Genomic DNA, 227,294 nt, shown 5'->3' with positions numbered 1-227,294 from the left:
CTCGCCGGACTTGAGGGGGCGACGCACCCCGATGCGCGGTCTTGACTTCACCCCGACGGGTAAAATCCTGAATGCCCATGCGGAAGGCATCGCGCACATTGCTTGCCGGGGTCGTCGGGCTGATGCTTTTGACGGTCGCGCGGGCGGCGCCCGACGCAGCCCCGGCCCAGGAACCGGCGAACGCTTGGAGCGAATTGCGGGAGAAAACCTTCAACGTGGTCTGGGAGACCGTGAACGAGTCCTACTACGATCCGCAGTTTGGCGGCGTCGACTGGCCGGCCATCCGCGAGAAATACCGCGCGAGGCTGCCACAGGCCGCCGACAAGGGAGCGTTGAACGGATTGCTGATGGGCATGCTGGGCGAATTGCGGCGCACGCACTTCTCGATCCTCCCGCGCGGGATGGCGGTGTTCACGCCGGAGGAACGCGGGCGCAACGGCACCTCGCTGGTGGACGTGATCTATACGGAGGGCGGAGTGGTGGTCAGCACGGTGAGGCCCGAAGTGACGGCGGCCGTCCGCCCCGGTGACCTGGTTCGCGCGATCGACCAGGTGGAACTGGAGTCCCTGGAAAAACAATTGCACGCCGCCAACGTGACCGACGAGCGCTGCGGGTTATACCTGACGCAGCTGGTCAAGAGTCGGCTGCGCGGTGCGGTAGGCACCAAGGTGCGGCTGCGCCTGCAGGGGCTGGACGGGAAGGACCGCGAGACGGAGCTGACCATCGTGCCGCAGGAGGGCGAATGGTCAGAGCCCATGGGCGACTTCCCCTCGTTCCCCGTGGAGACGGTCGCCGAGGCCAACGCGGAGGACCGGCTCGTTTACCTGCGGTTCAACGTGTTTGCGCGGCAGGCCATGAAGGAAATCCGCACCGCGTTGAACGCCGTGCCGCCCGACGGGGGGCTCGTGATCGACCTGCGCGGCAATCCCGGCGGCATCACGCTCATGGCCGCGGGGATCAGCGGCTGGCTGAGTGACCGCACTTTTCTGCTGGCCACGATGCACATGCGGCAGGGGCACATCGGGTTCACCGTGAGCCCGCAGCCGCGCGCGTTTCTCGGGCCGGTGGCGATCCTCATCGACAGCGATTCGGTCTCCACCAGCGAAATCATGGCCGCCGGGTTGCAGGAGGCGGGGCGCGCCCGCATCTTTGGTGAACCCAGCCCGGGCGCCGCGTTGCCCTCCGTGTTCAAGGCCCTGCCGACGGGCGATCTGTTTCAGTATGCCATCGCGGATCTCCAAACCCCGCGCGGGATCCTGATCGAAGGACATGGGGTCATCCCGGACCAGATCGTGGCGCGCACCCGGACCGATCTGGCGGCCGGCCGCGACCCCGTGTTGTCGGCGGCGCGGCGCTGGCTTGAGGCCCAGCGCCACAACCCCGAGCCCCGGCCATGAACCGGCGGGTGTCCGCATGGCGCCTCGCCGGGCTGCTGTTAGTCGTGACGCCCGGAGTCGCGCAGGAAAAGGCTCCGGCCGCCGATCCCGCGGCCGGCGCGATCATCACCCGCTGGCTGGAGGCGCTCGGCGGGGCGCGGAAAATCGCGCAGCTGACGACGGTGGATTATCACTGCCAGATTGACTTCGGGAACGGCCAGCCGCCCTTGGAAACCGAGGTCCGCGCCGATATCCGCGCGGGTTACCGCTACGACTACGTGCTGCCGCGCTACGGCCGGCTGACCCAGGCGTTTGACGGCCGGCAGGCCTGGCAGCGGAATGCCGAGCTCGGGTTCGGGCAGTTGTCGGCCCAGGATCACACGATGAACCTGTCGGCGCTCGATTTCCGGGCGCCCGCCTACACCTTCCAGTATTTCCCGGTGCAAAAGCGGCTGCCGGACGAAACCATCGACGGCCGGAAGCTGCAGGTGGTCGAACTGGCCGCCCAGTCAGGAGTAAGGGCCAAGTGGTTTTTCGATCCCGAGACCGGCTTGCGGGTGCGCCTGGAGGCGGACGTTCCCGGCGGGCGCATGGTGGTGGAGTGTTCGGATTTCCGGACGGTGCCCGGCATCGGGCTCAAGGAGCCCTTCCGGGTCAAGCGAACCCTGGGCGGCCGGACGACCCTCGTCATCCTGCGCGACATCATATATAATGAAGCGACGGACCGGGAACTGTTCACCCCGTCCCGGGCGGCGATGGAGGACGACCAGCAGGTGGAGCGTCTCATGCAAAACAACCGCCTGCTCATGGGGCAGGAGGCGATGAAACAGGTTCAGACCCGCGTGACCCGGGAATTGGTCGAGATCACCACATCCGGAGTGAAGCTTTCGGCCACGGTCTCGCAGAAGCGGCCCAACCTGATGGTGGTGGAGCGGGAAACGCCGGGCATGGGTCCGTCCGCTGAGGGTTACAACGGCCAGGTGGGCTGGGCTTGGAGCGAACTGCAGGGCTCGCGCACGCTGCAGGGTGCAGAACTCCAGCAGCTCCTCGGCAACGCGGACCTGGAGGGTCCGCTGCGCCTGAGCGAACAATGCCCTTTGCGGCGCATGCTGGAGGAAAAGGAGGACCATGGCCGGCGCATCGTGGGCATCGCCATGGCGACCCTCGCCGGCCCGGTGGGGAACTTCTATTTTGACGTCAACACCTCCGACATCGTCCGGGTGGAGAGCTTCATGCAGGCCGGCCCGGACGGGCAGCTGAAGGTCACCGCGGATCTCTCCGATTTCCGCAAAGTCGATGGCGTGAGGCTGCCCTTCCGCACCATCATTGATAATCCCGCGATGCACATCATCACGACGATCGAATCCGTGCGGCACAATGTGCCGCTCGACGACGCGATCTTCCAGCCGCGCAAGGACTGACCGCGCTCAGTGCCCGCCGTCGAGGTCGCCGGGCTTGAGCAGCGGGGCGAAGAGGGCCTTGTTGCTGCCCTTCATGTAGGCTTCCTTGGCCTCGACCGTGCCGTCCTTCACCCGGTCCATGAGGCTGTTGTCCATCGTGATCATGCCGTCATCCCGGCCGCTCTCGATGATGCCGCGGATGTTGGCGATCTGGCCCATGCGGATCGTGTTGGGCAGCGCCTCGTGCTGGAGCAGGATCTCGTGCACGGCGACGCGGCCCTTCGGCACCTTCTTGCAGAGGAGCTGGGCGACGACGCCCGCCAGGCAGCCGGCGAGCATGACGCGCACCTGGTTCTGTTCCTCGGCGGGGAAGGTGTTGATGATGCGGTCCACGGTCTTGGGCGCGTTGTTCGTGTGCAGCGTGCCGAAGACGAGCATGCCCATCGAGGCGCAGGAGAGGGCGAGCTTGATGGTCTCCATCTCGCGCATTTCGCCGAGGAGCACGATGTCGGGGTCGTGGCGCATGGCGCCCTTGAGCGCGGCGCCGAAGGTCTCGGTGTGCTCGCCGACCTCGCGGTGGACGATGGTGGACTTCTTGCAGGGGTGGACGAACTCGATCGGGTCCTCGATGGTGATGATGTGCTTCGCGAGGTTGTCGTTGATGTAGTCGATCATCGCCGCGAGCGTGGTGGACTTGCCGGAGCCGGTGGGGCCGGTGACGACCACGAGGCCCTGGTCGAGGTGGCAGAGCTTCTTCAGCGCCGCGGGGAGGTTGAGCTGGTCGAACGAGAGGATCTTGGCCGGGATCTGGCGGAGGACGGCGGCCTGGCCCCAGTGGTTGTAGAGGAAGTTGGCGCGGAAGCGCGCCAGGCCGGCAACCTCGTGGGCGAGGTCGAGGTCCTTCTTCTCGAGGAAATCCTTCCAGCGTTTCTCGGGGGTGATCTCCTTGAGGAGGGCCTCCATGTCCGACGCGGTGAGCGGCTTGTCGCCGATGACCTGGAGCGAGCCGGAGATGCGGGACTTCGGGGGCAGGCCGACCGTGAGGTGCAGGTCGGAGCCGCCCTTGTCGAGCATGGTCTTGAGGAGGGAGTCGATGGCGGCCATGGTCAAAAAACCGGCGGATTAACCACGAAGGGTGCGAAGGGGTGCGAAGCCGAATCCTCGAACCCCGGAGTTTTTGGCCACAAAAAGGCGCAAAAATCATCCAAAGCTTCGGCGTGGATCTCCCGTGCGCCTATAGGCGCGACGCAAGCGTCAGCCGGCGGGAAAGCTCTTTTGTGATTTTTTGTGGCCATAAACCTCGGGCTTATTTCTTTGCGGCGGAGGCGCCCATCGGGGCCGCGGTGGAGGCGGAGGGTTCGATCTTCTGACGGACGTTGCGGGTGGAGACGTTGAGGAGGGCGGTCTCCTTGCTGATCTTTTTCTGGTTATAGAGCTCGAGGACGACGTTCTCCATGACGCACATGCCCTCCTTGACGCCGGTCTCCATGACGTTGCGCAGGCCGGCGGTCTTGCCGTCGCGGATCAGGGCCTGGATCGCGGTGATCGAGATCATGATCTCGCAGGCGACGACGAGGCCGCCTTCGGTGGACGGGAGCAGGCGCTGGCAGACGACGCCGCGGAGGCTCTCGGCCACGCTGGCGCGGATCTGGGTCTGTTGCGCGGGCGGGAAGACATCGAGCAGGCGGTTCAGCGTCGTGGCCGCGTCGCTCGTGTGCATCGTGCCGATGACAAGGTGCCCGGTCTCGGAGGCGCTGATGGCCATCTCGATGGTCTCGAGGTCGCGGAGCTCGCCGATGACGATGACATCGGGATCCTCGCGGAGGGCCCCCTTGAGCGCGGTGAAGAAGGATTTGGTGTGCGGGCCGACCTCGCGCTGGGTGACGTTGCAGCCCTTGGGCGTCTGCACGACCTCGATCGGATCCTCGACGGTGATGATGTGGTCCGAGCGCTGCTCGTTGAGCTCGGCGACCATGGCGGCGAGGGTGGTGGTCTTGCCGGCGCCGACGGGGCCGGTGATCAGGATGAGGCCGTTGTGGTAGGAGAGGAGTTTGCGGATGGCGGCGAGATTGCGCAGGCCGAGGTCGTCCAGCTTGGGGATGCCGGCGGGCACCATGCGGTAGGAGCCCGATGCGCCCCACTTGTGGAACATGAGGTTGACGCGGTAGCGGTTCTCCGGGCCCAGCGCGAGGGCGAGGTCGTAGTCGCGGCGCTCGAGGAAGACGTTCTTCTGGTGCTCGGCGAGCAGGACGGTGTTGAGGCGCAGCGCCTCCTGCTCGGTCAGGGTGTGGTCGGTGATGGACGCGAGGGCGCGGTGCTTGCGGATGAAGGGTCGCGAGCCGGCGGAGAGGTGGAGGTCGCTGGCGCCGAACCTGCCGGTGTCGATGAGCAGCTGGCGCAGGGCGGCGGCCAGGGCCGGGTCGTCGAGCGAGGCGATCCCCTTGAAGGGGAATTTTGGCGCGGCGGCGTTGAGTTCGCCCTTCAGGGTGGCCGCCTTGCCGGGCGTGGCCTCCATCGCGGGCTGGTTCTCGTCGAGGAGCGGGTTGCCCGGCGGCGGGCCGGCGGCGGCGCGGGCCATGGCGTTGCCGGCGATGGTCTCGAGCTTCTCGACATCGGTGACGATGCCGTCGTCGATGAGCTTCTGGGCGAAGTCCATCAGCTGGCCGGCCTTGCCGACGGCCCGCATGACGCCGAGGGCCTGTTCGCGGTCGAACAACCTGGCGTCAAGGCCGAGGCGGATGAGCCAGAGGATCTCGTTGTTCATGCCGGAGGAATGCGCGGATGCTTTGCGCGCCGGGATTTTTTGCAAGAATCGACTGCGGCTTACTCGGCGCCGTTGACCGCTTTGTAGGCGGCGGCCGCGGCGATCGCGCCGCCGAAGCAGGCGACGAGGTAGATCCAGAAGCTGCCCCAGCTGATGAGACCCAGGAGGCAGGCGCCGACGGCGACGGCGGGGTTGAACACCGCGCCGGAGATGCCGCCGACGGCGAACGCGCCGGCGGTCACGGTCAGGCCGATGGCCGCGCCGTAGAAGGAATTGCCGCTGGTGCCCTTGGCGGTGGCGACGTTGAGCACGACCCACGCCAGGCCGAAGGTGAACACGAACTCCGCCAGCAGCGCCGGCAGGATCTCGGGAGTCATCGCGCCGGTCATCGCCGCGGCCTTGGTGACGAGGCCGGTCTTGAGCGCCTTGACGGCGAAGGCGGCCACGGTGGCGGCCGCGAGCTGCGCCGCGATGTAAGGCCCGACATCCGCGGTCGCGCACTTGCCGCGCAGCCAGACGGCGAGCGTGACCGCGGGGTTGTAGTGGGCGCCGGAAACATGGCCGCCCGCATAGACCATGACCATCAACGCGCAGCCGATGGCGAGGGGCGCCAGGTTGCCGGCCCCGGGGGCGACGACCGTCATGCCGATCGTGAAGACGAGGAAGAAGGTGCCGATAAACTCGACGAGGTATTTTTTCATGGGGCAGGGTGGATGCGGCGGGATTCCAGCGGCGACTCCGCGCCCGGTCGAGCCGGAAACTGTCACGATTGCGTCGCGGGCCGGCTTGCGAACCCGTTCTTGCCTGCCGGTGCAAAAGTGGCTCTGCTGGCGCCCGTTCGGGCATTTCACAAGGCGCCTCTGTCATGACCCACCTCATTCACATCACTACCGGTCCCGGGTTTGGTCGCTTGGGCGCGCCAACGGACCGGCGCGAGCGGATTTGATCCGCTCCTCCACCGCTTCCGCGCATGTCCGACTACAGCGGCTATCAACGCAAACGGGCCCACTCCCTCGGGCCGTTCACCAGCGTCTATGAGGCGACGGCCCCGAACGGCGGGCCCGGGCGCTTTGCCCTGAAGATTTTCCATCCGCCGGAGTCCACCAGCATCCGCCGGTTCTACGCCCTGGAGGGCTGGCTGCTCGCCGCCGAGCGCCAGCAGAAGGCCGCGAAAAAAGACGGCGCCGTCCTGGAAATCCTGGCCTTCGGGCGCTGTGACGAGGGCGCTTACTGCGTCATGCCGTGGCAGGAACGCACACTGGAACCCTTCGCCGCGACGCTGGCGGCCAAGGGCGACTTGTTGCGCGCGGTGGCGGAGTGCCTGCTGAATGCTCTCGAGCAGTGGGGCGCCCAGACGGGCGGTTCGCACCGGAAGCTGAAGCCGGCGAATATTTTTGTGACCCGGTCCGGCCCGCTGCAGGGCATGACGGTGGTGCTCAGCGACCCGTGGTTCCAACTCGGGGTCAAGGCCGAGAAGGCGCGGGTGAACGACCTGGCGGCCGTCGGCGCGATCCTCGCGCAGATCGTGCGCCGCCGCGAAGTGGCGGCCTGGCCGATCGAGGACGCCCCCGAGTGGAAGGCGCTGGGCCGGGCCGGCAAGGTCTGGCTGGCCTACGTCAACTTCCTGCTGGATCCGTCGCCGGCCACCGGCGAGCTGACGATTGCCGAGGCGCGCAAACGCCTCCGCGCGATCCCGAAGGATTCCAATCCGGCCCGCACCGCCCTGCTCGTCGGCACCGGCGTGATGGTGCTGGCCGCCGGCGGCATCGTGGCGTTCGCGCGCTTCGGCGACCCGGGAATCATGCCCGCCCAGCTCGTGAAACTGGCGGAAGCGGTGCACAACCCGCGCACGCGGCGCGAAACGCCGTCCGAGTTCTGGGCCCCGCTCTGCCGGGCGTGGGACACCTGGCTCGGCGACCTGCAAAGCAACGCCAGCCGCCTGCTGCGGACCGACGCGCTGTGGTCCGGCCCGAACGACCCGCTGAAGATCGCACTCCAGAAATTTGTCGCCGAGGCCAATCGTCTCCAACCCGGGGTCCTGGTGCCCGAAGCCGCCGGGGAAAAACGCATGAGCGTGCTGGCCGATGCCCAGGCGCCCGCGCTCTACCAGGCCTTGCTGCTCGTGTCGGCCCAGGAACGCATTGCGATCGCCTACAACGGCGGCGTCATGCCGGAGGATGGAACGACGGTCCAGGGCGTGCAGCCGCTGTCCGCCCAACTGGAACGCTGGCAGCGGTGGGACGAGATGCGCGAGCTGCTGACCCGGATCGAGGCCCGCGGCTTCACCCGCGCCGCGGCGGCCCTGGGGCCGAAGCTGGCGCCGAAGCCCGGTCCCGGCTACAAGCTGGATTCCGTCCGCACGCTGAAACTTTTCAACGATATCTCGCTCGACGACACGGGCACGCTGCTGCTCGCCAGCCGGTGGAGCGACCTGTCGCGCGTCAAGAACGACATGGAGACCAGCAACGACCGGGTCCAGCAGGCGATGCCCACCGTGATCCTCGCGCGCCTGGTGGACCGCCCGTCGCTCGGCGACTTCGCCGACTCGCTCGCCGATCCGCTCGCCGAACTGCACGCGCACCGGCAGCGCTTCCTCGATCCGCAGGTGGTGCGCGAACGCTTCCTGAAGGAATCTTTGCTGCTGAAGGAGACGGCGGACGTGACGGCGGCGGACTTCCCGCGTTGGGAAGAACAACTGGCCTTGTTCTCGAAGGTCCTCGCCGGGGACGATCCGCGGCAGGTGCCGGCGCTCAACGCGAGCGTGGCGCAGCTCAAAACGGCGGCCGGCGACCTGGAGGCCGACGCACCGGCGGCGGAGCCGGGTGGGCTGGCGACGCTGAGCAAGGCGGATTTTGACGGCGAGTATCAGAAGCGGCAGGCGGAGCTGGCGGCCCTGCGCGCCAGGCAAATCGTGCGCATCGACCTGCCGGCCATCGCGGAGGAAACCAACCAGATGGCCGGGCGGTTGCAGCTGCTCGAACAGCGCGTGGCCGCCACGGTCGCCCTGCTGAACCCGCAGATCTGGCTGGACAAGGTCCACCAGGCCTACGGCAAATTCATCGAGACGAAGCAACGCTGGGCCGCCTGGCAGGCGACCCTGAACGGGGTGACGGCGGCGGTGCTTGATGGCCGCGGCAACCCCGCCAATCGCCAGCGGTTCCGCGACCTGCGCGCGCAGGAGCGCCAGGTGCGGGAGTGGATCGACGGACTCGAAGGCGCCGAAGGCTTGGGCGCGCTGGTCGTGCCGGATCTGGCCGCGCTCTCCGCCGATACCGCGGAGGCGCTGCACACGCTCGAAGCCGCGCGGCGCGAGCAGACGGCGACCGCCGTGGCCGGCGCCGCCGATTGGAAGGCCGCACTGCCGGCAACGCCCTGGACCAAGGCCGGCGCCACCGTGCGTAAACCGATCGAGGACCACCGCCAATGGCTGGCCGACCTGCCGGCCTTCGGCGCCGACCTCGACCGCCTGAGCGGGCTGCTCGCCGGCGGCTTCAGCTGGGCCGAGGGCGTGAGCGACGTGTCCGACCGGCTCGCGAAGCGCCCCGGACTGGACGCCCTCACGGGCCGGCCGGCGGAGTGGAACACGGAGGCCAGATTGCTCGGCACGCTGACGGGCAGCACCGATCGCGCCGCCTTGGCCGCGGCGGCCCAAAGCGGCGGACTCTCGCGCAAGCTCACGGCCTGGCGGCGGCTCGGCACGCTGGCGGGCTGGCCGGCGGGCCCCGATGATCTCGATCTCGACGGCGCCGTCGTGGCGGCGCTGCGCGAGATCGTCGGCCGCGATGTGAAGGACGAAGCCCGGAAGGGCAGCCTGACCGACGAACTCGCGCGCGAGACGCGCGTGCGCTGGAACCATGCCGCCCGCAACTCCGCCGGCGACGTCGCGAAGATGTCGGCCGTCTTCGAGCGGATGCCCCGTTACAACATCGCCGAGAGCGATCTCGAGGCGCCGGCCCTGTATAATCTCAAACTCTGGCAACTGAAGCGCGCCGACTGGGCCGAAGTGGACCTCGCCCCGCTGCGCAAGCGGCGCGATGACTTTGTCGCGGCGGTCCGCGCGATCACCGACGTGGTCGCCCAGCCGGCCGTGGGGACCTTCGTGAAGACGCTCGCCGACATCGAGCTCATCGTCGACCCGAACCGCAAGCCGACGCCCTCGCCCCGGCTGGCCGGCTGGACGGAGGAGCTGACGGACGCGGGCCTGGGCCTCACCGCCACGTGGAAGGCCGGCGGGAAGACCGTGAAGCTGGATTTCGCCATCGTGCAACCGCCCGATGACACGCCGCCCTTCTATCTGGCGCGGCGCGAGCTCGCCGTGGGCGAGTTCCTCGACCTGCTCGCCACGCGGAAACCAGAGGAGACCGCGGCGGTGATGGCGGAGCTGCCGCTGTGGGCGCGCGCCGAATCCTACGACAAGCCTTACAACAAGCCGGTGGCCTGGCGCCCGCGGGTTGACGACAACGGCCGATACGACGGCTTCGAGCTCAACCCCAGCTGGTTCATCTACACGACCGCTGCCGTGAAAGGCCTGCTCGACGACCAGGACCTGCGGAACCAGCACAAGGAACTCGAGGAGGCGGTGGCGGAGAAGCCGACCTGGCGCAGCCCGCTCCAGCTGGTGCCGCCGGATGCCGCCAGGATTCTGGTGGAAAAAATCCTGGGCGCGCGGTTGCCGACCGTCCGGGAGTGGCAGGCGGTCCTGAAAGTCGTGGGGGCGCCCGCCGCCGGGAATTTCCGCGGCCCGGCCTTCCAGCGCCTGTTCAATTACCTCCGGGATTACAATGTGGCCGGCCAGACCATCCCCTGGCGGCCGAACGAGGGCGCGTTCCTGCCTTTGGTGCTGAACCCCGGCACCACCTTGCGCCGGAAATATGTGGATGACGGGGCGGCGGCCCCGGGGGCCGAGGGCACCAAGCTGTGGTTCTCGCCGGTCGACGAGGGCGCGGCGGCCGGCGGCTTTGTCAACCTGACCGGCAACGTCTCGATCTACCTCTATGATGAAACCACCCGGCAGTATTATGCCGCCGGCGGCTCGGTGCTCTCGCCGCCCGCCCTCGACTTCACGCAACCGCAGAAAGTCGAGGCCGCCGGCCTGATCGGGGCCAAGCGCGTGACCGAGGGCTTCAGCGATGTCGGCATCCGGCCGGCCTTCGACGCGCCGCCGGGTTTCAAGGAGCGCTACAAGCTGTTAGTGCTTGTGCGCCAACAGGGATTTCTGACATGGTGACCCCCGTGCCGCCTGATTCTCCCATCGACGTGGCAAATGCCAAGCCCGCGGCCTGGGCCGCGTCCCTGGTCACGCGTCTGAAATATCTGCAGGGCAACCTGCCGGAGGCGACCCCCGAGAACCGCCAGGCCCTTTTGGAGGAGGAATTGCGCCGGGCCCTGCAGGAGCTCCCGTTGGAAAAGCGCGGTTCGCACCTTTATGCGCTGGCCTCGGCGTTCCCGGAATGGGAGCTGGCGGCCGCCACGGCGATCGCGCCCGCCGCCGGCGCGCGCCAGACCCCGGACGAGGTCATCAAGTCCTTCCTGCAACTGGTGCCGTCGCTGGCCGGCGAGCAGCGTGAGAAGGTGAAGCAGCAGCTTGCCGCGCTCGGCCTGGTCCTCCCCTCCAACCAGCCCATCGAGGGCGAGGCCTTGGTGGCGGTGCGGACCAAGCTCAAGCTCGACGCGGAGGACCCGATCAACGGCCCGCAGCTGGCCAAGCTTTTCGCGGCCTATGCCGAGGCGATGCTGGCGCTCGACCAGCTGGCTTGGAATGTCTGGCGCAATGCCGCGCCCAAGTCGCCCATCCGGCGCGACGTCGCGCAGGGCGACCTGCGGACCGTGACGCGCCGGTCGCTCTCGGGCGACGCCGAGTCCGCCACGACCCTCGCCCAGGTGCAGAAGCAACTCGAGGCGAGCCGCCAGCTGATCGCCGGGCTGCTTGCGGGCTTGGGGCCGGCCGGGAAGAACTTCGCCCGGCGCTACCAGCAGCGCTACACGCCGGATGCCGTCCGCGAGCTCGTGCGCGCCGAAGGCGGCGGCAAGAACGACGCCCAATTTTGGAAGAAACACACCGAGCTGGCGGCCGAGATCACCGAGACCGTGATCGAGGACGACGTCCAGGCCGCGGTGGTGAAATACGCGGAAGACCTCATGCGCGGCTCCCAGCCGCGCGACTGAGCCGCGCCGCCCCGGACCGGCGCCCGGCTGATTTTCAACTCCCACCACTTCAACCCCCATTCGCTGTGTCGTCCGCCAGTCTCATCACCCATTGTGAGCCGCTCTTCCAGGCGGTTTGCCGCCTCAACCGCATCGGTCGCATCCAGCGGGGATCGACCATCGACTACGCCCAGACCCGCACCGAGATCGAGGAACAGTTCGAGGTGCTGGCCCGCATCGCCCGCGGCGACATCGCCCTGGGCGAGCAATACCGCAAGGTCGAGCTCCCGCTGGTCTTCTTCACCGACGCGATGATCGCGGAGAGCGCGCTGCCCTTCGCCTCGAAGTGGAACAACAACCGGCTCGCCTTCGGCCGCAACGAACGGGCGGGCGACGAGAAGTTCTTCCAGTTGCTCGACGAGACGCTGGCCGAGACGGGCCCCGCCGCCGACGAGCGCCTGGCCATCTTCTACATCTGCATCGGCCTGGGCTTCACGGGCGGTGCCGGCGGCTCGCCCGAGTTTCTGCGGAAGAAGATGCAGGAGATCGGCCCGCGCGTGAAGGCCCATGTTGACGCCGACGAGTCGGCCTTCATCACCCCCGCCTCCTACCAGAGCACCAACCTGGCCAACCTGCCGATGCCGATGGCGGCCAGCCTCGTGCCGCTGCTCATCGTCCTTTCCGGCCTGCTGCTCGTGGTCGTCGCCGTCAACATCTTCACCTTCCGCAGTGCTTCCACGGAACTGAACCAGGCGCTCGAGACGATCATCGCGCACGACCCCGCCAAAACCACCTCCCAACCCTGACCTGGCGCCATGCTCGACCAATTCTCACAGATTCCGAAAAACATGAAGCTGGTGATGGCGGCCCTGGCCGGCATCGCCGTGCTCGCGGTCACGGCCATCATCGGCAAGCAGGCCGTGCTGGTCGCCGCCGTCGGCCTCGGCGTCATCGCCGGGGCCATGGTGCTCTGGTCGATGTATCAGAAGCTGAGCGGCAAAAAGCGCAGCCGCGCCCTGAGCAGCCAGCTCGCCGCCCACTCGTCCGGGGCGCCGTCCGCCATCCATGACCCGGCGTTGCTCGCCACCCTCGACCGCCTGCGGGAGAATTTCGCCCGCGGCATCGAGAAGTTCGAGGCGGTGGGCAAGGACCTCTACTCACTGCCGTGGTATATCGTCTGCGGCGAGCCGGGCTCGGGCAAGACCGAGGCCGTGCGCCGCTGCAAGGTCGGCTTCCCGCCGGGGCTGCAGGACGAGATGCAGGGCGCGGGCGGCACCATCAACATGCACTGGTGGTTCACCAACTACGCCGTGCTCATCGACACCGCCGGCAAGCTCCTCTTCCAGGAGGCGCCCCCGGGCTCCACCTCCGAGTGGACCGAATTCCTCAACCTGCTGCGCAAGACCCGGCCCAACTGCCCCATCAACGGCCTGCTGCTGGTCATCCCCTCGGAAAGCCTGATCAAGGACTCGATGGAGGACATCGCGTCCAAGGCCGGCAAGATCGCCCGCCAGCTGGACGTGATCCAGCGCACGCTCGACGTCCGCTTCCCGGTCTTCGTGCTGATCACCAAGTGCGACAAGATCGTCGGCTTCCGCGAATTCTTCAGCGGCGTCAAGGACCCGCAGCTCCAGGACCAGATGACCGGCTGGTCGAACCCCGCGCCGCTCGACACGCCGTTCCAGCTGGAGGCGGTGAACCGCCACCTGGCCGAGGTCGTGCAGCGCATCGGCCGCCGCCGGCTCGGCATGCTCAAGGACCCGATGCCCACCGACGCCGGCAAGCGCCGCGCGGACGAGGTCGACGCGCTCTTCGCGCTTTCCGCCAGCATCGGCGCACTCGCGCCGCGGCTGCGCAAATACCTCGAGACCATCTTCGGCACGAGCGCCCAGGCGGCGAAGCCGCTCTTTCTGCGCGGCATCTACTTCACCTCCGCCCTCACCGAGGGCAAGGAGCTCGACACCGAGCTGGCGGCGGCGCTGGGCCTCAGCGAGGACCAGCTGCCCGCGAGCAAGGCCTGGGAGCGCGAGCGGTCGTATTTCCTCAAGGACCTGTTCCTCCAGAAGGTTTTCAAGGAAAAGGGCCTGGTCACGCGCGCGACCAACACGACGCAGCTGCTCAAGAACCGCCAGCGGATGCTCGGCGGCGTGGTGGCCGCCGGCACGATCGCCGTGCTCGCCGTGAGCTGGTTCGGCTACAAGGCGCTCAAGTCCAGCGTCGGCAGCGAGCTCGCCTACTGGCGCGCCGGCGCCAAGGCCGAGAACTGGTCCGGCGCCAAGTGGCGGCCCATCGTCAACGGCCGCCTCGAATACACCGGCAACGATGTCGTGCAGCTCGAGGTCAACTCGGAGCTGCCGATCATGCAGTATCATGAGAAACTGCAGCAGCTCGTCAGCGCCGACCTCAGGATCCCCGCGATTTTCAAGCCCATCGAGTCGCTCGCGATGAAGGCCAACCCCAGCCGGCGCGAGGCGCAGCGCGTGCTCTTCGAGTCCAGCGTCATCGCACCGGTCGTCGAGGCCAACCGCGACCGCCTGATCAATTCCAACGGCTGGAGCGCGGCCGACTCCGAGCGGCTCGCCGCGCTCATCCGCCTGGAGGGGGCGATCAACCTCAAGGGCCTGCCGGGCTACGACACCGATTATGCCGCGGAGGATTTCTACAACCCGCTCCTCGGGCCCTCGCTCAAGGGCGCGGCCGACGGCCAGGAGACGCTCACCAAGCTGATGCAGATCCACGAGTGGACCTACCTGCGCGGCGCCGGGAAAGGCCAGTGGCCCGCCGCCTGGCTCTCGCGCGGCGCCAGCCTGCGCGACAACCAGCCCATCGTCCGCGGCTGGGACGCGCTCGACAAGGCCATGCAGGCGGCCCAGGGCGTGCAGCGCGACGCGATCCAGACCATCCAGAGCGGCCGGCTCACGCTCGTGCGCTACACCGACGCCGAGAAGGCGTTCCTGCGGGCCGTGTCCGCCCAGCCGCGGAACTCCACCTGGTCGGAAAACGTGCTCTCCGCCTGGAGCGATCTCTCCACCCGCCGCATCGCCGTGGACAAGCTGGTCGCCGAGCTCAAGGCCAAGACCGGCGTGACCGGCGACAACGTGACGCTGGACGCGGCCTACCGGACCACGGTCGAGCGCATGAAGAGCGAGACCGGCCAGGCCTCGGCGCTCATCCGCGCCGCGCTCCTCAAGCAGAAGGCCGCGGCGGATGCCGCGCAGTCCGCCAAGGGCGCCGCCGCGGAGTTCACCCTCTATCGCGATCTCGAGCGCCGGCTCGGCAGCCTGGACACCCAGGTGTCGACGCAACTCTCGCAGCTCATGTCCGCCTCCGACGAGGCGCAGCTGGCGGATCTGGATGTCGCCACGCTGATGTCGGAAAACGGCACGGCCGCCTACCTGGTGCGCGCCACGGCCTACACGGACGTCCTCCAGATCATGGCGCCGGCCGACGTCGGTTCGTTGCTGGGCAAGCTGAACGAGGCGATCACGCAGCAGGGCGCGACGCTCGCCGCCGTCAAGGAACGCAGCGGCAAATACACCGGGGCCATGCGCCAGGAATTCCTCGCGGGCCTGCGCACGCTGCAGGAAGTGGCGGCGGGCCAGGGAGTGGCGGCCACCATCGACGCCTACCGGAGCGAGTTCGACAAGACCTTCCCCGATACACTCGGCTACCCGCTGGGCTCCGGCCCGGCGCTCACGCCCGACCAGCTGAAGGCGACCGTCGCCCTGCTGGCCAGGGTCCGCGCCGATGCCACGGCCGGCCTGCCCGCCGGCGTGTCGCGCGCCTTGGAAGGCCGGTTCAAGCGCCTGGGCCAGATGGCGGCGTTTGCCGCGCAGCTGGCCGGGGCCGACGGCACGCCGGCGGCGGTGACGCTGGTGCTCCCGAGCGACCAGGACCAGGATTCCATCGTCCAGAAGGCGCTGGGGTCGGCCGGCGCCAAGCAGGCGATCACGCGCGCCCTCAAGTCGATCCGGGTGGGGGACCGCGGCTACCCGCTGTCCGGCCTGCCCGAGAGCGTGGTGCTGGCCAAGTCCAACACGGCCGCGCCGCTGCCCAAGCTCGAGTTCTTCACCACGGCCGGCCCAAAGTCGGTGGCGGATGCCGCGGTGGAGCCCGGCGCCGGGTGGGGTGCGCTACGCCTGTTGCAGTCGGGCGCCGTGCGGCGCGCGGAGGGCAAGGATTGGGACGCGATCATCCACCTGAACAACAAGGGCACGGATCTCGTGCTGGCGGTGACCATCACCTTCGAGCGTCCCCTGCCACCGGTGGACCAATGGCCGGTGAATGCGCGGTAAACCCGTGGCCTTTTCCCCGTGCCGGCCATGAACAATTTCGCCAAATTTTTCCTGAACGAGGATTGGAAGGGCGTGCCCGATGCGCCCCGGGTCTTTCTCGGGGCTTTCGGCAAGCACCCCGGCTGGAACGATCACCTGGATGACATCGGGCTGGTCACGGCCTCGATGGTCGAGGCGCGCAGCATCCTCTACGGCGGCATCGCCCACCAGATCGAGCACGCCGCCTGGGAGAAGGCCGGCGCCGCCAACGTGACGCCCGGCTTTCAGCATGTGATCCACTGGCGCCGCATGAACGAAAGCCTCACGGGGCTCATCTGGTCGTCGCAGGACGGCAAGGGCCGGGCGCTCTATCCGATGATCATCGTCGCGCATTGCGTGACCCGGTCGTTCAGCTGGCTGGCGGCTGAGCTCCTGCCGGGGTTGGAGGACGTGAAGGCCAAGTGCCGCAACACGACCTCGTCCGGCGTCGTGATCGCCCAGATCAAGGGCGTGGAGCAGGCGCTGCAGGCCCGGCAGCCCGCGGGCGAGCATGTCGCTTCCGAGCCCGGTCCGGGCGTCGCGGCGTGGGCCGCTTATCTCGGCAAGGAGCCGGCGGCCTTGCGGCGCGTGCTGCACCACCTCCGCCGGAATTTCACGCTCTTCACTCCCGGCAGCCTTGAGTGGTGCAAGGGCGAGAAGCAGTCGCTGGCCCGCGCCGTGCGGTTGCCGCAGATCCCCGGCGCCACCCCGGCCGAGTCGTTGAACGCATGGCTGTCGTTCCTCGCGACGCAACTGGATCCCGCGGTGCCTTTCTTCGGCCTGCTGCCCACGGACGGGAACTGGCTGGATGTCATCGTGGGCGAGCCGGCCGCGGAGGATTTTTTCCTCCTGCGCGCGCGGCCCACCGAGGTGCCGGTGGTGACCGACATCCCGTATGAATTTGCGCCGGAAAGTTCGGCCGAGGACGCCAGCCTGGCGGCCAGTGTGGCGCGCGGCCGGCTGCCTGAAACTTCCTGCCTGAACGGCCAGTCCGCCGCGGCCAATCGCGATGCGGCGGCCAAGTGGCTGGTGCGCTTCCGCCCTGGCTCGCGGCCGGGGTTTTTCAGCCGCCTGTTCTCTTCTTGATCGCGCCCCGGATTGGGCGAAAACGAGGGGCCGGGAGGGGGCCGGCCCGGGATGTTGATGGGCAACACGATGGGGCGGAGCAGACGGAGGTAGGCCCCCCTTGCCGGACGGTTGCATTAACTGGTTGACGGCTAGGGCAATTTGCAGATTTCTTGACCCCCCGACAGTGGGGGAGATCTAGCGTGATTACAGGCTTCAAGTGTCGCGGTGTGATGGCCGCATGGCAGCGCTTACACCGCCTATGGCGGTGCATTGATGTGCCGTTGGCTAAAAGCGTCCGGCTCGCCTTGTTTTGTGGCTCCGTGATTGCGGTGTCCGCGCAGGACGCGACCGCCCCGGCGGCTGCGGCCGCTCCGGCCGCTCCGTTGGATCCCGGCGTGGTCGTCGAGCATTTTGATTTTCGTTACGGCCTGGCGCATCCGGAACTGCCGCCGGCGGAGCTGCTCAACGAGGTGTCGGTCCGGCTGGCCCGCGAAGACGGGGTCTGGCGCCCGCCGTCCGGCACGGCCGCCGGGGAAATCCTGACGCTCGGCAGCATCCCGGCCGGTAGCCGGTTTGACGGCGACGCGCTTCGCCTCGTGGCGCAGGAACTGGTGCGTTGGTATAACGCCCGCGGCCTCTACGGCGTGTGGGTGTCTTTCCTGGATCTGGAGGCCGGCAGCGCCGGCGTCACCGACCGGCGCGGCGCGGATGATCACACGGGCCACCTGGTCATCTGGGCCAGCCAGGTCGCCGAGGTGCGCACGCTGGCCCGCGGCAAGCGCTTCAAGCCGCAGTTCTCCGTCAACAACCGCAAGCATCGCGGCATCATCGCCCACTCGCCGCTGCGTGCGCCGGCGGGTCCGGGTCAGCCGGGCAGTCTCTTCCGCCAGGCCGTGCTCGACGACTACCTGCATGGCCTGAGCCTGCACCCGGGGCGGCTCGTGGAAGCCTCCATCGCCTCGGCGGGTGACCCGGGCAAGGTGGTGCTCGACTACCTGGTGAACGAATCGAAGCCCTGGCAGATCTTCGGCCAGGTGACCAATTTTGGCACGCAGGCCACCGGACTGTGGCGCGGCCGCCTCGGGTTCCAGGACAACCAGCTCACGAATCACGACGACATTCTCAACATCGACGCGATCAGCACGCCGGATCTCAAGACCTATGGCTCGTTCCTTTCCTACCGCATCCCCGTGTTCCGGCCGGCCAAGCTGCTCGTGCGCGTTTACGGCTCTTATGGCGACTTCCTCGCCAACGACCTGACGATTGATACGCTCCGTTATGCCGGCAAAAACTGGCTCGCGGGGGTGGAGTTCAGCAACCGCCTGACCCTGCCGCGTAATTGGGATCTCGTGTCCGCCCTCGGCGCCAACTACAGCCACTACGGCATCCAAAGCCGGATCGTCACGACCCCCTTGGTGACGGGCTATTCCAATTTTCTCGTGCCGTTTTTCTCGGAGACCCTTGCTCGCGACGCCGGCTGGTGGTCGTTGTCCGGCAATCTCCGTTATGACCAGACTGTCGGCAATTTCGCCAATCTGAACACGACCAATGGCATTCCCTCCCTCGGCCGGGCGGGCGCCGACGCCAAGTGGGCTTCGTTGCGTTACGGTCTCTCGGGTTCGCTCTACCTCGATCAGCTGTTCCGGGGCGCCACGCCGGCACCGTATCTCGCCAACCAGGTTTCCTTCCGGCTGAGCGGCCGCAAGCTGCTTCAAGGTCACCGCCTGATTCCTCATGAGGAGGAACCGATCGGCGGGGCCTTCTCGGTGCGCGGTTATCCCGAATCGGTCCTCTCCGCCGACGAGTTCGCCTCGGCGTCGGTCGAGTATGCATTCCACTTTCCGCATGTCCTCAAGCCCGGTCCGGCTGGCAAGTTCCTGCGCGAGCAGTGGCCGTTCCAATGGCGCCCGGCGAAGGCGCAGCAGAATCCGGATTGGGATCTCGTCGCCCGGGCTTTCTTCGACTACGCCTATCGTCAGGTCACGCACCTCCCGCTGGAGACGGGGCAGACAATCGATGACCTGGGGCTTGTGGACCGCACCTTGTCCATTGCCGGCACCGGCGGCGGCCTGGAGCTCAACCTTCGGCAGAATTTCACCCTGCGCTGCGACGTCGGCGTGGCGCTGACCCAACTGAAGGATACCACGCTTGATCCGGGCAAACAGATCGTCGTGCCCGCGGGCGAAGTGCACTACTACTTTTCATCCAGCTTCAGCTGGTAACCCGTCATGAGGTCCCTGCCCGCAGATTCGATGTCACTTGCGCCCCTCCGGCGCGGGTTGGCCTGGCTGCTGGCGGTGACCTGCTTGGCGGCGGGTTTGCACGCGCAGCTGCCGGCCGGTGGGGCGGTGGTCGCGGGGCAGGCCACGATCGCGAGCTCGGCCAACTCCACGACCATCACGGCGGGCAACAACAGCGTGTTGCGCTGGGGCTCGTTCGATGTGGGGGCGGGCCAGACCGTGCAGTTCATCCAGCCGGGTGCCGCGTCGCGCGTGCTCAACTGGATCGGGGGCCAGACGCCCTCGCAGATCAACGGTTCGCTCCTCGCCAACGGCCAGGTTTACCTGATGAACCCGTCGGGCGTTTATTTCGGGTCGACGGCGGTGGTCAATGTCGGCGCCCTGTATGCCGCCGGCGGCACGATGACCAAGGACGATTTCCTGTCCGGGATGAACCGCTTCAGCGGCCTCACCGGCGACGTGGTCAACAACGGCTCGATCCGCGGCGGGATGGTGGCGCTGGTCGGCCGCTCGGTCGCCAACACCGGCTCGATCGTTTCGCCCGGCGGCTTCATTGGCCTGGCCTCGGGCGACGAGGTGTTCCTCGGTCAGAACGGCAGCTCTATATATATACAAGCGGGCCGGTCCACCCCGGCCGGGACGCCGGCGTCGGGAACCGGGGTGAGCAATACTGGCACAATCGACGCCGGTAGCGGTTCGACCGTGCTCGCGGCGGGCGACCTTTATTCCGTGGCCATCACCCAAGATGGCCGTCTGGCCGGCCGCGATGTACGCGTGCAAGGGCAGGGCACCGGTGATGTCCTGGTCAGCGGGACGATCGATGCCTCCGCCACGCGCGCCGGCGAGACCGGCGGCCGGGTCGAGATCACCGGCGAAAACGTCGGCCTCCTCAACGGCGCCCGCGTCGATGCCTCCGGTCCGGCCGGCGGCGGCACCATCCTCGTCGGCGGCGATCTTCACGGCGGTAATCCCGATGTTCGCAACGCCACGGCCACTTGGGTCGGCCATTCCGCCACCCTGAATGCTGATGCCACGGTCAACGGCAACGGCGGCAAAATCATCGTCTGGGCCGACGGAGCCAATCGAACCTTTGGTTCCCTCTCCGCGCGCGGTGCCGGGGCAACGGACGCGGGCGGTTTTGCCGAGGTCTCGGGCAAGAACTTCCTTGATTACCAGGGCTTCACCAATCTTTCCGCGCCATCCGGCTTGCTTGGAACACTGCTGCTCGATCCTACCAACCTCTACATCGCCGCCTCGCAGGGTAACGCCACCACCGCTGGCATGTCGGGCACCGATACTTCGGCAGATTCCTCAGCAGCGCCCAATTTCACCGCTAGCGGCGCGGTGCAGGATTCGCTCCTGACCACCGGCACGCTCGTTACCGCCCTTAACGGCGCGTCCAACGTCACCGTGACCACGACGAATGCATCAGGCACCGGTGCCGGTTTCATCAAGTTCGTCGACCCGGTCGTTTGGAGCTCGGCCAATTCTCTCACCGCTACCGCCACCACCGATATCACGGTCAATGCGGCCATAACCAATTCCGGCGCCGGCGGAATTACGCTTACCACCGGCGGTGCGGGCAACCTGACTTCGACGGCGGCGATTACCACCACTGGTGGGGCGCTGACGCTCAATGCAGCCACCATGTCCCTTGGAGCACTTAGTTCCGGCGCTGGATTAATCACGATCAACAATTCCGGTGCGGCCACGCAATCCGGCGTCTTTGCCGGCTCCGGCGGCCTGACCAAGACAGGCGCCGGGACGTTGACTCTTTCCCAGACCAACACTTACACGGGCGGAACTTCGCTCTCGGGCGGCACTCTGGTGGTATCCAACAGCAGCGGCTTGAGCACGGGCACGTTGACGGTCACCAACACCCCGACGCTCCAAGGCGGCGGAGGTAGCGCCATCACACTGGCGAACAATATCAATTTGAGCTCGGGGACGCTGACCGTCTCCATCCCATTTGGCGGCGGGCAGGATATCGCGCTCAATGGGGTGATTTCGGGTGCCGGTGCGATGAACGTCACCAGCGACATCAGCGGTCGGGGACTCACCTTGGCTGGCAACAATACGTTTGCCGGCGGTGTCACCCTGACGACCTCCGCCGGATCCTCCAACCCCAGGTTGCAGCTCGGCAACGTGAATGCCTTGGGTACCGGGACTCTTACGCAGTCCGGGAATGCCGGGGAAGTCGATATTGTCGCCAACCTCACGGGCGGAAGCGGAGTTACCAACAATATCGTCATCAGTGGGCCGGCATCCATTTTGACCGTGAAAGCCCAGGGCAATAATGCACTGTTTTCAGGCACAGTTTCCGGTGCCGGTGCGTTCACAAAATTGGGCGCGGGCACGGTGTCGCTGTCAGGCTCCAACACTTACGCTGGCGCGACCAACATCAACGCGGGCACCCTGAGCCTCGGCTCGACCGGCGCGCTGGGGTCGACCACCGGCACGACGGTGGCCAACGGCGCGACGCTCGATGTGGGTTTCAGCTCGGGCGTGTTGGGCAACCCCGGCAGCACGATCACGCTGAACGGTCCGAGCGCGCTGACCTTTACGGGGACGGGCGACACGCTGAACAATGGCATTGTGCTGGCGAGCGACAGCACCATCGGTGGCACGGGCAGCGGCACGTTGGGCGGCGTGGTGAGCGGCAATTTCGCGCTGACGATGGCGGGCAGCGGCACGCTGACCCTCTCTGCGGCAAACACCTACACGGGCGCGACCAACATCAACGCGGGGACGATTGCGAACGGGATGGCGAACGCGCTGCCGACCGGGACGGCGTTGACGGTGGCGTTGACGGGCACGCTGGATCTGGCCGGGTTTGGCCAGCAGGTGGGCAGCGTGACGGGTGCGGGGACGGTAAAGGACACTGGGGCGGCGGCGACCTTTACGGTAAACAACGCGGGATCCGATACGTTTGCGGGAACGCTGGCGGGAGCCCTGGCCCTGACGCAATCGGGCGCGGGAACGCTGACACTCTCGGGCACCAACACCTACATGGGTGCGACCACCATCAGCGCGGGCACGCTGAGCCTCGGCTCGCTTGGCGCGCTGGGGTCGAGTTCGGGCACGACGGTGGCCAACGGCGCGGCGCTCGATGTGGGCTTCAGCGCGGGCACGCTGAGCAACACCAACACGATCACGCTCAACGGGACGGGCGTGGGCGGGGCGGGGGCGCTCACCTTCACCGGCACGGGCGACACGCTGAGCAATGGCATTGTGCTGGCGACTGACAGTACCATCGGCGGCACGGGCAGCGGCACGCTGGGCAACGTGGTGAGCGGCGGCTTTGCCCTCACCAAGGCGGGCAGCAGCACAGTGACGCTCTCAGGCGCGAACACTTACACCGGCGCGACCACCATCAACAGCGGCACCTTGGAGCTGTCGGGCGCGGGCACGCTGGCCAGCTCCGGCGTGAGTGTGAACACCGGCGTGTTTAAACTTACCGGTGTGACGAATGCCAAACCCGTGACGTTGAACAATGGAGCGACTTTACGGGGCTCGGGCTCTTCGACCCAGTCGGCGGCCGTCACGCTCGCGGGTGCCGGACAGACGATCGATACGGTGGCCGGCACGGACGTGCTGACCGTTGCCAATACCATCACGGATGCAGGTGCCTCCACTCTGACGCTCGCGGGTGTGGCTGGCAGCACGATCAATGTCACCGGTGCGGTCACGGCGCTCGGCCTCGCGACCTCCCCCACGGCCCAAAACCTTTCGCTGACGGGCGCGACCGGCGCGATCACCAACGCGGTGACGTTCAGCAACACCGGCGGTACACTCACGCTCGGCCAGGCCGGCGGCTCCCAGACCTACACGGGCGGGATCACGGCCACGGCCCCTTCGACGACGACGTTGAACGGCGCCATTGCTTCCTCCGGTGCAACTCAAGCCTACGGGCCGGTGACGCTCGGTTCCGCCACGAACCTCACGGCAAGCACGGCGACATTTAATAACACGGTAGCTGGGGGCGCATACAGCCTGGGGGTAACGGGCAATGCGGTATTCGATAATACCGTGACTGGCCTGAACACCTTGAATGTTTCCGGCACGACTGCGATCAACACCGCGACCGTGACAACTTCGGGCACGCAGACCTACACGGGAGCGGTGACGCTCGGTTCCGCCACAACGCTCACGACGACGAACAGCGCGGTCGGCTTCGGCTCGACGGTGGATTCCTTCGATACCACCCATCGGGATCTGGCGGTGAGCAGCGGCATCGGCGTGATCACGCTAACAGGCGCGGTGGGTTCTACCCACCCGCTCGGGGCAGTGAATCTGACCAGCACGTCGGCCATCTCACTCCCCACCTTGACGAGTGATTCGCTGACGGTGAACGCCGCCGGCACCACCGTTAACAACAATATCACGACGACGACCACCACCTTCAACAATACCGGTGCCCTGAGCGGTACAGGCGTGGTAGGGGCCAGCACGCAGCTCAACCTGAACGGCAGCGGCAGTGTGACGGCGCTCAACTCTTCTACCCCAAACCTCAGCCTGGCGACGACGACGTCGAGTGCGGCGAATGTCACGGTGACCAACCAGCTTGACGGCGGCCTGACCATCAGCGGCGGCTCGGCGACCGGCGTGGCGGCCCTGAACGTTACCTCGCACAACACCCTCAATAATGCCGGTGCTGGCCTGACTATCGGCGCGGGCAACCTCACGACCGGCACTTCCGTCACCCTCACCGGCACATCACTCCTCCTGACCGGTGGCATTACCAGTCCGACGATCACGCTCAACCTCGGTGGTGATTTGACCGGCTCGGGAACTCTGGCCGCCGCCGTGGCCCTCGCGCTGAACGGCACAGGCAACGTCGGGTCGGGCGGCAGCCTGATCACCATCAACACCCCGTCGCTGACGCTGAACAAGGGTTCAGGCGATGTATTTGTAAACGACGGCGCCAACCCCTTGGGGCTGACAGCGACCGCTTTCAGCGGAAACGGTACCTTCACTGCCGGGGCCCTCACGCTCAACAGCGCCATCAATTCCGGCGCCAACACGCTGATTTTCAATACCGCGGCGTTCGCGCTGGGCACCAATGCCGTCACCGGCGGCGCGGTCACCATCAACAACTCCGGCGCCCTGACCGGAACGGGCCTGGTGACCGCCACCACCCTCAATCTTAACGGAACAGGTGCGGTCGGCGCAATCGGTGGAGGCAACGCCATCAATACGGCTGCCGGCACCGTCAGCTTCAACAAGGGCGTTGGAGCCGGAGACAGCTACCTTAATCAAACGGGTGCCGTCGCACTTACCGGCTCGACGGCGGGGTTGGTAAACATCACCTCGAACACCAACACGGTTTCGCTGAGCAACTTCGCGGCATCAGGCGGCTTCAGTGCCTCCGGCGCCACTTCGCTCGGCATTAGTGGCACCATCGGCGGTCCGATGAGCCTTGGCAGCAATGTTTCGCTCAATGGCACCACCACATTCACCGGGGCGGTCACCCTAACCAGTGGCATCACCTTTACGACGGGGGCGAACACCCTGACTTTCAACTCCGGCGTCGACGGAAACTTTGCCCTGATCGTCAACGCCACAGGTGGTGCGGTGGAATTCTTCGGGGGTGTCGGGGCGACGATTCCGCTCATCAGCCTCGCAGTCACGGGACCTGCCCATGTCAGCGGCACAATCACGACCGGCGGCAACACCCAGAATTGGGGCAACCTTACGTTGGTGGGCAACACCAGCTTTGTGGATAACACGGGAAACATTAACTTCAACGGCACCGTGGATGCGACCTCCGCGGGAGCGCAAACCCTCACGGCGAACGCCGCTGGGGCGGTCACGTTTGCCGGTAATGTGGGTCTCGGCACGGCGCTGGGCGCGGTGAATGTAACCGGGGCGGCCGGGATCAACCTGAATGGGGCGAACCTGATCACGAAGAATGGTCAGGTGGACCTGAACAGCCCGGCAACGCTGGGGACGCCGACAGTAGCCATCAATACGGTCGGCGGCGGCACCGGGGCGAACATCAACTTTAACACGGTGGATGCGACCGCCGCGGGGGTGCAGAGCCTGACACTGACCGCGGGCACGGGCAACGTCGCCTTCAACGGCGTGGCAGGCAATACGCAGCGCCTGGGGACAGTGACGGTCAACAGTGCCGCAAACGTCGGCCTCAACCAGAACCTCAGTGCCGCGAGCTTCCTGCAGAACGCCGGGACCGGCACCACCACGGTCGCCACCGGCAAGACGCTCGATGTCAACGTAGGCGGCGTCAATATTACCGCTGCCAGCATCGCCTTGAACGGAAATGTCACCGCGACCGGAGGCAACGTCATCATTGCTGGCGCGACGACCCAGGCCGCCGCGAGCACCGTCAATTCCAATGGCGGAACCATCACGATCGACGCGGGTGGCGGCAACACCACCTTGAGCGGCGCGCTCACCACCTCGAACGCCACGGGCAGTGCCGTTTTTGTCGGTGGTTCGACGGTCCAGATCGGCAACATCAACATGACGGGTGGAGCCGGCGCCACATTACAGGTGAACAATAGCGGCGCCGGCAGCCAGACTGGCGGCACCGCGATCTCCGGCGCAGGAGCCGCCGTCCTCAAGACGGCCGCAGGCACGCTGACGCTCTCGGGCACCAACACCTACACGGGCGCGACGACGATCAGCGCCGGTACCTTGAGCGTGGGGACGATCGGCAACGGTGGTGTCGCGGGGAACTTGGGTGCCGCCGCCAACGTCGCTGCGAACCTGGTGTTGAATGGCGGCACGCTGCAGTACACGGGTGCGGGAGAGAGCACCGACCGGTTGTTCACGCTGACGACCAATGGCGGCACGATTGACGCATCGGGCAGCGGTGCGCTGAGCCTGGCGAACGCCGGCAGCGTGGCTCTTAGCGGAGCCGGTACGCGCACCCTCACCCTGACGGGCACCAACACCGGCGCAAACACCCTTGCGGTTATTCTCGGCGACAATACCGGTGCGACCAGTCTGACCAAGAGCGGAGCGGGTCTCTGGACCCTCTCGGGTGCGAACACTTATACAGGCGCGACGACGATCAGTGCGGGCACCTTGAGCGTGGCGACGATCGGCAACGGTGGCAGTGCCGGCAATCTGGGTCAGGCGACCAGCGCCGCAACGAACCTGGTGTTGGACGGCGGCACATTGCAGTACACGGGTGCAGGAGAGAGCACCGACCGGCTGTTCACGCTGACGACCAATGGCGGCACGATTGACGCATCGGGCAGCGGTGCCTTGAGCCTGACGAATCCCGGCAGCATAGCTCTTAGCGGAGCCGGTACGCGCACCTTCACCCTGACGGGCACCAACACCGGCGCGAACACCCTTGCGGCTATTCTCGGCGACAATACCGGTGCGACCAGTCTGACCAAGAGCGGAGCGGGTCTCTGGACGCTCTCGGGTGTGAACACCTACACGGGTGCGACGACGATCAGCGCGGGCACGCTGGCGGACGGGGTGGCGAACGCGCTGCCGACCGCAACGGCGCTGGCGGTGACGGGCACGCTGGACCTGGCCGGGTTTGGCCAGCAGGTGGGCAGCGTGACGGGCGCGGGGACGGTGACGGACAGCGGAGCGGCGGCGACTTTCACCGTGAACAACGCGGGCGCCGATGCGTTTGCCGGCACGATGACGGGCGCCCTGGCCCTCACGAAGACGGGCGCGGGCACACTGACGCTTTCGGGGGCGAACACTTATACGGGTGCGACCACGATCAGCGCGGGCACGCTGGCGGACGGGGTGGCGAACGCGCTGCCGACCGGAACGGCGCTGGCGGTGACGGGCACGCTGGACCTGGCCGGGTTTAACCAGCAGGTGGGCAGCGTGACAGGCGCGGGGACGGTGACGGACAGTGGAGCGGCAGCGACTTTCACCGTGAACAACGCGGGCGCCGATGCGTTTGCCGGCACGATGACGGGCGCCCTGGCCTTCACGAAGACGGGCGCGGGCACACTGACGCTCTCGGGGGCGAACACTTATACGGGTGCAACCACGATCAGCGCGGGCACGGTGGCGGACGGGGTGGCGAACGCGCTGCCGACCGGAACGGCGCTGGCGGTGACGGGCACGCTGGACCTGGCCGGGTTTAACCAGCAGGTGGGCAGCGTGACGGGTGCTGGGACGGTAACGGACAGCGGAGCGGCGGCGACTTTCACGGTGAACAACGCGGCACCGGATACATTCGCCGGGACGCTGACGGGAGCTCTGGCCCTGACGAATGCAGGCAGCAGCACGCTGACGCTCTCGGGGGCCAACACTTACACGGGCGGCACGACGATCGGCGCCGGGACACTGACGGTTGACGGCGCAACGGCCACGGCGGGCACCGGCGGCACGATTGTCGTGGGCGCGAATACGCTGAACATCAACAATGGTGCATCCCTGGCCAATGCAGTCACGATCACGACCGGCACGATCGGCAACACCGCTGGCGCCGGCACGCTTGCGACAGGCGGGGTGACGCTGAATGGTGCGGGGAACGTAAGTTCCACCGGCACCGGGCTGACGGTCAGCGCGGCGGTTGGCCAGACAGCAGGCACCGACTCCTTGACCAAGACGGGTACCGGCACGGTGACACTTTCGGGAGCAAACACCTACGCCGGCGCGACGACAGTCAATGCCGGCACGCTGGAGCTCTCGGGCTCACTGACCAGCTCCGGCGTGAGTGTGAACACCGGGGTTTTAAAACTTACCGGCGTAACGAACGCGGTTCCGGTCACCCTGAACAATGGAGCCACTTTGCGCGGCTCGGGCACTTCGACCCAGTCGGGGGCCGTCACGCTCTCCGGCGCTGCACAGACGATTGATACGGTGGCCGGCACGGACGTGCTGACCGTTTCCAATACCATAACAGATGCGGGTGCCTCCACCCTGACGCTTGCGGGTGTAAACAGCAGCACGACCAACCTCAGTGGTGCGGTCACGGTACACGGTCTCGCAACCTCCGCCACGTCCCAAAACGTTTCGCTGACGGGCGCGAGCAACACGATTGCCGGCACCACGACGTTTAACAACACCGGGACGCTGACCCTGGGCAGTCTGTCGACGAACACGATCGCCTTCACGGGCGGGGTGGTGGCGACGGCGCCGAGCGTCAAGAACATCGCGGGCACGATCAGCGCGGCGGGCAGCGGGGTGATCAACCTGGGCACGACGGGCGTGAACGTGACGGACACCGCGACGGTGGGTGGGGCCTCGACCGGCCAGATCACGCTGGGCAATGCGGTGCTGACCGATGCCAAGACGCTGACGGCAGGGGCGGGGGCAGCCACGCCGGTCAGCCTGGGGACGGTGGACAACACGACGACCGCCAACAGCTCGAGCCTGACGATCAACACGACGGGGGCGGCGACGGTGGGGGCGGTGGGCGCGACGAATGCGCTCAACGTGGTGACGGTGACACAGTCCGGCGGGACGACTTTCGGCGGGGTGGTGAATGCGGCGACAACGACACTGACGAACACAACGGGCACAATTGCCTTTAACGGGGCGCTGACGACGGGAACGTTGAACACGGCGGCACAGCCCTACAACGTGGCGATCAATCAGGGTGGCACGGTGACCAATGCCGTGACGTTCTCAAATACCGGCACGCTGACCTTGGGCGATGATGCGGCGGACAACCTGGCCTTCACGGGCGGGGTGGTGGCGACGGCGCCGAGCGTCAAGAACATCGCGGGCACGATCAGCGCGGCGGGCAGCGGGGTGATCAACCTGGGCACGACGGGCGTGAACGTGACGGACACCGCGACGGTGGGCGGGGCCTCGACCGGCCAGATCACGCTGGGCAATGCGGTGCTGACCGATGCCAAGACGCTGACGGCAGGGGCGGGGGCAGCCACGCCGGTCAGCCTGGGGACGGTGGACAACACGACGACCGCCAACAGCTCGAGCCTGACGATCAACACAACGGGGGCGGCGACGGTGGGGGCGGTGGGCGCGACGAATGCGCTCAACGTGGTGACGGTGACACAGTCCGGCGGGACGACCTTCGGCGGGGTGGTGAACGCGGCGACGATTGCGCTCACGGACACGACGGCGGGCAACACCATAAGCTTCACGGGCAATACGAACGCGACGACGGGCCTGACGGTGGGCGCGGGCACGGCGGCCTACAACGTCTCGCTGACGGGCGCGAGCAACACGATTGCCGGCACCACGACGTTTAACAATACCGGGACGCTGACCCTGGGCACTTTGTCGACTGACACGTCCTTGTTCACGGCCGGCCTGACGGCCACGGCGCCGTCGCTTACGACGGTAAACGGTGCGGTCAGCACGACCAGCGCGGCAATTTCCCTCGGCAACACGACGACCGGCAGTGGCGCCTTGGTCAATTCGGGCAACAGTACGATCGCGATCAACGGCGGCGGCGTGGCGGTGGACCTTGGCACCGGCACCTTCACCTCGACGAACGCCGGCACTGCGATCGATGTCGGCAACACGACCACGCTGAAGCTTGCCAACCTGACGGGGACCTCGGGCACAGTGCGCCTCGGCACGGGCAACGTCGGCGCGATCACGCAGAACACCGGCACGATCATCAACGTGGCCACGTTGATCGGCAATTCGGCCGGCTCCGTGACGTTGGCCGACAACAACACCGTCGCCAACCTTGGCGCATTCACCAGCTCGGGCGGCTTTACGCTCAATGACACGACCGGCGGCCTGGTGCTCACGGGCTCGATCAGCGACGGCGCCGGTGCGGTGTCCATCACCACCGCGGGCGGTGCGCTGAACCTTGGGACGAATGGCGTGAGCGGTGTTGGAGTCTCGCTCGCCGGTTCCGGCATTACCCACACTTCCGGCACGATCAGCGGTGGCACGGGCACGGTGAGCCTGGTGGGCAACGGAAACGCGATCTCGCTCGGGACCGACTCGATTATCACCTCGAACGCCACGGCTTCCGCGGTGAGCCTCTCGGGAGCCACGACGCTGCAGATCAGCGATATTACGACCGGTAACGGCGGGACGGTCACGCTGAGCCACAGCAGTACGGGCACGCAGGCGAGCGGTCATGTCATTTCCGGCACGGGGGTCGGCGTAAGCAAGCAGGGCGCCGGCACGATGACCTTCAGCGAGAACAACACCTACAGCGGCGCGACGACCATTGCGAGCGGCACGCTCGCGGCGAACGCCAGCGCGGCGCTGGGCGATGGCAGTGCGACCAACACGCTGGTGTTCACCGGCGGCACCTTGCTGGCGACGGGCACGATCACCTCGCCTTCAACGCGCGGGGTCACGTTGACGAGCACGGGGATCATCGACACCGCGGCCAATGCCGTGAGCATCGCCGGCATCGCTTCCGGGGCAGGCGGGCTCACGAAGAACGGCAGCGGCACGCTGACGCTTTCGGGCGCGAACACCTATGGCGGTGCGACGGCGGTCAACGCCGGCACGCTGAGCCTGGGCGCGACGGGCGCGCTGGGAGCGAGCTCGGGCACGACGGTGGCGAGCGGCGCGACGCTCGACGTGGGCTTCAGCGCGGGCACGCTGGGCAACACCAATGCGATCACGCTCAACGGGGTGGGCGTGGGCAGCGCCGGTGCGCTGACCTTCACGGGAACGGGCGGCACGCTGAGCAATGGCGTGGTGCTGGGGAGCAACAGCACCCTGGGCGGTACGGGCAGCGGCACGCTGGGCGGCGTGGTGAGCGGCGGCTTCGCCCTCACGAAGGCGGGCAGCGGCACGCTGACGCTTTCGGGCACCAACACCTACACGGGTGCGACCAGCATCAACGGCGGCACACTCGCGATCAGTGCGGATCTGAACCTGGGCGCAGTGCCAGGTGGAGCGACGCCGGGGCAGCTGACGTTCAACGCTGGCACGCTGGAGACGACGGCCACCTTCACGCTCAACGCCAATCGCGGCATAGCGTTGAACGCCGGCGGTGGCACGATCCAGGTCGATCCGACCTTCATAACGACGTATAACGGCATTGCGGCCGGCACGGGCGCGCTCACGAAGACGGGCGCGGGCACCCTGATACTGGGAGGAGCGAACACCTATTCGGGCGGCACGACGGTGACGGCGGGCACGCTGTCAGTGTCGAACCCCGCGGGCGCGGGCACCGGCCTGATCCATATCCCGACCGGCACGACCTTTGACGTGAACGGGATCACGATTGCGAACAACGTCTCGATCGACGGCGGCACGCTCTCGGGCACGGGCACCTCGCAGGTGAACGGCACCGTGGCGCTGACCACGGCGACCGGCACGGTCGCGGGCGCGGGTGCCTTCACCCTCAACAGCACGGTCAACGGCGCGCAGACGCTGGCAATCAACAAGTCGGCGGGCTCGCTCACCATCAACGGCGCGCTCACGGTCAACGCGCTGACCACGAACGCGGGGGCGTATAACGTCGCGCTGCTGGGCAGCGGCAACTCTGTCACCACCGGCAACACGGCGTTCAACAACACCGGGACGCTGACCCTCGGCACTTTGTCGACTGACACGTCCTTGTTCACGGCCGGCCTGACGGCCACGGCGCCGTCGCTTACGACGGTGAACGGTGCGGTCAGCACGACCAACGCGGCGATTTCCCTCGGCAACACGACGACCGGCAGCGGCGCCTCGGTCAATTCGGGCAGCAGCACGATCGCGATCAACGGCGGCGGCGCAGCGGTGGATCTTGGCACCGGCACCTTCACCTCGACGAACACCGGCACCGCGATCAATGTCGGCGGCACGACCACGCTGAAGCTCGCCAACCTGACGGCGGCCTCCGGCACGGTCAATATCGGCACCGCGGCCAACGTCACCGGCGCGGTGACGCAGAACGGCGGCACGATCATCAATGCCAATTCCTTGACCGGCAGCACGGCGAACACGGTCAACCTGGGCAACGCAAACACGGTAACCAACCTGGGTGCGTTCACAACCAGTGGCGCATTTGCCTACAACAACGCGGGTGCGCTGAACGTCACCGGGGCGGTAACGACGGCGAACAACGGCCTGGCGAGCGTCACGGCCACGGGCGGCACGCTGAACGTGAATACGGGCTCGGTGGCGGGCGCGGGCGTGACGCTGGTTGCGACCGGCGCGGGCAATGACGTCACGCTGAGCGGTGCCGTGAACGGCAATGCGGGCGCGGTCTCCATCACGGGGGCCCGCAACGTGACGGAGAATACCGGCGGTGACATCACGACCTCGGGCAACGTCAACCTGACGGGCACCGCGGGCAACGTGACGCAGACGGGCACGGGCAAGGTCAGCGGCGCGCTGCTGACGACAAATTCAGCCACCGGCACGACCCTGAACGCGGCCAACACGGTGACGAGCTTCAGCGCCACCAACACGGCTTCCGGCAACATTGCGCTGACGAACACGGCGGCCCCGCTGACCATCACGGGCATCAGCCAGACCGGCGGCGGCACGGTGACGGTGGGCAACACCGGGGCGCTGACCACGAGCGGGGCGGTGAGCGCCGATGGCGGAGCGATCAGCCTGACGGCCACCGGCGGCACCGAGACGATCGGGGCGGCGGTGAGCACGACAGGCACGGGCACGGTGGGGCTGACGGCCACCGGAGCGACGAGCGACGTGGTGCTCAACGGGGCGACGAGCTCCGGCAGCGGAACGGTGACCGTGGCGGCGGGTCAGAACATCGCGATCAACACCGGTGGTGACATCACCACGACGGGCAACGTGGCGTTGAACTCGGCGCAGACGGCGGCGACGGGCACGATCACGGAGGCGGGCACGGGCAAGGTGCTGACGGCGGCGCTGCTGACGACCAATTCCAAGGGCGGTACGACCCTGAACAACGCGAACACGGTGGGCAGTTTCAACGCCACCAACACGACCTCCGGCAACATTGCACTGACGAACACGGCCAATCCGCTGGCGATCACGGGAATCAGTGAGGCTGGCGGCGGGACGGTCTCGGTCACCAACACCGGCAGCATCAACGTAACCGGTCCGGTTTCGGCCGACGGCGACATGACGATCTACGCCAATGGCGGAGGTGTGCAGGACCTCACCGTGTCGAACACCATCACCGGCACCGCCGGGTCTGCCGGCAAGACGCTGACCCTGCAGGCCGACAACACCATCGTCTTCAACTCGTCCGCGGGCATCTCGACCACGAATGCGTTGAACGTGATCCTCAATTCGGATGCCGACGGTTCGACGGCCGGCGCCATCAAGCTGAATTCGGGCACGGTGATCAACAGCGCGGGCGGGAACATCACCCTTGGCGGTGGCGTGGCGGCGAGCGGCAGCGCGCGCGGCACGGCGGCCAACGTCGAGGGCGTGCTGCTCGACAACGCGCAGCTCCTCTCGGGCGCGGGCGCGATCACGATCCGCGGCAAGGGCTGGGATTCCGCCGGCAACGTCCATCTGGGCGTCGGCATCCGCAACGGCAGCGTCGTGCAGAGCAGCACCGGCGTCATCGGCATCACCGGCACCGGCGGCAATGGCACCACGGCCAATTTCGGTGTGTTGATCGATGGCGCTACGTCTGTCGCCAGCACCGGCGCGGGCGGCAACATCTCGATCACCGGCACGGGCGGTGCCGGCACCGGCGACTCCAATTCCGGTCTGGCGATCGGCGGCGGCGGTCCGACGGTAACTGCGACCGGTGGCGGCACGATCACCCTCACCGGCACGCGTGGCAATGGGGGCATCAACAACGACAGCGTCCTCATCCAGGGGACCGTGGCGTCCAACGCCGGCGGCATCCAGATCACGGGCAATGCGGGCGGCACGGTTTCGGGCGCCAGCAATTTGGGCGTCGACCTCAACTCCGGCGGTCAGGTCAACGCCACGGGCGCCGCCACGGTCACGATCAACGGCACCGGCGGCATCGGCACCGCCAGCAACTACGGCGTGCAGGTCACGGGCGCCGGCAGCGCCATCACCACCGTCAATGGCGCCATGGGCGTTACCGGCACGGGCGGCAATGGGTCCGGGGCCTCGAACATTGGCGTCTATGTGAACACTTCCGGGGCGATTTCGACCTCGGGCACGGGTGGCATCACCCTGACCGGTGCGGGCGCCGGCGCCGGCGGCAGCGGCGTGGCGGTGCAGATTGATTCGGGCGGTGTGGTTAAGTCGACCCAGGCGACGGCGGGCGGCGGCACGATCGGCCTCACCGGCAACGCGAACCTTAATGGCACCGCCGGCAGCGATTACGGCTTCTACCTGTTGAACGGGACGGTGCAATCCGTGACCGGCGACATCACAATCGGCGGCACTGCGGGCAGCGCGGGTGGCGACAACCAGGGCGTGCGCATCAACGGCGGCACGATCCAGTCGGGCGGCACGGCGAATATCTCCCTGACAGGGCAGACGAACGGCAACGGCGATTCGATCAAGCTCAACCTCGGGACCAATTCGATCGGCGGCGCCACCGATACCGGCAACATCCTGATCCAGGCTAACGGCACACCGTCCACCACCGGCATCGACATGGGGAATGCGGCCACGACGACGATCCGCACGAATGGCAATGTCACGTTTAACTCGGTCGCGGGTGCGGTGCAGGACTCGGTAAGCTCTATCCGGGGTGGCGCGAGCGCGGCCGCGGCCGGCCTGCAGCTGCTCGGCGGCGGGACGTTCACCCTTGCCGGCAACAACAACGATGTGACGGTGCTGGCCGGCAGCCTGACCAACGGCAGCTCGGTCAGCTACAACGGCGCGACCGCCATCTCCATCGGCTCCGTCCTCGGGACCAACGGCCTGAACGTCGGCGCCACGGGCAGCGTGACCCTCGCTGCGGGCACGGCGATTTCCCAGACCCAGGCCATCACCGCTTCCTCGCTGACCACCACCACCGCAACCGGCACCGACCTTACCGGCGCGAGCAACGCGGTGGGCAGCTTCACCGCGACGAACACGACTTCCGGCAACATCAGCCTGACGAACACGGCGGCCCCGCTGACGATCACGGGGATCAGCGAGACCGGCGGCAGCGTCACGGTGACCAATGCCGGCGGCATCACGCTCAGCGGCGCAGTCACGGGCGGGACGGGCCTGACCACCCTCACGGCGAACGGCGGCGCGCTGACCCTGGCCGCGAACAACGTCAGCGGCACCGGCGTCAGCCTTCTCGGCACGGGCGTTACCAGCACCGGCGGCACGGTGAACGGCGGGACGGGCGACATCCTGGTGGACGGCGGGGCGGCGGCGATCAGCCTGGGCGGGGCGCTGACCACGACGAGCAACACCGCGACGGCGGTGACGGTGCGCCACGCCACCTCGGTGGCGCTGGGCAACGTGACCACGGGCGCGACCGGCACGACCACGATCGGCGTGGCCGGCGACGTGACGGCCGCTACGACCCAGACCGGCATCATCACCACCGGCACGCTGACGGGCAGCACGACCAGCACCGTGAGCCTGCCCAACGGCAACGTGATCCCGACGCTGGCGGCGTTCGCCTCGAGCGGCGGGTTCACGCTCAATGACACCAGTGCGCTGGGCATCACGGGGGCGCAGAACGCCGGCGCGGGCAACGTGGGCCTGACCTCCACCGGCACGATCGGAGAGAGCGGCGCAGGCTTGGTGAACACCACGGGGACGCTGACGACCTCGTCGGTGGGCGGCGCAACGCTCAGCGGTGCGGGCGCCAACACGGTCGGCAGCTTCAACGCCACCAATACGACCTCCGGCAACATCAGCCTGACCAACACGGCGGCCCCGCTGACGATCACGGGGATCAGCGAGACCGGCGGCAGCGTCACGGTGACCAATGCCGGCGGCATCACGCTCACCGGCGGAGTCATCGGCGGGACGGGTCCGACCACCCTCACCGCGAACGGCGGCGCGCTGGCGCTGGCCGCGAACAGCGTCACCGGCACGGGCGTGACGCTGCAGGGCGTGGGGGTGACGCAGTCCCTGGGCAGCACGGTGAACGCCGGCACGGGCGACATCCTGGTGGATGGCGGAGCCGGGACGATCAATATGGCCGGGGCGCTGACGACGACGAGCAACACGGCGACGGCGGCGAAGGTGGTGCATGCCAGCACGGTGGCGCTGCCGGGGATCCAGACCGGGGCGACGGGCACGACGACGCTGGGGGCGGGCGACATCACGGGGGCGGTGACGCAAAGCGGCACGACGGTGATCAACACCGGCACGCTGACGGGCAGCACGACCAGCACCGTCAGCCTGCCCAACAGCAACGTGATCCCGACGCTGGCGGCGTTTACCTCGAGCGGCGGCTTCACGCTCAATGACACCAGTGCGCTGAGCATCACGGGGGCGCAGAACGCCGGCGCGGGCAACGTGGGCCTGACCTCCACCGGCACGATCGGGGAGAGCGGCGCAGGCCTGGTGAACACCACGGGCACGTTGACGACGTCGTCGGTGGGCGGCACGACGCTCAGCGGTGCGGGCATCAACAGGGTAACGAACTTCCATGCCACCAACACGGGCTCCGGCGACATCAGCCTGACCAACACGATCGCGACCCTCGGGGTCACGGGCATCAGTGAGACCGGCGGCGGCAACGTGTCGGTGACGAATGGTGGCGCGATCACCACCAGCGGCGCGATCACGACGGCGGCCAACGGCAACATCAGCCTGAGGGCGACCGCCGGCGCCATGACGATCGGGGCGGCGGTGACCGCGGGCGGCTCGGGCACGGTGACCCTGACGACCGTCACCTCACCCGGCAACCTGGTCGTGAACGCGGCGGTGGGCAGCGGCTCGGGCGCGATCACGGCGACGGCCAGCGGCACAATCTCCGGCAGCGGGACCTTCGGCACCTCCACTCTGCTGACCACGAGCTCCGTGGGCGGCACAACCCTGACCAACGCGAACACCGTCGGCAGCTTCAGCGCCACCAACTTGAGTGGCGGCGACGTGACGTTGAACAATAGCGCCACGCCGCTGACCATCGCCGGCATCACTGACACGGGTGCGGGCAACGTTTCGGTGACCAACGCCGGTGGCATCACGCTCAGCGGTGCGGTGAGCGCGGGCACCGGCTCGGTGACGCTGCATGACACGACGGGGACGCTGGCGCTGGCAGCCAACAATGTGAGCGGCAGCACAGGCGTGACACTGCAGGGCGTCGGGGTGACGCAGTTGGCGGGCAGCACGGTGAACGCCGGCACGGGCGACATCCTGGTGGATGGCGGGGCGGCGGCGATCGACCTGGCCGGGGCGCTGACCACGACCAACGGGACCGCTCTGGCGGTTCAGGTCCTCCATGGCACCTCGGCGGCGCTCGGCAACATCACGACGGGCGCCGGCGCCACAGTCACCCTGGGCACCGTGGGCGCGAACAACCTCTCCGGCGCGATCACCCAGACCGGCATCATCAACACCACGAATCTGGTGGGCAGCGGCGGCTCGTCCGTAAACCTCGGCAACAGCAACACGGTGACGAATCTCGGCGCATTCGGCGACGGCACGACCTTCACCTTCAACAACGCCGGCGCCCTGAACGTGACCGGCGCCGTGGGTGGCGGCAGCGGCCTGACCAGCATCACGGCCACGGGTGGCACGCTCGCGGTGACCACGGGTTCGGTGGCCGGTGCCGGGGTGACGCTGGCCTCCACCACCAACGACGTGACGCTCAATGGCACGGTGAACGGTAACGCTGGCACGGTGACGCTCAATGCGGGCGGGCTCATCAGCCAGACGCCGGCAGGCACAATCAACACGAGCGGACTGCTGACGACCTCGTCGACCACGGGCACGACGTTGGGCAGCGCGAACACCGTCACGAGCTTTACCGCGACGAACACGACTTCGGGCAGCATCAGCCTGACCAACACGGCGGCCCCGCTGACGATCACGGGGATCAGCGAGACCGGCGGCAGCGTCACGGTGACCAATGCCGGCGGCATCACGCTCACCGGCGGAGTCATCGGCGGGACGGGTCCGACCACCCTCACCGCGAACGGCGGCGCGCTGGCGCTGGCCGCGAACAGCGTCACCGGCACGGGCGTGACGCTGCAGGGCGTGGGGGTGACGCAGTCCCTGGGCAGCACGGTGAACGCCGGCACGGGCGACATCCTGGTGGATGGCGGAGCCGGAGCGATCAATATGGCCGGGGCGCTGACGACGACGAGCAACACGGCGACGGCGGCGAAGGTGGTGCACGCCAGCACGGTGGCGCTGCCGGGGATCCAGACCGGGGCGACGGGCACGACGACGCTGGGGGCGGGCGACATCACGGGGGCGGTGACGCAAAGCGGCACGACGGTGATCAACACCGGCACGCTGACGGGCAGCACGACCAGCACCGTCAGCCTGCCCGACAGCAACACGGTGACGAACTTGGGCGCGTTCACGACCAATGGCGCGTTTACGTTCAACAACGCGGGTACGCTGAACGTCACCGGGGCGGTAACGACGACGAACAACGGCCTGGCGAGCATCACGGCGACAGGCGGCACATTGAACGTGAGCACGGGTTCGGTGGCGGGCGCAGGCGTGACGCTGGTCGCCACCGGCGGTAGCAATGACGTTACGCTGAGCGGGGCGGTGAACGGCAACGCCGGCACGGTCTCCATTACGGCGGCCCGCAACGTGACCGAGAACACGGGCGGCAACATCACGACCTCGGGCAACGTCAACCTGACGGGCGCCGCGGGCAACGTGACGCAGACGGGTACGGGCAACGTCAGTGGCGCGCTGCTGACGACGAACTCGGCGACCGGCACGACGCTGAACGCAGGCAATACCGTCACGAGCTTCCACGCCACCAACACGACCAGCGGGGACGTGAGCCTCACGAACACGGCGGCGCCCCTGACGATCACGGGCATCAGTGAGACCGGCGGCAACGTGGCGGTGACAAATACCGGCGCGATCACGACCAGCGGCGCGATCACGACGGCGGCCAACGGCACCATCAGCCTGACGGCGACCGGCGGCACCGAGACGATCGGCGCGACGGTGACGGCGGGCGGCTCCGGCACGGTGGGACTGACGGCCACCGGGGCGACGAGCGATGTGCTGGTGAACGCCAACGTGGGCAGCGCCTCGGGGGCGATCACGGCCACGGCGGGGCGGAGCGTGACGCTGAACGCAGGCAACGTGACCACCACGGGCAACGTGAGCCTCACGGGCACGGCGGGTACGGTGAGCGAGGCGGGGGCAGGCAAGGTCAGCGGCGCGCTGCTGACGACAAATTCAGCCACCGGCACGACCCTGAACGCGGCCAACACGGTGACGAGCTTCAGCGCCACCAACACGGCTTCCGGCAACATTGCGCTGACGAACACGGCGGCCCCGCTGACCATCACGGGCATCAGCCAGACCGGCGGCGGCACGGTGACGGTGGGCAACACCGGGGCGCTGACCACGAGCGGGGCGGTGAGCGCCGATGGCGGAGCGATCAGCCTGACGGCCACCGGCGGCACCGAGACGATCGGGGCGGCGGTGAGCACGACAGGCACGGGCACGGTGGGGCTGACGGCCACCGGAGCGACGAGCGACGTGGTGCTCAACGGGGCGACGAGCTCCGGCAGCGGAACGGTGACCGTGGCGGCGGGTCAGAACATCGCGATCAACACCGGTGGTGACATCACCACGACGGGCAACGTGGCGTTGAACTCGGCGCAGACGGCGGCGACGGGCACGATCACGGAGGCGGGCACGGGCAAGGTGCTGACGGCGGCGCTGCTGACGACCAATTCCAAGGGCGGTACGACCCTGAACAACGCGAACACGGTGGGCAGTTTCAACGCCACCAACACGACCTCCGGCAACATCAGCCTGGTGAACACGGCCAGCCCGCTGACCATCACCGGCATCAACGAAGGCGGCACGGGCAGTGCTTCGGTGAGCAACACCGGCCCGGTTAGTATCACCGGCACCGTGAGCGCGGGCACGGGTGGGGTGAACCTCACCTCTTCCGGTGCAATCGCGGAAAGCGGTGCGGGTCTGGTGAGCACCACCGGCGCGCTGACCGTGAGCGCCACGGGCCAGTCGATCACGCTCACGCAGAACAACGCCGTCACCGGCACGGTCAACCTGACCGGCGCCGCGACCCAATTTACCAACACAATCGCCACGACGGCGGTCCTGGCGACAACCGGGGCCACGACCCTTACCGCCACGGGCCAGCCGCTCAATGTCTCGGGCGGTGTGACGGGCGCCTTGCTCACGACCAGTGCGGCGGCGACCAACCTCGGAACGCTGAGTGTGGGCAGTGCGAACCTCACCGCGACGGGGGCGGTGACGCAGAGCGGCGTGCTCACGGACGGCGGTGCGCTGACCGTCAGCGCGTCCGGCCAGCCGATCACGCTCACGCAGAACAACGCCGTCACCGGCACGGCGACGCTCACCGGTGCCGCGACCCAATTTACCAACACGCTCGCCACGACCGCGGTCCTGGCGACGACCGGGGCCACGACGCTCACGGCCACGGGCCAGCCGCTCAATGTCTCGGGCAGTGTGACGGGCGCCTTGCTCACCACGAGCGCGGCGGCGACCAACCTGGGCACGCTGAGTGTGGGCAGTGCCAGCCTCACGGCGACGGGAGCCGTTACACAGAGCGGCGTGCTGACGGACGCGGGCGCCCTGACGGTTACCGCCACGGGCCAGCCGATCACGCTCACGCAGAACAACGCCGTCACCGGCACGGTCAACCTGACCGGCGCCGCGACTCAATTTACCAACACGCTCGCCACGACGGCGGTCCTGGCGACGACCGGGGCCACGACGCTGACGGCCACGGGCCAGCCGCTCAATGTCTCCGGTAGCGTGACCGGCGCCTTGCTCACGACCAGTGCGGCCGCGACCAACCTCGGGACGCTGAGCGTGGGCAGTGCAAACCTGACGGCGACGGGGGCGGTCACGCAGAGCGGCGTGCTCACGGACGCGGGCGCCCTGACGGTTACCGCCACGGGCCAGCCGATCACGCTCACGCAGAACAACGCCGTCACCGGCACGGCGACCCTGACCGGGGCGGCGACGCAGTTTACCAACACGCTGGGCACGACGGCGGTGCTCGCCACGACCGGCAATACGACGCTGACGGCGACGGGCCAGCCGCTTAATGCCTCGGGCAGTGTCACCGGCGCCACGAGTTCGCTCACCACGAGCGCCGGGGCGACCAACTTGGGCACCCTTACGGTCGGCAAGAACCTGACGATGACTTCCTCCGGTAGCATCACGCAGAGCGGCCCGATCACCGTGGGCGGGTTGACGACGTTCTCCCTCACATCCCCGCTGTCCGACATCCTCCTGAGCACGCAGGCCAATGATCTCGGCAGCATCGCCCCGGTGCTGGCCGGCACCGTGTCCAATATCCGCGACCTGGGCCTCCGGAACGTGAATGTGGGGGCCAAGGTGCCGGTCATCTTCCCGGCCACCACGAATCTGGCCGGCCTGACCAATCTGCGCAACCTGACCCTGATCTTCGACAATGCGCCGATCAACCTTCCGGGGATCACCGCCTCGGGCACCATGACCATCACCGCCGGCGGCGCGATCACCGACAGCGGACCCTCGATCGTCCCCGGGTTGTCCGTCCTCAACGCGAACGGCTTCAACATCACGCTCAACAATCCCGGCAACAACTTCGGCACCGTGAATCTGACCGGGGCGAACATCACGCTGTTCAACGTCAGCGCCGTCAACCTGGCCGGTGTGCAGGCTACCGGGTCATTCAGCCTGACTTCCCCGGGCACCCTGACGGTGAGTTCTGGCATCAACAGCGGCTCGACGGTCAGCCTCGCGTCGACCGGCGGCGACCTGCTCATCAACGCCCCGATCAGCGCGGGCGGCAATCTGACCTTGGCGGCCAACCAGAACGTCACGGCCAGCGCGCCTGGTTCGCTCAGCACCGCCGGTGGCAGCATCTCGGTGACGGCCGGCAACAACATCCAGCTGGCCGACGTAGCCTCGTCCAACGGCACCGTGACCGTCACCCCGAATGGCAGCGCCACCTTCATCAGCCCGCTCAACAACAGCCCGCTCAACATCAGTGGCGCGTTCACGGTGACGGCCGGCGGCAACGTCAGCTTCAACAACTCGCTCACGGGCGCCGGCTCCCTGACGGTCAACACCGGCGGCATCACGAGCTTCAACAACGCCATCAACGGCCTCGGTACCCTGCTCACCGATGCATCCGGCAGCACCGTGATCAATGGCGGGACCCTGGGGGTCACAAACTCTTTCCGGTTCAACGACCCGGTGGTGGTGGCGAGCAACCTCGTCATCAGCGGCCCCGCGGGCCGGTTCAACAGCACCCTGATGCCCGGCAGCGACGGCGGTCAAAGCCTGACCTTCAACATGTCGGGCAACACGATCTTTGTCGGGGCGGTCGGGGCGCCTGGCCAACGGTTCTCCTCCATCACGACCGGCTCGGGCGGCAGCACCCTGTTCTACGGCCTTCCGTCTTCCCCCGCCGCGGCCTACACCACCGGCGCCCAGACCTACAACAACCCCGTCCTGCTGGGCTCCGACACCACCTTCGGGGCCTCCGCGCTCACCTTCAACAACACCGTCAACATGGGCCCGTCCTTGACCACGCTTTCCCCGCTGGTCGGCGGCCCCAGCAACCTCACGGCCAATGTTTCCGGAGCCACGATTTTCAATGCTGCTGTCGGACAGGCCACCAACGGGCGGATTGGCGATGTCACGATCTCAGGCCCGGCTGGCTCGCCCACGACTGGCACGACCGCCATCCGCGCGGACTTCTCTTCGACCAGTCTCACGGTGAACAATCCGCTGACCTTTGACGCGGCGACGGCCACCACGGTCGACACCACGGGCTTCCAGAATTACACCAGCACGGTCGCCTTGGGCACCAACCTGACCTTCACTTCCAATCTCAGCCAAGTCTATAGCCCGACGGGCACGGATCAGGGTATCAGCTTTGCCCAGGGCATGGCCGCCGGCGGCCACACCGTGAACGTGAAGGCCGCCCAGTCCGCGGTCATCTTCGGGGGCGATGTCGGCAGCCAGGCCAACCCGCTCACCACGCTCTCGGTCTCCGGTCGTTATGTCCTCGTGGGCGGCGATATCTGGACGCAGGGGGACATGAAGATTTCCATCGGCACGGGGACCACGGGGAACAACGACTTCCTCCAGTTCGTCGGCACCGGCGCGCACAACACCCGCCTCGATTCGGTCGATGGTGAGATCATCCTCGGCAGCGGCGCAACCGGTGCTACCGGTGACGCCGCCAAGACCGGAGCCCCGGGCCGAGCTTCGATCTTCAAGAGCAATGACGGCGATCTCGATATCTTTGCCCACAAGATCACCATCCAACCCTTCGAGCGCCTCGTCGTGCGCAACGGGTCGTTCATTGCCATTGCCGACGGGACGGGTGTTGGTGACGGCATCATCCTGAGCAGCACGGCCGCGACCAACTACTTGATCCTGGTCACCAGTGCCACGTCGAACGGTGGCAGCGTTTCGCCCAGCATCCATATCCAGTCGCGCGCGCCGGCGACGGTCGAAGCGCCGAGTGGCTCCGTGCAGGATCAGGGCACCGAACTGGTCGCCAGCGCGGTTTATATCTTCAACGCGCTCGGCAACGCCACCAATCCCAGCCCCACGCGAACCGCCTTCGCTCCGGTGCCGGCCACCGACCACACCTTTGATTACGCGCCACCCCACACGGGCAACATCGCGAGCCGCCTCGGGGCGACGGTGTTTGAGGTGCTGCCGGACAGCGGCGGCACGCACCACAGCGTCTATATCGCCGACCTGGTGGTGACCAACCAATACCGGCCCAACCCGGTGCCTTTCCTATTCTATCTCGATCTCAGCACGGCGGGCTTGACGACTCAAAATATCGGCGGACTCGGGCCCTTTATCCAGCCAACGGACAACCTGTTTGGCCTGAACCTGCTGCCGCTGCGCACGATCACGACGCAGAACGCCTCGCCGCGCACGGTGTTGCAGTCCACTTTCACGCCCAACGTGCCGCTCGAGACCCGCGAGGCGCCGCCGCCGGAAGTGGATCTCGCGCCGGCCGTGCGCGAGCAGTTGCAGGCCCTCGGTATCTATGCCCGCGCCCTTACGCCCGAAGAACGCAGGTCGCGCGACAAGCGGATGGGACTGTTCCGCACGATCCCCGAGCGCGAGCGCCCGCGCGAATCCGATTACGAGGTGGCCGACGCCCGCGTCGAGAACCGCGCGGTGCGCGACGTCCTCCGTCTGGCCACGGCCACCGGCCTGATCGGGGAGGATCAGCACAAGCTGGACGACGTGGCCCGCGCGCTGGCGGCGAGCTTCGAGGCCTTCTCGGTGCTTTCCCTCAGCCAGGAGGCGAAGGACTTCCGCGCGTGGCTCGAGGCGAGCTCCGATCCGGACGCCGTGAAGGTGCTCCAGTATGTCAAGACGCTCCACGAGACCCTGAACCGCATCGAGCTGCTGGGCCTGACGCGGCAGGAGCTGGCCAGCTCCAAGGCCCAGATTTACGGCAGCATCCTGCGCGCCCGCCTCAATGCGGAGCCGGAATTCCTCCGGGCCCTGGTCGAGGGCGCCCCGGCGCCCGCCCGGGTCTCGCTGCAGGATTCGCCGGCCGGCCGGCCGGGTCCCTTGGCCCTGCTCGCCCCCCGGTGAGGGTTGTAACGGCGGGTCTATGACCGCCGACAAATATCCCACCACGGACCCCGCCGGCGGTCACAGACCGCCGCTACAGGGCGGCCCGATTTCCTCGCTTGTGCCACCGGCAGGAATAGTTATCGAAGGGGTCTGTCGCCCATGGATACCAACCCGAGTTTCGGACAGACCAACCCCGGTTTCGGACAAACCAATCCCGGGGTGGGGCAGCCCAACCGCCGGTTGGCCGCGGTGATGTTCCTCGATATGGTCGGCTACAGCGCGATGATGGCCGGGGACGAGGAGCGCGCGCTGGCCTGCGTGGGCGAACTGGAGAAACTCCTCCGGGCCGAGGTGCCGAAGTTCGGCGGGCGCGTGGTCAAGTTCCTCGGGGACGGCTCGATGGCCGAGTTTCCCACCGCCCTTTCCGCCGTGCGCTGCAGCCAGAGCGTGCTGCAGGATGTCGAGTCCAACAATGCCTGGGTCCCCGTGGAGAAGCGCTATTCCGTCCGCATCGGCCTGCACCTCGGCGAACTCGTGGACCGGGCGGACGATATTTTCAGCAACGCGGTGAACGTCGCCGCGCGCATTCAGCCGCTGGCCGACCCGGGTGGCATCGCCATGTCGAGCTTCATCTACTCCCAGATCGAGAACCAGCTGGACCTGAAGGGCGTCTACCTCCCGCCGCAGAAGCTCAAGAACATCCCCGAAAAAATGCGCATCTTTCTCGTCGAGCCCGTCGGGGGCGATGTGACCGGTCGGGCCATCCGGCGGCACAAGCCTTTTGCCACCAAGGTCGCGCTCGGCGCCGGGGCGGCGGTGGTCGCGGCCATCCTGGCCTACTACTTTCTGGGCCGGCATTCCTGAGCCGGCTCTTGTAGCGGCGGTCTGTGACCGCCGGGGATAGGTTGCGGGCCGTGACGGCGGTCATGGACCGCCGCTACAAAATACCGGGATGTGTAACGGCAGCTTGTCTGCCTTTGCCGGTTCATCAACTATCAGCGCTCAACTCTCAACTTTCCCGTCCCCTCATGGCCCAGCCTGAAGCACCCAAGATCATCTTCTCGATGCTCGGCGTCTCGAAGAAGATCGAGCGCAAGGAAATCCTCCGCGACATCTCCCTGTCGTTCTATTACGGCGCCAAGATCGGCGTGCTCGGTCTCAACGGCTCCGGCAAGTCCTCGCTCATGCGCATCCTCGCGGGGATCGACACCGAGATCGACGGCCGCGTGCACTTCGAGCCGGGCTACACCGTCGGCTTCCTGCCGCAGGAGCCGGCGCTCACGCCCGGCGCCACGGTCCGCGTCTGTGTCGAGGAGGGCGTGAAGCACCTGACCGACCTCACCGCGGCCTATGATGCCTCCTGGGACGAACTCACCGAGGCGGCCGACGACAAGGCGAAGGACGCCATTTCCGACCGGCAGGCCAAACTGCAGGAAAAGATCGACCATCTCGGGGCCTGGGATGTCGCCCCGATGGTCGAGCAGGCGATGGACGCGCTGCGCTGTCCGCCGGGCGAGGCCATCGTCGATAATCTTTCGGGCGGTGAGCGGCGCCGGGTCGCGCTCGCCCGCCTGCTGTTGCAGAAGCCGTCCATTCTGCTCCTCGACGAGCCGACCAACCACCTCGACGCCGACAGCGTCAACTGGCTGGAGCAGCATCTGTCGCGCTACGAGGGCACGGTCATCGCCGTGACCCACGACCGCTACTTCCTCGACAACGTCGCCGGCTGGATCCTCGAGCTCGACCACGGGCACGGCCTGCCGTTCAAGGGCAACTACTCCTCGTGGCTCGAGCAGAAGCAGGCCATGGCCACCGTGGCCGAGCGCACCGAGAGCAAGCGCCAGAAGGCGATGGCGCGCGAACTCGAGTGGATCCGGCAGAGTGCGAAGGCGCGCGTCGCCAAGTCCCAGGCGCGCATCAGCGCCTACGAGGCCATGCTCAAGCAGGACGTTGCCGAGCAGGAGAAAAAATTCGAGATCATCATCCCGCCGGGTCCGCGCCTCGGCACGCTCGTCGTGCAGGCGCAGCAGGTGGCCAAGGGCTATGGGGACAAGCTGCTGTTCGAGAACCTGGAGTTTTCGCTGCCGCCGGGTGGCATCGTGGGGATCATCGGCCCCAACGGCGCGGGCAAGACCACGCTCTTCAAGCTCATCACCAACCTGGAGAAACCCGACGCGGGCAGCTTCAAGGTCGGCGAATCGGTGAAGTCGGCCTACGTCGAGCAGTCGCGCGACTCGCTCGAGGGCAACAAGACCATCTGGCAGGTCATCAGCGACGAGCAGGAAGTCATGGTGCTCGGCACGCGCTCGGTGAACAGCCGGGCCTATTGTGCGCAGTTCGGCTTCACCGGCGCCGACCAGCAGAAGAAGGTCGGCGTGCTCTCCGGCGGCGAACGCAACCGCGTGCTGCTGGCCCGCGTGCTCAAGAGCGGCGCCAACCTGCTCCTGCTCGACGAGCCGACCAACGACCTCGACGTGAACTCGATCCGGGCGCTGGAGGAGGCGCTCGAAAGCTTCGCCGGCTGCGCCGTGATCATTTCCCACGACCGCTGGTTCCTCGACCGCACGGCGACGCACATCATGGCCTTCGAGGGTGACAGCTATGTGCACTGGTTCGCCGGCAACTACTCGGCTTACCTCGAGGATTTCAAGAAGCGGAAGGGGAAGGACGCGGACCAACCGCACCGGATCAAATACCGCAAGCTGACGCGGTAGACATTGGAGGGTTCGCGTCCCTGCGAACCGCGGCCCGCAGAGACGCGGGCCCTTCAGTTTTCCGCCGCTGCTCGTCGAGACGACTCGCCCTACCAATTAAACAGCCGGCCCATCTCGCGGCGGTCCTTCTTGGTCGGACGGCCCTTGCCGCGTTCGCGGGCCAGCATGTGCTCGATGCCGGCCTGCCGCGCACGCTCGTATTCGGTGGCCGGCGTCAGGTCGGTTATGAATTCCGGCAATTGCTTCGCCCCGACGCGCGAGCGCGGGTGGGCGACAACCTTCAAGGTGCGGGTGATGGCGCCGACGCGGACGGTGACCGTTTCGCCGGCATGGATGTCGCGGCCGGGCTTGGCCTCGAGTTCGCCGATCAGGACCTTGCCGGCACGGCAGGCGGCCGTGGCCTCGGCGCGGGTCTTGAAGACGCGCACGCTCCAGAGCCATTTGTCGAGGCGCGGGTCATCCATGGACCAAGGCAAATCTATCGCCTGAAAAAGACAAGGAACGGAATTTCCGCAGATGGCGCAGATGGACGCGGATGAAGTTTATCCGGCATTGATCCGTGTAATCCGCGGGGAAGGGTTTGGCTGTTTGACAGGTTGCGCCGGAATAAAAACCGGCTAGCCTGCTCCCACGTTCATGAACGTCCGCCCCGTATTCGCCCTCCTGACCCTTTTCTCCGCCATGACCCTCCAGGCTCAGCCCAAACCCGCGTCGTCCCACGAGTTCGCCACCTTCGGGGGCGGCTGCTTCTGGTGCATGGAGGCCGTGTTCCAGCGGCTGCCCGGCATCATCCACAGCACGAGCGGCTATGCGGGGGGCACGACCGCCAACCCGACCTACGAGGAGGTTTGCGGCCACGGCACGGGCCACGCGGAGGTCATCCGGGTGGAGTTCGACCCGGCGGTCATCAGTTACGAGAAGGTGCTCGAGGTCTTCTTCGAGGCGCACGACCCGACCACGCTCAACCGCCAGGGCGCCGACGAGGGCGACCAGTATCGGTCGGTCATCCTCTACGAGAACGAAGCGCAGCAGGTCGCCGCCGGCAAGGCCAAGCTTGCCGCCCAGGCGAACTACAGCGACCCGATCGTCACGGAGATCGTGCCCCTGAAGAAATTCTGGCGCGCCGAGGACTACCACCAGGACTACTTCAACCAGCACCCGAACCAGGGCTACTGCACGTTCGTCATCAAGCCGAAGGTCAAGAAGCTCCAGGATCACGGCGTGATCCAGAAGAAGTGAGCGGCGTCAGCCCTGCGCCGGCAGCACGAACAGCAGCACGGCCAGCAGGTGGCACACGCTGCCGGCCTGGAAGCAGAGCTGGCGCGGCAGCTGGTCGAAACGGGGCAGGCGCCACAGGTAGAAGGCAATGCCGGCGGTGTAGCAGAGTACGCCGGCCACCACCAGCCACAGTCCGCCGGCCGGCAGCAGGGCGATCACGGGCTTGATGGCGATGACGGCGAGCGCACCGACGAGCAGGTAGGCCCCCGCCGTGACGACGCGGTAGCGTCCGCGGAACATCAGCTGCAGGGCGACGCCGGCGGTACACAGGCCCCAGACCACGCCGAAGAGCGACCAGCCCCACGGGCCGCGCATGGAGACGAGCAGGAACGGCGTGGCCGTGCCGGCGATGACGAGGAAGATGGCGGCGTGCGTGTATTTGCGCACGGCAAGCTTCCACTCGGCCGTCTCATGGCGGTTATAGATGGCAAAGGCCGTGTAGAGCAGCACAAGCGTGACGCCGAAGACGCTGAAGCTCGCCAGGTGCCATGCGTCGCCCTTGACGGCGGCAAAAGCCACGAGCAGGGCGAGACCCGCCGCGCTGGCGGCGAGGCCGAGGCCGTGCGTGAGCCCGTGGGCGAGGCGTTCGAGGCGCGTGTGCATGCGGACGGGCTCGGGGGCGATCACGGGCTCGAGGGGGGCGCCCTGCGCGGCGAGGCGGCGGTTGCGCACGATGTTGTTCGACGCCTCGTCGCACCAGCGGATGAAGCGACACGGGCGCGGGCTGGTGAACTCGGAGGACTCCCACTCGCCGCCGTCGGTGTAGAGGGATTTCGGGAAAATCCAGGTGCTGAAGGTGAAGTCGGCGACCGGCACGGTGAAGAAGCCGGAGATGGCCTCGTTGCAATCGATCACGGCGTGGTGGCGGAGGTGAAAGCTGTAGACCTTGCGCCAGAACCGGCCCCAGCGCGGGTGCTCGATCAGCCCGGCCCATTGTTCGAACGACCAGTGCTCGATGGCGTGGAAGACTTCGTAGAACACCAGCGACACGGCGATGGCGGCATAGCCGGCAAGGAACCACGGGAGCGACGGGACCAGCCACTGGAGCAGCGCCAGCATGGGTGTCATGATGCAGCCGAAGACCACCAGCGTGAACCAAGGGAAGAACGAGGCCTCCTTCTGGTGCGGTTCGGTGATGGGATAGAGGTTTTCGACGTAGGGCACCTCCTTGCCGCCGGGCGTGCGCCGGCGACCGATGCGTGTCAGGTTGTGGTGCAGCGTGTGCTGGCGGTAGAAGCGGCTCAGGAACGGCACCACGGGCTTGTGCAGCACGTAGCGGTGGAAGAAGAACTCCATGAAGCAATTGAACAGCTTCATCAGCAGGAAAGCGGCGGCAAACTGCCAGACGGTGGTGCCAATCTGAACGAACCAGACGGAGGCCGGCGCCAGCAGCCAGAACAGGCCATAGAGCCCGGCGAGAGTGACAACGACGGTGAAGAAAAACAAGGGGAGCGACAGCTCCTCCTCGACAGGCGCGCGGGGGGGGGTAGCGGACATGGCGATGTCCTTTTCCCGATAAACCCGGGGCAAGGCAACCGTTGATTTCGGACGTCTTGCTGAACGCAGTGATCCCGCGCAGGACCGCCGGGTCGAACAGGGGGATGCTGGACTTTCGGCATTTCTGCATACACTCCCCTCATGCCCGACCAACCGACCCAGGAACTGAACGGAGTGATCGTGACGGTGGATTTTGTCCGCCATCGCAACGCCATGCTCGTGCGCGCCGATCTCGGTTTGCTGTTCACCGACTTCTACCTGCATGTGGCGGACCACAAGCTGCGCTATACGCCGGAACAGGCGGCGCTCTTCAAGACCGCGCTGGCGGCTTTCACGCTGCACTGCGCCTCGCGGCCGCTCAACGAGCACCTCGCCTGGACGCTGAATTTCCAGGAGCCGCGCCTGAACGTCTTCCTTGCGGGCGACAACGAGGACTGCACGGTCACCGGCCGGCTGTTCACCGAGAACGTGCGCGAGGCCGCCGAGAACGTCTTCTTCAGCGACATCGTGCCCCGGCGCGGCGTCGAGCCGCGGCGCAGTGTGGTCAACTTCCAGGGCAGCGACGTGTTCGCGGCCGTGGCGGGTTACTACGCACGCAGCGAGCAGCAGCCCGTCCGCTTCTTCGACTTGGGGAACGACAGCTACGCCATGCTCGTGGCCCAGCCGGATTGCGACCTGGCGTGGTTTGCCTCGGTGGATGTCGAGGGAGTGCGCAATCCCGGCGCGGCCGAGACGGTCGGGCGCATCCAGAGCCGCAACTACGGCTGGCACTGCGGCTGCACCCAGCAGAAGATCCTCGGGGCCATCGCCCCGGCGTTCCGGGCGGATCCGGACGGGCTGTTCGGCGATGGCGAGACCATCCGCGTCGAATGCCCGCGCTGTGCCGCCGGCCATACCCTGACCCGCGAAGCGATGGAAGCCTACCTGACGCAGACGCTCAAGGGATGACCGCACTGAGGGTTTGCGTCGGGGCAGGGCGCGGCGATTGACTCCGCGCATGCAGGCCATCTGGCAGAACATCTGGACCGGGCTGACCACGGCCACCCCGCTGGATCAGGTCAACCTCGTGCTGGGTGTAATCGGCGTGGGGCTGATGATCCGGCGCAGCCTGTGGGCGTTTCCGGTCGGCCTGGTGGCGGTCACGGTGCAGGGGGTGCTTTTCTACCAGAGCCACTTCCCGGCGGACGCCCTGCTGCAGGTCTTCTATTTCGTGGCGCTGGCGTGGGGCTGGTGGCACTGGGTCAAGGACCGGGGTGCCGCACCCGAATTGCCCATCACGAAGCTGCCCGGGCGGGGTCGGGTGCTAACCCTGGTTATAGCCACGGCGGCTACCGCCCTCTGGGCGCTGGCCGTCGGGCCGGTGATGCACGCCGTCATGCCTTGGCGCGACGCTTTCATCGCGATTTTCAGTGTCGCCGCGCAGGTGCTCCAGGCGCGCAAGAACATCGAGAACTGGGCGCTCTGGGCGGTCGTGAACCTGGCGGCGGTCGCCTCGTATTGGAGTGCGGAGCTGGCCTACACGGCGTTCCTTTACGCCATCTATCTGGTCATGGGCCTCGTCGGTTGGCGGGTCTGGCACCGAGCGATGAGGGGGGCGGCGGTATGAGCGGGCCGTTGCGCATTGCGGTCTGCGGCACCGAGTCCACGGGCAAGACCCGCCTGGCGGAAAAACTCGGCACGCACTTCCGCGCGCCGGTCGTGGCCGAATATGCCCGCGAACGCTGGGACCAGCAGGGCGCGCTCGGCCTCGAGGACATGCTGCCCATCGCCCGCGAGCAATGGCGGCGCGAGGACGAGGCCGCGGCTCATGCGGAGCGGCTGGTCATCTGCGACACCGACGCGCTGACGACGATGCTCTGGAGCGACCTGCTCTACGGCACCTGCCCGGATGAGGTCCGGCGCGGCGCGGAAAAGCGCTGCCGGGACTACGCCCTCTACCTGCTGCTCGACACCGACGTGCCGTTCGCGCCTGACCCGCAGCGCTGTTTTCCCGATCCCGCCGACCGGGAAAAATGCCGGCGCGTCTGGCGGGGCGCGCTCGAGCGCCGGCATCTGCCCTTTGTGGATATCCGCGGCGAATGGGCGGCCCGCGAGGCCGCGGCGATCGCGGCGATTCAAGCGATCCTGTAGCGGCGGTCTATGCCCGCCGGGTATTGACGAACCGGGTGGTCGGCGGTCATAGACCGCCGCTACAGATGACAGAAGACTATCTCCAGCGCTTCGGCGGGCTGGGCCGGCTCTATGGCACGGCGGCGTTGCCGCGGCTGCAGGCGGCGCACGTCTGCGTCGTGGGCGTGGGCGGCGTCGGTTCGTGGGTGGTCGAGGGTCTGGCGCGATCGGGCGTCGGGGCCATCACGCTGATCGATTTGGACGACGTGTGCCTGACCAACGTCAACCGCCAGCTGCCCGCACTCGACGGCAACATCGGCCGGCCCAAGGTGGCGGCGCTGGCCGAGCGCGTGCGGCTGATCAACCCGGCCTGCGCGGTCACGACCGTCAGCGAATATTTCACCGCGAAGACGGCGGAGCAGCTGCTGGCTCCGCGCTACACTTGGGTGGTGGACTGCGTCGATCTCATGTCAAACAAGGCATTGCTCATCGCCGAGTGCACCAAGCGTGGCCAGCCGGTGCTCACGGTCGGCTCGGCGGGGGGCAAGCGGGACGCCACGAAGATCGTCGTGACCGACTTTGGCGACGGGCACGGGGACGAGCTGCTGCGCCAGGTGCGCAAGAAGCTGCGGCGCGACCACGGCTTCGCCAAGGGCGAGGGCAACCATTACGGCATCCCCTGCGTATCCTCGCAGGAGCAACCGGTCTTTCCGTGGGCCGATGGCACCTGCGCGACCGAGCCGGAAGAAGGCTCGAACCTGCGGCTCGACTGCGCGACCGGCTTTGGCACGGCGGTGTTCATCACCGGGGCGTTCGGCTTCGCGGCGGCCGGCGAAGTGGTGCGTCGGATCGCGCTCGGCTGAGCGGGAGCCGGCGGAAAGGAAACTTCGACATGCGTCCGTCGAGAGCCTAAATCGATGCTGACGATGTTCAGTCACAAGAGCGTGATACGAACCCCGCTGGTTTTCGGCCTTCTGCTTGGCGGCACGCTGGTCCTGTGGTTGGTCTATTATCTCGGCTGCATTCCCGGCCAGACCTTTGACGCCACGCGGTTCATTTTTTTCGACCAGGGGTCCTTCATGTATGCGAATGGCCGGGTGCTGGCCGGCGAGCACTTGTATAGTGAGCTGGCCTGGCAGTATGGGCCGCTGGCCATCGGATGGTATGCGCTGTTTGCCTCTCTGGCAGGCAATACCCCCTTGGTGCTCGTGCTGGCGGCCGGCATTGCCACCGCCCTGGCCTGGACGGGATTGGTGGTCATGGCCGCGCGCAAAGTGGGCCCGGGGATCGCGTGGCTTGGCGGGCTGCTTGGTTTGCTGCCGGCGATAACCGCCCCGGGTTTGCTGAGTCACTTCACCGGGCCACACAGCGCCGTGGAGGCAATGCTGTTGGTGTCTGTCGCCTGGTTATTAGCCGCGGAACGCCCGACAGCCAGGAGTGCGCTCAGCCTGGGCCTGGCGCTCGGCGCGATCCAGCTGGTCCGTTTCGGTCCGCATGTGGCGGCGGGGGTCGTGGTGGTCTTGCTGTGGTGCCTGCGGATCGGCCTGGACCGATCGGTGGCGGATCGCCGGTCGCGGCTGGTCCAGGGGCTGGGGATGATGCTGGCCGGTTACGGGTCGGTGGTGCTGGCCTATGGCGGCTGGTTGCTGGCCCGCCTGCGCCCCATTGCCGTGGGGGAGCAGTTGTGGCCCGCGCACATGCTTGCGCATTACGAGGAAATCACTTCGGGTCGCTGGCCCCGGTTCGAGTCATGGGGCGACTCCTATCTCCACTATGTGCCCGTGATCACGGGCCTGGGGCTGGCGGCTTTCGTCGTCCTGCGGGCGGTCAAAAACCGCGTGGCGCCGGATCGCGTCGACTGTGCGTTGCTGTTTCTGCCGCTCTATTTTGCAGTTGGTTGCACCTTCCTGTTCCGGACGCCCTCGAACATCCTGGCGCATACTTGGATGGCCTGGCCGGCGGTCGCCCTGGTGGGCGAGGTGCGCTTCCGCTGGGGCCGGGGCTTGATCGTCCTGGCCTTGCTGCCCGTGACGGCCTGGCAGATGGACAAATGGCTCGATACTTGGAGCATCGAAAAGCAATGGCAGGCGGAGTCGCTCCAACTGCCCAACGGCCAGCACTTGTGGTTTCATGGTTCCGAGGCCGCGCGGATCGGCAATCTGGCCCGTCTCATCCAGGAAAAACCGGCGCCACTGGCGGAGGGTGCCAGGCGCCGGCTGGTCGTGCTCGGCGCCGGGGGCGGGGTGCTGCATTTCTTCAATGCCGCCCGGGTCGGGCGGCACTGGTGGTATCTGCCGCAATTTGTCCGCCCGTGGGAGACGGCCCAGGTGGTCGAGGATCTCTCCCGGCACGAATTGCTGCTGCAATACTTCCTTTATCCGGAACCGGTGCCGCGGGTGCCGGCGGAACAGGTTTCCCTGACCATGCCTGTCGATCCGGCTTTCGGGCATGACTTGGTCGCCCGGATGGTGCTGGTCGAGTGGGTGCCCGGCCTGGGCTATCTGTTCCGGATTTCTCCTCCGCCGAACAACCGCTGAACATTGCCTTGGCCGTAGGGTCGGTGCTTGCGCCGACCTTGGGATAAAACGTCCGATGGTCGCCGCAAGCGGCGACCCTACAGGAACAGCCTCTTGAAATTCTGCTCCACCTGCGGGGCCAGGGTCGCCAGCGGCACGTGACGGAGCTTCGCCAGCTGCTCGTAGGTCACGACGAGGTTGGCGGGATGGTTGACCGCGGAGCCGTCCGCGGCCGGCGGCAGGGGAAAGCGGTTGAGTTCGCCCGCCGGCGGCTTGGTCGGGGCATCGGTCTCGACGAGCAGGCGCTTGACCGGGATGTGCCGGAAATTCTCCAGCCGGCTCTTGTGCCGCGGTTCCAGCAGCTGGATGTTGAAGGAGTAGCTGGCGCCGAGATCGGTGAAATTCCGGATCATCTCGGCCGGGCCGGCGTAACCGTGGATCAGAAAACCGCGGGCCGGCAGCTTCGCCTTCTTCAGCGCATCATGCAGCGCGCCCCAGGCCTGCACGCAGTGGATGGACGGCGCGCGGTTGAACTCGGCGGCGAGGGCCAGCTGCGCGGTGAAGACCTCGGTCTGTTCCTCCAGCTCCGCCACGCGCAGGCCGGCGACGCGGGGATCGTCCGGCTTGAGCTCAAGCAGCCACCGGTCGAGGCCGATCTCGCCGACCCCGGCGCCCGGGTTCGCCTCGAGCGCGGCCCTCAGCTTCTTGAGCCAGTCCGGCGCGCGGTTGCCCGCGTCCCACGGATGCACGCCGAAGCTCGGCACGACCCACGGATATTCCCGGGCCAGCGCGGCCACCACGGGCCACTCCTCCGCGTTGGTGCCGTTGACGACGGCGCCCTTCACCCCGGCGGCCTGGAGGTCGTGCACGATGGCGGCGCGGTGCGGCGTCAGCTGTTCGAAATGGAAATGCTGGTGGGCGTCGTAGAGATTCACGGTGAACGTGCCCTACGGAAGCCGCGGCCGGCCCGAAAGTCAAAGGGTCCGGATCAGTTCACGAACATCGTCTCGTTGGTCTGAAAGAGGGCGTGGGCCAGCTTGGTCCACGCGTCCTCCGGGCCGGCGGGCATGATGTTGCTGCCGATGGGGCGCTGGTCGGCGGCGTATTTGCCCTTGGGGTTTTGTGCGGCCTGGCGGACCTTGCGGTCCTCGATGGCTTTCTCGCGGGCGGTTTTTTGGGCCACGGGCTCGGGCACGTCGAGCGCCTTGCCGGCCGGGTTGGCGCGCACATAGCGGACGCCGATATCGACCTCCTTGTCCGTGGGTGGGCGCTGGAAGATGGCAAGGTAGAGCGAGGTGACGCGGTTCGTGTCGGTGTCCAGCGCGGCGAACTCAGGCCGGTGCGTGAGTTTGCGCGCGGTCTCGATGACCAGCGGGCTGTTCATCAGGAAAAGGGCCTGTTGCGGCACGGTGGTTTCGTAGCGCTTGCCGGAGGGGGTGTCGGGATTGGGGAAGTCGAATTGCGTGAGCAGCTCCGGCGGATTGCGGCGGTCAATATAGGTGTAGAGCGAGCGCCGGGTGCCGAACGAGTCGCTGGAGGGCATGACGGACTTGCCGCCCACCGTGCGATCAAGCGTGCCGGCGATGGCGAGGAGCGAGTCGTAGACCTCCTCGAACTGGAGGCGGCGAAGGTTGGCCCGCCAGAGCAGCTTGTTGTCGGGGTCGAGCGCGACCGCGGCGGGATTGGCCACGCTGGACTGCTGATAGGTGCTGCTGAGCACGATGGTGCGCTGCAGCTGCTTGATGGACCAGCCGGACTCGACAAACTGCGTGGCGAGCCAGTCGAGCAGCTCGGGGTTCGCGGGCGGCACGGACATGTTGCCGAGATCGTCGGGCGTGCCGACGAAACCGGCGCCGAAATGCTGCTGCCACAGCCGGTTCACGAACACGCGGGCGGTGAGCGGGTTCTTCGGGTCCGCGATGGCCTTGGCCAGGTCGACGCGGCCGGATCCCTTGTTCCACTCCGGGCGGTGCTTGGGGTCGGGCGCAAGGCATTCGAGGAAGCGGCGCGGCACGGTGTCGCCCTTGTTCTGCACCTCGCCGCGCAGCAGCACGGGATAGTCATGCGCCCGGGGTACATCGAGCACGACGTTGGCCCGGGCGGGTGCGCCGGGGTGCTCCATCTCGAGGTCGCCGACCTGGCGCTGCAGCAGGCCCTCTTCGCGGGCGAGATCGCGACGTTTCTGCGGATCCCGGTCGCGGCTGCGGCGGAACTCGGCGAACTGCGCCTGCAGATCTTCCTCCTTTTTCTTCAGCTCCTCCGACTTGGCCATGTAGTCGACCAGCTCGGGGGTCTTGGGCAGCTTGGTGAACAGCGTGGGCTCCGCGGTGACGCGCGGCGGTTCGACGGTGTTGGCGAACACGCCGTAAAGGGAATAGTAGTCCTTGGTGGGGATCGGGTCGAATTTGTGGTCGTGGCAACGGGCGCAGGCGACGGTGAGGCCGAGGAAGGCCTTGGTCGTGACGTCGATCTGGTCGGCGATCACGTCATCCCGGCGGCCGTCAAACTGGTTGCCGAGCGTCAGGAAACCCAGGGCGGCGAGCACGCTGCGGTCCGTCGGGGGCTCGACTTTCTTCGCCTTGGCCTTGTCCTCCTGCTCGACGACGAGGCGGTCGGCCGCGAGCTGCTCGAGGATGAACTGACTGTAGGGTTTGTCGCGGTTGAACGCATCGATCACATAGTCGCGGTAGGTCCACGCATGCGGGTAGCGCGGGTCGTTGCGCTTCGGTGCGTCGCCCTTGGTGTCGGAATAGCGGGCGACATCGAGCCAGTAGCGGGCCCAGCGTTCGCCGTAGGCCGGGGAGTCGAGCAGGCGGTCGACGACCTTGGCAAAGGCGCCGGGCGAGTCGTCGGCGATGAAGCGCTGGATCTCGGGCTCGGTCGGCGGCAGGCCGGTGAGGTCAAAGGTGACGCGGCGGATGAGCGTGCGCTTGTCGGCGATCGGATTCGGATGCAGGCCGACGGACTCGAGCTTCGCCAACACGAAATGGTCGAGGGGCGACTGCACCCAGGAGTTGTCCTTCACGGCGGGCACCTCGGGTTTCCTGACCGGCTGGAAGGCCCAGTGGGCCTTGCCGATGCCGCCGTAGGATTTGCCGCTGGCGGCCATGACGGGCACGCGCGGGTCGGGCGCCCCGCGCCGCACCCACTCGGTGAGGTCGGCGATCTGCTGGTCGCTCAGCTTCCCGCCGTGCTCCTTCGGGGGCATCAGCAAATCCTCGTCGGTATAGCGGATGGCCTGGATGAGCAGGCTGTCGTCGGGCTTGCCCGGGACGATCGCCGGGCCCGTGACGCCGCCGAGCAGCACGGCGTCGCGCGAATCGAGCATGAGCTTGCCCTTGATGCGGTCCGCCTGGTGGCTGTGGCACTGGTAGCATTCCTCGGTGAGCACCGGACGGACCTTCGTCTCGAAGAACTGCAGGTCGGCGGCCGAGATGGCCGGGGTGGGCGCGATGGCCGCCGGCATATCCGCGGCGCGGGCGAGCGTGACCGCGAGCAGGCTGGTTCCGACAAGGATGCGGCGCATGGTCAGGCGAGGATGGGTTTCACGACGTTGCCGGCCACGTCGGTGAGCCGGAAATCGCGGCCGTTGAAACGGTAAGTGAGCTTCGTGTGGTCGAAGCCCATGCACTGGAGGATGGTGGCGTGCAGGTCGTGGACGTGGACCTTGTCCTTCACCGCGGCGGCGCCGAATTCGTCGGTCGCGCCGTGGACCACGCCGCCCTTCACGCCACCGCCCGCCATGACGACGGAGAAGGCCTTGGCGTTGTGGTCGCGACCGGGATTCTCGCCGCCGTTTTTGTCCTTGGTCGGCTTGCGGCCGAACTCGCCGCCCCAGATGACCAGCGTGGAGTCGAGCAGGCCGCGTTGCTTGAGGTCGGTGAGGAGCGCGGCCAGCGGCTGGTCGATCTCACCCGCCTTGGTGGTGATGCGGTCCTCGAGGTCCTGGTGGTGGTCCCAGCCGGTGTGCCAGACCTGGACGAAGCGCACGCCGCGCTCGACGAGGCGGCGCGCGATGAGCAGCTGCTTGCCCGGCTGGCTGTTGCCGTAGGCGGCGCGGACGTCGGCCGGCTCCTTGTTGATGTCGAACACATCGGTGGCCTCCGCCTGCATGCGGAAGGCGATCTCGGAAGATTGGAGGCGCGACTCGAGCGCAGCGTCCTTCTGCAGGTTTTCCTCGTGGAGGGCGTTGAGCGAGTGGATGAAGTCGAGCTGGCGGCGCTGCTCGGCCTTGGAGACATAGTTGTTGCGGATGTTCTGGATCATCTGCTGCACATTCTGCGCCTGGGTGTTGACGCTGGTGCCCTGGTAGACACCCGGCAGGAAGGCCGAGCCGTAGTTCGTGGCGCCGCCGGGGGGCAGCCCGCCGGTGCGCAGGGAGATGAAGCCGGGAAGGTTCTGGTTCTCGCTGCCCAGGCCGTAGACGGTCCACGCGCCGAGGCTGGGCTTGGTGATGCGGAGCGAGCCGGTGTTCATGAACACCGTGGCGACCTCGTGCGCCGGAATGTCGGTATACATCGACTTGATGACGGCGAGGTCGTCGGCATGCGCCGCGGTCTTGGCAAACAGCTCGCTGACCTCGAGGCCGGACTTGCCGTAGGGGGCGAACTTGAACGGCGAGCCCATCGCCACGCCGTCGCCGCCGATGGTCTTGTTGTTCATCTTCGTCAGCATCGGCTTGTAGTCCCAAGTATCGACGTGCGACGGCGCGCCCTGGGCGAAGATGTGGATGACGGCCTTGGCCTTGCCCGGGAACTGGGGCGCGTGAGGCGCCATGGGGTTTCCGGCCGACGTGACGATGTCGCCGGGGGCGGCGACCAGGTTGAGCGGGTCGAGCAGCGCGGCGAGGCTCAGGCCGCCCACGCCCATGCCGACGCGGTTCAGAAACTGGCGGCGGGTCAGGAAATAGTCCGCGGGGTTGGTCGAAATGCCGCAACACGGATGATGATGGTGATGATGGTCGTCGGACATCGGGGTGACTGGTTGAGCCTTATGACGGGGGGGCCTAGAGCAAGGTTTCGCCCTAAGGGGCTTGGGCGGCGGCCGCGGCGAATTCACGGATTTTTGCCCGGACCGAACGCAACCCGTTGAGCCGGGTGGGTGAGAGGTTGCGGGCGAGCCCCAGCTCCTCCAAAAGGGCGGGTTCGGTCGCCATCACCTCCGCGGGCGTGGCGCCGCTGTAGAAATCGCACAGCAGCACGAGCAGGCCGCGCACGAGTGGCGAATCGGCGTCGCTGCGGAAGAAGCAGCGGCCGTCGCGCAGCTCGCCGACGATCCACGCGAGTGACACGCAGCCCTTCACGCGGTTGGCCTCGGTGCGGGCGGTGTCGGGCAGGGGCGGGCGTTTGCGCGCCTGGTCGACCACGGCGGCGAGCCGTTCCTGCGGGTCGGGGATGATCTCGTAATCGGCCACAAGCTGGGACTGCTTTTCGACGAGTGACACGACCGCCAGCATGGCCGCTGGCGGCCGGCTTGCAAGCAGGGGCGGTGACCGCTTGTATTGTCGTATGGTCAATCCCCTCTGGCTTTGGCGCGGGTTCAAGGGCAACAGCGTGACCTTCGCGCTGCTGTTCGCCTCGGTGCTGCTCGGGGCGTCGATCGCGGGCGGTTTTCACCACCTGCTCGCGGCGCTCGGGATCCACTGGCTCTACGTGCTCCTGATCCCGATTTTCCTGTTCTCGTGGCTGAGCAAGAAGGAGCCGCTCTGGCTGCCCGACCAGGCGAAGCGGAAGCTCTACGCCCGCAGCCTGATCGCCGGTTCGATCATGGTCGCGCTGCTGATCGCGTGGCTTCGTCCGGAGCCCAAGCTTGCGCCGCCGGAACCGCCGGTCCAGCACCGCTGATCAGATCGTCTGGCCCAGGGCGGGCATCGGGCAGTCAAGCGTGGCGGCGAAGGCCCGGTAGAGCTCGCCTTCCTCCACGGTCACGGTGCCGTCGCTGGCAATCACATGACCGGCGGCGACCAGCAGACGCTGTTTGATGGGCATGCTGCTGACCGCGAGCTTGTCGAGCGCGGCATCCACCTGCTCCAGGCCGCAGGCGGCCGGTGCCAGAAGGGTGAGCTGGTCGCGGATGACGGGCATCTGCCCGGCGCCCTCGGCAAAGGCGCCGGCGGAATCCTTCGGACTGAAGTAGGCCAGGGCGGAGAGCACGACGCCGATCTCGCCCTTCACGGCGTCGAACGAATCGAATTGCACGCGCCGCACCGGCTTTTGCGCGAGCTGCAGCTGGCTCAGCAGCAACTTCTGCATGGCGTATTCGAACGGCGTGACCTTGCCGTCGGCATGCACAAGTTCATCGAGCGTGGTGAAGAAACGATCGAGTGCCGTGGCATCGAGCGACCGCAATGCCGGCAGGGCCAGCTGCAGCAGGGGCAGGCGCGCCTCGGCGTCGAGCAGGCTGAGGGCCGGGCGCTGCGCGGCGAGCGCGGCGGCGGCTTCCGGGCCGGCGTGCTTGGCCACGAGCTCCTGCTGGAGGTCGCGCGCGGCCTTGTCGCCGCTGAGCAACAGGCCATAGACGAGCACCTGGGCCGCGACCGGATCGCGGGTGGACTCGCGCAGCCGGGCGGGGATGTTGTCGAGCAGCTGCTGGGCGTGGCGAAAATGCGCCTCGGTAAGCGCGCCGAGGTTGGCGACGATCTTGACCGGCTTGAAGGCGATGGGTTTCACGGGCAACACCGGGGGGAGGTCGGCGGGGGCGGCCTGCACGCGTTCGAGGGTCTCGGCGGCGGAAAATCGCTGGCCTCCCCCGAAGCCCGCGATGGCGGAAGACTCGTGGGCGATGTCCACCACCTGCTCGGGCTCGAAGAGCTTGCCGTCCCATGACGGGTCGACCGCGCGGATGCGCTCGTCGAGCGGCGGATGGGTGGCCCACAGTCCGCCGAAGTTGGACTGGAAGGCCTGGGCGAAGAAAAAGTGGCTGATTTCGGCCGTGTTCCCGCCGATGACGTTCCCACCGATGGCATAGCCGCCGATTTTCTTGAGCGCGCCGGTGATGCCGCCCGGGTTGCGGGTGAACTGGACCGCCGAGGCGTCGGCCAGGAACTCGCGCTGGCGGGACACGGCGGCCTGGATGAGCCGGCCGAAAAAGTAGCCCACGTAGCCGATGATCATCAGCGCCAGGCCGACGACGAGGAGGCCGGCGATGCCACCGCCCTTCTTCCCGTCGCCCCCGCTGACCCGGCCGCGGCCGAGCGACTGCAGGAGGCCGCGGCCCAGCAGACCGATGACGAGGATGCCGAAGACGATGGCGGTGATGCGGACATTGAGCCGCATGTCGCCGTTGAGGATGTGGCTGAATTCGTGGCCGATGACACCCTGCAGCTCGTCGCGCGTGAGCTTGTCAAGCGCACCGCGGGTGACGGTCACGGCGGCGTCGCTGGTGGTGAACCCGGCGGCAAAGGCGTTGAGCCCGGGCTCGTCCTCGAGCACGTAGACGGCCGGCATGGGGATGCCCGAGGCGATGGCCATCTCCTCGACGACATTGAGCAGCTTCCGTTCGCGGAGGTCGGTGGTCTTCGGGTCGAGTGGCCGGCCCCCGGCCAGCTCGGCGATGGCCGCGCCACCCTCGCGCATCTGCGACCATTTGTAGAGCGAGGCGAGGCTGACGACGGCGACGGTGCCGCCGGCGACCGCGAGGAGAAGCTTCGGGTCGAACAGCGGCCGGGATGACGAGACCTCCTCGCGGTAAATCCGCCGGCCATAGCCTTGGTAGGAGCCAACGCTGCCGAGCAGGAACCAGGCGGCCGCGTAGCCGGCCAGGATCGTGCCGAGCACCGCGAACACGAAGAGGAAGACAAGCCGGTGGGTCCGCTTCCGCGCGTGTTCCTGGGCCTCGAAGAAGTCCATGCCCGGTGGATTTTCCTAGAGGGCCGGCTCCACCACGACCGCCGTGCCATAGCAGAGCACCTCGGTGATGCCGGTGCCGATTTCGGTGGCATCGTAGCGCAAGCCGATGATGGCGTTGGCGCCCAGCGCGGCGGCGTGGGCGCACATGCGCTCATAGGCGTCCTGCCGGGCGCGTTCGCACAGTTCGGTGTAGAGGGAGATGTCGCCGCCGAAGATCGTCTGCAGGCCGGCGCCGAGGTTGCCGATGATCGAGCGCGAACGGACGACGATGCCACGCACCGTGCCGAGTTCTTTCACCACCCGCTGGCCGGCGAGGGAGGGGTTGGTCGTGTTGAGCATGGCTCAGGTGAATTTGACCTGCGGGGCGGCGCGCTCCGCGGCGTTCTCGATCTGGAAGAGCTGGGCCTCGGCGAAGTTGAACATGCCGGCGAGGACGTTGGTCGGGAAGGACTCGCGGGTCGTGTTGTAGGTCATGACCGAGTCGTTGTAGGCCTGCCGGGCGAACGAGATCTTGTTTTCCGTGGAGGTCATCTCCTCGATGAGCTGCATCATGTTCTGGTTGGCCTTGAGGTCGGGGTATTGCTCGGAGACGACCATGAGGCGGGACATCGCGCCCGCGAGGCCGGACTCGGCGCCGAGGAGGTTCTTCACCGCGCCGGCGTCGGCCGGGTTGGCGGCGGCGGCCTGGGAGGCGGCGTAGGCCACGTTGCGGGCCTTGATGACGGCCTCGAGCGTGCCGCTCTCATGCTTCATGTAGCCCTTGGCGACCTCGACGAGGTTGGGGATGAGATCGTAGCGGCGCTTGAGCTGGACGTCGATCTGGGCGAAGGCGTTCTTGAAACGGTTGCGCAGGGTGACGAGCGAGTTGTAGATGCCCGCGACCCACAGGCCGAGGACGACAGCGACAAGGAGCAGGACTCCGAGAACGATCAGAACAGCACTCATAGGGTGATTGGGTTGGGACTGATGGCGTAGGTTGCCCGATGCCCCGGGGTGGCGCGAGAAGTTTTCCGTTACACGGCGGGGGATAATTTCAACCGGCCCGCCGCCGCCCGAGGCTTGCCACCCGGGGCCGGGGCTGCACGCTCAAGCCATTCATATGAAGTTGGCGCGCCTCCTCTTGCTTTCGCTGTCGCTGGCCGCCGCGCGGCTCACGGCCCAGGTGGCCGGACCGAGCCCGCTGGTCCCCGACCAGGCCACGGCCCAGCTGGTGCCGGGCGGCTGGATCGTGGCGGAGGGGCGGGCAAACGCCGCGCTGCAGGCCGGGTTTCCCGCGACGGCGGCCGCCGGTTTCCGGGAACTGCTGCGCGATCCGGCGTTGCCGGCGGAGACGAAGCAGCGGGTGACCCTGGCGCTGGTGACGGCCCTGCTTGATGCCGGCGAGCTGGGCCCGGCGGAAAGCACGCTGCAGGGTTACGACGGCCCGCGCAACACCGCCTATCAGCTGCGCGCCGGCCTCATTGCCGTGACGGGCCGGCGCACCGCCGCGGCCAAGGCGGCGCTGGCGGCGGGCAAGGCCGATGACCTGCCGGCGGCCGACCGCGGCTGGTGGCTTTTCCTGCAGGCCAGCGTGGCCGATGCCGAGGGCGAGATCGTGCCGGCGAACAATCTTTATGACCAGGCGGGGCGGGCCGCGGTGTCGGATCTGCAGCGCGCGCGCTTTGTGCTCGGCCAGGAGCAGTCGCGGCTGCGCCTGGGGCGGGCCAACGAAGCCCAGCTCGCGACCCTGCGGGGCAACATGGAGCGTTTCCAGGGCCAGCGCACCGGCTACACCTATGTGCGCACCTACGCGGCGGCGCTGGCCGGCCTTGGCCGGGCGGCGGAGGCGCAGGCGGTGCTACAGCGCCAGCTGTCCGTGCTGCCGCCGACGGAGCGTGACGCGGCCGACCAGCTCGGCCTGATGCTGGGGCTCATCGCCGGCGAGGGCAGCGTGGCGGGCCACCAGGCCTTCCGGCAACTGCTGCGCGACGGCCAGCGGCCGGACACCCAACGACTGGCTTTGCAGCTGTTGGCGCGCGGGGCGAAGACTCCGGCGGAGCGCCTCCAACTGCGGCGCGACCTGAGCGACCTCATCAGCGCACCCACCCAACACCCGATCATCGAGGACCTGATCCTGGCGCGGGGGCGGGCGGCACTGGTGGACCAGGATTACGCGCCCGCCGAGGAGGACGCGCGGGCCTTGCTGGAACGTTATCCGGGCTCACCGCTCAAACCCGAGGCGCTGGGCGTGCGGCTGGCGGTGGCGTGGGACTTGAAGCGCTACCGCTCGGCGGCGGACGTCGCCGTGCAACTGCGCGCGGTCATCCCCGAGGGCCGGGAGCACGCCGAGCTCGGCGTGCTGCTGGCCGAGGCGTTTTTCCGCTCGGAGGACTACAAGAACGCCGCCGACGCCTACGCGGCGGCGCTGCACGAGCTGCCGGCGGTCGAAAAAGCCGGCACCCTGATTTTTCAACGGGTGCTCTCCGACATCCGGGCCGACCAGCTCGACGCGGCGGCGAAGCAGCTGGACGAGTCCTCGACGCTGGCCGGCTTCGATGCGTTGAGCCGCTGGCAGGCGGAATGGAACCTGATCAAGGAGATGCAGGCGCGCGGCCAGGCGGCGGCGGCCCAGGCCCGCGTGGAGCGGTTGCTGGCCGGCGGCGCCCAGGGCGTGCCGGAGGAATTGCGCATCCGGCTCATGTGGCTGCGCGCCAAGCTGTCGTTCGACAACAGCCAGCCCGACACGGCGCTGCGGCAGGCGGACGAATTGCTGGCGCTGCTGCAAAAGGGCGGGCCGCTGGAGGAGGCGCTCCGCGTCAATGTCACCAGCACGGCCCAGCTGCTGAAGGCCCAGGCGCTGCTCGCGCTCGGCCGCGACACCGAGGGCGTGGCGCTGCTCGACCAGCTGCGCGCCGATTACCGCACCACCGCCGCGGCCCAGTATTCCTACCTGGTGCAGGCCGGCCACCTGACGCAGCGCGGCGACATGGCCGGGGCGCAGCGCGTGCTCATCAGCTTCGTGGACACGCCGGAATACCGGCAGAGCGAATACGCCCCGCTGGCGCTGTATGAGGCGGCGCTCAACCTCGAGCGGCAGGGCCTCGACCGGCAGCTGGAGGAGGCCAACAAGCTGCTGGAGACGCTGATCAAGACCTACCCGCGGGACGAACTGGTGTTCTATGCGCGGCTGAAGCAGGGCGACCTGCTGCGGAAGCTGAACTTTTTCCCGCAGGCCCGGCAGGTGTATGAGGATCTCATCAACAACTACAGCCTCCATCCCGACGTGCTGCTCGCGCAGCTCGCGCTGGCCGACAGCCTCTTCGCGCAGGGGGCCAACAGCGTGGTGAACTACGAGAGCGCCGCGGCGATTTTCGAGCGGTTGCGCGACCTGCCGTCGGCGCCGGTCGACCTGCGCGCCGAGGCGGGCTACAAGTGGGGCTATGCGCTGGCCAAGCGCACGCAGCCGGCCAAGGCGCAGACGGTGTTCTGGTCGGTGGTGGACGCGTTCCTGCTCGACCCCGCGCAGGCGGCGAAGCTTGGCGCCAAGGGGCGCTACTGGGTTTCGCGCGCGCTGCTCGAGCTGGGCCAGATCCACGAGGATGCCGGCCGGCTCGACGAGGCGCAGCGCGCCTACCAGTTGATCGTGGACCATAAGCTCGCCGGCGCCGCGCAGGCGCAGGCCAAGCTGGCCCGGTTCGGCGCGGCGGGAGGGACCAAGCCGTGACGAGCTTTGGCATTTACGCGCCCCGGCCCCGTCGCATGATGCGCGGCACCCCATGACGGCTTTCAGCTACAGTGTCTTCGCCAAGGGCGGCCCCGTGATGTGGCTGCTTGTCCTGCTCGGGCTGGCGGCGATCGTCCTTTTCATCGAGCGCGCGCTGTTCCTGCACCGCGGCCAGATCCGTTCGACGGAATTCCTCGGCGGCATCAAGAATCTGCTGCAGAAACAGCGGCTGATGGAGGCCCTGACCCTGTGCGAAGAGACGCCCGGGCCGGTGGCCAAGGTCGTGAAGGCCGGGCTGCGGCACGCCACGGACGACGAGCAGGCGATGCGCTTCGCCATCCAGGAGGCGGCGATCGTCGAGATCCCGGTGCTGGAGCGGCGCATCAGCGCGCTCGCGGCCATCGCGCAGATCGCGCCGTTGTTCGGGCTGCTGGGCACGCTCCTCGGGATGATCAAGACCTTCTGGCTCTTCAACCAGGGCGGCAACTACGCGACGCCCGTCGTGCTGGCCGGTGGCATGTGGGAGGCGCTGCTCACGGCGGCGGCCGGCGTGGTCGTGGCGATCCCGGCGCTCCTGGCGCGGCATTTTCTCACGGGCCGCGTGCGGGCGCTCGTGCAGGACATGGAATGGGCGGGCAGCGAACTCATGCGTTTTTTGCTGCGCGACTACCGCGGCGATCCCGGGGAGAAAAAATGATCACGCGCCCGCTCGACCTGGAGTCGCGGATGAGTCCGCCGCCGCGCGACCTGAATTTCGTCGCGTGGGTGAATGTCGGGATGATTGTGCTGTTTTTCAGCCTGCTGGGTTCACGCTTCGTCCTTGCGCCCGGCATAGTGATCGGGGTGGGGACGGATGGCGCAGCAGTGCCGGTCCAGCCGGCTGTGGGCGCCGGGGCCACCTACGTGGTGGTGAGCTACCAGCGGGACAACGTCGTCATGTTCGAGGATGGTATTTATTCCATGACGGAATTAAGGAAGCAAATGGAAGCCTACATCAAAAAACATCCGGGTGCCGTGATGCAGGTGAATGCGGACCGGCAGGTATCGTGGCAGTCGATTCTGGATTTGTGCACCATGGCCAAGGCCGTGGGCTTCGCTTACATTGTCGTGCCAACGGAGTCCCCCATCCCTGCGGCGGCGCCGCGATAGACGGGAGGAACGATGCGCATCGGCAAAATCGAGGTGAAGCGACGCGTCTGGGTCAGCCTGGCCTGCGGGATCGCCGTCACCGGTATGTGGTGGATGGGGATGCGGACCAAACCGCCGGCAATGGCCGTAACGCCGGCGATCACGGTGCCATTCGTGCGGCTGACCGGCGCCAGCACAAACCCGGATGATGTGATTCTCCGGGAGCGGGCGCAGCTGTATGACCCCAAGCCGCTGTTTTTCCCGACGGAATGGAATTACGGCCAGCGGCCGTTGCCGGCCAGGCTGCGCCGGCAGCCGGGGCAGGTTTTCGGTAGCTTTGACCCGGTCATGACCTTTGCCGATCAGAAGTTGAAGCTCTACGGGGCTGAAACCACGCCAGCGCCGGAAAAGCTGTCGGACGTTCTCGCCCAAGGCAACGAGGCGCCTTTCGCCGGGTTTGGGCAGATCGATGTGGCCCGGCCGAGCTTGCCGGTCCGGGTTGGTTTTTTGGAGGTCCGGGGCTTCAATGATAGCAAACCAATTATAGATCAATCTCTTAGCGGATTTTCTCCGCCCCGCTTGGATTACGCCCCGTTGGAATTTCTAGTCTTAATCAGCAATGCCGGAGTAGTGGGGGAGCCCGTCGTGACGAGCGGCTCGGGGTGGGAAGAAGTGGACGCCTTTTTCCGATCCTATCTTGTAAAAACTCTCCGGCTGGGCGAACGTCTGAACCCAGGCCGTTATCGGGTTTTGGTGGGGCCTTAAGGTTTTTTGGGGAATTTGTAAGAATCTAGTTGACGGTCCATTTTGGGAATCGTTTCTTCGTCGTTCTCTTTGTTTTTTGCCAATGACTTGGTCTGCCCAGATAGCTCAGTTGGTAGAGCACGTTCTTGGTAAGGACGAGGTCGCCGGTTCGAATCCGGTTCTGGGCTCCAGGGGGCGTCGCTGATCTCCGACGTTAATCAAGATCAACAACTTCAATACCTAACTAAACTACTACTCCATATGGCTAAAGGAACATTCGAACGCAAGAAGCCGCACGTCAATGTCGGCACCATCGGTCACGTCGATCACGGCAAGACGACCCTGACGACCGCGATTCTCTCCGCGCAGGCCCGCAAGGGTCTTGCTGAGGTCAAGACTTACGCGGACATCGCCAAGGGCGGCACCGTGCGTGATGCCTCCAAGATCGTCACGATCTCGGTCGCCCACGTGGAGTATGAGTCCGATAAGCGCCACTACGCGCACGTCGACTGCCCCGGCCACGCCGACTTCGTCAAGAACATGATCACCGGCGCCGCCCAGATGGACGGTGGCATCCTCGTGGTCTCCGCGGCTGACGGCCCGATGCCGCAGACCCGCGAGCACATCCTCCTCGCCCGCCAGGTTGGCGTGCCGAAGCTGGTGGTGTTCCTGAACAAGGTCGACCTCATCGACGACAAGGATCTCATCGAGCTCGTCGAAGAGGAAATCCGCGATCTCCTCACCAAGTATCAATTCGACGGCAAGGCCGCCAAGATCATCCGTGGCTCCGCCACCGCCGCGCTCGAGGGCAAGCCCGAGGGCCTGGCCGCGATTCAGGCGCTCATGGAGGCATTGGACAACGAGATCGCCGAACCCGCGCGCGAGCTCGACAAGCCCTTCCTGATGTCCGTCGAGGACGTCTTCTCGATCACCGGCCGCGGCACCGTCGCGACCGGCCGTATCGAGCGCGGTATCTGCAAGCTCAACGACACCGTCGAGATCGTCGGCCTCAAGGACACGACCACGACCGTCGTCACCGGCATCGAGATGTTCCGCAAGCTCCTCGACCAGGGCCAGGCCGGCGACAACGTTGGCATCCTGCTCCGCGGCATTGAAAAGGAAGGCATCGAGCGCGGCCAGGTCATCGCCGCCCCGAAGTCCATCAAGCCGCACAAGAAGGCCAAGGCCGAGATCTACGTCCTCTCGAAGGACGAGGGCGGCCGCCACACGCCGTTCTTCAACGGCTACCGTCCCCAGTTCTACTTCCGCACCACGGACGTGACCGGCGTCGTCAACCTGCCGAAGGGCGTGGAGATGATCATGCCGGGTGACAACATCGCCGTCGACATCGACCTGATCGTGCCGATCGCCATGGAGAAGACCCAGAAGTTCGCCATCCGCGAAGGTGGCCGCACCATCGGTGCCGGCCGCGTGACCGAGATCGTCGAATAAGCGTCCTTAACCTCTTCCGACTGACGCTGCCGGGGCTCCTTTTGGGGGTCCCGGCTGTGTCGTCTAAAAGAAATAGAATCATAACCACAGGCGCGTAGCTCAATTGGTAGAGTAGCGGTCTCCAAAACCGTTGGTTGGGGGTTCGATTCCCTCCGCGCCTGCCACCTCCCGCCTCCTCTCACTTCCGCTCCCATGGCCAATCCCTTCCGCACCGTCCGCATCTTCGCCAGCGAGCTCGTTGGCGAGCTGCAGAAAGCCAGCTGGCCGACCAAGTCCGAGCTCAAGGATTCGACGATCGTCGTGATCGTCGCGTGCGTGCTGCTCGGCCTCTTCACCAGCATCAGCGACTTCGCCCTCTACAACGTGGTCGACGCCGTGACCTCGCTCGTCAGCCGCTAAACCTTCCGCCCGATGACCACCCAGACCTCCACCGGCGCCCAATGGTTCGCGCTCCACACCCTCTCCGGCCAGGAGAACAAGGTGAAGAACTACATCGAGAAGTTCAAGAAGGCCGAGGAACTCGATGACTTCATCACCGAGGTGCTGCTGCCCACGGAGGTCGTGTCCGAGGTCAAGGGGGGCAAGAAGTCGACCAAGGTCCGCAAGCTCTACCCGGGCTACGTGTTCATCAACATGAAGCTGTTCGATGAGAACGCCCAGGTGATCATCAAGCCGTTCTACTTCGTCAAGGATGCCGGCGGCGTCATCGGCTTCGTCGGCGGCGACAAGCCCGCGCCCCTGCGCCAGGCTGAGATCGACGAGATCAAGGCCCGCATCGAGGCCGCCTCGGGCAAGGAAATCCCGAAGGTCACCTTCGAAGTCGGCGAGGAGGTCAAGATCACCGACGGCGCCTTCGCCAACCTCACGGGCCGCGTCGACGAGGTCGACCCCGCCCGCGGCAAGCTCAAGATTTCCGTCTCCATTTTCGGTCGGTTTACGCCCGTCGAACTCGAATACTGGCAGGTCCAGCGCGCCTCTGAAAGCTGATCCAGCCGCCCTCCCTACCAACCAGTCCTCCCTCCCTCACCATGGCCAAGAAAATTCAAGGTTACGTCCGTCTCCAGCTCCCCGCCGGTGCCGCCAATCCGGCGCCCCCGGTCGGCCCCGCCCTCGGCGCCCAGGGCGTCAACATCATGGGCTTCTGCAAGGAGTTTAACGCGAAGACCAAGGACCAGAATGGCATGATCATTCCGGTCGTCATCACGGTCTACTCCGACAAGTCCTTCACCTTCATCCTCAAGTCGCCCCCGGCGTCCGTGCTCCTCAAGAAGGCCGCCGGCATCGCGGCCGGCTCGGCCAAGCCCAACATGGACAAGGTCGGCAAGGTCACCCGCAAGCAGATCATCGAGATCATCAAGCTCAAGAAGGCTGACCTCAACGCCAACAGCGAAGAGGCCGCCATCCGCATGATCGCCGGCACCGCCCGCAACATGGGCATCGAAGTCGTCGACTAAACCAATAATCACCCAATTAATTTTGTAGGTCGGGGTTTATCCCCGACACGTCGGGCGTAAAGCCCGGCCTACAGGAAAAACAAACCCAACTCACCGCGGGAGTCCTCACGGACGTTCGCACCGCAAGGAGTCAAAAATGCCCGTCAAACAAAGCAAAAGATACCGCAGCGCCGCCTCGGCCGTTGACCTCTCCAAGGAATATCCCCTCAAGGAAGCCGTGGAGATCCTGACCAAATTCCCGAAGGCCAAGTTCGACGAGACCGTCGAGCTGTCCTTCCGCCTCGGCGTTGATCCCGCCCAGGGCGACCAGATGGTGCGCGGCACCACGCCGCTGCCCAACGGTTCCGGCAAGAAGGTCCGCGTGATCGTCTTCACCGACGACGCGGACAAGGCCCTCGCCGCGGGCGCCGACCATGCCGGCCTCGCCGAGCTGATGACCAAGATCAACGCCGGCTGGCTCGACTTCGACGTCGCCATCGCGACGACCGAGGCCATGAAGCAGGTCCGCACCCTGGCCCGCGTCCTCGGCCCCAAGGGTCTCATGCCGAACCCGAAGTCCGGCACCGTCACCGACGACATCGCCGCGGGCATCAAGGCCGTGAAGGCCGGCCGCGTCGAGTTCAAGGTCGACAAGACCGCCAACATCGGCGTCGGCGTCGGCAAGCGCTCGTTCACCGCCGACCAGATCACCGAGAACGTCTCCGCGGTCCTCGAGGCCGTGGGCAAGGCCAAGCCGGCCACGTTCAAGGGCCACTACATCAAGAGCGTCACGCTCTCGTCCTCCATGAGCCCGGGCGTGAAGCTCGCGGCCACCGAGTTCAACAAATTCTAAGGAGCCCACCATGAGAGCCGAAAAACAATACCTGATCGACGAAGTCAGCGGGCACCTGAAGAAGTCCGACTACGTCATCCTCACCAACTTCACGAAACTCACCGTCGCCGACGCGGCCGAGCTGCGCAAGCGCCTCGCCCCGGAGAAGGCCGAGTTCCACGTCGTCAAGAACAGCTCGTTTCGCGTCGCGGCCAAAGCCCTGGGCCTGCCCGACCTGGACAAGTCCCTCAGCGGCCAGACGGCCGTCGTCGTCGGCGGCAAGAATCCCGCCGGTGTCGCCAAGGCGCTGAAGAAGTTCATCGAGGAAAAGCAGAAGCTCGAGGTCAAGGTGGGCGTCATGGACAAGAAGCTCATGACGGCCGCCGACCTGGCGAAACTCGCCGACCTGCCTTCCTTCGACGCCCTGCGCTCGATGTTCCTCGGCCTGCTCACGATGCAGGGCGCGGCCTTCGTCCGCGTGCTCGACGCCAAGATCAAGAAGGAGCAGCCCGCTGCTCCGGCCGCCTAACCCACCCATCCAACCCAATTTTTCCGGCGCAAGCCGGGAAGCAATACATCCAACGAAGAGGCTAGGGGATACGTCCCTTAAACGCGTTTCACCCGAGACCGCTATCCGCTTCAGGAGAAAATACCATGAGCAACATCACCAAAGACCAAGTCATTGAATGGCTGTCCGCCCAGCCGATTCTCGAACTCGCCGCCCTCGTCAAGGATCTCGAGACGAAGTGGGGCGTGTCCGCCGCCGCTGCCGTCGCCGCCGCTCCCGCGGGTGGCGCTGCCGCCGCCGGCGCTCCGGCTGCCGAGGCGCAGACCGAGTTCACCGTCGTCCTCAAGGAGGCCGGCGCGAACAAGATTGGCGTCATCAAGGAAGTCCGTGCCATCACGGGTCTCGGCCTCAAGGAGGCCAAGGATCTCGTCGAGGCCGCCCCGAAGAACGTCAAGGAAGGCGTCAACAAGACCGAAGCCGAGGATCTCAAGAAGAAGCTCGAGGCCGCCGGCGCCAAAGTGGAGCTCAAGTAACCGCTCTTGGCGTTTTCTTCCGCAAAGCATCTCAATTCGCCGAGACAGGCCGTGTCCAACCGCGGCCTGTCTTTCGGCTTTTCTTCCGTTCTTTCCGCGCATCGAGGCCCTGCGTCCGTGCGCACCATTGCCGGTGGTTCACTCCTGAACCGCTGAGTTCTGTCTCTTTCTTTTCGTCTCACACTTAAACGGGAAATTCCATGGCCGACCGTATTCATTCCGAACGCATCAACTTCGGCAAACTCCGCGAAGTCATCCAGCCGCCGAACCTCATCGAGCTGCAGATCAGCTCCTACCTTGAGTTCCTGCAGAAGGACACCGCCGAGAAGGCGCGCAAGCCCTACGGCCTCGAGGCCGTGTTCCGCGAGGTCTTCCCGATCAATTCCTACGACGAGCGCCTGACGCTCGAATACGTCTCCTACACGATCGGCGAGCCCAAGAGCTCCGAGATCGAGTGCCTCCGCGAGGGCACCACCTACGCCGTCCCGCTCTACGTGAAGCTCCGCCTCCGCGAGGAGGACTTCATCAAGGACGAGGAGATCTTCATGGGTGACATCCCGATGGTCACCGAACGCGGCTCGTTCATCATCAACGGCGCCGAGCGCGTCGTCGTCTCCCAGCTCCACCGTTCGCCGGGCATCTGCTTCGAGGTCGCCACACACCCGAACGGCAAGTTGCTGCACTCCTTCCGCATCATCCCGGACCGTGGCACCTGGCTCGAGGTGCAGTTCGACAACAACGACCTGCTCTACGTCTATCTCGACCGCCGCCGCCGCCGCCGCAAATTCCTCATCACGACGCTGCTCCGCTCCATCGGCTTCAGCAACGATCTGGATATCCTCAACCTGTTCTACACGATCCAGGATCTGAAGGTCAGCAAGGCCCTCGACCTCGAGAACGTCTCCACGCTCGTCCTCGTCGAGGATGTCATCGACGCCCAGAAGGGCGTCGTGCTCGCCCGCGCCTTCGAGCCGCTCACCAAGGCCATCGTCCGCACCTTCGAGAAACACGACATCAAGTCGATGCGTGTCATCGACACCACCGCCGACGAGGGCGCCATCATCCGCGCGCTCAAGAAGGACCCGACCCGCAACGAGGAGGAGGCCCTCAAGGAAATCTACAAGAAGCTGCGCCCGGGCGAGCCGCCGACCACGGCGAACGCCAAGGCCCTGCTCAAGCGCCTGTTCTTCGACCCGAAGCGCTACGATCTCGGCCGCGTCGGCCGCTACAAGATCAACCAGAAGCTCGACCTCAAGATCGACCTGGAGAACCGCATCCTCGCCAGCGAGGACGTGGTCGCCGCCACCAAGTATCTCGTCCGCCTCAAGAAGAGCGACGGCATCGTCGACGACATCGATCACCTCGGTTCCCGCCGCGTCCGCACCGTGGGCGAGCTCCTCGCCAACCAGTGCCGCGTCGGCCTGAGCCGCACCGAGCGTCTCGTCCGCGAGCGCATGACCCTCTATGACCAGAGCGTCGACTCGATCACGCCCCAGAAGCTGATCAACCCGAAGGCCCTGACGACCGTGATCCGCGATTTCTTCGCGCGCTCGCAGCTGTCGCAGTTCATGGACCAGATCAACCCGCTCGCCGAGCTCACGCACAAGCGCCGCTTGTCCGCGCTCGGGCCGGGCGGTTTGAACCGCGAACGCGCCGGCTTCGAAGTCCGCGACGTCCATCCGTCGCACTACGGCCGCATCTGCCCGATCGAGACCCCGGAAGGTCCGAACATCGGCCTCATCAACTCCCTGTCCACCTACGCCCGCGTGAACGAATTCGGCTTCATCGAAGCCCCGTATCGTCTCGTCGAGAAGGGCCGCGTGACCGACAAGGTTGTCTATCTCACCGCCGATCAGGAGGAGGGCAAGACGATCGCGCAGGCCAACGCCGAGGTGGATGACAAGGGTCATTACATCGGCAAGGTCACCGCCCGTAACTCCGGCAACTTCCTCGAGGTGACCGCCGACGAGGTGGACCTGATGGACGTTTCGCCGAAGCAGGTGGTGTCCGTCGCCGCCGGCCTCATCCCCTTCCTCGAGCACGACGACGCGAATCGCGCGCTCATGGGTTCCAACATGCAACGCCAGGGCGTGCCGCTCCTGCAGACCGAGGCGCCGTTCGTCGGCACCGGTCTCGAGAGCCGCCTTGCGAGCGACTCCAAGACCGTCGTCATCGCCGAGGAGTCCGGTGTCGTCGCGTCGGTGGATGCGAAGCAGATTGTCGTCACCAAGGACGGCGAACTGCCCCGTCACCCGAAGCACAACCCGAAGGAGCACGTCTACGTCTACGAGCTGCGCAAGTTCATGCGCTCGAACGCCGGCACCTGCTTCAGCCAGCGGCCCATCGTCAAGAAGGGCCAGAAGGTCAGGAAGGGCGAGTGCATCGCGGACGGCCCCTCGACCGACCACGGCGAGCTCGCGCTCGGCCGCAACGTCCTCGTCGGCTTCATGCCGTGGAACGGCTACAACTTCGAAGACGCCATCCTGATCTCCGAGAAGGTCCTCAAGGAAGACATCTTCACCTCCATCCACGTCCAGGAGTTCGAAGTCACCGCCCGTGACACGAAGCTCGGGCCGGAAGAGATCACGCGCGACATCCCGAACATTGGCGAGGAAGCGCTCAAGAACCTCGATCATAATGGCGTCATCCGCGTCGGTGCCGAGGTGAAACCCGGTGACATCCTCGTCGGCAAGATCACCCCGAAGTCCGAGACCGAGCTCGCGCCCGAGGAAAAGCTCCTCCGCGCCATTTTCGGTGAGAAGGCCGCAGACGTGAAGGACACCTCCCTCATCGTGCCCTCCGGCGTGAACGGCATCATCATGGACGTGAAGGTTTCCACGAGCCGCCTCGATGCGGAGCGCGACCGCCTGTCCCCGTCCGACCGCCGCCGCCAGGTGAAGCAGATCCAGGAGGATTATAAGACGCAAATGGACAAGCTGCGCGAGCAGCTGACCGAGGCGCTCTCCAACATCCTCCTCGGCGAGAAGATCCCGCTCGATGTCATCAACGGCCAGACCGGCGAAATCATCATCCCGGCCAACCGCAAGATCACCAAGACGCTCCTCCGCAAGCTGGCCGCCGTCGCGAAGCACATCGAGATCGATCCTTCGCCCGTCCGCATCAAGATCATGGAGATCATCGCCTCGTTCCAGTCGAAGTTCGACGAGCTCGAGGGCGACCGCGAGCGCAAGATCGCCACGATCGAGACCGGCGACGAGAACGGCCCCGGTGTCATCAAGCAGGTCAAGGTCTACATCGCCACGAAGCAGAAGCTCGAGGTCGGTGACAAGATGGCCGGCCGCCACGGTAACAAGGGCGTCGTCGCCAAGATCGTGCCGGAAGAGGACATGCCCTTCCTGCCCGACGGCACCCCGATCGAAATCTGCCTCAACCCCCTCGGCGTGCCTTCGCGCATGAACGTGGGCCAGGTGCTGGAGACGCACCTCGGCTGGGCTTGCAAAAAGCTCGGCATCAAGGTGGCCACCCCCGTGTTCGACGGCATTCCCGAGAGCAAGGTCCGTGGCTACCTCAAGGAGGCCAAGCTGCCTTCCACCGGTAAGTCGCCGCTGCATGACGGTCGCACGGGCGAGAAACTCGATCAGGAGGTCGTCGTCGGCTACATCTACATGATGAAGCTGAACCACCTTGTGTCGCACAAGATCCACGCCCGCGCGGTCGGTCCTTACTCGCTCGTCACCCAGCAGCCGCTGGGCGGCAAGGCGCAGTACGGCGGCCAGCGCTTCGGCGAAATGGAAGTCTGGGCGCTCGAGGCCTACGGCGCGGCGCACACCCTCCAGGAGCTCCTCACCGTCAAGTCCGACGACGTCAACGGCCGCACCAAGATCTACGAGTCGCTCGTCAAGGGCGACAACACGCTGAGCGCCGGCACGCCGGAATCGTTCAACGTGCTGGTCAAGGAAATGCAGGCCCTCGGTCTCGACATCAAACTCGCGAAGCGCACCGCCCTGGGCGAAGCCCTCGGCGGCAGCCGCTAACCCTTAACACAATACTGGGAGCAAAATCATAATGAGCACCGAACACGCCCGCGAAGAAGTCCGTTCCGTCCTCGGTTCGGACGAGAACCAGTTCGACAACGTTTCGATCACCGTCGCCGCGCCGGAAACCATCCGCGCCTGGTCCAAGGGTGAGGTCAAGAATCCCGAGACCATCAACTACCGCACCTTCAAGCCCGAGCCGGGCGGTCTTTTCTGCCAAAAGATCTTCGGCCCGGTGCGCGACTACGAGTGCGCCTGCGGCAAATACAAGCGCATCAAATACAAGGATGTCGTGTGCGATCGGTGCGGCGTCGAGGTGACCATCGCCCGCGTCCGCCGCGAGCGCATGGGCCACATCGAGCTGGCCGTCCCCGTCGCCCACATCTGGTTCCTCAAGAGCATGCCGAGCCGCCTCGGCCTCCTGCTCGACATGACCGCCCGTTCGCTCGAGCGCGTCATCTACTACGAGAACTACATGGTGACCAACGCGGGCAAGACGCCGCTCGAGCTCAAGCAGCTCCTCACCGAGACCGAGTTCCAGCAGGCCGTCGATGAATACGGCGCCGATGCCTTCACCGCCAAGATGGGCGCCGAGGCCGTCCGCGACGTGCTCATGCAGATCGACATGGAGGCGGTCGTCGCCGAGCTCCACGAGACGATGCGCGCCACGCGCTCGAAACAGATCAAGAAGAAGCTCTCCAAGCGCCTCAAGGTCATCGGCGGCTTCATCAACTCCAAGTCCCGTCCCGAGTGGATGGTGCTCGAGGTGCTGCCGGTCATCCCGCCGGACCTGCGCCCGCTCGTTCCGCTCGAGGGTGGCCGCTTCGCGACCTCCGACCTCAACGATCTCTACCGCCGCGTCATCAACCGCAACAACCGTCTGCGGAACCTGATGCAGCTGAAGACGCCCGACGTCATCATTCACAACGAAAAGCGCATGCTCCAGGAAGCCGTCGACGCGCTCTTCGACAACGGCCGCCATGGCCGCCCGGTCACGGGCGCCGGCAACCGCGCCCTGAAGTCGCTCTCCGACATGCTCAAGGGCAAGCAGGGCCGCTTCCGCCAGAACTTGCTCGGCAAGCGCGTCGATTATTCCGGCCGCTCCGTCATCGTCATCGGTCCGGAGCTCAAGCTCCACCAGTGCGGCCTGCCCAAGAAGATGGCGCTCGTCCTCTTCGAGCCGTTCATCATCCGCCGCCTCAAGGAACTCGGCTTCGTGCACACCGTCCGCGGTGCCCGCAAGATGATCGAGAAGAAGTCCCCTGAGGTGTGGGACATCCTCGAGGAAGTCACCAAGGGCCACCCGGTGCTGCTCAACCGCGCGCCGACCCTGCACCGTCTCTCGATCCAGGCCTTCGAGCCCGTGCTCATCGAGGGTTCGTCCATCCGCGTCCACCCGCTCGTCTGCACCGCCTACAACGCGGACTTCGACGGTGACCAGATGGCCGTCCACGTGCCGCTGTCGCTTGAGGCCATCCTGGAGTGCAAGCTCCTGATGATGTCGACGAACAACATCTTCTCGCCGTCCTCCGGCAAGCCGATCCTCACGCCGTCGCAGGACATCGTCCTCGGCGCCTACTACCTCACCATCGAACCGCGCAGCAAGCCCGCCAAGGGCGTCCGCGTGCCGCTGCTCTCCGGCTTGCAGGAAGTGCAATACGTCAAGATGGACGGCGCGCTCAAGACCCACGACTGGATCGAGGTCCCGAACCCGGACTTCGGCAAGGACACCGTCTACGGCAACAAGGAGCGCAAGCACCTCCGCACGACCGTGGGCCGCGTCATCTTCAACCAGATCTGGCCCACCGGCCTCGGCTTCATCAACTTCCCGGTGCCGAAGAGCAAGCTGGGCGACCTCATCCTCAACACCTACAAGGTGGCGGGGGACCGCGTGACCGTCGAGACGCTCGACAAGCTCAAGGAGCTGGGCTTCCAGACCGCCATGCAGGCCGGCATCTCGATCGGTATCGATGACATGATCATCCCCGAGAACAAGAAGGAGATCGTGTCCGACGCCCGCAAGAAGGTCGACGAGGTCGAGTCCCAATACAAGAAGGGCATCATCACCTCCGGCGAGCGTTACAACAAGATCATCGACATCTGGACCGGCGCCACCGACCGCATCGCGAAGGCCGTCTTTGCGAAGCTCGAGAACAACGATGGCAAGCCCGAGGTTAATCCGGTTTACATCATGATGGATTCCGGTGCCCGCGGTAACAAACAGCAGGTCCGCCAGCTGTGCGGTCTCCGCGGCCTCATGGCCAAGCCCTCCGGCGAGATCATCGAGCGCCCCATCCTGTCCTCGTTCCGCGAGGGCCTCACCGTCCTCGAATACTTCATCTCCACGCACGGCGCCCGCAAGGGTCTCGCCGACACCGCCCTCAAGACGGCCGACGCCGGCTACATGACCCGCAAGCTTTGCGACGTGGCCATGGACGCCGTCATCACCGAGGAAGACTGCGGCACGCGCGAAGGCATCTGGAAGCGGGCGATCTTCGAAGGCGAGACCATGCTGGTCTCCCTCGCGGAGCGCGTGGTCGGCCGGTTCTCGGCGGACGACGTCTACGACCCGCTCGCCCCGACCAAGACCATCGTGGACGCCGGCGACCTCATCACCGAGGAACTCGCCAAGCGCATCGACGACTCCGGCATCGAGCGCGTCAAGGTGCTCTCGCCGCTCACCTCCACGAGCGAGCAGGGCATCGACGCCAAGTCCTACGGCATCAATCCCGCCACCAACAAGGTCGCGAAGATCGGTGACTCCGTCGGCATCATCGCCGCCCAGTCCATCGGCGAGCCCGGCACGCAGCTCACGATGCGCACGTTCCACATCGGTGGCGTCGCCTCGGCCGGCTCGAAGAATCCCGAGATCAAGGTCCGCAACGCCGGTCTCGTGAAATACCGCGGCCTGCGCCTGGTGCAGACCGCCGAGGGCCACAACATCGTCCTCAACAAGACCGGCTCGCTGCTGATCCTGGACGAGAACGATCGCGAGTTGGAGTCCTACCCGATCGTGGTCGGCACCTTCCTCTCCGTCACCGACGGCGCCAAGGTCACCAAGGGCGAGACCATCGCCCAGTGGGATCCTTACAATATCCCGGTCCTCTCCGAGAAGGCCGGCACGCTCCACTTCAAGGACATGATTCCGGGTGTGACCGTGAAGCGCGAACTCGACGAATCCACCGGCCGTATCGCGACCGTGGTCATCGAGCACAAGGAAGACCTCAATCCGCAGATCGAGGTCCGCGACGATCACGGCAAGCCGGTCGCCGCTTACTCCATCCCGACGGGCGCGCAGGTCGCGGTCGCCGAGGGTGACATCATCCAGCCCGGTGCGCTGCTCGCCAAGACCCCGCGTCAGGCGTCCGTCACCAAGGACATCACCGGTGGTCTCCCGCGCGTGGCCGAGCTGTTCGAAGCCCGCCGCCCGAAGGAAGCCGCCGAGATGGCGCGCATCGAGGGGGTCGTCTCCTTCGAGGGTTCCATCCGCGGCAAACGCAAGCTCGTCGTCCGTCAGGAGGAGTCCGGCGCCGAGGAGGAACACCTGATCCCGCACGGCAAGCACATCATCGTGCAGGCCGGCGACGTCGTCCACAAGGGCCAGCACTTGACCGAGGGCTCCGCCGATCCGCACGAGATCCTCGAGATCCTCGGGCCGACCGCGCTGTATGAGTTCCTCATCGGCCAGGTGCAGGAAGTCTACCGTCTCCAGGGCGTGTCGATCAACGACAAGCACATCGAGGTCATCATCCGCCAGATGCTCCGCAAGGTCCGCATCTCGGATCCGGGTGACACCGAGTGGTTCTGGGGCGAGCAGATCGACCGCGTGGCGTTCCTGCGCGAGAACAAGCGCATCGACGCCGCCGGCGGCAAGCCCGCCGAGGCCGAGCCGATCCTGCTGGGCATCACCAAGGCCTCGCTCGAGACCGAGAGCTTCATCTCGGCCGCCTCCTTCCAGGAGACGACGCGCGTCCTCACGGATGCCTCGACGCTGGGCAAGGTCGACCACCTGAAGGGCTTCAAGGAAAACGTCATCATGGGTCACTTGATCCCGGCGGGCACGGGCCTCCCGGCTTACAAGAAACTCAAGGTCACGCTGCCGCTCGGCGGCGAGATCCCGATGGACGAAGCGCCCAAGGCCACGGCCGAGGCGAGCTAAGCTCCCAGCCAAAACACTTCGAAGCCGCGGACGAAAGTCCGCGGCTTTTTCTTGTTCACGTTGCGGCCGATCCCACGGCGAGGTCGCCGTGGCTCCAGATCGGAGAATTGGAGCGCGGGCGACCTCGCCCGCGAGGGAGGCGCCGCCGAAAAACGACTTGTTTTTCGCTTCGAAATGGCGACCTTAGAGGTCCTCCCGCCAAAAGATGCCGGTAGAGCCTAGCTCCCGAGTGTCTTCTCGCCCGGCCTTCACCGGCCGGGCGTTCTTTTTGGTTTGGGCTTGTCCCAAACCAACCCGCCATAGCCCGTAGGGCGACGGCGGGTCAGAGTGCTGTGACGTGAACAGACGGAAAAGAACAGGGCAGGGTCGTTTTTACAATTGAGTTTTCGGGTCCCGGAGGACCTGTGAATAACTTTCCACGACTTTTTTTGATTTAACTCTTGATAGGGGTGGAAGCCGCCTGCTTTCCTAACCGTCCCATTCGTCACTTACAGCCGCGTCAGCCAAACTGGCGAGGCACCTGAGACGCCACGATTTCGGGCGGTTTCCCTCCGAAATTCGTGTTTCCACATAAAGCGCGAAATAGTGCTTGCCGGAGGCTTCGTCTCCGGTAGGTTCCGCGCCTTTTCCACTTTTACCAACCTTCCATTCAATTACATGCCAACCATCAACCAACTCGTGAGAAAGGGACGCCGCAAAGTCGTTGCGAAGTCCAAGGCTCCGGCGTTGCAGGGTAACCCCTTCCGCCGCGGCGTCTGTGTGCAGGTCATGACCCGCACGCCGAAGAAGCCGAACTCGGCCATCCGCAAGGTCGCCAAGGTCCGCCTCACGAATGGCACGGAGGTCATCTCCTACATCCCCGACGAGGGCCACAACCTCCAGGAGCACTCGATCGTGCTCGTGCGCGGTGGCCGCGTGAAGGATCTCCCCGGCGTCCGCTACCACATCGTGCGTGGCACCCTCGACGCCACCGGCGTGGAGAAGCGCCGCCGCTCCCGTTCCAAATACGGCGTCAAACGCCCGAAAGCCGCCAAGGCCTAACCCCCGTTCTTTTCTAAGCCGCCATGTCACGCCGCCGCAGAGCTACTCACCGCCCCACCGTGCCGGATGTCCGCTATAACAGCGCTCTGGTCACGCACCTCATCAACGTCATCATGAAGAGCGGCAAGCGCACGCTCGCCGAGCGCATCGTCTACGGTGCCTTCGAGAAGGTGAGCGAGAAGCTCCAGAAGGGCGACCCGGTCGACCTGCTGATGGGCGCGATGGAAAACGCCCGCCCGAAGCTCGAGGTCAAGAGCCGCCGCGTTGGTGGCGCCACCTACCAGGTGCCCGTGGAAATTTCATTTGAGCGCCAGGAGTCCCTGGCCCTCCGCTGGATCGTGGACGCCGCCACCGGCCGCAAGGGCATCCCGATGCGCGAGGCGATCGCCTCCGAGATCATCGACGCCTACAACAACACCGGCTCCGTCGTGAAGAAGAAGGAAGAGATGCACAAGATGGCCCAGGCCAACCGCGCCTTCGCCCATCTCCGCTGGTAAGGAATCTTTTCGCATGTCCGTCGCTTCTCCCATCAACATCACCGTCGTCACCGACAAGGCGAAGACCTCGCCCGTCAACTCGAAGGACCGTCCGTTCCCGCTCGAGTGGACCCGCAACATCGGCATCGCCGCGCACATCGACGCCGGCAAGACCACGACGACCGAGCGCATTCTTTTCTACTCCGGCGCCGTCCACAAGATGGGCGAGGTCCACGAGGGCACCACGGTGACCGACTGGATGGAGCAGGAGCGCGAGCGCGGCATCACGATCACCGCCGCCGCCATTTCCTGCGCCTGGAACGCCTCCTGGGGCCCCTGGAAGGGCATCAAGCAGCGCATTAACATCATCGACACCCCCGGACACGTGGACTTCACGGCCGAGGTGGAGCGCTCGCTCCGCGTGCTCGACGGCGCCGTCGCCGTGTTCGACGCCGTCGCCGGCGTGCAGCCCCAGTCCGAGACCGTCTGGCGCCAGGCCAACAAATACCGCGTCCCCCGCATCGCTTTCATCAACAAGATGGATCGCGTCGGCGCGAATTTCTTCCGCTGCATCGACGACATCCGCAACAAGCTCAAGGCGAACGCCCACGCCCTCTACCTGCCGATCGGCGCCGAGGAGAACTTCACCGGTCTCGTCGATCTCGTGCAGAACGTCGCCTATTCCTTCGAGGACAACCCGGCCGACCCGCTCGGCATGAAGCCGGTCACGATGGAGGTCCCCGAGGCCATGAAGGCGCAGACCAAGGAGTATCGCGACAAGCTCATCGAGGCCGTGTCCGACTTCGACGATGTCATCGCCGAGAAGTATCTCAATGGCGAGGAGATCAGCGTCGAGCAGCTGATGCTCGGCGTCCGCAAGGCCACCATTTCCCTCCAGTTCACCGGCGTGTTCCCTGGCTCCGCCTTCAAGAAGAAGGGCGTGCAGCGCCTGCTGGATTGTGTCGTCAACTACCTCCCGAGCCCGATCGACGTCCCGCCCATGCAGGGCCAGGACAGCGACGGCAAGCCGGTCGAGGCGGTCGTCAGCGACAAGGCCAAGATGGCCGGTCTCGCGTTCAAGCTCTGGAACGACCCGTTCGTCGGCCGCCTCGTGTTCTTCCGCGTCTACACCGGCCAGCTGCCGCGCGGCATGTCCCTCTACAATCCCCGCACCCGCCGCACCGAGCGCGTGTCCCGTCTCGTCCTCATGCGCGCCATCGAGCGCGAGGAAATCGAGGTCGCCTACGCGGGTGACATTTGCGCCGTCGTCGGCGTCAAGGACGTCATCACCGGCGACACCCTGTGCGACGAGGATTTCGACATCCGCCTCGAACCACCGTCCTTCCCGGAGCCCGTCATCTCGATGTCCATCGAGCCGAACTCCAAGGCCGACCAGGAAAAGCTCGGCGTCGCGCTCCAGCGCCTCGTTGCCGAGGACCCGACCCTGCGCGTCAAGACCGACCAGGACACGGGCCAGACCATCCTCGCCGGCATGGGCGAACTGCACCTCGAGATCATCATCGACCGCATGAAGCGTGAGTTCAAGGTCGAGGCCACTTCCGGCAAGCCCCAGATCGCCTACCGCGAGACCATCCAGAAGGCGGCCGACGGCGAGGGTAAGTTCATCCGCCAGTCCGGCGGCAAGGGCCAATACGGCCATGTCGTCATCCGGATGGAGCCGAATGAGAAGGGGAAGGGCGTCGAGGTCATCAACGAGACCGTCGGCGGTTCCATCCCGAAGGAATTCATCAAGCCGTCGACCGACGGCATCCTCGAGGGCGCCAACAACGGCGTCATCGCCGGCTTCCCGGTGGTCGACGTCATCATCAAGATCGTCGACGGTTCGTTCCACGAGGTCGACTCGTCCGAAATGGCGTTCAAGATGGCCGGCATCTTCGCGTTCAAGGACGCGATGAAGAAGGCCAACCCGATCCTGCTCGAGCCCATCATGGGCGTCGAGGTCACCACCCCGGAAGAATATCAGGGCGACCTGATGGGCGACATCAACCGTCGCCGCGGCCAGATCCAGGGCATGGATAACAAGGCCGGCGCGTGCATCATCACCGCCCACGTGCCGCTCGAACTCCTCTTCGGCTACGTCACCGACATCCGGTCGCTTTCGAAGGGCCGCGCCAGCGCGTCCATCACGCCTTCGCACTTCGCGCAGGTCCCGAATTCGCAGCTCGCCAAGATCGTGGAGTCCAACGCCAAGGGCCCCGCTCGCACCTGATTTTTCAACCCTCGTTCTTTATCCCGCCATGAAAGGCCAACGCATTCGCATCAAACTCCAGGGCTACGACTATCGGGTCATCGACCAGTCGGCCCTCGAAATCGTCGAAACCGCCAAGCGCTCCGGCGCCCGCGTCTCGGGTCCCATCCCGCTGCCCACGCACATCGTGAAGCTGTCGGTCAACCGCTCCCCGCACGTGGACAAGAAGTCCATGGAGCAGTTCGAATCCCGCACGCACAAGCGCCTCATCGACATCCTGGAGCCCACCGCCCAGACCGTCGACGAACTCAAGAAGCTCAACCTTCCGTCCGGCGTCGATATCACCATCAACGTATAACTTTTTAAACCCACAACCATCTTAGCCAAGCCAGCCGGCTCACCCCGGCCCTTGCTAAAGTAGGTCTAAACAAACGGCGCCCTGCGCCACCTACCACTTAGCCCATGATCGCTACATTACTCGGTAAAAAAATCGGCATGACCCAGGTCTACGACGCGCAAAACGTCCTGATCCCGGTCACCGTGGTGGAAGCCGGCCCGTGCCCGGTCGTCCAAATCAAGACGGTTGAGTCTGACGGCTACAATGCCGTGCAACTCGGCTTCGGTGCCCAGAAGGCGAAGAACGCCTCCAAGGCCGAGGCCAATCACGCCAAGAAGGCCGGCCTCGAGGCCACGCCCCGCGTGCTCAACGAAGTCCGCCTCCCCGAGGCGTTCTCCGGCAAGGCCGGCGACGTCCTCACGGTCGCGGTCTTCGCCGAGGGCCAGATCGTCGACGTGCTCGGCGTCTCCAAGGGCAAGGGCTTCCAGGGCGTCGTGAAGCGCTTCCGCGTCGGCGGCGGCCCCGCCTCCCACGGCTCCATGTTCCATCGCCGCATCGGCTCCATCGGCATGCGCCAGACCCCCGGCCGTTCCTGGAAAAACCAGCGCATGCCCGGCCACATGGGCACCGATATGCGCACCGTGCAGAACCTGCGCGTCGTGAAGATCATCGCCGACAAGAACCTCATCCTCGTCAAGGGCGCCATCCCCGGCGCCAACGGCGACGATGTCATCATCCGCTCCGGCAAGAAGGCCAAGCCGGCCAAGAAAGCCTAAGTCCACCGGAGAACGTAATCCATGAAGCTCAAAATTTTCACGTCCGACGCCACCAAGAGTTCCGAGAAGGAATTCAACCTCCCGACCTTTGAAGGCTCCCGCGGCCTCCAGGCCGTCAAGGAAGTCGTCGTCGCCCACCGCGCCAACGCCCGCCAGGGCACGCGCTCGACCAAGACCCGCGGCGAAGTCAGCGGCGGCGGCAAGAAGCCGTGGGCCCAGAAGGGCACCGGCCGCGCCCGCGCCGGCTCCATCCGCTCCCCCCTGTGGTCCGGCGGCGGCGTCGTGTTCGGTCCGAAGCCCCGCGACTTCTCCAAGAAGATCAACGGCAAGGTCAAGACCCTAGCCTTCGGCCGCGCCCTGTTCGACCGCGCGACCGCCGGTGACATCAGCGTCATCGAGAACTTCGCGCCGAAGCAGGCCAAGACGAAGCTGATGGGCCAGGTCATCGCCCGCATCGCCCCCAAGGGCAAGGTGCTCATCGTCGACGCCCCCTTCACGACCGAGGCCCAGCGCGCCGCGCGCAACCTCGACCGCGTCACCCTGCAGGACGCCTCGAAGCTCAACACCCTCGATCTCGTCGCCTACAGCTGGATCGTTGTTTCCAGCAAGGCCCTCGAGCAGATCATCGCCCGCGCCAACGGAGGTCAGTCATGATTAACGCCGAACAGATTCTCAAAACCATCCGCCTGACGGAGAAGTCGAACAAGCTCTCCTCGAACTACGGCCAATACACCTTCGAGGTGTATCCGTCCGCGACGAAGCACACCGTGCGCGCGGCCGTCGAGCAGACCTTCAAGGTCACCGTCACCCGCGTGAACATCCAGAACCGCAAGGGCAAGCCGAAGCGTTCGCGCCAGGGCCGCCCGATCACCGCGTCCGACAGCAAGCGCGCCATCGTCACCCTCAAGACGGGCGACAAGATCGAACTCACCTGATTCCCGGAGTCCACCCACCATGGCCCTTAAATCCTTCCGTCCCCTCACCGCGTCCCTCCGGTTCACCACGCTGAACCGCCCGGCCGAGATCACCGACAAGCGTCCCGAGCGTTCGCTCGTCGAGTCGAAGAGCAAGACCGGCGGCCGCAACACCTACGGCCGCATCACCTCCCGCCGCCGCGGCGGCGGTCACAAGAAGCTTTACCGCATCATCGACTTCAAGCGCGGCAAGCTCGACATGTCCGCCAAGGTCCAGGCGATCGAGTATGATCCCAACCGCACCGCGCTGCTCGCGCTCCTTGCCTATGCCGACGGCACGAAGGCCTACATCCTCGCGCCCCTCGGCCTGAAGGTCGGGGACACCGTCTACAGCGCGCTGAAGACCGACACCAACGACTTCAAGCCGGGCAACTCCTTCCTGCTGGGCGCCATCCCGCCGGCCACCAAGCTGCACGCCGTCGAGCTGATCCCCGGCAAGGGGGCCCAGATCGCCCGCGCCGCCGGCACCTCGGTCGAGCTTGTCGCCGTCGAAAACGGCTACGCGCAGATCCGCCTGTCCTCGGGCGAGACCCGCCTGGTCAACGCCAAGTGCCGCGCCACCATCGGCGAGGTCTCCAACGCCGACCACGGCAAGCGCTCGCTCGGCAAGGCCGGCCGCAACCGCTGGCTCGGCCGGCGCCCCCGCGTCCGCGGTGTCGCCATGAACCCGGTCGACCACCCGAACGGTGGCGGTCAGGGCAAGTCCAAGGGTGGCGGCGGCCGCCAGCACCTCGTCTCGCCGTGGGGCCAGCTCGCCAAGGGTTTCCCGACGCGCCGCCGCACCAAGCTCTCCAGCTCCTTCATCCTCGTTCGCGCCAACGGCCGTCCGCCGCGCGGCAAAAAGTAATCCCAACGACTCCGCACCATGGCACGTTCCATCAAGAAAGGTTTCTTTGTCGACTACCACCTCCTGGAAAAAATCCAGAAGGCGGCCAAGGCCGGTGGCGCCCGCAAGCCCATCCAGACCTGGTCCCGTCGCTCCACCATCACGCCCGAATTCGTCGGCCACACCATCAGTGTGCACAACGGCAAGGCGCACATCGCGGTCTACGTCACGGAGAACATGGTCGGGCACAAGCTCGGCGAGTTCGCCCCGACCCGCATCTTCAAGGCGCACGGCGGCATGACCCGCAAGGAAATCTGAGGCTCCGACCCAACCAGGACACCATCATGGAAATTCAAGCTCTCACCCGCAACGCGCGCATGTCGCCCAAGAAGGTCCGCGAGGTCGCGCGCCTCATCCAGGGCCGCACCGTCAACGAGGCCATCGACTTCCTCACGCTCGTGCCGCGCAAGTCCGCCCGCCTCCTCGTCAAGACGCTCAAGAGCGCCGTGGCGAACGCCGAGAACAACAACAGCATCACCGCCGACCAGCTCACCGTGCACCGCGCCCTCATCGAGAACGGCCCCGTGCTCAAGCGCTTCAAGGCCGGCGCCAAGGGCTCGGCCAAGCCGCGCGTCAAGCGCATGTCGCACCTCCGCATCATCCTCTCCGACGGCAAAACCAACTAACCTTTCCCATGGGACAAAAGACCAACCCTACAGGCTTCCGCCTCGCCGTCCGCCGCAACTGGCAGTCGCGCTGGTTCGCGCGCAAGAAGGATTTCGCCAAGCTCCTCCACGAGGACCAGATCATCCGCTCCACGCTGATGGAGAAGCTCAAGCAGGCCTCCGTGCCGCGCATCTTCATTGAGCGCGCCGGCAACCGCGTCCGCGTCAAGATCTTCACCGCCCGCCCCGGCATCGTCATCGGCAAGAAGGGCCAGGAGGTCGAGAACATGAAGGTCCAGCTCGGCAAGCTCACCGGCAAGGAGGTCCTCCTCGACATCCAGGAAGTGAAGAAGCCCGAGATCGAGGCCCAGCTCGTCGCCGAGAACGTCGCGCTCCAGCTCGAGCGCCGCATCGCCTTCCGCCGCGCCATCAAGAAGTCCATCCAGATCGCGATGTCGCTCGGCATCGACGGCATCAAGATCCAGTGCTCGGGCCGCCTCGGCGGCGCCGACATCGCCCGCCGCGAGTGGCAGCGCCAGGGCCGCATCCCGCTGCACACGCTGCGCGAGAACATCGATTACGGCTTCGCCGAGGCCCAGACCGTCTGGGGCAAGATCGGTGTCAAATGCTGGATCTGCAAAAAAGACGAAGCCAACTAACCTGTTTACCCGGCACCAAGCTTAACGCTTACCGCCTCCTGCTCCCATGCCTGCTCTATCTCCCGCCCGCACCAAATACCGCAAGTCGATGAAAGGCTCCCGCGCTGGCAATGCCAAGCGCGGCAACACGCTCGCCTTCGGCGAATTCGGCCTGCAGTCCCTGTCCCGCGGCCCCATGACCGGCCAGCAGATCGAGGCTGCCCGCGTCTGCATCGCCCGGCATCTCAAGCGCAAGGGCAAGCTCTGGATCCGCATCTTCCCGCACAAGCCGGTGACCAAGAAGCCCGCCGAGGTGCGCATGGGCCAGGGCAAGGGCCCGGTCGAGTTCTACGTCGCCGTCATCAAACCCGGCGCCGTGCTCTTCGAGCTCGCCGGCGTGCCCGCCACCATCGCCAAGGAGGCCTTCCGCCTCGCCGACGCCAAACTGCCTTTCCGCTGCCGCTTCATCGTTCGCGAGGGCGCCGTCGTCTGATTAACCGGAGAATCGTTCCCATGACTTCCAAAGAAATCCACGACCTCGCGCCCAGCGAGCTCACCACCAAGCTCCGCGAGACCCGCGAGGCCCTCCTCCAGCTCCGCCTGCGCAAGAACTCCGGCCAGGTCGAGAAGCCGCACCTCCTGCGCACCTATCGCAAGGACATCGCCCGTCTCCTGACGGCCCTCGCGGCCAAGAAAACCGCCAAGGCCAAGGCCGCCTGAGCCAACCGCATCCTCCCATGTCCACTCACGAACGCCACAACCGCCGCAAGACCCTCATCGGTTTCGTCAGCTCCAAGATGGGCGACAAGTCCGTCAAGGTCACCGTCCCCTACAAGACGCCGCACCCGCTTTACCACAAGGTCATCAACCGCAAGACCGTCCTCCACGTCCACGACGAGAAGAACGAGGCCAAGATCGGTGACAAGATCGAGGTCACGGAGACCCGCCCGCTCAGCCGCCTGAAGCGCTGGCGCGTCATCCGCGTCGTCGAGGCCGCCGTCGGCCTGGACATCGTCGCCGTGTCCGAGAAGGACGTTGCCGAGGCCGTCCCGACCAAGACCACCAAGGCCAACGTCACGGCCGCCAAGGCCTAACCCTCCGCCGGAGACCCTACCATGATCCAGATGCGTTCCATCCTCGATATTGCCGACAACACCGGCGCGCGCCGCGCGTCGATGATCGGCAAGATCGGGCATCCCTCCCGCTACGCCCACGTCGGTGACATCATCACCATCAACATCAAGGAGAGCAGCACCGACGCCACCGTGAAGAAGGGCGAGGTCGTCAAGGCCGTGATTGTCCGCACCCGCGCCCCGCTGCGTCGCGCCGACGGCAGCTACCTCCGTTTCGATTCCAACGCCGTCGTCATCATCGGCGAGGACGGCAACCCGAAGGGCACCCGCATCTTCGGGCCCGTCGCCCGCGAGCTCCGCGGCAAGAACTACGCGAAGATCATCTCCCTCGCGCCGGAGGTCCTCTAACATGTCCCAGAAATTCCACATCAAGAAGAACGACGTCGTCGTGGTCATTGCCGGCGCCCACAAGGGCAAGTCCGGCAAGATCCTCGAGATCCGCTCGGCCAAGAACCGCGCGGTCGTCGAGGGCGTGGCCATGATCAAGCGCCACCTCAAGAAGTCCCAGGAAAACCCGCAGGGCAAGATCGCCGAGCGCGAGGGCACGATCCACGTGTCGAACCTCATGCTCCAGTCGCGCTTCGACGCCTCGAAGCGCAAGAAGACCGCCGCCCCGGCGGCCAAGGCCTGAGCGGGCGAGGGGACCTAACTTACTTAAACCATCAGCATCCGGGTCGGAAATCCGGTCGCAACCATGAGCAAACAACCCACTCCTCTCCAGAAACACTACGCCGAGTCCGTCGTCCCGGCCTTGATGGCCGCCCGCGGCTACAAGAACAAGCACCAGATCCCGAAGCTCGAGAAGATCGTGATCAACACCGGCATCAGCTCCGAGGCGGACAAGAACCAGATCGCCGACACCGCGCGCGACATCGCCCTCATCGCCGGCCAGAAGCCCGTGCTCAACCGCTCGAAGAAGGCCATCGCCAACTTCAAGCTGAAGCCCAACCAGGTCACCGGCTGCCATGTCACCCTGCGCGGCGAGAACATGTGGCACTTCCTCATGCGCCTGCTCGCCGTGGCGCTGCCCACCATCCGCGACTTCCGCGGCGTGCCCAACAAGCTCGACGGCCAGGGCAACTACACCATCGGCATCACCGATTTCACCATCTTCCCGGAGATCGTCGTCGAGAACAACAAGCGCTCCATGGGCATGGACATCACCCTCGTGACCTCCGCCGAGACCGACGAGGAGGCCCGCGAGCTGCTCAAGGCCCTCGGCATGCCCTTCCGCCGCATCGAGCCCGCCGCCCCCGCCAAGACTTCCGCCGCCTAAACCCTTCCGACCATGCCGAAAACTTCCGCCATCGAACGTAACAAGAAGCGCATCCGCCTCGTCGAGAAGCACGCCGTCAAGCGCGCCGAGCTGAAGGCCATCCTCGCCAATCCGGCGACGACGGACGACGAGTTCTTCGCCGCCCAGAAGAAGCTGGCCAAGCTGCCGCGCAACTCCTCCAAGGTCCGCATCCGCAACCGCTGCTCGCTCAGCGGCCGGCCCCGCGGCTTCCACCGTCGCTTCGGCGTCTCCCGCATCACGCTCCGCGAGCTCGCGCTCGCCGGCAAGATCCCGGGCGTAACCAAGTCCTCCTGGTAAATTGCCGCCCGATCGTCCGGAAAGCAGTCCACCACCAGCATTTCTAGAGCGAAATATCAGCCATCGCAAAACCACTTTCCCGCCGGAAGTCGGATATGATCCGACGGGCTAACATCAAAACATCCATCCATGACAGACCCGATCAGTGATTTCCTGACCCACCTCCGCAATGCGTCGAAGGCCGGTCTCGCCGTGTGCGTCTCCCCGCACTCCCAGCTCAAGGAGAGCCTGGCGAACATCCTCAAGAAAGAGGGCTACGTCCGTGACGTCGCCACCGGCACCGACGAGCGCGGCCACAAGACCGTCGTCGTCACCATGAAATATGTCGACAGCGCCCCGGTCATCACCGGCCTCAAGCGCTCGTCCACCCCGGGCCGCCGCCTCTATTCCGGCTACTCCGAGATTCCCCGCGTCCTCAACGGCCTGGGCATCGCGATCATTTCCACCTCCAAGGGTCTCATGAAGGACCAGGACGCCCGCCGCAACAAACTCGGCGGAGAACTCGTCTGCACCGTCTGGTAAGGAACACACCACCATGAGCAGAATCGGCAAACAACCCGTCCCCATTCCCGACAAGGTCAAGATCGACATCAACGGTACCACCGTGTCCGTCGAGGGCCCCAAGGGTAAGGTCAGCAAAACTTTCGCGTCCGTCGTGAAGATCGAGAAGAAGGACAACAGCGTCCTCGTCTCGCCCACCGAGGAGACCCGTTTTTCCCGCGCCATGTATGGCACGGCCCGCTCCGTCATCGCCGGCATGGTGAAGGGCGTGAGCGTCGGCTACCTCAAGGAACTCGAGATCCAGGGCGTCGGCTTCAAGGCCGCGCTCAAGGGCAACATGCTCGATCTCGCCCTGGGCTACTCGCACGCGATCCTCCACGAGATTCCCGCGGGCATCAAGGTCACCGTCACCGACCAGACCAAGCTCAAGATCGAGGGCGCCGACAAGCAGCTCGTCGGTCAGGTCACCGCCGAGATCCGCGCCTACTACCCGCCGGAGCCCTACAAGGGCAAGGGCGTCCGCATCGTTGGCGAACATGCCGAGCGCGTCCGTCGCAAGGAAGGCAAGACCGTCGCCTAATCGGAACCAAAACCATGAAAACTGTTTACAAGGCCCAGCTCCTCCAGAAGCGCAAATGGCGCATCCGCAAGAAGGTGACCGGCACCGCCGCTCGCCCGCGCCTCAGCGTCAAGTTCTCCGGCAAGCACATCTACGCGCAGGCCGTCAACGACGACGCCGGCGCGACCCTCGTGTTCCTCTCGACCCTCGATCCCGAGGTGAAGAAGGGCGGCGCGAAGGGCAATGTCTCCGGCGCCAAGTCCCTCGCCGTCGCCTTCGCCGCCAAGGCCAAGGCCGCCGGCATCACCTCCGTGGTGTTCGACCGCAACGGTCGCCCCTACCACGGCCGCGTCAAAACCTTTGCCGAAGCCGCCCGCGAGGGTGGCCTGCAATTCTAATCCTCTCCCATGGCTAACAATAACAGGTCTTTTTCCGGCCCCGGCAATGATTCGGGTGAGCCCGGCATGTTCGAGAAGGTCGTCTTCATCAACCGCTGCGCCAAGGTCGTGAAGGGCGGCCGCCGCTTCAGCTTCTCCGCGCTCTCCGTCGTCGGTGACGGCAAGGGCAGCGTCGGCATCGGCTACGGCAAGGCCAACGAGGTCCCCGACGCCATCAAGAAGTCCACCGAGTCCGCCAAGAAGCGCATGGTCTCCGTGAAGCTCAAGGGCTCCACCATCCCGCACGAGGTCCTCGGCGAGTATGACGGCGGCAAGGTGTTCCTCCGCCCCGCCTCCAACGGCACCGGCCTCATCGCCGGCGGCGGCGTCCGCGCCGTCCTCGAGGCCGCGGGCGTCCACAACGTTCTCACCAAGTCGATGGGTTCCAAGAACCACATCGCCGTCGTCCACGCGACCCTCAACGGCCTGCGCAAGCTGCGCCTCGAGGAAGACTTCAGGGCCCTCCGCGCCTAAGCGGTCACTTCATCAATCCGAGTCGCCCCGCGCTTTGCCGGGGGGCGGCGCCCAAATCAGGAATCCAGAAAATGCGTCTCCATAATCTCGTCAACGTCAAGGGTGCGGTGCACCGCAAGAAGCGCGTCGGCTGCGGCGAAGGCGGCGGCCACGGCAAGACCTCCGGCGTCGGTGGCAAGGGCCAGAAGGGCCGCTCCGGCGGCTCCATCCGCCCCGGCTTCGAAGGCGGCCAGATGCCCCTCTACCGCAAGCTCCCGCACCGCGGCTTCAACAACTACGAGTTCCGCACGAGCTACGCCGTCGTCAACGTCGGCGACCTCGCCGCGCTCGACGCCAAGGTCACCGAGGTGAACGCCGAGGTGCTGGCGACCGCCGGCCTCATCCGCCCGGGCGTCAAGCTGCTCAAGGTCCTCGGCGACGGCGAAATCAGCCGCGCGCTCAAGGTCACCGCCCAGAAGTTCACCGGCTCGGCCAAGGCCAAGCTCGAGAAAGCCGGCGGCCAGGCCATCACGGCCTGAGCCGGGCAGGGTAGGGCCTCCGCCCCTCTCTTTCTGTAACCGCTCGCTGTCCGTTCTCTTCCCCAATGTTTTCCGCCTTCGCCAACTCCATGAAGATCCCCGAGCTCCGCTCGCGGATCCTCTACACGCTCGGCCTGCTCTTCGTGGCCCGGGTGGGTGCGCACATCCCGCTGCCCGGCATCGATCCGCTGCCGCTGCAGAAATTCTTTGAAGAGCAGACGGCCAACGGCGGCGGCGGCCTCGTCGGCCTCTACAACATGTTCACGGGCGGCGCGCTCGTGAAGGGCGCCATCTGCGCCCTGGGCATCATGCCCTACATCAGCGCGTCCATCATCTTCCAGCTGATGACCGCGGTCGTGCCGGCGCTCAGCCGCCTGCAGCAGGAAGGCGACGTCGGCCGCCAGAAGCTGACGCAATACACCCGCTACCTCACGGTGGCCATCTGCTTGATCCAGGGCGTGCTGCTGGTCTTCACCCTCGAGAACCCGGGCAAGCTCTTCGCCGGCTTCGATGTGAACCACTACGGGACCATCGTGATCATGAGCCACTGGATGTTCCTGATCTTCTCGGTCATCTACATGACCGCGGGCACCATGCTGCTGATGTGGCTGGGCGAGCAGATCACCCAGCGCGGCATCGGCAACGGCGTCTCGCTGCTCATCACCGTCGGCATTCTCGCCGACGTTCCGAACGCGGCGATCGCGACCTACCAGCTCTTCTTCGCCCCGGTCGGCGTCGCCAAGCTTGGCCTGCCGCAGGGCGTCATGATGCTCACCCTCTTCGTCGTCGTGACGATGCTCATCATCGCCATCACCCAGGGCCAGCGGAAGATCCCGGTGCAATACGCCAAGCGCGTCGTCGGCCAGAAGGTCTACGGCGGCCAGAGCTCCTTCCTGCCGCTCAAGGTCAATTACTCGGGCGTCATGCCGGTCATCTTCGCCAACGCCATCCTGCTCTTCCCGCAGACGATCATGTCGCAGGCCGGGGCGGCGCTCAACCTGCCGTTCCTCGTCGAGTTCTCCAACAACCTGCTGCCGGGCTATTCGATCCACTACATCGGCCTGGCGCTGCTCATCCTCTTCTTCAGCTATTTCTGGGTGTCCGTCATGTTCAAGCCGATCCAGATCGCCGACGACCTGAAGAAATACGGCGGCTACATCCCCGGCGTCCGCCCGGGCGAGCCGACCGCGAGCTTCCTCGATTTCATCATGACGCGCCTGACGCTGGCCGGCGCGATCTTCCTGACCGTGATCGCGATCATCCCGGACGGCCTGCTCTACCAACTCAAGGTCCCGCCGCGCGTCGCTTATTTCTTCGGCGGCACCGGCATGCTGATCACCGTCGGCGTCATCTTGGACACGATGCGCCAGATCGAAACCTTCCTGCTGCAGCGCCACTATGACGGCTTCCTGAAGAAGGGCCGCATCCGGGGCCGCAGCACCTCCGCCAACGTCGCCCTGGGCGAAGCCGCCAGCGACAAGTCGGTGATGCAACTCACTACCGTCATGGTGGTTATATTGGTGATTGGCTTGGTCGCCTGGGCCATCAAGCACCGCGTTCTTTAACCCTTTACTTCGGTGAAAGGGACTGAACACTCCAGCCCCCTTTCGACTTTCGCCCCGGCGAAAGCCCAGTTCCTTCTCCTTGGTCCATCCGGCCCGCACTTCGCGGGTCTGCTTCTCCAAGGCCGTTCTTTGAATCTTGAGCACGTCTCTCCTGCTTCCCTGGTGCAACAGGAGATTTCGCGACGCACCCGTTCCGCCCTTCCGCGGGACCTAAACCAGCTGCACCTTGCGCTCCTGCGCAAGTGGTTCTGGGCGCGCAAACCCGATGCGGGATTCCTTCTCGAAGGCTTCCCGGCTACGCTGCTCCAAGCGTTGGTGTTCGACGAGTGGCTCGAAGCCCGCGGTGAAACCCTCACCGGCTGCTTCGCGCTCGATCCGCTTTCGGCGGAACCCGTCGTCACCTACTACCGCACTTCGGGGCTCCTCCGCGGAGCCCTTCCCGCCGCCGCCTGATGATCCCGATCAAAAATCCGGAAGCGATCAGGCGGATGCGCGAAGCCTGTGCCATCGCCGCGACGATTCTCGCGCGGCTGAAGGCGCAGGTCCGGCCCGGTATCACGACCTACGACTTGGACCAAATCGGCCGCGATCTCATCTCCTCGTTTGGCGCGCGCAGCGCGCCCTACGGTTACAAGCACGGCTCCGGGCGTCCCTATCCCGCCTATACCTGCCTCTCGGTCAACGAAGAGGTCGTCCACGGCATCGGCTCCCTCAAGCGCATCCTGCGCGACGGCGACATCATCTCGGTCGACGTCACGATTGAATACAACGGCTACATCGGCGACAACGCCGTCACGGTCCCGGTCGGCGCCATCGCCCCCCGCGTGGCCGAGCTGTTGCAAGTCACCGAGGCGGCCCTCCACCTGGGTATCAAACAGGCGGCGGTCGGCAACCGGATCGGCGACATCTCCCATGCCGTGCAGACCTACGTCGAGGCCCACGGCTTCGGCATCGTCCGCGAAATGGTCGGCCACGGGGTCGGCCGGCAGATGCACGAGGAGCCGCAGATCCCGAACTTCGGCCGGAAAAACTCCGGCGAGAAGATCAAGCCCGGCATGACGCTCGCCATCGAACCCATGGTCAACCTGGGCGGACCCGCGGTCCGCACCCTCGGCGACGGGTGGACCATCGTCACCACCGACGGGCAGCCCTCCGCCCACTTCGAACACACCGTGCTCACCACCGATTCCGGCCCCGAGATCCTCACGATTCCGCGCGCCACCTGAAAATTTTCCCTCTCTCACTCTCAAACAACCAACTCTCAACTAACCTCCACTTATGCCTCGTCTCCTCGGCGTTGAACTCCCCGCCAAAAAGAAAATCGGATATTCCCTCCGGTATATCTACGGTATTGGTCCGGCCCGGGCCGACCTCATCATCGCGACCGCCGGTCTCGATGCCAACATGCGCGCCTCGGACCTGTCCGAGGAGCAGCTGAACAAGATCCTGCACGTGATCACCGACAACAAATGGGTGGTCGAGGGCGATCTCCGCCGCGACATCGCCGGCAACCTCAAGCGCCTTCAGGCCATCAATTGCTACCGCGGCATCCGCCACCGCCGCAGCCTGCCCGTCCGCGGCCAGCGCACCAGCACCAACGCCCGCACCCGCAAGGGCCCGCGCAAGACCGTTGGCGTCACCAAGGCCAAGGAAGTCTAATCTCCAATCACCATCTCCATGTCCGAAGAGAAATCCGCGCCCAAGAAAGAAAAGCCCAAGAAGGCTGCTCCCGCCGTCGACGGCGCTGCTGCCCCCGCCGCCGAGGCCAGGCCCGCCAAGGCCCCGAAGGCCGCCAAGCCCGCCGCTGAGGGCGAGGCCGCCGCCGCTCCGGCCGCCGCGACCAAGCCCGTCGAGCTCGTCGGAGGCGTGCCGAAGGCCGTCACCGCGGAAGACCTCCTCAAGGAGGAGCTCCTCGCCGTCAAGGTCCGCAAGGCCAAGGGTTCGAAGAACATCACCTCCGGCATCGCGAACATCGCGGCGACCTTCAACAACACCATCGTCTCCATCACGGACGCGAAGGGCAACGTCATCTCCTGGTCCTCGGCCGGCAAGTGCAACTTCCGCGGTTCGCGCAAGTCCACCGCCTACGCCGCCCAGGTCGTGGCGCAGGATGCCGCCCGCAACGCCATGGCGCACGGCCTCAAGGAAGTGCAGATCCGCGTGAGCGGTCCCGGCCTCGGTCGCGACTCCGCCATCCGCGGCCTCCAGGCCATCGGCCTCGAGATCTCCTCCATCATCGACGTCACCCCGGTGCCGCACAACGGCTGCCGTCCGCGCAAGCGCCGTCGCGTCTGAGGCCCTTTGGGCAATCTCAGATCTCACATCTCAAATTTTAAATCCCTAATCCCATGGCCCGTTATACTGGACCTTCCACCCGCATCAGCCGCCGCTTCGGCCAATACATCGTTGGCTCGGCGAAGGTGCTCGAGCGCCGCAATTTCCCGCCCGGCCAGCACGGCCCGAAGTCGCGCCGCAAGCTCTCCGAATACGCCGTCGGCCTCGCCGAGAAGCAGAAGCTCCGCTTCATCTACGGCCTGCTCGAGCGCCAGTTTCGCCGCACGTTCGCCATCGCCAAGCGCGAGCGCGGCGTCACCGGCGAGCGCTTCCTGCAGCTCCTCGAGACCCGCCTCGACAGCGTCGTCTACCTCCTCGGCTTCGCCAAGAGCCGCGCCGCCGCCCGCCAGCTCGTCAACCACGGCCACGTCCGCGTCAACGGCAAGAAGGTCGACATCGCAAGCTACACCGTCGTCCAGGGCGACGAGGTCGAGATGAAGGCCGTCAACTCCTCCCGCCAGCTGGCCACCCGCGCCATCGAGGAAAACCGCGCCCGCGTCGTCCCCGGCTGGCTCACCCGCAACGACGAGGCCCTCAAGGGCACCGTCACCCGCCTGCCCACCCGCGACGAGATGGAACCCTCCATCAACGAACAGCTCATCGTCGAATACTACTCGCGTTTCTAACGCCTGGTTTCCGTCAGTTCGCTTAAACCTTTTTCCTTAAAACTTAAAACTCCGCCTCCCATGCCCAAGCGTCTCGGAAAGTTCGAAATTCCCTCCAAGCTCACCAAGGTCGAGGAGGGCGCCACGCCCACCTACGCCAAGTTCATCGCCGAGCCCTTTGAGGCCGGCTATGGCCACACCGTCGGCAACTCCCTCCGCCGCGTCCTGCTCAGCTCCATCGAGGGCAGCGCCATCAGCTCGATCAAGATCGAGGGCGTGAACCACGAGTTCCAGTCCATCGACGGCGTCGTCGAGGATGTCACCGACATCGTCCTCAACCTGAAGAAGATCCTCATCGTCTCCGAGAAGCGCGAGGCCGTGAAGCTCCACCTCAAGGTCAACCGCGAGGGCGCCGTCACCGCCGCCGACATCCAGGCCGACGCCAACATCAAGATCGTCAACCCGGACCAGCTGATCTGCACCCTCGACCACAAGCGCACCTTCGAGGCCGACATCGAGATCAAGACCGGCCGCGGCTACTGCCCCGGCGAGAGCAACAAGAAGGAAGACCAGGCCATCGGCGTCATCGCCATCGACTCGCTCTTCTCCCCGGTCCGCCTCGTCCGCTACGCCGTCGAGAACACCCGCGTCGGCCAGATCACCGATTACGACAAGCTCGTGCTCGAGGTCTGGACGGACGGCCGCATCACCCCGGACGACGCCCTCAAGCAGTCCGCCTCGATCCTCAAGCACCACCTTGACGTGTTCGACCGCGTCTCGCAGGAGGCCTACGAGTTCGAGAGCCAGGCCGCCGAGGTCTCCGAGGAGCAGAACAAGCTCCGCAAGCTCCTCAACATGTCGGTCAACGAGATCGAGCTCTCCGTCCGCGCGGCGAACTGCTTGAACAACGCCAACATCACCACCGTCGGCGAGCTGGCCATGAAGACCGAGCAGGAGATGCTCAAATACCGCAACTTCGGCAAGAAGTCCCTCAACGAGATCAAGGAGAAGCTCGAAGCCCTCGGCCTGTCGCTGGGCATGAAGTTCGACGAGCGCCTCCTCGACACCAAGAAGGAAGCTTAACCGGAAGTAAGAATTAAGAAGGAGGAAGGAAGAAATTCCCTCCTCCTGTTTCTTCCTTCATCCCTCTTACTTAATTCAGTCCTCGCGCCGTCCGCTGCCGCCCAACGCTGCGACCGGATTGCCGATCGGGGACCGATAACTACCAAACCCAATGCGTCACAATAAACACCACGCCTCCCTCGGCGTCACCCGCGAGCACCGCAAGGCGATGCTCTCCAACATGGGCGCCAGCCTGATCAAGCACGGTCGCATCGAGACCACGCTGACCAAGGCCAAGGCCCTCCGCCCCTTCATTGAGAAGGTCATCACCAAGGCGAAGAACGCCGCGGCGGCGACCGTCAAGGCCGACGCCCTCCACCTCCGCCGCATGGCCCTCAAGGACATCCGCGACGAGGGTGCCGTCACGCTCCTCTTCAACGAGAAGGCGGCCCAGTTCGCCAAGCGTTCCGGCGGCTACACCCGCATCTACAAGCTCGGCCCGCAGCGCATCGGCGACGCCGCCGAGATGGCGATCATCGAGTTCGTCGGCGCCGACGACCAGGGCTACAAGAAGTCCAAGGGTGCAAAGAAGAAGGGGGCCAAGAAGGCCAAGGCCGCCGCCCCGGCGACCGAAGCCGCTCCCGAGGCTCCGAAAGCCTGAATCGGGTAGGGGCGGTTGCCCTCAACCGCCCTTTCATTCTACTCTCAGCGCGCCGGCTTCACCGCCGGCGCGTTTTTTATTTCTTGATCGTAATGTAGGGCCGTCGCTGGTCGACGGGCCGCGACCACTTGCGGGCATCGTTTCCCGTTCGCGGTCCGCCGACGAGCGGCGATCCTACAACCGGACCACCTCAGCTGCATTTCCCCTTGGCCTCGGGGCGGCTTCATGTGAGGTTCCTGCCGTGGTCACGCCGCCTGACATCACCCTCCATGTCGTCCTCTACGGCCTGCTCGTGCTGGGGGTGTTCGGGGCGCTCTGGATCTATTACGACCGGCGCGACCGGGCGTTCTACGATTCCCAGCGCCGCAAGATCACGTTCCACTGCATCCGCTGCGACCATCTCTACACGGAGAAGACCGGCACCGGCACGGCCCCGTGCCCGAAGTGCGGCCATACCAACACCCGGCTGAAGTTCTGATTTTTTGACCACTGATTGCACGGATTAACACGGATGAGATATTCGCTGTTTGTCATCCTGAGCGAAGCGAAGGATCCAGAACCATGCTCGCCCCGAACACCCTGCTGGATTCTTCGCTCCGCTCAGAATGACATGCCCGTGAATTTATCCGTGCCCATTCATGTAATCCGTGGTTAATAAAGAATCCCTCCCCATGCTCAAACGTCTCCTCCTGTCCCTGTCCCTGTCCCTGTGCCTGTTTGCCGCCGGTGTCGCCCATGCCACCGGCGCCCTTTCGCCGTTCCAGACGGTGCTCAACGATTACTATGAGGATTACCTCGCCCTGTTCCCCGTCGATGCCGCCGTCAATGGCGACAACGATCCCCGCTACGAGGCCGTGTGGCCCGTCGACATCGGGGCCGAGCACCGCGCGAAGGTCGCGGCCATGTGCGCCAAGTATCTCGCCGGGCTGGCCAGGTTCGACCGCGCCAAGCTCTCGGCCACCGACCAGCTCAGCTACGACACGCTGAAGTGGACGCTCACGACCCGGCTGGCGGGCACGAAGCAGATTTACGCGCTGCTGCCCGTCAACCAGTTCAGCTGCCCGACGCTCACCTTCGCGCAGATGGCCTCGGGGGCCTATGTGCATCCCTTCAAAACCGCGCAGGACTACCGGAACTTCCTCAGCCGCGCCCGCGGCTTCAGCGCCTGGGTGGACACCGCCATCGCCAACATGCGCGAGGGCATGGCCAAGGGCGTCGTCCAGCCGCGCATCCTGATGGAGCGCGTGCTGCCGCAACTGGTGCCATTGATGGCGGACGATGCCGACACCAACATCCTGTTCAACCCGCTGAAGAAGCTGCCGGCCGGGCTCGCCCCGGCGGAACGCGACGCCCTGGCCGCCGAGTATGCCGCCGGCATCCGCACCGTCATGCTGCCGGCCTATGCGCGGCTGCACGCGTTCATCCGCGACGAATACCTGCCCAGGTGCCGCGCCACCGCCGGCATTGGCGCGCTGCCCGGCGGCAAGGAGGCCTACGCCTATTCCGTCCGGCTCCAGACGACCACCGATTTCACCCCCGAGCAGATCCACGAGATCGGCCTGAAGGAAGTCGCCCGCATCAAAGGCGAGATGGAGAAGGTGCAGGCCCAGGTCGGCTTCAAGGGCACGTTGCCGGAGTTCCTCAACTTCGTCGCCACCGACCCGAAATTCGCGCCTTACAAGACCGACGAGGAGGTGCTCGAAGGCTATCGCGCCATCGAGGCGCGCGTGATGGCCACCGTGCCGAAATTCTTCGGCCACCTGCCGCGCACCAGGTTTGAGATCCGCGCCACCGAGAAATTCCGCGCGGCCACCGCCTCGGCCGAATACAGCGCCGGCACCGCCGACGGCTCGCGCCCCGGCATCTTCTACGTGCCGATCGTCAACCCGGTGAAGTTCCGCACGCCGCGCATGGAGGACCTGTTCTTGCACGAGGCGATCCCGGGCCACCATTTCCAGATCTCCCTCACGCTTGAGAACACCGGCCTGCCGAAGTTCCGCCGTTACGACGCCAACAACGCCTACGTCGAGGGCTGGGCCCTCTACACCGAGAGCATCGGCAAGGAGCTCGGCATGTATGCCGACCCCTACCAATACCTCGGCATGCTGTTCGGCGACATGCACCGGGCCGTCCGTCTGGTGGTTGACACCGGCCTGCACGCCAAGGGCTGGACGCGCGAGCAGGCCCTGCAATACGGCGCCGAGGCCGAGGGTGGCAAGCCGGAGGTGCAGATCGCCGAGATCGAGCGTTACATGTCCTGGCCCGGCCAGGCGCTGGGTTACAAGATGGGCCAGCTGAAGATCCGCGAGCTGCGCACCCTGGCCGAGAAGCAGCTCGGTCCGAAGTTCGACATCAAGGAATTCCACGACCAGATCCTCATGGAAGGCGCGCTGCCCCTCGCCGTGCTCGAGGCCCGCATCAAGGTCTGGATCGGTCGCTAGTCGCGTTGATACAAGGTAATGTAGGGTCGCCGCTGGCCGGCGGACCGTTCTGTGAGTGCAGCGCGGTCCGGCGGCAAGCGCCGACCCTACATTAAAGGCCGGGCCGGTTTCCGGCCGGACCCGGCATTGCACCTGCTAGGGAAGGGGTGGCGACCACGCCGTCCCTTTCCCCATGAGCCTGTCGATCGACACCAAGCGGCTGACCGACGAGATCGAGTATCTCGCGCATGTCTCCGACACGCCCTATCCGTCGGTGACACGCGTGCTGTTCAGCTCGGTGGACCTGCGGGCCCGCGAATGGCTGAAGCTGCTTTATGCGGATGCCGGCCTGGTCGTGCGCGAGGATGCCGTCGGCAACACCTTTGCCCGCTGGCCGGGCACGGATCCCGCGGCGGCGCCGGTTGCCACCGGTTCGCACATCGACGCCATTCCCAATGCCGGGCGCTTCGACGGCGTGGTCGGGGTTCTCGGCGGGCTGGAGGCCATCCGTGCGTTGCAGCGGGCGGGCCGCCGGCCGCGGCGTTCGATCGAGCTGGTCATGTTCACGGCGGAGGAACCCACGCGCTTCGGCTTGGGCTGCCTCGGTAGCCGGCTGATGGCCGGCACACTCTCGCGGCAGAAGATCGACAGCCTGCGCGACCCGCAGGGGCTGTCCGTGGACGACGTCTGCGCCCAGGCCTACATGCACGGCACGCTGGAAAGCACGCGGCTGACGCCGGGCTGTTACGACTCCTTTGTCGAGCTGCACATCGAGCAGGGCCCCTTGCTGGAGTCGAAGAAAATGCCCATCGGCGTGGTCACGGCCATCGCCGCGCCCGCGGCGCTGCGTGTCGACCTGACCGGCCCGGGCGGTCACGCCGGCACGGTGCTCATGCCGGACCGGCACGATCCGTCACTGGCGGCCGCCGAGATCATGCAGGCGGTCGAACAGGCGGCGCTGGCCACCCAGAGCCGTGATACCGTCGCCACCTGCGGCCTGGTGCAGGTGCTGCCCGGCGCGGTGAACAGCATTCCGCGCGAGGTGCGGCTCGAGATCGACGTGCGCGACATTGACGGTGCCCGACGCGATGGCGTGCTGGCGGTTATCCGCACGGCCGCCAAGGCGGCGGCGGAGCGCCGGCGCTGCGGCTTCAAGGAGCAGTTGATCAACGCCGACCCGCCGGCCACCTGTGCGCCGCATATCGTCACGGCGGTGGAGCAGGCCGCGGCGGCCCTGGGCCTGCCCTGCCAGCGGATGATCAGCCGGGCCTACCACGACTCGCTGTTCATGGCCCAGGTCTGCCCCACGGCGATGATCTTTGTGCCCTCGAAGGACGGCATCAGCCACCGGCCGGACGAATACACCGCCCCGGAGGAAATCGCCCAGGGGGTGCGCGTGCTGGCGGGGGCGCTGGACTTGCTGGCGGGGTGAGGTAATTTTTTGGTTTCTTTCGGTCAAAAACCCTCCCAGTTTCCCGCATGGCGCAGACAATTGCTGTTCTCGATTTCGGTTCCCAGCTCACCCAGGTCATTGCGCGGCGCATCCGCGAATGCCAGGTCTACTCGAAGATCTACCACTTCAGCACGCCGGCGGCCAAGCTCCGCGAGGAGGGCGTCGTGGGCATCATTCTTTCCGGCGGCCCGCAGAGCGTCTATGCGAAGACGGCCCCGCACCCCGATCCCGAGATATTCAAACTCGGCGTGCCCGTGTTGGGCATCTGCTATGGGGTCCAGCTGATGGGGCACTTCCTCGGCGGCAAGGTCGCCCTCAGCAAGGCCCGCGAATACGGTCACGGCCACCTCACCATCAAGAAACCCGGCAAACTTTTCGCCGGCCTGCCCAAAAAACTCCGCATCTGGAACTCGCACGGCGACAAGCTCACCCGGCTGCCGCCGGGCTTCGTGGCGACGGCCGTTTCCGACAACTCGCCTTTCGCCGGCATCGAGGATCCCAAGCGTCGCTTCTACGGCATCCAGTTCCACCCAGAGGTCTTCCACACCGAGCGCGGCGTGGACATGATTCGCAACTTCCTCGTCCGCGTCTGCGGCGCGAAGCAGGACTGGACGACCAAGGACTTCATCGCCCACGCCGTTGCCGACATCCGCGCCAAGGTTGGCAGGTCCCGCGTGCTGCTCGGCCTCTCCGGCGGCGTCGATTCCTCCGTCGCGGCTGCGCTGCTGCACAAGGCCATCGGCAAGCAGCTCACCTGCGTGTTCGTGGACAACGGTCTCCTGCGCAAGGACGAGCGCGCCTACGTCGAGGCGCTCTACCAGCGGAATTTCAAGATCGACCTGCGCGTCGTGGACGCGACACCGCTCTTCCTCAAACGCCTCAAGGGCGTCACCGAGCCGGAGACCAAACGCAAGATCATCGGCCGCACCTTCGTCGAGGTCTTTGAAAAGTCGCTGAAGTCCATCGGCGGCGCCCAGTTCCTGGGGCAGGGGACCCTCTATCCGGACGTCATCGAGTCGGTTTCTATCGCGGGCAATCCCGCCTCGCTGATCAAGACACATCACAACGTCGGCGGCCTGCCCGCGCGCATGAAGCTCAGGCTGATCGAGCCGCTGCGCGAGCTCTTCAAGGACGAGGTGCGCCAGGTCGGCGCCGCGCTCGGCCTGCCGCGCGAGGTCGTCTGGCGCCAGCCGTTCCCGGGCCCCGGCCTCGGCGTCCGGGTGATGGGCGACATCACCGCCGACAAACTGGAAATCCTCCGCAACGCCGACGCGGTGTTGCAGGAGGAGATGATGAAGTCCGGTCATTACTGGAAGGTCTGGCAGTCCTTCGCCGTGTTCCTGCCCGTCAAGACCGTGGGCGTCTTCGGCGACGAGCGCACCTACGACTACGTCATCGCCCTCCGCATCGTGGAGAGCATCGACGCCATGACCGCCGATTGGGCGCGGCTGCCGCCCGACCTGTTGCAGAAGATTTCCAGCCGCATCACCAACGAGGTGCGGGGGGTCAGTCGCGTGGTGCTCGATATCAGCTCCAAGCCCCCGGCGACCATCGAATGGGAGTAGTTTCCCGTTGCGCACAGGGGCACCCGCCCCCAATTCTACTGTCAAACCACCCCATGAAAGCCCGTCTCGTCCTGGCTGTTGCCGCCCTGTTGGGCGCTGTCCTGCCCGCCACCGCCCAGACCGCCGAACAATGGATCGCCCGCGCCCGCGCCCGCCTGGGCAGCGAGAGCGCCCTGCAGGGGGTGACGAGCGTCCACTTCGTCGGCACGATCGAGGTCACGGAGAAGGTTCCTTCCGAGACAGACAAGGCCGTGCTGGTGGACCGGACGGTCAGCCGGGCGATGGACGTCATCTTCCAGAAGCCGATGCAGCAGCGCTTCACCTTCACCAGCCCCGAACTCATCGAGGTGCTGGCGCTCGATGACTACGATGCCTGGCAGAAGCGCACCAACCCCAAGAATCCCACGCAGTGGCAGCTCACCCTGCTGGATGCGACCCAGACCAAACGCCTGCGGGCGCAGGCGTGGGACAACCTCAATTTCCTCCGGGGCATCGAGAAGCTGCGCGGTTCCGTGACGGTGGGCGGCGATGCGACCGTGGACGGCCTCGCCTGCGTGAAGCTGGTGTTCAGCTACAGCGACAACATCGTGCTCACCCGTTACTATGACAAGGCCACCGCCCGGCTGGTCAAGACCGAGACCGAGGCCGGCGTCGAGATCCGCGAGGAGGGTGAGATGTTCGTCAATGGCATCCGGTTTGCGCGCAAGGTCAGCAACCGCGAGAAAAGCGGCCGGATCGTCACCCTGAACTTTGAGCAGGTGGTCTTGAACGAGACGTTTCCCGCCAGCGATTTTGCCGTGCCGCCCCTGCAGGCGAATTGAACCAGGAAGGTGGAACCCGACCTCCGGGCGGGTTTCAGGACGTGCGCCGGACCAATCCGCCCGGAGGTCGGGTTCCACCAAGAAACCGGACACATTACGGGCAGCCAACGGGTTTTTCATGGGCCTGATCCGCCCGCCTAATGCCCGCCCGCCGGTCCGCAAAAACCCGCGGCTTTGCTTTGCAACGGGCCTGATTTCTGCTCTTTTTTCTACTCTCCCCACCATGGCCGCCAAGAACGCCCTCATCAAGATCGACGACAAGGAAGTGACCTACCCGGTGATGACCGGCACTGAAGGGGAACAGGCGATTGACGCCCGCAACCTCCGCAAGGACACCGGCTACATCTTCTACGACCAGGGCTACGGTAACACCGGCTCCTGCGAAAGTCAGGTGACGTTCCTCGACGGCGACAACGGCATCCTTCGCCACCGCGGTTACCCGATCGAGCAGCTGGCCGCCCAGTCGGAGTTCGTCGAGACCGCCTACCTCGTCATCTACGGCGAGCTCCCGACCGCCTCGCAGCGGCAAAAGTTCGGCGACCTGCTGCGGGATAACGCCCACATCGAGCCGCAGATGCAGCGGCTCTTCGAGGGTTTCCCCAAGGACGCCCCGCCGATGGGCATGCTGTCGTCGCTGGTCGGCGCCCTCGCGGCGTATTACCCGGCCCTTGCCACGAACAACTTTGAGAAGGACCTGCAGAACTTCGATCTCGCGGCCGCGCTGGCCATCTCGAAGATCCGCACCCTCGGCACCCTGATCTACCGCCACTCGCGGGGCCTGCCGTTCATGCACCCGAAGGACCTGCCGTTCTGCGAGAACTTCCTGCACATGATGTTCTCGGAGCCCTACAAGGACTACGTGGAGATCCCCGAGGTCACCAAGGCGCTGAACCTCATCCTGCTCATGCACGCCGACCACGAGCAGAATTGCAGCACCTCGACCGTGCGCATGGTCGGTTCCAGCGGCGCGAACCTCTTCACCTCGCTCGCCGCCGGCGTCAACGCTCTCTCCGGCCCGCTCCATGGCGGCGCCAACGTCGCTGTCATGCAGATGCTGCAGTCCATCCACGACGAGGGCGATGACGGCACCCGCTTCATCGCCGCCGCCAAGGGCGGCAGCAAGAGCAACCGCCTGATGGGGTTTGGCCACGCCGTCTACCGCAACTTCGACCCGCGCGCCCGGGTCATCGGCGAGGCCTGCGGCCTCGTGCTGAAGAAGCTCGGCAAGTCCGATCCGCTGCTCGACATCGCCCACAACCTTGAACAGGCCGCGCTCAAGGACGACTACTTCATCTCGCGCAAGCTCTACCCGAACGTGGACTTCTACTCCGGCATTATTTTCCGCGCGCTCGGCATCCCGACGAACATGTTCACCGTCATGTTCGCCATCGGCCGTTCGCCGGGCTGGATCGCCAACTGGCGCGAGGTCGCCTCGAACCCGAAGGGCCGGATCTACCGCCCGCGCCAGATCTACGTCGGCCCCGCCAAGCGCGACTACGTGCCGGCCGGGAAACGCGGCTAGGGAGGGTCCACGTCCTCATGGACCGCGGCCCGTCAGGAGACGGGCCCTCCATCAGGGTCAGCGGGTTTTTCTGTCTTTTGTTCCGGCGGCTGGCGCAGGATTTCATCGACCGTCAGCCCGGTCAGCTGCCCGATGCCCTTGAAGAGCCGCCACAGCGCATACAGCATCATGGCCATGGTGGGCACGGATAACCCCAGCAGGCTGACCCAGTGCATCTTCGCCAGTTCCCCGTTGAAGGCCTCGGTGCCCGGCGGACTCTTGATGATGGCGCGGGCGAAACCGTAGTTCAGCCCGGCGCTGATCAGCATCGCGCTGGCGATCCAATAGCTCGACGAGCGCATCAGCCGGTCAAAGCCGGCTTCGTTGCCGCGGGCGGCCAGTTCCGCCGCCACCCGCTCAACGTCGATGACCTGCGGATTGTAGAGCAGCTCGTGCACCAGCGGTTCCTTCGACTTCATCGACGCCAGCACGGCCAGACCGATGAGCGCCGGGAGGACGCCGTCCTTCACGGCGAACCAGAAGCCATCGAGCTGCATCAGCCCGAAGCCGCCCGTGATCAGCACGCTGACAAAGCCGATGGCCGAGATGAAGTTGAACCGCCGGCGCCGGAGGAAATCGTGGAGGCCGTAGCCCAGCGGGAAAATCAGCGCCACCAGCAGGCCCCACTTGGGCCCGAGCGCCCGGTCGCCGCTGGCCCAGCTCATGATGGCGGTCGGCAGGGCCACATTGCAGGCCAGGTTGAGCAATAAATTCTCGGGCTTGGCCTTGGGAGCGGGGACGGACATGCAGGTAGAAAATGTGGAACTCAGGAAAACAGGAAGTAAGAAACAACCCCGGGCACTGTATTTCCTGATTTCCAGCTTTCCACATTTCGGTATGTTCCAGGCTTCATGATCCTGCTCGGTGTCAACATCGACCACGCAGCCACGCTGCGCCAGGCCCGCTACCGGTCGGCCGGGGCCACCCATGGCGGCGCCATCGAGCCCGATCCGGTCGAACTGGCCTTCCGGTGCGAAAAGGCCGGCGCCGACGGCATCACTGTCCACCTGCGGGAGGATCGCCGCCACATCCAGGACGAGGACGTCCTGCGCCTCGGTCGGTCGAAGACCACCCGGCTCAACCTTGAGATGGCCTGCACGCCGGCCATGACCGAGTTCGCGCTCAAGTTGAAGCCGCACTCCGTCTGCCTCGTGCCCGAGAGCCGCGAGGAAATCACCACCGAGGGCGGGCTCGACGTCGTGAAACACCGCGACAAGGTCGCTCGCGTGACCGACGCCATGAACGCCGCCGGCATCAAGACCAGCCTCTTCATCGACCCGGATCCGGCGCAGATCGAGATGTCAGCCAGATTGACGGCTCCTTGGGTGGAGTTGCACACCGGCGCCTACGCCAACGCCTACTACGCCGCCGGTCGTGCCGCCGAGTTCGCCCGCCTCGTCGCCGGCGCCCGGCTCGCCCACGTTGCCGGGTTGGTCGTCAACGCCGGCCACGGCATCAATTACGTCAACATCGCGGAAGTCCGCACCATCCCGCACCTGCACGAGCTCAACATCGGCCACAGCATCATTAGCCGTGCTTTGTCCACCGGGCTCGACGAGGCGGTGCGCACGATGAAGGCGCTGATGAATCCGTGAAAACCGGTCACCACGAAATACACCAAATACACGAAAACATGATCCCCGTACTTCCTTCTTTGGTGTGTTTCGTGTATTTCGTGGTGCCAAAATCATGATCACTCTTCCCCCCGGCGGCGTCCTGATCGGCCTTGGTTGCGACCTCATCGAGACCGAGCGCATCAAGAAGGTGCTGGAGAAGCACGGGGAGCGCTTCCTGAAACGCATCTTCACCGAGGAGGAACAGGCCTACTGCAACAGCCTGAAATACCCGCACAAGCACTACGCGGCCCGCTGGGCCGCCAAGGAGGCCGTGTCGAAGTGCTTCACCACCGGGATCGGCGAGCATTTGGATTGGACCTCGGTGTCGGTTTACCACGGTTCGCGCAAGGAGCCGCTCGTGCGGCTCGACGCCAAGGCCACGGCGCTGCTCGCGCAGGTCGGCGCCACGCATGTCTGGCTCTCGCTGTCGCACATCGACTCGCACGCGATGGCGGTCGCGGCGCTGGTGAAGCAGGCCTAGGCATGAACTCGACTGACAGTCGCACCATTCCGGCCAATAAAGTCGGCCTGATCGGTGGGCTGCTTCTTCTGGTATCGTTGGCCTTTACGTTCACTCAGCATCAGCCCGACCCGGCTCCGTCAGTTGCTCCAGTGGTAGTCGAATCCAAGCTTCATGCGGTGGGCCTGGCGGACAATGTGGATTGGGAGGGAATGCCGGAATTATTCGCGGTCTGGTCTGAGCATGCTGGATGGAAGGATGGGAAGGCGCAGTTCGCTTATTGGGATCAGGGTTATCGATCCTATTCCTATTTCTTCGAGGCAACCCGCGTGAATGGAAAGGTGCGGTTTCGTAGTATCCCGGAGCCGGAATTTATCGAAGGCAGTGGCTCTTCGTTTGCGCTGATCTATGTGAGTGACCCCGAGACATGCATGGTGGCAGACACAGATCTAAAGGCTGAGTCACCAGAACATCCGTTTCTTTTTTTCAAGCCCATGCCGGTTCAGTGGAGTGTGTCGCGGATAGGGAACCCGCTCGAGCACGAACGTGTGCCGACTGATAAATCACGGCTTAAGGTTGATATAAGATCTATGCCCGTGGACTTGCCGAAACCGGAACTAAAGGCCTTCACCCCGGTTAGTCACTGAGGAATAGGCTTTTTCCGGAGCCGCGCGCACCGTAACGTGTCGCCATGTCCTTGCCCGCGTCCCATCCGGTCCTCACGTGCGCCGAGGCCCGGGCGTGGGAGAAGGCCCGGCTCACGGACGAGTCGCTGGAGTGGTCGGCCATGCAAGAAGCCGGGGCGAAGGTCGCGCTCTCCGTGCTCGACGACTACAAGGAGATCGGCGGCCTGCCCGTCCACGGACGCATCCTGGTGCTGGCGGGCAAGGGCCATAACGGCGGCGACGCCCTGCTGGCCGCGCGCGCGATCCTCTACGAGCGACCGGACACCCGGGCGGTCGTCGTGCTGGCCTTCGGCGCAGGGGAATTGCGACCGCTGGCCGGCCGGGCGCTCGACTGGCTGCGGGAGCAGGCGCCGGAGCGCGTGCAGATTCTCCCGGCCGGGCAGGCACTGGCGGCGGACCAGGAATACGCCCTCTGCCTCGACGGGATTTTCGGTTTTCAGTTCCGCCCCCCGATGGATGCGGCCGTCGCTCGCCTCCTCGCGCAGGTCAACACGCATGACGGCATCCGCTTCCGCGCGGCCGTCGACCTGCCGAGCGGGGTCGGCGAAAACAGCGCGTCGGTCCCGTTCCGCGCCGACTTCACCTACGCGACGGGCAGCGTGAAATATCCCGTGCTTTTGCCGCGAAACAACGCGGTGGTCGGCCGGCTGCGCTACGTGGACATCGGCCTGCTGCAGGAGGCCTCGGCGCCCGACGCGACCGAGCGGATACTGATCGAGCAACTGTTGAAACCATTGGTCGAATTGCGCCCGGCGCAGTCGGACAAGCGTACCTTCGGCCACCTGCTCGTGGTCGGCGGCTCGCACAGTTATCCCGGCGCCGTGATCATGGCGGCGCGCGCGGCCCTGCGCAGCGGCACCGGGCTGGTCACGGCCTTCGTGCCGGAGAAGTTCGCCCCGGAATACGCCGCCCGCCACCCGGAGGTGATGTGGGTGGGCTGTCCTGTCACCGCCGCGGGTGGCCTGGCGGCGGGGACGGCGGAACTGGTGCAGGCGCGCGCGGCGAAAGGCACCGCGATGCTGGTCGGCCCGGGGATGGGCGCGGAGGCCGAGACGCTCGGTCTGGCCGCGCACCTGGTGGGCGAGGCGAAAGTGCCGCTGGTGTTGGATGCGGATGCGTTGCGGCCGGAGGTGGTGGCTCGCGTGCTCAGCAAGCCCTTCATCGGCACGCCGCACGCCGGCGAGTTCGAACGCATTGCGCCGGCGCTTTTCACCGACGGCAATTTCACCGCGCCGCAGGGCGTGCTGGTGCTGAAGGGGCCGCTGACCCGCGTCACCGACGGCAAGAAGATCTACCACAGCCCCTTTGGCGGGCCGGTGCTGGCGCGCGGGGGCAGCGGCGACATCCTGGCCGGCCTGATCGGCGGGCTACTGGCGCAGGCGCCGGGGGATCACGGGCTGGCCGCCTGCCGGGGCGTGGTCTGGCATGGCCGCGCGGCCGATTTACTGGCTCGCGCTTACGGCCAGGTCACCGTAGAAACTTCGGAAATCCTGGAGCAGCTCGGGCCGGCGCTCAAACCCACGCCATGGCAGACACATTGACCGAGCGACAGGCCTTCATGGTCCTGAACGACCTGCCCAACATCGGGCCCGTCACGCTCCACCGGCTCCTTGAGGAGTTCGGGAGCGACCCGCGCGACATCCTCGCGGCCCCCAAGCGCCGGCTGGAGTCGGTGCGCGGCGTCGGCCCGGAGACGAGCGATGCGCTGGTCAACTGGCGGAGGCATTTTGACCTCGCGAAGGAGGAGGAGCGGCTGGCCAAGGCCGGCGCAACCTTCATCACCGCGCGCGACGAGGGCTATCCGAAATTGCTCAAGGAAATCCACGATCCGCCCATCGGGCTCTATCGGAAAGGCGGCTACCTGTTTGAGCAACCGTGCATCGCCGTCGTGGGCAGCCGGCGCACGACGCTCTACGGCCAGTCGGTGGCGAAGAAACTCGGCGCCGATCTCGCCCGGCTGGGTTTCTGCGTGGTGAGCGGCTTGGCGCGGGGCATCGACACGGCGGCGCACGAGGGCGCTCTGTCGGTGGGCGGCAAGACCGCCGCGGTGTTGGGGTGCGGCATCGACATCGTCTATCCGCCCGAGAACCTCGGGCTCTACCGCCAGATCGCCGAGACCGGCGCCGTGCTCTCGGAGTTTCCCTTCGGCCGCAAGGCGGACAAGCAGACCTTTCCGATGCGCAACCGCGTCGTCTCGGGCATGTGCGAAGCCATCGTGGTGGTGGAGAGCGACGTGGCCGGCGGGGCGATGATCACCGCGCGTTTCGCCGGCGAGCAGGGCCGGCTCATCTACGCCGTGCCGGGCCGCATCGACCAGCCCAGCAGCGCGGGCTGCCACCAGCTCATCCGCGACGGGGCGACGCTGTTTACCGGTGTCGACGACATTCTCAACGAGCTGAATTACCTCGATGGCTTGCGTCCACGAGCCATCACCACGGAAGGCCAGCCGGGTCTGCTCGAGCAACTCATGCCGCAGCTCGACGCGACGGAGCAGCGGGTCATCGCGGCTTTCAGCGGGGGCGGCCTGCTCGGGGTGGATGCGCTTACCGCCGCCACCGGCTTGGGTTCGTCCGAGGTGGCGGCGGCGCTCATGGGCTTGGAGCTTAAAAAGCTCGTCTCAAAACGCGCGGATGGCACGTTTGAGGCCCGTTCTTAGCCTTCATCCTCATCCCCCATGAAGATCCGATTGATCGCCGTATTGTCTCTGCTGGCCTGCACGGCCGGCCTTCTCCGCGCCGCTGAGGCGCCCACCAAACATGTCATCACCCACGAGGATGTATGGCTCATGAAACGCCTCGACGTGCCCGTGCCCAGCCCCGATGGCAAGTGGGTCGTGTTCGGGGTCACCGAGCCGGCCTATGATGCCAAGGAGACGGTCTCCGACCTCTGGCTCAAATCGCTGACGGACGACACGCCGGCGCGCCGCATCACCTTCAGCAAGCCGGCCGAGAGCGGGGTCGTCTGGTCGCCGGACAGCCGCAAGCTGGCTTTCGCCGCCAAACGCGACGGCGACGAGGTGGGGCAGGTCTACGTCCTCGATCTCGCCGGGGGCGGCGAGGCGGAGCGCGTCACGTCGCTGTCCACGGGTGCCGGCTCGCCCAAGTGGAGTCCCGACGGCAGCAAGCTCCTGTTCGTGAGCTCGGTCTATCCCGGCGCCACGGACGACGAAGCCAACAAGAAGGCCGCCAAGGAGCACAAGGACCGCAAATACAATGCCCGGGCCTATGAGACCTTCCCGCCGCGCTACTGGATGTCGTGGCTGGACGACAAGCGGGCGCATCTCTTCGTGCAGGAGGCCAAGGCCGGTGTGGTCGCCCGCGACCTGCTGGCCGGCACCAAGCTCGCCGCCTCGCCCGGTTTCGGCGGCCCGTTCGGCAGCAGCGGCGAGAATCTGGAAGCCGAGTGGGCGCCGGACGGCTCGGCCGTCGTGTTCACCGCGGCGCTGAACCGCAACGACGGCGCCTTCGCCAACGTGAACACCCAGATCTTCTCCGTGCCTGCGGCCGGTGGCGAGCCGTCGCGCCTGACCAACGACACCCACAGCTACGGCTCGCTGTCGTTCTCGCCCGATGGCAAGACGCTCCTGTGCACCTATTCGGCCGAGCAGGCCGGCAAGGTCTATGACCTGAGCAAACTCGCGAGCTTTCCCTGGCCGCTCAAGGGCGAGCCGAAGATCCTCACCGCAAACCTCGACCGCTCGGTGTCGCGCTACGCCGCGCCCGAGGGCTCCGATCGCATCTATTTCACCTACGAACACGCCGGCCTCGAACAGCTCCATTCGGTGTCCTACGCCGGCAACGACGTGCGCGACGAGGCCTCGCCGGCCACCGGCACGATCAGCGGCCTGAACGCGGGCGGCCACGCCCTCACCGGGACGTGGGAGGCCACGACCAATCCGCAGGAGGTTTATTCGTTCAACGGCGTGCCGAAGCGCCTGACCGCGATCAACCGCGAGAAGGCCGCGGCGATCGACTGGCTCCCGGTCGAGCACTTCTGGTTCAAAAGCGCCCAGGGTCGCGACATCCACAGCATGATCGTGAAGCCCGCCGGCTTCGACCCGGCGAAGAAGTATCCGCTCTTTGCCGTCATCCACGGCGGTGCGGCGAACATGTGGCACGATGCCTTCGTGCTGCGCTGGAACTACGATCTGCTGGCCAAGCCGGGCTACGTTCTCATTCTGACCGACTACACCGGCTCGACCGGCTACGGCGAGGAATTCGCTCGCGCCATCCAGCTCGACCCGCTCAAGACGCCCGGGGACGAGATCAACCAGGCCGTCGACGAGGCCATCAAGAAATATTCCTTCATCGACGGCACGCGCCTCGCGGCCGGCGGCGCCAGCTACGGCGGCCACCTGGCCAACTGGCTGCAGGCGACGACCACGCGCTACAAGTGCATCATCTCCCACGCCGGCGAGGCCGACCTCACGATGCAGTGGGGCACCAGCGACGGCATCTTCGGGCGTGAGGTGAATTCCGGCGGCCCGATCTGGGGCGACAGCCCCGTGTGGCGCGCGCAGAGCCCGGCACTGCAGGCCGGCAACCACGCGAAGGGCACCGGCTTCAAGTCGCCCATCCTCATCTCGGTCGGCGAGCTCGATTTCCGCGTGCCGATGAACAACGCCTACATGTGGTTCACGCTGAACCAGCGCCTGCAGGTGCCGAGCAAGCTGCTCGTCTTCCCCGAGGCCGGCCACTGGATCCTGCGCGGCGAGGACAGCCGCTACTGGTATGGCGAGGTCCACGCTTGGCTCGCGAAATATTTGAAATAAGTGGAGCGGCCCACGTCCCCGTGGGCCGCGGCCCGGCGGGAGCCGGGCTCTCCAAAAAATAAAGCCCGCGGATTCCGCGGGCTTTTTATTCCCTTTGGGTTCAATACCCCGGAGCTTGCTCCGGCTTGGTCTTGAGATTCCACGGCGAGGTCGCCGTGGCTCCAGAACGAATAACTGGAGAGCGGGCGACCCCCCCGCGGGTGGTTCGATCAATGCCCCGGGGATCTTTCTTTGGTAGGGCGAGTCGTCCCGACGAGCCGCGGCTCATCCGGAGGATTCGCCCTGCCGCTCAGCCCGGCGGCCAGGCGAGGGGGCGCTGGCCGAGCAGGTGCACATGCAGGTGCGGTACGGTTTCTCCGCCGTCGCGGCCGTTGTTGATCACGATACGGTAGCCGGACTCGGCAATGCCCAGCTTCTTCGCGAGCGCAGCGGCCGTCAGCAGCAGGTGACCGAGGGTAGCTTGGTCGGCGGCGGTGGCCGCGCCAACGCGGGGAATGAGCTTCTTCGGAATGATCAGCACATGCACCGGCGCCTTGGGGTCGATGTCGTGGATGGCGATGCAGAACTCATCCTCGTGCGCGAGCTTCGCCGGAATCTCGCGGTCGATGATCTTTTGGAAAATCGTTTTGGACATGGGAGGTATTCTCCGCGGATTACGCTGATTTACGCGGATGGGATGAATTTAATCCGCGTCCATCCGCGTTATCCGCGGGGACTCAGAGAAACAAAAGATTCAAATTTGCGTCGCGGCGCGAGCGGGCGGCGGCGAGTTCGCGGATGAAACTCAGGGCGTCGTCGTAGTCGCGGCGGCGGCGTTCGGTCCAGCGCCTGGCCGGCGGGCAGTGGGCGACGCGGAGGTTGGTGACCAGCAGCGTCGATTCGGGAAAGGCGGAGAGCTGCTTCAGGCCCTGCATCACGCCCGCGCGAGCGAAGAGCGGCGCAGCGCCGGCGTCATCCGCGGCGGCATCCCAGTGGAAGAAACCGTGGGCGGGTCGGGCGGAACAGAGCCGGGCGAAAAGTTTGGCGGCGGCGTTGACGAAGTCCGGGTCGCCCGGGGCGCGTTCCGCGGCCTCGGGGAGGCTGCTGGTGATGGCCGCGTCAATCTGCTGGGCCAGATAAAGGTCGTGCCCGGTGAGCGGGGCGAACAGCGCGTTGAGGAAGTGAAGCCGGCGCAGTTGGGGCGAGCGCGTCATTTCTTGGCTTTCGGATTATCGGATGCGCGGCGGGGTGCAAGACTGCTGATTTCGTCGACGAACTCGGAGACGTCGCGGAATTCCTTGTAGACGGAGGCGAAGCGGACGTAGGCGACCTGGTCCATCTTGCGGAGGCGCTGCATGACGTGTTCGCCGACGGCGCTGGTGGGCACCTGGCTCTCGTAGAGGGCCTCGACGGCGTCGATCACGTCCTCGATGAGCATCGTGATCTGCTCGTTGTCGACGGGGCGCTTGTGGCAGGCGGCACGGACGGCGCGGAGGAGCTTCTCGCGGTCGAAGGGCTCCTGGCGGCTGTCGCGCTTGACCACGACCATGCTGTCGCGGACGAGGGTTTCGGAGGTGGTGAAGCGGTGGCCGCACTCGAGGCATTCGCGGCGGCGGCGGGTGTTGTTGCCGTCGCGCGCGATGCGCGAGTCGATCACCTTGTCTTCAATGGAAGTGCACTTGGGACAGCGCATGGGAGAGGATTATTGAGCACCACGAAATACACCAAAAACACAAAAGAAGGAGGTCACGGGTTTGTTTTGGTGTATTTCGGGTGTTTCGTGGTGACTAATTCAGGGATAGAAAATTTTGGAGGATGCTCATGCCGCCTTCGGTGGCGATGGATTCGGGATGGAACTGGACCCCGAAGACCGGGAATTGTTTGTGCCGGAGGCCCATGATCTCGCCCTCGGCGGTCTCGGCCGTGATTTCAAGGCAGTCCGGGAAACTCGAGCGCTCGACCAGCAGCGAATGGTAGCGGGTGGCCGTGAAGGGCGAGGGGAGGCCGGCGAAGATGTCGGTGTTGCGGTGCTTGATTGGCGAGAGCTTGCCGTGCATCTGGCGCGGGGCGCGGATGACCTTGCCGCCGAAATGCTGGCCCATGGCCTGGTGGCCGAGGCAGACGCCCAAGACAGGCTTCTTGCCGGCGAAAGTCTTTATGATGTCGATACTTACACCAGCATCGGAGGGGGTGCAGGGACCCGGCGAAATGAGCACACGTTCGGGGTTCAGCTTCAGCGCCTCGGCCGGGGTGATCTCGTCATTACGGAATACCCGCATGCTCACGCCCAGCTGGCCGAAGTATTGAACCAGGTTGAAGGTAAAGGAATCGTAGTTGTCGATGACCAGCAGCACGAAGCTGCACTATCCCCATACTGGCAGCCGGGTCAAGTTCCGGGACTTGCCAGTCACAGGTCGGCTGTAACTGTAAGCCCCCGGCATGTTGAACTCTTCCACTCATACTTCCGAATTCTGGCAGAGCCCGCACGGGCGGAGCCTGCCCGCACCGGGTGGTCGCACGCTCGTCATGGGAATCCTCAACGTCACCCCCGATTCCTTTTCTGATGGCAACCAGCTGCCCACGCCGGAGGCGGTGGTGGAGCGGGCGGGGCGGATGATCGCCGAAGGGGCGGATGTGCTCGATATCGGGGGCGAGTCCACCCGACCCGGAGCGGCTGCGGTGTCCGCCGCCATGGAACTGGACCGGGTTCTGCCCGCGATTGAAAGCGTGCGACAGCAATGGCCCGACATCCCGCTCTCCATCGACACTTACAAGGCCGAGGTCGCGACCGCCGCCGTTCGGGCCGGCGCGGACATCGTCAACGATGTCTGGGGACTGACGCACAGTCTGTCGGAGGCGGAACGCGCAGCTGGGGGCGACAGCCGGGGGAAGTTCGGGCCGCCTGCGCCGACGCCGATGGCCAGGGCGGTGGCGGCGCTGGGTTGTCCGGTCATCGTGATGCATAACCGGTTCAAGCCGGACTACCGCGATTTCTGGCCCGATCTGCTCCGCGATCTTCAGCTGAGCCTGACGCTGGCGGCGGCGGCGGGGATTCCGCGGCACCAGATCTGGCTCGATCCGGGCTTTGGGTTTGCCAAGGACGTGGCGCAAAACCTGGCGGTCGTGCGCGACCTCGGCAGAATCGTCGCGCTTGGCCACCCGGTGCTGCTCGGCACGTCCCGCAAGTCCACCATCGGCCGGGTGCTCGATGCGCCGGTGGACGATCGCCTCGACGGCACCGGCGCCACGCTGGTCTGGGGCATCCAGCAGGGCTGCCAGATGGTGCGCGTGCACGACGTGGCCGCCATGCGCCGCTATGTGCGCATGGCCGACGCCCTGAAACAGGGCCTGAATTTCCTCCCATGAAGCCTGCCGACAAACTCGTCCTGACCGACATGACCTTTCGCGCCTGCCACGGCGTGCTGCCGGTCGAGCGCCGCCGCCGGCAGGAGTTTCGCGTGACGGTGGAACTGGAGGTCTCCGTCGCCCGGGCCGGCCGCAGCGACTCGCTGGCTGACACCATCGACTATTGTGCGGTGCAGGCCGTGGTGCGCGAAGTCGTGGAGGGGGCGCATCGCAAGCTGATCGAGGCTCTGGCCGAGGACATCGCCCGGCGCCTGCTGGCGGCGTTTCCGGCCGCGCAGGCGGTGGTCATCGAACTGCTCAAGCCGAGTCCGCCGGTCGATTTTGAGTTTGGCGGCGTGCAGGTCCGGATCCGGCGCGCCCGGGGCAAATCCAGGCGATAAGCCCATGCAGCCGGCGCAGGCTTTTATCGGCATCGGGGCCAACCTCGGCGATCGCTGGGGCACCATCGGCGCTGCGCTCGGGCGGCTGCAGGCGACCGCGGGGATCGTCGGCGTGGAATTGTCGCCGGTATATGAGTCCGACCCGGTCGGCGTGCTGGAGCAGCCCCTCTTTCTGAACCTCGTGGCGGGTGTGGAAACCACCCTCACACCCGAGGCCTTGTTGCAGGAACTGCTGGCCATCGAGCTGGAGCTCGGGCGCAAGCGGATCGTCCGCTGGGGGCCGCGCCGCATCGACCTCGACCTGCTGCTCTATGCCGGGGAAACGCGACAGGATCCCGGATTGCAGCTCCCGCATCCCCGGATGTTCGAACGTCCCTTTGTCATCGAACCGCTGCGCGCCCTCCTCCAACGGCCGGGATTCCAAGGACCCGCCTGGGCTGGTCTGCGCGAGCAGCTGGCGGGGTGGCCCGTGGGTGGGGGAATCCGCCCTTGGTCGCCGGCCTGAAACCGTTTGCCTTTGCCGGGACGTTCGTGAATTTGCCCGCATGTCAGGCCCCTTTCAGCTCTTGCAGACCGACTCCGCGACCGCGGCCCGGCGCGGCCGGTTGCAGACTCTGCACGGCGTCATTGAGACGCCCATCTTCATGCCGGTCGGCACGCAGGGCACGGTCAAGGCGCTGACGCCGGCCCAGATCAAGGAGACCGGTGCGCAGATCATCCTCGGCAACACCTACCACCTCAACCTCCGTCCCGGATCGGAACTCATCCGCGAGCTCGGCGGCCTGCACAAGTTCATGGGCTGGGATGGCCCGATCCTGACCGACAGCGGCGGGTTCCAGGCGTTCAGCCTCGCGAAGCTGCGCGACATCCGCGAGGACGGCATCGCGTTCGCGTCGCACCTCGACGGTGCCAAGGTTTTCCTCGGTCCGCGCGAGGTCATGACGATCCAGGCCAATCTCGGCTCGGATATCGCGATGGTCATCGACGAATGCCCGCCCTGGCCGTGCACCAAGGAGGAGTGCCGCCGCGCCGTCGACCGCAGCCTGCGCTGGGCACAGCAGTGCCAGCAGATCGCGACCGACAACGGCTTCCTCGGCGCGGGCCACCATGTGTTTGCCATCGCGCAGGGCTCGACCTTCGACGACCTGCGCCGCGAGGCGGCCGAGTCGCTCGCCGCGCTGGACTTCCCGGGCTATGCCGTCGGCGGCGTGAGCGTGGGTGAACCCGAGCCGGAGATGATCAAGCAGGTGGCGGCGACGACGCCCTTCCTGCCCGCGAACAAGCCGCGCTACACGATGGGCCTCGGCACGCCGCCGCAGATCCTGAAGATGATCGCGCTGGGCGTGGACATGTTCGACTGCGTGCACCCGACGCGCGTGGCGCGCAACGGCGCCGCGTTCACTCCGGACGGGCTCATCAACCTCCGCAACGAGCGCTACCGCACCGACCCCAAGCCGCTGGTCGAGGGTCTCGACAATTACACCTGCCGCAACTTCTCCCGCGCCTACCTGCGGCACCTCACGATGGCGGGCGAGATTCTCTCCAGCACGCTGATCTCGCTGCATAACGTCCATTTCTACCTCGACCTCGTGGCCCAGGCCCGGGCGCACATCGCGGCCGGCGACTACGGCCCGTGGCACCGCGCCTGGATCGGGCGCTACGAGGCCGGCGAGCCTACAATGGCCTGAAGCTGGCGAGTAGCTGATCAATCTGCGGACGGGTGCCCGCACCCTTCAAGGTCTCCAGATCGACAGTCACGACCAGAAGAATGATGCCGGCATTCGCCGCAGGTTTGATCGCGAGCGCATAATAATAACCTGGATCGCCGTCGGGTGTCGCCGGTCCTTCCAGTGTTCGCGCCGGAAAGCCCCGGTGCTGGATGAGCGCACTTTTGGCGATTTTCGTGCGCGACGCATCTTCGTTGATGATGTAGCCCGATTCTTTATCGCTTAGATGCTGCAAGCTAACGGACGCGGGAAGCACCTTGACTGATGCATAGAAATCCCTGTCGCCTTTTTTGGTTTTTTCTACCGGGCCATCAAAAAGCAGGTCAGTGTGTTTGGCACTCAGATCATCTTTAAACTGGTCGGGCGACAGTTTCCATCCGGCCGGCAGCGTGAGCGCAAATTTGAGCTCAGGATTGCTGTATTCAGCGGCCTGGGCCGTTCCGACGATGAGCAGAGACACCCCGATTCCATAGATGATCGATCGCACTTTCATTTGAGCATTCTTCAATGCCTCAGCCCCGATCCTCATGGCTGTCAGGATGATTGCGGCCTGTTTCGAGGCAAGTAATTACGGTCCGAGGCACCGCGCCTGGATCGAGCGCTACGAGGCCGGCGAACGGGCCGATCCTGCCGCCGGGTTTGCCGGCTGACGGCGATCAGCGCACCGGTGGAGCCGGCTTCTGGATGACGATCTGCTGCCCGTCCCCGGCAGGTTCCCACCAGATGGCCGCGGAGTCGCCCGCCTTGGTGAGGAGCACGCCGTTTTTCTTCCGTTCGACCTTCCAGCCGGCGGTGGTCGTGACGGCTTCGTAGTAGGCGAGGATGTTTTTCACATCGTCCCGCGCCTCGAAACGCCAGATGCCGCGGGGCGGGCGACCCCCTTGGGCGCCGACGGCATGGCCCAACGCTTCGCACACCGGCAGATGCTCCTGGACCAGGCGCGCCTTGGCCCCGACCTGTTGCCAGGCATAGTAAAAGAAAAACGGCGACATGAGCAAAGCGCCGAAGGCCACCAAAGCGGCGGGGAGGCTGTCGAAGGCGTTCTCCAAGGTCTCGACCTGCCGGCCCAGGAGCCAGGTGGCGAAGAAGCCCAGGCACGCGACGCCGTAGATCAGCATCTTGGGATCCAAGCTGTCCATGATGGGCTTCAGGCAGGCAGCGCGCCCCGGGGGACGCAATCCCCGACGCGCCGGGTGGCGGAAAAATGCTGCCGGGGGAGGGAGGAATGTTGATTGAATCGCCGCCCAACCTGCTATTAGCTCCGCGACACTTTTCCCATGAGAATCCTTGTGACAGGCGGTGCTGGTTTCCTCGGCAGTCATCTTTGCGACAAGCTCCTCGCCGCGGGCCACGAGGTCGTGTGCCTCGACAACCTGTTCACCGGCAGCAAGGACAACATCGCGCACCTGCTCCACCACCCGAAGTTCGAGTTCGTGCGCCACGACGTGATCGACCCGTTCAAGTATGAGGTCGACCAGATCTACAACCTCGCCTGCCCGGCCTCGCCGCCGCACTACCAATACAACCCCATCAAGACCATCAAGACATCGGTGATGGGCGCGATCAACTGCCTCGGCCTGGCCAAGCGCGTCAAGGCCCGCGTCTTCCAGGCGAGCACCTCCGAGGTCTACGGCGACCCCGCCGTCCACCCGCAGCCCGAGAGTTACTGGGGCAACGTCAACCCCATCGGCCGCCGCTCGTGCTACGACGAGGGCAAGCGCGTCGCGGAGACGCTTTTCTTCGACTATCACCGCGAGAACAAGGTCGATATCCGCATCGTCCGCATCTTCAACACCTACGGCCCGCGCATGCACCCGAACGACGGCCGCGTGGTCTCGAACTTCATCGTGCAGGCGCTCAAGGGCGAAGCCATCACCGTCTACGGCGACGGCCAGCAGACCCGCTCGTTCTGTTACGTCGACGACCTGCTCGAGGGTTTCGTGCGCCTGATGGACCAGACCGAGATGGTCGGGCCCATCAACCTCGGCAACCCGGGCGAGTTCACGATGCTCGAGCTCGCGGAAAACGTGCTCAAGCTCACCAAGAGCAAGTCGAAGATCGTTCACAAGCCGTTGCCCGCCGACGACCCGAAGCAGCGCCGCCCCGACATCACCTTGGCCAAGAAATACCTCAAGTGGGAGCCGAAGGTCCCGCTTGCCGAGGGTCTCAAGAAGACCATCGCCTACTTCAAGACGAAGGTGTGAAAGAGCTGTCCGAAACTGTAGGAGGGGCTTTACGCCCCGATCCGAACGCGACGCCTGCCTCATCGGGGCGTAAAGCCCCTCTTACAGCAGTGTGCATGGCATGGCGGTTGCTGGACATGCACATGCTCTCCCGCTGTCTGCTTCTCCTCGCCCTGACTGCCACCGCGCTGTCCGCGGCCGAACTGATCCGCCCGAAGGTGATCGTCGTCGCGACCTTCGAGATTGGCGCGGACACGGGCGACAAGCCCGGCGAATTCCAATACTGGGTCGAGCGCGAAAAACTCACCGGCACGCTCACCGTGCCGGGCCTCGACCACCCGGTGCGCTTCAACGACCAGGGCGTCTATGGCGTTGTTTCCGGCACCACCGTGCGTTGCGGCCTGCAGATCATGGCGCTGGGCCTCGACCCGCGCTTCGACCTTTCGCAGACCTACTGGCTCGTCAACGGCATCGCCGGCGTCAGCCCGCATGTCGCCACCGAGGGCAGCGCCGCCTGGGCGAAACACGTGATCGACGGCGACATAGCCTACGAGATCGACACCGGCGAGGCCCCGAAGGACTGGCCCTACGGCATCATGGCGCTCGGCAACAAGACGCCGCTGACGCCACCCGTCATTCCCGACTGGGCGCCGAAGCCGATGGCGTGGACGCTCAACCTGGCGCTGGTCGACTGGGCCTTCAACCTGACCAAGGACGTCGAGCTCTACGACGATGCGGCGGCCAAGGCGCACCGCGCCCTCTACGTCGGCTTTCCGGCGGCGCTGGCGCCGCCGAAGGTCTTCATCGGCGACAGCTTCGCTTCCTGCCGCTACTGGCACGGGGCGCGGATGCAGCAGTGGGCCGACAACTGGACGAAACTCTACACGAAGGGGGAGGGCATATGCGCGATGTCCAACATGGAGGACCATGGCATCGCCAACGCCCTCACGCGGCTGGCGGCGCTGAAGAAGGTCGATTTCCAGCGCGTGCTCTTCCTGCGCACCGGCAGCAATTTCTCCATGCCGCCCGCCGGCCAGACCGCCGCCGAGAGCATGGTGGCGGAATACGCCGGCATGGTTCCCTCGCTGGAGGCCGCCTACCGTGTCGGCAGCCCGGTCGTGCACGCCCTCGTCAAGGACTGGGCGAAATATTCGGTGAAGACGCCAGAGTGAACTGTAGCGGCGGTCTATGACCGCTGTCCGGCGCTCATAGAGCGCCGCTACAGAATTACCCGCCGCGGTGCAGCGCGCCGGGCGCCGCGGCCTGGACCGGCTCGAGCTCCTCCAGCCGCGTGACGAGCACCTCGACCGTCAACTGCCGCTTGGCCGTGCCGCGGTAGGTGCCCTTGAGCGGGGAGACGTCGGCGTAGTCGCGGCCGACCGCGACCTTCACGTAATGCCCGTCGGGCTGCCGGTTGTTCGTCGGGTCGAGCCCCCACCAGCCGTGGCCGGGGACGTAGACCTCGACCCAGGCGTGGCTGGCCTGCGCGCCCTTCAACTGGTCGGCGGGGCCGTTGTAGAGGTAACCGCTGACGTAGCGGGCGGGCATCTTCAGGGCCCGGCAGAGCCCGAGCATGACGTGGGCGAAATCCTGGCAGACGCCGGCGCGCGCCTTCAGCACCTCGCGCATGTGGGTGTGCACGTGGGTCGACGCCGGCTGGTAGCGGAATTCGCGGTGGATGTAGCGCATGATGGCTTGCGCGGCCTGCCAGGCGTCCGTCTGGCCGTCGGTGGCGTCGAGGGCCAGCCGCCACAGCTCGGCGCCGACGTCGACGTAGGTGCTAGACTGGAGGAAATCATAGCAACGGTCCAGCCGCGTGCACGCGCCGATCTGGTCCAGCGGCGAGGGGGTGGCGGCCGCGGCCAGGCCCGGCACGTCGGGCGTCGTCACGGTCGAGTTGGCCTCGACGGTCAGCTCGGTGTGCGCCTGCGTGATCTCGAACAGGTGCACGTAGTTCAGGTAGAAATCGAGGTAGTGCGACAGCTTCGAGGTCGGCAGGACCTTGAGGAGGAAGCTGTGGCAGGTCTGGCCGTCGGTGGTGACGGGCTGCAGGCGGGCCTCGTTGAAGCTTTCCCGCACACTCGCTGCATACTTGAAGCGGGTGCGGTGGAAGATGTGGAGTTTCATGCGATGGCCGCTGAATCAAGTGTAGGAGCCTGCTTGCAGGCGATCAGGATGTGCGTCACAGACGGGCGGGTCGAATCGCCTGCAAGCAGGCTCCTACATGAGACATGATGGAAACGGGGGGACATACGGACGGGTCACTGTTGCTGTTGCTCCTCCTGCTGGCGGAGCTCGTGTTCCTCGGGGGTCTGGAAGGGTTGGAAAATGTAGGCTTGGAAGAGGGCGTCGCCGATGGCGTTCAGCTTCGCCTGGGCCACATCGATGTAGGTGTGGAGGCCGATGTCAAAAATATCATCGGCCGTGCTGAACTGCAGCTCGGCGAGGAGGCGGCCGGCGAGTTTCTCGGCGTCGTTGCAGAAGCGGCCCTCGGCCACGCCGGAGATGCGGCGCAGCGCGCCGTCGAGCCGGCGGACGCAGAAGCGGACGGAGCGGGGAAACTCGTCGGAGAGGAGCAGGAACTCGGCGACCAGCGCCGGCTGCACCTCGGCGCCGTGCAGGGCCTTGTAGGCGTCCCACGCGCTGCAGGAGCGGAGCACGGCCGACCAGCCGAGGGCGTCGGCCTGGCTCGGGGCGGCGGTCGGCAGGCCCTTGGCGGGCAGGGAGGCGTGGCGGACATCGAGGATGCGGGAGGTCTTGTCGGCGCGCTCGAGGTAGCGGCCGGCCAGGTTGAAGGACCAGCCCTCGTTGCGCACGACGGTGGCGTCGGTCAGGCCCTGGATGAGCAGCGAGCCGTTGCGGACCGTGAGGAAAAAATCGGAGGGATTCTCCCGCCAGAGGTCGCGCGCGCGCGGCGAGTGCAGGAAGAGGTAGAGGCGGTTGAGTTCCTCCCAGAGCTCGGCGGTGACCTGGTCGCGGACCATGCGGGCGTTTTCGCGGGCCTGGCCGACGGAGGAGACGATGGAGTTGGGATTCTCCGCCGCGAAGACGAGGAACTCGGTCACCGACTGGCCGGTGGTGCGGGGATGCAGCTTGCGGAAAAGCTCCTCGTCGCCCGAGCTCTGCACGATCGGCAGCCAGTGGGCGTCGAGGCCGGCGTCATCGAGGCTGCGGAAGTCGAGCAGGAGCTGCAGGTTCACGTCCACCAAGCGCGCGATGCTCTCGGCGCGCTCGATGTAACGGCTCATCCAGTATAAACTATTTGCGACGCGGCTGAGCATGGACGATCAGGAGTTGAACCGCGAAGGACGCGAAGGAACGCGAAGGACGGAGGCTCGAATGTAGGAGCTTGCTTGCAAGCGATTCAGGGGATGATCCGTTGGTGGGTGTTGCTGGTCGCTTGCAAGCAAGCTCCTACAACTGGACTGCAATGTCTGATTCATGGGCTTCGCGTATCTTGGCGTGCTGCGCGGTTTAAAAATCCGGCTCAATGGTTCCCGTAGAGCACCCAGGTTTCCTTGCTGCCGCCGCCCTGGGAGGAGTTGACGACGAGCGAGCCCTTGCGGAGGGCGACGCGGGTGAGGCCGCCGGGGATGATGGTGGTCTTCTCGCCGTAAAGGATGAACGGGCGCAGGTCGATGTGCCGGCCGGCGAAGCCCTCGCCCTCGCAATGCGTCGGGTGGCGCGACAGCGAGATCATCGGCTGGCCGATGTAATTGCGCGGATCGGCGAGGATGCGGGTGCGGAACTCGTCGCGCTCGGCCTGGGTGGCGTGCGGCCCCATCAGCATGCCGTAGCCGCCGGCCTCGTTGGCGGCCTTGACCACCAGCTTGTCGAGGTTCTCGACCATGTATTGCTTGTCCTTCTCCTCGCTGGCCAGGTAGGTCTCGACGTTCGGCAGGAGCGGCTCCTGATCGAGATAGTATTTGATGATGCGCGGGACAAAATAATACATGACCTTGTCGTCCGCCACGCCGGTGCCGATGGAGTTGGCGAGGGCGACGTTGCCGGCGCGGTAGGCGTTGACGAGGCCGGGCACGCCGAGGGCGGAGTCCTTGCGGAAGACGGTCGGGTCGAGGAAGTCGTCGTCGATGCGACGGTAGATGACGTGGACCGGCTGGAGGCCCTTCGTCGTGCGCATGTAGACGTGCTGGTCGCGGACGAGCAGGTCGCGGCCCTCGACGATCTCGATGCCCATCTGGCGGGCGAGGTAGGTGTGCTCGAAGTAGGCGGAGTTGTAGGCGCCGGGCGTGAGCAGCACGACGGTCGGCTCGGCCACGCCGGCGGGCGCGGAGAAATTGAGGACCTTGAGCAGCTCGGCCGCGTAGTTCTCGACCGGGCGCACGCCGCCGGCCTCGAAGATCTCGGGGAACGTGCGCTTCAGCGCGCGGCGGTTCTCGAGCACGTAGCTGACGCCGGACGGGCAGCGGGCGTTGTCCTCGAGCACGAGGTAGTTGCCCTGGTCGTCGCGGATGATGTCGGTGCCGCAGATGTGGATGTAGATGTCGCCCGGCACCTTGACGTTCACAAACTCGCGGCGGAAATGCTTCGCCGACATCACGTAGTGCGGCGGGATCGTGCCGTCGTTGAGGATGTGCTGCTCGTGATAGATGTCGTGGAGGAAGAGGTTGAGCGCGGTGATGCGCTGCACGAGGCCGGCCTCGAGCTTCTCCCACTCGCCGGCGGGGATGATGCGCGGCACGAGGTCGAACGGGAAGATCCGCTCGGCGCCCTGCGAGTCGCCATAGACGTTGAAGGTCACGCCCTGCCGCAGGAACGCCAGGTCGACCGCCCGGCGCTTGGCCTCGAAGTCCACCGGGCTGACCGCACCGAAGTGTTTCAGGAAATGCCGGTAATGCGGCCGCACCGTGCCGTCGGGCGCCAGCATCTCGTCGAAGAACTTCCCGGTGTCATACTGCCGGAAGGCTTCGGGGAGGGCGGCGGCAAGGACAGGACGGGAGGTGGCCATGGGGCAGGAAGACCCTACCGATAGCAGGCCGCATGCAAACCCTGAAGTTTTCTTCGGCGGCGCCTTGCGGCCCAGCGGTTTGCGCGGGAATTCTGGGGCAAATTTTGCCATTTGCCAAGCCCCCGGGCGTAGTTTTCATTCCACCCCTTCAATGTTCAGCTTCTTCCTTCAGAAATTCGCCGGCCGGCACCATCGCAAATACGTCGAGAAATGCCGCCCCATTGTGGCGCGCATCAACGAATTCGAGCAGTCCTACCAGTCGCTCACCGACGACCAGCTTCGCGCCAAGACCGTTGAATTCAGCGCCCGCGTGCAAAAAGGTGAGACCCTCGACTCGATCCTGCCCGAGGCCTTCGCCGCCGTCAAAAACGCCGCGCGCCGCCTCGTCGGCCGCGAGGTCACGGTGTGCGATCACCAGCTGAAGTGGGACATGGTGCATTTCGACGTCCAGCTGATCGGCGGCATCTGCCTCCACGAGGGCCGCATCGCCGAGATGGCGACCGGCGAGGGCAAGACCCTCGTCGCCACGCTGCCGCTCTACCTCAACGCCCTCACCGGCAAGAACGCCCAGCTCGTCACTGTCAACGACTACCTCGCCCGCCGCGACTCCGAATGGATGGGCCACCTCTACAATTTCCTCGGCCTCTCCGTCGGCTGCATCCAGCAGTCCATGCATTCCGAGCAGCGCCGCGAGATGTATCGCCGCGACATCACCTACGGCACCGCCTCCGAGTTCGGCTTCGACTACCTCCGCGACAACGGCATGGCCACGCGCAAGGAGGACCAGGTCCAGCGCGACCACTTCTACTGCATCGTCGACGAGATCGATTCCATCCTCGTCGACGAGGCGCGCACCCCGCTGATCATCTCCGGCCCGGCGCCGATCGAGCGCGAGCAGCCCTTCACCCGCCTCAAGCCCGGCGTCGAGGCGCTCGTCAGCGCCCAGCTCCGCTTCATCAACCGGCTCGTCAAGGAGGCCTCCGACCTGCTCGAGAAGAAGGACGCCACCGCCGAGGACAAGCAGACCGGCGCGATGAAGATGCTCCAGGTCAAGCTGGGCATGCCGAAGAACAAGCAGCTGCTCCGCCTCCAGGAAAACCCGGAGTGGCGCAAGCTCCTCGACAAGACCGACGTCGAGATGCACTCCGACTTCAACAAGGAGGAGCTCTACAAGTGGAAGGAGGAACTCCACTTCGTGATCGACGAGAAGAACCATCAGGCTGATCTCACCGAGGTGGGCCGCAAGCACCTCCGCCCCGACGATCCCGACGCCTTTGTGCTGCCCGACCTCGCGACCGCCTTCATCGATATCGAGAAGGACACCGCCAAGACCCCCGAGGAGAAGGAGGCCGCCAAGCGCGAGGCCCAGCAGAAATACGAGGTCGTGTCCGAGGACATCCACGCCCTGTCCCAGCTCCTTCGCGCCTATTCGCTCTACGAGCGCGACGTCGAATACGTCGTGCAGGACGGCAAGGTCGTCATCGTCGACGAGAACACCGGCCGCATCATGTCCGGCCGCCGCTGGTCCGACGGCCTGCACCAGGCGGTCGAGGCCAAGGAGAACGTCACCATCGAGCGCGAGACGCGCACCTACGCGACGGTCACGATCCAGAATTACTTCCGCATGTATGAGAAGCTCGCGGGCATGACCGGCACCGCCGAGACCGAGGCCACCGAGTTCCACGAGATCTACCGGCTCGCCGTCACGCAGATCCCGACGAACCAGCCCTGCATCCGCGTCGACAAGAACGACTCCATCTTCAAGACCCGCCGCGACAAATACGGCGCCGTCGTGAAGCAGATCCAGGAGGCCCAGCAGCGCGGCCAGCCCGTGCTGGTCGGCACCGTGACCGTCGAGCAGTCCGAGGTGCTCAGCCGCATGCTGAAGCGCGCCGGCGTCATCCACACCGTCCTCAACGCCAAGTTCCACCAGCAGGAGGCCGAGATCGTCACGCGTGCCGGCCACCGCGGCTCCGTCACCATCGCCACCAACATGGCCGGCCGCGGCACCGACATCAAGCTGGGCGAGGGCGTCCGCGAGCTCGGCGGCCTGCTGGTCGTCGGCACCGAGCGCCACGAGTCCCGCCGCATCGACCGCCAGCTGCGCGGCCGCTGCTCCCGCCAGGGCGACCCGGGCATGACCAAGTTCTTCCTTTCGCTCGAGGACGACCTCATGCGCCTCTTCCTGCAGGGCAACATCGCCTCCCGCATCATGGAGGGCGCGTTCAACGAAGGCGAGGAGCTCGAGCACCCGTGGCTCAACCGCTCCATCGAGTCGGCCCAGAAGAAGGTCGAGCAGCAGAACTTCTCCATCCGCAAGCGCCTGCTCCAATACGACGACGTCCTCAACAAGCAGCGCGAGGTCATCTACGGCATCCGCAACGGCGCCCTGCACAGCGAGCGCCCGAAGGACATCATCTTCGAGATGGTCGAGGAGGAGATCGCCACCCGCCTCGAGTCCGCCGGTTTCGGCGGCAAGCTTGCCGTCGAGGCCGCCAGCATCGAGAGCCTTGTCGGCTGGCTCAACGCCCATTTCCCCGTCAGCGCCAAGGTCGAGGAGTTCGCCGCCCGGGGCGACTTCGAGGCCCTGCTCAAGGACGTCGTGGACCGCATCAAGAAGGCCTACGCGCTGAAGGAGTCCGTCGAGGACCAGGCCGCGCTGGGCGGTCTCGAGCGCTACATCGTCATCAACGCCATCGACCACCACTGGCAGGAGCACCTGACCGAGATGGAGGAGCTGCGCCGCTCCATCGGCCTGCGCAGCTACGGCCAGAAGGACCCGCTCTCCGAATACAAGGGCGAGGCTTTCCGCTTCTTCGAGGAGCTGATGAACAACGTCCGCCTGCAGATCTGCACGAGCCTCTTCCGCTCGGCGACCAACCGCGACGCCTTCGAGAACCTCTTCGCCATCCTCTCGCGTTCCGCCCGCCTGCAGGGCCCGGCCGCCGCGCCTACCGCGCTGACCGCCGCCACGCAGTCCGCCGAACCCGATGGAGCCGCGGCGACCTCGCCGCGGGAGGCCCAGCCTTCGGAGGAGATCAAGCTGCCGTCGGTCACCATCCGCCGCGAGACGCCGAAGGTCGGTCGCAACGACCCATGCCCCTGCGGCTCCGGCAAGAAATACAAGAACTGCCACGGGGCCGGCTGACGCTGGCAGGCTGTAGGGCGGGATCTCCGTATCCCGCCTTCACGCGATCATCATATCATTTTCGAGGCGGGGTGCGGTGACCCCGCCCTACAACCCAATCCAATGATCAAAATCATCGGTTTCGATGCCGACGACACGCTCTGGCACAACGAGAGCATCTTCGACCGCGCCCAGCAGCGCTACCGCGCCCTGCTGGCGAAATACCACCCGGCCGCCGAGGTGGACCGCGTCCTTTTCGAGACCGAGGTCCGCAACATGCCGCTCTACGGCTACGGGGTGAAGGGTTTCATGCTCAGCACGGTCGAGACCGCCATCGAGCTGACCCGGGGCGCCATCAGCGCGCCGGAGATCCGCGAGATCGTCGCCCTCGGCCAGGAAATGCTCGCGCACCCGGTCGAGCTGCTGCCCAGCGTAGCGGAAATCGTGCCCGCGCTGGCGCGCGACTACCGGCTGCTGCTCATCACCAAGGGCGACCTGCACCACCAGGAGCGCAAGATCGCGGCCTCGGGCCTCGCGGCCCATTTCTCCGCCATCGAGATCCTGAGTGAAAAGGACGGCGCGGCCTACGCCCGCGTGCTGCGCCGGCACGGCGTGGCGATCGAGGAGTTCGTGATGGTCGGCAACTCGGTCAAGTCCGACATCGTGCCCGTGCTGGAGCTCGGCGGCGCCGGCGTGCACGTGCCCTATCACATCACCTGGCAGCACGAACTGGGGGTGGAGGTGCCGCCCAACCAGCCGCGCTTCCGCAAGGTTGACCGCCTCGCCGAGCTGCCGCCGCTGCTGCCGGCGCTCTGAGCTGTAGGGCGGGATCTCCGTATCCCGCCTTTTCGCCGGCGTCGGGACGTTCGTGGCGGGATGCGGTGATCCCGCCCTACAACCAAGGCATCGACGCTTATTGTTGGAGCTTGCTTGCAAGCGACGCCACGGTCGCCTGTAAACAGGCTCCTACAAATGGCTGACACCCGCGCAGAGCCCGACCCCTACGATCCCAAGCCGACGCTCTGGCAGCGGCGGCCGCACCTGGCGTGGATCCTCGCGGTGTCCGGCTTCACGGTGTTCCTGACCTATGTGGCCTTCCCGCCGGTCGACGCCGGGGAGGCCGCCTACGTGCTGGCGCTGCCGGCCGTCCTCTGGGCCTACCGCCGGCCGTCGTTCCGGATGTTCGCCTGGACCGTCCTCGGCGCGCAGGCGGTCGCGTGGACCGCCCTGCTCGGCTGGCTGCATAATGTCACCTGGGTCGGGCTGTTCCTGCTCGGGCCCTTCATCGGGCTGTTGGTGGGGTCGTGGTTTCTCGCGGTGTGGTGGACCATCCCGCGACTGGCGGGCCACCGGGCGCTGGTGCGCATCGGCGCGATGCTGGGGCTGGCGGGGCTGTGGGTCGTGCTCGAGTGGTTTCGCAGCCAGCTTTTCGGCGGTTTCCCGTGGCTGCCGCTCGCGGCCAGCCAGTGGCAGCGACCCTTTATCCTGCAGGTGGCGGCCTATGCCGGCTCCGGGGCGGCTTCCTTTACCCTGATCGTGTTCAACCTCGGCGCGGCGGCCTACGTGCACCGGGCGTTCTTCGAGGGCGTAACCGGCTTCAAGAAGCGCACCCCGGAGTTCTCCGTCGCGTTGCTCGTGCTGATGGCCGGCTCGTTCCCCTTCCTCGCCGACACTTTCAACCAGCAGCGCCGCCTGCTGGCGCGCGTCGCTCTGGTGCAGCCCTACATCCCGCAGAACGAGAAATGGGACGGTGCCCGCGCCACCGAGGTGCTGCATACGATCGAGAATGTGACGCTGGACGCCGCCCGCCGCGGTGCGCCGCAGGTCATCATCTGGCCCGAGGCCGTGACCCCGTGGGCGCTGTATCGCGACCCGAACGTGCGGGAGTGGCTGGAGTCGATGGCCAGGCGCACCAAGAGACCGCTGCTGCTGGGCAGTGTTTACACCCAGAGGTCCGGCCAGCCTGACGAGGCCTGGTATAACGGTGCGTTCGTGATCGACCCGGTGAAGGGCCTCGACCCGGCCGGCTATGCCAAGCGCAAGCTCGTGCCGTTCGGCGAGTTCATCCCGCTGCGGCCCGTGCTGGGCTGGATCGAGAAGTTTGCGCCCATCGGCGGCGATTTCCAGCGCGGCACGGATGCGACCCCCTTGTCGCTGCCCGTCGGCTCGCGCCGCGTGCCGGTCGGCGTGCTGATCTGCTACGAGGACATTTTCCCCGCGCTGGCGCGCGAGAGTGCGCTGGCGGGGGCCGAGGTGCTGGCCGTGCTGACCAACAACGGCTGGTTCGGCGAGGGCGGGGCGGCCTACCAGCACGCGGCGCACTCGGTGTTGCGGGCGATCGAGACCCGCCGGCCGGTCATCCGCTGCGGCAACGGCGGTTGGAGCGGCTGGATCGACGAATACGGCAACATTCGCGCCAACCTCCAGAATGAGGACGGCAGCGTCTATTTCCGCGGCGCGCAGACCCTCGATGTGACGCGGGATGTGCGCTGGACGGGCAAGCAGAGTTACTACACCCAGCACGGCGATTGGTTCCTGCTGGTGTGCGTCGGCCTCGCCGCCGGGGCCTACTACCTGGTGCTGATGATGCGTCCGCCCCGGCCGGGACCGGACGGTAACGCGCGGTTCTGATTTTCCCCTGCCCTGTAGGAGCCTGCTTGCAGGCGATTCGGATCCTACGTCGCGGATAACGCCCTGGATCGCCTGCAAGCAGGCTCCTACAATTCAGGGCGCGAACAGCACGCAGACGGGCTGGGGCACGGTGACGGTGCTGCCGGTGGACGTCAGCCGGCCCGTGCCGGCATCCACCTTGAACGAGACGAGATTGTTGCTGTTCATGTTCGCGCACACGAGCCACCGGCCGTCAGGCGAGAGTTCGAAGTTGCGCGGATGCTTGCCGCCGCACGGCGTGATCTCGACCAGCTTGAGCGTGCCGTCGGCCTGCACAGCGAATACCGCGATGCTCTCGTGGCCGCGGTTGGACGCGTAGACGAACCTGCCATTGGGATGGATCCGGATTTCGGCGGCGCGGTCGGGGTCGGTGACCTGGAAGCCGGCGGGCAGGGTGGAGATGTGCTGGATCGGCGTGCCGGCGCCGCGCGCAGCATCGTAGGTGCACACGCTGATCGAGCCGTCGATTTCGTTCAGGATGTAGAAGAACCTCCCGTCCCGGGAGAATTTCGTGTGACGCGGGCCGGTGCCGGGCGGAGTCGTGATGAACGCCGGATCGTGGGGTGTGAGGGTCGCGGTGGCGGGATCGAGCTGGTAGGCGAAAACCCGGTCGAGCCCGAGGTCGGCGATGAAGGCAAAGCGGTTGTCGGGCGAGATCGTGACGGAGTGCGGGTGCGGCTTGTCCTGGCGGACCTTGTTCGGACCCGGCGGACCGGCGTGGGCGATCAGCGAGGTGCGCGCGCCGAGGCGGCCGTCGGCCGCGAGCGGGAACGAAGCAAGGTAGCCGCCGCCGTAGCTGACGGTGACGAGCATTTTGCCGGTGGCGTCGGTGGCGAGCATGGTGGTGCCACCACTGCCGCCCGCGCCGCGGCGGTTCAGCAGCGCGAGTTTTTGAGTCGTGCCGTCAAAGGCGAAGGCCGCGACCCCGGCGCTGGTCTGGCCGTCCGGTCCGGGGCCCTCGCCAAGCGCGTAGAGCACGCGGTGGTCGGGGCGCCAGGTGAGGAAGGTCGGGTTCGGCGTCTCGGCCGCGACGACCGGTTCGCTGAGGGCGCCGGTGACGGAGTCGAGCCGCACGGCGTAGATGCCCTTGCTGGCGCCGTCCTTGGGGGTATAGGTGCCGAGGAAGATGAGCTGGCTGGCGGCGGACATGGTGGAAGTGAGGGTGAGGGTGAAAGTGAGGAGAACGCGACGGAGGGAGGGCATCGGGGAGGGGTATCTTGTAGGAGCCTGCTTGCAGGCGATCAGGGTGTGGTCCGTTGGCGCGGGTTTCGAATCGCCTGCAAGCAGGCTCCTACAAAGAGAGAGTCATTTCATCAGGCGAGGGCTTCCTTGTAATGGCGGCGGCACATCGCGACATAGCGGTCGTTGCCGCCGATCTCGACCTGCGCGCCTTCCTTCACGCCGCGGCCGTCGGGCCCGACGCGGAGGTTCATCGTGGCCTTGCGGCCGCAATGGCAGATGGTTTTCAGTTCGATCAGGTTGTCGGCCAGCGCCAGCAGTGCGGCGCTGCCGGGGAAAAGCTGGGCCTGGAAGTCCGTCCGCAGGCCGTAGCACAGCACGGGGATCCGCAGCTGGTCGGCGATCTCGGTCAGCTGCTCGACCTGTTTGCGCGTCAGGAATTGCGCCTCGTCCACCAGCACACAGGCGACGGGCTGGGCGGCGTGGGCGGCCTTCACGTGGGCGAAGACGTCCTCGTCGGCCTGCAGGGCCAGGGCCTCGGCCTCAAGCCCGATGCGGGACTTGACCTTGCCGGGGCCGACGCGGGTGTCGATCGCCGGGGTGAAGAGGAGGGTGCGCATCCCCCGCTCGTGGTAGTTGTAGCTCGATTGGAGGAGGACGGTCGATTTGCCGGCGTTCATCGCCGAGTAATAGAAGTAAACCTTCGACATGCGGCCGGAGTGAAGCAGGCGGCGGAAAAAAGAGAAACCCGAAACGTGGGTCCGGATTTCGTAGGAGCCTGTTTACAGACGATCCGATGAAGGCGGATTCCTCGCGATCATTCTGAATCGCTTGCCAGCAAGCTCCTACATCAGGGCGGGTCAGCGATCGCCGAACCAGTGGGCGGGATTGATGAATTTATCCGTCTTGCACTTCGGGCACTTGATCCAGCCCAGCTCCTCGCCCAGGGCATTCTTGCCGGTGCGCACCTGTGCCCCGCCGAGGGCTTCAAGCCGACGGCGCTGACCGACCTCGCCCAAAAGCTGCGCGAGCCGCTGTCCGCAATGCGGACATAGGATGATGGTTTTCTCCATGGCCCATCTCCCGAAGGAGATATGGAGAGCTGACGGAATGTTATTTGAGGTGACCCGGACAATTCCGGCTGGAAACAGCTGATAACCAAGCCGGCCCGAAAGCAACGCCGTTGTTGCCCCATGGGTTGGCAAAAAAAGAGCCCCGAGGCTGAGGCGGGGCTTGGATGTAGGGCCGGCGCTTGTCGCCGGGCCGGGAACGGTCCGCCGGCAAGCGGCGACCCTACAGGGGAGACTCACTCCCAGCCGATCTTGCGGCCCTTGTTCTGCTCCTGCAGCCACTGCATCAGCGGGGCGTAGTATTCCACCATGGCGCGCGTGCTCAGCTCCTCGCCGGTGGCCTCCTTGAGGATCTTGCGCCAGTCCTCGGTCTTGCCCTTCTCCATGATCGAGCGGAGGAAGTCGCCGACCTGCTTGTTGCCGGCGTAATTGCAGGCCTGCGGCGGCTGGTGGAGGATCTTTTTGGCGATGTAGTCGTTCAACTGGTATTTGAAGACCTGCGCGATGGCGTAGCTGTAATAGTAGCAGGGCGTGTCGTTGATGTGTGTCTTCGTCGCCGCGTCGCACCACTCCTCGCCGCGCTCGCTCGGGGGTTCGACGCCCTGAAAGTCGCGCACATACTGCCACCAGCGCTTGTTCCATTCGCCGGCGGGCAGGTTCTTGGCGTAGACGTCGGCCTCCCAGTGCGTCATGACGCCGGAGGACCAGAAGATGAACGGCACGCCGCCGGAGTTGACGGCGTTGGCGAGCAGGAACGCGGTCGGGTCCACCTTGTAATCGGTGGGCAGCACGCCGACCGACTTCAGGTAGGGCGCCATGCTGGCCGCCAGGGCGGTCAGTTCGCCGAAGCCCTCGTGGAAGGCCGGGTTGGCCCCGGTGCGCAGCAGCATGGGGACCTCGTCGCGGGTGTAGCCCATGAAGTAGTAGATGTGGCCGAACTCATGGTGCGCCGTCATGAACCACCACGGGTTGGATTCGATGCTCTGCAGCGAGCGCAGGTCCTTGATGAGGTCGACGTGCCACGCGGAGGCGTGGGTGTTCTTCTTGCGCTTGTCGCCGGCGGGCACGGGGTAGAGGTCGGACTTTTCCCAGAACGACTTTGGCAATGCGGGAAAGCCGAGGCCGACGTAGAATTTCTCGGCGCTCTGTGCGATCCACTCCGGCGAGCGGTTCTTGAAGAACGGCGTGAGGTCGGCACCTTCGGCCATGCCATCCCATTCCTGCGCCCAGCGGTTGTTGAGCCAGTGCGCCGGGATGCGGTTCGGCACGGGCTGGTGGAACTTCTCGGCGAGCTTGTATTTCGCCCAGGTGTGGAGCTGCAGGTAGAGCGGGCGCAGGTCGCGCATGAAGTCGTCGTTCATCTTCACCATTTCGTCGGTCGTCATGCCGTAGCCGGCGACCTGCAGCGCGAAATAGTCGGGGTAATCGAGCTCCTGCGCGACGCCGTTGCGCAGGCCGCGCAGCTTGATGAGGCCCTCCTTGAGGGCCTTGCCGGATTCCTTGGACGCCAGCCAGACCGCGAGGCGCCGGTCGAGGGGGGTGTCGTTCGACTGGAGGAGGTTGTCGATTTCGTTCACCGTGGCGGGCTTTCCGTCGAGCTTGAACTCGAAGCCGTTGAGCGTGGAGGCCTGCGCGACCTCGGCGGCGATGCGGTCGGTGACGAGCTTGGGGTTGGTCATCGGGCCCTCGGCGGCGTTGAGCAGGAGCTGCTCGAGCTCGCGGATGGTGAGGGCATTGAGCTCGCTGCGGTGGAGGAGCAGGGCCTTGGCCTCGTTGATTAGGTCCGGGTTGCCGTTGAAAGCGGCGTAAGCCTGGCCGGCGGTCTCGGCCACGGCGTCATGCAGCGGCGAGACGTCGGTGAGGGCGTCCCACTGGGCGTTGCCCGTGATCTTGCTCAGCGCCTGGTAGGTCGAGTTGGTGAGGGCAAGGAAACGGTCGGCCCGTTCCTGCGTGGGGTTGGCATCGGCGGCGAAGGAAACAGCGGCCGCGAGCAGCACCGCAACGGCGGCACCGCGGAGGGGGGATGTAACGCGAATCATGCCCGTGTCATACGCCTTGCCCGCCGCTTGGCAAACCCGGAGCGGCGAAGCCACCTACTTTCGCGACAGCTGCCGCCACATGCGCCAGGACCAGCCGCAGAGGCCCACCGACAGAACCGTCGTGAAAAGAAACCACGGATTCCCGGCGACGTGAATTCCTTCCGAGAAAATGCGCAGGACATGCGCGACGACCAACAGCACGAACAGCAGACCGGTGACAGCGACGTAGGTTTTCATGATAAGATGGGCTAAATCTTCACCGGCTGCACCCGTTGGCCGTCGGACACGCGGTCGCCGGGGTAGAGGATGACCTCGTCGCCGGCGGTGAGGCCCTTGAGCACCTGCACCTCGGAGCCGCTGGAGCGTCCGGCCTCGACCGGCACGAGCACGGCCCGGCCGCCGCGCACGACATAGGCGGCGGATTCGCCGCCCCGGCGGAAGAGCGCCGACACCGGCACCTTCAGCACCTGTTCGCTTTCCCAGACGATGACGCGGGCCTCGACGCGGAAGTTGTCGCCCAGCGTCGGGCGCTCGGTCAACGGCGTGATGATGTCGGCCACGACGTTGACGCGCTGTTCCTCGACGCCGAGGGCGGAGATCTTGGTGAAGGCCGCGGGCTCGACCAGCCGCACGCGGGCGTCGAGCGGCTTCGGGCCGCCCCATTGCTCCAGCGCCACGCGGGCGCCGGGCGCCAGGGCGGCGCCGTCGCGGGAGAGCAGCTCGATGACGACCTCGAGGTCGGCCGGGTCGCCCGCGTCCAGCAACGGTGTGCCGGCGGTGACCGGGCGTTCGCTCTCCTGGAAGACATGCAGCACCCGGCCGGCGACGGGTGCCCGCACCTCGACCAGCGCCGGGGCGGCGGCCGGATTGTTGACGGCCAGCTCGGTCTCGGCGGCGCGCAACGCGCCCTCGGCCGCGACGACCTCGCGGGCGGCGACCGTCTCGCGGATCTTGGCCGCATCGAGATCCTGCGGCGCCAGCGTGCCGGTGTCGAACATGGCCTGGGCCCGCTTGAGGTCGTTGATGGCCAGGGCGTGGGCCGCGCGGGTCTGCTCCAGCGCGGCGACGGCGGAATCGCGGCGCGCCTCGGCCAGGGCGCGGCTGCGGGGGTCGAGCGGCGAGGCGGCCATCGGTTCGATGACGGCGACGACATCGCCGGCGGCGATCGCGGCACCGGGCTTGAAGGGCACGCGGCGCAGCTGGCCGGTGACCGGCGAGGACACGACGTAGCGCTGCTTGATGCGCGTCTTGCCCTCCTCGCTGACGGTGGCGCGCAGCGGGCCGGACGTGGCGAGCGCGGTCTCGACCGGGGCGGGACGCGGGCGCAGGCCGAAGCCGAGGGCGACGACCAGCCCGACGCCGAGGACATAAGGCAGCCAGCGGAGCCGACGGGTGGGAGAAGGAGACTGATTCATACGGCAGAAGATTTTTAACCACTAATGCACACTAATGGGACACTAATTCTGAGAAGGCTTTTGGACCACGGATTGGACGGATGAACACGGATAAAGGCCAAGGCGGGTTTTCACAGGAGCACGCAGAGAAAAGGCAGGAGATCGGAAGCTCCGCTTCCTCCGCGACCTCCTGTAAAATGATCGGGATGTTTCCATCCGTGTTCATCCGTGCCATCCGTGGTTAATTCCGGTTCTGCAAAATTAGTGTTCATTAGTGTCAATTAGTGGTGCTCTTCGGTCTGGATCACTCCGGCGCCTTGAGCGTGGCGATGAGGTCCAGTTGCTTGAGTTTGCGCAGGACCACCAGGGCGGAGAGGATGGACGCCGTGGTGACGACCACGACCGCGAAGGAATAGGTGTAACTGGTGAAGACCAGCGGCAGGCGCACCGTCTCGGTGTTGACGGACGTGACAATCACGGTGGCAAAGCCCGTGCCGAGCGCGAGGCCGAGCGGCACGGCGAGGGCGGCGAGAATGACCAGCTCGATCACGATGATGGCGCCGACCTCGCGTTGCGTCATGCCGACGACCCGGAGCGTGGCCAGCTCGCGCGCCCGCTCGGCCAGCGAGATACGGGCATTGTTGTAGATGACGCCGAACGCGACGACGACGGAGAACATCAGGTAAATGCTCTGGATGAGCCCCATCATCTGGGCGGTGGTCTCGCGGAAGCTTTTCCGCATGGTCTCTTTGATCGCGACGGTGCTGACGCGCGGGATCCCCTTCAGGGCGACCAGAAACTCCGCGCGCCTGGACATGTCGAGCCCGAGGCTGGCGCCGGTGATGACGTCGCCCTCACCGAGGAAGCGGTTGATGGCGTGCAGCTCCATGTAGGCGGCGATGCCCGTGAAATCCTCCGCGAGGCCGACCAGCGGCACGGTCATGACCGGCCGCCGGCCCTCGAGCGCTTCGATGACCAGCAGGTCGCCCGGCTTCGCGCCGAGGACCTCGGCGAGCTTGGCCGAGACGATCAGGCCGTCGGTCGGCGGCGGGATCTCGCGCTGCCGGTCGTCAACCGCGCGACTGTGCATCGCGCCGGGAATCAGGCTGCGCAGCGCGATCTGGCGGCTGCGGCCCTGGAAGTGGATGCGGACCGCCGCGAAGCGCGCCGGCTCGAGGCTGGTGACGCCCGGCAGCTGGGCCAGCTCGTGCGCGAGCCGCGCCGACGACGGTTCGATCAGACTGAGGTTGAGATCCTGCCGCTGGTTGACGTCCCACTTGAAGTCGAGGATGTCGGCGATGCCGGCCTTGAAGGTGTTGGGCAGGATCAGCAGCGCGGTGGCCAGCGCCAGACCGGCGACGGTGAACAGCGCCTGGACCGGCCGGCGCTCGAGGTTGCGGACGGCGATGCGGAAGGAGTGCGAGAGGAGGCGGCGCAGGGCGGTGCGCTCAATGAACGCCGGCCGGAAGCTGGCCGGCGGCTCGGGCCGCATGGCCTCGGCGGGCGGGAGCTTCGCGGCCTGCCGGACAGAGCTGAAGACGCCCAGCGTGACGGCGCCGAGCCCGACGCCGAGGGCGATGGCCACCGCGTGGCCGTCGAGCCGGAAGGCCAGGTCGGGAAAGCGAAAGAACAGCTCATACATGACCACCAGCTTGTGCCCGAGCGCGATGCCGCCGAGCAGGCCGAAGATCACGCCGGCCGCGACCATCACGAACGCGAACTTCAGGTAGTGGACGACGATCGCGCGGTTGGTGAAGCCGAAGGCCTTGAGGATGGCGATCTGCTCGCGCTGCAGGGCGAGCAGCCGCGAGAGCACGGCGTTGGTCATGAACGCGGCCACGCTCAGGAAGATGCTGGGGAAGCCGACGGAGAGGATGGTCAGCACGCGGATCTCGTCGGATACGCGGATGTGCGACGGGTGGTCCTTGCGGCCGTAGGCACCGAGCCCGCCGTAGGGGCGCAGGAGGCGGTCGATCCCGGCGATCACCTCCGGCTCGTTCGCGCCCGGCGCGAGCGTGAGCGAGACATGGTTGAACGCACCGTAGAGGTCGCCCGCGGTGGCGACCTCCTTGTAGGGCATCCAGAAGATGCCGTAGGTGCGGCTGTCGGGCAGGGCGGCGCCCGGCCGCGACTCGAAGATGTATTCGGGCGAGAGAACGATGCCCGCGACATGGAACACCTCACGCCGGCCGCGCAGGAGCATGGCGAGCGTGTCGCCGGGGTTGAGGCCGTTGGCCGAGGCGAAGGCCTCGCCGACGAGCACCTCGTCGCGGGCGCCGGAGCTGAGCCAGCGGCCGCGGCGGAGGAAGAGGCGGTTCAGCTCGGGCGCGCCGAAGTCCGGCAGCGAGCGCACGAGGCCGCTGGCGGGCTCGGCCACGCCGGGCAGGTCAAGCGTGACCGGCAGCGCGAGGTCGGTCTGCACAGTGGCGACGCCGGGCACGGCGGCGAGACGGGCGCCAAGGTCATTGGGCGCGCGCTTCAGCGAGGCGAAGATCTCGGCGAAGTGGTTGGTCTGGTAATACTCGGCGCGCGTCGACTCCAGGGAGTGGATGAGGCTGCGGGCCATGATGAGCATGGCGAGGCCGCAGGCCATGACCAGCGACACCGCGGCGGCCTGGCCCTTGAGGCGCGCCAGGTCGCGGAGGAGCTTGCGGTCGAGGTGGGCGATCATCTGAAAAGGTAAGAATTACGAAGGAAGAATGAAGAAGGTGTCGGGCTCTGGCGGGTTGGGTTTCTTAAATCTTCCTTTTACCTTCTTACTTGGGTGATTCACCAGCGCAGGGTGGAGGGGGCTGCGCGGGTGGCATTTCTTCGTTCTTGTTGCACACGTCCGTCGGAAAAATAAATCACCCGGTCGGCCATGTCGGCCATGACGGCGTTGTGGGTGATGATGACGGTGAGCGTGCCGAGCTCGCGGTTGGCGCGCTGGATGGCCTCGAGCACGACGATGCCGGTCTTCACGTCGAGCGCGCCGGTGGGTTCGTCGCACAGCAGCACCTCGGGGCGCTTGGCGATGGCGCGGGCGATGGCCACGCGCTGCTGTTCGCCGCCGGACAGCTGGGCGGGGAAGTGGTCCAGGCGCGGCGTCAGCCCGACCAAGCCGAGGGCGGTCTCGGGCGCCAGCGGGTTCGAGGCGATCTCGGTGATGAGGCCGACGTTCTCGCGGGCGGTCAGGCTGGGGATGAGGTTGTAGAACTGGAAGACGAAGCCGACCGACTCGCGCCGGTAACGGGTGAGCTGCTCCTCGTTGGCGTGGGTCAGGTCCATGTCGCGGTAACGCAACTCGCCGGCCGTCGGGATGTCGAGGCCGCCGAGCTGGTTGAGCAGCGTGGTCTTGCCGGAGCCGGAGGGCCCGAGCAGCACGACGAGTTCGCCGGGGTGGAGGTCGAGGTCGACGCCCGCCAGGGCCCGCACCTCGGCGGTGCCGGTGCCGTAGACCTTGGTCAAGCCGCGCACGTGAAAGACCGGCGTGCCGGAGGCCGGGGAAACGGGGGCGGGAACGGCGGAATTCACAAGGGCCCGCAGCCTACCTCGGGGCGGGGGCGGCGCAACCTAAAGCCCGGGCGCAGCCCCGCGCGAACGCTCCAGAGGAGTCGCGGCTCCTCACTTCGCCGGCAGCTTGACGTCGAACTTGATCGCGGCCAGTTGCTCCGGGGCGACGCCGATCCGGCGCAGGAACGGCAGCCAGCGCGGGTCCGAGCGGAGGTTGGCGAACTGCGGCTGCACCGCGGTCAGGCTCAGTCCGGGGTCGCGGTAGACGATCGCCTTCTCCAGCCACTCGAAGGCACGATCCGCCTCGCCGCGGAAAGCATACACGTAGGCGATGTTCCAGGCGGCCTCCTTTTCGTAGTTCTTGATCAGTTCGGCCAGCGCCGCGTCGGATTCGGCCTTCCGGCCGAGCGCGTAATAGATGATCGCCGAGCCATCCAAGCGCCACGATCCGCCGGGTTCCTTCTGGATGGCGGCCAGCGCCGCCTGGGGATCTCCCTTCTGCACCTGGGTAATGGCGATAGTATAGTAGGCCAGGCTCCGGCCCGGTGCCAGACGCAGGGCGGTTTCCATCGAAGCCATGCCATCGTCGTAACGTCCCGCGCGGATGTAGGCGCCCCCGAGCGTGGCATGCGCCAGGGTGTTCAGCGGATCGTGGGCGACGACATATTCCCCGAGGGCGATGATCTGTTCGTAGCGGCCGAGGCCCCGGGCAAATTTCATGGCGACCGTTATGATGTCGGTATTGGCCGGCTCCAAGGCCAGCGCGTGGGCAAAGGAGGCCGCGGCCGCCGGCAGATCGCCGTAGGCGGCAAGGTTGATGCCGAGGAGCGCATACCCCCCCGCCGAGTTCGGATCGAGGGCAATGGCCTTTTGCGCGGCCTCGCGGGCCAGACGGTAACCCTCCTCGTTGGAGCGCTGCCCGAAATCGGCCTGCACCATGTAACATTCAGCCAGCCCGTTCCAGGCGGCGACCAGGTTGAGGTCGATGGCCAACGCCTGCTGGTAGAGCGCGACGGCCTGCTGAAGGCCCTCGCGCGTCAGCTGGTGGCTCAGTTGGCGGGCCTGCAGGAACAGGGCGTAGGCCTTGGGATTGGCGGCCTTGGTCTTGGGCGCTTCGCCGAGGAGTGTGAGCTTGAGTTGCCCGGCCACCGCGGCGGCGATCTCGTCCTGCACGGCGAAGATGTCGTCCAGCGAACGGTCGTAGGTTTCCGACCAGAGGTGGGTGTCGGTTCGGGCGTCGATCAGCTGGGCCGTGATGCGCAGCCGGTTGCCGGACTTGCGCACGGAGCCCTCGAGGATGTGCGCGACGTTGAGCTCCCGCGCCACCTGGGCGAGCTTGAAGTCCTTGCCCTTGTAGGAAAACGCCGAGCTGCGCGAGGTCACCTGCAACGCGGGGATCTTGGCGAGCAGGTTCAGCAGTTCCTCGGCGAGCCCGTCGGCGAAGAATCCCTGGTCGGCGTCCGTGCTCATGTTGACGAAAGGCAGCACGGCGATGGATTTTGCGTCGGGTGCGAAGGCCGGGGCGGTCGATGGTTCCGGCGGCTTGACTGCGACGGCAGAGGCCGGAGCCGCGGGCGGCGGGACCGGCTCGGGCTTGGCCGCGGGCCGCAGGAAGACGAAGGCGACGAGCGCGAGGACGACCACGCCGAGCGCGATGGTCAAAGGGGAGACACCGGACCGGGCGGGCGCGCTCGCCATTTGCACCGCGCGCGGCGCAGCAGACGGGGTGCCCGCTTCGGCGGAACGTGGCGCCTGGAGCAGCCGCTTCACCTGCTCGACAAACTGCGGCGTGGGTTCGCCGTTGGCCAGCCGGGTGCAGTGCGCCTTGAGAAACTGGTCGGGCACGTTGGCGTCGGATTCCCGGGTGGCGTCGATGATAACGGGGACGATGAAGGCGCGGTTCTCCGCCATGTCGTGGGTGCGATCCACCGCCAGTTTCCATTCACGCCGGAAATAGCCCTCTTCGCGAGCCTGGGAGTGGGAGGAAATAAGCGGGATGAACAGCGCGCACTCCTTGATCTGGCGGCGGATCTTCTGGTCCCACGCGTCGCCGCCGCGCAGTTCGCTTAGGTCGAACCAGACCTCCACACCGAAGGCGCGGAGAGCCTCGGCGATGCGCCGGGCGGCCTCGGCATCCTCGCGGGCGTAGGACAGGAAGACGGCACCGCCCGGGCGTGTTTGGTCGGCCATGGTTTAACCATCATCTCATGCCGGCCCCGGGGGAGACTTTCCAGACAAAAAGCCCCGCGGGCCGCCGGCGCGGAAGAAGATTGTCGCGCGCCGCCGGCTCCCTTGTGCTGGCGGGCATGAATCGGACCGACCGGCTCGTCGCGATGGTGCTGTTCCTGCAGGGGCGGCGCGTCGTGCGCGCCATGGAACTGGCACAGCACTTCGAGATCACGGAGCGCACGGTCTACCGCGACATCGCCGCGCTGGGCGAGGCGGGCGTGCCGATCTCCGGCGAAGCCGGCGTGGGCTACAGCCTGATGAAAGGCTACCAGCTGCCGCCGGTGATGTTCACGGCCGAGGAGGCCGTGTCGCTGTTCGTCGGCGGCGAACTGGTGAAACAGTTCACCGACGCCTCGTTGCAGGCGCCGATGATGTCGGCCCTCGACAAGCTCCGCGCCGTGCTGCCGCGCGACCGGCAGGACCATGTCGAGCGGCTGGTGGCGCGCACGGTGGTCTACGGCCAGTCCTCCCGGCGGAACGCCCCCGAGGCGGCGGGCCAGCGCTGGCTGCTGCCGGTGCAGCAGGGCGTGGTGCTGCGGCGCGTGCTGCGGATGTGCTACCAGGGGCGCGAGCGCACCGAGGAGACGGCGCGCGACGTTGAGCCGCTGGGCGTGGTCTTCTACGGCGGCGCGTGGTATCTGGTGGCGTGGTGCCGGCTGCGGACGGACTACCGGCATTTCCGCATCGACCGCATCCGGCGGCTCGAGCTGTCGCCCGAGAAATTCGAACTCCGCGACGGTTTTTCGTTCAAGGAGCACATGGAGCAGTCCGCCGCCCGGGAGAAAACCCTGCCGGTGCGCGTGTGGTTCCATCGCTCGGCGCAGGAACGGGCGCAGCGCGAAAGCTTCGCCACTCTGATCGAGGAGAAGGCGCGCGATGGCGGCGCCGAATTTGCGCTCTATGCTTGGTCGCTGGAATGGATGGCGCGGTGGCTGTTGTCGTTTGGCGACCGCGCCGAGGCGCTGGCCCCGGCCAAGCTCCGCACGCTGGTGTGCGCGGAAGCTGCAAAAATCGCGCGTTTACACGCGGATTAACCCCATCTTGACGCTCCTGACATAGGGCTGTCAGGAGCGTCTGGTAGAGTGGGGCATGCTTAACTCCCCCTCCGTGCGTTCCACCCCCGTGCTGGGCCTCCTGACCGCCGGCCTTACCCTGGCCATGATGCCGGCCACCGGCTCGGGCGCGGCGGTCGATGACGCGAAAACCGTCGCCGCGCTCGACACGGAGTTCCAAGCCGCCGTGAAGCGCAACGATGCCGCCACGATCGGCCGGATCCAGGCCGACGACATGATCCTGGTCACGGGCCGCGGCGCGGTCTTCACGAAGGACGACCACGTCAAGGCCGCGCAGAACCGGGAGCGGAGCTACGAGCAGCAGGACGAGGAGCCGGGCACGCAGACCGTCCGCGTCTGGGGCGACACCGCCGTCGTGACCGCGTTGCTCTGGATCAAGGGCACCGCCAGGGACGGCAAGGCGTTCGATTACAAACTGTGGTTCAGCGACACCTATGTGCGCACGGCGGCCGGCTGGAAATATGCTTTTGGTCAGGCCTCGCTGCCACTGCCCAAGGAAACCAAATAACTCCCGCTCCCCATGCCCATGCTCCAAGGTCTCCGCACCGTCCTTTATCCCGCGCCCGACCTGGCCCGCGCCAAGGCCTGGTATGCCGAGGTGTCCGGCGTCGCGCCGTATTTCGACGAACCGTTCTATGTCGGCTTCAACCTCGGCGGTTTCGAACTCGGCCTCGTGCCCGATGCGCCCGTGCACCGGCCGCCGGGCGGAGTGACGGCCTACTGGGGCGTGGCGGATGTCGGCGCGGCCTGCGCGCACTTCTTCGCGCACGGCGCCACGGTCCACGAGGAGCCGAAGAATGTCGGCGGCGGCATCACGGTCGCCTCCGTGCTCGATCCTTTCGGCAACATCATCGGCCTGATCGACAACCCGTCGTTCGATCCGCGCACCGTCAAGTAGCCCCCTTCACTCCAACCCGCCCGGCCACCATGATCAAAGTCACCACCTTCGCCTTCACCGCCTATCCCATCACCGACCTCGCCCGCTCCCGCGCGTTCTACGAAACACTGCTGGGCCTCAAGCCCGCCACCGCCTGGGAGGGCGACGGCAAGGGCTGGATCGAATACGAGTTCGGCGACGCCTGCCTCGCCATCACCAACGGCTCCGGCGACCGGTGGAAGCCGTCGGCCAACGGCCCGGCGGTCGCGCTGGAGGTGGCCGATTTTCCCGCGGCGATCGCGGCCTTCAAGGCGGCAGCGGTGAAGTTCGCCGTCGAGCCGATGGAGTTCCCGCCCTGCCACTATGCCGCCATCCTCGATCCCGACGGCAACCAGCTGATCATCCACCACCGCAAACCGAAGGCCTGAGTGGTTAACCACGAAATACACGAAACATACGAAACGAAGATCAGGAAGACGGAGACTGGAGCTCGATACGGCCGGCTCATTTCCCCTTTGGTGTATTTCGTGTGTTTCGTGGTGACCTGATCCAATTCCCATGAACATCCATCCCCTGACCATCACCGTGTCCGCCTCGCGCGATACCGTTTTCAACTTCCTGGCCGACATCGAGAACCTGCCCAAGTGGACCGGCGGCTGGTGCGAGCGCCTCATGCTCCAGCGCGGCCGCTGGTGGGCCCTGACCGCCGAGGGCGAGCAGGTCGTGGACATGGAGACGAGCGCCGGCACCGGCGTGATCGACTTCCGTGCCGGGTCGTCGCCCGAGCGGTTCCGCCTGACGCCGATCCGTGTGGTCGCCCTTTCCACGCGCCGCACGCTGGTCAGCTTTATCCTGATCGAGGGGCCGGACGAACCGGATGAAGTCTTCGCCCGGCGCCGCGAATTGCTGCAGCGCGCGGCGGACACGCTGCTCAAGCGCTTCGGGGGCGGCGAGCTGCACTCGGTGCCGCCGCTCGCCGAGCTGGGGCTGAACTAAGATTTGACCGAATGGTTCGACCTGTAGGAGCTTGTTTACAAGCGACCTGATGTTCGCAGACGAAAATTTTAATCGCCTGTAAACAGGCTCCTACAAGGACACGGATTAGGGAGTGTTTTCAAACCCAACAAATACCCGTTTCCTGTCATTCTGAACGAAGTGAAGAATCCATGCGTTCGCTCGCGATATGGCCTTCGTTGCCGTGGATCCTTCGCTCCGCTCAGGATGACAAACCGGGTTTGAAAACACTCCCTAATCCTCCGCGATGTTCGTCGGCAGCCACCACGACGCGACCGCGGCCCCGAAGAGTAGCAGGCTCGACGCCAGCAGCGCCGTGCGGAAATCGCCGACCGGCGCCAGCCAACCGAAGATCACCGAGGCGGCGGCCGCGGCGATGCGCCCGATGTTGTAGCAGAAGCCCGTTCCCGTCGTGCGCAGCAGCACGGGGAACAGCGGCGGCAGGTACATGGTGAACAGGCCGAACACCCCGGCGAACAATCCGACCAGCGGGCACCAGAACCACGCCAGCGCATCGGGCGGGCGCGGCACGATGAACGCCCCGACGATGCTGGCGCCGAGGCCGAGGAAGAGCAGCAGGATGGCCCGCGGGTTGCCGAGCCACCGCGCCAGCCAGCCGCCGAAGAAATTGCCGACGATGGACGTCACGTTGACCAGCAGGAAGGACAGCGAGACGATCCGCAGGATCTCGCCGGCCGGCCGGCCGGTGTCGCCCAGCAGCTTTCGCAAATGCTGTGACTGCCAGAACAGGAAGAGCCACCAGCCGGAAAGGCCGAGCGCGCAGACCGTCGCGGTGCGCAGCGTCGTCGCGAGGATGGTTCCGCGGAAGAGTTCACGCACGCCCGGCTTGGCCGCGGCCTGGTGCTCCGCCTGCGCCCAGGCCTCGGGCTCGGGCACATGGCGGCGGATCCAGAAAACGAGCAACGCGGGGATGACGCCCAGCAGGAACACCCAGCGTTCGGAGTTGGGCGGCAGGATGAGCGAGAGCAGGCCCACGAGCACGGCGCCGAGGATGATGCCGAGGTTCACGCCCGTCTGCAGCATTGCGGCGAGCCACGGCCGCCACGCCCGCGGCCAGGTCTCGGTCAGCAGGCACGCGCCCACGGCCCATTCGCCGCCGATGCCGAGCGCGGCGATGAAACGGAAAAGCATCAGCTGCCACCACGTTTGCGAAAAGGCGCACAGCCCGGTGCAAAGGGCGTAGGTCAGCACGGTCAGCGCCAGCGCCCGGCTGCGGCCGAGCTTGTCGCCCAGCCGGCCGAAGAACGCGCCGCCCACCGCCCAGCCGACCAGGAAGGCGGCCTGGATGTAGGCGCTCTTCTCCTGCACCGCGGGATCGGTGCCGGCGGTGTGCAGGAGCTGGATGACCAGCGGCGTGGCCACGAGCGTGTAGAGGTGCAGCTCGAGGCCGTCGAAGAGCCAGCCCAGCCAGGCGGCGATGCCGGATTTCCACTGCAGGGGCGACAAATCGCTCAGGCGCGCGGCTTCACGCGTCGGGCTGGGGTGCATGGCCGGCGAGCTTGGCGGTGGCCGGCGCGGGCGCCAGCCCGGAGTGTGTCAGGGTGGAGCGTGTGACCTCAGCACGCTTTCCGCGTGGGGCCGTCCTAAAGCGCGTTGGGGTCAACGCGCTCCACCCTCAGCGCTCTGCGAGCAGGTTGTTCAGGTCCAGCCGGGCGGTGGTCATGGCGAGGCCGCCCTTCGCATCGCGCGGCCATTTCTCCTGCAGCCGGTCCCAGTAGAGTTCGACGCCGTTCTGGTCGGGATCGCGGAGGTAGAGCGCCTCGCTCACGCCGTGGTCGGAGGCGCCGTCGAGCGGGATTTTCGCGGCGATGAGCCGGCGCAGGGCGTCGGCGAGCGCGGCGCGGGTCGGGTAGAGGATGGCGGTGTGAAACAGCCCGGTGTGGCCCGGGGGCGGCGGCGTGCCGCCGCGGCTTTCCCAGGTGTTGAGCCCGAGGTGGTGGTGATAGCCGCCCGCGGAGATGAACGCCGCCTCGGTGCCGTATTGCTGCATGAGCTGGAAACCGAGCACGCCGACGTAGAAGTCGAGGGCGCGCTGGAGGTCGGCGACCTTCAGGTGGACGTGGCCGATGCGGGTCCCGGCGGCGATGGGCGGATTTTTGACAGGCATGCGGGGAGGCTAGCCACGGGATGCGGAAAGACAAACACCCGAACCGGGGCACCACTAATGGCCACTAATGCCTCACTAATTCAAGCAGGCCGGTGCATCGGGCGGTTCGATCATTAGGGCAAAATGAGTGTGGATTAGTGGTGCCACCCCGGTTCTCCGTATTGCAGCTTGTCCAAAGTCCTGCACACTGGCGGTCATTCCCATGCAAAAACTCCTCCGCCTCGAATTCATCGCGAACAGCCCGGATTTCGGCCTGCTCGTGCTCCGGCTCCTGCTCGGCGTCTCGATGATCTGGCTGCACGGCTGGGGCAAGCTCATGAGTCTGTTCTCCGGCAAGATTTCCTTCCTGGATCCGCTGCACATCGGCCAGACGCCGAGCTTCCTGCTCGTCATCTTTGCCGAGGTGGGCTGCTCGGTGCTGATCGCGCTCGGGTTGTTCACGCGCCTCGCGGCGGCCGTGCTCGCGTTCAACATGGGCGTGGCCTTCTTTGTGGTGAATGGCGCGGCCTTGGCGAAGGGGGAGCTGGCCTGGCTGTATTTTGGCGGCTACCTGGTGCTGTTCGCGGCCGGCGCAGGGAAGTTCAGCGTGGATAAGAAATAGGCGATTTTTTAAACACAGAGGACACAGAGCACACAGAGATCGAATTTATGCGCCGTGAACTCTGGGACCTCTGGGTTAAAAAACGCCTGGGATTCTTAAAGCCACCCACTCAGGACTTGGGTGTGGGCGGCCGCTTCGTGCCGTCGTCGGGGTAGGGGTCGTAGGCGCGCCGGGCCGGTGCCGGGCTTCAGGGCGCTCGCAACCAAACCCGTCCGGAGGCCGGGTTCCACCTGAAGATCACGTCTTGGCGCTGTTGTCGCAGGTGATGTGGGCGCGGCGGCGCTGGGCCGTATAGCTGCGCATCTGGGCGGCAAAGGTCTTGTTCTTGATCAGGGTCGCGTTGGCCGGTTTGCCCGCGGCGTTGCTTTCCTCGGTGGCTGCGGCGGTGGCGATCAGCACCAGCAGCTCCGCCTTGTCCGGCAGGCGCTGGGCCGGGAACCGGGCATGGGTGCTCAGCCAGCGCAGAGTCTGGTGGAAAGGAGGTTGGGCGGTCGTCGTCACGGGGCGCAGAGTGCAGGGAGCCGGGCGGTAGAGTCAACCGGAGTTCTGTTTAACCACTAATCCACACTAATTGCTCACTAATCATCGGACTGGAAAGGCAGGTTCAGCCAACACCAAGAGGCTCTGGTTCCGTTGTTTGGATTAGTGCCTCATTAGTGGAGATTAGTGGTTAAAAATCTTCCGCGCTTTGGATTGCACCGGTCGGGTCGGCACGTAGGTTCGCCCGTTCCCTTGGCCTCTTTGCTCAACCTGCTCGACGTCAGCCTCCACTTCGGGGGCCCGGCGATCTTGGAAAAGATCAACTTCCAGATCGATCCGGGCGAGCGCGTCTGCCTGCTCGGGCGCAACGGCGCAGGCAAGTCCACCCTCATGAAGGTCATCGCCGGCGAGATGAAGCCCGACACGGGCGACGTCTTCCGCCCGTCCGGGTCGGTCTACCGCCGGTTGAACCAGGAGGTCCCGGCCGACCTCGCCGGCACGGTGCACGACATCGTTTACGGCGGCCTGCGGTCCAACGACGACCACCACGAGGAGGAATGGGAGCGCGACGTCCGCGTGGAGGACCTGATCACCGCCATCCGCCTGCCGCCCACCCAGGAGTTCTCCGCACTTTCCGGCGGCCTCAAGCGCCGCGCGCTGCTGGCCCGCGCCCTCGCCGGCCAGCCCGACCTGCTGTTGCTCGACGAGCCGACCAACCATCTCGACCTCGAGTCGATCCTCTGGCTGGAGGAATTCCTGCTGGAGACCAAGCCCACGTTGTTCTTCGTCACGCACGACCGCGCCTTCCTGCGCCGCATCTCCACCCGCATCGTCGAGCTCGACCGCGGCCGGCTGGCCGGCTGGGCCTGTGACTACGACACCTACCTCGGGCGCAAGCAGGAGGTCCTCGAGGCCGAGGAACGGCAGCGCGCGCTGTTCGACAAGAAGCTGGCGCAGGAGGAGGAGTGGATCCGTCGCGGCGTGAAGGCCCAGCGTTCGCGCGCCACGGCCCGCATCAACGCTCTCAAGGCCATGCGCGTCGAGGCCCGCGCCCGCCGCGACCGCACCGGCACGGCCACCATCAAGCTCGCCGAGGCCGAGCGCAGCGGCGTGAAGGTCATCGAGGCCGAGAACGTCTCCTACGCGTGGGCCGACGGGAAGACCGTCATCCGCGACTTTTCCACCGTCATCCGCCGCGGCGAGAAGATCGGCATTCTCGGCCCCAACGGCGCGGGCAAGACGACCCTGATCAAGCTCCTGCTCGGCCAGCTCGCGCCGACCAGCGGCAGCATCAAGCACGGCACCAACCTCGAGGTCGTCTACTTCGACCAGCTGCGCGCGCAGATCGACGATGACAAGACCGTGGCCGACAACATCGCCAACGGTAACGCGACCGTCACGATCGACGGCCGCACGCGGGCCGTCATCAGCTACCTGCAGGATTTCCTCTTCGAGCCGGCCCGCGCCCGCACGCCGGCGCGCGTGCTCTCCGGCGGCGAGCGCAACCGCCTGCTGCTGGCGCGGCTCTTCACCCAGCCGGCCAACGTGCTGGTGCTCGACGAGCCGACCAACGACCTCGACGCCGAGACGCTCGATCTGCTGGAGGATCTGCTGGTGGAGTTCCAGGGCACGCTGCTGCTCGTGAGCCATGATCGCGAATTCCTCGACGAGGTTGTCACGAGCACGCTGGTGTTCGAGGGCGACGGGAAGCTCGGCGACTACGCCGGTGGCTACACCGACTGGATGCAGGACAAGGCCAAGATGGCGGCGCGGGCAACTTTGCTCCAAGGTGGCGCCCGGCCTTCATCCTCCGCCAAGGCTACGGACGACAGGCCGGGCGGGCTTGCTCCGGTTGCGGGTAAAAACCTGTCCGGAGGCCAGGTTCCACCCAAGAAAAAACTTTCCGGCAAGGAGCAGAAGGAGCTCGAGACGCTGCCGCTGAAGATCGAGGCGCTCGAGAAGGAGCAGACCGAACTCACGGCCAAGCTCGCCGATCCGGCGTTCTACAAGAAGGAAGCGGTGAAGTTTGCCGAGGTGAAGAAGCGCCTCGAAACCGTGGAAAAGGAACACGCCACGGCGTTTGCGCGCTGGGAGGAGCTGGAGGCGGCGCGGAGCGGAAGCTGAAGGTGGCACCCGGAGGTCGCGGGCCACCTCAAGACAAGGCTTTCGCCTTACGGCTGCTTGGCTGTTGCCGCGACGGCGTGTGCATCCACACACCCCGCCCTGCCGGGCACCCCTCTCAAGAGGGGATTTAAGGCAGCGCTGGTTTGGGTCCCCTCTTGAGAGGGGTGGCGCGCAGCGCCGGGGTGTGTTGTTTGTGTCTACGCTCCTTGGCCGGAGGCGCGAGCGGATTGCTGCCGCGCCGACGCGGACCGCGCTGGCCTTGGGGTCGTCCTCGGACTGGGGCGGGAAGTCCTTGGGGGTGGTCGCCGACCAGGCCGGGCATGGCCATGGTCTCGAGGCCGCTTTGCATGGCGCCGTTGGTGTTACCGAGGCCCTCGACGACGGGATTGAGCACGTCGGGTTCGGCGACATGCTGCACCGGGCGCGTCCGCGGAGAATTCTTCCGGTAAAATGGTTCGCCGGTCGGCACGTCGCGTGCAATGAAAGGAGCGTGAAAATCCTTCGCGCAATCGTGGTTGTGGCCGCCGCGGCAATGGCGGCGCCGGGAGTCCGGGCGGCCGAAACTGCGGTCGCGATCACGCCGGAGCTCAAAGGGGCATGGGTGAAACCGGACAAAGGTTGGGATGGTCGCGCGGTGCTGCTGCTGCACGGCTTCGCGTCCGACATGGACGATGCCGGCGGCCTGTTCAAGCGGTTGGCGCGGGAGCTGGCGACCAAGGGCATTGCGTCGTTGCGCATCAATTTCCGCGGCGAGGGCGACGCCAGCCGCACGGACATCGAGTCCACCTTCGCCACGCGGCTCGAGGACACCGCGGCGGCCTATGCCTGGCTGGCCGAGCAGCGCGGCGTGAACGCCAGCCGGCTCGGCGTGCTGGGCTTCAGCCTGGGCGCCTCGACGGCGATCGAAACCGGCGCGCAATACCCGGACTGGTTCAAGACGATGGCGGTGTGGTCGAGCCCCGGCGGCGACCAGTTCGCTGAGTTGACCGAGGAATTCAAGCCGGCCTTCGAGCAGGCCCGACACACCGGCGTAGGCACGATGGAACTGGCCGGCTGGAAGACCGTCACGCTGCGGAAGGAGTTTTTCGAGAGCTTCCGCGGCATCGACCTGGACAAGTCGCTGGCGAAATACCCTGGCGCATTCCTCACCGTGCGCGGCACCCAGGACATGCTCGCGCAGCATGACGACGTGTTCCTGAAAATCGCCCCCGGTGAACCGAAGGAGAAGCTGATCATCGAGGGCGCCGACCACATCTTCCACGTGTTCGACGGCGAGAAGGGCCAGTCCGCGCAGGTGATCGACGCGACCGTCGCGTGGTTCCTCCGGACATTGTAGGGTAGGGCGAATCCTCCGGATGAGCCGCGGCTAGTCGTGGACGACTCGCCCTACCTTCAAGGCACGGCAGACATGACAAGCATGCTTGACATATGACAAGTATGCTTTACATCATCGGTCACCCGATGAAGAACCGTCTGACAGAGCTCCGAGCCTCGCGAGAGTGGTCGCAGGGCGATCTTGCCGAGAGGCTCGCGGTGTCGCGACAGACCATCAACGCGATCGAGACGGAGAAATACGACCCGAGCCTGCCGCTGGCGCTGAAGATCGGCAGATTGTTCAAGCTCCCAGTAGAGGAAATCTTCGAAAGCTGAATTTCGGATCCAAATACCCCACTACCCAACGCTCAGAATCATCTCATCATGAACACGCAAAAAATCTCTGGAGTAGGAAAATTATTAGGCCTTTCGCTCAGGGCTTGTATTGCAGTCATCCTTGCTTTCGCGGCGTTTGCTTATCTGGCCAGCCATGATTTCTCCGCCAATTCGTGGAGCGGATTTTCGACGGTTTTGGCCTTTTGTTTGACCGGATTGTTTTTCCTGCCCGAGAATATTGACGATGAAAGGGTGCGTTCGCTGAAGCTGAAGGCCATCAGCCTCGCGTTTGCCAGTGGATTTCTTCTGCTCACATGGGTTGAGCGTTTTGCGGTGAACTTTTTCCAGCACACTCTCACCGCCTACGACTTCATTATTTTTGTGATGGGTATCGCACTCGGCCTCTTCCACTATTGGCGCTGGCTGGACGGTCAAGTGGGCAAGCTACCGTAGTCCTTACTTTCCAACCGGCGCTTCAATCAGCTGCTGCAGCCGCTCGACGGTCTTCTCGGCGGCCTTGACCGAGTTGGACTTGAAGGGCGTGTCGAGAGTGTAGCCGACGTAGGGCAGCCAGGCTTCGGAGCGCAGTTCGCGTCGCTCGCGCACCAGCGCGAAGACCGGATCGGCCGAGAGCCGGGCGAGTTCGGCGTCAGGATCCGCCGGCACCGTCAGGCCCAGCCCGGCCGCGATGGCCTGGGCCATCACGAGGTGACCGAGGTCGCCGGGATGGACGCCGTCCTTGGCGAAGAAGAACTTTGGATCCGATATGCGGCGCGCAGCGAGCGCCGCGGCCATCGGGGTGTGGAGGTCGATGACGGTCACGCCATCCACCTTGAGCGCGACCTCCGCGCGGGCGAATTCCGCCAGCACATCGTCGTAGCCGACGTAGAAGGTGCTGCCGTAGCCGAATTTCGCCGCCGTGGCGGGCACGGTCTTGCCGGCGAGCGGCACCGGGTCGAAGACCGGCGGGGTGAGCAGGACAAGCGTGGCGCCGGAATTGCGGACCGTGGCGATGAGCTGGCGCAGGCCGTCGGTGAACGCCGCGAGGCGCTCCGGCGAAGACGGATGGTAGATGCCGTCGTTCATCCCGTAGCAGGCGAGCACCACCGACGGCTTGACGGCCTTGAGGGCGCGGTCGAGCCGCTCGAGGATGCAGGGTCGTGGGTAAGGGGAGGAGGCCTCGGTCAGGCCGGACACCGTCTCGCTTGAGAGCCCGATGCTGATGAGGTCGCAGTCCTTCCCGGCGGCATGCAGGTAATACTCGAGGTCGCTGACATAGCGGCCATCCTGCGTGATGCTGTCACCAAGCACGAGGACGCGCTGACCGGCCAGGACGGGCGGAGCGGCCACGGCGCGGACGGCCAGGATGCAACCAAGCAGGACGGCAAAAACTAAACGACGCATGGCAGGGAACCGGTGAATGCCGCGGCGACGCTCAGGCAAGCTGCGGAACGGTGAATGGGGCCCGGTAGTTGCGCGTAAGGAGCCGGTTGGCGGCCGACGAGCCCGAGCCCGTGAAACGCTCGGCCTGCACGTCGAGCGCGAGCGGCTGGCCGAGAGTGAGGCGGCTCTTGGCGAGGTTCACGCCATTGACCGCCAGATGCTCGGCCATGCGGCCGTAAGCCTCGGCGAGGGGGGCGTCGCCCTTGATGCCGTCGCGGATCTTGTCCTCGCTCGCGGCGCGGCCCAGCAAGTGCGAGATGTTGCCGCAATGGCAGAGGGCGCTCGAGACGTGACCCTCCCCGATCGGGCCGTAGAGGTCGGCGGTCTTCCGGCTGCGGATGACGTCGATGAAGTTGTCCATGTGCCGGTCGCGGCCCTTGAACTCACGGACCAGTTTGCCGGCGCGGTCGAGGGCGCGCGCCTCGAAATAGCTGTCGGTGACGATGCTGCCGCCCTCGCAATCGATCACGTTGCCGATGCTGACGCCGCGATATTTGTCCATCGTGGCGGCGGCGGCATCCGCCGCGTCGGCGGAATTCATCCCGGCGGCGACCGGGGCGGGCGCCTGGGGCCTGGACGGCAGGCCGCGCACCTCGAAGATGAGCGGGGCGGTGGCGTAGTCGTGGATGATGACCTGCGTGTTGGGCGTCTCGCCGTCGTCGACGTAGCCGAGGCGGCCGCCGACGCTCAACGAATGCCGGGGCAAGCCGGGCTCGCCGAGGAACCAGCGGGCGACGTCCATCTGGTGGATGCCCTGGTTGCCCACGTCGCCGTTGCCGTAGGTCCAGATCCAGTGCCAGTCGTAGTGCACCGGGCCGTTCTTCTTCGAGTTGCGGTGCGGCTCGATGACGGGGGCGGGGCCGGACCAGAGGTCGTAGTTGATGGTCGCCGGGACGGGCGTGGGCCGGTCGGTCTTGCCGATGCTGTCGCGGCGCTTGTAGCAAAAACCGCGGGCGGCGGTGATCTTGCCGAGGTGGCCCGCGCGCACCCAGGCGACGGCCTCCTGCAGGCCCTCGCCGGAACGGATCTGCGTGCCGGCCTGCACGACGCGGTTGTATTTGTGCGCGGCGGCCACCAGCTGGCGGCCCTCCCAGATGTTGTGCGAGACGGGTTTTTCGATGTAGACGTCCTTGCCCGCCTGGCAGGCCCAGATGGCCGCGAGCGAGTGCCAGTGGTTCGGCGTGGCGATGGTGACGGCGTCGAGGCCGTCCATGGCCAGCAGCTGGCGGATATCCGTGAATTTTTCCGGCGTGAGGCCGGTCTTCGCGAGCTCGGCGGCGGTGCGCGCGAGCACGAGCACGTCGACGTCGCAGATGGCCACGAGGCGTACGCCGGGGACTTTGGCGAGGCTGGCCAGATGGTTCTTGCCCCGGCCATTGAGGCCGATGACGGCAACGCGGACGTCGCTGCTGGTGCCGGCGACCTGAGCCCACGAGCGGGCGGAGAAGGCGGTGGCAGCGAGGCCGAGGGCGGTGGTCTTGAGGAAGGCGCGGCGGGTGAGGTGCATGGCTGAAGTAAAAGTGAGAGTGAAAGTGGAGTCGTTCTCTTAATCCTAATCTTCCTCGTTCTCTCTGCGTTGGGGAAAGCTGAAAACGATTACGAGAATGAGTAAGAGAATGATTGGAATCAACGGCCGGCGGCGTAGTCGGCGTAGTGAGTGGCGATCCGGGCGGCCGTGGGGTCGCCCTCGTGGAAATAGAAACGGTAGCGCATCGTCAGCGTGCCGCCGGCGGGGATGGTATGGTCGCCGATGTGCGGCTGGTCCTTGAGGTTTTCATAGTCGTGCTGGCCGAAGGGATTCGCGGCGAACAGGCCGTAGTCGCGCGCCATCCACCACGTCGGGTGGCGGAGGTTCGACGGGTGGTCGAAGATCGCCACGCCGTAGGTCTTGCCGTGGTGCGGGGCGTAGTAGTCGCACCAGTCGGCGCGCTTGCCCCAGGCGTCGGCGTCGCTCGCGCCCGTGCTCGTGAGGAGGTGGCCGACGCCGGCCACCACCTGGTTCTTGTATTTGTGCGGCAGGGTCATCCAGAGCGGCACGCGGTAGCCCATCGTGCCGTCCTTGTTGTCGCCGAACAGCAGCGGCTCGCCGGGCCGCGCGTGCACCGTGATCTCGAAATCGATGAAACGCCCGGCGGGGGTGGCGGAGAAGCGCAGCGTCCGCTCGTCGGTACAGATCAGTTTGCCGTCGGGCGCGGTCCAGCGGTTGCGCGTGGTGATGACGCCGACGGCGCCGTCGCTGATCTCCACGAAGCTCTCGTGCGTGGAGTGGCCCTTGTTCTTCGGGGACCGGCCGGCGTCGCCCGCGCCCTCGTTCCAGAAGTCGACGCCGTTGACCATCGAGTGGGTGAACGTGATGGAGCGGTGCCAGGGGTGGTCGGTCTCTTCGTCGGGTGTGTCTTTCATCGGGAAATCGCGCGTGAGCGGCGTGCCGTCGGCGGACAGGATCGGATAGCAGTAAGGCCGCGTGGCGCCGTCACCGAAGACGTATTCGGTGAACAACCGGCCATCGATCTCGACCCGCACGCGGTCGGCGAGTTTGGTGAGCTTGACTTCGCCGGCCGCGGGTGCCGCGGGTGCCAGCGCGGCCAGGGCCAGGAGGAACAGAAGAAAGCGGGAACGGAGTGACATGAGGAATTTTAGAGTTTCTGTAGCGGCGCTCTATGAGCGTCGTTCGGGGCCTCGGCGGTCATAGACCGCCGCTACGGGGGTCGGCTTTTCGGGGTCAGCGGGTATGGTAGGAGAAGACGATGTAGGTGGCGGGAGTGGGGCCGGCGTTGCGCAGGCGCGTGACGGCGTTGGTGGCCAGGAAGAACACCGAGCCCGGGCCTGCGGTGTGGGTTCTGCCGTCGAAGACATCGCGGCGCACACTCTTGGGCGTCGGGGTGACCGGCATTTTCTCCCAGTCGTAGACCGCGGAGGTGAGTTTCGCCGGAACCGAGGGTTGAGTTGTCTGCGCGACCAGCATGGGGGCAAGGCAGAGTAAGACGCCGAGGCGGGCGAATGATTTCATGGGGTAGGGACCAAGATTGACCGAACCGGCTCCAGCAAAGCGATCCGGCCGCGAATGGCGATGCAAACAACCGTTTTCCCGTTAAGCGACGGGATGTTTATCGGTTGCGAGCGTGAGGTGGCGCGGCTTGATTGGCCGGGCCATGACCACCCCTGTCCGGCCTTTGTGCGCAGCCCTTGTTGCCGCCTGGCTTGTTGGCGCCGCTCTCCTTGCCGCCCCAACGCCGCCCCTCAAGGACGCCGACGGCCGCATGCTCCGGCGCGCGCCGACGGGGCACATCACGAATTACTACGAGGACAAGGTGCCGCCCTACACGCTGCCCGACCCGCTCGTGCTCGCCGACGGGCGGCCCGTGCGGGACGCGGCCACCTGGTTCAACCAGCGCCGCCCGGAACTCCTCAAGCTCTACGAGACGGAAATCTACGGCCGCGTGCCGGCGACCGCGCCGTCGGTGCACTATGAGGTGATTGACGAGGTGCCGGTGCTGGACGGCACCGCGCTGCGCAAGCACATCACCATGCACTTCGGCGACAAGCCCGAGGGCCCGACCGTGCACGTGATGCTCTACCGGCCGGTCACGGCCGCGAGCCCGCTGCCGCTGGTGCTGCACATCACCTTCGGCGGCGATCCTGCGCTCCAGCCGCCTTTGCCGGGCGACCGGCCCGGACAAACACCGGCCGGCCAGCAGGCCGGAACGATGCCCGCCCCGGTGGCGCCCGGCGCCACGCCGCCCCGGCGGTTCAACGACATGGGCCCGGTCGCCGACGTGCTCGCCAACGGCTTCTCGTATGGCATTGTGCGCTACTCCGAGATCCAGCCGGACAACAAGGACGGCTATACGGGCGGCGTCATCGGCCTGGCCCTCGCGCCCGGCCAGACGAAGCCCGCGCCCGACGAGTGGGGCACCATCGCCGCCTGGACCTGGGGCCTGAGCCGCCTCATGGACTACCTTGAGACCGATTCCACGGTGGACGCGAAGCGGGTGGCGCTGGTCGGCCATTCCCGGCTTGGCAAAACCGTGCTCTGGGCCGGAGCCACAGACCCGCGCTTCGCGCTCATCTATTCCAGTCAGTCCGGCGAAATGGGCGCGGCGCTGTCGCGGCGGGATTTTGGCGAGACGGTCGACGACATGGCGACGAACTACGGCTACCAGTTCGCCGGCAACCTGCAGAAATACATCGGCCACTGGAACGACATGCCCCACGAGGGGCACCTGCTGCTCGCGCTCAGTGCGCCGCGGCCGGTGTTCGTCAGCGGCGGCAGCGGCGACCTGTGGTCGGATCCGCGCGGGATGTTCCTGGCGATGGTCGCGGCCGGCCCGGTGTGGCGGCTGCTGGGTCAGCAGGATCTCGGCACGACCGAGATGCCCGCCTTGGACCAGCCGGTGGGGAAGGGCGTGATGGCCTTCGTGAATCACAACGGCCCGCACCTCATCAGCCCGCTCGACTGGAAAATCTTCTTCGCCTTCGCCCGCTGGCACCTGCAACTGAATGTGCCGCCGGCGGCGGTCTCCCTGCCCGGGCCCAGCATCTGACGGCCCGCGCGGGAATTCTACTTCGCCGGGTCGGACGCGGCGGGGCGCTGGTGCACGGTGATCGTCCCGTTGTTTTCCAGAATGGCGCAGTGCACGTCCTTCACCGAGATGCAGCCTTCCTGGCGCAGGGCGGCGTTGAGCTCGTGGTGGGTGAGATGGGCCCGGACCATGACTTTCTCGAAAAGCTTGCCGTTGTGGATCAGCACCTCGGGCTGGCCCTCGATCAGGGCTTCCATGCGCTTGCTGCGGTAGGTCAGGTAACCGACGGCGAAATTCAGGCCGATGAGGGTGACGGCGGAGATGATGCCGCCGAGCACGGAATTGTCGCCGCCGTTCATGGCGTTCTGCACGGCATTGGAGAGCACGAGCAGCAGCACGAGATCGAAGGGCGCGAGCTGGCCGACCTGCCGCTTGCCGGTGACGCGCAGCAGGACAATCAACACGCCATAGACGATGATGGAGCGGACGATGAGCTCCCACCACGCGACGGATAAGGTCCACATGCCGATCCGTGTAGGCCGGGCGTTGGGAAAAGTCCACCTTGCGGTGGCGGGGATTGCCGCGGTGATCGTCACAGGCCAGCGGTTCGGATCTATCCCGGTTATCCGCGCCGATTAGCGCAAGTCCGGGGTGGACTCGCGCATCAGCACAGGCGAGTCCGGGCTTTGGCGCACCCGGGTCCTTTTTTACCTAAAGCGCAATCAAAAGTAGGTGAGCACCCCATTGAGGGGGTGGGCAAGCCATGATAAAACACCCTTTCAACGACCCACGTCCGATGGCGCACTCAGCCCTCAACTCTTCTTCCGCCCCGACGAGTGAAAGCGCCCTGAGAATGTCCCTGTTTGGGAGGGAACGCGACCAACAGAGCCGGGCCTTCCCCCAGTCTGCCTTTGAAGGCAGTGGATGGGTCCTCTTCCGGCCTCGCTCATGGTGGGGCTTCCCGCGGCATCCGCGGCTTGGGCGTTGGCGCCGGTTGTTTCCGTCCTGGGTGAATTTCCGCCCGCCTCCTTGAACCCGTTTTAACTTCGACTCCTGTCCCGCCCGGCCCGGCCGTCTGGCGGTTGAACCTCAACCCCGTGCAAGAGGATCCCGACCATGAACACTTACCGCGATGGTGACGGCAAGGAGCCGTGCACCCAGACGGCCCCTTCGGCCGAACCCGAGGGACCGGATGTTAGCCACGCCCGCGCGCCTTTGCCGGAAGGCTGGCGGCGGCTTCCCACCGGCATCCGCGGCACGCGGCTTTACCGGGTCGCGCCACCCGGCGGAGGCGGCGTTTACTGGATGGCCGAGATGTCGCTCAATGGCCGGACGATCTCCCGGCGTTTTGCCGGCGAACTTCACGCCCGCGGTTGGATCAGCGCCTCGATCGAAACGCGCCCGAAGGAAGTCTTCCTGGATCTGGAGGAAATCAACGGCCCGTTTCGCGCCGCCTGCGTCGGCGCAGGCAGGATCGGGTCCCTCCGTGTGGCGGGACGGTATTTTTGAAAGACGGGGAAGCGGGGCGGACGGTTGGCCTACCCCGCCTTCGGGACCGGCAGCTTGAATTCCTTCAGGATGGCCTCGATCTTGCCGCCGACGTCGGCTTCCGGATCGCCGGGGTGCAGGCCGACGTGACGGACCGTGCCGTCAGGGGCGATGATGGCGAGGAAGGGAATGCCCTCGATGCCGTAGGCGGGATTGAAGACCTCCTCCTCGCTGATCGCGACGTCCCAGGTCATTTCCTTGGCCTGCATGAAGCGGGGCAGGAGGGAGATTTCCTTCGCGGGGTCGCCCTTCGTGTCGATCGGCTGGGCCTCGAGATTGCTGACCTGGCCCTGGATGCTCGTCACGCCGAGGAAGGTGACCGGGGCGTCCTTGAACCGGGCCACATGCTCGCGGATCTGGGGGAAGGAACGGATGCACGGCCCGCACCACGTGGCCCAGAAGTCCACCACGACGACCCGGCCCTTGAGGCTGGAGAGCGTCTTCAGGCCGTCGTGCGACGACCAGAGGAAGTGCAGGTCGGGGGCGGCGTGACCGATGAGCGCGGCCCGGGTGGCTTCCTTCTTCCCGGCCTCGTCGAGTTGCGCGATCATCTGGTCGGTGGCCTGGGCGGCCTCGGTGCCGGGGTAGTCCCGCTTGACGCCGAGCAGGAGCTCACGGCCCTTGGCGTTGTCCTCCAGTACCTGGACATAGAGCAGGGCCTTCATGATCGCGATCGTTGAAGCCGCATCCTTGTTGGCGGCATATTTTTCGCGGAGGGCGTCGAACCGGGCGAGCTCGGGGGCCAGCGCTTCGGCGGTGCGGTGGCCCTCGTGGGCCTTCAGGACGACCTGGTCGAGCAGGGCCTTGAGCTCCGGGGGAGACGGATCGGCGGCCTCCGGCGCGGGTGCGGTCTCCTGCGCCCGGGCGCCGGAGAAAACAGACAGGCCTAGAAGCAGGGCGGTGAACAGGGAGCGAAGTTTCATGCGGGATTGGTTGGGAATGAGACGGGGAAGGAATCCGGATATTAGACACATGCCAGATTTTTTCGGACAAAAGGGATCGCCGGGAAATCGCGGAGTGCAGGGATGAGACACGAAGACCGCGGAGTATTCCGCAGGATGCACATAAAAAAGCCCCGGCGGTGAGGCCGGGGCTGGAAAGAGCAGGACGGTTGAGGGCAACCGCCCCCACCGGTTATTTCTTCAGGTCGGCGATGGCCGCTTGGGCCGCCGCCAGGCGCGCCACGGGGACGCGATAGGGGCTGCACGAGACGTAGCTCAGGCCGAGCTTGTGACAGAACTTCACCGAGTCCGGGTCGCCGCCGTGCTCGCCGCAGATGCCGAGCTTGATGTCGGGGCGGGTCTTCCGGCCCTTCTCGATGGCGATCTGCATCAGCTGGCCGACGCCGGTCTGGTCGATCGAGGCGAAGGGGTTCTTCTTCATGATCTCGGACTCCTGATAGGCGCCGAGGAAGGAGCCGGAGTCGTCGCGCGACATGCCGAGGCAGGTCTGCGTGAGGTCGTTGGTGCCGAAGCTGAAGAACTCGGCGGTGTGCGCGATCTCGTCGGCGGTGAGCGCGCCGCGCGGGATCTCGATCATGGTGCCGACACTGTAGCTGATCTTCACCTTCTTCTCGGCCTGGACCTTGGCGGCGACCTCGTGGACGAGCGCGACCTGGAGGTCGAGCTCGCGCTTGAAGCCGACGAGCGGGATCATGATCTCGGGCCTGGCCTTGAAGCCGGCCTTCGTCGCGTCGGCCGCGGCCTCGAGGACGGCGCGGGCCTGCATGGCGGTGATCTCAGGATACTTGATGCCGAGGCGGCAGCCGCGGAAGCCGAGCATCGGGTTGAACTCGTGGAGCTCGTGCACGCGGTGCTCGATCTTCTTCACGTCGATGCCGAGCTTCTTCGCGAGGGCGGCCTGCTGGTCCGTCGAGTTCGGGAGGAACTCGTGGAGCGGCGGGTCGAGGAAGCGGATGGTCGCCGGGAAGCCCTTGAGGGCCTTGAAGATTCCGTAGAAGTCGTCGCGTTGGTAGGGCAGGAGCTTGGCCAGGGCGGCCTCGCGGGCGCCGAGGTTGTCGGCGAGGATCATCTCGCGCATGGCGTCGATGCGGTCGCCCTCGAAGAACATGTGTTCCGTGCGGGTGAGGCCGATGCCGACGGCGCCGAACGCGATCGCCTGGGCGGTCTGCTCGGGCGTGTCGGCGTTGGTGCGAACCTGGAGCTTGGTGGCCTGGGCGCACCACTTCATGAGCTGGACGTAGCTCTTGAACTTCTCGGTGGCCTGGGCGGCCTTGTCGCCGTGAATGAGGCCGGCGATGATCTCGGACGGGGCGGTCTTGATCTGGCCCGCGTAGACCGTGCCGGCGGTGCCGTCGATCGAGAGAAAGTCGCCCTCGCCGTAGGTGGCGCCGGAGACGGTGACGGTCTTCTTGTCGTAATCGACCTGCAGGGCGGCGGCGCCGCACACGCAGACCTTGCCCATCTGGCGGGCGACGAGCGCGGCGTGCGAGGAGACCCCGCCGCGGGCGGTGAGGATGCCCTCGGCGGCGATCATGCCGCGGAGATCCTCGGGGGAGGTCTCGACGCGGACAAGCAGGACCTTCTCGCCCTTCTCGGCGGCGGTGACGGCGCGGTCGGCGTTGAAGTAGATCTTGCCGGTGGCGGCGCCGGGGCCCGCGGGGAGGCCGGTGGCGATGACCTTCGCCTTTCTGACCTCGGCGAGGTCGAAGATCGGGGCGAGCAGCTGCTCGAGCTGGTCGGCCGGATTGCGCGTGATGGCGGTCTTCCAGTCGATGAGCTTCTCCTTCACCATATCGATGGAGAACTTGAGCGCGGCGGCGGCGGTGCGCTTGCCGTTGCGCGTCTGGAGCATGAACAGCTTGCCTTCCTGGATCGTGAACTCGATGTCCTGGACGTCCTTGAAGTGCTTCTCGAGGGTCGCGCGGACCTTCAGCAGCTCGGCGTAGGACTTGGGCATCTGGTCCTTCAGCTTGAGGACGGGCTCGGGCGTGCGGACGCCGGCGACGACGTCCTCACCCTGGGCGTTGATGAGGAACTCGCCGTAAAACTCGTTGGTGCCGTTGGCCGGGTTGCGGGTGAACGCGACGCCGGAGCCGGAGGTGTCGCCGGTGTTGCCGAACACCATGGCCTGCACGTTGACGGCGGTGCCCCACTCGGTGGGAATGTTGTATTTGCGGCGGTAGACGATGGCGCGGTCGTTCATCCACGAGCCGAAGACGGCGCCGGCGGCGCCGCGCAGCTGGTCCCACGGGTCATGGGGGAACACGTGGCCGGTGCGCTCGAGCACGAGGGCCTTGAAGCGCTTGACGAGCTCCTGCTGGTCGGCGGCGGTGAGCTTGGAGTCCTCGATGTCCTGGTGGTATTTCTCGTGCTTGAAGCCCTCGATGACGGTCTCGAACGGCTCGTGGTCCTCGCCTTCCTTCTTCTGCACGCCGAGCACGACGTCGCCATACATCTGGATGAAGCGGCGGTAGCAGTCCCAGGCGAAGCGCTCGTTCTTGGTGGCCTTGACGAGGGCGACGACGGTCGAGTCGTTGAGGCCGAGGTTGAGGATGGTGTCCATCATGCCCGGCATGGAGTCGCGGGCGCCGGAGCGGACGGCGACGAGCAGCGGGGTGCCGTCGGTGGCACCGAACTTCGTGCCCATGATCTTCTCCATGTTGGCGACGCCGGCCGCCATCTGGGCCTGGAGTTCCTTCGGGTAGGTTTTCTTGTGGGCGTAGAAGTAGGTGCAGACCTCGGTGGTGATGGTGAAGCCCGGGGGCACCGGCAGGCCGATGCGGGTCATCTCGGCGAGGTTGGCGCCCTTGCCGCCGAGGAGGGCCTTCATGCCCCCGTTGCCGTCGGCTTTGCCCGCGCCCCACGTATAGACGTATTGGGCGGACTTGGCGTTTGATTTCTTGGCCGCCGGTTTGGCGGACTTCTTAGCGGAGGATTTTTTGGCCATGGGAAATAAGAACAATAGGGACGGTCATCGGAGCGAGGGTAGGCGGGGGTGTCAATGTTCGAGGAGGTCAAAAAACACCCCTCCTCCGTTGCCAGGCGACGGAGGAAAGGCCGGGTCCGCCCGGCCTGAAATACGGACCTTGCCGGCCGGCCGTAAACTTGTTTCTAGGTCGGGACTTGAACCAGCAACCCCCAGTGGATGAATATGATGAGGCTGGGTCCGGTGTGGCCGCGACCCCGGCCGGCGCGGGCAAGCCCATGGGCTTCCTCGACCACCTCGAGGACCTGCGCTGGACGCTGACCAAGTGCGCGGTGGTTTTCGGCATCATCGTGACGGTCCTCGCCTACCAGCTCGACGCGATGTCGCACCTGCTCATCCGGCCCCTGCAGCAGGTGCAGGCGGAATATCCGGCCCTCAAGACCGACCTGGTCACGAACAGCCCGATGGCGGTGTTTACCGTCGTCATCGACATGTGCCTGCTCGGAGGCCTGATCCTGTCGCAGCCGTTCTTCCTGTTTTTCCTCGGCCAGTTCATCGCCCCGGCGCTCACGAAGCGGGAGATGAAGGTCGCCTTGCCGGCGGCGCTGGTGGCGTTCGGGCTCTTCCTCGGGGGCGCGGCGTTCGGCTACTTCCTGCTCGTGCCGGGCACCATCCGGGTGTCGTTCGAGCTGAACCAGCTGCTCGGCTACACGGTGCTGTGGACGGCCGACAAGTATTACAGCCTCCTCCTTTGGCTCGTGCTGGGCATGGGCGGGGCGTTCGAGTTCCCGCTCCTCGTGGTGCTGGCCGTCTACCTGGGCCTGATCGAGGTGGCGACGCTGCGCAAATACCGCCGCCACGCCATCGTGGTGATCTTCATCATCGCGGCCGTCGTCACCCCGACGCCCGATCCGTTCAACCAGGCCCTCTTCGCCGTGCCGTTGATCATCCTCTACGAGGCGGCGATCCTCGTGTCGTCCTTCCTCGGCCGGCGCCGGTCGGATGTGACGAACGTCTGAGGTGTGATGCCTTGAGGTGGAGCCTGCGCTCCGCGCGGGCTTAACCTGTGCGGAGCGCAGGTTCCACCTATTCCGAGGTGTCCGCAGCGCTGGTGCGGAGTGCATTTTCCGGTAGGCTGATTGGATGGCTGAATCGGGCGAACTTCGCGCTTACCCGCAGCGTCTTCACCATGAAATTCCGTCGTGGGTCCGAGTGGGTTCAGTCTTTCATGTGCGCTTGCGGGTGGCGGGCAACAACGTCAGGCCGCTCACGCAGCCGGATATCGCTCCGGTGTTACTTGGTTTCGTGCGCCATTACCATGATCACGGGCGCTGGCATTGCCTGCTGTTCCTGCTGATGCCGGACCACGCCCATGCCCTCTTGGCCTTTCCGCGCGAAGGCCACATGAGCCGTGTCGTCGGCGAGTGGAAGCATTATGCGGCTCACAAATTAGGAATCCGATGGCAGACCAATTACTTCGATCATCGGATCCGGCATGCCTCAAGCCTGGAGGAAAAGCATGCCTACATCTTGCGCAACCCCGTTGTGAAAGGGCTGTGCCTTCGCGAGGTCGATTGGTCCTGGGTGTGGAGTCCGCCGACAAGCGGCGAAAACCCGCGCGGAGCGCGGGTTCCACCGGCGGACTCGTAAGGCTGTTATGCGTGACGCCCAACCACGGCGCCGGCGCTCAGATCTGATACTCGATGACGGCGGCCTCGGCCGGCGCGGGGGCGCCGGCGTCGAGCAGGGTCTGCGCGACGCGCAGCGCCTGGCCGCGCAACTCGGGCACGGCGACGCTTTCCCACAACGTGCCGCGCAGGAGCGGGCCGATGGCATGGAGAAAGGACGAGCGCTGTCCGCTGCGTTCCACCACGGTAAAGTCGGGTTCGACGCGGATGCCCATGTCCATCGAGTCCGGCTGGGCGAGTCCGCTCGACAACAGCTGTTGCAACAGCGGCGAGCGGGTGGCGGAGAAACGGGTGTGCGGGCCGGTGCAGTTGATGGCAAGCGCGGCCTCGAGCAGCGTGGTGGCGCCCGCGCGGTCCTGCAGCTCGACGCCGATCTTCGCGCCGAGTGGCTTCACGCCGGTGATGGCGGCGCGGGTGATCTTCAAGCGGCCGGATTCCAGCGCGCCCGCGACCTGGCGGTGGATGGACGGGGCGATGCGGTGCCGCAGGACGTTCCACCGCGCGGCGTGCTTCGCGATGAACTCGCGGCGCTCGGCGTCGGTGAAAGCGCCCCAGACGCGCTGCGTGTGCGGGCGCATCTTGTCCACCACCATGGCGGGGTTGAGGCCGGCCGTGCGCAGGCGGGCGCAGTGCTCCCCGACCAGGCGCACCAGGCCGGCGAGGCCGAGCGTGGCGAGGTCGACGCTGGCGGGCGGGAAATGCGGGTCGTCGACGCCCTTGAAATGGGACTCCGGCAGCAGGCCGTTGCGCGAGACGGCGTGGATGGTGCCGGGCCAGTCGAGCGCGAGCAGCGTGATGATCGCGTCGACCGTGGTGAGACCGGTCCCGAGCAGCACGATGTCGCCGGCGGCGGGGATGCGGGTTTCCCAGTCGAGCCAGGGGTTGGCACACCAGGCGGCGTGGCGGGCGACGGTGTCGCTGCCCGGCAGGTCGGCGGGCGGCTCGTTGCCGGTGGCGAGGACGACCTTGTCGGCGTCGAGCGTGGCGCCGCCGGCGAGGCGGAGCCGGGCGCCGTCCCCGGCGGCCTCGAGCGCGAGGACCTCGTCGCCGATCACGGCGAACTCCACGCCGGCGCGCGGGTCGACGGGCTTGGCGTAATGCTGCGTCAGGCCGCGGAGATAGTCGCCGTAGACGCGGCGCGGCATGAACGTCTCGCGCAGTTCGGCCTCGGGCACGCCGGCGTATTCGGTGCGGGTGCGGAGCCAATCGAGGAAATGGTTCGGGTGGTCGGGAAGCGCCGACATGTTGCGCGTGGCAACGTTGAGCAGATGCTCGGGGCGGCGGGTGCCATAGGCGATGCCGCGGCCCGTCGGCGAACCGTGGTTGAACAGCGTGACGCGCAGCGGCGCGGGGCTGAGGCGGGCGAGGTTGACCGCGGTCATCGTGCCGCTGAACCCGCCGCCAATGACGGCGACATGCTGGGGCCGGGGGGTCGTCATCCGCGCGCCGGTCAGATGCCCTCGCCGTGGGCGAACTCGACGACCGGCGGGCGCCAGTCCTCGGCGACGGCGCTGGTGATGGAGAACTTCTTCATCTTGCGGAGCGGCGGCGAATAGATGTGCAGGGTCACGAGGTCCTCGCCCGGGGCCTGCAGGTTGGAGACCTGGTGGGTGTCATCGTCTTCCGACGCACAGACATCGCCGGCGTGCTTCTCGCTGGTGGAGAGGGCGACGACCTGGCCGCAGGGCGAGTGGGCGAAGAGCGTCTCGCTGCAGATGCCGCTGAGGACCTTGAGGCCGCAGGTGGACTGGGCGTGGTTGTGGATGGGGCTGCGCTGGCCACTGCGCCAGCAGATGACGAGCACCTCATACCACGGGCCGAGGGCAACGAGGTTGCGCTGGTAGTGGCCGGGCTCGAAGCGGACGAACTCGCCGACGTCGGCGAGCGTGGCGTTCGAGGCGGCGAGCAGTTCCTGCAGGCGCTCGATGGAGGCGCGCGCGGTCAGCGTGTCGAGGTAGGCGACGAGCGGCTGGAGCTTCGGCGGGACGGAAAGGTTGCTCATGGCGGGTGGAGGAGGGGGCCATGGCCGCCGGGCCGGCGGCGGGGGGTTACTTGCGGGAGTCGCGCTGGAAGGCGAACACGACCTTCAGCATCTGCCAAGCCAGCCAGAACACCCCGGACATGCAGGCGGCGCCCGAGGCGCCGAAGAACATGATCATCTTCGGGTCGTTGGACGGCACGTGGGAGTTCACCAGCCAGTAAAAGATGGCAAACGCGACGGCGGTGAGCGCCAGATCGATGATCAGGGTGACGACGGAAAAGGACTTTTTCGCAGGCGAAGCCATGCCCCGAACTGAAGAAGCCGGGCAGGGATTTGTCGAACAGAAACTGGCCGGGCAGGCGGGTTGGTCAATTGATCAGGACCACCTTCAAGGTCTTCTCATGGGCGGCATTAGCGAACACATCATAAGCCCGCATGATGTCGTCCAGCGGGAACCGGTGGGTGATGAGCCGTCGGGGCTGCAGCTTGCCCGTCGTCACGGTCTGGAGGAGCCGGGGCGTCGTGACGGATTGCGCACTTTCCGACCTGGATGCAGGCACAAGATGTGCCCAGCTCTCGGCAAGCGTTGCGGAGCGCGGCGGCCGGGGTGCGGCTAAACTGGGGTATCATGAAAGCCATCCTGGTTCCCGTGGATTTCTCGGCCGCCACCACCCGAGTGTGCGACGCAGCCTGTGCCCTCGCCAAGATCACCAAGGCCCGGTTGGTCCTGCTGCATGTCATCGAGCCCCCGCCCGTGCTGTTGGGTGACGCCTATGCCTTCGACGCGGGGGCCCTGGCCGCGGCCGTGACAGCCGGCGAGAAATATGCGACCCGCCGGCTGCGGGCCTTGGGCCGCCGCTGCAGCGGCGGGCAGCAGGCCGTGCAAACCGTGCAGATCACGGGCCGGACGGTGGCCACCATCCTCGCCAAGGCCGCCAGCACCAAGGCCGCCTACATCGTCCTTGGCTCGCACGGCCACGGGCTCGCCTACGACCTGCTCGTCGGCAGCACCGCCCAGGGGGTGCTGCGCAAGGCCCGTTGTTCCGTGCTGGTCGTGCCGATGGGCCGGCGCTGATCTCCATGGAACTGCGCAAGGCCATCTACCAGCGGCGCGCGGTGCGCGAGTTTTCGGATGCGGAGGCATCCGGCGCCGTCGTGCCCGACCTGCTGCGCGTGGCGGCGCAGGCCCCGAGCGCGATGAACCGGCAACCGTGGACCTTCGCCGTCTTCCACGGCCGCGCGCGGCTGGCGGCCAAGGAGCGCCTGCGGCATCGCCCGGGCGGGTTGCACCGCCGGCCAATACGGAACCCGAGCTTCACTCTTTGAATCATGGAAAGAGTGCATCTCACCGTGCGACCGATGAAACGGCTCCAGTTCCACCCTGATGCCATGCCCAATTCCCCGGAACTGGCCTTGCTCGATGCCTGGTGGCGCGCCGCAAACTATCTGACCATCGGCCAGATCTACCTGCAGGAAAACGCCCTGTTGCGCGAACCGCTGCGACCGGAACACATCAAGCCCCGCCTGCTCGGACACTGGGGCACTTCGCCGGGCCTCAGTTTTATTTATGCGCATCTCAACCGGCTGGTTTGCCGGCACGACGCCGACGTCCTCTATCTGGCCGGACCCGGCCATGGCGGCCCGGCGTTGGTGGCCAACGTCTACCTGGAGGGAACGTATTCGGAGGTTTATCCGGAGATAACGCGCGATGCCGCCGGGTTGCGGAAACTTTTCCGCCAGTTCTCCACCCCGGGGGGCATTCCCAGCCACGCCAGCGCGTCCACCCCGGGGTCGATCCACGAAGGCGGCGAACTGGGCTATGTGCTCATGCACGCCTTCGGGGCTGTGTTCGACAATCCCGGCCTGATCGCGGTGGCCGTGGTCGGTGACGGCGAAGCCGAGACCGCGCCGCTCGAGGGTTCGTGGAAAGGCATCCGCTTCCTGAACCCGGCCCGCGATGGCGCCGTGCTGCCCATCCTGCATCTCAACGGCTACAAAATCGCCGGCCCCACGGTCTGGGGCCGGGCGGATGATGGGGAGATTGCCGCGTTTTTGCGCGGCCATGGTTACGAACCCCTGTTTGTCGAGGGTAGCGACCCGGCGCCGATGCACACGGCCTTTGCCGCGACGCTGGAACAGGCCTATGCGAAGATCTGCGTCATCCAACGCGCGGCGCGCACTGACGGCCTGGTGAACCAGGCGGGTTGGCCCGCTATCGTGCTGCGCACACCCAAGGGATGGACGGGTCCGAAGATGGTCGATGGCCAACCGGTTGAAGGCACTTTTCGCGCCCATCAGGTCCCGCTCGCGAATGTGCGCGACAACCCCGCCCACCTCGCCCAGCTGGAGGCCTGGCTGCGGAGCTACCGCCCCGAGGAACTCTTTGATGCCGCCGGGCGCCTGCGGCCGGATATTGCCGCGCTCTCGCCCCGCGGAGACCGGCGCATGGGCGCGAATCCCCGGGCCAATGGCGGTCGCTGCTCCGTGTCCCTCGATCTGCCCGACACGAAAGACTATTCGCTCGCGATCACCCGGCCCGCCCGGGAGCGGCACGAGTCGACCCGGTTGCTGGGCCGGTATCTGCGCGATGTCTTCCGCCGCAATGCGGCGGCGGCGAACTTCCGGCTGTTCTGTCCGGACGAAACCCAGTCCAACCGGCTGGACGATGTCTTTGCCGCGACCAACCGCTGTCTCGTCCGCGGCGCGCACGCGGACGACGACCACCTTACGCCGGACGGCCGCGTGATGGAGGTCCTGAGCGAGCACAACTGCCACGGCTGGCTCGAGGGCTACGTGCTGACGGGCCGCCACGGGCTGTTCGCGACCTATGAGGCGTTCGCGACGATCATCGATTCCATGGCCGCGCAGCACGCGAAATGGCTGGAGCATTGCGCGCGGCTCCCCTGGCGCCTCCCGGTCCCGTCGCTCAACTACCTGCTGACCTCCACGTGCTGGCGGAACGATCACAACGGTTTCAGCCACCAGGGCCCGGGCTTCATCGACAGCCTGCTTTCCAAGCAGGGCAACATTGTGCGGGCCTACCTGCCGCCCGACGGCAATTGCCTGCTGCACGTGGCCGATCACTGCCTGCGCAGCAAAAATTACCTGAACCTCATCGTGATCGACAAGCAGCCGCAACTCCAGTGGCTCGACTACGCTGCCGCCGGGCAGCATTGCGCCCGCGGGGCATCGGCCTGGGCGTGGTGCGGTTCGGGCGGGGAGGGTGAGCCGGACGTGGTGCTCGCCTGTGCGGGCGACATTCCGACGCTCGAAACGGTGGCGGCCGCCTGGCTGCTGCGCCGCTGGCTCCCGGGCTTGCGCGTCCGCGTGGTCAATGTGGTGGACTTGATGACCCTCCCGCCGCGGGACCGGCACCCGCACGGCATGGCGGACGACCGGTTTGACGAGCTGTTCACCGCGGACCGGCCCGTGATTTTCGCCTTCCATGGCTATCCGGGCATCGTCCACCAGCTGCTGCACGGGCGGCCGCGGCCGGAGCGCTTTCATGTCCGCGGTTATAATGAGGAAGGCACCACCACGACCCCCTTCGACATGGTGGTGCTCAACCGGCTCAGCCGCTATCATCTTTGCCTCGATGCGCTGCACTATCTGCCCCCGGGCCTGGCCGGCGCCGCCGCGCTCACCGACCACGCGCAGACAATGCTCGTCCGGCACACGGAATACATCCACGAACACTTCGAGGATCTCCCGGAAATCCGCGACTGGGTGTGGACCGATTGAGTGGGATCTCTGCGATGGCCACCATCATCCTCACCCTCAACCGCGGTTCGTCTTCCTTCAAGTTTGCGCTGTTTCGCGCCGGGCGGGGCGAACCCCGGCTGCTGGCGCGAGGGGCCGCGGAGGATATCGGCGGGGCCACGGGCCGCATCTGGTTGCAGGATGCGGGTGGCGCGTTGCTGGAGCAGCGGGGGCGGAAATTTCGGAATGCGGCGGCGGTGCCGGGTGCGATCTTTCTCGCCCTGGGCCGCCATGGCCTGCCGGCTCCCACGGCGGTGGGTCACCGCTTGGTGCACGGCGGGGCGCGCTACCTGCGTCCGGTGCGACTCACGGCGGCGGTCCGTGCCCGGTTGAAGCAGGCCGTGCCCTTTGCCCCCCTGCATCTGCCGGCTGAACTGGCCGCGATCGCGGCGGTGACGAAGGTGTTTCCGGCGCTGCCCCAGGTGGCGGTGTTTGACACCGCATTTCATGCGGCAATGCCGGAACGGGCCCGCCAACTGCCCCTGCCCGCCGCCATGCTTGGCCGCGGGGTGCACCGTTATGGTTTCCACGGGCTGTCCTACGAATACCTGGTGCACCGCCTCGGCGCAAAACGGCTGGGCCGTGCCGTGCTCGCCCATCTCGGCAGCGGAGCCAGCCTGACGGCGGTCGATCACGGCCGGCCGCTCGATACCACCATGGGGTTTACTCCGGCGGGGGGGATCCTGATGGCGACCCGTTCCGGTGACCTCGATCCGGGCGTAGTCGTCCACTGGCTGCGGCAAAGCCGCAAGGGCGCGGATGAACTGGAAGGCATCGTCAACCACCAATCCGGCCTCACGGCCATTGCCGGACACGGCGGCGACCTGCGCCAGTTGCTGGCGCGCCGGCGGCAGGACCCGCGGGCGCGGCTCGCATTGGAGATGTTTTGCGACCGCGTCCGCCAGCAGATCGGGGCGTTTACCACGGTCCTGGGTGGGATCGATTCACTGGTTTTCACCGGCGGCGTGGGCGAACACCTGGCGCCCGTGCGGGAAGCGATCTGCGCCCAGCTTGGCCACCTCGGGGTCCGCCTCGACCGGCGGCGTAATGCGCGGCATGCCGGTGTCATCAGCGCTGCTGCCGGTCCGTGCACCATCTTTGTGGTGCCGGCGGACGAAGACCTGATGATTGCGCGCCACACGGCGGTGGCGGTCCGGCGGCGCATGGGACGGTGAGCCGTTCCTTCGATCGGGCCACCGCCAGTTCACCCGGGATTGCGACCGGCTGACGGATGAGTTGCCGGCGAAGCGGCGGGCGGGGCTTCCCGCGGCCTGACCGCGCCCGCCAGCTCAAGCCGTTCGAGCTGCTCGCGCAGCTTCCGCACCTCGGAGAAGAGGCGGTGGATTTCCGATTCCTCCTTCAGCTGGGTCTTCTCGAGGAAGAAGCTGGCCACGTAGGCCGTGAACGTGCCGAAGAAGCTCAGCCCGAAGACCACGAGCACCACCGCCACGATCCGGCCGCCCCCGGTCACCGGGTAATGGTCGCCGTAGCCGATGGTGGTGATGGTGGCGAACGCCCACCACAGCGCGTCACCCGCCGAGTGGATGTTCGAGCCGGGCACCCCGTGCTCGAACTCGAAGACGGCGATGGTTGCGAACAGCACGGCGATGACCGACATCAGGCCTACGATGACGAACGTGCCCTTGGCGCGGTCGGCGGCGAAGTGGTTGTAGACCGCGGCAAACGAGCGCAGCGCCCGCAGGATCCGGAAGACACGGAAGAGGCGGCCCCAGCGGAGCCACCCGATCTCGGGGATGCTGGATAGCAGGTCGATCCACCCCAACCGCCAGAACACCTTTTTCGACGGCGCCAGGGCGAGATGCACGCAGAAATCCAGCAGGAAAACCGCGCAGACGAAGTCGTCGGTCCGCCGCAGCAGCGCGCGGACCTCCTGGTCGAGGGGCAGCAGCAGCTCGGCCGTGAGCGCAGCGAGTGCGTAGAGCGACAGGACGAGCACCATCAGCTCGAGGTAGATGACGCGGCCGTTCTGGCGGGCGGCTTCCTTGAGGGTGAGGGTCATGGGACGGGTTGGCCGCGGCGCCGCGACCGCACGAAATCAAGGCCCGTGGCCAGCTGGCAGGACGCGCCGCCGCGGTGATGGCAGGCGCCGCACAGGGCGATCATTTCCTCGCGGGCGAGCCGGTTGAAACGGTGCAACACCTCCACGCGGGCCGGGCCGAGCTCCACGGGCAGCGCCTCCCGCAGGGCGCGGGCGCCGGCCAGGTAGTAGATCAGCAGGAGTTGCAAACCGCAGTGGACGCTGCCGCGCGTCCGGCCAAAGGGTGTGGCCGTGATTCGCGGGCGGGGTGGTTCCGGCGATTTCTCCAGGGTGGCGCACAGGCGCGCCAGGGTTTCGTCCAGCATGAACACCAGCATCTCCGGGTTGACGAGCGCGGCGGCATCCGGCGGGGCCGGCGAGGACTCCTTCAGGTGGGCCGTCCAGCCGGCCTTGATGGCGGACCCCAGGGAGCGGAGGAGCGTGTCCATTCCGGAAGTCATGCCCGTATCATGACACCGCCGGGCCGCTCCCGCTGGGCAGGTCTTGGCCAATGGTGCGCACCGTTTGTGCCGGTGGGACAAGAAATGCGCGGTGATGGCCAAGCGGTGCAGAGCGGGGTCGGGCGCCGGCTGGTAGGGTGGGCCCGACATTCCACGCCATGTCCGTCATTCCGCTTACCATCTTCTTCAGCCTGCTGCTGGCGGGTCTGTTCATCGCCCTGTTCGCCCACGAGCAGCGCCGCCGCCGCTTCGCCAGCACTGAGCGCGATTCCCTGCTGCCCCTGGCCGACGAGACGCCCCGCGAGGCGGGGCGTGACGGCCATGATCACGCTCGTGCCTGCAGCTGCCGCAACGGCTCGCGTCCGCCCTGTGCCCGCTGCCTGAGGCGCGCCGCCGCCGAGGATCCGGCGTCCGACCCGGTCTATTTCTAAGACCTCCACGCCTTCCCATGACCCACGGCCAGAAAATCACCATCGAATTCAACGACAAGATCGTCCGGCAGTTCATGCTCGCGTCCATCGTCTGGGGCGTCGTCGGCATGCTGGTCGGCACCCTCGTCGCGACCCAGCTCAATTTCTGGCAGGCCAACTTCGGCCAGGCCTGGCTGAGCTTCGGCCGGCTCCGCCCGCTGCACACCAACGCCGTCATCTTCGCCTTCGTCGGCAACATGATGTTCGCCGGCATCTACTACTCGACGCAGCGCCTGGTGAAGGCGCGGCTGGCGAGCGACTTTCTCTCGTCGCTCCATTTCTGGGGCTGGCAGCTCATCATCGTGGCCGCGGCCATCACGCTCCCGCTCGGCCTCACGCGCGGCAAGGAATACGCCGAGCTCATCTGGCCCATCAACATCGCGGTCGCCGTCATCTGGGTGGTGTTCGCGGTGAACTTCTTCTGGACCCTGGCGCGGCGCCACGAGAAGTCCCTCTACGTCGCCCTCTGGTTCTACATCGCGACCATCATCACGGTGGCGATGCTCTACATCGTCAACCACCTGTCGATCCCGACGTCGCTGCTGCACAGCTACCCGGTCTTCGGCGGCGTGCAGGACGGCCTGGTGCAGTGGTGGTATGGGCACAACGCCGTGGCGTTCTTCCTCACCACGCCGATCCTGGGCATCATGTATTACTTCCTGCCGAAGGCGGCGGAGCGGCCGGTGTATTCCTACCGGCTGTCGGTGATCCATTTCTGGTCCCTCGTGTTCCTCTACATCTGGGCCGGCCCGCACCACCTGCTGAACACCGCGCTGCCCAACTGGCTCCAGCTGCTGGGCACAACGTTCTCGCTCATGCTCTGGGCGCCGTCGTGGGGCGGCATGCTCAACGGCCTGCTCACGCTCCGCGGCGCGTGGGGCAAGCTCCGCACCGACCCGGTGATCAAGTTCTTCGCCGCCGGCGTCACCTTCTACGGCATGGCCACCTTCGAGGGGCCGCTGCTCTCGATCAAGGCCGTCAATGCGCTGGCGCATTACACCGACTGGATCATCGGCCATGTCCACGTCGGCACGCTCGGCTGGAACGGCTTCATGGCCGCCGGCATGTTCTACTGGCTCGTGCCGCGCCTCTGGAACCGGCCGCTGCACTCCCAGTCCCTGGCCAACCTTCACTTCTGGATCGGGCTGACCGGCATCCTCCTCTACGTCGCGGCCATGTGGGCCTCCGGCATCACCCAGGGCCTGATGCTCAACGCCACCGCCGAGGGCGGCACCATCCTGAAGTATCCCAACTTCCTCGAGACGCTCAACGCCATCCGCCCGCTCATGCTCCTGCGCGTCGTGGGCGGCGGGCTCTACCTCGCCGGCTTCCTCATCATGGGCTGGAACATCTGGCGCAGCATCCGCGGTGCGGCCGCCGTCAACGGCACGATGGAGGTCTTCGTCGAGACGCCCGTCCCGGGCGGGGCCCTCGGCGTGCGCGGCACCTTCCTCAGCGCCCCGGTGGTCTTCACCGTCCTCGGCCTCACGGGCGCCTGCGTGTGGATGTTCACCACCGGCCTGCTCAACATCCTCGGCCTGCTCGCCACGATGTTCTGCGTGCTGCTCGCGATCGGGCACTTCGAGTCCCGCGGCAAGACCTGGAGCGACTGGTATGACCGCCTCCTCGTCAACGCCCTCCCGTTCACCGTGCTGACCTTCCTCGCCGTCGCCATTGGCGGGCTGATCCAGATCATCCCGATGATCACCATCGACCGCCGGATGCAGACCGAGGACCGCATCGCCCGGGTCTACACCCCGCTCGAGCTGGCCGGCCGCGACCTCTACGTCCGCGAGGGCTGCTATCTCTGCCATTCGCAGATGATCCGCACCCTGGTCCCGGATGTGATGCGCTATGGCGACTACTCCCGCCTCGGTGAATCCATCTGGGACCACCCCTTCCAGTGGGGCTCCAAGCGCAATGGCCCCGATCTCGCCCGGGTCGGCGGCAAATACAACGACGCCTGGCACTACGACCACCTCCAGAACCCGCGCAACATCTCCACCGGCTCCAACATGCCGGCCTACACCTGGCTCCTGGAGCAGGGCACCGACTACGCCGCGCTCCCGGCGAAGATCCGCGTCCAGCGGATGCTCGGCGTGCCGTTCCCGTCCTGGTCGCCGGCGATGATCGACACCCTCGCGAAGGAGCAGGCGAAGGACATCGCGAAGGAACTCAAGGCCCAGGGCCGCTATGTCGATCCCGACCGCGAGGTCGTCGCGCTCATCGCCTACCTGCAGAGCCTCGGCAAAACCTGGGAGCCCACCGGCGCCGCCGGGTCCCCGGCCGCCGCCTCCGCCGTGCCCTGAACCGCCCGGCCATCATCTGATAATCATTCTCGTTCTCGTCATCCTGATCGTCCTCCCCGCCGCCGGTCTGCTTCCCATCAGAGATTACGAGAAAGATTAGGAGAACGAGAACGAATCAGACCAATCCATCCCACCCTCAGCCCCCCGCCTCCCATGATCCACCGCATCATCTACGAAGACTGGCAGCTCGTGTTCCCCGTCATCGCCCTCGCTGTCGCGTCGTGCATCTACCTCGCCGCCGCCTGGCGGGCGACGCACATGAAGCCCGAACAAGCCGACCGGCTCGCCCGCCTGCCGTTCGAGAACGAGTGATCCGCCCGCCATGCCCCCGTCCCCCCCACCGCCTGACGATCCCGGCATCAAGCTCCGGGAGCACACCTACGACGGCATCCAGGAATACGACCAGCGCCTGCCGAACTGGTGGCTCTACACGCTCTACGGCGCCATCCTGTTCTGGATTGTCTACTGGTTCGCCCACATGATCTCCGGCCTCGCGGTGACGGACGGGGCCGCGGTGGACGCCGCCATGAACCGGATCGCGGCCGCCAAGATGGCCTCGTCGATCGACGTCTCCAATGACGCCAGGTTCTGGGAGATGGCCCGCAACCCGGTGTTCGTCGACGCCGGCCGGCAGACGTTCAACTCCCTTTGCATCGCCTGCCACCTGGCGAGCCTGCGCGGCAAGTCGGAGAACCCGGCCGCCGTCGGCCCCGACCTCACGGACACCGCCTGGCTCCACGGCGGCACGCCGAAGGAGGTCTTCGCCACGGTCTCCAAGGGCGTCCTCACGAAGGGCATGCCCGCCTGGGAGCCCGTGCTCGGCCAGAAGAAGACCGCCGAGGTCGTGGCCTACGTCCTCAGCCACCATCAACCGGGGGAGCCGATCACGGTCGAAGTTCCGAAGTGATCCTGTAGCGGCGGTCTGTGACCGCCGTCCGGCGCTCGCAGAGCGCCGCTACCAGGGCTCAAACCACGCATGAGCGCCGAACCCACAGTCCCGCCCAAGCCCCGTCCGGCGCGCCACGCACCGGCGGTCGACTCCGTCACGACCATCAACACCGACGGGTCGCGCTATTTTCTTTATCCCGCCGATGTGCGCGGCCGGTTCACGCATTGGCGCCGGCTCGGTGCCTGGCTGCTGATCGCCGTCTACCTGCTGTTGCCGTGGATCCCGGTCAACGGCGCCCCGGCCGTGTTTCTCGACGTCGCCGAGCGGCGCTTCCACTTCTTCGGCTGGACGCTCGCGGCCCAGGATGCGTGGCTGCTCTTCTTCGGCGTCACCGGCCTCGGTTTCGGGCTGTTCTTCCTCACCGCGCTGTTCGGCCGCCTGTGGTGCGGCTGGGCCTGCCCGCAGACCGTGTTCCTCGACCATGTCTACCGCCGCATCGAGCGCTGGCTGGAGGGCGACGCTCCCGCGCGTCGCGCGCTCAAGGCGACGCCGATGTCCGCCGGCAAGTTTTTCCGCCGCGCCGCCAAGCACGCGCTCTATGTCGTCGTCTCGCTGGCGATCACGCACCTTTTCCTCGCGTATTTCGTGAGCCTGCCGGAGCTATGGTCCTTCATGCACGCGGCGCCGGGCGAGCACTGGGCGGCCTTTCTCTTCGTCTTCACCGCCGCCGGCGTGCTTTATTTCAACTTCGCCTGGTTCCGCGAGCAGCTCTGCATCGTCATCTGTCCCTACGGCCGCCTGCAGTCGGCGCTGACCGACGACCACACCGTGGTCATCGGGTATGACAGCAGGCGCGGCGAGCCGCGCGGCAAGCTCCAGCGCGATCAGGTCTCCTGCAACCTATTAGGTTACAAGCCGCCCGAAGCAAAACCGGGTGATTGCATCGACTGCAATCGTTGCGTGCAGGTCTGCCCGACGGGCATCGACATCCGCCATGGCATGCAGCTGGAGTGCATCGGCTGCGCCGCGTGCATCGACGCGTGCGACGAGGTCATGGCAAAGGTGCACCGGCCGGCCGGCCTCGTCCGCTATGACTCGCTGGCGGGTTTCGGCGGGGGCGCCACCCGCTGGGTCCGGCCGCGCACCATCCTCTATGGCGTGTTGCTGGCGGTCGGCGCGACGGTGGCGGCCTTCGCGTTCTCCACGGTCAAGCCCGTCAGCTTCCTCGTCTACCGCACGGGTGGGGCGGCCTATTTCGTCGGGCCGGACGAGGTGCGGGACCAGTTCCTGGTGCGGCTGGTCAACAAGCGCGCCGGGCCGGCGACCTTTGTGGTGTCGGCCGAGGGCCTGCCCGCCGGACTCCGGCAAAGCGGTTTCGCGGCGCCCGTCACGCTGGCGGCGATGGCGGAGTCGGTCAGCCCGCTGGTGCTGGTGGCGGACCGCAAGGACTACCGCGGGCCGTTCAGGTTCACCGTCCGCGTGCGGGACGCCGCGCAGACTTTCACGCTCGCCCGCGAGGTCGAGTTCATGGGCCCCGACGCCCGTCTGTTGGAGGAGGAAGACCATGAGAAGGGCATCAAGCGCTAGGCTTTGGCTCGGTGTCGTCTTTGCCTTCGCCTGCCTGGGCACGGCCTACTTCTTCGCGTTCCGTGCGGTGCACGCGGCCCGAATCCAGGACGTGCCCCTGGCCACCAAGGAAGGCCGGCCATGACCGCGGAACTCGCCGGCATCACCGGGCCGGGCACGGCGTTTCTCGCCGGGCTGGTCACGAGCCTGCACTGCGCCGGGATGTGCGGGCCGCTGGCCTGCGCCCTCATGCCGGCGGCGCGGGACGACACCGACCCACAGGTTGTGGCCTCGGTCTATCATCTCACGCGGCTGGCCGGTTACGCGGTGCTCGGCGCGCTGGCGGGCGGCGTGGGCCGCTGGCCGCTGGCGCTGCTCGGCGGGGGGGTGTTGCGCTGGCTGCCGTGGCTGCTGGTGGTCTTCTTTGTCGCGGTCGCGTTCCGGCTCGACCAGCGCCTGCCGCGGTGGCCGCTGCTCGGGCGCGCCTACGCCGCGCTGCTCGCGCGGTTGCGCGGGGGGTCGCGCGTCCGCGCCGCCGCCGCGCTGGGCGTGGCCACGCCGCTGCTGCCCTGCGGTCCGCTTTATTTCCTGCTGTCGCTGGCGCTGCTGTCCGGCTCGGCCCTGCATGGTGCCGAGACGCTGCTCGCGTTCGGGCTTGGCACGGTGCCGCTGCTCTGGCTGGCGCAGGCGAACGTCCACTGGGTGCGCGCCCGCCTCGGCCCGCACACGCGGGCCCGGCTGCAGGGCCTCCTCGCCCTGGCTGTCGCCGCCCTGCTGGTCTGGCGGCTGCGCGGAACCCTCGGCCTGGGCGGGCCCGGCGCGGGCGATTTCCTCTGCTTTTGATCATGAATTTTCCAGCCAACGATTGGGTGAACGGGGGTGTGAGCCCGACGGTGCGAGTGCGTGGACTGCGTGCCGAGCAAGCCGCCCCCGTTCACCTTTGCCGGCACTGCGGGACGCCGCTCGCGGGGGAGGTGGCGCGGGCCGCCGGCTTCTGCTGCGCGGGCTGCGGTTATGTTTTCCGGCTCGTGGCGGAGCACGGACTCGAGGGTTATTACCGGATCCGCGACACGGTGGTGGCCCCGGTGGGCGAGGCCGTGTTCCAGCCGCGCGACTACGCGTGGCTCGCCCGGCTGCAGGCGGCGGCCGCGGCGGCGCCCGGCACCCCGGAGCTGACGCTGGAGGTGCAGGGCATTTCCTGCGCGGGTTGTGTCTGGCTCATCGAGAAGGTCTTCCACCAGCAGCCCGGCGCGCTGCATATCGAGACGGACGCCCAGCTCGGCCGGATGCGGTTGCGATGGACGCGCGGGGTGTTTGACGCGCCGGCCTTCGCGCGGCGGTTGCAGTCCTTCAACTACCTGGCGGGCCCGCCCGGCGAGGAGCCCGCGGTGCCGGAGAGCCGGCGGCTGGCGCGACGCATCGGGCTGGCCGCGGCGTTCTCGATGAACGTCATGCTCTTCACGCTGCCGGCCTACTTCGGCATGGCGGCGACGTTCCCGTATGCGCGGCTCTTTGGCACGCTCTCGCTGGTGTTTGCCACGCTCAGCCTGCTGACGGGCGGCATGTATTTCCTCGGCCGGGCCGTCACGGCGCTGCGCGCGGGTACGATGCACATCGACCTGCCCATCGCCCTCGGCATCACCGGTGCCTACCTCGGCTCGCTCTACGGCTGGCTGGCCCGCCGGGAGGAGTTCGTCTACTTCGACTTTGTCGCGGCGTTCATCCTGCTGATGCTCGTCGGCCGCTGGGCGCAGGTGGCGGTCGTCGAGCGGAATCGCCGCCGGCTCCTCTCGCCGGCGGACCGTCCCCAGCCGGTGCGCGTCGAGACGCCCGCCGGCCCGGCCGAGCGGGCGGTCGCCGACCTGCGGGTGGGCGACATTTTCGCCGTGCGTCCCGGCCAGGTCGTGCCCGTCGAGGCGCGGCTGGAATCGCCTGCCGCCACGGTCGGCACGGCCTGGATCTCGGGTGAGGCCGACCCGCGGGACTGCCGCGCCGGCGCCCGGGTGCCGGCGGGTGCCGTCAATCTCGGGCATGGTGACATCCGCTTGTGCGCGGCGCGCGGGTGGGAGGGTTCGCTGCTCGCGCAGCTGCTGCGGCCGGTCGCGCGCGACGCCAGCCGCCACCAGTTCCTCGAGCGGGTCATCCGCGGCTACCTGCTCGGCATCCTCGCGGCCGCCAGCGCGGCCGGGCTCGGCTGGTGGCTGGGCACGCATGACCCGGTGCGCACGTGGTCGGTGATCACGGCCGTGCTGGTCGTGTCGTGTCCGTGCGCCATCGGGCTGGCTTTTCCGCTGGCCGACGAGTTGGCCGCGACGGCGCTGCGCCGCGCCGGGGTGTTCGTCCGCGAATCCGACCTGTGGCCGCGCGTGGCGCGCATCCGCCGGATCATCTTCGACAAGACCGGCACGCTGACGCTGGAGACGCCGGTGCTGAACAATCCCGCGACCTTGGCCGCGCTGGCCCCGGTGGCGCGCGCCGTGCTCATGGCGCTGGTGCGGGACAACACGCATCCCGTCAGCCGCGGCCTGCACGAGAACCTGCTGGCGCTCGACCTGACGGTCGGACCCGAGACGGCCGGCGAACTGCGCGAAGAACCCGGCTTCGGCGTGATCCTCGAGACCCCGGACGGCCGCTGGTCGCTCGGCCGGCCCGGCTGGCGGGGGATGACTCGTAACCCAATAGGTTACAAAGAGGAGGAGGGCCACGACACGGAATTCGCCTGCGACGGCGTGGTGCTGGCCCGGTTCCGGTTTGCCGACGCGGTGCGGGCGGATGCCGGGGCGGAAATCGCGGCGCTCCGGGCGCGCGGGCTCGCCATCCACATCCTGAGCGGCGACCGCCGCGCCAAGGTGGACCGGATGACCCGGGCGCTCGGCCTGCCCGCCGACCATGGCCGGGCCGAGGTTACGCCGGAGGGAAAGGCGGCGTGGATCCGGCAGACCGACCGGCGCGACACCCTGATGCTGGGCGACGGCGCCAACGACAGCCTTGCCTTTGACGCCGCGTTTGCCCGCGGCACGCCGGTCATTCATCGCGGCGTGCTCGAGAGGAAGGCCGACTTTTATTACCTCGGCCGCGGGCTGAACGGCATCCGCCGGTTGTTCGAGGTGAACGATGCGCGCCGGCGCACGCAGGGCTGGCTGCTGGTGTTCTCCGTCGCCTACAACCTCGTGGCCGTCGGCCTCGCCGTCGCGGGCCGGATGAGCCCGCTGCTCGCGGCGGTGCTGATGCCGGTGAGCTCGCTGCTGACGCTGGCGATCGTGGCCGGCGGCATGCGGCGCTGGCTCGCCCGCTAGCTAGCGCCGCGCGAACAGCGGCAGAAGCTGCATGCCCGGCACCGTGACGAGGCCCTTGTCCGTGATGCGCACCTCGGGGATGACGGAGAGCGGGATGAGGTTGAAGCCCATGTAGGGCAGCGTGCAGCCGGCGGCGGTCCACGCGGCCTTGAGCGCGGTGGACTCGGCGGCGACGATGGTGGCGCGCTTGTCGGACAACAGGCCGGCGACCGGCAGCGCGACCTTGGCGACGACCTGGCCGCCGCGGATGACACACACGCCGCCGCGCATGGCCTTGATGGTCTTCAGCGCCAGCTGCAGGTCGGCCTCGTTGGTGCCGGCGAGGATGATGTTGTGCGCGTCGTGGCCGACCGAGCTGCCGACGGCGCCCTCCTTGAGGTTGAAGTCCTTGAGGAGGCCGTGCGCGACCTCGCCGGATTTGCCGTGCCGCTCGACGATGGTGACGAAGCACAGGCCGTGCTGCGCGAAGAGGTCGGGCCACGTGGTGCCCGGCGCGGGGTTGAGCACGACCTGCTCGTGGAAGAGGATGATGCCCGGCAGCGCGGTGCGGATCACGTTGGCGGTGACCGGCCCGGCGGGGAGGTCGGGCGTGAGTTTCAGCTTCGGTGCGATCTTCACTGTCTCGTAGGCGGCCTTGGGGTAGCGGTAGCGCTTGGAGAGAGCCTTATCCAGGATCGGCGTGATCTTGCGGTTTTCGACGACGAGCTCGCCACCATACCAGGTGTTCTGCGGGACGAGGTCGTCGTTGAGCAGCACGAGGTCGGCCCGGCGGGCGGGGGCCAGGCCGCCGATGTCGCCGTCCTGGGCGTAGCGCGTCGCCGGGTGGAGCGAGCCCATGCTCCAGGCGGTGACGGGCTTCATGCCGTGTTTCACGGCCTCGCGCACGACCCAGTCCAGGCCGAACAGGAAAAGGTCGTCGGCGTCGCGATCGTCGGTGCACACACAGACGCGCTTGGGGTTGGCGCCGAGCTCGGTGACGGCCTTGATGGCCTGCGGCAGCGAGTGCCACGGCGTGGTCGGCGGGCCGCCGCGGAGGAAGACCCAGACGCCATTCTCGAGGAAGTCGTTGGAGATCTCGCGGTCGATGGCCTCGTGGGTGTCGGAGATACCGCTGGCGGCGCCGGCGGCCACGAACTCGCGGCCGTAGATGTGGCCGCAGACGGGGCGGCCGCGCTTGAGCGCCTCGGCGAGGACGGCGTGGCTGCGCTTGTCGCCCATGGCCACCTGCACGAAGTCCATTTTCTCGCCGAGGGCGACGGCCTCGGGCCACTTGTCGAAAAGTTTGCCGATCTTGGCGGGCGTCAGGTCGCCGCCGGCGGTCTCGAAGCGCGGCGAGGTGGCCGGCACGGTGCTGGGCACGGTGAGGAAGATGTTGAGCGGGGCCTGGCGGGCGTCGCGCAGCATCCACTCGATGCCGGCGGCGTCGCAGACGTTGCCGATCTCATGGCTGTCGCAGAAGATGGTGGTGGTGCCGTTGAGCAGGGCGCCCTCGGCGTAGGCGCAGGCCGTCATCATCGAGCTCTCGATGTGGATGTGCGGATCCACCAGGCCGGGCGCCAGGATGCCGCCGCGCGCGTCGTAGATCCGGGTTTTGGCGCCGGGGGCCGGCGAAAACGAGCCGGCGGGCTTCACGACGGCGATGCGGCCGGACTTGATCCAGACCTCGCGGTCCGCGTGGATCCGCTCGGTGTAGGTGGAGAGCAGGCGTCCGCCGGTGATGACGAGATCCGGCGCCTCGCGGCCCATGGCCACGGCGGCCAGCGAGCGGGTGACGGTGTGGAGTGGCGGGACGGAAAAGCGGGTGAGGGGCATGGCCGTGTTTTAGCACCGGCAATGCCAGCGGCGAGGTGTTTTCGCGCGGCGGCATTTCGTTCTTTTACCGGCATGCCCGAAGCTGTAGGCAAGGGCCGCGCCACCCGCCCCATGCAATTCGGCCGGCTCCGTTTCGTCCTCATCCTGGCCCTGCTCGCCTCCAACCTGCTGGTGGGCGTGCTCAGCCTGCTTTTCCTCCGCTCCATGGAGCAGCGCTATGCCGCGCTCCTCGACCGCAGCGTGCCGCTGATCAACAATCTCCGCACCCTGACGCGCGAGCTGAGCGGCGTGCAGCGGCTGGCCCGGCGCATTTCCGACCCCCAGAACGAGCCCGCCTGGGCCTCGCTGCTGAACCAGATGAAAGACGCCAGCGACAGCGCCAAGGCGCACGCGTTCGAGATCAGCGCCATGGAGTCGCTCAAGGACAGCCGGCACGTGGCCACCATGGCCCGTTTCGGCCGCGAATATGACGACAAGGCGGACCGGTTCCTGGCCCTGGCCCGCGCCGGGAAGATCGCCGAGGCCAACCAATACAACGTCGAGGTGCTGCGCCCGGCCTATGACCGCTACATGGACGCGGTGGACGACGCGGCCAACTACGTGGAGCGCGAGGGCGTCGACCTGCGTGCGCGCTACGCGGAGGACTCGCGGCTGTTCGGCGGCTTCCTGCTGGCCGCGGCGGGCTGGCCGCTGCTGGCGGCGGCCGGACTCGTCGTGGTGATGGCGCTCCTGGTGCTCGGCCTGTTCACCGCGGTGTTCTTCCCCCGGCTCTTCGTGTCCAAGCGGCCCGCGGCCTGAGGCATCAGATGCCCTTTGGGATCGCGGCCGTCAGGTTCACGGGCGCGCCGTCGGTCACGAGGATGTTGTCCTCGAAGCGGACGCCGCCGAGGCCGAGCATCTGCTCCGCCAGCGGCCAGTTGACGGCGTCGCGGTATTTGGCACGGCGGGCCGGGTCGTTGAGGATGGCGGGGATGAAATACAGGCCGGGCTCGACGGTGACGATGTAGCCAGGTCGCAGGATGAGGTCCATGCGCAGGGTGCGGAGGCTGGGGCGCGGGTCCTTGGTGCGGCCGGGCTCGAGACCGCCGGCATCGCGCACGCCGAGGCCGAGCATGTGGCCGAGGCCGTGCGGGAAGAACAGCGTGTGCGCTTCCTGTTCGACGAGCGAGGCCGGGTTGCCCTTCATCACCCCCATCGCGACGAGGCTGCCCAGCATGTCGACTGCGGTGGCGAGGTGGAGATCCTTCCATTCCGCGCCGGGCCGACAGCGCTCGCAGGCGCGGACCTGCGCCCCGAGCACGGCCTGCGCGAAGTCGCGTTGGAAGGCCGACGGCTTGCCCGCCACGTAGGTGCGGGTGACATCGATCACATAGCGGTCGGTCTGCGGGCCGGCGTCGATCAGGATGAAGTCGCCGTCCTTCGCTTTGCGGTCGGGCGAGGGCGAGCCGTGGAAGACGGCACTCTGCGCGCCGACGCCCACGATGGAATCGTAGCCCGTGGTCTGCGCCCCGTGGCGGAAGAACTCGGCCTCGAGCTCGATCTGCAACGTGCGTTCGCTGACGCCGGGTTTGAGCAGCGGCTGGATTTTCGCGTAGCCGGCCGCCGCCGCCGCCGCGCAGCGTTTCATCAGGTCGATCTCGACCGGCTCCTTCGGCCGGCGGGCGTGCTTGTAGGCCTCGCGGACCGCGGCGGTGCGCTTCTCGTCAGGCATCACGCCGGCCACGGGCGCGCCGAGCCCGACGACCTTGCGGCCCTTGCGCGCGGCGAGCCACGCGGGGAATTTGCCGAGCAGTTCACCGGGCAGCTGCTCCTTGCCTTCCCACACGCGGTCCATCTCGGTGACTTCGGGCACGAAGGAGGTCCAACCCGATTTCGGGTCATAGGCAATGATACCCCCCGTGGCCTCGGCGTGGCCCGTCAGGTAATAGTATTCCTGGTGGGCGATGAAGGGCAGCAGGGCATCGCTGATCTCGGGCTTCGGGATCGGTGTGCCGGCGCCGACGAGCAGGATCTCGTCGGTCAGGCCGAGGTGCGGGGCAATGCGGGCGCGGCGGGCGGCGTAGTCGGTGGTCATGGGGATGGTCGGTTGATCCCAAAAAGACAGAAAACCGGCCGGAAAGGAACCCGGCTTTTCACTGTCATGCCCGGGTCGTGCAGGGCGGCCGCGGGTCGCCCGGCCGCGGTCAGGCGGCGAGCGCCGACCCTACGCCAGCGCCGCGTGCAGGATCTCAACCGGGTGCAGCGCGGTGCGGCCGGTGGCGTCCTTGATCTGGTGGCGGCAGCTGGTGCCCGGCGCGGCGACGAGGGTGTCCTCCGGCGCGCTGCGCACGGCGGGGAAGAGCACCAATTCGCCGATCTGCTGGGAGAGGGCGAAATGTTCCGCCTCGTAGCCGAACGAGCCGGCCATGCCGCAGCAACCCGAGGGGATGAGCGTCACCTTGTGGCCGGCGGGCAGCTCGAGCATCTTCACCGTCGGCACCAGCGACGACAGCGCCTTCTGGTGACAGTGGCCGTGCAGCTTGATGGCGCGGATCTGCGGTTTGAAGGCGAGGCGGCTGATGCGGCCGGCGTCGGCCTCCCGGGCGATGAACTCGTCGATGAGCAGCGCGTTCTTCGCGAGCGTCTTCGCCGCATCGAGCAGATGGTCCGGCATGAGGTCGGGATACTCGTCGCGGAAACCCAGGATGCACGACGGCTCGAGGCCGATGAGTGGCGTTTGCGCGCTGACGACATCCTTGAGCAGCTCGACGTTGCGGATGGCGAACTTCTGCGCGTCGCGCACCAGACCCTTCGAGAAATGCGCGCGGCCGCTCTCGACATGCGCCGGGATGACGACCTCGTAGCCAAGCTTGTTCAGCAACTGCACGGCCTTGATGCCCATGGGCGTGTCGTTGTAGTTCGTGAACTCGTCGCAGAAGAGGAAGACCCTGCCGTGGGGAAAAGGATTGGGTGTAGGGTCGCCGCTTGCGGCGACCTGGTTGGCCGGCGAGGTCGTCGCAAGCGACGACCCTACGGGAATACCGCCGAGACCGGTCTTATTCGCGTGTTGGGCGTGCCATTTGGCGAGCGTGGTGGCGTGCAGCTCCGGCAGGCTGCGCTTCAGAGAGAAGCCGGCGAAGCGCTTGATCCAGCGCGAGACGTCGGGCGCGGTGACGGCCCAGTTGTAGAGCGCGGGAAAGAGCGAGGCCAGCCGCATGGACGGCGTGAAGCCGGCGACCAGCCGCGAGCGGAGCGGCACGCCGTTGGCGTCGTAATAGTGCTGCTGCCACTCGGCCTTGAGGCGGGCGACGTCGACGTTGGACGGGCACTCGGACTTGCAGCCCTTGCAGGAGAGGCAGAGGTCCATGACGTCCTTCACCTGCTCGCTGTCCCAGGCGTTCATGCCCTCGCGGGCCTCGGTCAGGACGTGGCGCAGCATGTTGGCGCGGGCGCGGGTCGTGTCCTGCTCGTTGCGTGTCGCCATGAAGCTCGGGCACATCGTGCCACCCATCAGGTGGGTTTTGCGGCACTCGCCGACACCGTTGCATTTCTCGGCGGCGCGGAGCACACCCTGCGTGGCGCTGAAGTTGAAGACGGTCTTGTATTCCGGCGTCGGGTGGTCGGGGACGTGGCGCAGCGAGGTGTCCATCGGCGGCGTGTCGATGATCTTGCCGGGATTGAACAGGCCGCGCGGGTCGAAGGTCTCTTTCACGCGGCGCATCATCGCGTAGCACTCGGGTCCAACCATGAACGGGATGAACTCGCCGCGCAGGCGGCCGTCGCCGTGCTCGCCGGAGAGCGAGCCGCGGTATTTCTTCACGAGATGCGCGACATCGGTCGCGATGCCGCGGAAGAACTTCATGCCCTCGGGCGTCTTGAGGTCGAAGAGCGGGCGGGTGTGCAGCTCGCCGGCACCGGCGTGGGCGTAATAGACGGAGCTGATGCCGTATTTCTCGCGCATCAATTGGTCGAACTCGGCGATGTAGGCCGGCAGGTCCTCGACGGCGACCGCCGTGTCCTCGACGACCTCGCGTGGCTTGGCGTCGCCCGGGACGTTCATCATGAGGCCCTGGCCGGCGCGGCGCAGATCCCAGACCTTGTTGGCGTCGTCGCCCCAGAGCACGGGGAAGGCGTAACCCAAGCCGGCGGCGCGCAGCTCGCCCTCGAGCGTGGCCATGACCTGCTCGATGGCCTCGCGCTTTTCGAGGCGGACCTCGACCACGAGCACGGCGCCGGGGTCGCCCTGGACGAAGAAGCGGTTCTTCGCCTGCTCGAGGTTGGACTTGGTGCACTCGAGGATGTGGCGGTCGATCAGCTCGCAGCCGAACGGCCGGTGGCGCATCGCGATGAGCGTGGCGTGCAGCGAATCCTGGATGGTCTGGAAATGGGCGCACATCAGCGCACCCGCCGGCGGCAGCGGCTCGACGTTGAGCTCGAACTCGACGCCGAGGAAGAGCGTGCCCTCGGAGCCGGCGAGCAGCTGGCAGAGATTGAAGGGCTTGGCCGAGGCCGGGTCGAAGACGTTGCACTCCATCAGCCGGTCGAGCGCGTAGCCGGTGTTGCGGCGGGTGACGGTCGGCTTCGGGTAGTGGTCGCGGATCAGCTGCCGGTTTTTCGCGTCGCCGAGCAGGTCGCGGACGGTGCGGTAGATCTTGGTCTCGAGGGTGGCGGGCCCGGCGCACTTGGCGGCGAACTCCGCCGCGGTGAGCGGGCCGAAGGTGACCTCCGAGCCGTCGCTCAGGAAGCCGCGGGTGGAGACAAGGTGCTCGCGGGTGGTGCCGTGGACGATGGAGTTGGCGCCGCAGGAGTTGTTGCCGACCATGCCGCCGATCATGGCGCGGTTGGCGGTGGAGGTCTCGGGCGTGAAGAACAGGCCGAGCGGCTTGAGGGCGAGGTTGAGCTCGTTGCGGACGACACCCGGCTGGACGCGGACGCGGCGCGCCTGGGCATCGGTGGCCACGATGCGGTTCAGGTGCCGGCCGACGTCGACAACGAGGCCGCCGCCGACGACCTGGCCGGCGAGGGAAGTGCCCGCGGTACGCGGGATGAGGCCGATGTGGTGCTGATTCGCGAAGGCGATGAGCTCGCGCAGGTCGGCCTCGGTCTTCGGCAGGGCGACGGCGACGGGCGTCTCCTGGTATTCCGAGGCGTCGGTCGCATAGAGCGCCCGCATCGTGCGGTCGAAATGCAGTTCGCCGGTCAGGCGGGCGGCCAGGGACGACAGGTCGGAGGAAATGGGAGCGGCGATCATGCGGCGTCATCCAGTAGAAGCCGCCGCAACCGGTCGGCAAGGTGGAACCTGACCTCCGGGCAGGTTTCAGGATTTGCGCGTCCTGAAAGCCCGTCCGGAGGCCGGGCTCCACCTTCAGATGGGAATCCCCGCCAATCTACTCCTTTCGGCCCAGTAGAACAGGCTTGGACAGGGCGGGGGCCGGGGCTTATGTCATAAGCCGAACCCGTCCCGCCATGCCCGCCCTGAACGCTCCCGACAATTTCAACTGGCCGCTCGCCTACGAGGCCGAGGCGCTGCTCTCGACCCATATCAACGCCTTCCTGGCCAAAAACGCCACGGCGGCCCGGCTGGCGGCGCGCATGCACGCCGAGACCGGCACCGAATTCTTCGAGTGGACCGACCATTTTGTCGTCTCGCAGAACCACGAGGCGGCGTTCCGCGCCGCGGGTTTTGTCACCGAGGTGACGGATGTGCCGACCTTCCACACCGTGCTGGCCCACCCGCACGCCATGCTGCCGCGGGTCATCGTGAGCCTGAAGGCCACGCCGGCCGCCGCGCCGCTCTCGCTGGCGATCCGGCCGGAGTTCCTGGCCGACTTCATGGCGCGGCACGGCCTGACCGGCACGCCGATCGGCGCGCCCTGCGCCCGCTATCGCCTCATCGCCGTGAGCGAGGAGAACGGCGCGCTTTTCCAGGCCGTCGAGCGGCTCGGCTACCGCGGGTTCATCGTCAGCGAGCCGCGCCCCGGTTTTGCCGACGCGGTGCTCAGGGTCCGCGAGCTGTGGCGGACGCGGAAACGCGATTTCGCCAACGACGACGACGGCGAGAAACACGCCTTTGAGGTGTTGCAGCAGTGCCTCGACCTCGTCGGCACGGACGTGGCGTGCGAACTCTATTTCGCCGAGGAACGCTACTTCTGGGAGCTGCGCAACCGCGCCGGCCGCGTGCAGAAGCGCCGGCAGGATCTGCTCGGCCTCGGCTGGGCCAACCACGATCACCACACCTTCCGCTGCTCGCGCCGTCATTTTCCCGGCCTGGTGAGGTTCATGGAGCAGCTCGGCCTGTCGAAGCGCGAGCGTTTCTACGCCGGCGCCGAGGCCGGGTGGGGCGCGCAGGTGATGGAGACGCCGGCGGTCGGCATCGTGGTGTTTGCCGACGTGGACCTGCTGCCCGACGAAGTGGACGAGGACTACGCAGCCAAACGCCTGCCCGAGGTGGCGAAGGTCGGCACGGTCGGCCTCTGGTGCGGCCTCCATGGCGACAGCTTCCTGCAGTCGGGCATGCACCACCTCGAGGCGCGCTTCAACCACCCGCTGCTCAAGGAGCAGCTCGCGGCGGAGGGCATCGTCACGATGAAGCCCTTCTCCGATTTCCCGTTCCTCAAGCAGGCCTTCACCGAGGGCGAGCGCTGGCCGGTCAACCCGGCGCGCGCCGAGCTGCTGCGGAAAAAGGGCCTGATCACGAACGCGCAGGCCGACGGTTTCATCAAGGACGGCGCCATCGGCAGCCACCTCGAGAACCTCGAGCGCAAGGGCGGCTTCAAAGGCTTCAACCAGAAGGCCGTCAGCGCCATCATCGCCGCCGTCGATCCGCGCAAGGTCCAGGAAGCCCACGCCGCCCATTAAGTCGCGGTCCGCAGGGACGCGGGCCCTCCACAAAAGACGAACCCATTTACTTCAGCATGTCATTCTGAGCGCAGCGAAGAATCCATCACGATGGGCGCCGGCGAACATGCCGCTGGATCCTTCACTTCGTTCAGGATGACAAATCCCTCCTCATGAAAATCGGAATTGTCGGTGCCGGCAAAGTCGGCGGCACCATCGCCACCCTCCTCGAGTCCTGCAAGTTCTGCACCGGCGTCGCGCTCGCGGACGCCCGCGCGAACATCGACCTCACCGGCCTGAAGAAATCCAGGTTTGTCCAGGTCGACGTCAAGGAGACCGCGTCGCTCGCGGCCTTCGTCCAGGGCGTGGATGCGATCGTCAGCGCCGCGCCCTATTTCCTGAACAAGGCCATCGCCAGCGCCTGCGCCAAGGCGGGCGTCAGTTACTTCGACCTGACCGAGGACGTGGAGACGACGGCCTTCATCCAGAAGCTCGCGAAGAAGGCGCCCAAGGCCACGTTCATGCCGCAGTGCGGGCTCGCACCGGGCGCCATCAACATCGTGGGCGGCTCGCTCGCGTCATCGCTGCAGTTCGTCCGCAACTGCGAGATGCGCGTCGGCGCGCTGCCGCTCAATGCCAGCAACCAGATGAAGTATTACCTCAGCTGGAGCACGGCGGGGCTCATCAACGAATACTGCCAGGTCGGCGAGGCGCTGCACGGGGGCAAGCTCGTGACGACCATGCCGCTCGACGGCGTGGAGCGCATCACGATCGACGGCACCGAATACGAGGCCTTCAACACCTCGGGCGGCGTCGCGACGATGTGCCAGACCTTCGCCGGCAAGGTGGGCGACCTGAACTACAAGACCATGCGCTACCCGGGTCACCGCGACCTGATGAAGTTCCTCCTGCAGGACCTGAACCTCGCGCCGCGCCAGGAGCTGGTCACGCAGATCTTCGACCAGGAGGTGCCGCTCACCGAGTCCGACGTCGTGGTGTTCTATGTCAGCGTCGTCGGCAACGAGGCCGGCGGCGGCCTGAAGCAGCGCAGCTTCATCAAGAAAATGCACGGCGACACGATCCACGGCCGGAAGCTCAACGCCATCCAGCTCACCACCGCCGCCGGCATCGTGGGCGTGCTCGAACTGTTCTCGAAGAAGAAGCTCGGCCCGGGCTTCGTGCGGCAGGAATCCGTCTCGCTCGAGAGCTTCCTCTCCACCCGGTGGGGCGGCCGCGTGTATGGCAAGTAAGTGCCCATTCTTTTTTACCACGGATTGCACGGATACTTTCGGATGAATCAGATATATCGGTTTCAATCCGTGAAATCCGTGGTTAAATAAAATCACCGTCTCCCACATGGCCTTTAAATCCACCTCCGTCGCGGCCGTCGCCAAGGCGATCTTCCCCAAGCTCGGGCTCTCGCAAAAGGCGACCAACCCCGGCGTCTTCGCCGGCGCGTGGGGCGGCTCGGGGGCCGTGCTCGCGAAGCATTCGCCGGTCGACGGCTCGCTGCTCGGCCGGGTGCGGCAGGCGACCCCGGAGGACTATGAACTGGCGGTCGCGGCGGCGCAGAAGGCTTTCCTGGCGTGGCGCGATGTCCCGGCGCCGAAGCGCGGCGAGGTCGTCCGCCAGCTGGGCAACGGCCTGCGCAGCCTGAAGACCGAGCTCGGCCAGCTCGTCTCGCTCGAGGCGGGCAAGATCCTGCCGGAGGGCGGCGGCGAGGTGCAGGAGATGATCGACATCTGCGACTTTGCCACGGGCCTCTCGCGCCAGCTGCACGGCCTGACCATCGCATCCGAGCGCCCCGGCCACCGCATGATGGAGCAATGGCAGCCCCTCGGCGTCGTCGGCATCATCTCGGCCTTCAATTTTCCCGTGGCCGTCTGGGCCTGGAACAGCGCCCTCGCGGCGGCCTGCGGTGACGCGACGCTCTGGAAACCGTCCGAGAAGACTCCGCTGACCGCCATCGCCTGCATCAAGATCGCCGAAAAGGTCTGCCGCGCCAACGGCGTGGACCCGGCCATCTTCGCGCTCGTCATCGGCGACGGCCCGTCGGTCGGCGAGCTCATGACCAACGACCGCCGCATCCCGCTGGTGTCGGCCACCGGCTCGACGCGCATGGGCCGGCGCGTCGGCGAGGTCGTGGCGAAGCGCTTCGGCCGCTCGCTGCTCGAGCTCGGCGGCAACAACGCCATCATCGTCGCGCCCTCGGCCGACCTGAAGCTCGCGAAGCGCGCCATCGTCTTCGGCGCCGTCGGCACCGCCGGCCAGCGCTGCACCAGCACGCGCCGCATCATCGTCCACGAGTCCATCAAGGCGAAGTTCACCGAGTCACTCATCACGGCCTACAAGCAGCTCCCGATCGGCAGCCCGCTGCAGACGGGCAACCTCGTCGGCCCGCTCATTGACGAGGCCGCGGTGGAGAACATGATGAAGGCGCTCGCCGAGCTGAAGAAGCAGGGCGGCAGGATCCTGTTCGGCGGCGGGCGGCTCAAGGGCAACTACGTGACGCCCTGCATCGCCGAGGCGCGGAACGAATGGCCGGTGGTGCAGCACGAGACCTTCGCCCCGATCCTCTACGTCATGGGCTACAAGACGCTCGACGAGGCCATCGCCCTGCAGAACGGCGTGCCACAGGGCCTGAGCTCGGCGATCTTCACGACGGACCTGCGCGAGGCGGAGCAGTTCCTGGCCGCGCGCGGCAGCGACTGTGGCATCGCCAACGTCAACATCGGCACGAGCGGCGCCGAGATCGGCGGGGCCTTCGGCGGCGAGAAGGAAACCGGCGGCGGCCGTGAGAGCGGCAGCGATGCCTGGAAGGCCTACATGCGCCGGCAGACCGTGACGATCAACTACTCCGACTCCCTCCCGCTCGCACAAGGCATCAAGTTCGGCGACTGAGGTAGTTTGGATTTGTAGGGTCGCTGCTTGCGGCGACCATGTGGGCGAGGTCGGCGCAAGCGCCGACCCTACTTTAAGGCGGACGGCCCGCAGGGACGTGCGCTCTCCACTAAAACTTCGTCCCGAGGTAGTGCGGGAGCATGCGGCGCCACCAGGGCCAGTCGTGGTTCACATCGTGGCCCCAGAGGTCGATCTCGTGCGGGATGCCCTTGCCGGAGAGGATGCGGCCGATGTCCACCGAGGACGACGGCATCTCGTGGTCGCCCTGGCCGGAGACGAAGTGGATGTGGTGCTTCGCGCGGAGGTGGGCGAGGGTGCCCTCATCGTTCAGGTTGGGCAGGTAGTCGACCGGCGAGTTGAAATACACGTCCTCGTCCCAGTAGCCCTTGGTGTATTCCTTCAGGTCGTAGACGCCGGACATCGCGATGCAGCCGTCGACCAGGTCGGGGCGGCGGAAGAGCGTGTTGGCGGCGTGCAGCGCGCCGAAGGAGGCGCCGGTGGTGATGGTCATCACGCGGCCGCCGCAGTGCGAATGGATGAAGGGGAGGACCTCCTCCGTCACATAGCCGTTGAACTGCTGGTGGCGGATGGCCTTGTGCCGCGGGGGCATCGAGTCGTTCAGCCAGCTCTCGTTGTTGATGGAGTTGATCGAGAAAACCTTCACCCAGCCGCTGTTGATGAAGCGGGAGAGCGAGTCGATCACGTGGAAGCGCTCGTATTCCAGGAAGTCGGCCGCGGCGGTGGGGAACATGAGCAGCGCGAAGCCGTAGTGGCCGTAGACCGCCACCTCCATGTTCTTGTCCAGGCGCGGGCTGCGCCACCGGTGAATTTCGCGGTGCATGAGACAGGGTGGGGCGGGGCAGCCGGAGCGGCGAGCGGGAATTTCTGTAGCGGCGGTCTGGGACCGCCGTCCGGCGTTCATAGAGCGCCGCTACAGGTTTGCGCTTCGCGTTTGCCAAAAACGGCCCCGGCCGCAAGGATGCCGGGGTTCCTTCAGCAGCCTCCTTTCATCCACCCACCTCCATGCACTCCTGGAAATTCTTCCGGACCGGCGAGCTCGACCAGGTCTCCCTCGAAACCGGCGCCGACCTGCTCAATCTCGAGCAGCTCGACCCCAAGCTGTGGGTGGCACTGAGCTGCCCGGTGAAGGGCCTCGAACTCGACGAGAAGACCCTCGCGATGATCGACACCGACGGCGACGGGCACATCCGCGTGCCGGAACTGCTCGCCGCGATCAAGTGGGCGTCCGCCCGGTTGAGGGAGCCCGGCGACCTTTTAAAAGGCGCCGACGCCCTGCCCTTGGCGGCAATCAACGATGCGACGCCCGAGGGGAAGATCATCCTGGCCTCCGCCAAACAGGTGCTCGCCAACCTGGGAAAAAGGAGCGCCGCCGCCATTGCCGCGGCCGATGCCTCCGACACGGCGAAGATCTTCTCCGCCAGCCCGCTCAACGGCGACGGTGTCATCCCGCCCGAGGCCACGGAGGACCCGGAGGCGCAGGCCTTGATCAAGGATATCATCGCCTGTTTTGGGGGCGCTTCGGATCGCACCGGCTCGGTCGGCGTCACCGCGGAAAAGGTTGACGCATTTTTCACGGAGCTCGCGGCCTACGCCGCGTGGGTGGGGCAGAGCTCGGCCAAGGACATCGCCATCCTGGGAGATGCGACCGACGCCGCGTGCGCCGCGCTGAAAGCCGTCCGTGCCAAGGCCGAGGACTACTACGGCCGCTGCCGGCTCGCGGCCTTTGACAGCCGCGCCACCGCGGCGCTCAACCGCGCCGAGAGCGAATATCTGGCGATCGCCGCCAAGGACCTGAAAATCACCGCCGAGGAGGTCGCCGGTTTCCCGCTGGCCCGCATCGAGGCCGGACGTCCGCTGCCTTTGGTGGAGGGGGTCAACCCCGCGTGGGCCGGGGCGCTCGCCACCTTGCAACAGGCGGTCGTCAAACCCATCTACGGCGCCGAGAAAAAGATGCTGACCGCCGAGGAATGGGCCGCGTTGAACGCCAAGTTCTCGGCCTACGAGACCTGGCTGGGCGGCAAGGCCGGCAGTGCGGTGGAAAAGCTCGGCCTGCCCCGGGTCAAGGCGGTCCTCGCCGGCCAGGGCCGCGCGGTGCTGGCCGACCTGCTCGCGCGGGACAAGGCCCTCGAGCCGGAGTTCAAGGCCATCACCGATGTCGACCGGCTGACGCACTATTACCGCGATCTGCGCGCGTTGCTGCACAACTTCGTGAATTTCGCCGACTTCTACTCGCGCGACAAGTGGGCCGTCTTCCAGGCCGGCACGCTCTACCTCGACAGTCGCAGCACGGAGCTGTGCATCCAGGTGACCGGGCCCAGCCCGCTCGCCGCCATGGGCAAGATTTACATCGCCTATGTGGACTGCAAGCGGACCGGCGGCGCCGCGATGAAGGTGGCGGCCTGCTTCACCCAAGGTGACAGCGACTACCTCTTTGTGGGACGCAACGGCGTCTTCTACGACCGTCAGGGCCGGGACTGGGATGCGGTCATCACCAGCCTGGTGGACAACCCGATCAGCCTGCGTCAGGCGTTCTGGTCACCTTACAAGAAATTTGTCCGCCTGATCGACGAGATGGTCGCCAAGCGCGCGGCGGCCGCCGATGCCGCGGCCAACGACCGCCTCGGCAAGGTCGCCGACAAGGCGGTGGATGCCGCCGCCAACGCCGCCGCCCAGAGCGCGGTCGCGGCCACGCAACCGGTGCCGCCACCCCCGCCGCCGAAGAAGCTGGATGTCGGCGTCGTCGCCGCCCTCGGCGTGGCCGTCGGGGCCATCGGCGGCGCGCTCGCGACGGTCAGCGCCAAGCTGGCCGAGCTGCACTGGTGGCAGCTCCCGCTGGTGCTCGTTGCCGTCATGCTCGCGATCTCGCTGCCCGCGGTGATCATCGCCTGGCTCAAGCTCCGGCAGCGCACGCTCGGGCCGATCCTGGAAAGCAACGGCTGGGCCATCAACGGCCGCGTGAAGATCAACATTCCCTTCGGCTCCGCCCTGACCGAGCTGGCGCGCAAGCCCGCCGGATCAAAACTTTCCCTCGATGATCCCTACGAGGACAAGGAGGCCGCGGCCCGTCGCCGGCGGTTCGCGCTGCTGGCCGTGCTCGTCGCACTCATCGCCGGCGCCATCTGGATCCGCTACAACCGCGTGCAGCAAGGGCATTACTTCTGGGAGCCCGCGCCGGTGGAAGCTCCGGTGACTGCCGCACCCGCCAGATAATAAGATAATACCAAACACCCAAAGCTTTTACACGAAGGCCGCAAGAACGCAGAGATATTTCCCATCGCAGGATCTGCTTCGCGGTCTTGGCGACCTTGGTGTAGAGTGGAGTAGTTTGAAGCGATTGGTATAAGTTTTTTTAACCACGGATTGCGCCGATGGACCCGGATGGGAGACCAACCAAACCGTTTTAAACCCAGAGCCCGCGGAGGGCACTGAGCCTGATGGGAGATTCTCTCCGTGCCCTCTGCGACCTCTGCGTTAAAAATATCCCGATCTAGTTCACGATATAGAACGGATTCGGCAGCTTGAAGATCCGCTCGCTGTAACCGCCGAGCAGGTCGCTGTCCTGGTCGCCCATGTTGAGGATGATCAGGTAGCCTTCGGCGGCCAGCTTGCGGCGGACGTCGATCTTGAAGGCCCGGGTCGATTCCGCGAAGTCGGCGGGCTTGTAGATGATCCGGGACCAGGTCTCGTAGCCGACCTGGCGCAGGTTGCGCTCGGTGGCGGGCGCGTCCTTTTCGGTCCGGCCGGTGATGAAGAACACATCCACCTTGGCGTTGACGGCGGTCTGGTAGACGGCCTGGACCGGGTAGATGGCGGTGCACTGGCCCTCGGCCACCCAGGTGTCCCAGATTTTCGGGATATACCCGTAGTCGTTGGCCTGGATGTGGCGGACGTTGCTCAGGATGGTCTCGTCGATGTCGAACACCACGGCCAGCTTCTTGCTGGTCTTGGCGCTGCGCGGGATGCCCTTGGGGATGCGTTTGACGAGGTAGGCGTTGGCCTCGGCGGCGACCTTGGCGACCTCCTTGCCGTATTGGCCCGTGGCGACATAGGCGGTGATCTGCTGCTTGAGGGTATAGAGGTTCGGCGGCTCGGTGGTTTCGACGGCCGGGAGCGAGCCGACGGCGAAGACCAGGGCCAGCCCGAGGGGAAGGAGGCGTTTCAACATGCCGGGAGAAAAACGCTCCCGCGGATAAATGCCAAGGCAGTTTAAACCACGCCAGAGCCCTTCGGGACGGTGTTCCGGCTTGGCGCGGAGCGGGGCGGTGCTAGCGTGCGGGCATGAGCCAGACTCCCGCACCGGACGAGCTTCCCCGGGATCTGAGGAACTGGGATCTGCTCCGTCGGAAGGGGAAGAAGCGCTTCATCCTCATCACGGGCGTCCTCTCCTACGGCGTGCCGATGTTCGTCGTCATGACGTTCTTGGTGAACCGCAAGTCGGAGGTGATGCCGGAACCGCTGCGGCTCGCGATTTCCCTAGTGATCTGGCTGCTCGGCGGCGCCGCCTTCGGCTGGATCATGTGGAAACTGAACGAGGGCCGGTATCAGAAGTTCCTGGCCAAGCAGGCCCCCAAGCCGTGACGCGGGGCGCAATCATCCCGGGCGGCCTCTATGCCGGGAAACGGTCGGACGGCACGGGTTATATGATCGTCAAGGTGCTGCGCGTGGACTTCGCCGTGCACATCCGGATTTACGCGGAGGATTTCAAGGAGCCGCCGCAGGGGATCAAGTCGTCCTCGCTCAAGGTCGCCCTCGGGCACGCGCCCATGTCGCCCGAGGGCTGGGGCGAGAAGCATATCCTCCTGGGCGTGGAACCCGTCACCGAGGACGAGCTGTCCGGCTATCGGGCGTATATGGGCGGGTGACCGGTCCGGCCGGGCTCACTTGAGCGAGGCCATGTCGATCACGAAGCGGTATTTCACGTCGCTCTTGAGCATGCGCTCGTAGGCGGTGTTGATCTGGTCCATGCGGATCATCTCGATGTCGCAGGTGATCTTGTGCTTGCCGCAGAAATCCAGCATTTCCTGCGTCTCGGGCAGCCCGCCGATGAGCGAGCCGGAGAAGGAGCGGCGGCGCATGATCAGGGGGAATGCCGCCACGGGCAGCGGCTGCTCGGGCGCGCCGACCAGCGTCAGGTTGCCGTCGCGCTTCAGCAGGTTGAAATAAGCGTTGAGGTCGTGGTTGGCGGAAACGGTGTCCAGGATGAAGTCAAAGCTGCCGGCATGGGCCGCCATCTGGGCCTCGTCCTTGGAGATCACGACCTCGTGGGCGCCGAGGCGCTTGCCGTCCGCGACCTTGCCGGTCGACGTGGTGAACAGGACGACGTGGGCGCCAAAGGCCTTGGCGAACTTGACGCCCATGTGGCCGAGGCCGCCCAGGCCGACGATGCCGACCTTCTGGCCCTTGCCGACCTTCCAGTGGCGCAGCGGGGAATAGGTGGTGATGCCGGCGCACAGCAGCGGCGCGGCGGCGGCGGGATCGAGGTTGGCGGGCAGGCGGAGCACGAAGTCCTCCGTCACGACGATGCTCTGCGAATAGCCGCCGAGGGTGCCGCCACCGAGGATCGGGTCCGTGCTGCCGTAGGTCATCACCATGCCGTTGCAGAACTGCTCGAGGCCCGCGCGGCATTCCGGACAGGTGCGGCAGGAATCGACGAGGCAGCCCACGCCGACGGTGTCGCCCACCTTGAACTTCTTCACGCCCTTGCCGGTGGCCGTCACCTTGCCGACGATCTCGTGGCCCGGCACGGCCGGATACTGCGTGAAGTGCCATTCATTGCGGGCAAAGTGGAGATCGGAATGGCAGACGCCGCAATATTGGATCTGGATCTGGACATCGGTGGCGCGCGGCGAGCGGCGCTCGATGGTGGCGGCGGCGAGCGGGGCCGTGGCCGCGGTGGCGGAGAAGGCTTTGACGGAGTAACAGGCAGGCTTGGCCATGGGAGGAAGCGGGTGGGTGGCGGCTACGATGCCCAATCCGGGCCGAACTGCAACCATCAGGTCTTTCTTCTTCGGTGTGATTTTGACGATCCGGCCCCTGGTGCCTGTCGGGCGACCGCACCCTGTCACCTTTCGGATCGCCGCAAACGGACGCGCAGGAGGACCAGGAGGATGAGCGCCGCGGACATCCACGGAGAAGTCGCGCCGCCTCCACCGCCGCCATTCGGCGCCGCCATGCCCCCGCCGCCCGGGGACGGGCTCGGGCTGGGCGACGGGCTCGGACTGGGTGCCGGACTGGGCGTGGGGCTGGGCGTCGGATTGGTGCTCGAGGCCGCGATAAAGGCCCCCTGGCTCTGGTTGAAATAGGTGCCCCCGCCCGACACCTCGTGCCGGACGGCCCGCACCATATACGTGAACGTGCCCGCGGGTGCGCTGAGATCGGTGAACGTTGTCGCCGTCACGGGCGAATCGGTGATCCGGGTGAACGGCCCGGCGTCGCTCGTCGCGCGATAGACATGATAGCCGGTGTCGGCGTCCGGCGAGGCGGTCCAGGACAGCTGCGGCGAGCCCCCGCCGGTCGTCACGCTCAATCCGCCCGGTGGCGCGACGACATGCATGCGCAGTGTCGGATCGCCCAGCAGCGCGATATGGATGCCGCGGGTCTGGAGGTTCACCTGGTTGGTATAGAGCGTGGTGTTGTTCTGGCTCAGCCGGATGCCGAAACCCGCGGTCTCGCCCATCGCCATGTGTTGGAAGAAAAGGTGCGGCCGGCCGGAGAAGGCCGCCGTCAGGCCGTAGTCGGGCGCCGCGAGGGCGGCCCGCATGATGTTGTCCGGCTGGCTCCAGTCCAGCAGCCAGCTGCCAAACAGCAGGTAGAAGGTCCCGCGCGCGCCCTGGTTCACGAGGTCGGTGGACCACACGTCGAAGTAGAGGCCGTGGAGGCCGAGCCCGCCGATGCTGGTGTTGCTGCCGGCGCCCGCGCCGTAGACCCACAGCCAGTCGTTCGCGGTGAGCAGGGAGATCCAGCGTTGGTCCGCCGGGCTGATGTCCTCGACATTCGCGGCCGTTATGCGGCCCGGGCCGAGCACCGCGGAGAAGGTCCGGAAGCCGGAGGCCGCGAAGGCCTCGCCGCCGAAATCGCCGAACCGGTCGCCCACCAGCGCGCGCGGCGTCACCCGCCGGATGGCTTGGCGGAAGTCGTGGTCCTTGCCCAGATAGCGGCGGAGCAGGTCGGTCTCGCTCCCGAACGAGGGCATGTCCGCGAAGTCGACGCGGCCGACCATCAGTCCCACGTCCGAAGGAATCTGGTTCTGGTCGAACACGCCGTCGCCGTTCGCATCGGTCCAGGTGCCGGCCATGTCGCCGTAGAACACGTCCGCGGGCAACGGCCGCCCGCCGTGGCCGTCGACGTCGAGGTTGCCGGATTTGGCCACGGGCACGTGGCCGAGCAGCAGCACGGCGCGGGCGTTCGCCGGGTCCTCGTTGTAGGCGCCGCGGATCACCTCGCGCACGGCGGCGGGTGCGTCGCCGCGGCCGACGTCGCGGCGGGCCACCGTCCAGCCGTCGCCCGTGAGGTCGCTGATCAGTTGGGCGATCTCGGCCGTGAGCGCCCCGGCGATGCTGCTGTCCACGACAAGGATGACTTTTCCGCGGGAATCGACGACCGGCAGGTCGATGCCGGAGGCAAGGTAGCCGTAGCCGGTCAGGAGCGGGGATTGCCGGACAATCTGATATTCGTAAAGGCGGCCCACCGTCACGTTCGTGTCGACATAGCTCGTGCTGATGGCGGGCAGGTTGATGAGCGGCGTCCAAACGGTGGCGCCGGCGTCCTTGCGGGACACGGCGTAGCCGGTGGCGCCGGAAGAGAGCGGGCCCGTCGTCCAGGAGATCGTGATTTGCGGGGGCGAGGCCTGCACCGTGGCGCTGGCCTGCACCGCGTAGGACGTGTCGAGCGCGGCCCCGGCCCACGTCGGGAACGAGAGCACCAGCACAAGCCAGCCCGCAACGCGAAGACGACGGGACGGACGGCGGGAGACTGGCATGTCCATGGGCATGGCAGATGGGCGTGGACACGGATAAACCGCGATGAGTGGGTTGGACCGGGTGCGCCGGCCGTAGTGCCGCCGGTTGCGCTTATTTTCCGTCCGGCACAACCAACCGCCAATCAACAACTGACGAATCTTACGCCTGCTTTTTCGGTTTGAAGCCCCTGACTTTGACGACCCGGCCCTTGGCGTCGCAGGTCGTCCACCCGCGGCATTACTCGTCGTCGGCTGCGCCGCCGCCGCCCGATGCGCTGATGTCCTCCTGCTTGATCCGGTCCACGTTCATGCGCTCGACCTTGCCGCGGATCGTCTTGATGAGCTCCTCGAGCTCCGGCGGCTCCTTCATGAAGCGCAGCGGGTTCGAGCGGGCGACAACGAAGGTCTTCAGGTAGGGACTGACAAAGCCCTTGGCCTTCAGCTTGGCCACGGCCTCGGCGACCTTCTCGTCGAGCTCCAGCAACATCGTGGCGTGTTTCTCGTGGGTCTTGAGCGCTTTCGTCAGGGAGTCGTCGGCGAACGAGGTCAAACGCCGGACGAACGAGTTGTAGACGCCGCCGCTGAAGCGGGGCTTCTGCTCGTAGCAGAGGCCCATGGTGATGAGCGACGCCTCCTCGAAGTAATAAGCGAAATCCTTCTCGGCCTTGCTGGCGCTGTCCTCGAGCAGGTTCCGGAAGATGCGGATGACCTCGAGGGACTTGTCCTTCAGGTTGTGGGCCTTCTCGGTGTTGAGGGCCAGGATCTGCCAGGCGACCTCGCGCTTCGGGACGACGAGGGCGGTGATGGACTTCGCGCCCAGCCGGCGCATGGCGGCGAGGCGGTGACCGCCGTTGGGCGTCCAGAAGCCGCCCTCCGGCGCCGTGATGGCGATGATCGGGTCGAGGAACATGCCGGTGCGGTCGATGACGTCGGCCAGCTTCTTGTGGTGCATGTCGGACACGTCGCGCTGGAAGGGCGTCGGCTCGACCGCGGCGATGGGCAGCACGGCCAGCAGGAGCGGATGCTTCCCGATGGGCTCGGCGTATTGGCCGACGACCACACCGCCGGCGCGCTCGACGGCCGCCTTGGTCTCGAGGGCGACGCCGGTCAGCTCGCCCAGCAGGGCTTCGGCGGCCTCGGCGCCGCGGGTGTTGGCCTTGGCTTTCCGCGGACGCTTCTTGGGGGGAAGGCGTTTCAGGTTACTTTTCGGCATGAGCTAATTGAACACAAAGCAGCTAAGAAACGAAGGGATTTTTAAACCCCGAGATCGCAGAGACCACGGAGGTAATCTTCTCTGGGCACTCTGGGTCCTCGGTGTTAAAGCGATGGGGAAGGTTGACGGTTTGAGTCTCACAAGGCGACTCTAACAGCAGGCCCTGACAGCCCTATGTCAGGAGCTGTGGGGTCGGGGCTGAGTTTTGCTCGAACGTTTGGGTGAGTTGCGGCTGATTGATGACCGGGCCACGCGGCTGCCGTTTGCAGCGAGGAGATCCTGGCCCATGAAAAACGACGAAGCGCAGCAGCGCGAAGATGGCCAAGCCGCAGGTTTGGCCCGGAGTCCCGGTCTAACGGGACGGAGGGTGAGAGAGTCGGGTGCCCCATCAGGGCGGAATCGCTCACAGTTACCGCCGATTCATAATATCCGGCGTCAGCGCGTGATGCTCGATAGTGATCTTGCCCGGCTTTACGGCGTGACCACCTCACGGCTTAACGAAGCGGTGAAGCGCAATGCCGACCGCTTCCCGGCCGACTTTCGCTTCCAACTCACCCGCGAGGAATCCCTCCGTTTGATATCGCAAATTGCGATATCAAGTTCTGAAGGCACTGATAATCAGTCTGATGCTCCGAACTCATCGCAAATTGCGATGAGTTCCCGGAAGCATCGCGGTGCGGCTTACTTGCCTTGGGCATTCACCGAGCACGGAGCGTTGATGGCAGCGACAGTGCTCAAAAGTTCGCGGGCGGTGCAGATGAGTTTGTTTGTGGTCAGGGCGTTCGTTCAGATGCGCGAGGAACTCCAGGCTCATGCGACGGTGTTCAAGCGCCTCGTGGAGATTGATAAGAAGCTCGTGACGCACGACGTGATTCTGCGCGATGTCTACGAAAAGCTCCGGCCTTTGCTCAACCCGCCGGAGAAACCGACGAAAGAGCTGGGGTTTCATACGCTGTTGAAGAAGCCCAAGCGCTAAAAGGCGGAAGGCAAGAATCGGGGCGTAAAGCCCCTCCTACAGTTGGAGACCCGCCTCAATCCCGGTCGGTGATCAGCCCGAGGCGGGCGATCCGGTCGATCAGCTGCGGGTAGGACAAACCCGCCTTCAGGGCCGACTGGGCGAAGTCCTCGTCGGGGGCGAGGATGGGATTCGGGTTCGCCTCGATGAAGTAGACCTCGTTCTGCGCGGTCAGCCGCAGGTCGAGCCGCGCGTAGCCGTCGATCGTCAGCAGGCGGTAGATGCGCTTGCAGACCGCCTCGATGTTCCGCACCACCGCCGGATCCAGGCCGGTGGCGAAGCGGTTTTCCAGGCCCCAGCGCTCGCGGTAGGCCTCGTCCCACTTCGCCTTGTAGGTGGCGATCTTCGGCTCGTCGGGCGGCACCTCGCGGAAGACCAGCTCGCGGATCGGGAAGACCTGGAGGCGGTGGTTGCCCATGATGCTGACGTAGAGCTCGCGGCCCTCGATGTATTCCTCGGCGATGACGTCGCCGTCCAGCTTCTCGTGGATGAACTGCACCCGTTCCTGGAACTGCCCGTCGTTCTCCACGAACGAGGCCTGCGAGATGCCGTAGGAAGCCTCCTCCTTGAGCGGCTTCACCAGGATGGGGAAGCGCAGCCGCTTCGGCCGCGCGCTGCGCTTGCCGCGCGGGATGGTGACGAAGGCGGCGGTGGGGATGCGGTGGTAGCTGAGGATTTTCTTCGAGATGCCCTTGTGCTTGCACAGGACCAGCCCCGACGGGCCGCAGCCGGTGAAGGGGATGCCGAGCATCGCGAGGAACGACACGATGTGCTGGTCAAACGTGGGGTTGTTCCGGAAGGTGTCGGCGAGGTTGAAGATCACATCCGGGCTGAAGGTCTGGAGCTTCTGCCGCAGCAGATCGGGATCGTCGAAGATCGCCAGGTGCTCGTGGGTGTGCCCGAGCTCGTCGAGCGCGGCCAGCACGCCGGCCTCGGTCTTCCAGTCGTCCGTCTTCAGCTCCGGCCCCAGGTCGGCGTCGATGGCCGTGGGCTGACCGGTGTCGAACAGGGCGAGGACTTTCAGTCTCTTGGCCATGGCGTCACTTGGTGCGTTTGAATTTTCCCGTGAAGAGGTAGTTCATGACGAGCGTCGTGATGTAGGCGGCCACGGGCAGGTCCGGCGCCGGGCCGCCGGACGGGAGGTGCAGGCCGAGCTGGTCGCAGCGCTCGATCAGGCGGGCGAGCAGCTTGTTGACGCGGTAGCGTTTCTCGTTCGTCGGCTCGCACACCGCGTCCAGCAGTTCGCGGCGCCGCGCGCGGAGGTAGCGCGAGGCCGCCAGGGCCCGGCCGGCGTCGGGCGCGCCGGTGAAGAGTTGGCGCAGGTCGCGGTCGTAGAAATCCGGGTAGGTGTCCTCGTAGAGCTTCCGCTTCCGCGCGTAGTGGGTCTTCAGCTTGACGTTGAGGCAGTCGAAGTCCTTCACCCGGTAACCCGGCTGGTAGGGCGGCATCCGGCCGGCGAGCGACCCCATCAGCTCCTCGACGTATTCGAGTTTCTGCAGGGCCTTCCAGCCCTTGAAGCGCTCGCGCCAGTCGAGTCCCGGCGTCAGCCACACGGCGAAGGTCTCGGCGAAATCCTCGTCCGGGTGGCTCTGCGCATACCAGTCGTCGAGGTGCACGACGTAGGAATGGCTGTAGGGCCGCGGCCGGTAGGAGTCCGGCGTCGTGTCGGTGGAGGTCAGGCCGAACACGCGCTGCCATTTCCGTTTCCGGGTCAGCTGGTAGGCGTAGGCATAGGCGTGGGCCGCCTCGTGGCGCATGAGCCGCATGAACCACTCGGGGCTCTCGCCCTCGACCTCGAGCATCATCGTCCGCTCCAGCCGGCGCAGGCGCTCGTGCGTCAGGAAGAACGGGACGAAGATGGCCGGGATGCCGACGGGCACGAACCACTCGTCGCCGACGTGGCAGGGCGGATGGAACACCAGGCCCTTCGCCGTCAGCTCGTCATACAGTTGCTGCACCAGCGCCGCGAGCGGCGTGCCCGCCAGGGTCAGGCCGAGCTGGGAGATCTTTTTGTCGAGCAACGCCTCGTCGCCCAGATCAGCCCACGCGGTGGTTTCCATCGGCCGAGGGTAGGGGCGGCGCCCGGCGGCTACAAGCCAGCAACCGGCGGAGGACGGAGGACAGATGACGGAGGACGGAGAACTGAAGACCGGTCAATCTCACGCGAAGGTGCGGGCTAGTCGCGCTGCAGGATGCCCTTCAGGTCGGGGCCGATCGGGACCGAGGTGTGCTCGTGGATGATCTTCCACGAGCCGCCTTCCAGTTTGAGCACCCAGGTCAGCCGATTCTGCATGCTGCGCAGTTCGGTCCCGGCGGCGGAGATCGCCGCATAGATCACCCGGGCCGTGAGGGAGGCCAGGTCGCCGGTGACGGTGGTCTGCAGGCGATCGAAGGTCACTGCCACGCGCTCCTCGCCCAGGGACGAGAACCACTGCTCGATCACCTGGCGCCGGGCTTGCTCGCCCTCATAGGACCACACGCCCCAGGTGTCGAAGACGCGGGCCGAGGGATGGTAGAGGCCGAGGAAGGCGGCGACGTTCTTCTCATGGACGGTGCGCTGGTAGTTCTCGCAGACGCGGGTGAGGCGGGGATCGATGTCACTCATGCGAATTCGTGTTTTTCCGAAACAAGCAGCCCTTCGTCCTGCAGGCGAATGCAATCGGCGGAGGGGGAGGGCGCCGCCGGATCGGGGAAGAGCGATCGGAGCGCGGGGCTCACATCGTCCAGAGCGTCAGGCCCCGCAGGTTTTTCCGTCCGGCGCGCCGGGCGAAGACGAGGCTGGCCAGATAGCCGGTCACGATGCAGGTGAGGATGGCGATGAACGCGTGGAAGAAGACGCTGGTCGCGGTGTGATACTGCACCCACCACGTGAGCAGCAGGCTGCAGCCGGCCCACCCGGATTTGCGCTTGTTTGACGACCGGTTCAAAATCACGTTCCTGGGCATGCGACGCCGGATCAAAGTCTGCACCGGGTCCTGAAGCTTCCCCTGGCGCAAACCACCCTATGAATCGTCGTGACTTTCTCACCAGCGCGGCCGTGGCCATGGCGGCCGGCTCCGCCGCCCCGCAAAACCTGTTCGCCGCCGACAACAAGGCGGACGGGATGAATTACGCCCCCGTGGGCAAACCGAATGCCGTCGTGAAGCCGGGCGAATTCGTCTTCGCCGCGGCGCACCTCGACCACGGCCACATCAACGGCATGAGCAACGGCCTGACCGAGGCCGGCGCGACGTTGAAGTGGGTTTTTGATCCGGACGAGAAGAAGACCAAGGCGTTTCGGGAGAAATATCCCCAGGCCAGGGTCGCCCGGTCCCTGGATGAGATCCTGTCGGATCCCGAGGTGCACCTGGTGGCGTCGGCGGCGGTCACGTCCGAGCGGGGCCCGCTGGGCTGCCGCATCATGGAGGCGGGCAAGGATTACTTCAGCGACAAGGCGCCCTTCACCACGCTCGAGCAGCTGGCGCAGTCAAAGGCCGTGGTGGCGCGCACCGGCCGGAAGCACATGGTTTATTTCGGCGAGCGGTTGCACAATGAATCCGCCATGTATGCCACCGACCTCGTCCAGCAGGGGGTCATCGGCCGCGTCGTGCAGGTCACCTCCCTCGCGCCCCACCGCCTGAGCGCGGCCACCCGGCCGGCCTGGTTTTTCCAGCGGGCGAAGTATGGCGGCATCCTTTGCGACATCGGCAGCCACCAGTTCGAACAGTTCCTCGCCTACACCGGCGCGACCGATGCCACGGTGACGCAGGCGCTGATCGGGAACTTTGCCAACCCGAACTACCCGGAGCTCGAGGACTACGGCGAGGCCTCGCTGGTCGGCAACACCGGGGCGTCGAACTATGTCCGGGTGGACTGGTATACCCCCGACAGTCTCGCCACCTGGGGCGACGGCCGGACCTTCATCCTGGGCACGAAGGGTTTCATCGAGCTGCGCAAATACATCGACATCGCCCGGGACACGACGGGCAATCATGTCTATCTGGCCAACGAGAAGGGCGTCGCCCACATCCCCGTGGAGGGCAAGGTCGGTTACCGTTTCTTCGGCGAGTTCATCCTCGATTGCCTGAACCGCACGGAAAAAGCCATGACGCAGGCCCATGCCTTCAAGTCGGCGGAACTGGCCCTGCTCGCCCAGAATGCCGCCAAGCGCCTGACGGCCTGAATGGCCGGCGGGTGCGTCCTGGCCGGCCTCGAATCAGGCGGTGTTGGCCTTGGCCAGGCGCATCGGCGCCAAACAGGCGCGACGGGGCGATGAAGGGTGCGACGGCCGCGGTGCCGGTCGCGGCCCGGCAAAAATCACGACGCGAAATCACCAGGGAACGAGGAGGGCGGGAGGGCATTGGGGGAGGGGCGTTAAAACGCAACGAACCAGCGCGGGGTGACATCAGGTTGGGGCGAAACCTTTCCTGTCGCACGCTTTTCTTCGGCAAAACGACCCGGCCGGAATCACGGCCGGCCCGGCGCAGGCACGGGCGTCCAGGCACTGTCGGGATCGAATTCGGACAGGGCCGCGACCTTGGCGGCCGGGTCCGGACCAAGGTTGGCCTGGTAGACCCGGCCCTGCTGGTTGACGATGAAGGTCATGACGCCCGATTCGCCCCACATGCCCGGATACGCGACCAAGGCAAAGCCGGCGATCATGTTCCCGTTGATGATATAGTTGTAGGCCCCGCCGGGAGCATGAGGGCCCTGTTTGGTCAGGATCTTGAATAGATAACCGTGAAACGGCTGGGGCGCCTCGCCCGGCTTGCGCGGACCGTAACCCTCGGCGCGGGCGCTCGCCACCAAGGGCCCGAACGGGCTCGGCTCCTCACCCGGGGCGGGTTCCCAGAATAATCCGTCCTTCTGCCCGGGAGTGCTCTTGATCTTCTGCGCGTATTTCAAAACCCCGCTGTTGTCGCGGTCCTGGCCGGCGTATTCGCGCTGGGCCTCGACGTAGGTGCGGCAGACGCCGATCGCGACGAGCTCGTTCCCGCCCACCCGCCGGTTGATGATCTCCTCCTTGCCGGCGAGGGTGTCGAAGAACCACTTTCCGTCCTGGCGGACGAGCGGGATGGGGAAGGGCCAGTCCTGGGCGCCGATGTTGAGCACCATCTTGTCGGGGCCCTCGGCCGAGAGCCGGCAGAGTTGACCGAGCGCCTTGGCAAAGTCCGCGAATTCCTTCGCATCCTGCACCTTGTCCCCCGAGATCAGCTCGTGGCCGTGCGGCCCGAAGATTTCGTGCAGGGTGGGTTTGTCGTGGTCCCGGGTCGCGGCGAGGAGGGCCTTCACGGCCTCGTCGGGCGAGGCGAACTGGCGCTGGGGCGCGGCGGCGGCGGGCGGCGCGACCGGCTCCGCGGCCGCCATGCTGTTCCCGAAAACGAGCGCGGCGCCGAGGAGTCCGGCGAGCAGGTGGAATCGTGAATCGGTTTTCATGGGCGCGGGTGCCGGGAAAGTCAGTTTGGCTGGCGGCGCGGGTCGCGCTTGTCATTCGACGCCGGCTCCGAACGCGCGGCGGGTGGATTTGGATGCGCGGCGGGTGCGCTTTGCACCTGTTGCCGGCTGGACTGGCCGCGCTGGCTGGCGTCGCGGGCGTCGCTGCCCCGGCTGTAGCCCCCAAACACGCTCGTGGGCGGCGCGGCGGGACGGGCGGCGGGCGGCCCATGGTTCACCGCCGGAGGAGCAGCATAGCCGCGGGGATCCGGCCGCACATTCGCGGGCGGGTTTCCCCGGCGATAATCGGGTGCGGGCGGCGGGCTGGGCGCCTGGCTCTCAGGCACCGTGCCCCGGGAGATAGGACGCGGGTGATTGATCGGCGGACGGACTCGATCGGGTTCGCGCGGAGGCTCCCGGTGTTGCCCGGGATTCGGCTGCCACGTGTGTCCGACGGGCGGGCGCCTGTCCCGGCCCTGATCTCGATCCCGGCCCTGATCATGATCGCGGTCCCGGTCGCGATCGTGGTCTCGATCCCGGTCCCGGTCATGGTCCCGGTCGCGCCACGGCGGGTGGCGGTAGTCGCGGTTATGTTCCCAATCGCCGACCCAGATGCCGTGATGGTCCCAATCGAGATCGCAGTTGAGCCAGCCTCCCACCGGGAAGCCCACGCCGAAGGTCACCCAGACGGCATCAGCCGGAACCTGCTCCTCGTAAACCACCACGGGATCGTAGCGTGGCACATAGATCATGTCGGGCCCGGCGGGCACGATGCGGATTTCGGTGCCGTCCATGATCACCTGTTGCTGCGGCGTGTTCCGGAGGGTGCCGGCGGCCAGCGCCCGGGCGCGCAGCTGCTGGATCGATTTCATCACGTCGGCCGGCTGGAGGCGGAAGGCCTGGCCGGCCTGCTGCGTCCAGGGAAGGTTCTCGTCCATCCATTGCACGATCTCGGGATAGTGGGCCAGCGACTTGACGCTCTCATCCCAGGGCTGGCGGTCCAGCAGGGCGGGGTTGCCGTTTCTCCTGAGAAAGTCGGCCGCATCGACGATGTCATCGGGCACGGTCGCGGCCGGCAGGATCAGCGCCACGAGGGCATCCGGATAGAGGGCGATGGGGGCGAAAATATCGTCGAGCTCCTCGGGCGAACGCAGGGCCGAGGCGGGCACATTGTAGGCAAGCGGTGACGGGGCGGGCTCGGTGTAGTAGGGCGCCTGGGCGCAACCTGCGAGGGTGGAGCCGAGCGCGAGGATGGTCAGGAAGGAAACTCCCACCTGCGGCCGGAGCAAGGTGATCACAGGCTTCTCGGCCAGCCTCTGACGTTTCATGCCGCACGGTGTCCCAACAACCGGACTGCGTCAAATCCGGCCTTTTGGCCGGCCGGCGGGTAGTGGGTCAGTTTGATGTAGGTCGGGCTTTAGGCCAAACACCCAAAGCTTTTACACGAAGGCCGCAAAGAACGCAGAGATATTTCCCATCGCAGGATCTGCTTCGCGGCCTTGGCGACCTTGGTGTAGAGTGTAGTAGGGAGTGGTTTCAAAGCTCGGAAGGGGACCACTAAAAGGATTCCGCCAACGGCGGAATCTACTTTCATCGCTCCGGCTAGCACTACTCCGTTAGGTTCCAACACACCCCGTCGCTCCGCGCCACCCCTCTCCAGAGGGGATTATCGCCGGCGTTGGTTTGGATCCCCTCTGAAGAGGGGTGCCCGTCAGGGCGGGGTGTGTCGCTCGAGGCATCATATACCTAACGGAGTAGTGCTAATCGCCTCCGCCGCCAGGTTCAGGGGGCGGCTGATCGCCGCCCTTTCTGCCCGCGATCAGCGGGCCCCTGAAACCCACCGCGCAGGAGATCAGCCGGAGCGGTTTCTGTGGATTTCACCCTTGGTGAAATCTCATTAATGGTTCTTTTTTGAAGGTTTGAAGGCACTCCCTAATGGGCACTAATCGGCACTCATGTTCAGGCCGGGGGCAGGTGGGGCGTGCCCCGGGCACCGTGCCAGAAACGCAGCACATAGACCGCGTCGGGGTTACGATGAACTTCGTAGATGATCCGGTAATCGCCGTGCAAGACCTCGCGCACGGCCGGGTCGCCGGCTTCGGGCACCATGCGGCCGCGTGCGGGGAAGGGATCGATGGCCAAGGCGGCGTCAAGGAGGGCGTGGCCGAAGGCGCGGGCCCGGTCGGGACTGTCAGTGGCGATCCGGCGGACGATGCCGCTGAGGTCTTCGATCGCCTGCGGGGTCAGGATGACGGAGAGGCCCATGTGTCTACAAGTTTGCGAACTTGCTCGACGGGCTGGCCTTCACCGCGGCGGACTTGAGCGCGAGCTGCCTCGATGCCGGCGCGCAGCTCGATCTCCCGGGCGATCTCCCGGAGGGGAGTGTCGGGGGGCAGCTGTTGCACGATTTCGATGGCGAGTTCGCGGTTGCTCACGTCGGAAAGCTAGTCGGGCAGGGCGGAGATTCAACCTCGGATTTGGCTCACGCCAAGGCGCGGAGACGCAAAAAGGAATGTCACGTATTACGGGACAGGTGGTTTGGGGCGGAGAGCATTTTTTGCGGCCCGCCCGGCGGCCGGTCAGACCAGCTCGGGGGAGACGTGCCAGCGCACGGCCCACGCGCCGCCGCCCCGGTCCAGCCGGAGCACGGCGCACTTCTTCAGCACGAAGCGCGGCGGCGCGGCCTTCCCGGTCACCAGCAACGACGCCAGGGCGCTCAGGTGCGGCTCGTGGCCGACCACCGCCACCGGCCGGCGCAGGGCGAGGAGTTTTTTGACGATGGAATCGGGGGAGTCGCCGGGCCGGAGGCCGGAGACCGTAGTGAGCCGGGCCTTGGCCTTGAGCCGTTTGGCCAGCAGGACGGCGGTGTCCGCGGAGCGCCGCAGCGGGCTGTGCCAGATTTCCCCGGCCTCGAAGGCCCCGGAGCCGCGCAGGAAACGGCCCAAGGCACGGATCTGGCTCCGACCCTTGGCGCTGAGCGGTCGGGCCGCATCGTCGTCGCCGTCCAGGGCATGGGCGTGGCGGATCAGGTAAAGGTGCATGGGGGAGCGACGGTAGTAGTCCGGCCGGCTCCGGCAAGCCGCGCAATGTTACAACCCCGACACATTCGCCCGACGGGGCCGGTTGAATCACCCAGCGCGGGCGGAGGAGGCAGGTTTTTTTAACCACTAATCCACACTAATGGACGCTAATGAAGGAAGCCTTGGATCCTCGGATTGGTTCACGCAGAGGCGCGGAGATGCAAAGGAGACGGGGAAACCTTTAACCACTAATGGGCACTAATCGGCACTCATGTTCAGGCCGGGGGCAGGGATCGGAAACCTGAAAGCTGAAACCTGAGACCTGAGGGAATGGTTCAGGCGAAGACGCGGAGACGCGAAGTAACAAGACCAGAAACTTGACGGAGCGCTGCGCGGCGACGGTGGCAGCGCAGGCTTCCGTCGTGGCGGAGGAGTCCGGGATCGGCTTGAAATTTCCCGGCCGGGCCGTTTTGGGGTGACTCGATTTAGGCGCCTTTTTTCAGGCAGTCTTCCAGTTTGGCCGCCGGGCCGCGGCAGGCTAGGTTGCCGCGTGAGCTGTGACTTCCTTCCCACGTCCCGACGCCCGGCCTCACCCCGCGGTCGCTCCCCGGCTACCCGGGGTGTTCCCCCCGGCACCCCCAAGGTGAGCCGAAGGATAGCCGAGTTATAGCTGTCCGACAGCGCCGGTCTACCCGTAGGGACTACGACGGGACTACGGCGGAACTATGGCGGAAGCATGGCCAAACCCACCGCAAGCAACCCATGGCAAAATTCACCCTCTCACCCGCCCTCGCCAGCCTGTCCGGCAGTTTCGGCAACCTGGTCTTCAAGCAATACCGCAAGGACAAGCGCGGCGGGGTGGTGAGCCTCAAGCCCGACATGAGCAAGGTGAAGCCCTCGGCGGCCCAGCTGGCCCGGCGCGAGCTGATGCGCTCGGCCGGCTTCTTCCACCGGCGCGTGCTGGCCGACCCGGTCCTGTTGCGGAAATACACTGCGATCGCGCGGCGGCGGCGGATCAACCTGTCCGCCGCCACGATGGGCGACTATATCCGCCAGGGTGGCAAGCCGGCGCAGTGATCCAGGCCCGCCCGGCTAGTGGGTCAGATTGGTTTCTTCCCTGTTGTAGGTCGGGGTTTATCCCCGACAGGTCGCGTGGCATGTCGGGCCTAATCCCAAACACCCAAAGCTTTTACACGAAGGCCGCAAAGAACGCAGAGATATTTCCTCTCGCAGGATCTGCTTCGCGGTCTTGGCGACCTTGGTGTAGAGTGCAGTAGCTTGAGGCGATTGGTATAAAGCCCGACCTACCTCAAACTGAGCCACCCCCCGTTTTTCTTTCGTGCGTCTCTCTTCCCGACCGCTTACGCTCTTTCAAAAGCCTCCCCGCCTGCCCCCACGCCCCGGTTCACCAGCCTGTTTCTCCTGCCCGCCATGAGCACACCCGCCCCTGCCTCTATCCGCGGTGTGCGCCGCCTGTTCGGCGCCGCCTTTGTTCTGTTCACTTCCGGCCTCGCGACGACCCTGGCCGCCGCCGGCCCGTCCGGCCCGACCCCTGAGCCGGGCGACGTGCGCATGGTCGGGGCGGTGGATTTTCCCGTGACCTGCGCACCGTCCGCCAAGCCGGAGTTCATGCGCGGCGTGGCGCTGCTGCATTCCTTCTTCTACGAGGAGGCGCGCCGGGTCTTCACCGCCGTGGCGGAAAAGGATCCCGCCTGCGCCATGGCGCAATGGGGCATCGCGATGACCTGGTGGCACCCTATCTGGGCGCCGCCGACCCCGGACGAAATGCGCGCGGGCAAGGCGGCCGCGGACAAGGCGATGGCCCTGGCCGCCGGCACCGACCGCGAGCGCCGCTTTATCACGGCGCTGAACGCCTACTACAACACGGCCGAGAGCCTCGACCTCGGCCCGACCGGTCAGTCCTGCCACGGGCCGGTGGGCCCGCGCGACCGGGTCGTCGCCTATGAGAAGGCGATGCGCGAGCTCTTCGCCCGGTATCCCGATGACTTCGAAACCCGCACCTTCTACGCGCTGGCGGTCCTCTCGGTCGGCTACGCCACCCCGACCGACGCCACGCTCGCCAACCAGTTGAAGGCCGCGGAAATCCTCGAGGAACTTTGGCGGAAAAATCCGCGCCATCCGGGGGTCGCGCACTACCTGATCCATTGCTACGACTATCCCTCGCTGGCCACGCGCGGGCTGCCGGCCGCCCAAGCCTATGGTTCCATCGCGCCCTGGGTGCCGCACGCGCTGCACATGCCCTCGCACATCTACACGCGCCTGGGCATGTGGGATGAGGCCGTCGTCGCCAACCAGGACTCCAGCGCCGCCTCGCGCGCCTACGCGGCCAAGCGCCACCGCGCCGCGACCGAAGCAGAGGAACTGCACGCGCTCGATTACATGGTCTACGCCTTCCTGCAGGAAGCGCAGGACGCCAAGGCGAAGGAGGTGAGGGACTTCGTCGGCACCGTGAGAAAAACCAACCCGGAGCTGGAATTTTCCGCCGCGTATGCGCTGGCCGCCGTGCCTTCCCGCTATGCGCTCGAACGCAACGCGTGGGCGGAGGCGGCGGCGCTGCCCGTGCCGGAGCTGCCGCATTGGGCCAGGTTTCCCTTCATGGAGGCCCTGATCGAATACGCCCATGCCATCGGCCGGGCCCGCAGCGGCGACCTGGCCGGGGCGCGCCAGGCGATCGCCCGGATGCGGCAGCTCGCCGATGCGACGACCGACGCCAAATTCGATTACTACCGCATGCATCTCGAGCTGCAGTTGATGGCCGCCGGGGCCTGGGTGATGTTCGGCGAGGGCAAAAAGGACGGGGCGATCGACCAGTTGCGCCACGTGGCCAAGGCGGAGGACGACCTCGGCAAGAGTCCCGTCTCGCCCGGGGCGCTCGTGCCGGTGCGCGAGCAGCTGGGGGACATGTTGCTGGCAACCGGCCAGCCGCGGGAGGCGCTGGCGGCGTTTGAAGCCGCGCTCAAGATCTACCCGGCACGTTACCGGGGTTTGTATGGCGCGGGACTGGCGGCCGAACAGGCCGGGGACCGGGAGAAGGCGCGGCTCTACTATGCCAGACTGGCCGCGCTGACGGCGAAGGGGGACGGCGGGCGGAGCGAGCTGGCGCACATCCGCGGCTATCTGGCCGCGAACCACCCGGAGACGGAACCGGTCAAGGTGGCCGACGCCCGGAACTGAACCGCCCCGGTCGGCTGCAAAAGGCGCAAGAGGATTTGGGTAGTGGGTCAGTTTGATGCAGGTCGGGCTTTATACCAATCGCCTCAAGCTACTACACGCTACACCAAGGTCGCCAAGACCGCGAAGCAGATCCTGCGATGGGAAATATCTCTGCGTTCTTTGCGGCCTTCGGGTAAAAGCTTCGGGTGTTTGGTATAACGTATTACGTTACCAGAGCCCGAGGCCTCAGGGGTGTATCGGGCATGGCCCGGCCGCTCCTGCCGGTCAGGCCTTGGCGGCCAGCCGGACAAAATCCTCCGGGGTCACGGCCTTCACGGGGGACCGGCGGAAATTGGCGGTGTTGCGGGTGACGATGTGGGTGGCCCCCGCGCCTTCGGCGGCTGCCGCAATTAGCGCGTCCTCGAAGTCCGCCATGGGAAAGGCCAGGGCGCGTTTGACCTCGGTATTGTCCAGCCGGGCTATGTCCGTGCCCTCAATCAGGTCGGCGATGAATTCGCGTGCTTTGGCTGGCCCGGCTGACCGTCCGACCAGATAGGAGAAGGTCGCCAGTGAGTGGACGGCCAGAAGACCGGAGCCGGGATTGTTGAGGCACCAGGCCACCGTGGCTCCGCTGGCTACATGCAAGCCTGGACGGCGCAGGGCGACGTCAACCAGCACGTTGGTATCCAGCAACGGCCGCATGGTCAGCGCATGTGCTTGGCGACAATCGCCGCCACCCGCTCGTCTTTGAGCGCGGTTGGGTCGAGTTTAAAGGCGCCCTGCCACTTGTCGAGGAAGCGCTCGCCGGCATCGGCCGCGGTCAGGCGGTTCAGGTGGTTCTCCACCACCCAGGAGAGCGGAACCTTGCGGCGGCGCGCCCAGAGCTTGCCCCGTTTGACGGCGGCCTTGTCCACATAAAGGGTGAGCTTGGTCTTCATACGTGGGAAACAAATGCTTACGTAAGCAGAGTCAAGCCGCGCTTTTCCGTCCGGGTCCGGCCAGCCGGGCGTGTTTTCAAACCCAACCAATACCCGTTTCCTGTCATTCTGAACGAAGTGAAGTTCCGAGCGCAGCGACATCCTCATCCATGCGTTCGCTCGCGATATGGTCTTCGCTGCCGTGGATCCTTCGCTGCGCCCAGGATGACAAACCGGGTTTGAAAACACTCCCTAAAAGAAACAGTATGGCCAAACCCCGGCGTCACGCGGCCCGGGCGATCCGCCGGCCGCCTATTCGTTGCGGACGCGAAAGCTGATCGTCCTGGCCAGTTTATCGTTCACCCATATCTCGATCTGCCAGTTGCCGGTGGGGTCGCCGGGATCGAACCAGAAGGAATGGATCACCGCGGTCTCCGAGGTCCTGGTCTTCTCTGACGAAATAGTGGTGCCGGGTTTTTCGGGATTCGTCTTGGCCAGGTCACCTGTCACCTGATCGGGTGGGGCGGGAAGGTGAAAGACAAATTGATATTCGAACGGAACGTTGGCGGCCGACGTCGTGATCTCGAAGCCCCAGCGGTAGCCCGTAGCCTTGAATTTTCGCACCAGGTCGGTGGTTTCCGCCACCAGGGAGGAATTGCCGTCCTTGTCTTCGCGCAGGACGCCGAAGCGGATGCGGAAAGCGGCGGAGTCGTCGGTGGCGCGGGCGAGCGGGGCAAGGGCGAGGCAGGCGCCGAGCAGCAGGAGGGTGGGGTATTTCATGCGGTCGCCCAGGGACACGGGCGACCGCGGCAGAATCGGGCCGTCCCAACCCAGCGTCAAACCAACTCGCGCCAGAACTTGGCGTTGGCTTGTCGGGCCGAAGCGTTGGCGAAGGCTGATCTTGGGCTGGGTGGCGTGTCTGGGGCGGGGATTGGAAACCTGAGACCTGACGGAGCGCCTGGCGCGGAGATGGCGGAGCAAACCTGAGACCTGAGGATTGGCTCAAGCAAACGCGCACCGTTGCCCGCTGCTGTGGGCCCGGTGTTTGTCCCGAGAACTCCGCGCTCCGCCGGATTCACGGGCATACGAAGGGCGCGAAGGCGGGCCGGGTCGGTTCCGAGCCGAGAAGGGGCAGCGGACAGATTCAAGAGCAGCGCGAATTCACTCTCGAAGTGGAGCTCGAGAATGGCCGCCGAGGAATCAGGCGAGACAGCCCAACGATTGATGCCGGCAACCCTGCCAAGGCAGATGCCTTCCTCGCCGCCATATTCGCCTGCCAGAATCAGGATGCGATGGCCCTCCAAGGAACACGAAGTTTTCATGTGGCAACCATACCAGATCCAGACCTGCAAAGTGTTCCATTTTGGAACAAACGGCTTTTTTTTTGGCCAATAGGCTGGGCAGGCAGGGATGGTCTCACGCAGAGGCGCAGAGGCGCAGAGGCGCGGAGACGCAAAGGAGACAGGAAAACTTTTTAACCACTAATGAACGCTAATCGGCACTAATTTTGGAGCACGGAAAGCCGGCGGAAAAGCCGTGGCGAATTGCGCTTAGCCAATTCATGCTCCCAAATGCGGATCACACGCCAGCCGGACCGGCGAAGCTCACGGCCGACCAGCCGGTCCCGTGTGCGGTTGCCCTCGATCTTGGCTTTCCAGAAGCTCGCCCGGGTCCTCGGCCATGTGGCGTGCCTGGGGCAGCCGTGCCAGAAACAACCGTCGACGAAGACGGCCACACGGAGCCGGGGGAATATGAAGTCGGGGCGGACTCGGCCCGTGGAGCGGTGGCCTGCGAGACCTGAAACCTGAGACTTGAGACCTGAAACCCTGAGCGACAGCGAACAGCCCCGTCGCCAGCCCGTGATGCCATTCACCCGGAAAACCTGGATCAGCCGCAGCTCGGTGCCCTTGTTCTTAGTTCCTCGGATGCGGGACATCACATCAGAGCGCTTAGTCTTTGAAAATATGTCTGCCATGGCCCGGCAGGTAGGATGACCAGCCTTGCGGGAGGGTTTCAATCAGTTACAACATGGCCATGGAAACTTCGCTCTATACTCGAGCTCAACGGGCAATGGCTGAGCTTAAAGGTGCGGTTTACGAACTCGTCGCTAGCTCGCCTGAGGGACTAACAAATGCCGAAATCGGACGTAAGCTTGGAATCTATCAAGGGCATGTCGGTCACGAAGGTCATGTAAGCCGAACGCTCTTGGGTTTACTCGCTGCCGAACAAGTTCTGGTTCAGGACGAGAAGTCCAAGCGTTGGAGTGCTCGAAAGACCGGAGCTGCCGAACCAGCAGACTAAATCAGTCAAGTAATTCCGCGACTATCTTTGCGATTTGCTTGGCGAGCAGGGGAGGGACGGCATTGCCGACCTGCTTGTATTGCTCGGTGCGCGGGCCTTCGAAGAGGTAGTTGTCCGGGAAGGTTTGTAGGCGGGCGGCTTCGCGCACAGTCAGACTCCGGCACTGCGCCGGGTCGTAGTGGATGAAGTAGTGACCGTCCTTCGAGATATGTGAGACCACGGTCGTGGACGGGCGGTTGGCTATCCGCGCAATACCGCTGATACTAACTGTCCGGCCGAGAAATCAGGGTTGATCCACGGCATCACAATTGTGAGGCCGGTCTCCTTTTTGCGCGTGACCCCAAAACTCGAGCAAAAATCATCTATAATGGCAGAATCGCTAACCGGCCCCGTAAAGCCGTCTTCATCTGCTAGTCCAAAATATCCATCGGGCATGAAATCTTCTTCACCAACTGAATGGCATTTTAGAACGGATCGCCCCATCAAATAGCGCTCTCCATCGGCAGAGCGAACAGTTAGGCCGAATACGGAATTAACTTGGCTAGCACTTGGGAACACATGTTTGCCAACGCCCCATCGCCCGCGTTTATCGCCAAGTTTTTCCGAACGACCTTCAGCACGAAAGAAGTAAAAGAACAAATTGCCCTTTTCTTCTTCGGACTGATTCACATCTCCGTTTAGTCCGCAGGTTCCAAAGTCTTCGAAAACAAGGAAAGGGCAGACCGCATCAGATGAAGGAGGATGTTTTATGCCGTTTCCTTTCGCGCTGAAATGATCCCAAGCTCCGATCATGAATTGTTTGACGCTTTTCGAAGAGGCGGCGGCCCCATTAGTCGCGAGAAACACGCGTATTTGGACGGGGTTCTGATCTCCATCTTTGAGGGCCGCGTCTAGAGAATTTTGAATCCCTTCTCTGATCAGTGCCTCTTCAGGATTTTTGATTGCTTCATTTGCGAAGAATTCCCCTTGAATTGGATCACGAATAGGATCTTTTCTGCGCCGATCGTTAAATTGCCATTGGGGCTTACTCATAGGGTCAATGTTAAGCGTTACATGCTCGTTTGGGTGAATCTAGTGGGTGAGCCACAGCATTTTAATTTCCTTATCGAGGGCCTTGAATTCTTGATCTCCGGTCACCAGCTCGGCCTTCTTTTCCTTGGCCAAGGCAGCGGCGAAGGCATCAGCTAGGCTTAGGCGGTAGGTGGCCTTGTAGATAGCGGCTTGACGGGCGAGTTTGAGGTCGTCGCCGATACCAACGATTTCGATGGGCAGGCTGGCGATGATCTGTGCGTGTTGCTCGGCGACATCCTGCGAAGTTTCTCGCATCGTGCTGTAGTAGACTTCAGCCCAGTTGATGGACGTCAGGAAGAGCTTGTGTTTTCCCCGGCTTGCTTGGTCGAGGAGCTCTTCTACGGCTTCCGCCGCAGATTCATCCTCGAAGAAGGCCATCAACGCCCAGCTGTCTAGAACACGATTGGCCATGTCAGAGGGCCCTCTCGTGTTTGCGATCTGCCATCATGGACTTCATAACGCCGCAGCCTTTGAGGGAACCGCGCAGGCTCTTGATGTAAGAGCGGGTGATGGGCCGGAGGAGGATGCCTTCGGGAGTCTTGGTGACCGACGCCTTCGTGCCGTCCTCAATTCCGAATTCCTTGCGAAGTTTCGCAGGGATCACCACCTGGCCCTTGGTGGTGAACTGAACCGTTTCGGTGGTTGAAGTAGCATTCATGACCTGAAATCAGGCGTCTGCTAAAAAGTAAGTCAAGAGTCAAAAAGTAGGATAACCGTAAAAAGTCGGAAATATGTTTCCGTGGAAGATTATTAAACCACGCGTGGGTAAACAGGGAGCTTTCACCTCCGCCTCTAGCAGTGTAATAGGCAAGTTCCCCTTCAGCTGGCGCATAAGGTTTTTTGGACGTGCGTTCAGGCGGAGGTATATTAGAGATAAAACCACAAAGACGCGTTGGGCCACGCGATGCCAAATAATTGGCATCTTTGAATCACCCTATGGCTCAATCCCAACCAATACCGCAAGGCCAGGCCGCAGAACTCCTCCCGACAGGAGACGAAAAGGACCTTCTCCTACAGATTCGAAGCACCCATACACACGAAATCGTGATTGGTTTATGTGGTTCCGTTGGTGCCCCAACGGAAGCGGTTTCAAATCGACTTAAGGCGCTGTTAGAAGGGCATTACAGCTACCAAAGTTATGTGACAAAACTGAGCACGTATATTGAAAAATATGCGGAATCTCCCATCAACAAAGCATCGATTTATAGTCGCTACCATACGCTCATTTCTGAAGGTAATCGGATCAAAGGCACCTATGGGAACTCAGTTCTTGCTGAACTAGCGATTGCAGAGATTTCGATCAGGCGAGATCAAAAGTTGAAAGTTAGCGGAGGCAGCGAATTTCAACCCGAACGATTTTGCCATATAATCGATTCAATCAAAAACCAGGATGAACTGAATGCATTCAAAGCTGTTTATGGAGATCTTTTTATCTGCATTGGTGTTTATTCTTCACCAGAAGCTCGTGAAGAACGGCTAAAGCAGCGGGGTATAACTTCCTTTATGGACCATTTGGTGACGGTCAGACCCTTTGAAGTGCGGGTGGAGACCCGCCTTCGCGCGAGGCTTCCGCCGTCGCTAGAGCTCTGGCGCGACAAGGCGGCGGGTTGGACTTGGGCAGGTCACGGAAGCGTAGAGCGATATTTGTCGTGATAGTCCACCCAGGATTGCGCCATGTCCGGATTCTCGTCGCGGCCGCTTCACCCTTAGCTTCTGATCATTTCGCCGCCTCATTCAACATTGCAGTAATCCACGCCCTCACGGTCAGCCCTTGGGCCACAGCCTTTCGTTCAAACGCGACCAGCTCGATTTCTGAGAAACGGATTGGAAAAGGCGTCTTCGCCGCCCCCTTTGGAAGCTTGGGCCGACCCTTCTTGGATTTCTTGGACATATTGTAATACGAAAAGCTCTTGCGATGAATCAGGTATTCTGTATTACATTTAGTCAATCCAATAACGGCCATGGCAAAACATCCCCTCTACAGAAAAGCGAATCCGGGTGGTGCAATACCTCGTTGAGGGTTGCTCGATGCGTGCCACTACTCGCATGTGTGGCGTCTCGCTCAACACGGTCTTGAAGTTTGTCCCAATGATTGCGCTGGCTTGCTCGATCTATCAGGATAACGCCTACTTTAGGGTGAGGTCGTTGCGTTTGACCTCTTGATGGACCATTTGGTGACCCGTCTCCGCACAAGGCTTCGACGAGGCAAGCGGTGAGGCCCAGGCAGAGAAACCGGAGACCTGAGACCTGAAACCTGAGGTTATTTGAGTTCGAGGTCATTGGGTTTCACTTCCTTAACGGACCATCTGGTGACGTTCAGGCCTTTGGATGTGCGAGTGCTGACAGAAATTGAGGTCAGGTCGAAATCGAGTTCGCGGATGCGGGCGCGGGTTCGCCTGGCACGCATCAATCTCCGCAGCCTGATTGCATCTGACCGTCGGGGCGGTTGCATTGCAGCGGCCGGGAATTGGCTGCCCAAGCCTTCAGCTGCGCCAGATCATTTTTCATCGAGATGGCTGTCAGGATATTGTTCAGGCGATGCGTGATGGCCCGGACATGCTCCAGGTCGCGTGGTTTTTCCATCCGGGTGCCCAGTCGGCCCTGGATTTCCCGCAGCATCGACCAGAGCTGCTCATCACCACACTGTTTGAGGAAATCGTCATATTTCTCCCAATAACAAGCCGGGCGACCGGGTTCATCGGGGTTTTGCGCCGCGGGGGAGGGTTGGTTGTTCATACCCGCACGGTGCATGCAGAGCAGGCCGCGGCCACTTTTAGCCGGCTGTGTCACGGACCTGATCGGCGAACTGTGCCAGCCGGCCGGTGCAAGTGGTTCCAGTGAATAGGATCGCCAGGCCGGGCGGGGGCGTTAAACTGCCTGACGCGCCCGATGCGCATGCCCATGCCTGCGGTGCCGATCCAACGCCAGAACACCACCTATCGCACACTGGCGGAATCCGTGCGGCGTTTCATCGCGGAGGGCACGTTGCGGCCGGGGGAAAAGCTGCCATCGGTCCGCCAGATGGCCCGGCAGCGCGGGGTAAGCACAGGCACGGTGGTCAAGGCCTATGCCAGCCTGGAAAACCTGGGCGAGGTGGAGGTGCGTTCCCAGTCAGGGTTTTATATCCGGCCCCGTTCCGGCGTGGAATACCCGCTGCCCCAGATGGCCCGCCCCATGGCCCGGCCCAGTTATGTGGGGGTGAGCGATCTCGCGGCGGAGGTGATGACCAGCTCCGCCCTGCCGGCGAATGTCGCGTTCGGATGGAGCACGCCCGATGCCGCGATCTTTCCCAACCGGCGGATCGCCCGGATGATGGCGTCGATCATTCGCGATGACCCCGACTCGCTCGCCCGCTCGACCGTAAACTGGGGCTTTGAGCCGCTCGCCCGCGAAATCGCCCGCCGCTACGTGCATGCCGGTGTCGCCCTGTCCCACGCCGAGGTGCTGATCACCGTTGGCTGCACCGAGGCGCTGAATCTCTCCATCCGGGCGGTGACGAAGCCGGGTGACACCGTGGCCATGGAGACGCCGGTGTCCTTCGGGCTCATGCAGATCCTGCAAAGCCTCGGGGTCCGCGTGCTGGAAATCCCCGCCTGTCCGCGCGAGGGGCTCCAGCTCGAGGAACTGCGCGCCGCCCTGGTCGCCCGGAAAATCACGGCGTTGTTCGTGATGCCCAACTACCAGAATCCGCTCGGTTGCAGCCTGAGCGACGCCCACAAAGCCAGGCTCTACGCCCTGCTGCAGGAGTTCGATATCCCCGCGGTGGAGGACGACGTTTACACCGAGCTGCATTTTGGCGCGCAATGTCCGCGACCACTGAAGGCGTGGGATACCGATGGGCGGGTGCTGTTGTGCGGCTCGTTCGCGAAGACGCTGGTCCCCGGTTTCCGGGTCGGTTGGTGCGCCCCCGGCCGTTACCTCGAACCCGTGCGCCGGTTGAAAATGGCCAACACCATGGGAACCCCGCTGGTCCTGCAAAAAACCATCACCGATTTCCTCCGGATCGGCGGCTATGATCATCACCTCCGCAGTCTGCGCCGGACCTATCAACAGCACCTGCGGCTCTACTCGGAAAACCTCCGGCGCCATTGCCCGCCCGGCA

At 66.1% G+C, this 227,294-nt stretch carries 196 protein-coding genes, 2 tRNA genes and 1 pseudogene (1 of these 199 only partly in view); 125 read left to right on the top strand and 74 right to left on the bottom strand.

Going from position 1 to position 227,294, the window contains the following annotated elements:
• Positions 1–77 precede the first annotated feature (77 nt).
• On the top strand, positions 78–1,397 hold the full coding sequence (locus BLU29_RS04400; RefSeq protein WP_172830203.1) for a S41 family peptidase: 1,320 nt from the start codon (positions 78–80) through the stop codon (positions 1,395–1,397).
• Positions 1,398–1,405: 8 nt separating this feature from the next.
• Positions 1,406–2,797 (top strand): hypothetical protein, encoded by a 1,392-nt coding sequence (locus tag BLU29_RS04395; RefSeq protein WP_157693617.1) that lies wholly within the window; start codon positions 1,406–1,408, stop codon positions 2,795–2,797.
• Between the two features lie 6 nt (positions 2,798–2,803).
• Here the strand turns inward: BLU29_RS04395 and BLU29_RS04390 are convergent, their stop codons facing one another.
• The 3 genes from BLU29_RS04390 to BLU29_RS04380 all read right to left on the bottom strand — a co-directional run bounded on the left by BLU29_RS04390 (position 2,804) and on the right by BLU29_RS04380 (position 6,241).
• Positions 2,804–3,880, bottom strand: coding sequence for a PilT/PilU family type 4a pilus ATPase (locus tag BLU29_RS04390; RefSeq protein ID WP_091055440.1), 1,077 nt, complete (start codon positions 3,878–3,880; stop codon positions 2,804–2,806).
• 202 nt (positions 3,881–4,082) lie between these two features.
• Complete coding sequence (locus BLU29_RS04385; protein ID WP_091055438.1) at positions 4,083–5,540, bottom strand: PilT/PilU family type 4a pilus ATPase; 1,458 nt, start codon at positions 5,538–5,540, stop codon at positions 4,083–4,085.
• A gap of 59 nt (positions 5,541–5,599) precedes the next feature.
• Positions 5,600–6,241 (bottom strand): aquaporin, encoded by a 642-nt coding sequence (locus BLU29_RS04380; RefSeq protein WP_091055437.1) that lies wholly within the window; start codon positions 6,239–6,241, stop codon positions 5,600–5,602.
• A gap of 269 nt (positions 6,242–6,510) precedes the next feature.
• Here BLU29_RS04380 and BLU29_RS04375 point away from each other — a divergent pair, with 269 nt between their 5' ends.
• The 9 genes from BLU29_RS04375 to ettA all read left to right on the top strand — a co-directional run bounded on the left by BLU29_RS04375 (position 6,511) and on the right by ettA (position 47,480).
• Entirely contained in the window at positions 6,511–10,767 is a 4,257-nt protein-coding gene (locus BLU29_RS04375) for a protein kinase family protein (RefSeq protein ID WP_091055435.1), read from the top strand.
• A 5-nt stretch (positions 10,768–10,772) separates the two neighbouring features.
• Positions 10,773–11,705, top strand: a complete 933-nt coding sequence (locus tag BLU29_RS17870; RefSeq protein ID WP_157693616.1) for a hypothetical protein — start codon at positions 10,773–10,775, stop codon at positions 11,703–11,705.
• A 65-nt stretch (positions 11,706–11,770) separates the two neighbouring features.
• On the top strand, positions 11,771–12,490 hold the full coding sequence (locus tag BLU29_RS17865; protein ID WP_157693615.1) for a DotU family type IV/VI secretion system protein: 720 nt from the start codon (positions 11,771–11,773) through the stop codon (positions 12,488–12,490).
• 9 nt (positions 12,491–12,499) lie between these two features.
• A complete protein-coding gene (locus BLU29_RS04365; RefSeq protein WP_091055434.1) occupies positions 12,500–15,979 on the top strand; it encodes a type VI secretion protein IcmF/TssM N-terminal domain-containing protein in 3,480 nt (1,159 codons plus the stop codon).
• A gap of 27 nt (positions 15,980–16,006) precedes the next feature.
• Entirely contained in the window at positions 16,007–17,083 is a 1,077-nt protein-coding gene (locus BLU29_RS04360) for a hypothetical protein (protein WP_091055432.1), read from the top strand.
• A gap of 302 nt (positions 17,084–17,385) precedes the next feature.
• A complete protein-coding gene (locus BLU29_RS04355; RefSeq protein WP_157693614.1) occupies positions 17,386–19,287 on the top strand; it encodes a ShlB/FhaC/HecB family hemolysin secretion/activation protein in 1,902 nt (633 codons plus the stop codon).
• A 6-nt stretch (positions 19,288–19,293) separates the two neighbouring features.
• A complete protein-coding gene (locus BLU29_RS04350) occupies positions 19,294–44,784 on the top strand; it encodes an autotransporter-associated beta strand repeat-containing protein (protein WP_091055429.1) in 25,491 nt (8,496 codons plus the stop codon).
• Positions 44,785–44,925: 141 nt separating this feature from the next.
• A complete protein-coding gene (locus tag BLU29_RS04345; protein WP_091055427.1) occupies positions 44,926–45,630 on the top strand; it encodes an adenylate/guanylate cyclase domain-containing protein in 705 nt (234 codons plus the stop codon).
• A 164-nt stretch (positions 45,631–45,794) separates the two neighbouring features.
• Entirely contained in the window at positions 45,795–47,480 is a 1,686-nt protein-coding gene (ettA, locus tag BLU29_RS04340) for an energy-dependent translational throttle protein EttA (RefSeq protein ID WP_091055426.1), read from the top strand.
• 89 nt (positions 47,481–47,569) lie between these two features.
• Here the strand turns inward: ettA and BLU29_RS04335 are convergent, their stop codons facing one another.
• Positions 47,570–47,944, bottom strand: a complete 375-nt coding sequence (locus BLU29_RS04335) for a S4 domain-containing protein (RefSeq protein ID WP_091055424.1) — start codon at positions 47,942–47,944, stop codon at positions 47,570–47,572.
• Between the two features lie 217 nt (positions 47,945–48,161).
• On the opposite strand from BLU29_RS04335, the gene msrA reads away from it, so the two are divergent.
• Positions 48,162–48,719 carry a peptide-methionine (S)-S-oxide reductase MsrA gene (gene msrA, locus BLU29_RS04330; RefSeq protein ID WP_091060900.1) on the top strand — a complete coding sequence of 186 codons (558 nt, stop codon included), beginning with the start codon at positions 48,162–48,164 and terminating at the stop codon, positions 48,717–48,719.
• A gap of 6 nt (positions 48,720–48,725) precedes the next feature.
• Here msrA and BLU29_RS04325 read toward each other — a convergent pair whose 3' ends face one another.
• On the bottom strand, positions 48,726–50,255 hold the full coding sequence (locus BLU29_RS04325) for a hemolysin III family protein (RefSeq protein WP_091055423.1): 1,530 nt from the start codon (positions 50,253–50,255) through the stop codon (positions 48,726–48,728).
• Between the two features lie 141 nt (positions 50,256–50,396).
• On the opposite strand from BLU29_RS04325, the gene BLU29_RS04320 reads away from it, so the two are divergent.
• The 5 genes from BLU29_RS04320 (at position 50,397) to BLU29_RS04300 (ending at position 54,901) form a co-directional block, all read left to right on the top strand.
• Positions 50,397–51,203, top strand: a complete 807-nt coding sequence (locus BLU29_RS04320) for a disulfide bond chaperone (RefSeq protein WP_231962307.1) — start codon at positions 50,397–50,399, stop codon at positions 51,201–51,203.
• Between the two features lie 49 nt (positions 51,204–51,252).
• Positions 51,253–51,861 carry a nicotinamide riboside transporter PnuC gene (gene pnuC / locus BLU29_RS04315; RefSeq protein ID WP_091055420.1) on the top strand — a complete coding sequence of 203 codons (609 nt, stop codon included), beginning with the start codon at positions 51,253–51,255 and terminating at the stop codon, positions 51,859–51,861.
• The gene (locus tag BLU29_RS04310) at positions 51,858–52,385 is read left to right on the top strand and encodes an ATP-binding protein (RefSeq protein WP_091055418.1); all 528 of its coding nucleotides are present in this window, start codon (positions 51,858–51,860) and stop codon (positions 52,383–52,385) included. Before pnuC ends, BLU29_RS04310 begins: the two co-directional genes overlap by 4 nt.
• Positions 52,386–52,450: 65 nt before the next feature.
• Positions 52,451–53,227 (top strand): tRNA threonylcarbamoyladenosine dehydratase, encoded by a 777-nt coding sequence (locus BLU29_RS04305; RefSeq protein ID WP_091055416.1) that lies wholly within the window; start codon positions 52,451–52,453, stop codon positions 53,225–53,227.
• A gap of 54 nt (positions 53,228–53,281) precedes the next feature.
• Positions 53,282–54,901 (top strand): hypothetical protein, encoded by a 1,620-nt coding sequence (locus BLU29_RS04300; protein WP_091055415.1) that lies wholly within the window; start codon positions 53,282–53,284, stop codon positions 54,899–54,901.
• Between the two features lie 77 nt (positions 54,902–54,978).
• On the opposite strand, the gene BLU29_RS04295 is transcribed toward BLU29_RS04300, so the two are convergent.
• Genes BLU29_RS04295 through BLU29_RS04280 form a run of 4 tightly spaced genes read right to left on the bottom strand, consistent with a single transcriptional unit; the run spans position 54,979 to position 60,323 of the window.
• Entirely contained in the window at positions 54,979–55,815 is an 837-nt protein-coding gene (locus tag BLU29_RS04295) for a TatD family hydrolase (RefSeq protein WP_091055413.1), read from the bottom strand.
• 53 nt (positions 55,816–55,868) lie between these two features.
• On the bottom strand, positions 55,869–58,406 hold the full coding sequence (locus tag BLU29_RS04290) for a PSD1 and planctomycete cytochrome C domain-containing protein (protein WP_091055412.1): 2,538 nt from the start codon (positions 58,404–58,406) through the stop codon (positions 55,869–55,871).
• A gap of 2 nt (positions 58,407–58,408) precedes the next feature.
• Positions 58,409–59,851, bottom strand: coding sequence for a DUF1501 domain-containing protein (locus BLU29_RS04285; protein WP_197677763.1), 1,443 nt, complete (start codon positions 59,849–59,851; stop codon positions 58,409–58,411).
• 52 nt (positions 59,852–59,903) lie between these two features.
• Complete coding sequence (locus BLU29_RS04280) at positions 59,904–60,323, bottom strand: SufE family protein (protein ID WP_091060895.1); 420 nt, start codon at positions 60,321–60,323, stop codon at positions 59,904–59,906.
• 64 nt (positions 60,324–60,387) lie between these two features.
• Here BLU29_RS04280 and BLU29_RS04275 point away from each other — a divergent pair, with 64 nt between their 5' ends.
• Positions 60,388–60,723, top strand: a complete 336-nt coding sequence (locus BLU29_RS04275) for a hypothetical protein (RefSeq protein WP_091055410.1) — start codon at positions 60,388–60,390, stop codon at positions 60,721–60,723.
• On the opposite strand, the gene BLU29_RS04270 is transcribed toward BLU29_RS04275, so the two are convergent.
• The 3 genes from BLU29_RS04270 to BLU29_RS04260 are packed head-to-tail and all read right to left on the bottom strand — an operon-like array spanning position 60,724 to position 63,672.
• Entirely contained in the window at positions 60,724–62,727 is a 2,004-nt protein-coding gene (locus BLU29_RS04270) for a M48 family metallopeptidase (protein WP_091055409.1), read from the bottom strand. It abuts the gene before it with no gap.
• Between the two features lie 15 nt (positions 62,728–62,742).
• Positions 62,743–63,066, bottom strand: coding sequence for a YbjQ family protein (locus tag BLU29_RS04265; protein WP_091055407.1), 324 nt, complete (start codon positions 63,064–63,066; stop codon positions 62,743–62,745).
• A gap of 3 nt (positions 63,067–63,069) precedes the next feature.
• Positions 63,070–63,672, bottom strand: coding sequence for a LemA family protein (locus BLU29_RS04260; RefSeq protein WP_091055405.1), 603 nt, complete (start codon positions 63,670–63,672; stop codon positions 63,070–63,072).
• A gap of 154 nt (positions 63,673–63,826) precedes the next feature.
• Here BLU29_RS04260 and BLU29_RS04255 point away from each other — a divergent pair, with 154 nt between their 5' ends.
• From BLU29_RS04255 to BLU29_RS04000, 52 genes are all read left to right on the top strand, one after another.
• Entirely contained in the window at positions 63,827–66,430 is a 2,604-nt protein-coding gene (locus BLU29_RS04255) for a tetratricopeptide repeat protein (protein ID WP_091055404.1), read from the top strand.
• Positions 66,431–66,482: 52 nt separating this feature from the next.
• Positions 66,483–67,127 (top strand): MotA/TolQ/ExbB proton channel family protein, encoded by a 645-nt coding sequence (locus BLU29_RS04250; RefSeq protein ID WP_091055402.1) that lies wholly within the window; start codon positions 66,483–66,485, stop codon positions 67,125–67,127.
• Positions 67,124–67,579, top strand: a complete 456-nt coding sequence (locus tag BLU29_RS04245) for a biopolymer transporter ExbD (RefSeq protein WP_091055400.1) — start codon at positions 67,124–67,126, stop codon at positions 67,577–67,579. The genes BLU29_RS04250 and BLU29_RS04245 overlap by 4 nt, the downstream gene beginning before the upstream one ends.
• Before the next feature lie 12 nt (positions 67,580–67,591).
• On the top strand, positions 67,592–68,323 hold the full coding sequence (locus BLU29_RS04240) for a hypothetical protein (protein WP_091055399.1): 732 nt from the start codon (positions 67,592–67,594) through the stop codon (positions 68,321–68,323).
• Between the two features lie 94 nt (positions 68,324–68,417).
• Positions 68,418–68,493, top strand: a tRNA-Thr gene (locus BLU29_RS04235).
• Positions 68,494–68,563: 70 nt separating this feature from the next.
• Positions 68,564–69,754, top strand: coding sequence for an elongation factor Tu (gene tuf / locus BLU29_RS04230; protein WP_091055397.1), 1,191 nt, complete (start codon positions 68,564–68,566; stop codon positions 69,752–69,754).
• A gap of 88 nt (positions 69,755–69,842) precedes the next feature.
• Positions 69,843–69,918, top strand: a tRNA-Trp gene (locus BLU29_RS04225).
• 28 nt (positions 69,919–69,946) lie between these two features.
• Positions 69,947–70,153 (top strand): preprotein translocase subunit SecE, encoded by a 207-nt coding sequence (secE, locus tag BLU29_RS04220; protein WP_091055396.1) that lies wholly within the window; start codon positions 69,947–69,949, stop codon positions 70,151–70,153.
• A gap of 12 nt (positions 70,154–70,165) precedes the next feature.
• The gene (nusG, locus tag BLU29_RS04215) at positions 70,166–70,741 is read left to right on the top strand and encodes a transcription termination/antitermination protein NusG (protein WP_091055394.1); all 576 of its coding nucleotides are present in this window, start codon (positions 70,166–70,168) and stop codon (positions 70,739–70,741) included.
• A gap of 41 nt (positions 70,742–70,782) precedes the next feature.
• Complete coding sequence (gene rplK, locus BLU29_RS04210) at positions 70,783–71,208, top strand: 50S ribosomal protein L11 (protein WP_091055392.1); 426 nt, start codon at positions 70,783–70,785, stop codon at positions 71,206–71,208.
• A gap of 136 nt (positions 71,209–71,344) precedes the next feature.
• On the top strand, positions 71,345–72,040 hold the full coding sequence (gene rplA, locus BLU29_RS04205; RefSeq protein WP_091055391.1) for a 50S ribosomal protein L1: 696 nt from the start codon (positions 71,345–71,347) through the stop codon (positions 72,038–72,040).
• A gap of 10 nt (positions 72,041–72,050) precedes the next feature.
• Entirely contained in the window at positions 72,051–72,548 is a 498-nt protein-coding gene (gene rplJ / locus BLU29_RS04200; protein ID WP_091055389.1) for a 50S ribosomal protein L10, read from the top strand.
• Positions 72,549–72,673: 125 nt separating this feature from the next.
• The gene (gene rplL, locus BLU29_RS04195) at positions 72,674–73,060 is read left to right on the top strand and encodes a 50S ribosomal protein L7/L12 (RefSeq protein WP_091055388.1); all 387 of its coding nucleotides are present in this window, start codon (positions 72,674–72,676) and stop codon (positions 73,058–73,060) included.
• 200 nt (positions 73,061–73,260) lie between these two features.
• Positions 73,261–77,055 carry a DNA-directed RNA polymerase subunit beta gene (gene rpoB, locus BLU29_RS04190; protein ID WP_091055386.1) on the top strand — a complete coding sequence of 1,265 codons (3,795 nt, stop codon included), beginning with the start codon at positions 73,261–73,263 and terminating at the stop codon, positions 77,053–77,055.
• A gap of 31 nt (positions 77,056–77,086) precedes the next feature.
• Positions 77,087–81,214: a DNA-directed RNA polymerase subunit beta' gene (gene rpoC, locus BLU29_RS04185; protein WP_091055385.1), complete on the top strand. Its 4,128-nt coding sequence runs from the start codon at positions 77,087–77,089 to the stop codon at positions 81,212–81,214.
• Between the two features lie 657 nt (positions 81,215–81,871).
• Entirely contained in the window at positions 81,872–82,255 is a 384-nt protein-coding gene (gene rpsL / locus BLU29_RS04180) for a 30S ribosomal protein S12 (protein WP_091055383.1), read from the top strand.
• Between the two features lie 23 nt (positions 82,256–82,278).
• Positions 82,279–82,752 (top strand): 30S ribosomal protein S7, encoded by a 474-nt coding sequence (gene rpsG, locus BLU29_RS04175; RefSeq protein WP_091055382.1) that lies wholly within the window; start codon positions 82,279–82,281, stop codon positions 82,750–82,752.
• 13 nt (positions 82,753–82,765) lie between these two features.
• Positions 82,766–84,961, top strand: a complete 2,196-nt coding sequence (gene fusA, locus BLU29_RS04170; protein WP_091055380.1) for an elongation factor G — start codon at positions 82,766–82,768, stop codon at positions 84,959–84,961.
• 28 nt (positions 84,962–84,989) lie between these two features.
• Positions 84,990–85,298, top strand: a complete 309-nt coding sequence (rpsJ, locus tag BLU29_RS04165) for a 30S ribosomal protein S10 (protein WP_091055379.1) — start codon at positions 84,990–84,992, stop codon at positions 85,296–85,298.
• A 104-nt stretch (positions 85,299–85,402) separates the two neighbouring features.
• Complete coding sequence (gene rplC, locus BLU29_RS04160; protein WP_091055377.1) at positions 85,403–86,053, top strand: 50S ribosomal protein L3; 651 nt, start codon at positions 85,403–85,405, stop codon at positions 86,051–86,053.
• Between the two features lie 21 nt (positions 86,054–86,074).
• On the top strand, positions 86,075–86,707 hold the full coding sequence (gene rplD, locus BLU29_RS04155; RefSeq protein ID WP_091055375.1) for a 50S ribosomal protein L4: 633 nt from the start codon (positions 86,075–86,077) through the stop codon (positions 86,705–86,707).
• Positions 86,707–86,988 (top strand): 50S ribosomal protein L23, encoded by a 282-nt coding sequence (rplW, locus tag BLU29_RS04150; RefSeq protein ID WP_091060893.1) that lies wholly within the window; start codon positions 86,707–86,709, stop codon positions 86,986–86,988. The genes rplD and rplW overlap by 1 nt, the downstream gene beginning before the upstream one ends.
• A 19-nt stretch (positions 86,989–87,007) precedes the next feature.
• Positions 87,008–87,874, top strand: a complete 867-nt coding sequence (rplB, locus tag BLU29_RS04145; RefSeq protein WP_091055374.1) for a 50S ribosomal protein L2 — start codon at positions 87,008–87,010, stop codon at positions 87,872–87,874.
• 18 nt (positions 87,875–87,892) lie between these two features.
• The gene (gene rpsS, locus BLU29_RS04140; protein WP_069960780.1) at positions 87,893–88,171 is read left to right on the top strand and encodes a 30S ribosomal protein S19; all 279 of its coding nucleotides are present in this window, start codon (positions 87,893–87,895) and stop codon (positions 88,169–88,171) included.
• A 26-nt stretch (positions 88,172–88,197) separates the two neighbouring features.
• A complete protein-coding gene (gene rplV, locus BLU29_RS04135; RefSeq protein ID WP_091055372.1) occupies positions 88,198–88,539 on the top strand; it encodes a 50S ribosomal protein L22 in 342 nt (113 codons plus the stop codon).
• Positions 88,540–88,547: 8 nt separating this feature from the next.
• Positions 88,548–89,177, top strand: coding sequence for a 30S ribosomal protein S3 (gene rpsC, locus BLU29_RS04130; RefSeq protein WP_091055370.1), 630 nt, complete (start codon positions 88,548–88,550; stop codon positions 89,175–89,177).
• A 46-nt stretch (positions 89,178–89,223) separates the two neighbouring features.
• Positions 89,224–89,649, top strand: coding sequence for a 50S ribosomal protein L16 (gene rplP / locus BLU29_RS04125; RefSeq protein ID WP_091055369.1), 426 nt, complete (start codon positions 89,224–89,226; stop codon positions 89,647–89,649).
• A 20-nt stretch (positions 89,650–89,669) separates the two neighbouring features.
• Positions 89,670–89,876: a 50S ribosomal protein L29 gene (gene rpmC, locus BLU29_RS04120; protein WP_091055367.1), complete on the top strand. Its 207-nt coding sequence runs from the start codon at positions 89,670–89,672 to the stop codon at positions 89,874–89,876.
• A gap of 17 nt (positions 89,877–89,893) precedes the next feature.
• Entirely contained in the window at positions 89,894–90,250 is a 357-nt protein-coding gene (rpsQ, locus tag BLU29_RS04115) for a 30S ribosomal protein S17 (protein WP_091055366.1), read from the top strand.
• Between the two features lie 21 nt (positions 90,251–90,271).
• Positions 90,272–90,637 carry a 50S ribosomal protein L14 gene (rplN, locus tag BLU29_RS04110; protein WP_091055364.1) on the top strand — a complete coding sequence of 122 codons (366 nt, stop codon included), beginning with the start codon at positions 90,272–90,274 and terminating at the stop codon, positions 90,635–90,637.
• A 1-nt stretch (position 90,638) separates the two neighbouring features.
• A complete protein-coding gene (gene rplX / locus BLU29_RS04105) occupies positions 90,639–90,920 on the top strand; it encodes a 50S ribosomal protein L24 (protein ID WP_091055363.1) in 282 nt (93 codons plus the stop codon).
• A gap of 63 nt (positions 90,921–90,983) precedes the next feature.
• A complete protein-coding gene (gene rplE, locus BLU29_RS04100) occupies positions 90,984–91,565 on the top strand; it encodes a 50S ribosomal protein L5 (RefSeq protein WP_091055361.1) in 582 nt (193 codons plus the stop codon).
• A 12-nt stretch (positions 91,566–91,577) separates the two neighbouring features.
• Positions 91,578–91,883 carry a 30S ribosomal protein S14 gene (gene rpsN, locus BLU29_RS04095; RefSeq protein WP_091055360.1) on the top strand — a complete coding sequence of 102 codons (306 nt, stop codon included), beginning with the start codon at positions 91,578–91,580 and terminating at the stop codon, positions 91,881–91,883.
• A gap of 129 nt (positions 91,884–92,012) precedes the next feature.
• Complete coding sequence (gene rpsH, locus BLU29_RS04090) at positions 92,013–92,405, top strand: 30S ribosomal protein S8 (RefSeq protein WP_091055358.1); 393 nt, start codon at positions 92,013–92,015, stop codon at positions 92,403–92,405.
• A gap of 13 nt (positions 92,406–92,418) precedes the next feature.
• The gene (rplF, locus tag BLU29_RS04085) at positions 92,419–92,964 is read left to right on the top strand and encodes a 50S ribosomal protein L6 (RefSeq protein ID WP_091055356.1); all 546 of its coding nucleotides are present in this window, start codon (positions 92,419–92,421) and stop codon (positions 92,962–92,964) included.
• A 14-nt stretch (positions 92,965–92,978) separates the two neighbouring features.
• Positions 92,979–93,341 carry a 50S ribosomal protein L18 gene (rplR, locus tag BLU29_RS04080; protein WP_091055354.1) on the top strand — a complete coding sequence of 121 codons (363 nt, stop codon included), beginning with the start codon at positions 92,979–92,981 and terminating at the stop codon, positions 93,339–93,341.
• A 9-nt stretch (positions 93,342–93,350) separates the two neighbouring features.
• The gene (gene rpsE / locus BLU29_RS04075) at positions 93,351–93,854 is read left to right on the top strand and encodes a 30S ribosomal protein S5 (RefSeq protein ID WP_091055353.1); all 504 of its coding nucleotides are present in this window, start codon (positions 93,351–93,353) and stop codon (positions 93,852–93,854) included.
• 71 nt (positions 93,855–93,925) lie between these two features.
• The gene (gene rplO, locus BLU29_RS04070; RefSeq protein WP_091055351.1) at positions 93,926–94,372 is read left to right on the top strand and encodes a 50S ribosomal protein L15; all 447 of its coding nucleotides are present in this window, start codon (positions 93,926–93,928) and stop codon (positions 94,370–94,372) included.
• 65 nt (positions 94,373–94,437) lie between these two features.
• The gene (secY, locus tag BLU29_RS04065) at positions 94,438–95,937 is read left to right on the top strand and encodes a preprotein translocase subunit SecY (protein ID WP_091055350.1); all 1,500 of its coding nucleotides are present in this window, start codon (positions 94,438–94,440) and stop codon (positions 95,935–95,937) included.
• Between the two features lie 162 nt (positions 95,938–96,099).
• A complete protein-coding gene (locus BLU29_RS04060; protein WP_091055348.1) occupies positions 96,100–96,390 on the top strand; it encodes a hypothetical protein in 291 nt (96 codons plus the stop codon).
• Positions 96,390–97,163, top strand: coding sequence for a type I methionyl aminopeptidase (gene map / locus BLU29_RS04055; protein ID WP_172830202.1), 774 nt, complete (start codon positions 96,390–96,392; stop codon positions 97,161–97,163). The genes BLU29_RS04060 and map overlap by 1 nt, the downstream gene beginning before the upstream one ends.
• A gap of 52 nt (positions 97,164–97,215) precedes the next feature.
• Complete coding sequence (rpsM, locus tag BLU29_RS04050) at positions 97,216–97,596, top strand: 30S ribosomal protein S13 (RefSeq protein WP_091055345.1); 381 nt, start codon at positions 97,216–97,218, stop codon at positions 97,594–97,596.
• A gap of 18 nt (positions 97,597–97,614) precedes the next feature.
• Positions 97,615–98,232: a 30S ribosomal protein S11 gene (gene rpsK, locus BLU29_RS04045; RefSeq protein WP_091055343.1), complete on the top strand. Its 618-nt coding sequence runs from the start codon at positions 97,615–97,617 to the stop codon at positions 98,230–98,232.
• Positions 98,233–98,285: 53 nt separating this feature from the next.
• Complete coding sequence (gene rpsD / locus BLU29_RS04040; protein ID WP_091055342.1) at positions 98,286–98,897, top strand: 30S ribosomal protein S4; 612 nt, start codon at positions 98,286–98,288, stop codon at positions 98,895–98,897.
• Between the two features lie 60 nt (positions 98,898–98,957).
• Positions 98,958–99,959 carry a DNA-directed RNA polymerase subunit alpha gene (locus tag BLU29_RS04035; protein ID WP_091055340.1) on the top strand — a complete coding sequence of 334 codons (1,002 nt, stop codon included), beginning with the start codon at positions 98,958–98,960 and terminating at the stop codon, positions 99,957–99,959.
• Positions 99,960–100,110: 151 nt separating this feature from the next.
• Positions 100,111–100,599 (top strand): 50S ribosomal protein L17, encoded by a 489-nt coding sequence (rplQ, locus tag BLU29_RS04030; RefSeq protein ID WP_091055338.1) that lies wholly within the window; start codon positions 100,111–100,113, stop codon positions 100,597–100,599.
• Positions 100,600–100,840: 241 nt separating this feature from the next.
• Positions 100,841–101,077: a hydrogenase nickel incorporation protein HypA gene (locus BLU29_RS04025; RefSeq protein ID WP_172830201.1), complete on the top strand. Its 237-nt coding sequence runs from the start codon at positions 100,841–100,843 to the stop codon at positions 101,075–101,077.
• Positions 101,078–101,270: 193 nt separating this feature from the next.
• Positions 101,271–103,040 carry a DUF885 domain-containing protein gene (locus BLU29_RS04020; RefSeq protein WP_091055336.1) on the top strand — a complete coding sequence of 590 codons (1,770 nt, stop codon included), beginning with the start codon at positions 101,271–101,273 and terminating at the stop codon, positions 103,038–103,040.
• 172 nt (positions 103,041–103,212) lie between these two features.
• Positions 103,213–104,451: a M20 family metallo-hydrolase gene (locus BLU29_RS04015; RefSeq protein ID WP_091055335.1), complete on the top strand. Its 1,239-nt coding sequence runs from the start codon at positions 103,213–103,215 to the stop codon at positions 104,449–104,451.
• Positions 104,452–104,498: 47 nt separating this feature from the next.
• Positions 104,499–106,037, top strand: a complete 1,539-nt coding sequence (gene guaA, locus BLU29_RS04010) for a glutamine-hydrolyzing GMP synthase (protein ID WP_091055333.1) — start codon at positions 104,499–104,501, stop codon at positions 106,035–106,037.
• A 53-nt stretch (positions 106,038–106,090) separates the two neighbouring features.
• Positions 106,091–106,858, top strand: a complete 768-nt coding sequence (locus tag BLU29_RS04005; RefSeq protein ID WP_091055332.1) for a hypothetical protein — start codon at positions 106,091–106,093, stop codon at positions 106,856–106,858.
• A 223-nt stretch (positions 106,859–107,081) separates the two neighbouring features.
• Positions 107,082–108,380 (top strand): citrate synthase, encoded by a 1,299-nt coding sequence (locus BLU29_RS04000; protein WP_091055330.1) that lies wholly within the window; start codon positions 107,082–107,084, stop codon positions 108,378–108,380.
• A gap of 32 nt (positions 108,381–108,412) precedes the next feature.
• Here the strand turns inward: BLU29_RS04000 and BLU29_RS03995 are convergent, their stop codons facing one another.
• A complete protein-coding gene (locus BLU29_RS03995) occupies positions 108,413–109,165 on the bottom strand; it encodes a VC0807 family protein (protein ID WP_197677761.1) in 753 nt (250 codons plus the stop codon).
• 105 nt (positions 109,166–109,270) lie between these two features.
• Between BLU29_RS03995 and BLU29_RS03990 the strand changes: the two genes are divergently transcribed.
• The 6 genes from BLU29_RS03990 to BLU29_RS03965 all read left to right on the top strand — a co-directional run bounded on the left by BLU29_RS03990 (position 109,271) and on the right by BLU29_RS03965 (position 115,952).
• Entirely contained in the window at positions 109,271–110,014 is a 744-nt protein-coding gene (locus BLU29_RS03990) for a pyridoxine 5'-phosphate synthase (RefSeq protein ID WP_091055328.1), read from the top strand.
• 94 nt (positions 110,015–110,108) lie between these two features.
• Positions 110,109–110,516 (top strand): holo-ACP synthase, encoded by a 408-nt coding sequence (gene acpS / locus BLU29_RS03985; protein ID WP_231962306.1) that lies wholly within the window; start codon positions 110,109–110,111, stop codon positions 110,514–110,516.
• Positions 110,517–110,518: 2 nt separating this feature from the next.
• Positions 110,519–111,142 carry a hypothetical protein gene (locus BLU29_RS03980; RefSeq protein ID WP_091055327.1) on the top strand — a complete coding sequence of 208 codons (624 nt, stop codon included), beginning with the start codon at positions 110,519–110,521 and terminating at the stop codon, positions 111,140–111,142.
• Between the two features lie 44 nt (positions 111,143–111,186).
• Positions 111,187–112,722, top strand: coding sequence for an NAD(P)H-hydrate dehydratase (locus tag BLU29_RS03975; protein WP_231962305.1), 1,536 nt, complete (start codon positions 111,187–111,189; stop codon positions 112,720–112,722).
• Positions 112,707–113,837, top strand: coding sequence for a DNA-processing protein DprA (dprA, locus tag BLU29_RS03970; protein WP_091055325.1), 1,131 nt, complete (start codon positions 112,707–112,709; stop codon positions 113,835–113,837). Before BLU29_RS03975 ends, dprA begins: the two co-directional genes overlap by 16 nt.
• A gap of 18 nt (positions 113,838–113,855) precedes the next feature.
• Positions 113,856–115,952: a S9 family peptidase gene (locus BLU29_RS03965; protein WP_091055324.1), complete on the top strand. Its 2,097-nt coding sequence runs from the start codon at positions 113,856–113,858 to the stop codon at positions 115,950–115,952.
• A gap of 289 nt (positions 115,953–116,241) precedes the next feature.
• Here the strand turns inward: BLU29_RS03965 and BLU29_RS03960 are convergent, their stop codons facing one another.
• From BLU29_RS03960 to BLU29_RS03945, 4 genes are all read right to left on the bottom strand, one after another.
• Positions 116,242–116,586 carry a histidine triad nucleotide-binding protein gene (locus tag BLU29_RS03960; RefSeq protein ID WP_091055322.1) on the bottom strand — a complete coding sequence of 115 codons (345 nt, stop codon included), beginning with the start codon at positions 116,584–116,586 and terminating at the stop codon, positions 116,242–116,244.
• Between the two features lie 82 nt (positions 116,587–116,668).
• Positions 116,669–117,145 carry a hypothetical protein gene (locus tag BLU29_RS03955; RefSeq protein ID WP_091055320.1) on the bottom strand — a complete coding sequence of 159 codons (477 nt, stop codon included), beginning with the start codon at positions 117,143–117,145 and terminating at the stop codon, positions 116,669–116,671.
• Positions 117,142–117,624, bottom strand: a complete 483-nt coding sequence (gene nrdR, locus BLU29_RS03950) for a transcriptional regulator NrdR (RefSeq protein ID WP_091055318.1) — start codon at positions 117,622–117,624, stop codon at positions 117,142–117,144. Before nrdR ends, BLU29_RS03955 begins: the two co-directional genes overlap by 4 nt.
• A 94-nt stretch (positions 117,625–117,718) precedes the next feature.
• Complete coding sequence (locus BLU29_RS03945; protein ID WP_091055317.1) at positions 117,719–118,285, bottom strand: aminodeoxychorismate/anthranilate synthase component II; 567 nt, start codon at positions 118,283–118,285, stop codon at positions 117,719–117,721.
• Positions 118,286–118,370: 85 nt separating this feature from the next.
• Here BLU29_RS03945 and BLU29_RS03940 point away from each other — a divergent pair, with 85 nt between their 5' ends.
• From BLU29_RS03940 to tgt, 4 genes are read left to right on the top strand one after another with little or no spacing between them, the layout of a single operon-like run.
• Positions 118,371–119,297 (top strand): dihydropteroate synthase, encoded by a 927-nt coding sequence (locus BLU29_RS03940; RefSeq protein WP_091055315.1) that lies wholly within the window; start codon positions 118,371–118,373, stop codon positions 119,295–119,297.
• The gene (gene folB, locus BLU29_RS03935; RefSeq protein WP_091055314.1) at positions 119,294–119,677 is read left to right on the top strand and encodes a dihydroneopterin aldolase; all 384 of its coding nucleotides are present in this window, start codon (positions 119,294–119,296) and stop codon (positions 119,675–119,677) included. Before BLU29_RS03940 ends, folB begins: the two co-directional genes overlap by 4 nt.
• Before the next feature lie 4 nt (positions 119,678–119,681).
• Entirely contained in the window at positions 119,682–120,182 is a 501-nt protein-coding gene (folK, locus tag BLU29_RS03930; protein ID WP_091055312.1) for a 2-amino-4-hydroxy-6-hydroxymethyldihydropteridine diphosphokinase, read from the top strand.
• A gap of 40 nt (positions 120,183–120,222) precedes the next feature.
• The gene (gene tgt, locus BLU29_RS03925) at positions 120,223–121,365 is read left to right on the top strand and encodes a tRNA guanosine(34) transglycosylase Tgt (protein WP_091055311.1); all 1,143 of its coding nucleotides are present in this window, start codon (positions 120,223–120,225) and stop codon (positions 121,363–121,365) included.
• Here the strand turns inward: tgt and BLU29_RS03920 are convergent.
• Positions 121,352–121,897, bottom strand: coding sequence for a hypothetical protein (locus BLU29_RS03920; RefSeq protein ID WP_157693611.1), 546 nt, complete (start codon positions 121,895–121,897; stop codon positions 121,352–121,354). The genes tgt and BLU29_RS03920 overlap by 14 nt on opposite strands.
• Before the next feature lie 34 nt (positions 121,898–121,931).
• On the opposite strand from BLU29_RS03920, the gene BLU29_RS18670 reads away from it, so the two are divergent.
• A complete protein-coding gene (locus BLU29_RS18670; protein WP_255401157.1) occupies positions 121,932–122,054 on the top strand; it encodes a hypothetical protein in 123 nt (40 codons plus the stop codon).
• Between the two features lie 6 nt (positions 122,055–122,060).
• Here the strand turns inward: BLU29_RS18670 and BLU29_RS03915 are convergent, their stop codons facing one another.
• The gene (locus BLU29_RS03915) at positions 122,061–122,543 is read right to left on the bottom strand and encodes a hypothetical protein (protein WP_091055309.1); all 483 of its coding nucleotides are present in this window, start codon (positions 122,541–122,543) and stop codon (positions 122,061–122,063) included.
• Between the two features lie 138 nt (positions 122,544–122,681).
• Between BLU29_RS03915 and BLU29_RS03910 the strand changes: the two genes are divergently transcribed.
• A complete protein-coding gene (locus tag BLU29_RS03910; RefSeq protein WP_091055307.1) occupies positions 122,682–123,608 on the top strand; it encodes a UDP-glucuronic acid decarboxylase family protein in 927 nt (308 codons plus the stop codon).
• Between the two features lie 122 nt (positions 123,609–123,730).
• Positions 123,731–124,759 (top strand): purine nucleoside permease, encoded by a 1,029-nt coding sequence (locus BLU29_RS03905; protein WP_157693610.1) that lies wholly within the window; start codon positions 123,731–123,733, stop codon positions 124,757–124,759.
• Between the two features lie 55 nt (positions 124,760–124,814).
• On the opposite strand, the gene BLU29_RS03900 is transcribed toward BLU29_RS03905, so the two are convergent.
• The 3 genes from BLU29_RS03900 to BLU29_RS03890 all read right to left on the bottom strand — a co-directional run bounded on the left by BLU29_RS03900 (position 124,815) and on the right by BLU29_RS03890 (position 128,475).
• Positions 124,815–125,714, bottom strand: a complete 900-nt coding sequence (locus tag BLU29_RS03900; protein WP_091055304.1) for a transglutaminase family protein — start codon at positions 125,712–125,714, stop codon at positions 124,815–124,817.
• Between the two features lie 134 nt (positions 125,715–125,848).
• A complete protein-coding gene (locus BLU29_RS03895) occupies positions 125,849–126,868 on the bottom strand; it encodes an alpha-E domain-containing protein (protein WP_091055303.1) in 1,020 nt (339 codons plus the stop codon).
• 206 nt (positions 126,869–127,074) lie between these two features.
• Positions 127,075–128,475 (bottom strand): circularly permuted type 2 ATP-grasp protein, encoded by a 1,401-nt coding sequence (locus BLU29_RS03890; protein ID WP_343125158.1) that lies wholly within the window; start codon positions 128,473–128,475, stop codon positions 127,075–127,077.
• A gap of 232 nt (positions 128,476–128,707) precedes the next feature.
• On the opposite strand from BLU29_RS03890, the gene secA reads away from it, so the two are divergent.
• The 3 genes from secA to lnt all read left to right on the top strand — a co-directional run bounded on the left by secA (position 128,708) and on the right by lnt (position 134,314).
• Positions 128,708–131,704, top strand: a complete 2,997-nt coding sequence (secA, locus tag BLU29_RS03885; protein ID WP_091055300.1) for a preprotein translocase subunit SecA — start codon at positions 128,708–128,710, stop codon at positions 131,702–131,704.
• Between the two features lie 102 nt (positions 131,705–131,806).
• The gene (locus tag BLU29_RS03880) at positions 131,807–132,499 is read left to right on the top strand and encodes an HAD family hydrolase (RefSeq protein WP_091055298.1); all 693 of its coding nucleotides are present in this window, start codon (positions 131,807–131,809) and stop codon (positions 132,497–132,499) included.
• A gap of 156 nt (positions 132,500–132,655) precedes the next feature.
• Entirely contained in the window at positions 132,656–134,314 is a 1,659-nt protein-coding gene (lnt, locus tag BLU29_RS03875) for an apolipoprotein N-acyltransferase (protein ID WP_091055296.1), read from the top strand.
• Between the two features lie 93 nt (positions 134,315–134,407).
• Here the strand turns inward: lnt and BLU29_RS03870 are convergent, their stop codons facing one another.
• The 9 genes from BLU29_RS03870 to BLU29_RS03830 form a co-directional block, all read right to left on the bottom strand.
• Positions 134,408–135,556, bottom strand: coding sequence for a lactonase family protein (locus BLU29_RS03870; protein ID WP_091055294.1), 1,149 nt, complete (start codon positions 135,554–135,556; stop codon positions 134,408–134,410).
• A 110-nt stretch (positions 135,557–135,666) separates the two neighbouring features.
• Entirely contained in the window at positions 135,667–136,242 is a 576-nt protein-coding gene (locus BLU29_RS03865) for a thymidine kinase (protein WP_091055292.1), read from the bottom strand.
• Between the two features lie 150 nt (positions 136,243–136,392).
• A complete protein-coding gene (locus BLU29_RS03860; protein ID WP_091055291.1) occupies positions 136,393–136,605 on the bottom strand; it encodes a hypothetical protein in 213 nt (70 codons plus the stop codon).
• 233 nt (positions 136,606–136,838) lie between these two features.
• Entirely contained in the window at positions 136,839–138,641 is a 1,803-nt protein-coding gene (locus BLU29_RS03855) for a M2 family metallopeptidase (RefSeq protein ID WP_091055289.1), read from the bottom strand.
• A gap of 54 nt (positions 138,642–138,695) precedes the next feature.
• Entirely contained in the window at positions 138,696–138,878 is a 183-nt protein-coding gene (locus BLU29_RS03850) for a hypothetical protein (protein ID WP_091055288.1), read from the bottom strand.
• A gap of 11 nt (positions 138,879–138,889) precedes the next feature.
• Positions 138,890–140,056 carry an efflux RND transporter periplasmic adaptor subunit gene (locus tag BLU29_RS03845; RefSeq protein WP_091055286.1) on the bottom strand — a complete coding sequence of 389 codons (1,167 nt, stop codon included), beginning with the start codon at positions 140,054–140,056 and terminating at the stop codon, positions 138,890–138,892.
• A 283-nt stretch (positions 140,057–140,339) separates the two neighbouring features.
• Complete coding sequence (locus BLU29_RS03840) at positions 140,340–142,706, bottom strand: ABC transporter permease (protein ID WP_091055284.1); 2,367 nt, start codon at positions 142,704–142,706, stop codon at positions 140,340–140,342.
• Positions 142,707–142,804: 98 nt separating this feature from the next.
• On the bottom strand, positions 142,805–143,548 hold the full coding sequence (locus tag BLU29_RS03835; RefSeq protein ID WP_091055283.1) for an ABC transporter ATP-binding protein: 744 nt from the start codon (positions 143,546–143,548) through the stop codon (positions 142,805–142,807).
• Between the two features lie 90 nt (positions 143,549–143,638).
• Positions 143,639–145,717, bottom strand: a complete 2,079-nt coding sequence (locus tag BLU29_RS03830) for a TIR domain-containing protein (RefSeq protein ID WP_091055281.1) — start codon at positions 145,715–145,717, stop codon at positions 143,639–143,641.
• Positions 145,718–145,833: 116 nt separating this feature from the next.
• On the opposite strand from BLU29_RS03830, the gene BLU29_RS03825 reads away from it, so the two are divergent.
• The 5 genes from BLU29_RS03825 to BLU29_RS03805 all read left to right on the top strand — a co-directional run bounded on the left by BLU29_RS03825 (position 145,834) and on the right by BLU29_RS03805 (position 148,702).
• Positions 145,834–146,790 (top strand): YafY family protein, encoded by a 957-nt coding sequence (locus BLU29_RS03825; protein ID WP_172830200.1) that lies wholly within the window; start codon positions 145,834–145,836, stop codon positions 146,788–146,790.
• A 55-nt stretch (positions 146,791–146,845) separates the two neighbouring features.
• Positions 146,846–147,337, top strand: a complete 492-nt coding sequence (locus BLU29_RS03820) for a nuclear transport factor 2 family protein (protein WP_091055278.1) — start codon at positions 146,846–146,848, stop codon at positions 147,335–147,337.
• A gap of 18 nt (positions 147,338–147,355) precedes the next feature.
• A complete protein-coding gene (locus tag BLU29_RS03815) occupies positions 147,356–147,727 on the top strand; it encodes a VOC family protein (RefSeq protein WP_091060884.1) in 372 nt (123 codons plus the stop codon).
• Between the two features lie 29 nt (positions 147,728–147,756).
• Positions 147,757–148,134, top strand: a complete 378-nt coding sequence (locus tag BLU29_RS03810; RefSeq protein ID WP_091055276.1) for a VOC family protein — start codon at positions 147,757–147,759, stop codon at positions 148,132–148,134.
• A gap of 130 nt (positions 148,135–148,264) precedes the next feature.
• Positions 148,265–148,702, top strand: coding sequence for an SRPBCC family protein (locus tag BLU29_RS03805; RefSeq protein WP_091055274.1), 438 nt, complete (start codon positions 148,265–148,267; stop codon positions 148,700–148,702).
• A gap of 252 nt (positions 148,703–148,954) precedes the next feature.
• On the opposite strand, the gene BLU29_RS03800 is transcribed toward BLU29_RS03805, so the two are convergent.
• Both BLU29_RS03800 and BLU29_RS03795 read right to left on the bottom strand, forming a co-directional pair.
• Positions 148,955–150,229 (bottom strand): MFS transporter, encoded by a 1,275-nt coding sequence (locus tag BLU29_RS03800; RefSeq protein ID WP_091055272.1) that lies wholly within the window; start codon positions 150,227–150,229, stop codon positions 148,955–148,957.
• A 127-nt stretch (positions 150,230–150,356) separates the two neighbouring features.
• A complete protein-coding gene (locus BLU29_RS03795; protein ID WP_091055270.1) occupies positions 150,357–150,848 on the bottom strand; it encodes a VOC family protein in 492 nt (163 codons plus the stop codon).
• Positions 150,849–151,050: 202 nt separating this feature from the next.
• Between BLU29_RS03795 and BLU29_RS03790 the strand changes: the two genes are divergently transcribed.
• Positions 151,051–151,449: a DoxX family protein gene (locus BLU29_RS03790; RefSeq protein WP_091055269.1), complete on the top strand. Its 399-nt coding sequence runs from the start codon at positions 151,051–151,053 to the stop codon at positions 151,447–151,449.
• A 237-nt stretch (positions 151,450–151,686) separates the two neighbouring features.
• Here BLU29_RS03790 and BLU29_RS03785 read toward each other — a convergent pair whose 3' ends face one another.
• Complete coding sequence (locus BLU29_RS03785) at positions 151,687–151,950, bottom strand: hypothetical protein (RefSeq protein ID WP_091055267.1); 264 nt, start codon at positions 151,948–151,950, stop codon at positions 151,687–151,689.
• A gap of 231 nt (positions 151,951–152,181) precedes the next feature.
• Between BLU29_RS03785 and BLU29_RS03780 the strand changes: the two genes are divergently transcribed.
• From BLU29_RS03780 to BLU29_RS03765, 4 genes are all read left to right on the top strand, one after another.
• Complete coding sequence (locus BLU29_RS03780) at positions 152,182–154,053, top strand: ATP-binding cassette domain-containing protein (RefSeq protein ID WP_091055266.1); 1,872 nt, start codon at positions 152,182–152,184, stop codon at positions 154,051–154,053.
• Positions 154,054–154,246: 193 nt separating this feature from the next.
• Entirely contained in the window at positions 154,247–155,389 is a 1,143-nt protein-coding gene (locus BLU29_RS03775) for an alpha/beta fold hydrolase (RefSeq protein ID WP_157693608.1), read from the top strand.
• Between the two features lie 125 nt (positions 155,390–155,514).
• Positions 155,515–155,703 carry a helix-turn-helix transcriptional regulator gene (locus BLU29_RS03770; RefSeq protein WP_091060881.1) on the top strand — a complete coding sequence of 63 codons (189 nt, stop codon included), beginning with the start codon at positions 155,515–155,517 and terminating at the stop codon, positions 155,701–155,703.
• Positions 155,704–155,751: 48 nt separating this feature from the next.
• Entirely contained in the window at positions 155,752–156,156 is a 405-nt protein-coding gene (locus tag BLU29_RS03765) for a hypothetical protein (RefSeq protein ID WP_091055263.1), read from the top strand.
• A gap of 3 nt (positions 156,157–156,159) precedes the next feature.
• Here the strand turns inward: BLU29_RS03765 and BLU29_RS03760 are convergent, their stop codons facing one another.
• The 4 genes from BLU29_RS03760 to BLU29_RS03745 all read right to left on the bottom strand — a co-directional run bounded on the left by BLU29_RS03760 (position 156,160) and on the right by BLU29_RS03745 (position 160,156).
• On the bottom strand, positions 156,160–157,107 hold the full coding sequence (locus tag BLU29_RS03760) for an SGNH/GDSL hydrolase family protein (protein WP_091055261.1): 948 nt from the start codon (positions 157,105–157,107) through the stop codon (positions 156,160–156,162).
• 31 nt (positions 157,108–157,138) lie between these two features.
• The gene (locus BLU29_RS03755) at positions 157,139–158,653 is read right to left on the bottom strand and encodes a Gfo/Idh/MocA family oxidoreductase (protein ID WP_091055259.1); all 1,515 of its coding nucleotides are present in this window, start codon (positions 158,651–158,653) and stop codon (positions 157,139–157,141) included.
• 119 nt (positions 158,654–158,772) lie between these two features.
• On the bottom strand, positions 158,773–159,774 hold the full coding sequence (locus BLU29_RS03750) for a PmoA family protein (RefSeq protein WP_091055258.1): 1,002 nt from the start codon (positions 159,772–159,774) through the stop codon (positions 158,773–158,775).
• 94 nt (positions 159,775–159,868) lie between these two features.
• Positions 159,869–160,156, bottom strand: a complete 288-nt coding sequence (locus tag BLU29_RS03745; RefSeq protein ID WP_091055256.1) for a hypothetical protein — start codon at positions 160,154–160,156, stop codon at positions 159,869–159,871.
• Between the two features lie 142 nt (positions 160,157–160,298).
• Here BLU29_RS03745 and BLU29_RS03740 point away from each other — a divergent pair, with 142 nt between their 5' ends.
• Positions 160,299–161,690, top strand: coding sequence for an acetylxylan esterase (locus BLU29_RS03740; RefSeq protein WP_157693607.1), 1,392 nt, complete (start codon positions 160,299–160,301; stop codon positions 161,688–161,690).
• A gap of 17 nt (positions 161,691–161,707) precedes the next feature.
• Here the strand turns inward: BLU29_RS03740 and BLU29_RS03735 are convergent, their stop codons facing one another.
• Positions 161,708–162,193, bottom strand: coding sequence for a YetF domain-containing protein (locus BLU29_RS03735; RefSeq protein ID WP_091055253.1), 486 nt, complete (start codon positions 162,191–162,193; stop codon positions 161,708–161,710).
• A 592-nt stretch (positions 162,194–162,785) separates the two neighbouring features.
• Between BLU29_RS03735 and BLU29_RS03730 the strand changes: the two genes are divergently transcribed.
• Positions 162,786–163,178 carry a hypothetical protein gene (locus BLU29_RS03730; RefSeq protein ID WP_091055252.1) on the top strand — a complete coding sequence of 131 codons (393 nt, stop codon included), beginning with the start codon at positions 162,786–162,788 and terminating at the stop codon, positions 163,176–163,178.
• A 29-nt stretch (positions 163,179–163,207) separates the two neighbouring features.
• Here the strand turns inward: BLU29_RS03730 and BLU29_RS03725 are convergent, their stop codons facing one another.
• Both BLU29_RS03725 and ppdK read right to left on the bottom strand, forming a co-directional pair.
• Positions 163,208–164,140: a TlpA disulfide reductase family protein gene (locus BLU29_RS03725; protein WP_157693606.1), complete on the bottom strand. Its 933-nt coding sequence runs from the start codon at positions 164,138–164,140 to the stop codon at positions 163,208–163,210.
• 211 nt (positions 164,141–164,351) lie between these two features.
• Complete coding sequence (gene ppdK, locus BLU29_RS03720) at positions 164,352–167,126, bottom strand: pyruvate, phosphate dikinase (RefSeq protein ID WP_091055249.1); 2,775 nt, start codon at positions 167,124–167,126, stop codon at positions 164,352–164,354.
• 224 nt (positions 167,127–167,350) lie between these two features.
• Here ppdK and tatC point away from each other — a divergent pair, with 224 nt between their 5' ends.
• Both tatC and BLU29_RS03710 read left to right on the top strand, forming a co-directional pair.
• Positions 167,351–168,124, top strand: a complete 774-nt coding sequence (gene tatC, locus BLU29_RS03715) for a twin-arginine translocase subunit TatC (protein ID WP_091055247.1) — start codon at positions 167,351–167,353, stop codon at positions 168,122–168,124.
• 124 nt (positions 168,125–168,248) lie between these two features.
• The gene (locus BLU29_RS03710) at positions 168,249–168,755 is read left to right on the top strand and encodes a transposase (RefSeq protein WP_091055245.1); all 507 of its coding nucleotides are present in this window, start codon (positions 168,249–168,251) and stop codon (positions 168,753–168,755) included.
• 37 nt (positions 168,756–168,792) lie between these two features.
• Here BLU29_RS03710 and BLU29_RS03705 read toward each other — a convergent pair whose 3' ends face one another.
• From BLU29_RS03705 to BLU29_RS17860, 4 genes are all read right to left on the bottom strand, one after another.
• Positions 168,793–170,232, bottom strand: coding sequence for an FAD/NAD(P)-binding protein (locus BLU29_RS03705; RefSeq protein ID WP_091055243.1), 1,440 nt, complete (start codon positions 170,230–170,232; stop codon positions 168,793–168,795).
• Positions 170,233–170,243: 11 nt separating this feature from the next.
• On the bottom strand, positions 170,244–170,795 hold the full coding sequence (locus BLU29_RS03700; protein ID WP_091055242.1) for a cysteine dioxygenase family protein: 552 nt from the start codon (positions 170,793–170,795) through the stop codon (positions 170,244–170,246).
• A 46-nt stretch (positions 170,796–170,841) separates the two neighbouring features.
• Positions 170,842–171,078 (bottom strand): hypothetical protein, encoded by a 237-nt coding sequence (locus tag BLU29_RS03695; protein ID WP_091055240.1) that lies wholly within the window; start codon positions 171,076–171,078, stop codon positions 170,842–170,844.
• A 64-nt stretch (positions 171,079–171,142) separates the two neighbouring features.
• Complete coding sequence (locus BLU29_RS17860; protein WP_157693605.1) at positions 171,143–171,334, bottom strand: hypothetical protein; 192 nt, start codon at positions 171,332–171,334, stop codon at positions 171,143–171,145.
• A 68-nt stretch (positions 171,335–171,402) separates the two neighbouring features.
• Between BLU29_RS17860 and BLU29_RS03690 the strand changes: the two genes are divergently transcribed.
• From BLU29_RS03690 to BLU29_RS03675, 4 genes are all read left to right on the top strand, one after another.
• Positions 171,403–171,849 (top strand): universal stress protein, encoded by a 447-nt coding sequence (locus BLU29_RS03690; RefSeq protein ID WP_157693604.1) that lies wholly within the window; start codon positions 171,403–171,405, stop codon positions 171,847–171,849.
• A gap of 5 nt (positions 171,850–171,854) precedes the next feature.
• Entirely contained in the window at positions 171,855–172,100 is a 246-nt protein-coding gene (locus tag BLU29_RS03685) for a nitroreductase family protein (protein WP_091055237.1), read from the top strand.
• A 63-nt stretch (positions 172,101–172,163) separates the two neighbouring features.
• On the top strand, positions 172,164–174,515 hold the full coding sequence (locus BLU29_RS03680) for a phosphoketolase family protein (protein WP_197677759.1): 2,352 nt from the start codon (positions 172,164–172,166) through the stop codon (positions 174,513–174,515).
• A 14-nt stretch (positions 174,516–174,529) separates the two neighbouring features.
• Positions 174,530–175,708, top strand: coding sequence for an acetate/propionate family kinase (locus BLU29_RS03675; protein WP_091055234.1), 1,179 nt, complete (start codon positions 174,530–174,532; stop codon positions 175,706–175,708).
• Between the two features lie 29 nt (positions 175,709–175,737).
• On the opposite strand, the gene BLU29_RS03670 is transcribed toward BLU29_RS03675, so the two are convergent.
• Together BLU29_RS03670 and BLU29_RS03665 are read right to left on the bottom strand one after the other, a co-directional pair.
• Positions 175,738–176,553 carry a potassium channel family protein gene (locus BLU29_RS03670; protein WP_197677758.1) on the bottom strand — a complete coding sequence of 272 codons (816 nt, stop codon included), beginning with the start codon at positions 176,551–176,553 and terminating at the stop codon, positions 175,738–175,740.
• On the bottom strand, positions 176,550–177,020 hold the full coding sequence (locus tag BLU29_RS03665) for a hypothetical protein (protein WP_091055232.1): 471 nt from the start codon (positions 177,018–177,020) through the stop codon (positions 176,550–176,552). Before BLU29_RS03665 ends, BLU29_RS03670 begins: the two co-directional genes overlap by 4 nt.
• A gap of 170 nt (positions 177,021–177,190) precedes the next feature.
• Between BLU29_RS03665 and BLU29_RS03660 the strand changes: the two genes are divergently transcribed.
• From BLU29_RS03660 to BLU29_RS03635, 7 genes are all read left to right on the top strand, one after another.
• A complete protein-coding gene (locus BLU29_RS03660; protein ID WP_091055230.1) occupies positions 177,191–177,463 on the top strand; it encodes a hypothetical protein in 273 nt (90 codons plus the stop codon).
• A 17-nt stretch (positions 177,464–177,480) separates the two neighbouring features.
• A complete protein-coding gene (gene ccoN, locus BLU29_RS03655; protein WP_091055228.1) occupies positions 177,481–179,811 on the top strand; it encodes a cytochrome-c oxidase, cbb3-type subunit I in 2,331 nt (776 codons plus the stop codon).
• Between the two features lie 153 nt (positions 179,812–179,964).
• Entirely contained in the window at positions 179,965–180,123 is a 159-nt protein-coding gene (locus BLU29_RS17855) for a hypothetical protein (protein WP_157693603.1), read from the top strand.
• Positions 180,124–180,133: 10 nt separating this feature from the next.
• Positions 180,134–180,718, top strand: coding sequence for a cbb3-type cytochrome c oxidase N-terminal domain-containing protein (locus tag BLU29_RS03650; RefSeq protein ID WP_091055227.1), 585 nt, complete (start codon positions 180,134–180,136; stop codon positions 180,716–180,718).
• Between the two features lie 69 nt (positions 180,719–180,787).
• Positions 180,788–182,287 carry a cytochrome c oxidase accessory protein CcoG gene (ccoG, locus tag BLU29_RS03645; protein WP_091055225.1) on the top strand — a complete coding sequence of 500 codons (1,500 nt, stop codon included), beginning with the start codon at positions 180,788–180,790 and terminating at the stop codon, positions 182,285–182,287.
• A gap of 120 nt (positions 182,288–182,407) precedes the next feature.
• Entirely contained in the window at positions 182,408–183,109 is a 702-nt protein-coding gene (locus tag BLU29_RS03640) for a sulfite exporter TauE/SafE family protein (RefSeq protein WP_091055224.1), read from the top strand.
• 2 nt (positions 183,110–183,111) lie between these two features.
• Entirely contained in the window at positions 183,112–185,562 is a 2,451-nt protein-coding gene (locus tag BLU29_RS03635; protein ID WP_091055222.1) for a heavy metal translocating P-type ATPase metal-binding domain-containing protein, read from the top strand.
• Here BLU29_RS03635 and BLU29_RS03630 read toward each other — a convergent pair whose 3' ends face one another.
• Entirely contained in the window at positions 185,563–187,374 is a 1,812-nt protein-coding gene (locus tag BLU29_RS03630) for an adenine deaminase C-terminal domain-containing protein (RefSeq protein ID WP_091055221.1), read from the bottom strand.
• 72 nt (positions 187,375–187,446) lie between these two features.
• Here BLU29_RS03630 and BLU29_RS03625 point away from each other — a divergent pair, with 72 nt between their 5' ends.
• A complete protein-coding gene (locus BLU29_RS03625) occupies positions 187,447–188,172 on the top strand; it encodes an MCP four helix bundle domain-containing protein (protein ID WP_157693602.1) in 726 nt (241 codons plus the stop codon).
• Between the two features lie 4 nt (positions 188,173–188,176).
• On the opposite strand, the gene BLU29_RS03620 is transcribed toward BLU29_RS03625, so the two are convergent.
• A complete protein-coding gene (locus BLU29_RS03620) occupies positions 188,177–189,448 on the bottom strand; it encodes a M24 family metallopeptidase (protein ID WP_091055217.1) in 1,272 nt (423 codons plus the stop codon).
• Between the two features lie 129 nt (positions 189,449–189,577).
• Positions 189,578–192,604, bottom strand: a complete 3,027-nt coding sequence (locus BLU29_RS03615) for an FAD-binding and (Fe-S)-binding domain-containing protein (protein WP_091055215.1) — start codon at positions 192,602–192,604, stop codon at positions 189,578–189,580.
• A 215-nt stretch (positions 192,605–192,819) separates the two neighbouring features.
• Between BLU29_RS03615 and BLU29_RS03610 the strand changes: the two genes are divergently transcribed.
• The 3 genes from BLU29_RS03610 to BLU29_RS03600 all read left to right on the top strand — a co-directional run bounded on the left by BLU29_RS03610 (position 192,820) and on the right by BLU29_RS03600 (position 197,091).
• The gene (locus BLU29_RS03610) at positions 192,820–194,211 is read left to right on the top strand and encodes a hypothetical protein (RefSeq protein ID WP_091055213.1); all 1,392 of its coding nucleotides are present in this window, start codon (positions 192,820–192,822) and stop codon (positions 194,209–194,211) included.
• Between the two features lie 152 nt (positions 194,212–194,363).
• Positions 194,364–195,440 (top strand): saccharopine dehydrogenase NADP-binding domain-containing protein, encoded by a 1,077-nt coding sequence (locus tag BLU29_RS03605; protein ID WP_091055211.1) that lies wholly within the window; start codon positions 194,364–194,366, stop codon positions 195,438–195,440.
• Between the two features lie 106 nt (positions 195,441–195,546).
• A complete protein-coding gene (locus BLU29_RS03600; RefSeq protein WP_091055210.1) occupies positions 195,547–197,091 on the top strand; it encodes an aldehyde dehydrogenase family protein in 1,545 nt (514 codons plus the stop codon).
• 109 nt (positions 197,092–197,200) lie between these two features.
• Here BLU29_RS03600 and BLU29_RS03595 read toward each other — a convergent pair whose 3' ends face one another.
• The gene (locus BLU29_RS03595) at positions 197,201–197,932 is read right to left on the bottom strand and encodes an alpha/beta hydrolase-fold protein (RefSeq protein ID WP_091055208.1); all 732 of its coding nucleotides are present in this window, start codon (positions 197,930–197,932) and stop codon (positions 197,201–197,203) included.
• A gap of 182 nt (positions 197,933–198,114) precedes the next feature.
• On the opposite strand from BLU29_RS03595, the gene BLU29_RS03590 reads away from it, so the two are divergent.
• The gene (locus tag BLU29_RS03590; protein ID WP_091055207.1) at positions 198,115–200,322 is read left to right on the top strand and encodes a hypothetical protein; all 2,208 of its coding nucleotides are present in this window, start codon (positions 198,115–198,117) and stop codon (positions 200,320–200,322) included.
• 277 nt (positions 200,323–200,599) lie between these two features.
• On the opposite strand, the gene BLU29_RS03585 is transcribed toward BLU29_RS03590, so the two are convergent.
• The gene (locus BLU29_RS03585; protein WP_091055206.1) at positions 200,600–201,277 is read right to left on the bottom strand and encodes an HAD family acid phosphatase; all 678 of its coding nucleotides are present in this window, start codon (positions 201,275–201,277) and stop codon (positions 200,600–200,602) included.
• Positions 201,278–201,390: 113 nt separating this feature from the next.
• On the opposite strand from BLU29_RS03585, the gene BLU29_RS03580 reads away from it, so the two are divergent.
• On the top strand, positions 201,391–201,690 hold the full coding sequence (locus BLU29_RS03580) for a hypothetical protein (protein WP_091055204.1): 300 nt from the start codon (positions 201,391–201,393) through the stop codon (positions 201,688–201,690).
• Complete coding sequence (locus BLU29_RS03575) at positions 201,687–201,974, top strand: hypothetical protein (RefSeq protein ID WP_157693601.1); 288 nt, start codon at positions 201,687–201,689, stop codon at positions 201,972–201,974. Before BLU29_RS03580 ends, BLU29_RS03575 begins: the two co-directional genes overlap by 4 nt.
• A 15-nt stretch (positions 201,975–201,989) precedes the next feature.
• Here BLU29_RS03575 and BLU29_RS03570 read toward each other — a convergent pair whose 3' ends face one another.
• The 3 genes from BLU29_RS03570 to BLU29_RS03560 all read right to left on the bottom strand — a co-directional run bounded on the left by BLU29_RS03570 (position 201,990) and on the right by BLU29_RS03560 (position 206,282).
• A complete protein-coding gene (locus tag BLU29_RS03570; RefSeq protein WP_091055202.1) occupies positions 201,990–203,048 on the bottom strand; it encodes an NAD(P)-dependent alcohol dehydrogenase in 1,059 nt (352 codons plus the stop codon).
• A 125-nt stretch (positions 203,049–203,173) separates the two neighbouring features.
• Positions 203,174–205,090, bottom strand: coding sequence for a fibronectin type III domain-containing protein (locus tag BLU29_RS03565; protein WP_157693600.1), 1,917 nt, complete (start codon positions 205,088–205,090; stop codon positions 203,174–203,176).
• A 217-nt stretch (positions 205,091–205,307) separates the two neighbouring features.
• Entirely contained in the window at positions 205,308–206,282 is a 975-nt protein-coding gene (locus tag BLU29_RS03560; RefSeq protein ID WP_091055200.1) for a ParB N-terminal domain-containing protein, read from the bottom strand.
• Positions 206,283–206,568: 286 nt separating this feature from the next.
• Here BLU29_RS03560 and BLU29_RS03555 point away from each other — a divergent pair, with 286 nt between their 5' ends.
• Entirely contained in the window at positions 206,569–207,258 is a 690-nt protein-coding gene (locus BLU29_RS03555; RefSeq protein ID WP_091055199.1) for an ORF6N domain-containing protein, read from the top strand.
• A gap of 55 nt (positions 207,259–207,313) precedes the next feature.
• On the opposite strand, the gene BLU29_RS03550 is transcribed toward BLU29_RS03555, so the two are convergent.
• The 4 genes from BLU29_RS03550 to BLU29_RS03535 all read right to left on the bottom strand — a co-directional run bounded on the left by BLU29_RS03550 (position 207,314) and on the right by BLU29_RS03535 (position 210,242).
• Positions 207,314–208,333 carry an ATP-grasp domain-containing protein gene (locus BLU29_RS03550; RefSeq protein ID WP_091055198.1) on the bottom strand — a complete coding sequence of 340 codons (1,020 nt, stop codon included), beginning with the start codon at positions 208,331–208,333 and terminating at the stop codon, positions 207,314–207,316.
• Positions 208,334–208,337: 4 nt separating this feature from the next.
• Positions 208,338–209,357: a hypothetical protein gene (locus tag BLU29_RS03545; RefSeq protein ID WP_091055197.1), complete on the bottom strand. Its 1,020-nt coding sequence runs from the start codon at positions 209,355–209,357 to the stop codon at positions 208,338–208,340.
• Between the two features lie 116 nt (positions 209,358–209,473).
• Positions 209,474–209,902, bottom strand: coding sequence for a nuclear transport factor 2 family protein (locus BLU29_RS03540; RefSeq protein ID WP_091055196.1), 429 nt, complete (start codon positions 209,900–209,902; stop codon positions 209,474–209,476).
• A gap of 109 nt (positions 209,903–210,011) precedes the next feature.
• Positions 210,012–210,242 (bottom strand): hypothetical protein, encoded by a 231-nt coding sequence (locus tag BLU29_RS03535; protein WP_157693599.1) that lies wholly within the window; start codon positions 210,240–210,242, stop codon positions 210,012–210,014.
• A 98-nt stretch (positions 210,243–210,340) separates the two neighbouring features.
• Between BLU29_RS03535 and BLU29_RS03530 the strand changes: the two genes are divergently transcribed.
• Positions 210,341–211,459: a Gfo/Idh/MocA family oxidoreductase gene (locus tag BLU29_RS03530; RefSeq protein ID WP_343125157.1), complete on the top strand. Its 1,119-nt coding sequence runs from the start codon at positions 210,341–210,343 to the stop codon at positions 211,457–211,459.
• A gap of 284 nt (positions 211,460–211,743) precedes the next feature.
• Here BLU29_RS03530 and BLU29_RS03525 read toward each other — a convergent pair whose 3' ends face one another.
• From BLU29_RS03525 to BLU29_RS03505, 5 genes are all read right to left on the bottom strand, one after another.
• Positions 211,744–212,712, bottom strand: a complete 969-nt coding sequence (locus BLU29_RS03525; protein WP_197677757.1) for a DUF2950 domain-containing protein — start codon at positions 212,710–212,712, stop codon at positions 211,744–211,746.
• Between the two features lie 20 nt (positions 212,713–212,732).
• The gene (locus BLU29_RS03520; RefSeq protein ID WP_091055193.1) at positions 212,733–214,037 is read right to left on the bottom strand and encodes a DUF3300 domain-containing protein; all 1,305 of its coding nucleotides are present in this window, start codon (positions 214,035–214,037) and stop codon (positions 212,733–212,735) included.
• 631 nt (positions 214,038–214,668) lie between these two features.
• Entirely contained in the window at positions 214,669–214,974 is a 306-nt protein-coding gene (locus BLU29_RS03515) for a type II toxin-antitoxin system RelE/ParE family toxin (RefSeq protein WP_091055192.1), read from the bottom strand.
• Positions 214,953–215,144, bottom strand: coding sequence for a hypothetical protein (locus tag BLU29_RS18280; protein ID WP_091055191.1), 192 nt, complete (start codon positions 215,142–215,144; stop codon positions 214,953–214,955). Before BLU29_RS18280 ends, BLU29_RS03515 begins: the two co-directional genes overlap by 22 nt.
• 144 nt (positions 215,145–215,288) lie before the next feature.
• Positions 215,289–215,750 (bottom strand): histidine phosphatase family protein, encoded by a 462-nt coding sequence (locus tag BLU29_RS03505; RefSeq protein WP_091055190.1) that lies wholly within the window; start codon positions 215,748–215,750, stop codon positions 215,289–215,291.
• Positions 215,751–216,491: 741 nt separating this feature from the next.
• Between BLU29_RS03505 and BLU29_RS03500 the strand changes: the two genes are divergently transcribed.
• On the top strand, positions 216,492–216,806 hold the full coding sequence (locus BLU29_RS03500; RefSeq protein ID WP_091055189.1) for a hypothetical protein: 315 nt from the start codon (positions 216,492–216,494) through the stop codon (positions 216,804–216,806).
• 354 nt (positions 216,807–217,160) lie between these two features.
• Positions 217,161–218,924, top strand: a complete 1,764-nt coding sequence (locus BLU29_RS03495; RefSeq protein ID WP_157693598.1) for a hypothetical protein — start codon at positions 217,161–217,163, stop codon at positions 218,922–218,924.
• A gap of 264 nt (positions 218,925–219,188) precedes the next feature.
• Here BLU29_RS03495 and BLU29_RS03490 read toward each other — a convergent pair whose 3' ends face one another.
• From BLU29_RS03490 to BLU29_RS18785, 4 genes are all read right to left on the bottom strand, one after another.
• Positions 219,189–219,605, bottom strand: a complete 417-nt coding sequence (locus tag BLU29_RS03490; protein ID WP_091055187.1) for a PIN domain-containing protein — start codon at positions 219,603–219,605, stop codon at positions 219,189–219,191.
• 2 nt (positions 219,606–219,607) lie between these two features.
• Positions 219,608–219,982 (bottom strand): DUF6364 family protein, encoded by a 375-nt coding sequence (locus tag BLU29_RS18275; RefSeq protein WP_172830199.1) that lies wholly within the window; start codon positions 219,980–219,982, stop codon positions 219,608–219,610.
• Positions 219,983–220,132: 150 nt separating this feature from the next.
• Positions 220,133–220,600: a hypothetical protein gene (locus BLU29_RS03480; RefSeq protein ID WP_157693597.1), complete on the bottom strand. Its 468-nt coding sequence runs from the start codon at positions 220,598–220,600 to the stop codon at positions 220,133–220,135.
• Positions 220,601–221,321: 721 nt separating this feature from the next.
• Positions 221,322–221,756: a very short patch repair endonuclease gene (locus tag BLU29_RS18785; RefSeq protein ID WP_343125156.1), complete on the bottom strand. Its 435-nt coding sequence runs from the start codon at positions 221,754–221,756 to the stop codon at positions 221,322–221,324.
• Positions 221,757–221,854: 98 nt separating this feature from the next.
• On the opposite strand from BLU29_RS18785, the gene BLU29_RS17850 reads away from it, so the two are divergent.
• The gene (locus BLU29_RS17850) at positions 221,855–222,121 is read left to right on the top strand and encodes a hypothetical protein (protein ID WP_157693596.1); all 267 of its coding nucleotides are present in this window, start codon (positions 221,855–221,857) and stop codon (positions 222,119–222,121) included.
• A 1-nt stretch (position 222,122) separates the two neighbouring features.
• Here BLU29_RS17850 and BLU29_RS03470 read toward each other — a convergent pair.
• The 4 genes and pseudogenes from BLU29_RS03470 to BLU29_RS03460 form a co-directional block, all read right to left on the bottom strand.
• Positions 222,123–222,353, bottom strand: a pseudogene (locus BLU29_RS03470) (DNA cytosine methyltransferase); the annotation flags it as partial.
• A gap of 8 nt (positions 222,354–222,361) precedes the next feature.
• Positions 222,362–223,153 (bottom strand): hypothetical protein, encoded by a 792-nt coding sequence (locus BLU29_RS17845; protein ID WP_157693595.1) that lies wholly within the window; start codon positions 223,151–223,153, stop codon positions 222,362–222,364.
• Positions 223,154–223,192: 39 nt separating this feature from the next.
• Positions 223,193–223,603: a type II toxin-antitoxin system VapC family toxin gene (locus BLU29_RS03465; protein ID WP_091055182.1), complete on the bottom strand. Its 411-nt coding sequence runs from the start codon at positions 223,601–223,603 to the stop codon at positions 223,193–223,195.
• A gap of 1 nt (position 223,604) precedes the next feature.
• Entirely contained in the window at positions 223,605–223,850 is a 246-nt protein-coding gene (locus BLU29_RS03460; protein ID WP_091055181.1) for an AbrB/MazE/SpoVT family DNA-binding domain-containing protein, read from the bottom strand.
• 278 nt (positions 223,851–224,128) lie between these two features.
• Here BLU29_RS03460 and BLU29_RS17840 point away from each other — a divergent pair, with 278 nt between their 5' ends.
• Positions 224,129–224,845, top strand: coding sequence for a hypothetical protein (locus BLU29_RS17840; protein WP_157693594.1), 717 nt, complete (start codon positions 224,129–224,131; stop codon positions 224,843–224,845).
• Between the two features lie 64 nt (positions 224,846–224,909).
• Here BLU29_RS17840 and BLU29_RS17835 read toward each other — a convergent pair whose 3' ends face one another.
• Both BLU29_RS17835 and BLU29_RS03455 read right to left on the bottom strand, forming a co-directional pair.
• Positions 224,910–225,083, bottom strand: a complete 174-nt coding sequence (locus BLU29_RS17835; RefSeq protein WP_157693593.1) for a hypothetical protein — start codon at positions 225,081–225,083, stop codon at positions 224,910–224,912.
• 515 nt (positions 225,084–225,598) lie between these two features.
• On the bottom strand, positions 225,599–225,928 hold the full coding sequence (locus BLU29_RS03455; protein ID WP_091055180.1) for a hypothetical protein: 330 nt from the start codon (positions 225,926–225,928) through the stop codon (positions 225,599–225,601).
• A gap of 159 nt (positions 225,929–226,087) precedes the next feature.
• Between BLU29_RS03455 and BLU29_RS03450 the strand changes: the two genes are divergently transcribed.
• A protein-coding gene (locus BLU29_RS03450; RefSeq protein WP_172830198.1) for a PLP-dependent aminotransferase family protein crosses the window boundary here: on the top strand, positions 226,088–227,294 show its 5' portion. It continues 293 nt past the right edge of the window; 1,207 of the gene's 1,500 nt are visible here — the first part of the coding sequence; it begins with the start codon at positions 226,088–226,090; its stop codon lies off the right edge, out of view.

The sequence above is a fragment of the Opitutus sp. GAS368 genome, assembly GCF_900104925.1.
GTDB lineage: Bacteria > Verrucomicrobiota > Verrucomicrobiia > Opitutales > Opitutaceae > Lacunisphaera.
Note: the sequence above shows the minus strand (reverse complement) of the source record. Positions and strands in the feature narration are given on the sequence as shown.

What these genes read in the sequence shown, in the direction of transcription:
- BLU29_RS03955 (WP_091055320.1), bottom strand. Translation starts at nt 117,145, where the DNA reads ATGACGCGCTCGCCCCAACTGCGCCGGCTTCACTTCCTCAACGCGCTG.
- BLU29_RS04380 (WP_091055437.1), bottom strand. Translation starts at nt 6,241, where the DNA reads ATGAAAAAATACCTCGTCGAGTTTATCGGCACCTTCTTCCTCGTCTTC.
- rplE (WP_091055361.1), top strand. Translation starts at nt 90,984, where the DNA reads ATGAGCAAACAACCCACTCCTCTCCAGAAACACTACGCCGAGTCCGTC.
- BLU29_RS03595 (WP_091055208.1), bottom strand. Translation starts at nt 197,932, where the DNA reads ATGCACCGCGAAATTCACCGGTGGCGCAGCCCGCGCCTGGACAAGAAC.
- BLU29_RS04325 (WP_091055423.1), bottom strand. Translation starts at nt 50,255, where the DNA reads ATGTCCGCTACCCCCCCCCGCGCGCCTGTCGAGGAGGAGCTGTCGCTC.
- BLU29_RS04400 (WP_172830203.1), top strand. Translation starts at nt 78, where the DNA reads ATGCGGAAGGCATCGCGCACATTGCTTGCCGGGGTCGTCGGGCTGATG.
- tuf (WP_091055397.1), top strand. Translation starts at nt 68,564, where the DNA reads ATGGCTAAAGGAACATTCGAACGCAAGAAGCCGCACGTCAATGTCGGC.
- secE (WP_091055396.1), top strand. Translation starts at nt 69,947, where the DNA reads ATGGCCAATCCCTTCCGCACCGTCCGCATCTTCGCCAGCGAGCTCGTT.
- BLU29_RS18670 (WP_255401157.1), top strand. Translation starts at nt 121,932, where the DNA reads ATGGCTGTCAGGATGATTGCGGCCTGTTTCGAGGCAAGTAATTACGGT.
- guaA (WP_091055333.1), top strand. Translation starts at nt 104,499, where the DNA reads ATGGCGCAGACAATTGCTGTTCTCGATTTCGGTTCCCAGCTCACCCAG.
- BLU29_RS04385 (WP_091055438.1), bottom strand. Translation starts at nt 5,540, where the DNA reads ATGAACAACGAGATCCTCTGGCTCATCCGCCTCGGCCTTGACGCCAGG.
- rplF (WP_091055356.1), top strand. Translation starts at nt 92,419, where the DNA reads ATGAGCAGAATCGGCAAACAACCCGTCCCCATTCCCGACAAGGTCAAG.
- BLU29_RS04360 (WP_091055432.1), top strand. Translation starts at nt 16,007, where the DNA reads ATGAACAATTTCGCCAAATTTTTCCTGAACGAGGATTGGAAGGGCGTG.
- BLU29_RS03765 (WP_091055263.1), top strand. Translation starts at nt 155,752, where the DNA reads ATGAACACGCAAAAAATCTCTGGAGTAGGAAAATTATTAGGCCTTTCG.
- BLU29_RS03815 (WP_091060884.1), top strand. Translation starts at nt 147,356, where the DNA reads ATGCTCCAAGGTCTCCGCACCGTCCTTTATCCCGCGCCCGACCTGGCC.
- BLU29_RS03760 (WP_091055261.1), bottom strand. Translation starts at nt 157,107, where the DNA reads ATGCGTCGTTTAGTTTTTGCCGTCCTGCTTGGTTGCATCCTGGCCGTC.
- BLU29_RS04285 (WP_197677763.1), bottom strand. Translation starts at nt 59,851, where the DNA reads ATGTCCGACGACCATCATCACCATCATCATCCGTGTTGCGGCATTTCG.
- BLU29_RS03960 (WP_091055322.1), bottom strand. Translation starts at nt 116,586, where the DNA reads ATGTCCAAAACGATTTTCCAAAAGATCATCGACCGCGAGATTCCGGCG.
- rplN (WP_091055364.1), top strand. Translation starts at nt 90,272, where the DNA reads ATGATCCAGATGCGTTCCATCCTCGATATTGCCGACAACACCGGCGCG.
- ccoN (WP_091055228.1), top strand. Translation starts at nt 177,481, where the DNA reads ATGACCCACGGCCAGAAAATCACCATCGAATTCAACGACAAGATCGTC.
- BLU29_RS03670 (WP_197677758.1), bottom strand. Translation starts at nt 176,553, where the DNA reads ATGACCCTCACCCTCAAGGAAGCCGCCCGCCAGAACGGCCGCGTCATC.
- BLU29_RS03810 (WP_091055276.1), top strand. Translation starts at nt 147,757, where the DNA reads ATGATCAAAGTCACCACCTTCGCCTTCACCGCCTATCCCATCACCGAC.
- BLU29_RS03455 (WP_091055180.1), bottom strand. Translation starts at nt 225,928, where the DNA reads ATGAACAACCAACCCTCCCCCGCGGCGCAAAACCCCGATGAACCCGGT.
- BLU29_RS03560 (WP_091055200.1), bottom strand. Translation starts at nt 206,282, where the DNA reads ATGCCGAAAAGTAACCTGAAACGCCTTCCCCCCAAGAAGCGTCCGCGG.
- BLU29_RS03910 (WP_091055307.1), top strand. Translation starts at nt 122,682, where the DNA reads ATGAGAATCCTTGTGACAGGCGGTGCTGGTTTCCTCGGCAGTCATCTT.
- BLU29_RS03915 (WP_091055309.1), bottom strand. Translation starts at nt 122,543, where the DNA reads ATGGACAGCTTGGATCCCAAGATGCTGATCTACGGCGTCGCGTGCCTG.
- BLU29_RS04005 (WP_091055332.1), top strand. Translation starts at nt 106,091, where the DNA reads ATGAAAGCCCGTCTCGTCCTGGCTGTTGCCGCCCTGTTGGGCGCTGTC.
- BLU29_RS03640 (WP_091055224.1), top strand. Translation starts at nt 182,408, where the DNA reads ATGACCGCGGAACTCGCCGGCATCACCGGGCCGGGCACGGCGTTTCTC.
- BLU29_RS03710 (WP_091055245.1), top strand. Translation starts at nt 168,249, where the DNA reads ATGGCTGAATCGGGCGAACTTCGCGCTTACCCGCAGCGTCTTCACCAT.
- BLU29_RS03630 (WP_091055221.1), bottom strand. Translation starts at nt 187,374, where the DNA reads ATGCCCCTCACCCGCTTTTCCGTCCCGCCACTCCACACCGTCACCCGC.
- rplX (WP_091055363.1), top strand. Translation starts at nt 90,639, where the DNA reads ATGTCCCAGAAATTCCACATCAAGAAGAACGACGTCGTCGTGGTCATT.
- BLU29_RS03570 (WP_091055202.1), bottom strand. Translation starts at nt 203,048, where the DNA reads ATGGCCAAGCCTGCCTGTTACTCCGTCAAAGCCTTCTCCGCCACCGCG.
- BLU29_RS03995 (WP_197677761.1), bottom strand. Translation starts at nt 109,165, where the DNA reads ATGTCCGTCCCCGCTCCCAAGGCCAAGCCCGAGAATTTATTGCTCAAC.
- secA (WP_091055300.1), top strand. Translation starts at nt 128,708, where the DNA reads ATGTTCAGCTTCTTCCTTCAGAAATTCGCCGGCCGGCACCATCGCAAA.
- BLU29_RS03855 (WP_091055289.1), bottom strand. Translation starts at nt 138,641, where the DNA reads ATGATTCGCGTTACATCCCCCCTCCGCGGTGCCGCCGTTGCGGTGCTG.
- nusG (WP_091055394.1), top strand. Translation starts at nt 70,166, where the DNA reads ATGACCACCCAGACCTCCACCGGCGCCCAATGGTTCGCGCTCCACACC.
- BLU29_RS04345 (WP_091055427.1), top strand. Translation starts at nt 44,926, where the DNA reads ATGGATACCAACCCGAGTTTCGGACAGACCAACCCCGGTTTCGGACAA.
- BLU29_RS17840 (WP_157693594.1), top strand. Translation starts at nt 224,129, where the DNA reads ATGGCTCAATCCCAACCAATACCGCAAGGCCAGGCCGCAGAACTCCTC.
- BLU29_RS03555 (WP_091055199.1), top strand. Translation starts at nt 206,569, where the DNA reads ATGAAAAACGACGAAGCGCAGCAGCGCGAAGATGGCCAAGCCGCAGGT.
- BLU29_RS03820 (WP_091055278.1), top strand. Translation starts at nt 146,846, where the DNA reads ATGCTTAACTCCCCCTCCGTGCGTTCCACCCCCGTGCTGGGCCTCCTG.
- BLU29_RS03805 (WP_091055274.1), top strand. Translation starts at nt 148,265, where the DNA reads ATGAACATCCATCCCCTGACCATCACCGTGTCCGCCTCGCGCGATACC.
- BLU29_RS03635 (WP_091055222.1), top strand. Translation starts at nt 183,112, where the DNA reads ATGAATTTTCCAGCCAACGATTGGGTGAACGGGGGTGTGAGCCCGACG.
- BLU29_RS03705 (WP_091055243.1), bottom strand. Translation starts at nt 170,232, where the DNA reads ATGACGACCCCCCGGCCCCAGCATGTCGCCGTCATTGGCGGCGGGTTC.
- rplJ (WP_091055389.1), top strand. Translation starts at nt 72,051, where the DNA reads ATGAGAGCCGAAAAACAATACCTGATCGACGAAGTCAGCGGGCACCTG.
- folB (WP_091055314.1), top strand. Translation starts at nt 119,294, where the DNA reads ATGAAGCCTGCCGACAAACTCGTCCTGACCGACATGACCTTTCGCGCC.
- BLU29_RS04250 (WP_091055402.1), top strand. Translation starts at nt 66,483, where the DNA reads ATGACGGCTTTCAGCTACAGTGTCTTCGCCAAGGGCGGCCCCGTGATG.
- BLU29_RS03605 (WP_091055211.1), top strand. Translation starts at nt 194,364, where the DNA reads ATGAAAATCGGAATTGTCGGTGCCGGCAAAGTCGGCGGCACCATCGCC.
- BLU29_RS03615 (WP_091055215.1), bottom strand. Translation starts at nt 192,604, where the DNA reads ATGATCGCCGCTCCCATTTCCTCCGACCTGTCGTCCCTGGCCGCCCGC.
- rplV (WP_091055372.1), top strand. Translation starts at nt 88,198, where the DNA reads ATGGAAATTCAAGCTCTCACCCGCAACGCGCGCATGTCGCCCAAGAAG.
- rpmC (WP_091055367.1), top strand. Translation starts at nt 89,670, where the DNA reads ATGACTTCCAAAGAAATCCACGACCTCGCGCCCAGCGAGCTCACCACC.
- pnuC (WP_091055420.1), top strand. Translation starts at nt 51,253, where the DNA reads ATGCAGGCCATCTGGCAGAACATCTGGACCGGGCTGACCACGGCCACC.
- BLU29_RS04255 (WP_091055404.1), top strand. Translation starts at nt 63,827, where the DNA reads ATGAAGTTGGCGCGCCTCCTCTTGCTTTCGCTGTCGCTGGCCGCCGCG.
- rplP (WP_091055369.1), top strand. Translation starts at nt 89,224, where the DNA reads ATGCCTGCTCTATCTCCCGCCCGCACCAAATACCGCAAGTCGATGAAA.
- BLU29_RS03880 (WP_091055298.1), top strand. Translation starts at nt 131,807, where the DNA reads ATGATCAAAATCATCGGTTTCGATGCCGACGACACGCTCTGGCACAAC.
- BLU29_RS04260 (WP_091055405.1), bottom strand. Translation starts at nt 63,672, where the DNA reads ATGAGTGCTGTTCTGATCGTTCTCGGAGTCCTGCTCCTTGTCGCTGTC.
- map (WP_172830202.1), top strand. Translation starts at nt 96,390, where the DNA reads ATGATCCCGATCAAAAATCCGGAAGCGATCAGGCGGATGCGCGAAGCC.
- BLU29_RS03585 (WP_091055206.1), bottom strand. Translation starts at nt 201,277, where the DNA reads ATGTTGAAACGCCTCCTTCCCCTCGGGCTGGCCCTGGTCTTCGCCGTC.
- rpsH (WP_091055358.1), top strand. Translation starts at nt 92,013, where the DNA reads ATGACAGACCCGATCAGTGATTTCCTGACCCACCTCCGCAATGCGTCG.
- BLU29_RS04390 (WP_091055440.1), bottom strand. Translation starts at nt 3,880, where the DNA reads ATGGCCGCCATCGACTCCCTCCTCAAGACCATGCTCGACAAGGGCGGC.
- BLU29_RS03535 (WP_157693599.1), bottom strand. Translation starts at nt 210,242, where the DNA reads ATGCCCAGGAACGTGATTTTGAACCGGTCGTCAAACAAGCGCAAATCC.
- tgt (WP_091055311.1), top strand. Translation starts at nt 120,223, where the DNA reads ATGTCAGGCCCCTTTCAGCTCTTGCAGACCGACTCCGCGACCGCGGCC.
- BLU29_RS03695 (WP_091055240.1), bottom strand. Translation starts at nt 171,078, where the DNA reads ATGGCTTCGCCTGCGAAAAAGTCCTTTTCCGTCGTCACCCTGATCATC.
- BLU29_RS03790 (WP_091055269.1), top strand. Translation starts at nt 151,051, where the DNA reads ATGCAAAAACTCCTCCGCCTCGAATTCATCGCGAACAGCCCGGATTTC.
- BLU29_RS04300 (WP_091055415.1), top strand. Translation starts at nt 53,282, where the DNA reads ATGCTGACGATGTTCAGTCACAAGAGCGTGATACGAACCCCGCTGGTT.
- BLU29_RS03590 (WP_091055207.1), top strand. Translation starts at nt 198,115, where the DNA reads ATGCACTCCTGGAAATTCTTCCGGACCGGCGAGCTCGACCAGGTCTCC.
- rpsN (WP_091055360.1), top strand. Translation starts at nt 91,578, where the DNA reads ATGCCGAAAACTTCCGCCATCGAACGTAACAAGAAGCGCATCCGCCTC.
- rplL (WP_091055388.1), top strand. Translation starts at nt 72,674, where the DNA reads ATGAGCAACATCACCAAAGACCAAGTCATTGAATGGCTGTCCGCCCAG.
- rplA (WP_091055391.1), top strand. Translation starts at nt 71,345, where the DNA reads ATGCCCGTCAAACAAAGCAAAAGATACCGCAGCGCCGCCTCGGCCGTT.
- rpsE (WP_091055353.1), top strand. Translation starts at nt 93,351, where the DNA reads ATGGCTAACAATAACAGGTCTTTTTCCGGCCCCGGCAATGATTCGGGT.
- BLU29_RS03675 (WP_091055234.1), top strand. Translation starts at nt 174,530, where the DNA reads ATGGCCACCATCATCCTCACCCTCAACCGCGGTTCGTCTTCCTTCAAG.
- BLU29_RS03850 (WP_091055288.1), bottom strand. Translation starts at nt 138,878, where the DNA reads ATGAAAACCTACGTCGCTGTCACCGGTCTGCTGTTCGTGCTGTTGGTC.
- BLU29_RS04290 (WP_091055412.1), bottom strand. Translation starts at nt 58,406, where the DNA reads ATGCGCCGCATCCTTGTCGGAACCAGCCTGCTCGCGGTCACGCTCGCC.
- BLU29_RS03845 (WP_091055286.1), bottom strand. Translation starts at nt 140,056, where the DNA reads ATGAATCAGTCTCCTTCTCCCACCCGTCGGCTCCGCTGGCTGCCTTAT.
- BLU29_RS03565 (WP_157693600.1), bottom strand. Translation starts at nt 205,090, where the DNA reads ATGCCAGTCTCCCGCCGTCCGTCCCGTCGTCTTCGCGTTGCGGGCTGG.
- BLU29_RS03550 (WP_091055198.1), bottom strand. Translation starts at nt 208,333, where the DNA reads ATGGCCAAGAGACTGAAAGTCCTCGCCCTGTTCGACACCGGTCAGCCC.
- BLU29_RS03745 (WP_091055256.1), bottom strand. Translation starts at nt 160,156, where the DNA reads ATGAAATCATTCGCCCGCCTCGGCGTCTTACTCTGCCTTGCCCCCATG.
- BLU29_RS04365 (WP_091055434.1), top strand. Translation starts at nt 12,500, where the DNA reads ATGCTCGACCAATTCTCACAGATTCCGAAAAACATGAAGCTGGTGATG.
- BLU29_RS04015 (WP_091055335.1), top strand. Translation starts at nt 103,213, where the DNA reads ATGAGCCTGTCGATCGACACCAAGCGGCTGACCGACGAGATCGAGTAT.
- BLU29_RS03490 (WP_091055187.1), bottom strand. Translation starts at nt 219,605, where the DNA reads ATGCGGCCGTTGCTGGATACCAACGTGCTGGTTGACGTCGCCCTGCGC.
- BLU29_RS03685 (WP_091055237.1), top strand. Translation starts at nt 171,855, where the DNA reads ATGGAACTGCGCAAGGCCATCTACCAGCGGCGCGCGGTGCGCGAGTTT.
- BLU29_RS04335 (WP_091055424.1), bottom strand. Translation starts at nt 47,944, where the DNA reads ATGGATGACCCGCGCCTCGACAAATGGCTCTGGAGCGTGCGCGTCTTC.
- rplO (WP_091055351.1), top strand. Translation starts at nt 93,926, where the DNA reads ATGCGTCTCCATAATCTCGTCAACGTCAAGGGTGCGGTGCACCGCAAG.
- BLU29_RS03580 (WP_091055204.1), top strand. Translation starts at nt 201,391, where the DNA reads ATGAGCCAGACTCCCGCACCGGACGAGCTTCCCCGGGATCTGAGGAAC.
- BLU29_RS03500 (WP_091055189.1), top strand. Translation starts at nt 216,492, where the DNA reads ATGGCAAAATTCACCCTCTCACCCGCCCTCGCCAGCCTGTCCGGCAGT.
- rpoB (WP_091055386.1), top strand. Translation starts at nt 73,261, where the DNA reads ATGGCCGACCGTATTCATTCCGAACGCATCAACTTCGGCAAACTCCGC.
- BLU29_RS04350 (WP_091055429.1), top strand. Translation starts at nt 19,294, where the DNA reads ATGAGGTCCCTGCCCGCAGATTCGATGTCACTTGCGCCCCTCCGGCGC.
- BLU29_RS03480 (WP_157693597.1), bottom strand. Translation starts at nt 220,600, where the DNA reads ATGAAATACCCCACCCTCCTGCTGCTCGGCGCCTGCCTCGCCCTTGCC.
- BLU29_RS03965 (WP_091055324.1), top strand. Translation starts at nt 113,856, where the DNA reads ATGAAGATCCGATTGATCGCCGTATTGTCTCTGCTGGCCTGCACGGCC.
- dprA (WP_091055325.1), top strand. Translation starts at nt 112,707, where the DNA reads ATGGCAGACACATTGACCGAGCGACAGGCCTTCATGGTCCTGAACGAC.
- BLU29_RS03700 (WP_091055242.1), bottom strand. Translation starts at nt 170,795, where the DNA reads ATGAGCAACCTTTCCGTCCCGCCGAAGCTCCAGCCGCTCGTCGCCTAC.
- BLU29_RS03725 (WP_157693606.1), bottom strand. Translation starts at nt 164,140, where the DNA reads ATGAAACTTCGCTCCCTGTTCACCGCCCTGCTTCTAGGCCTGTCTGTT.
- rplK (WP_091055392.1), top strand. Translation starts at nt 70,783, where the DNA reads ATGGCCAAGAAAATTCAAGGTTACGTCCGTCTCCAGCTCCCCGCCGGT.
- rplR (WP_091055354.1), top strand. Translation starts at nt 92,979, where the DNA reads ATGAAAACTGTTTACAAGGCCCAGCTCCTCCAGAAGCGCAAATGGCGC.
- BLU29_RS04275 (WP_091055410.1), top strand. Translation starts at nt 60,388, where the DNA reads ATGGTCAATCCCCTCTGGCTTTGGCGCGGGTTCAAGGGCAACAGCGTG.
- BLU29_RS04305 (WP_091055416.1), top strand. Translation starts at nt 52,451, where the DNA reads ATGACAGAAGACTATCTCCAGCGCTTCGGCGGGCTGGGCCGGCTCTAT.
- BLU29_RS04240 (WP_091055399.1), top strand. Translation starts at nt 67,592, where the DNA reads ATGCGCATCGGCAAAATCGAGGTGAAGCGACGCGTCTGGGTCAGCCTG.
- rpsL (WP_091055383.1), top strand. Translation starts at nt 81,872, where the DNA reads ATGCCAACCATCAACCAACTCGTGAGAAAGGGACGCCGCAAAGTCGTT.
- rpsK (WP_091055343.1), top strand. Translation starts at nt 97,615, where the DNA reads ATGTCCGAAGAGAAATCCGCGCCCAAGAAAGAAAAGCCCAAGAAGGCT.
- BLU29_RS03530 (WP_343125157.1), top strand. Translation starts at nt 210,341, where the DNA reads ATGGCGGCCGGCTCCGCCGCCCCGCAAAACCTGTTCGCCGCCGACAAC.
- fusA (WP_091055380.1), top strand. Translation starts at nt 82,766, where the DNA reads ATGTCCGTCGCTTCTCCCATCAACATCACCGTCGTCACCGACAAGGCG.
- BLU29_RS03600 (WP_091055210.1), top strand. Translation starts at nt 195,547, where the DNA reads ATGGCCTTTAAATCCACCTCCGTCGCGGCCGTCGCCAAGGCGATCTTC.
- rpsJ (WP_091055379.1), top strand. Translation starts at nt 84,990, where the DNA reads ATGAAAGGCCAACGCATTCGCATCAAACTCCAGGGCTACGACTATCGG.
- BLU29_RS03920 (WP_157693611.1), bottom strand. Translation starts at nt 121,897, where the DNA reads ATGAAAGTGCGATCGATCATCTATGGAATCGGGGTGTCTCTGCTCATC.
- BLU29_RS03830 (WP_091055281.1), bottom strand. Translation starts at nt 145,717, where the DNA reads ATGGCCGACCAAACACGCCCGGGCGGTGCCGTCTTCCTGTCCTACGCC.
- BLU29_RS04310 (WP_091055418.1), top strand. Translation starts at nt 51,858, where the DNA reads ATGAGCGGGCCGTTGCGCATTGCGGTCTGCGGCACCGAGTCCACGGGC.
- BLU29_RS03730 (WP_091055252.1), top strand. Translation starts at nt 162,786, where the DNA reads ATGAACACTTACCGCGATGGTGACGGCAAGGAGCCGTGCACCCAGACG.
- folK (WP_091055312.1), top strand. Translation starts at nt 119,682, where the DNA reads ATGCAGCCGGCGCAGGCTTTTATCGGCATCGGGGCCAACCTCGGCGAT.
- ettA (WP_091055426.1), top strand. Translation starts at nt 45,795, where the DNA reads ATGGCCCAGCCTGAAGCACCCAAGATCATCTTCTCGATGCTCGGCGTC.
- BLU29_RS03825 (WP_172830200.1), top strand. Translation starts at nt 145,834, where the DNA reads ATGAATCGGACCGACCGGCTCGTCGCGATGGTGCTGTTCCTGCAGGGG.
- BLU29_RS03690 (WP_157693604.1), top strand. Translation starts at nt 171,403, where the DNA reads ATGAAAGCCATCCTGGTTCCCGTGGATTTCTCGGCCGCCACCACCCGA.
- BLU29_RS03940 (WP_091055315.1), top strand. Translation starts at nt 118,371, where the DNA reads ATGTTGAACTCTTCCACTCATACTTCCGAATTCTGGCAGAGCCCGCAC.
- BLU29_RS03975 (WP_231962305.1), top strand. Translation starts at nt 111,187, where the DNA reads ATGTCCTTGCCCGCGTCCCATCCGGTCCTCACGTGCGCCGAGGCCCGG.
- BLU29_RS17845 (WP_157693595.1), bottom strand. Translation starts at nt 223,153, where the DNA reads ATGAGTAAGCCCCAATGGCAATTTAACGATCGGCGCAGAAAAGATCCT.
- BLU29_RS03545 (WP_091055197.1), bottom strand. Translation starts at nt 209,357, where the DNA reads ATGGAAACCACCGCGTGGGCTGATCTGGGCGACGAGGCGTTGCTCGAC.
- BLU29_RS03465 (WP_091055182.1), bottom strand. Translation starts at nt 223,603, where the DNA reads ATGGCCAATCGTGTTCTAGACAGCTGGGCGTTGATGGCCTTCTTCGAG.
- BLU29_RS03905 (WP_157693610.1), top strand. Translation starts at nt 123,731, where the DNA reads ATGCTCTCCCGCTGTCTGCTTCTCCTCGCCCTGACTGCCACCGCGCTG.
- BLU29_RS03795 (WP_091055270.1), bottom strand. Translation starts at nt 150,848, where the DNA reads ATGCCTGTCAAAAATCCGCCCATCGCCGCCGGGACCCGCATCGGCCAC.
- BLU29_RS03890 (WP_343125158.1), bottom strand. Translation starts at nt 128,475, where the DNA reads ATGCTGGCGCCCGACGGCACGGTGCGGCCGCATTACCGGCATTTCCTG.
- rpsG (WP_091055382.1), top strand. Translation starts at nt 82,279, where the DNA reads ATGTCACGCCGCCGCAGAGCTACTCACCGCCCCACCGTGCCGGATGTC.
- BLU29_RS18275 (WP_172830199.1), bottom strand. Translation starts at nt 219,982, where the DNA reads ATGTCGCTGCGCTCGGAACTTCACTTCGTTCAGAATGACAGGAAACGG.
- lnt (WP_091055296.1), top strand. Translation starts at nt 132,656, where the DNA reads ATGGCTGACACCCGCGCAGAGCCCGACCCCTACGATCCCAAGCCGACG.
- BLU29_RS03505 (WP_091055190.1), bottom strand. Translation starts at nt 215,750, where the DNA reads ATGCACCTTTACCTGATCCGCCACGCCCATGCCCTGGACGGCGACGAC.
- BLU29_RS03625 (WP_157693602.1), top strand. Translation starts at nt 187,447, where the DNA reads ATGCCCGAAGCTGTAGGCAAGGGCCGCGCCACCCGCCCCATGCAATTC.
- BLU29_RS03680 (WP_197677759.1), top strand. Translation starts at nt 172,164, where the DNA reads ATGCCCAATTCCCCGGAACTGGCCTTGCTCGATGCCTGGTGGCGCGCC.
- BLU29_RS17850 (WP_157693596.1), top strand. Translation starts at nt 221,855, where the DNA reads ATGGAAACTTCGCTCTATACTCGAGCTCAACGGGCAATGGCTGAGCTT.
- BLU29_RS03620 (WP_091055217.1), bottom strand. Translation starts at nt 189,448, where the DNA reads ATGACCACCGACTACGCCGCCCGCCGCGCCCGCATTGCCCCGCACCTC.
- BLU29_RS17835 (WP_157693593.1), bottom strand. Translation starts at nt 225,083, where the DNA reads ATGTCCAAGAAATCCAAGAAGGGTCGGCCCAAGCTTCCAAAGGGGGCG.
- secY (WP_091055350.1), top strand. Translation starts at nt 94,438, where the DNA reads ATGTTTTCCGCCTTCGCCAACTCCATGAAGATCCCCGAGCTCCGCTCG.
- rplQ (WP_091055338.1), top strand. Translation starts at nt 100,111, where the DNA reads ATGCGTCACAATAAACACCACGCCTCCCTCGGCGTCACCCGCGAGCAC.
- BLU29_RS04035 (WP_091055340.1), top strand. Translation starts at nt 98,958, where the DNA reads ATGCCCAAGCGTCTCGGAAAGTTCGAAATTCCCTCCAAGCTCACCAAG.
- BLU29_RS04375 (WP_091055435.1), top strand. Translation starts at nt 6,511, where the DNA reads ATGTCCGACTACAGCGGCTATCAACGCAAACGGGCCCACTCCCTCGGG.
- BLU29_RS03515 (WP_091055192.1), bottom strand. Translation starts at nt 214,974, where the DNA reads ATGGGCCTCTCCGTCATCCTGACCCCGCAGGCGATCGAAGACCTCAGC.
- BLU29_RS04020 (WP_091055336.1), top strand. Translation starts at nt 101,271, where the DNA reads ATGCTCAAACGTCTCCTCCTGTCCCTGTCCCTGTCCCTGTGCCTGTTT.
- BLU29_RS03665 (WP_091055232.1), bottom strand. Translation starts at nt 177,020, where the DNA reads ATGGACACGCTCCTCCGCTCCCTGGGGTCCGCCATCAAGGCCGGCTGG.
- BLU29_RS03650 (WP_091055227.1), top strand. Translation starts at nt 180,134, where the DNA reads ATGCCCCCGTCCCCCCCACCGCCTGACGATCCCGGCATCAAGCTCCGG.
- rpsS (WP_069960780.1), top strand. Translation starts at nt 87,893, where the DNA reads ATGGCACGTTCCATCAAGAAAGGTTTCTTTGTCGACTACCACCTCCTG.
- rplD (WP_091055375.1), top strand. Translation starts at nt 86,075, where the DNA reads ATGAAGCTCAAAATTTTCACGTCCGACGCCACCAAGAGTTCCGAGAAG.
- rpsQ (WP_091055366.1), top strand. Translation starts at nt 89,894, where the DNA reads ATGTCCACTCACGAACGCCACAACCGCCGCAAGACCCTCATCGGTTTC.
- rplC (WP_091055377.1), top strand. Translation starts at nt 85,403, where the DNA reads ATGATCGCTACATTACTCGGTAAAAAAATCGGCATGACCCAGGTCTAC.
- rpoC (WP_091055385.1), top strand. Translation starts at nt 77,087, where the DNA reads ATGAGCACCGAACACGCCCGCGAAGAAGTCCGTTCCGTCCTCGGTTCG.
- rplB (WP_091055374.1), top strand. Translation starts at nt 87,008, where the DNA reads ATGGCCCTTAAATCCTTCCGTCCCCTCACCGCGTCCCTCCGGTTCACC.
- BLU29_RS03840 (WP_091055284.1), bottom strand. Translation starts at nt 142,706, where the DNA reads ATGATCGCCCACCTCGACCGCAAGCTCCTCCGCGACCTGGCGCGCCTC.
- BLU29_RS03750 (WP_091055258.1), bottom strand. Translation starts at nt 159,774, where the DNA reads ATGTCACTCCGTTCCCGCTTTCTTCTGTTCCTCCTGGCCCTGGCCGCG.
- rpsM (WP_091055345.1), top strand. Translation starts at nt 97,216, where the DNA reads ATGCCTCGTCTCCTCGGCGTTGAACTCCCCGCCAAAAAGAAAATCGGA.
- BLU29_RS03525 (WP_197677757.1), bottom strand. Translation starts at nt 212,712, where the DNA reads ATGAAAACCGATTCACGATTCCACCTGCTCGCCGGACTCCTCGGCGCC.
- BLU29_RS03770 (WP_091060881.1), top strand. Translation starts at nt 155,515, where the DNA reads ATGAAGAACCGTCTGACAGAGCTCCGAGCCTCGCGAGAGTGGTCGCAG.
- BLU29_RS03865 (WP_091055292.1), bottom strand. Translation starts at nt 136,242, where the DNA reads ATGTCGAAGGTTTACTTCTATTACTCGGCGATGAACGCCGGCAAATCG.
- acpS (WP_231962306.1), top strand. Translation starts at nt 110,109, where the DNA reads ATGATCACTCTTCCCCCCGGCGGCGTCCTGATCGGCCTTGGTTGCGAC.
- BLU29_RS18785 (WP_343125156.1), bottom strand. Translation starts at nt 221,756, where the DNA reads ATGTCCCGCATCCGAGGAACTAAGAACAAGGGCACCGAGCTGCGGCTG.
- BLU29_RS04245 (WP_091055400.1), top strand. Translation starts at nt 67,124, where the DNA reads ATGATCACGCGCCCGCTCGACCTGGAGTCGCGGATGAGTCCGCCGCCG.
- BLU29_RS03870 (WP_091055294.1), bottom strand. Translation starts at nt 135,556, where the DNA reads ATGCCCTCCCTCCGTCGCGTTCTCCTCACTTTCACCCTCACCCTCACT.
- BLU29_RS04265 (WP_091055407.1), bottom strand. Translation starts at nt 63,066, where the DNA reads ATGCTCAACACGACCAACCCCTCCCTCGCCGGCCAGCGGGTGGTGAAA.
- rpsC (WP_091055370.1), top strand. Translation starts at nt 88,548, where the DNA reads ATGGGACAAAAGACCAACCCTACAGGCTTCCGCCTCGCCGTCCGCCGC.
- BLU29_RS17855 (WP_157693603.1), top strand. Translation starts at nt 179,965, where the DNA reads ATGATCCACCGCATCATCTACGAAGACTGGCAGCTCGTGTTCCCCGTC.
- BLU29_RS03540 (WP_091055196.1), bottom strand. Translation starts at nt 209,902, where the DNA reads ATGAGTGACATCGATCCCCGCCTCACCCGCGTCTGCGAGAACTACCAG.
- BLU29_RS03860 (WP_091055291.1), bottom strand. Translation starts at nt 136,605, where the DNA reads ATGGAGAAAACCATCATCCTATGTCCGCATTGCGGACAGCGGCTCGCG.
- BLU29_RS04270 (WP_091055409.1), bottom strand. Translation starts at nt 62,727, where the DNA reads ATGGACTTCTTCGAGGCCCAGGAACACGCGCGGAAGCGGACCCACCGG.
- ccoG (WP_091055225.1), top strand. Translation starts at nt 180,788, where the DNA reads ATGAGCGCCGAACCCACAGTCCCGCCCAAGCCCCGTCCGGCGCGCCAC.
- BLU29_RS03900 (WP_091055304.1), bottom strand. Translation starts at nt 125,714, where the DNA reads ATGAAACTCCACATCTTCCACCGCACCCGCTTCAAGTATGCAGCGAGT.
- BLU29_RS03895 (WP_091055303.1), bottom strand. Translation starts at nt 126,868, where the DNA reads ATGCTCAGCCGCGTCGCAAATAGTTTATACTGGATGAGCCGTTACATC.
- BLU29_RS03740 (WP_157693607.1), top strand. Translation starts at nt 160,299, where the DNA reads ATGACCACCCCTGTCCGGCCTTTGTGCGCAGCCCTTGTTGCCGCCTGG.
- BLU29_RS03735 (WP_091055253.1), bottom strand. Translation starts at nt 162,193, where the DNA reads ATGTGGACCTTATCCGTCGCGTGGTGGGAGCTCATCGTCCGCTCCATC.
- BLU29_RS03460 (WP_091055181.1), bottom strand. Translation starts at nt 223,850, where the DNA reads ATGAATGCTACTTCAACCACCGAAACGGTTCAGTTCACCACCAAGGGC.
- BLU29_RS03610 (WP_091055213.1), top strand. Translation starts at nt 192,820, where the DNA reads ATGCCCGCCCTGAACGCTCCCGACAATTTCAACTGGCCGCTCGCCTAC.
- BLU29_RS03520 (WP_091055193.1), bottom strand. Translation starts at nt 214,037, where the DNA reads ATGAAACGTCAGAGGCTGGCCGAGAAGCCTGTGATCACCTTGCTCCGG.
- msrA (WP_091060900.1), top strand. Translation starts at nt 48,162, where the DNA reads ATGACCCTCCAGGCTCAGCCCAAACCCGCGTCGTCCCACGAGTTCGCC.
- BLU29_RS03800 (WP_091055272.1), bottom strand. Translation starts at nt 150,229, where the DNA reads ATGCACCCCAGCCCGACGCGTGAAGCCGCGCGCCTGAGCGATTTGTCG.
- BLU29_RS03990 (WP_091055328.1), top strand. Translation starts at nt 109,271, where the DNA reads ATGATCCTGCTCGGTGTCAACATCGACCACGCAGCCACGCTGCGCCAG.
- BLU29_RS03495 (WP_157693598.1), top strand. Translation starts at nt 217,161, where the DNA reads ATGAGCACACCCGCCCCTGCCTCTATCCGCGGTGTGCGCCGCCTGTTC.
- ppdK (WP_091055249.1), bottom strand. Translation starts at nt 167,126, where the DNA reads ATGGCCAAAAAATCCTCCGCTAAGAAGTCCGCCAAACCGGCGGCCAAG.
- BLU29_RS04000 (WP_091055330.1), top strand. Translation starts at nt 107,082, where the DNA reads ATGGCCGCCAAGAACGCCCTCATCAAGATCGACGACAAGGAAGTGACC.
- rpsD (WP_091055342.1), top strand. Translation starts at nt 98,286, where the DNA reads ATGGCCCGTTATACTGGACCTTCCACCCGCATCAGCCGCCGCTTCGGC.
- nrdR (WP_091055318.1), bottom strand. Translation starts at nt 117,624, where the DNA reads ATGCGCTGTCCCAAGTGCACTTCCATTGAAGACAAGGTGATCGACTCG.
- BLU29_RS03755 (WP_091055259.1), bottom strand. Translation starts at nt 158,653, where the DNA reads ATGCACCTCACCCGCCGCGCCTTCCTCAAGACCACCGCCCTCGGCCTC.
- BLU29_RS03660 (WP_091055230.1), top strand. Translation starts at nt 177,191, where the DNA reads ATGTCCGTCATTCCGCTTACCATCTTCTTCAGCCTGCTGCTGGCGGGT.
- BLU29_RS04320 (WP_231962307.1), top strand. Translation starts at nt 50,397, where the DNA reads ATGCCCGACCAACCGACCCAGGAACTGAACGGAGTGATCGTGACGGTG.
- BLU29_RS03980 (WP_091055327.1), top strand. Translation starts at nt 110,519, where the DNA reads ATGAACTCGACTGACAGTCGCACCATTCCGGCCAATAAAGTCGGCCTG.